The sequence below is a fragment of the Streptacidiphilus sp. PAMC 29251 genome, assembly GCF_054208735.2.
On sequence record NZ_CM135725.2, the window covers coordinates 6785141 to 7015826 of the forward strand.

A 230686-nucleotide genomic window follows, 5' to 3' on the forward strand; every position below is an offset into this window, starting at 1 on the left:
CACCTCGATCCGGGCCGGACCGTCGGTGGCGACGACGTTCACGGCGCCGGCGATGGTGCGCACCTTGAGCCGGGTGACCTCACCGTCGATGGTGAGCTTCTGCGGTGCGCTGACGGTCCACTGCTCGGACATGCTGACTCCCCGATAGGTCTGCTTGCTTCTGGTATTCACGATATATCGTGTCGCCAGGAAGTCAAGCAGTATCGCGAAAGCCGCTCCGTGTCCTCGTCAGCCGTTACGCGTCCTCGTCCTCGTCGTCCAGTCGGGCCAGCCAGGTCGCCAGCCGCTCGATCGGCACCTCGAACTCCGGGTTCAGGTCCACGAACTCCTGCAGCCGGTCGGCCAGCCAGTCGAAGCCGACCTCCTCCTCGCCGCGCCGGGTCTGCAGCTCCTCGATGCCTCGGTCGGTGAAGTACACGTGCTGATCTCTCCTGTGGGGGGTGTGCGGCGGGCCCGGCCCCCTTGCGGGGAGCCGGGCCCGTCCATGTGATCGTGCGTCAGTGATGGCGCGTCAGACCGAGAAGACGTCCTCGACCAGCTGGGCCTGCTCGGCGGCGTGGCGCTTGGCCGAGCCGACGGCGGGAGCCGAGGACGCGACCCGGGCCACCCGGCGGAGCCGGGAGCCGTTGGCGTTGCGGCCGACCACCACGTCCAGGTGGTCCACCAGGTTGAGCGCGATGAACGGCCACGCGCCCTGGTTGGCCGGCTCCTCCTGGGCCCAGACGTACTGGACGTCGTCGCCGTAGCGCTGCAGCTCCTCCTGGAGCTCGGCGATCGGCAGCGGGTAGAGCCGCTCGACCCGGACGATCGCGGTGTCGGTGATACCGCGCTCGGTCCGCCCCGCCTCAAGGTCGTAGTAGAACTTGCCGGCCGTGATGACGACCCGGCGGACCTCGGCCGGGTTGACCGTGGAGTCGCCGATCACCGGACGGAAGCCGCCGGTGGTGAACTCCTCGGTCTTGGACGCCGCGGCCTTGAGACGCAGCATCGACTTCGGGGTGAAGACGATCAGCGGCTTGTGGTGCGGGTTGTGGACCTGCCAGCGCAGCAGGTGGAAGTAGTTCGACGGCAGCGTCGGCTGGGCCACCGTCATGTTCTTGTCGGCGCACAGCTGCAGGAAGCGCTCGATCCTCGCGGACGAGTGGTCCGGTCCCTGGCCCTCGTAGCCGTGCGGCAGCAGCAGGGTGACCCCGGAGGTCTGGCCCCACTTGGCCTCGGCCGAGGTGATGAACTCGTCCACGATGGTCATCGCGCCGTTGACGAAGTCACCGAACTGGGCCTCCCACGCCACCAGGGCGTTGGGGCGGGCCAGCGAGTAGCCGTACTCGAAGCCCATCGCCGCGTACTCGCTGAGCAGCGAGTCGTAGACGGTGTAGCGGGCCTGGTCGTCGGTCAGGTAGAGCAGCGGGGTGTAGTCCTCGCCGGTGACCCGGTCGACCAGCACCGCGTGCCGGGTGCCGAAGGTGCCGCGGCGGGTGTCCTGTCCGGCGAGCCGGACCGGGTGGCCCTCCATCAGCAGCGAGCCGATGGCGAGGGTCTCGCCCATGGCCCAGTCGATGGTGCCGTCCTCGATCATCGCGGCCCGGCGCTGCATCTGCGGCAGCAGCCGCGGGTGCACCGTGAGCCAGTCCGGGAGGGCGACCTGGGACTCGGCGATCCGCTTGACCGTCTCCTGGGAGATGGCGGTCTGCAGCGACACCGGGAACTCGGCCATCGGGCGCTCGCTGGTGGCCGGGGTCGGCGTCGAGTTGGCCTCGCGGACCTCCGCGAACACCTTCTCCAGCTGGTCCTGGTAGTCCTTGAGCGCCTGCTCGGCCTCCTCCACCGTGATGTCGCCGCGACCGATCAGGCCCTCGGTGTAGAGCTTGCGCACCGAGCGCTTCTTGTCGATCAGGTCGTACATCAGCGGCTGGGTGAACGAGGGGTTGTCGGCCTCGTTGTGACCGCGGCGGCGGTAGCAGATGAGGTCGATCACCACGTCCTTGTTGAACGCCGTGCGGAACTCGAAGGCCAGCCGCGCGACGCGGACCACGGCCTCCGGGTCGTCGCCGTTCACATGGAAGATCGGGGCCTCGATCATGCGGGCCACGTCGGTGCAGTACATCGACGAGCGCGAGGCGGCCGGGGCGGCGGTGAAGCCGACCTGGTTGTTGATCACCACGTGCACGGTGCCGCCGGTGCGGTAGCCGCGCAGCTGCGACATGTTCAGCGTCTCCGCGACCACGCCCTGGCCCGCGAAGGCCGCGTCGCCGTGGATCTGCAGCGCCAGGATGTCGAAGGAGTTGCCGGCCTTGTCCTCGATGTCCTGCTTGGCGCGGACGATGCCCTCGACCACCGGGTCGACCGCCTCCAGGTGCGAGGGGTTCGCGGCCAGCGAGACCTTGATGGTCTCCCCGTCGATGCCGGTGAAGGTGCCCTCGGAGCCCAGGTGGTACTTGACGTCGCCGGAGCCGTGCATCGACTTCGGGTCCAGGTTGCCCTGGAACTCCCGGAAGATCTGCGCGTAGGACTTGCCGACGATGTTCGCCAGCACGTTCAGCCGGCCGCGGTGGGCCATGCCGATCACGGCCTCCTGCAGCTTCGCCTCGGCGGCGGAGTCCAGCACCGCGTCGAGCAGCGGGATGACGGACTCGCCGCCCTCCAGCGAGAAGCGCTTCTGGCCGACGTACTTGGTCTGCAGGAAGGTCTCGAACGCCTCGGCGGCGTTGAGGCGGCGCAGGATGCGCAGCTGCTCCTCGCGCTCCGGCTTGTCGTTGCCGCGCTCGACCCGGGCCTGGATCCAGCGGCGCTGCTTGGGGTCCTGGATGTGCATGTACTCGATGCCGATGGTGCGGCAGTACGAGTCGCGCAGCACGCCCAGGATGTCGCGCAGCTTCATCATCGCCTTGCCGGCGAAACCGCCGACCGCGAACTCGCGCTCCAGGTCCCACAGCGTCAGGTCGTGCGCCTGGACGTCGAGGTCGGGGTGCTTGCGCTGCTTGTACTCCAGCGGGTCGGTGTCGGCCATGAGGTGGCCGCGGACCCGGTAGGAGTGGATCAGCTCCATGACGCGCGCGGTCTTGTTGACCTCGTTGTCGTGGCTGTTGTCCACGTCGGTGGCCCAGCGGACCGGCTCGTACGGGATCCGCAGCGACTGGAAGATCTCGTCGTAGAACTCGTTCTGGCCCAGCAGCATCTGGTGCATGGTCCGGAGGAACTCGCCGGACTGCGCGCCCTGGATGACCCGGTGGTCGTAGGTCGAGGTCAGCGTCATGACCTTGGAGATGCCCAGGCGGGACAGGGTCTCCTGGGACGACCCCTGGAACTCGGCCGGGTACTCCATCGCGCCCACGCCGAGGATGGTGCCCTGACCGGGCATCAGCCGGGGGACGGAGTGCACCGTGCCGATGCCGCCGGGGTTGGTCAGCGAGGCGGTGACGCCGGAGAAGTCGTCCACCGTCAGCTTGTTGGTGCGGGCCCGGCGGACGATGTCCTCGTAGGCCTGCCAGAAGCCGAAGAAGTCGAGCGTCTCGGCCTGCTTGATGGCGGCGACGACGAGCTGGCGGTCGCCGTTCGGCTTGGTCAGGTCGATCGCCAGGCCGAGGTTGATGTGCTCGGGCCGGACCAGGAAGGGCTTGCCTTCCTTCTCCTGGAAGCCCTGGTTCATGGCCGGCATCGCCTTGATGGCCTGCACCATGGCGTACCCGATGATGTGGGTGAAGGAGACCTTCCCGCCACGGGCGCGCTTCAGGTGGTTGTTGATGACGATGCGGTTGTCGATCAGCAGCTTCGCCGGGACGGCGCGGACGCTGGTCGCCGTGGGCATCGAGAGCGAGGCGTCCATGTTCGCGACGATCCGGGCGGACGGGCCCTTGAGGGCGACCAGCTCGGGACCGGTGGGGGCGACGGGGGACGTCACGTTCTTGCTGTCCTTAGAAGTGTCGGCCGGATCGGCCGGAACGGGAGGGCGGCGCGAGGGGGTTCCCTCCGGCCGGAGTTCGGGGGAGACCCGGTTGACGGCGGCAGGCGCCGAGGGCGCGGCCGGAGCGGGCGGCGCTACCGGTGCGGCCGGCGCGACGGCGACGGGGGCCGGTGCGGCAGGGGCCGCGACCGGCGCGGGCGTCGGCGGGACCGGTGGCGGCGGTGGCGCCGCCTCGACCGGGGCGGGGGCCGCTGCCGGGGGCGAGGGGGCTGCGGCGGTCTGTGCTGCCGCCGTCACCTCGGCTCCGGCGGGGGCACCCGCGGTCTCTTCAGCCTCGGCGCCGGCTCGGTAGTCGGCGAAGAAGTCCCACCAGGCCCGGTCCACTGAACCGGGATCCTGGAGGTACTGCTGGTAGATCTCGTCAACGAGCCACTCGTTGGGACCGAACCCTGCGGTCGGGTCCGCACCGGGGCCGGTGTGCACCGAACCCTGTTCTGTGGCGGTCGAACTGTTTGAGGTATGGGGGGACTCTGGCGACACGGCGGCAACCGCCCTCTTCCGCTTCCTTAAGAATGGTGGACAGCGGATGCCAAGGCTACGCCCCCGGGGCCTGTCTGCGCAGGTCCCGCCCCCTGGTCGTCGCCCAGATCACAGTGCGGGCGCTGAGTTTGGCGAAAAATGAATGTTAGAACTCGGTCGTGATGGGGGATAACGAGTGGCTGTTCGCTCAGAACGGGCGGATAAATGCGGACAATCGTGCGCCTATCGCCAGGCCCTCCGCTGGATCGCGGTGCACTCCGCCACACTTCGGGCAATTGTCTCAAGTCCGTCCCAGCTGAGCGGCTGGGCGGTCGAGCGGCTCAGCCTCGGCCGGACCGCCGCTCCGGTGATCTCCGCTCCGGTGACCGCCGCTCCGGTCGCGGAGCGGGCCGCGGCCCCGGCAGGGTGATCCGGATCAGGCAGCCCTCCTCGGAGTCGGCCACCGCGATCGTGCCGCCGTGCAGGTCCACCGCCCAGCGGGCGATGGCCAGGCCGAGCCCGGTGCCGCCGTCGCTGCCGGGGCCCTGGGCCGAGGGCCCGCTGCCGCGGCTAAAGCGTTCGAACACCCGGTGCCGGTCCTCGGGGCTGATCCCCGGGCCCTGGTCGGCGACCTCCAGCAGCAGGCCGTCGGAGCCCTCGGCGCGGGCCCGCACCGTCACCGTGCCGTCCTTGGGGCTGTGCCGGCAGGAGTTGTCGACCAGGTTGGCGACCACCTGGTGCAGCCGCTCCGGGTCGGCGACCGCGGTCAGGTCCGGCGGCACGTCCAGCGAGAGCGACACGTCGCGGCGTCGGCTGGCGCCGCCCGAGGTGGAGCCGTCGACGGTGAGCCCGCGCAGCACCCCGGCCAGGAAGGGCTCCACGCCGAACTCGCGGGTGTCCAGTGAGGCCACCCCGTCGGCGATCTTGGAGAGGTCCAGCAGATGGGCGACCAGCCGGCCGAGCCGCTCGGTCTGCTCCAGCGCCGCGGCCATGGTGTCCGGCTCGGGCCGGACGATGCCGTCCACCACGTTCTCCAGCACGGCGCGCAGCGCGGCGATCGGGGTGCGCAGCTCGTGCGAGACATTGGCGATCAGCTCCCGGCGCTGCCGGTCGGCCGCCTCCAGGTCCGCCGCCATGGTGTTGAAGGCGGTGGCCAGCTCGCCCACCTCGTCCCGCGAGGTGGCCCTGACCTCGCGGCTGTAGTCGCCGGCCGCCATCGCCCTGGCCGCCGCGGTCATCTCCCGCAGCGGGGCGGTCATGCCGTGCGCCAGCAGCTGGGTGATCAGCAGCGAGGCGACCACCGAGAAGATCATGACGATCCGGATCTGGGTGTCCGAGTTCAGCGCCAGCACCACCATCAGCGTGGAGATGCCCACCGAAGTGATCACCAGGACCGCGAGCTTGGCCTTGATGGAACGCAGTGGGTCCAGCGGGCGAAGATCCGCCCAGAGCCGCCCGGCGGCCCGCCGGAGCAGGTTCGGTGCGGCGCTCCCGGCGTCAGCGGTCACGGCGACGGAGCCTCCAGGGCGTAGCCGACGCCGTGCACCGTGCGGATCCAGTTGGCGCCGATCTTGCGGCGCAGCGCCTTCACATGGCTGTCCACGGTGCGGGTGCCGGAGGCGTCGGTCCAGTCCCAGACCTCGGCGAGCAGCTGCTCGCGGGTCAGCACCGCGCGCGGCTGCGCGGCCAGGCAGGCCAGCAGGTCGAACTCGGTCGGGGTGAGGTGCACGTCCGCCCCGGCCACCCGGACCCGGCGCTGGACGTGGTCGATCTCCAGCTCGCCGAGCCGCAGCGTCCCGCCGACCGGGGTGCGGGCGGCCAGCTGGGCCCGCTCGACCCGGCGCAGCAGCACATTGACCCGGGCGGCCAGCTCGCGCATGGAGAACGGCTTGGTCATGTAGTCGTCGGCGCCGACCCCCAGGCCGACCAGCAGGTCGGTCTCGTCGTCACGCGCCGTCAGCATCAGCACCGGGACCGGGCGGTGGGCCTGGATCCGGCGGCACACCTCGAGACCGTCGAACCCGGGCAGCATCACATCGAGCACCACCAGGTCCGGCTGCCAGGTCTGGAAGCAGTCCACCGCAGTGGGACCGTCATGGGAGACGGCGACCCGGAAGCCCTCCGCGCCCAGTCTGGCCGCGATGGACTCGGCGATGGTCGGTTCGTCCTCGACCACCAGTACGCGTCGCTGACCTCCGGTCCCGCTGGTCTCCTGCTGCTGTACATCCGTCACGACCACGCCACCGCCCCCAGGGCTCGCGGGTTGCCCGAGCGGCATACGCCGCCGGCCCGCTCTGTTTCGTCCGTACTTGGTTTCGTCCGTACTCGCCGGTCTTCAACGTGCCGGTCTTCAGCCACTGCTCACGCCACTGTCTCAGCCGCCGGCCTCTCGGGGCGGCATGGGCGTAGACCCTACCGGGTGACGGGGTGCGCCACATCAGGCAGGCTCCGTTCCGCTTCCGCTCCCGGCGGGCGGGGTATGGCGGTCGGCCCTTCCGGTGTTCGGGACAGCGGAGGGGCCCAGGCGGCTCGAAGAGCCTGATCGCTCACGGCGAACAGCCTTGGGGAACACCAGGGGGGTCAATGTCCTTTAGTCCAGGTAACTCAACTTTGCTTACTTGGGAGTGATCATGGCAACTGCCTCTTCGTTGACTCTGCCGGTGCTGCCGCTCGACGACGACGCGGTGCTGCCGGGCATGGTCGTCCCGCTCGACCTGTCCGACCCCGACGTCCGCGCGGCCGTCGAGGCCGCGCAGGCAGCGGTACGGGACGGCGGCGCGCAGGCGCCCGGCATCAGCAGCGTCGCCAGTGCCCGCAAGGCACGGGTGCTGCTGGTGCCCCGGATCGACGGCAACTACGGCGCGATCGGCACCCTGGCCACCATCGAGCAGGTCGGACGCCTCGCCGACGGAGATCCGGCGGCGCTGGTGCGCGGCGTGCGGCGCGTTCGGATCGGGGCCGGGACCACCGGGCCCGGTGCGGCGTTGTGGGTGGAGGCCAGCCCGGTCGAGGCGGTCCCCGTACCGGATCCTCTGCCGGGGTCGGTCGCCGAGCTGGTGCGTGACTACAAGGCGCTGACCACGACCTGGCTGCAGAAGCGCGGGGCCTGGCAGGTCGTGGACCGGGTCGCCGCCATCGAGGACGTCTCCGACCTGGCCGACAACATCGGATACGCGCCCTTCCTCACCGGCGCCGAGAAGGTGCAGGCGCTGGAGGAGCTGGACCCGGTCGCCCGGCTGAAGCTCTCGCTGCAGCTGCTGCGGGACCACCTCGCCGAGGCGGACGTCGCGGAGACCATCCGCAAGGACGTCCAGGAGGGGATGGAGAAGCAGCAGAAGGAGTTCCTGCTGCGGCGCCAGCTGGAGGCCGTGCGCAAGGAGCTGTCCGACCTCAACGGCGACCCGGACTCCGAGGAGGAGGACTACCGGGCCCGGGTCGAGGCCGCCGACCTGCCGGAGAAGGTGCGCGAGGCCGCGCTCAAGGAGGTCGACAAGCTGGAGCGCTCCTCCGACGCCTCGCCCGAGGGCAGCTGGATCCGCACCTGGCTGGACACGGTGCTGGAGCTGCCCTGGAACGAGCGCAGCGAGGACGCCTACGACATCACCGGCGCCCGGGCGGTGCTGGACGCCGACCACTTCGGTCTGAGCGACGTCAAGGACCGGATCGTCGAGTACCTGGCGGTCCGGAAGCGCCGGGCCGACCGCGGCCTGGGCCAGGTCGGCAGCGCCGGTGCTGTTGCTGGTGCTGGGACCGCTGTCGGCGGCCGTCGGGCCGGCGGAGCCGTGCTCGCGCTGGTGGGCCCGCCCGGGGTCGGCAAGACCTCGCTGGGCGAGTCCGTGGCCCGGGCCATGGGCCGCTCCTTCGTCCGGGTCTCGCTCGGCGGCGTCCGCGACGAGGCGGAGATCCGGGGCCACCGGCGCACCTATGTCGGCGCGCTGCCCGGCCGCATCGTCCGGGCCATCAAGGAGGCCGGGTCGATGAACCCGGTGGTGCTGCTGGACGAGATCGACAAGGTCGGCTCCGACTACCGCGGCGACCCGGCCGCAGCGCTGCTCGAAGTGCTGGACCCGGCGCAGAACCACACCTTCCGGGACCACTACCTGGAGGTCGAGCTGGACCTCTCCGACGTGGTCTTCCTGGCCACCGCCAACGTGCTGGAGTCCATCCCGGAGGCGCTGCTGGACCGGATGGAGCTGGTCCGGCTCGACGGCTACACCGAGGACGAGAAGGTCGTCATCGCCCGCGACCACCTGCTGCCCCGGCAGCTGGAGCGCGCCGCGCTCGGCAGCGACGAGGTCGTCGTCACCGAGGACGCGCTGCGCAGCCTGGCCGGCGAGTACACCCGCGAGGCAGGCGTCCGCAGCCTGGAGCGGGCGCTGGCACGGATCCTGCGCAAGGTCGCCACCCAGCAGGAACTGGGCACGAGTGGTTCCACCGAGCTGCCCCGTACGATCGCGGCCGAGGACCTGCGCGGCCTGATCGGCCGTCCGCACCACACCCCCGAGGCGGCGCAGGAGCCCGGCGAGCGGCGCACGGCGGTGCCCGGTGTCGCCACCGGACTGGCCGTCACCGGGGCGGGCGGCGACGTCCTCTTCATCGAGGCCTCGCTGGCCGACCCGGAGACCGGCTCCACCGGGCTGACCCTGACCGGTCAGCTGGGCGACGTGATGAAGGAGTCCGCGCAGATCGCGCTGTCCTTCCTGCGCTCGCACGGCGCCGAGCTGGAACTGCCGGTCACCTCGCTGCGGGACCGGGGCATCCACGTCCACGTCCCGGCCGGGGCCGTGCCCAAGGACGGCCCCAGCGCGGGCGTCACCATGACCACCGCGCTGGCCTCGCTGCTCTCCGGGCGGAAGGTCAGGACCGAGGTGGCGATGACCGGTGAGGTCTCGCTGACCGGCCGGGTGCTGCCGATCGGCGGCGTCAAGCAGAAGCTGCTCGCCGCCGACCGGGCCGGGATCACCACGGTCCTGATCCCCTCCCGCAACGAGGCCGACCTGGACGACGTCCCGGCCGAGGTGCTGGCGCGGCTGACGGTCCACCCGGTCTCCGACGTCCGCCAGGTGCTGGAGCTGGCCCTGGAGCCGGCGGTCTCGCTCAGCAAGCCGGTCGACCTGTCCAACCCGGCCGACCGCACCGACCGCGAGTCGCTCGCGGCGTAACACCCGTCACAGCCGGTTGCCGTCAGGAACCGTCGGTCTGGGAGGGGTCGTCCCCGAGTGGGACGGGACCTGCGAGAATGCGACGGTTCTGACGGCGACTTGGTTGGGTGGGGTGCGGGCGGATGGGCGCACGGCGATCGGCGGGGCAGGTCAGCAGCCCCAGCGGCGACACGGGGTTCCGGGGCGCGCCGGCCCGGCGCCGGAACCTGGAACTGGTGCTGATCCTCTTCGCGGTCGCGGTCAGCGCCTTCGGCGACGCGGACGCGGAGCTGTCGCTGCACGGGAAGCTGCCGAGCGGGTTCGTGATCCAGGTCCTCGGCCTCACCGCCCTGGCCCTGGTCGGCCACCTGGCGGTCCGGCAGTGGGCCGCGTACGCGGACCCGCTGATCCTGCCGCTGACGGTGCTGCTCAGCGGCGTGGGCCTGATGATGATCCACCGGCTTGACTACTCGTACAGCCGGGTCTACGGGCACAACGCCGCGGTGATGGCCCCGGGACAGATCCAGTGGCTGGTCATCGGGACCCTGGTGTTCGTCGGCTTCCTGGCCCTGATCAAGCACCACCGGGTGCTCCAGCGCTACACCTACGTGCTGATGGCGACCGCGCTGGTGCTGCTGATGGCCCCCGCGTTCTTCAGCGCGGACGCCACCAACGGCGCCAAGCGGTGGATCCGCTTCGGCAGCATCTCGGTGGAGCCGGACGAGTTCACCAAGATCGCCATCATTGTCTTCTTCGCCAGCTACCTGATGGCCAACCGGGACGCGCTGGCGCTGGTCGGACGCAAGGTCTGGGGCGTCAGCCTGCCGCGGGGCCGCAACCTCGGCCCGATCATCGCGATCTGGGCGGTCAGCATGATGGTGCTGATCTTCGAGGTGGACCTCGGCACCTCGCTGATCGTCTTCGGCATCTTCATCGTGATGCTCTACATGGCCACCGAGCGCACCGGGTGGGTGATCGTCGGCACGCTGATGGCCTCCGGCGGCGCCTTCGTCGTCGGCTCGCTGTCCCCGCACGTCGGGGGGCGGGTCGCCGCCTGGCTCGACCCGATGGACATCTTCCTGCCGGTGGCCCAGCGGCATGCCGGCGTCATCTCCGACCAGCCCGCGCAGGCGCTGTTCGCCCTCGGCAACGGCGGCTTCCTGGGCACCGGCCTCGGCAACGGGCAGCCCTGGCTGATCGGCTCGGCCGGCCGCAGCGACTGGATCATCGCCACCTTCGGCGAGGAGCTCGGCACCGCCGGGCTGATGGTGCTGCTGCTGGTGTACGCGCTGCTGGCCCAGCGCAGCATGCGCGCGGCCGTCCAACTGGCCGACCCCTTCGGCAAGCTGCTCGCGGGCGGCCTGGGCGCGGCGCTGATCCTGCAGGTCTTCGTGGTGGCGGGCGGCGCGATCGGCCTGATCCCGGAGACCGGCAAGGCCCTGCCGTTCCTGGCCCAGGGCGGATCGTCGATGGTGGCGAACTGGGTGATGATCGCCCTCATGATCAAGGTCAGCGACGCAGCCGGCCGAACCGAGCTTGAGCCCGCTCCGGACCCGGCGGAAACGCTGACGATCTCGGCGGAGGAGATCGCCGCGGTGCGGGCAGAGGCAGAACGGGGGTAGGCCCTGCCGGGCCTCTGCCGTTGGGCTGACCTGGCTTTGGGCCGGGCCGGCCGTTGGGCTGGCTCGCCTCGGTGTCGAGTGGCGCTGCGGCCGCCGTTACGGCGAAGGCCGACCCCGCTTACGTAGCGTTGCCCGCCCCCGCCCCGTCCCGACCCCCGCTCAGCGGAAGACGCCGGTGTGGCCCAGGGAGTAGCGGCCCGGCTGCGGGTAGACCGCCAGGCCATGCGGGCCGTCGCCGACGGGGATGCGGGCGATGAGGTGGCCGTCCGTGGTGGAGAGGGCGTAGACCTCCGAGTTGTAGCGGCCGGAGAGCCACAGCACCTTGCCGTCGGCGGAGACGCCGCCCATGTCGGGGCTGCCGCCGCCCGGAATCTGCCACTTGTGGACCAGCTTGCCGGTGGCGAAGTCCAGCACCGAGACCGAGCCTTCGCCCCGGTTGGAGATGTACAGGTCGGCCGAGTCCCGGCTGACGTAGAGGCCGTGCGCACCGGCCCCGGTCTTCAGCAGGGTCGGCACGGAGAAGGTGTCGCCGTTCAGCTCCCAGACCCCGTTGGCCATCATGTCGGCGACGTACCAGGTCTTGCCGTCCGGGGAGATCTTGACGTCCTGCGGCATGGAGCCCTCGAAGGGGATCTTCTGGCGGGCGACCACCTGCATCTTCGCGGTGTCGACCTTGAGCAGGTCGCCGGAGAACTCGCAGGAGACGATGAAGTAGTCGCCGTTCGGCGAGAAGTCGGCGTGGTTGACCCCGGCGCAGCCGGCCGGGACCGACTTGACCACCTTCATGGTGTGGGCGTCGCGGAACACCAGGGCGTGGTCGTTGGAGGCCATCACGATGGCGTACTTGCCGTTGGGGGTGAAGTAGAGGTTGTACGGGTCGTGCACGTCGACCGGTGCGCCCTGCACCCCCGTGGCGGGGTTGATCGGGGTGAGGCTGTTGCCGAGGTCGTTGTTGACCCACAGCGTCCTGAGGTCCCAGGACGGGACCACGTGCTGCGGCTCATGGCCGACCTGCAGCGTCTGGATGACCTTGTAGGTGGTCGGGTCGATGACGCTGACCGTGTCGGAGAGGGTGTTGGGCACGTACACCCGCGCGGGGAAGTTGCGGACCACCGGCGAGAGCGCGTTGGGACGGTCCGCGGCGTAGACGTCGGTGGGGGAGAGCGGCGCGGGCATCCCCTGGAGGTAGGGGCCGGGGCCGACCGCCAGCGCCGGGAAGCCGGGCGCGGCAGGGGCGGCGGCCGCCCCCGCGGCCTGGCCCGCGGCTGCCCCAGCTGCTCCCGCGGCCTGGCCGGTGGCGTCGGCCCGACCGGCCGGCTGGGCCAGGACGGAGACTCGGGCGGCGTTGCTGCTGGGGGCCGGCCGAGCAGGCCGAGGCGAGCAGCAGGCCGCAGGCGGAGAGCGCGGTCAGCGCGGAGACGGGGGCGAGGCGGCGCATGGTCAGCGGGGGCATCAGGTCAGCAGCTCCGTGGTGGTGACCGCGCGGAGACCGCGCCGGTGCAGGCCGTCGAGGATCGCGGGCAGCGCGGCGATCGTGCCGGTGTGCCCGAAGTGCAGGCTGACCACGGAGCCGGGGCGTACCGCGTCCAGCACGGTGCCGGTCACCGCGGTCGCGCCCGGGTCGGTGTAGTCGAGCGAGTCCAGGTCGTAGCTGAGGCAGTGCGCGTAGCCCGCCCGGCGGGCCTGGGCGGCGACGGTGGCGGTGCAGTCCTGGGCCTGGGACGGCCGGAACCAGCTGCCGATGCTGCCGGTGAGCTGCTTCAGCCGGGCGGCGCAGGAGGCGATCTCGGCGTACGCACGGTCGGCGGACATGGTGGAGATCGGCAGGTGGTTCTGGGTGTGATTCCCCAGTTCATGGCCGCCGTCGAGGATCAGCCGGGCCATCGCCGGCTGCTCGTCCAGCCAGCTGCCGACGGCCATCACGGTGATCTTCGCGTCGGCGCGGGCGGCCTCGGCCAGCAGCGCCTTGGCGATCTTCGGATCGCCCTGGCCGTGGAAGGTGAGGGCGACCGCACTGCCAGTACGGGGGCCGGTCCTGATCTCGAACGGGTCGGCGGGGACCCGGACAGCTGAGGCCGTGGACGCCGCCGAGCTTGCGCGGACCGGGACGGCGGCGCTCGGCACAGCGCCAGTGGAGCCAGCGGCAGTAGAGCCAGCGGCAGTAGGGGCAGCGGCGAGGGCGGAGGGCGTGGCTGAGCCGTCCGAGCAGGCGGCGGTCAGCGAGCCGGCGGCTCCGACGGCCGCCATACGCAGCAGGTCGCGACGGTCGAATGGGGTCACCGCTCGAACTCTAGGGTGACCGTCCGGTTACCGCGCGTCGAGCAACGCGGGCGGATCAGGGCGGGACCGTAGAGTGTCGCCCGGTCGGAGGCAGCGGCCCGGGGTGGAAGTCGGCAGGTCGGCGAAAGGCAGCACGGGTGCAGCAGGGACGCAGGGAACTGCCCTACGGGGTGTCAGGTCTGGAAATCACGCTCGGTGACGACGGAGTCGCCGTATTGACGATCGACCGGCCCGAGAAACGCAATGCGCTGACCGGGGCCATGTGGGGGGCGCTGCCGGAGCTGCTGCGGCGGCTGGCGGAGGAGCCGGGCCTGCGGGTGCTGCTGGTCACCGGCGCGGGCGGGACCTTCAGCGCCGGCGCGGACATCGCCGAACTGCGGGAGGTGTACGCGGATCCGGAGTCGGCCAACGCCTACCACGCGGTCAATGTGGTGGCCGAGGAGGCGCTGGCCGCGTTCCCGCACCCCACCCTCGCCGTGCTCCGCGGCGCCTGCGTGGGCGGCGGCTGCCAGCTCGCGGTGGCCTGCGACCTGCGCTTCGCCGATCCGGACGTCCGGATCGGGATCACCCCGGCCAAGCTGGGGATCGTCTATCCGGCGGTACCGACGGTGCGGTTGCTGCGACTGCTGGGACCGGCCCGGGCGAAGTACCTGCTCTACTCCGGCGAGCTGCTGACGGCGGCGACGGCGCTGGTCTACGGGCTGGTGGAAGAGGTCGCCGAGGACGTGGAGGCGCGGGCACTGGCCTTCGCCCGCACCCTGGCCTCGCGTTCGGCGCAGACCCAGGGGGCGGTCAAGGACGTGGTCGCGGCCGAGCTGGAGCACGGGGGCGGGCAGGCCGCCGCCCTGGCGGTGGCGGCCTGGGAGAAGGGGTCGCGAACGGCGCCGGACGTGGCGGAGGGGCTTGCGGCGTTCCTGGAGCGGCGCGCGCCGAGGTTCTGACCTGTGGGAAAGGTGCGCGCCGCTCCAGCCCCGTTGTGAGTGGCCGGTAGGGGTCAGAGGCCGAGCAGGTGGTCCAGGGCGAGCTGGTCCAGCTGCTCGAAGGCCATGCCGCGCTCCGCGGCGGCGTCGGCGTCGAACTGCTCGAAGGCGCTGGGGTCGGCGAGCAGGTCGGCCAGGGTCTCGCCGGCCCCGAGGGTGGGCTGCGCCAGCTCGTCCAGGCGGGAGGCGCGCAGCGCCTGCTGGACGGCCGGGTCGGCGCGGAAGGCCTCGGCCTTGGCCTTGAGGGCGAGGTAGTTGCGCATATTGCCGGCCGCGGAGGCCCAGACCCCGGCGATGTCCTCGGTGCGCGGGGGCTTGAAGTCGAAGTGGCGCGGGCCGGTGTAGGCCGGTGCGCCGGTGCTGTCGGTGGACTCCAGCAGGTCGACCAGCCAGAAGGCCTGGCGCAGGTCGCCGGCGCCGAAGCGCAGGTCCTGGTCGAACTTGATGCCGGACTGGCCGTTGAGGTCGAGGTGGAACAGCTTGCCGTGCCACAGCGCCTGGGCGATGCCGTGCGGGAAGTTCAGCCCGGCCATCTGCTCGTGGCCGGTCTCCGGGTTGAGGCCGACCCGGTCCGCGTGCTCCAGGGAGTTGATGAAGGCCAGGGCGTGGCCGATGGTCGGCAGCAGGATGTCGCCGCGCGGCTCGTTGGGCTTGGGCTCGATCGCGAAGCGGATGTCGTACCCCTGCGACACGACGTAGTCGCCGAGCAGGTCGAAGGCCTCCTTGAGGCGGTCCAGGGCGACCCTGACGTTCTTGGCGGCGCCGGACTCCGCGCCTTCGCGGCCGCCCCAGGCGACATAGGTGGTGGCGCCGAGCTTGACCGCGAGGTCGATGTTGCGGATGGTCTTGCGCAGCGCGAAGCGGCGGACGTCGCGGTCGTTGGCGGTGAAGGCGCCGTCCTTGAAGACCGGGTGGGTGAACAGGTTGGTGGTCGCCATCGGCACGGCCATGCCGGTGGCGTCCAGGGCCTGCCGGAAGCGCTTGATGTGCCCCTCGCGGGCGGCGGCGTCGCTGCCGAAGGGGATCAGGTCGTCGTCGTGGAAGGTGACCCCGTACGCGCCCAGTTCGGCGAGGCGGTGCACCGACTCGACCGGGTCGAGGGCGGGGCGGGTGGCGTCGCCGAAGGGGTCGCGTCCTTGCCATCCGACGGTCCAGAGGCCGAAGGTGAAGCGGTCGGCGGGGGTGGGTGTGAGGTCGGTCATGGGGTCGGCTCCTGAAGGTCGGGGCTATTCGTCATCGCACTGAACAAATTAGTATCAGGAGGCCGTGAGGGGAAGAGCCCCGGGCCGCCGGGATCGCCGCCGGGATCGCCGGCGGGATCGCCGGCGGGGCCTCAGCGGGGTCGTTCGGCAGGGCGTCAGCGGGATCGTTCAAGATCGTTCAAGATCGTTCGAGGAGGAAAAGCGTGCAGGTCGTGATCGGGATCGACAGTTCCACGCAGTCGACCAAGGCACTCGCCGTCGATGTGGAGTCAGGCGCCGTCCTGGGGGAGGGCCGGGCCGGGCACACCGTCAGCGGTGGTGCGGCGCGGGAGAGCGACCCGCGCGAGTGGTGGCGGGCGCTGGGCGAGGCCGTGGCCGCGACCGGGTACGCCGAGCAGGCGGCGGCGGTGTCGGTCGGCGGCCAGCAGCACGGGCTGGTGACCCTGGACGCGGACGGCGAGCCGGTGCGTCCGGCGCTGCTGTGGAACGACGTGCGCTCGGCCCCGCAGGCCGCCGCACTGGTCGCCGAGCTGGGCCGGGAGGCCTGGGCGCGGCGGGCCGGGAGCGTGCCTGGGGCCTCGTTCACCGCCGCCAAATGGGCCTGGCTGCGCGAGAACGAGCCCGAGGCGGCGGCCAGTACCGCGGCCGTCCGGCTGCCGCACGACTATCTGACCGAGCGGCTGACCGGGGTCGCCGCCACCGACCGGGGCGACGCCTCCGGCACCGGCTGGTGGACCCCGGAGGGCTACGACCACGACCTGCTGGCCCGGCTCGGGCTGGACGCCGGGATGCTGCCGGAGCTGGTCGAGCCGGGGAAAGCCGCGGGCTATGTCCGAGCCGATGCCGGCACCGGGCTCCGGGCCGGCACCCCGGTCGCGGCCGGTACCGGCGACAACATGGCGGCGGCGCTCGGCCTCGGGCTGGCGGCCGGACGTCCGGTGCTCAGCCTGGGCACCTCGGGCACGGTCTACGCGGTCACCCGGGGCCGTCCGGGTGACCCCAGCGGGACGGTCTGCGGCTTCGCCGACGCGCTGGACGGCTGGCTGCCGCTGGCCTGCACCCTCAACTGCACCCTCGCGGTGGACCGGGTGGCGGCCCTGCTCGGCCGCGACCGGGAGGCGGTGGAGCCGGGCGGCACGGCCGTGGTGCTGCCCTACTTCGACGGCGAGCGGACCCCCGACCTCCCCTACGCGGCCGGTCTGATGCAGGGGCTGCGGCACGACACCACCCCGGGCCAGCTGCTGCAGGCGGCCTACGACGGCGCGGCCTACTCGCTGCTGGCGGCGCTGGAGCAGGTGCTGGCGGCGGGCGGCGAGCCGGCCGACGGGACCGGGGAGCTGCTGCTGATCGGCGGCGGCGCCCAGGGAGCCGCCTGGCAGCGGACCGTACGGCGGCTGTCCGGGCGTGCGGTGCGGATCCCGGTGGCCCGGGAGCTGGTGGCGCTCGGCGCGGCGGCGCAGGCGGCGGCGCTGCTCACCGGGGAGCGCGCGGACCAGGTCGCGCGCCGCTGGGGCACCGCCGAGGGCCCGCTGCTGGAGCCGGAGGCCAGGGACGACGAGGCGTTGCAACGGATCGCCGATACGCTGCAACGATCCGCGAAGCTGTTCGAACGGTGATGTTGTGAGGAAGAAAGCACGAGGGTCCGATGCCCAGCCCGTCCAGTGAAGAGCGCCGTCCGGCCTCCCAGCAGGGCATGCGCCGACAGAACCTGGCGCTGGTCCTCGGGGCGATCGCCGAGCACGCACCGCTCTCCCGCGCCGACGTCTCCGTCCGCACCGGGCTGACCAGGGCGGCGGTGTCCAGCCTGGTGGTGGAGCTGCACGCGGCCGGGCTGGTGGTCGAGCTCGGCCCCGCGCCCAGCGGCCGGGTCGGCCGTCCGGGCAATGCGCTGGTGCTCAGCAGCACCGGACCGGCCGGCCTCGGACTCGAGGTCGGGGTGGAGCACCTCGCGGTCTGCGTGGCCGACCTCAGTGGGGAGATCCGGGCGCAGGCCCGGGTCCCCGCCGCCAACCGGGGCCGTCCGGCGGAGGAGGTGCTGGCCGAGCTGGGCCGGCTCGCCGAGGGGGTGCTGCGCGAGGCCGCCGGTCTCGGGCTGCGCCCGGTCGGCGCGGTGGTGGCGGTGCCGGGCCTGGTCGACGCCGCCTCGGGGGAGGTGGTGCACGCCGCCAACCTGGGCTGGCGCGGGCTGCGCCTGCCGCCGACCCTGCTCGGGCTGCGGCTCGAGGCCGGGAACGAGGCCAACCTCGGCGCGCTGGCCGAGCTGTGGCGCGGCGGCCCGGACGGGCCGGTCGACTTCGTGCACGTCTCGGCGGAGTCCGGGATCGGCGCGGCCCTGGTGGTCGGCGGACGGCTGTTCCAGGGCGCGCGGGGCTTCGCCGGCGAGCTGGGCCACGTCCCGGTCCACCCGGACGGGCCCGCCTGCCCCTGCGGCGCGCGCGGCTGCCTGGAGCAGTACGCGGGCGAGGGCGCGGTGCTGGCAGGCGCCGGGCTGCCGGAGGCGTCCGGCGACTGGGTGGCACTGCTGGCCAAGCGCGCGGCCGAGGGCGCGGCCCCGGTCCGGGAGGCGCTGGCGCTGGCCGGTGCGGCCCTGGGCACGGCGCTGGCCGGGGCGGTGAACCTGATCGACCCGGAGGCGGTGGTGCTCGGCGGGGCCTACGCCGAGCTGGGGGAGTGGCTGCTGCCGGAGATGCGACGGGAGCTGGCGGAGCGGGTGACGGTACGGCCCTGGGCGTCGGAGGCGCTGACGGTGTCGACGCTGGGGCGGCGCGGGCCGCTGCTGGGGGCGGCGTTGGTGACGGTGCGTCGCGTCTTGGAGAACCCCAGCGGGGAGGGCGCCGGCCCGGAGGGCCCGGTGGTCACTGACGGCGTGTCATGACCGGCTCAGTGCTGCTCCAGTGCTACGAATGGCCTGATTTGTCATTTCGTCGTGCGAACAGAGCGAACAGACAGGCGGGTCGGCATGGCCAGTGGAATGAGCGGAGCTGAGCTCCAGCGCGGTTTCGGGGCCGAGATCAAGGATGCCGTGACCACGCGCGCCGCCGTCCTGGTGATCGGCGTCCTGTTGCTGCAGTTGGGATTCATCGTCTCCTACGTGGGGGCGCTGCATCACCCCTACCCGCACCGGGCGTCCATCGCGGTGGTAGCACCCGCTCAGGTCAGCGGGCAGCTGGTGAGCCAGCTCAATGCCCTGCCGAAGCAGGTCCTGGACGCACGGGCGGTGCCGGACGAGGCGACGGCGCGTCAGCAGATCCTCGATCAGAAGATCTACACAGCGCTGGTGTTCGACCCGAGCAGCAAGCACGACACCCTGCTGGTCGCGAACGCGGCGGGTCCGGCGCTGGCCCAGGCGGTCGAGACGATCATCACCGGCGCGGAGAAGCAGCAGGGCCGGACCTTCAGCACCGAGGACCTGGTGCCGCTGGCCTCCGGGGACGCCGAGGGGCTCTCCTCCTTCTACCTGGCGGTCGGACTCTGCGTCGGCGGTTACCTGGTGGCCTCGATCCTCGGCATCAGCGCCGGCTCGCGCCCGGCCAACCGCAAGCGTGCGGTGATCCGGCTGGCGGTGCTGGCGCTGTACTCGATCGCGGCCGGCATCGGCGGCGCGCTGATCGTCGGACCGATCCTCAACGCCCTGCCGGGCAGCATCCTGGGGCTGTGGGGGATGGGCGCGCTGGTGGTCTTCTCGGTCGGTGCGATCACCATGGCGCTGGAGTGCCTGTTCGACGTGGTCGGCATCGGCCTCGCAGTGCTGCTGTTCGTGGTCCTCGGCAACCCCAGCGCGGGCGGCGTCTTCCCGCCGCCGCTGATGCCGGCCTTCTGGCGGGTCATCGGCCCCTGGCTGCCGAACGGCGCGGGCACCAGCATTGCCCGCTCCATCGCCTACTTCGACGGCACCGCGATCACCAAGCCGCTGCTGGTGCTGGTGGCCTGGACCGTGGTCGGCGTCGTGGTCGCCCTGGTCGTCACCGGCCTCCGCCCCCGAGGCGGCCGCCCGGTCATGCAGGGCGAACCCGGCTGAACAGCCCCGGGGTCAGCGTACCGGCCAGTCGAAGGGATTGATCAGGCTCACGCCGGTGCGCTCGACGTCCTTCAGATTGCGGGTGGCCAGGGTCAGGCCGTGCGCGCGCGCCGTGGCCGCGAGGTAGCCGTCCACCACCGGCAGCGGGTCGGGGACGTTCATCCGGCCCCACTCCTCGGCGACGGGGACCGTGACCGGCAGGATCCGGTCCGCGTAGACGCGGACCAGCCGGCCGAGCCAGTCGTCGAGCCGTGCCGCGCGGGCGGCGTCCCTGCGCCGCAGCAGCTCCACGCCTTTCTGCAGCTCGCCCACCACCAGCGCGCTGGTCCACAACTCCGCCGAGGGGACCGACTCGAACCAGGCGAGCACCGCCGCGGACGGTCGTGGGCGCTGGGGCTCGGACAGCACGTTGGTGTCGAGCAGGAACCCCATCACGCCTCCTCGTCGGAGGGCTCGGCGGGCTCTGCGGGCTCCGCGGGCTCGAAAGGTTCGGAGGGCTCGAAGAGCGAGGACAGATCACGCTCGCGGTCGTCCTGCCGCGCGGCGACGATCTCGTCGACGGCCTCGGCGAAGCCCTCCGACCAGGCCTCGGCGGGGGTGGTCAGGAACCCCTTGAACGACAGCTCCTCGCCCTTGAGCCGCCGGTACTCCCCTATGTCGATGACCACGGCGACCTCGGCGCCGTGCCGGGTGACCACCTGCGGCCCGTCCTCGTGGGCGCGGCGCAGCACCTCGCTGAACCTCTGCTTGGCCTCCTGGACCTGCCACTGCACGGCGTCCTCCACGGGTAGCAGTCCGGACAGTCTGGACAGATTCAGCCTAGCAGGACGCGAAAGCCGCCCCGGGGTGGTGCTGGGGCCGGGGCGGCTTCGGGGGTGGGGCAGGGTGGAGCGGTCAGGCCAGGGCGATCAGGTAGAGGCCGTAGCCGACGGCGGCGGCGCAGGCCGCGAAGCAGAGCGTGGCGGCGGCCAGGGCCGGGACGCTGCCGCCGCGGGCGGAGGCGCCCGCGGTGGTGGCGCCGGCCGTGGCGCTGCGCCCGGCGGCGGTCTCGTGGCGGGAGAGGGCCGCGATACCGAGGCAGAAGGTGGTCACCACGCCGACGGTGATCAGCATGCTGACACCGAAGGTGCTGCCCAGGGCTTCCCAGTTGATCTTCATATGCGTAAGGCTCCAGCTCAGGCGGCGACGGGGGCGGCCGGCGCGGGGGTGGTGGTGTCCAGGGCCGTCACGGTGTTCTCGGCCGGTCCGGCCACCACGTTGTCGGCGGTGACGGCCTGCTTGCGGGAGATCCGGTAGATCCAGGCGCTCAGCCCGATGCCGATCGCGGCCAGCAGGGCGATGCCCCAGTCGCCCCGGTCGGCGAGGAAGGTGCCGGCCCCGCCGAGCAGCGCGGCGGCCGGGAGGGTGAGCCCCCAGGCGTAGGCCATCCGGCGTGCGGTGGACCAGTTGACCTGTCCGGTGCGGCCGGCCTTGCCCGCGCCCATGATGCCGCCGGAGCAGACCTGGGTGGTGGAGAGGCCGTAGCCCATGTGCGAGGAGGTGAGGATCACCGCGGCCGAGGCGGTCTGCGCCGCGAAGCCCTGCGGGGCCTCGATCTCGGTGATGCCCTTGCCCATGGTCCGGATGATCCGCCAGCCGCCCAGGTAGGTGCCGAGGGCGATGGCCAGACCGGAGGTGATGATCACCCAGACCGGCGGATCGGCGTGGGGGGCGACGGCGCCGACGCTGACCAGGGTCAGCGTGATGATGCCCATGGTCTTCTGGGCGTCGTTGGTGCCGTGCGCCAGCGAGACCAGCGAGGCGGAGGCGATCTGCCCGGCCTTGAAGCCCTTGGTGTTGGCCTTCTCGGTGCCCTTGGCGGTGATCCGGTAGGCGATCCTGGTCGCCACCCAGGCCGCGAGCCCGGCCACGACCGGCGAGGCGACCGCGGGGATCAGGATCTTGGTGACCACCACGTCGAGGTTGACGCCGTGCGCCCCCACCGCGACCAGGGTCGCGCCGATCAGGCCGCCGTAGAGGGCGTGCGAGGAGCTGGAGGGGATCCCGCGCAGCCAGGTGACCAGGTTCCAGAGGATCGCGCCGATCAGCGCGGCGAAGACCACCTGGGGTCTGACCCCCGCGCTCTCGTCGATGATCCCGCCGGAGATCGTCTTGGCGACCTCCACCGACAGGAACGCTCCTGCCAGGTTCAGAACCCCGGAGATCGCGACGGCGACCTTGGGCGGAGAGCGCCGGTGGCGATGGAGGTGGCCATCGAGTTGGCGGTGTCGTGGAAGCCGTTGGTGAAGTCAAAGGCGAGGGCCGTGATGATCACGACGCACACCAGGAACGTGATGTGTTCCATTAACCAAACAATCGTCTCAGCGGAATCGTCGTGGCCGACCGTAGGGATGCTGAGTGAACGGAAAGTGAACTGGGAGCCGATCCTGAGTTGACATGAGGCCGCAACGTGGACGAAACGGGCCGGATCGCCCTGCGGTGACTGGGCTCTGGCCGGATCCCGCCGTTCAACGCGCCTTCAGAAGAGAGCTGTGTCACATTCACCCGGTGCTGCTTCGCTGAGATCGGCGTGAGAATCCAGGACGTGCACTGCCCAATGGCAGGCAGGCATGGAAGGATCTCCGAGGGCAGCAGACGGGGAGCGAGGGGAATGTCGGTGCGGGGCATGGCGGGGCACGGGACAGCGGGACAGCGGGACGCGATACGGGCAGCAAGGGCGGTGGCCATGCGTTCGCCGGGCGGGGGCGGGCTGCTGGCGACCGCCACGCGGCCCTGGCTGCGCGGTGTGCTGCGCTGCGGCCTGCTGCTGGCCGCGGCCTCGCTGGCGGTGCTGCCGATGGCCGGCCAGGCGAGTGCCGACACCCCTGCTGACGGTTCGTCCGCCAACACCGTGCAGACCCTCACCGCGACCGAGCAGTCGCTGCAGCCGGTCCTGGACCAGCTCCACGCCACCTACCAGCTGGCCGAGGCGGCGACGCAGAAGTACGACGCCCTCACCGAGCAGCTGAACCAGGCCAAGACCGACGACGACCAGCTGCAGCTGGAGGTCGACAACGCGCAGGCGAGCGTGGACGCGGGGACGGTGGTGGCCGGCCAGCTGGCCTCGGCCCAGTACCGCAACGGCGACCTCTCCCAGCTCGGCCAGCTGATCTTCGCCCAGAACCCGCAGGAGGCCCTGCACGAGGGCGAGCTGCTGAAGGCCGCCAGCACCTCGCAGGCGGTCTTCCTGAAGCAGCTGCAGACGGACCAGCAGAGCCTGATCCAGGCCAAGACCGCCTCGGCGACGGCCAAGGTCAACGCGACGAACCTGGTCGCGGCGCAGGCCGTCGCCAGGGACACCATCAACAAGCAGCTCGACGCCGTGCGCAAGCAGGTCGCCACCCTCACCGGGGTCCAGCAGGACCAGCTCTCCCAGCTGGAGCAGAAGGACGCCAACGCGGCGCAGACGGCGCTGCTGGCCACCGGGATCCTCGGCAAGGGCGGCCTCCGGCCCTCGGCGGCGGGGGCGGCGGCGGTGACCTACGCGTTCGCCCAGCTCGGGGCCGAGTACCACTGGGGCGCGCAGGGCCCCTACGCCAGCGGCTTCGACTGCTCCGGGCTGACCTCGCAGGCCTGGCTGCACGCCGGACACCCGATCCCGCGCACCAGCGAGGAGCAGTGGGCGCAGCTCACCCATGTGCCGCTGAACGCGCTGCGCCCCGGCGATCTGCTCATCTACTTCTCCGGCGCCAGCCATGTGTCCATCTACATCGGCGGCGGCATGGTGATCCAGGCTCCCCACACCGGGGCGGTGGTGGAGGTGACGCCGATGGCGCAGAACCCGATCCTCGGCGCGGTCCGGCCCGACCCGACCAGCCCGTCGCTCGGCTCCTACACGCCGCCGACGATCCCCACCGGCAGCACCGGGCCGCAGCCGATCGGTCCCGGGCCCGCCCCGACGCCGACCCCCAAGCCCACCGGCAAGCCCACGACCAAGCCGACCACCAAGCCCACGACGAAGCCGACGGCGCCCGCGAGCCCCACCGGTTCGCCCAAGCCGACGCCCACCGGCACGCCGGACCCGACGCCCACGCCGACACCCCCGGTGACGCCCACGCCCACCGCCGCGCAGACGCCGACGGCGAGCCTGTCCGCCGCGACGGCGCCCGCCACCCCGACGGCGGGCTGACCGCGCAGGCTGACAGCGCAGCAGCAGGTCAGCCGGTGACCGCTCCGGCGCCCGAGTCCTCCGCGAAGCGGATCACCACGGACTTGGACGTCGGGGTGTTGCTGGTGTCGGCCGTACTGTCCAGCGGCACCAGCACATTGGTCTCCGGGTAGTAGGCGGCCGCGCAGCCGCGGGTGGTCGGGTAGTGCACCACCCGGAAGTGCGGCGCGCGCCGCTCGGTGCCGTCCGTCCACTCGCTGATCAGGTCGACCAGGGCGCCCTCGGCCAGGCCGTGCTCGGCGGCGTCCTCGGGGTTCAGCAGGACCACCCGGCGGCCGTCGGTGATGCCGCGGTAGCGGTCGTCCAGGCCGTAGATGGTGGTGTTGTACTGGTCGTGCGAGCGCAGGGTCTGCAGCAGCAGCCGCCCGGCCGGGACCTCGGGGGCGGTCAGCGGATTGACGGTGAAGTTGGCCTTGCCGGTGGCGGTGGGGAAGGCCCGCTTGTCGCGCGGGCCGTGCGGCAGAGCAAAGCCACCGGGCTTCTTGATCTTGTCGTTGAAGTCCTCGAAGCCGGGGACGACCCGGGCGATCCGCTCCCGCAGGATGCCGTAGTCGGCGCTGAAGTCCTCCCAGGGCACGGTGTTCTTCGGCCCCAGGGTGCGCCGGGCCAGGCCGCAGACGATCGCGGTCTCCGACAGCAGGTCGTCGGCCGGCGGCTTCAGCGCCCCGCGCGAGGCGTGCACCATCCCCATCGAGTCCTCGACGGTGACCTGCTGCAGACCACTGATCTGGCGGTCGCGATCGGTCCTGCCCAGCGTCGGGAGTATCAACGCCCGCGCCCCGGTGACCACATGGGAGCGGTTGAGCTTGGTCGAGACGTGGACGGTGAGCCGGCAGCCGCGCATCGCGTCCTCGGTGACCTCGGTGTCCGGGGTGGCGCCGACGAAGTTGCCGCCCATGGCGAAGAAGACCCTCACCTTGCCGTCGCGCATGCCGCGGATGGTGTCCACCACGTCGAACCCGTGCTCGCGCGGCGGTTCGAAGCGGAACTCCTTGCCCAGGGCGTCCAGGAAGGCCGCGCTGGGCCGTTCGAAGATGCCCATGGTCCGGTCGCCCTGGACGTTGCTGTGGCCGCGCACCGGGCAGACCCCGGCGCCGGGGCGGCCGATGTTGCCGCGCAGCAGCAGGAAGTTGACGACCTCACGGATCGTCGGCACCGAGTGCTTGTGCTGGGTCAGGCCCATCGCCCAGCAGACCACGATCTTCTTGGAGTCCAGCACCAGCGCGGCCAGTTCCCGGATCTGACTCTCCGGCAGGCCGGTCGCGGCGTGCACGGCGTCCCAGTCGGTGGTCTGCGCGTCCTCGGCCCACTCGGCGAACCCGTGGCAGTGCTCCTCGATGAAGGCATGGTCCAGGACGGTGCCCGGCTCCTTCTCCTCGGCCGCCAGCAGCAGCAGGTTGAGCGCGCGGAACAGGGCCAGGTCGCCGCCGAGCCGGATCTGCAGGAACAGGTCGGTGAGCTTGGTGCCGTTGCCGACCAGGCCGCGGGCGTTCTGCGGGTTCTTGAAGCGTTCCAGGCCGGCCTCCGGCAGCGGGTTGACGCTGACGATCTTCGCCCCGGCCCGCTTGGCGCGCTCCAGTGCGGAGAGCATCCGGGGGTGGTTGGTGCCCGGGTTCTGCCCGGCGACGATGATCAGATCGGCCTGGTAGAGGTCCTTGAGGCTGACGCTGCCCTTGCCGATGCCGATGGTCTCGGTCAGCGCCGAACCCGAGGACTCATGGCACATGTTGGAGCAGTCCGGCAGGTTGTTGGTGCCCAACTGGCGGGCGAACAGCTGGAACGCGAAGGCGGCCTCGTTGCTGGTCCGGCCCGAGGTGTAGAAGGCGGCGGCGTCCGGGGTGTCCAGCGCCTTCAGCTCGTCGGCCGCCAGCTGCAGGGCGTCGTCCCAGCCGATCGGGGTGTAGTGGGTCGCGTCCTGGTCCAGCAGCATCGGGGTGGTCAGCCGGCCCTGCTGGCCGAGCCAGTAGCCGGAGCGTCCGGCCAGGTCGGCCACCGGGTGCTCGGCGAAGAACTCCGGGCCGACCTTGCGCAGGGTCGCCTCCTCGGCGACGGCCTTGGCGCCGTTCTCGCAGAACTCCGCGATGTGGGCGTGCTCCGGCTCGGGCCAGGCGCAGCCGGGGCAGTCGAAGCCGTCCGGCTGGTTCACCTTCATCAGGGTGCGGACCGAGCGGCTCGCGCCCATCTGCGCGGTGGCGATCTTCGTGGTGTGCAGCAGGGCCGGCAGGCCGGCCGCCGCGTGCTTGGGCAGGGCGACCTTGGGGGCGTCCTGTACGGGATCCTGGTCGGGAGCCTGCCTGGCCATCTGCGATCAACCTCCGGTGCTGGGTGCCTCCCATCCTGTCACTGGGGGCCGTCCGCCGCGGAGACCAGGTCGAGCACCGGCAGCAGACCGGTCGGCCGCTCGGCCACCGGGAGCGACTGGACCTGGTGGAAGGCGCAGCCCAGGGCGGTAGCGCCGCCGTCCGCGGGCAGGTCGTCGCCGACCATCAGCGTCTCCTCCGGGGTGCTGCCGAGCAGCGCGCAGGCGGCCTGGAAGATCCGCGGGTCGGGCTTCTGGATCTCCAGCTCGTAGGAGAGGACATAGGCGTCCACATAGGGGTCCAGACCGGAGTGGACGAAGATCGGGCGCAGGTCCCAGCCGATGTTGCTGACCACGGCGACCGGGATGCCGCGCCGCCGCAGCTCCTTCAGCACCGGCTCGGCGTCGGGGTACGGGCTGCGCCAGGCGCCCGCGGCCTTGTGCCGCTCGTAGAGCTCGGCGGCCAGGGCGTCCGACCGGTCCGGGCCGAAGGACGGGAGCAGGGCGGCGCGGGTCTGCGCCGTGTACGCCGTGCGGTGGTGCTCCGCGCTGAGGTCGCGTTCGCCCCAGCCGGCGGGGGCGTGCAGCGGCGGCGGGCCGCCGGGGAGCGCGCCGCTGTCGGTCAACCGCCGGACGCAGGCGGCGCGTTGGTCCTCCGACAGGTCCAGGGCGAGATCCAGGGCGAGGGCGTCGAACCACTCGGCGACCGACTCGATGTGGAAGAGCGTGCCGGAGAAGTCGAACATCACAGCTTTGATCATGCGGCGATTATCGTCCCGCGAGCTGGACCGATGTTGACCAGGGGGGACGGCCGCTGGTCCACTGGCCGGGTGAATACTGAGCTGCGCCTGGTGATCAGGGGCCACGGACTTCGGTCGGGTGTGGTCCGCGGCCTGTTGCCGGTAGCCGGCTGCTTGGCGCTTCATCCGTAAGTGCTCCCCTCCGCCGGCTTCGCGGTTGAGGTGTGGGGCCCGGACTCCGCTGGGTACGACTCGGGAGAGCTGCCGTTGCGCGGCACCCCCACTCCCTTCAGCTTCCTCCTTCCTCTTTCCCTTCCGCACCGGAGGTAACTCAGTGAGCAGCAGCCTGGACGACTGGAAGCACTGGCGCGACGACCGGGTGGTCGCGGCTCGGGCACCGCACGGCCCGCTCGCCCTCACCGGGACCTACTGGCTGGCCGACCTGCGCGAGGGCCTGCCGGGGGTGCCCGGACGCTGGGAGCTCCAGGGCAGCTGCGTGGTCCTCACCGCGGCCCGGCACGACGGCCTGGAAGTCGACCACACGGCGCTGGACGGCTCGGTCCGGCTCTGTCCGGACACCGCGCCCCGACCCTCCCTGATCACCCACGGCGGCCGACTGCTGCTGCTGATCCTCCGCGAGGGCGAGTACGCGGTCCGGATCTACGACCCGGCGTCGGCGGCGCGGTCCGCCTTCGCCGGCATCGACGCCCACCCCTACAGCCCGGACTGGGTCAGGACCGCGCGCTTCACCCCGTACCCGGAGGCCCGTACCGTCGCCGTCCCGCACGCGGACGGGCGGAAGCGCGGGGTGGCGCTGGCGGGGGAGCTGGCCTTCACCGGACCTGACTCGTCGGGTGCGCAGGTCGCGCTGACGCTGCAGGTGGGCCAGGCCGAGGACGGTTCGCTGGACGCGGTCTTCGCGGACGCGGCGAGCGGGAAGAAGACCTTCCGGTTCCGCTTCCTGCGGCTGCCGGCCCCCGACGCGGACGGGCTGACCGAGATCGACTTCAACCGGGCCTACCTGCCGCCCTGCGCCTTCGCCGACCACTTCCTCTGCCCCTTCCCGCCGCCCGGCAACACCCTGCCGGTGGCGGTCGAGGCCGGGGAGAAGCGGGTGCTTCAGCACTGAGCACGCACCCCCGGGCCCGGCCCGACTTCCTCAGCAAGCCGACCCTCGACGGCGAGCTGGTCGTGCTGCGCCCGCTGACCGACGCGGACCTCCCGGAGCTGCGGCCGATGCTGGCGGACCACGAGGTGGCCCGGCTGACCGGCTCCCGGGGCGGCGCCCCGGACGAGGCCCGGCTGCGGGCCTGGTACCGGACCAGGATCGGCCAGGACGACCGGCTCGACCTGGCCGTGCTGGAGCGTGCCACCGGGGCCTGCGTCGGTGAGGCGGTGCTGAACGGCTGGAGCGAGGCGGACCAGAGCTGCGGCTTCCGGATCGCCCTCGCCCCGGGGAGCTACGGACGCGGGCTGGGCACCGAGGCCACCCGGCTGATCTGCGGCTACGGCTTCGAGAAGCTAGGGCTGCACCGGATCTCGCTGGAGGTCTACGCCTTCAACCCGAGGGCCAGGCGGGTCTACGAGAAGGCCGGGTTCGTGGCCGAGGGCGTGCAGCGGGACGCACTGCGCTGGGACGGGGAGTGGGTGGACGCGGTGACCATGTCGATCCTGGCCGGGGAGTGGGAGCGGCACCGGGGGCGGCCGGCGGCGGGGTGACCGTTTTCGGGGCCGGCCGTCCGGGGGCCGGCCGTCCGAGGCGTGATCGCCGGCTGGACTGCTGTCCCAGGGGTTGATATACATCGAAGCTCCTGGCGACGGTGGGCGACCGGACCGTCCTGATCGCAAAGGTGTGTGGTGAACAGGTGCGATTCCTGCGCGTAGGACCCTTCGGGGCCGAGGGGCCGGCCCTGCTGGCCGCCGACGAGAAGACCGCGTACGACCTCTCCGGCCTCACCGGGGACATCGACGGCGGCTTCCTGGAACGACTGCTCGACGAGGGCCCCGATCGGATCGAGGCGCTCCGCGAAGCAGGTGCACTGCCCGTGCTGGACCTGGCCGGGCAGCGCCTCGGCGCGCCCGTGGCCCGGCCGCCGAAGGTGGTCTGCATCGGGCTCAACTACCGGGACCACGCCGCCGAGGCGGGGTCGGAGATCCCGGCCGAGCCGGTGATCTTCATGAAGGCGACCAACACCGTGGTCGGCCCGGACGACGAGGTGCTGGTGCCGCGCGGCAGCGCCAAGACCGACTACGAGGTCGAGCTGGCCATCGTGATCGGCCGGACCGCCCGCTACCTGGGCTCGCCCGCCGACGCCGACGCGGTGATCGCCGGGTACGCGATCAGCAACGACGTGTCGGAGCGCGAGTTCCAGCTGGAGCGCGGCGGCACCTGGGACAAGGGCAAGTCCTGCGAGACCTTCAACCCGCTCGGCCCCTGGCTGGTCACCGCGGACGAGGTCGGCGACCCGCAGCGGCTCGGGCTGCGGCTCTCGGTGAACGGCGAACCCCGGCAGGCCGGGAGCACCGCGGACATGATCTTCGACGTCCGGTACGTGGTCTGGTACGTCAGCCAGTTCCTGGTGCTGGAGCCCGGCGACGTGATCAACACCGGCACCCCGGCCGGGGTGGCGATGGGGCGCGCGGACCAGGCCTATCTGCAGCCGGGCGACGTGATGGAGCTGGAGATCGACGGGCTCGGCCGGCAGCGGCAGGTGCTCGGCAAGGCGTAGCCCGGTTCGTCGGGGTCGGTTTGGGGTCGGGGCTGGGTGCGGGTCAGGCCCGCGGCTCGGCGGGGGCTTCCAGCAGCAGGGAGCCCAGCCGGGCCACCAGCGCCGTCCCCACCTCGGCGCCCGCGCCGGTCAGCATCGACCGCAGCACCCGTGCCGACTGCGGGTCGTGCAGGGCGGACACGGCGAACATGGCCACGAACTCGTCCACCAGCCAGTCCCGCAGCTCCGCCGCCGCGCCCACCCCGGTCCCCGCCCCGGTGTCCTTCGCTCTGCTGCCTCCCGCGGCCCCGCGGCGGGAGTCGTCCAGCCAGGTCAGCGCGGCCGTCTCGACCACCGCGATCCAGGACCTGACCAGCAGCAGCAGCCGGGGGCCCGGCTCCGGCACCAGCAGCTGCTCCAGGATGCTGCGGTGGGCCGCGCGGCGGACCTCGTCCACGATCGCGGTGGTCCGCTCGGTCTCGGCGACCGAGCCGCCGCGGAGCAGCGCCCCGTACCCGGCCGCGTGCTCGCCGACGAAGCCGAAGTACTGGTCCAGCACATGGCCCAGGCGCTCGGCCGGGCCGCCGTGGGTGGGTGCGGTGAAGCGCGAGGACAGCTCGTCGGCGGCGGTGCGGAGCGCGGCCTCGTACAACTGCTGCTTCCCGCCCGGGAAGTAGCGGTAGACCAGCGGACGGGAGGCCTCCGCGGCGAGGGCGACGTCGTCCAGCGAGACCTCCTCCGGAGCGTGCCGGCTGAACAGCTCCAGGGCGACGGCGATCAGCTGCTCCCGCCGCTGCTCCACCGGCAACCGCCGGTACGGCGCCCTGGGCGCCCTGGGCGCCCGAGGCGCCCGCTTGCCGGCGGCAGCCTGTCTGACGGTGACGGCGGCCGGGTCGGCAGCGGGCGCGCTCGGCGCGACGGGGTCGACTGCGGCGGGGGCGTCCATGCGCCCACTTTACGGCTGCGGCCCGCACGGACCGCGAGGTCACCCCGCGAGGAGGCCCGAGCGGCGCCAGGCGGCGCGGTCGAGGCGGCTGTGGATGATGCCGGTCTCCTCCAGGAAGCCGGTCAGCCGTTCCGCCGACCAGCGGAGCGTCTCACGGCGGTGCTCGCTGGCGCGGGCCTGCCGCAGCGCCTCGGCCACGTCCAGGCCGACCGCCGCGTACACGGCCGGACTGATCAGGGCCCGGGCGACCACCACCGAGGCCTCGCCGGAGACCGTACGGGTCAGCTGCCGCTCCCAGGCCGGGCAGGTCGCCATCTGCCGCCGCAGCTCCTCGCGGGCGTAGCGGACGTGCCGGGCCTCCTCCACCACATGGATCCTGGTGATGCCGCGGACCAGCGGCTGGATGGTCTCGTCCGGGAAGGTCTGCCGCTGGATCCGGTCCAGGATCTCCTCCACCAGCAGGGTCGCGGTGAAGGCCCCGGGCGTGGTCGCGGTGGTCTTCAGGATCCGGCCGAGGAAGCGGGTGACACCGCCGGGGCGGTAGTACGGGGTGTCCAGCTTGGTCACCATCCGGGCGAACATCCGCGAGTGCCGGCACTCGTCGGCCATCTCGGTGAGCGCGTAGGTGACATGGCTGCTGCGCGGGTCCAGGTCGTAGATGTGCCGGGTGAGCAGCTGCATCAGGATGATCTCGAACCAGATCCCGGCCGAGGCCAGGCTGGCCGCCTCGTGCCGGGAGAGCTCGATCCGCTGCTCCTCGGAGAGCCGCTGCCAGATCGGGGTGCCGTAGAGGGAGACCATCCGCTCCGGCAGGAACCACTTCCCGGGTTCCAGCGGGGCGTCCCAGTCCAGCTCGGTGTCGGGGTCGTACGAGTGCTTGGCGGACGCCTCGAGCAGGCGCTCGGCCACCTGCTCACGGTCCGTCAGCAGAGCGGTCGCGGCTTCGGTGCGCATGGTCGGACTCCTGCCCTGACGGGTGTTCCCTGGTCGGGACTCTGCTCTTATGAGACTGCATGTCAACAACGCAGTCAATCCCTCCCGCCGACGGCGGGAGTGTCACCGCCCCGGGCCCCGCCGGGAAGCACCGAGAATGGAGCCCATGACCACGGCAGACCCGCCCCGGCCCCCGGCCGCACGTCCCCGGCTCCGCCGCTGGTGGGGGGCCCTCGTCCGGTACGTCGGGGCTGCTCCCGGCACCTTCGTCTGGCTGCTGGTGCTCGCACTGAACACCTTCGCCCTGGTCCACATGTCGCCGCGGGTGCGCGAGTACTTCCTGTTCACCCACAGCACCAATCTGGACCAGCTGCGGCACCACCCGATCAAGGTCCTGGTCACCAGCGCCTTCCTGACCGAGAAGCCGAGCTTCCTGCTCTGGTTCCCGGTCTTCAACCTGTTCCACGTCCCGGCCGAGCGCTGGCTCGGCACCAGGCGCTGGCTGATCGTGGTCGTCACCGCCCATGTCGGAGCGACCCTGGTCAGCGAGGGCGCGGTCGATCTGATGATCAGGGCCGGGGCGCTGCCGCACCGCACCGCGTACGCCCTCGACATCGGCGTCAGCTATGCGCTGGCCGGCTCGATCGGTGTGCTCACCTGGTTCCTCGCCCGGCCGCTGCGCTGGTACTACCTGGGCGCGGCGACCTGCTTCTTCCTGCTGCTGCTGGCCAGTGACCGGGATTTCACCAACCTCGGCCACCTCACCGCCTTTCTGATCGGCGTCGGCTGCTACCCCGTCACCAGGGGCGTCCCCGGCGGCGGCTGGACTCCGCGGCGGCTGCGGCGCGGGGGCGGCGATCGCGGGGAAAAGCTGTCACCACTGCGCAGTGGTGCGTCAGGATGACGGCATGGCAGACACAGTGACCTCCTCGACCCCGCCCCCTGCTCCGCGCACCCCGCGACAGCTCGCCGACGCCTATGTCGAGGCGCTGGCCGTCCAGAACCCGGGGTTGGCGGCGAGCCTCGGGGTCAACCCCGGTGACGACCGGCAGCCCGACCTCTCGCCCGCCGGATTCGAGGCCGAGGCCGAGCTGGCCCGGCGCGTCCTCGCCGACCTCGCCGCGCTCCCCGCCGAGAGCCTGCGGGACAGCGCCGAAGCCGCCTGCGCCCGGCTGCTCACCGAGCGGCTCACCGCCCAACTCGCGGTCCACGACGCCGGGGACCACTTCCGCGCGCTCAGCAACATCGCCTCCCCGGTGCACGACGTCCGGCAGATCTTCACGCTGATGGCGACCGCCACGGACGAGGACTGGACCGTGGTGGCCGGGCGGCTGCGGAACGTCGCCGGCGCGCTCCAGGGCTACCGGGCCACCCTGCAGGTCGGCCTGGACCGCGGGCTGTACTCGGGGCCGCGCCAGGTCGCCACCGTGATCGGGCAGCTCGACGGCTGGCTCGGCGCGGACGGCGGCCCGAGCTGGTTCGCCGACTTCGTCGCCAAGGGCCCGGACCGGCTGCGCGCCGAACTCGACGCGGCCGCGGCGGAGGCCACCGCCGCCAGTGCCGCCTTCCAGGACTGGCTCAGGACCGCGTACGCCCCGGCCGCGGCCGGGGGCTCCGACATCGCCGGGCGCGAGCTCTACCTCCGCTCCGCCCGCGACTGCACCGGCGCCGACCTGGACCTGGACGAGGCCTACGGCTGGGCCTGGACCGAGTTCCACCGGCTGTACGCCGCCCAGCAGGCCGAGGCGGTCCTGGTACTGCCCGGCGCGACCCCGCTGGAGGCGGTCGCGCACCTGGAGCAGCACGGTCACACCGTCAAGGGTGTGGAGGAGATCAGGAACTGGCTGCAGCAGCTGATGGACCGGGCCATCGAGGCGCTCGACGGCACCCACTTCGACCTGGAGGGGCCGCTGCGCCAGGTCGAGGCCATGATCGCGCCGGCCGGCAGCGCCGCCGCTCCCTACTACACCCGGCCCAGCCTGGACTTCTCCCGTCCGGGGCGGACCTGGCTGCCGACCCAGGGCCAGGAGGACTTCCCGACCTGGGAACTGGTGAGCACCTGGTACCACGAGGGCGTCCCCGGCCACCATCTGCACCTGGCCCAGCGGATGCGCTCGGCCGAGCACCTGTCCCGCTTCCAGATGACCATCGGCGGCGTCAGCGCCGACACCGAGGGCTGGGCCCTCTACGCCGAGCGCTTCATGGACGAGCTGGGCTTCTTCACCGACCCGGGCCACCGGCTCGGGTTCCTGGAGGGGCAGATGCTGCGCACCATCCGGGTCATCATCGACATCGGCATGCACCTGGAAATGGTCATCCCCGCCGACTCCCCGTTCCGCCCCGGCGAGCGCTGGACCCCGGAGCTGGCCACCGAGTTCTTCGCCGCCTACAGCGGCGCCACGGCCGAGATGCGGGAGAGCGAGATCGTCCGCTATCTGGGCTGGCCCGGTCAGGCCATCGGCTACAAGCTCGGCGAGCGGGCCTGGCTGCGCGGACGCGAGGAGGCCAGGCGCCGGCACGGCGACGCCTTCGACCTCAAGGCCTGGCACATGAAGGCGCTGTCGCAGGGCCCGTTCGGCCTGGACGACCTGACTGAGCAACTCGCCGCGCTCTGATTGCTAACGTGGCACCCACGCAAGAGCCGGCGAGGGGGAGCGCACCATGAGCGATACGGACCGTCAACTCACTTCCGTGCTGCATTCGGTGGTGGTCTACGCGGCCGGTGCGCTCTGCCGCCGCCGGGCGGTGCTGACACTGCCGCCCGGCCCGCCGGTGACGCTGCGGGTCAGGCTGGACGGGCTGCCGCTGACCGTGGACGCCCACAGCCTGCGCGGTTCACTGCGGTCCGGGCCTGGGTCCGGGTCCGGTGGCCTGCGGATCCTGGACGTGCGCCGGGTGGTGGCGGCCGAGCTCTCGGCCGCCGAGGACCTGTCGCCGCTGCGGCGGGAGTGCGACGCCGCCGAGGAGGCGCTGTACGCGGCCGGGGCGGCGCGGGCCGCGCTCGCGGCGCAGGCCGAGCAGATCGCGGCGCTGCGGGCGGTCCCGCCGGTCCCGCGCCGGGGCGACCCGCCGCGGCGCGCCCCCACCGACGCGCTGCTGGCGCTGGCCGAGTTCGTCGACACCCGGCTCGCCGGGCTGCAGCAGCGGCTGCTGGCCGCCGAGGACGCGCTCCGGGCCGCGGAGCAGCAGGCGGAGATCGCCCGGCGGCGGCTGCGGGCCGCCTCGTCCGGACAGCCGACCGAGCAGGTCGCCGGGACCAGCTCGGTGCTGCTGACGATCGATCAGCCGGAGCCGCTGGAGGCCGCCACCGAGGTCGAACTGGAGCTGGAGTACGGCGTCCCCGGCGCCACCTGGACCCCGACCTACCATCTGCGGCTGGACGGGATCCACGGCGACCGGCCGGCCGGCAGTCTGGTGATGCGGGCCTGCGTGGGCCAGCACAGCGGCGAGGACTGGACCGGGGTGCGGATCGGGCTCTCCACGGCGGACCTGCGCCGCCGCACCGATCTGCCGGAGCTGCGCTCGCTGCGGATCGGCCGCCGGCAGAACGAGCCCGTGCCGCAGCTCTGGCGGGAGCCCCCGCCGGGGCTGTCCGAGCTGTTCGGCGGCTATGACGACTTCCTCGGGTCGATGGTCCAGAAGGAGCGGAAGCAGCAGAAGCAGCGGGAACGGGAGAGCAGGTCGGAGCTGGCAGTCGCCGCCGGCCCGGTGCCGCCGCCGGCCCCGATCCCGGCCTTTCCGCCCGCGATGGCGCGGCCGGCCATGCCGCCGCCGCCCGCGCCCGGCGGGGCTCCGGAGCCCTCCTTCGGCGGGGGCGGCTATGGCGCGATGGCCCCGCAGAGCGCCGAGCGGGACCGGACGGCCGGGCCGATGGTGACCAGGTCGGCCCGGTCGGCCGCGGTCGCCTACGACCAGGCCGGGCCCGGGGCGCTGGGAGGTTCCGGGGCGCCGAGCGCGTCCATGGCGAAGAAGGCGGCGCCGCCGCCCCCGCCGCCGCCCGCCGAGGGCCTGCGCGACTACGCCCAGCTGGCGCTGGCCGGAGCCGGTGAGCCGCGGGCGGAACGCGGGCGGCTGCGGCCGTCCGAGCCGGGGTCCGGCGCGTCCGGTGGGTCCGCTGCCTCCGCTGCCTCTGCTGCTATCGCCGCTGAGCAGCGCAGGCAGGCGGAGGCGGTGGCCCGGCTGCCGCTGCCGCCGCACTGCCGTCCGGTCCGGGACTCGGCGGGCTCGTTCGACCACCGCTATGACGCGGGCGCCCCGGTCGACGTGCCGTCCGACGGGGCCTGGCACACCGTCCCGGTGCTGGAGTTCCCGGTCGGGACGGCGCTTGAGCACATCTGCGTCCCGGCCGTCGACACCCGGGTCTACGCCGCGGTGCTGCTGGACAACAGCAGCCGGCACGCCCTGCTCGCGGGGGCGGCCGAAGTGAGCGTGGACGGCGCCCATCTGATGACCGTTCAGCTGCCCACGCTGGCGCCCGGCGAGCACCGCCGGGTCGGCATCGGCGTGGTGGAGAGCATCCAGGTGGCCCGGCGGGTGCAGACCAAGGAGTCCACCGCGGGGCTGCGCGGCGGGACGACCGTGGTCGAGCAGAGCATCGAGATCGACCTCGCCAACCGGCTCGGCCGCCCGGTCACGGTCGAGGTCCGGGAGCGCGTCCCGGTCAGCGACGACAAGGACGTCCGGGTCGAGGAGCAGTCCGCGACCCCGCCGTGGAAGGCCGTCCCGCCCGAGCAGGACGAGCAGCACCGGCGCGGGATGCGGGTGTGGCGGATCACCCTCGCCCCGCACGCCCGCCAGCGGCTGAACGGCGGGTACGAGATCCGCCTGCCGGTGGCCAAGGCCCTCTTCGACGGAAACCGGAGGCTCTGACCATGCCCACTGAAGCCATCCCCTGCCCGGTCACCGCGGTGACCCTGCTGGAGGACCGGGCCGAGCTGGAGCGCGCGGTGCTGCTCGACCTCGCCGCCGGCGCGCACCGGGTCCGGCTGGGCCCGGTCACCCCGCTCGCGGTGGACCGCTCGCTGCGGGCCGAGCTGGACGGGGCCGACGGGGCGACCGTCGTCGACGCCCGGCTGGTGCGGCTCTATGTGCCGCCGCCGGTCGGCGCCCCGGCTGAGGACGCCTCGGCCCTGCGCCACCGGGTCCATGAACTCGGCGAGGGCATCCGGCAGTTGGAGGCGGAGCGGGAGCGGACCGCGAGCCGGGTCGCGATCCTGGACCAGCTGCTGGCCGAGCTGCACCGCGACATCGCCGAGGGTGTGGGCGCCGGGGAGGCCGCCCCCGAGCGCTGGACCGCCGACCTGGACCGCGCCCACCAGGAGCACACCCGCCACACCGAGGCACAGCGGCTGCTCGGCCGGCGGCTGCTGCAGGACCGTGAGCAGCTGCGGCGCGCCGAACAGGCGCTGGAGGCGGCGGAGGAGCAGCCGCTGGTGCTCGCCGCCTTCGTGGACCTGGTGATCGAGGCCGCCGCCCCGGTCGCCGCCGCCCGGCTGACGCTGCATCACCTCACCCCCTGCGCGCTCTGGCGTCCCGCCTACCGGGCCGAACTGTCCGCGGACGGGACCACGCTGGCGCTGCAGCGCGACGCGGTGGCCTGGCAGCGCACCGGCGAGGACTGGACCGGCGTCGCGGTCACCCTCTCCACCGCCAGGACCACCCTGGCCGCGGAGCCGCCCCGGCTGGGGGAGGACGTGCTGCTGCTGGTGGACCGCACCCCGGAGGAGCGGCGCACCATCGAGGTGGATCTGCGCGAGGTCGAGATCCAGACCGTGGGCCCGGCCGACGAGGGCGGCCCCGGTGACGGGGGCGGCCCCGGTTCCAGTGATGACGCAGCCGCCGTCGGGGCCCTGCCCGGGGTGGACGACGGCGGCGAGGCGCGGGTGCTGACCGCGCCCGCGCCGGTGACCCTGCCCTCCGACGGCCGCCCGCACCGGATCCGGCTCGGCGCCTCCACCCTGCCGGCCCGGGCCGAGTACAGCGCCGCGCCGGAACTGTCGTCGCTGGTCAGCCAGGTGGTCCGGTTCCGCAACAGCACCGGGCAGGTGCTGCTGTCCGGGCCGGTGGACCTGGTCAGGGGCAGCGGCTTCGTCGGCCGCGGCGAGCTGCGGTTCACCGCCGTGGACGCCCCGGCCGAGCTCTCCTTCGGCAGCGAGGACACCTTCCGGATCACCCGGGCGGTGGAGGAGTCCCGCGACACCACCGCGCTGACCGGCCGTACCGTGCTCACCCGCACGGTACGGCTCTCGGTCTCCCGCTTCGCGCCGCCGGGGGAGCCGGCGCTGGTGGTGGCCGTCCGCGAGCGGATCCCGGTCTCCGAGCTGTCGGCGGTGGACGTCCGGCTCGACAAGGAGCGCTGCTCACCGCCCCCGGACAGCACCGACGCCGAGGGCGTGGTCCGCTACGAGCTCACCCTCGGCCCGGACGACCGCCGCACGCTCACCCTCGGCTACGAGATCAGCGCGGCCAAGGCCGTGGTCATCTGAGGGCGCCGGGGCGGCGGCGGGCCTCCACCTCGATCTCGATCTTCATCGCCGGGTCGGCCAGGCCGCAGACCATCATCGTCGCGGCCGGCCTGACCTCGCGGAAGACCGCGCTCAGCACCGGCCAGCAGGGCTCGAAGTCCGCCCGCTCGGGCAGCAGGTAGCGCACCCGGACCACGTCGGCGAAGGAGCTCCCGGCCTGCGCCAGCGCCGCCCCGATATTGCGCAGACACTGCGCGGCCTGCTCCACGACATCGTCCGAGATGGTCATGGCGGCGTAGTCGTAGCCGGTGGTGCCGGACACATGGATCCAGTCCCCGTCGACCACGGCCCGCGCGTACCCGATCCGCTCCTCAAAGGTCGACCCGCTCAGAATCGGGTAGCGCTGGCTCTGTTCGGTGGATTCACTCATGACCGCGAAACTACCGCCCAGCTGCGGGTTCACCAGTAGCGGCCGTTCACCATCTGTTCGAGTCTGGCGCGGTGCAGGATCAGTTGGTCCGGGTCGGCGGGGGCCGGGGACTCGCCGAAGTGCAGTTGGCGGTAGCCGATGCGGAGCATCACCACGGCGTGCCGCAGGGCCGCGTAGAGCAGGTGGAACTCCAGGTCGGCGGGGGTGTGGCCGGTGAGTTCGGCGTAGTGGGCGCAGATTCGGTCGGTGGCCAGGAAGTCCGGCATGCCGGGGAGTCCTGAGCTCTCGGTGAGGTCCTGGAAGAAGCGGTGTAGGAAGATCAGCCAGGCGAGGTCCAGCTCGCGCGGGCCGAGCGAGGCCATCTCCCAGTCGAGCACCGCGACCGGGTCGAAGCCCTGGTAGATGATGTTGCCGATCCTGGCGTCGCCCCAGCTCAGCACGGTCGGGCCTGCCTCCCGGGGCCACAGCTGCTCCAGCCGTTGGAAGGCCCGCTCGATCAGCGGCGAGCGCGGGCGTCCGTCCACCACCCAGGCGTAGTAGGCCCGTTGCTGCTCCACATGGCGCCGCAGCGGGTCGGCCCCGGCGGTGGGTCCGAGCGGCTCCAGAAAGGCCGCCGCCTCGGCCGGCACGGCGTGCAGCGCGGCCAGCACCTCCACCGTGCCCCGCTCCAGCCGCTGCTGCTCCGCGACGGACGCGTCGAACAGCCAGTTCCCGCCGTAGGTGTACGGCATCACGTCCGGCGGCACCCGGCCGGCGACCCGTTCCATCACAAAGCCCGCCGCGCCCAGCGGCTCCGGGTCGGTCTCCAGCCGCAGCAGGCCCGGCATCGGCACCTTGGTCCGCTCCGCCACCAGCCGCATCGCCAGGTACTGCCGCTCCATGTCGTAGCGCGGGAACACCGCGTAGGCGTCGGTGTCGGCGGCCAGCCGCAGCACGCACGGCCGTGCCTCGGCCCGGTCCGGACCGTACAGGTCGAAGAGCACGGTCTCGCTGGACATCCCGTTGGTCGGCGGCACCGAGAGTCCGCCGACGGTCGAGCCCGGCAGCCAGCTGTCGACCCAGGCGCCGAGGCGGCGCTCCAGCTCGGCCGGGTCACGGGTGGTGGTGCGCGGCCGGGCCACACTCGGCACGGGCGGCAGCTCGTTGCTCATGGCGCCACCGCCGCGAAGTCGGCGAAGCCGCTGGGGTCGTGGCGGCCGAAGCTGCCGTGCTCGAATATCCCGTGCCCCACCTCGCCGTCCAGGGTGAACCGGGCCGCGTGGTCGGTGACCCCGTACCCGGCGAGGCCCAACTCGGCGGGGTCGGTCAGGTCGTAGACCCGGCGCTCGCTCCACCCGCGGCCCTGCCAGGTCCCGTGCTGCCAGCCCTGGGCGGGCGGATAGCCGGCGCCGACCGCCAGCGGGCTGCCGATGAGGATCTCGGCGTGGATCTCCACCTGCTTGCGGGCCGCGTCGCTGAGGTGGATCACCGCGGAGTGCGGATGCCGGGTGCCCGGGTCGTAGCCGATGTCGACATAGGGCCAGCCCAGCTGCTCGTCCGGACGCCCGCTGCCCTCCGGGTGGACCAGCACGGCGTCGTTGAGGGTGCGGTAGCCGTCGGCGTCCTCCTGCAGCACCACCATCACAAAGCGGTCCTGGAACCGGATCGGGCACCAGACCCAGTGGAAGCCCTCGGTGCGGTGCTCCTCGGCCGCGCGGCCGGGCTGCTCGCCGGGGATCGGTCGGACGCCCCAACTGCGGTCCCTGGTCCCGGTCCACCCGTCCGGGGCGACCCGGTGCTCGACCCCGCCCGCCCGGATCGTCCCGCTCGGCGTGCCGGCCTGGACGTAGCGGCGGCCCTCCAGGGTGAGCCGGTCCCCGGTGCGGGCGACGTGGTGCGGCTCCCACAGGGCCGGGAAGGCGGCCTCCCAGACCAGGTCGAAGCAGAGCCCGTCCGGGTCGGTGGGGTCCTCCTCGCAGACCAGCCGCAGGGTCCGCAGCGGTTCCCGCACCTCGATCCGCAGCGGGCCCACGGCCAGCCGCATCCGGTCCTCGCCCAGCGCGTCCGAGGCCCGCACCGCGTGCATCAGGTCGCCGGTGCGCAGGGTGGCGTAGGCGTCGATCACGCCCTGGTTGGGGTAGACGCCGAGCCCGGCGATCAGCAGGGCCTGCCCGCTGTGGTCGAACACATGGAAGATGCAGCGGTCGTAGGCGTTCCGGTCCCCGGTGGCGACATGCCGCATGGAGAGCGGGACCTGGTGCACGGGGTACTCGTCGAGCGGAACCGGGCGGTGGGTCATACGGGCGTCCTCCCTCGGGATCGAACAAGATCTGACGGTACGTCAGGAACGCTGCCGCGGAACAGACCCGCGGCTGCCCCGGAACAGACCCGCGGCCGTTCTGCTCGCCCCTACCCGACCCGGCGGACCGTCAGATAACGGCAACGGCCTGACCGCCGCCGCGCAGCTGCTGACCGCGCTCGAGTCCCTGTAAAAGGTCTCAGCCCGCGTCGGCGAGCGCGCTGCAGGGCTTGGGGTGGGTGACGCCCGGGTCCAGCGCGTCCTCCACCAGGCCCAGCACGGTGGGGGAGAAGGCCATGCCGACATGGGTGACCACGATCGGCAGCAGCGTGCGGCAGGCGTCCTGGACCACCTCGTTGCGGACGGTCGCGCCGGGCCCCGCGCTGAGGAACTGGGTGGTGTAGGGGGTGACCACGAAGTCGTCCCTGGTGGCGATCACCGTGTAGTCCACCCCCGGCCGGGTGTCGCCGCCGGCGTCCACGGTCCGGTTCACCCAGGAGCCCTTGAGCTGCTGCTGCAGGGCGGGGCCGCCCGACAGCACCGACGCGGCGGCGAAGAAGCCGATGGAGTTCAGGGCGGGGCCGAGCCCGTCCAGGTTGCTGCCGTGGTTGCTGGGCGCGATGCCGACCAGCTTGCGCACCTTGTTCAGGGCGGGGTCGGCCGGGTCGGTCCCGCCGTCGAACCGCAGGTACCAGCGCGGGAGCACGCCTCCCCCCTGCGAGTGCCCGACCAGGTCGACCTGCCGGGCGCCGGTGGCGGAGAGCACCCGGTCGACGAACCGGGCGACCTCCCCGGCGGAGGTCGGGATGTCGCCCAGGGCCTTCAGCGGGCCGTGCCCGGTGTCGCCGTAGTTCAGCGCGAACAGGCAGTAGCCCTGCTGCTTCAGCTTGGGGCCGATGTAGTGCCAGTTGAGCATCATGTTCGCGCCGGTCCCCATGAGCAGCACGACCGGCTGCGGATGGGCGGCGCTCGGACGGCAGCCCCAGTCGTTGGTGCCGGGCGGGGGGTCGTCGGGGTGGGCCAGCCCGGCCGCCACCGCGAGCCCCTCCTCGCCCAGGTCCCGCCGCTGCGGGGCCGCGTGGGCGGCCGGCGCCGCCAGCGCGGTGGCCGCGAGCACAGCGGCTCCGGCCAACATCGCCGCGGCACGGCGCAGGAGCGCGGACCGCCGTGCGGGACGGGGACGACGGTTGTGGTGCGACATACGTGCTGCCTCCGGGAATCCGGGAACGCGCTGGAGTGGGAAGCGGCCGGTCATGCCGCGTCACGGATCCCTACGCTTGATCTGTGGACGAAATGTGGCTGTTCGTCAGCAGATCTTCTCATCCGGAGTGCGTCAGCACCCTGCTCCACGACCGCGATTCGCGATACTCCGCAGGTGCGGCCGGAGCGGCACCGCCCGCGCCCGCGCGGCCGTGTCGAGGTCGTGCCACAGGTCGGCGGCGATCCGGTGCACCGCCTGCAGCCTGATCCGCTCGCCCACGGCGAAGGGTCCGGGCACCCCGTCGAGCGGCGTGCCGCGCCAGAGCACGAAGGCCCGCTCCAGCAGGTCGGCGGCGTCGGCCGGGGAGCCGGGCCGGAGCGCGTGGGCCGCGCCGACCAGCCGCTCGAAGGCGATGCCGTCGACCCGGTCCGGTGCGATCTCCAGCAGATACCCGTCACCGACGGGCTGCAGCAGCGGGCGCGGGCTGCCGAACAACCCGAATGGCCCGAACGGCCCGGACAGCCCGAACAGTCCGCGCAACCGCTCGGCCTCCCGGCGGACCTCCTCGGCCGCCCAGCCCGCCGGGTCCTCGGCGTGCGCGCCCTCGCCGTAGAGGCCGTCGACCAGTTCGGCGCAGCTGACCTCCTGCCCGGCCCGGAGCGCCAGCATGGCGAGCACCGCCTGCTGCCGGGGCGAGCCGGTCAGCAGCGGGCAGTCCCCGGACCAGGCGCGCACCCGTCCCAGAAAGGCGAGGTACGGGGCCTCGGCGGCGGTCGGCCCGGCCGGGCCCTGCGCCGCGTCGGCTTCGGTCGTTGCGGGCGTCGACGCCGGCGTCGGTTCTGGTGTCGGTGCCTGCGGGGCGGCTGTCCGTCTCACGCTTCACGCTCTCCCCATGGGGACCGGTGGCCCCGGCCGTCAGGTGGGAGACCGTAGAAGGGGTTGCTCAACGCCCGTTCAACGGCGCCCGGTCGGCGAGGTTCGGCGAAATGCCCGCTATGGCGGCGCGGCAGCCGGTGCTAGGGTCCGGGGGCGTCGCAGGGGATCGACCCCGCCCGGGTTCCGCGTCGCATGGGGAGACAGACCATGGACAGGTCGCAGGAGGACCAAGTACGCCCTCCGCTTGAGTTCCAGTTGCTAGGCGCGGTGCGGGCACGGTTGGACGGCGTACCGCTAGAACTTGGCTCGCCGCAGCAACTCGCCGTGCTGGCACGGCTGTTGCTCGCCGCAGGCCGTGCCGTCCCGGTGCAGGACCTGGTGGACGGGATCTGGGGCGAGACGTCGCCGCCGCGCGCGGTGGGCACCGTCCGCACCTATGTGTCGCGGCTGCGCGCCCTGCTGGACCCGGACCGTGCGGCGCGCGGACGGGACGCGGTACTGCTCTCGGTCGGCGACGGCTACGCCCTGCGGGCCCCCGAGGGCGCGCTGGATCTGAACGCCTTCGAGCAGCTCCGTACCAGCGCCGCCAAGCAGCAGGCCGCCGGGGATCCGGCCGCCGCCGGGGCGCTGCTGGACCAGGCGCTGGCGATGTGGAGCGGCGAGCCGCTGGCCGGGGTCCCCGGCGAGTACGCGGTCAGGGAGCGGGACCGGATCGCGGCGCTGCGGTTCGACACGATCGAGGAGCGGGCCGGGGCCGACCTGGCCCAGGGGCTGCACGGCCAGGCCGCCGCCCTGCTGGGCCCGCTGGTCGCCGAGCAGCCGCTGCGGGAGCGGCCCAGGGCGCAGCTGATGCTCGCGCTGTACCGCAGCGGCAGGCAGGCCGAGGCGCTGGGCGTCTACGCGGACACCCGCCGGCTGCTGGTGGACGAGCTCGGCGTCGAGCCAGGACCCGAGCTGGCCGCGCTGCACCGCCGGATCCTCGCGGCCGACCCGGGCCTTGACCTTGTGCTGCCGACGTCCGGCCCCAACGCCACCGCGGCGCCGATCCCCCGCCCGTCCCAACTTCCTTCCGACCTGCCCGACTTCATCGGTCGGGAGGAGACCGTGGCGTATCTGCTGCAGGCGCTGACGGCGGCTCGGCAGGGGTCCGCGGTGGGCGTGCACGCGCTGTCCGGGCTGGGCGGCGTGGGCAAGACCACCCTGGCCGTCCATGTCGCGCACCAGGCCCGCGAGGCCTTCCCGGACGGCCAGCTCTACGCCGACCTGAACGGCACCCAACCCGTGCCGGCCGACCCCGCCGACGTGCTCGCCCAGTTCCTCTCCTCGCTCGGGGTGGCGCCGGAGCAACTGCCCGAACAGCTGGAGCAGCGCAGTGCGCTGCTGCGCTCGCTGCTCGCGGACCGGTCGGTGCTGATGGTGCTGGACAACGCCAGGGACGCCGCCCAGGTCCGCCCGCTGCTGCCGGGGACGTCCGGCAACGCGGTCCTGGTCACCAGCCGTACCCGGCCGGCCGAGCTGCCGGGGGTCCGGCTGCTGGACGTCTCCGGGCTGCAGCAGGACGAGGCGGTGTCGCTGCTGGCCGCCGTCGCCGGTCCGGGCCGGATCGCCGACGAGGAGCCGGCCGCCCGGGCCCTGGTCAATGCCTGCGCGCTGCTGCCGCTGGCGGTGCGGATCGTCGCCGCCCGGCTCGCCGCCCGCCCGTCCTGGACCGTGGGCTCGCTGCTGGCCCGGCTGGAGGACCAGCGCCGCCGACTGGACGAGCTACGCGTCGGCGACCTCGCCGTGGAGGCCACCTTCCAGCTCGGGTACCAGCAGTTGACGATGCATCAGGCCAGGGCCTTCCGGCTGCTGGCGCTGCCGGACGGGCCGTCCCTGCCGGTCTTCGGCGCGGCGACGGTGCTCGGCGGCGCCGAGGCCGAGGCGGAGGAGCTGGCGGAGTCCCTGGTGGACGCGGGCCTGCTGGAGGCCGACGGAGCCGGCCGCTACCGCTACCACGACCTGCTCCGCCTCTTCGCCCGCTCCCGCGCCGAGACCGAGGACGGCGCGGAACTGCGCCGCCTGGTGCCGCTGCGGCTGCTGGAACAGCTGCTGGCCCGGGTCTGCGACGCCTGGCGCACCCTGATCGGCGACGAGGCCCTCAACTGGCGGCTGCACCCGGCCGCCACCACCCCCGTGGAAGGCCCCGCCCCCCTCCCCTTCGCCGACGACGACTCCGCCTGGGCCTGGCTCCGGGCCGAACGGCACCTGGTGCCGGCCGTCGCCGAGCAGGTGTTGCGGCACGCCCCGGCCCAGGGCCTGCGGGCGGTGGTGGACCTGCTGATCGGCTGGATCTGGATGTTCGAGAACGAGGCCTCGGCGCAGGGCTTCGGCCCGGTGCTCGCGCTCGCCCTCGACACCGCCCGGAAGGAGGCCGATCCGCGCAGCACCGGCCGGCTGCACTACCTCACCGGCCTGCTCTCCGCCCTCGCCGGACGGATGACCGAGGCCGAGGAGCAGCTCAGGGCCGCCCTCGACCTGCTGGAGACGGACGACAACCTGGAGATCCGCTACACCGCCGCCAGCGAACTGGCGCTGGCGCTCAACTCCTCGGGCCGCCCGGAGCAGGCGCTGCCCTACCTGGAGCTGGCCCGCGGCCTCAGCGCCGAGCTCGGCCACCTGGCCGACGAGTCCCGGCTGCTGGGCAACATCGCCCGCGCCCATCTGACCGCGGGCCGCTGCGCCGAGGCGGTCCGCGCCGCCGAGAAGTCGATCGCCATCGCCCGGGTCTCCGGCAACCGCGGCTGCCTGGCCGACGCCGTCTACCAGTTGGGCATCGCCCAGCAGGGCTCGGGCGTACCGGCCGCCGCGGCGGACCGCTTCCAGGAGGCGGTCGGCCTGTTCCGGACCCAGCAGCGGCCCTGGCTGGAGGGCCCGTCCCTGGCCCGGCTGGCCGACTGCCGCACCGACCTCGGCAGCCCGGCCGCGGCGGTCGTCCTCGCCGAGCAGGCGCTGGAGCTGGGCAGCACCCTCGACCTGCGCTACTGCCAGGGCCTGGCCCAGGCCGCCCTGGGCCGCGCGCTGCTCGCGCTCGGCCAGGAGTACCGCGCCCGGGGCAGCCTGACCGAGGCGCTGCGGATCTTCGAGGAGCTGAACGCGCCGGAGGCCGCGACCGTCCGCGCCCTGCTCGGCACAACCGATGCGAAGACCGGGCCGGGTAGCCGATACTCCTCGTTGATCGGATATTGATCCAGGTCAACCACAATGACTGATGTGCGGGGGAGCCTCCCGCACCGGGCGATCGAAACGAGGAGATGCGTCATGAGCACGCCGGAGGAGTCTGCGGTTCCGTCCGATCAGGACACAACCGCTGCGGAGCCCGCCGCCGAGGACGCGGCCGAGGCCACGACCGATGACACCCAGCCGGATGACGGATCCGACTCGGGCGGCTCTCCGATCCGCCCGGACCACGTCCGCACCCAGCCGTAACGGGAGATACGGCCGGGTGTGACGAACGGGGGGAAATACCGGGGGGACCGGGGGAGTGGGGGAGCGCCGAATCCGGCGTTCCCCCGCCCGCGTTGGCGCAGCGTTCCGCGGTACCCGAAGAATGTCAAGTCCACCGGCACGGACCTGCGGTGATGCGGCACACTGCTGGATGTGAGTGAGTCGACCGAGCCCCTGCCCTTTGCCTATCTCAGTGCACCGAACACCGATCTCTACGTGGCAGTCCTTCGAGCGTTCGGACAGGCGCGCGAACGCTTCACGGTGCACCTGCGCCCCGAGGACGTCGCTGAGGAACTGCGGCTCCAGCCCGGGGAGGCCGAGACCGTCGGGGCGGCGCTGGAGCAGTTGGTGCGCTGGGGGAACCTGCGCGCCGACGTCGACACCGGCCGGGTCACCTCGGTCCAGGACTTCCACCGGGCCAGGTACCTGTACCAGTTGACCCGGCACGGGCAGGCCGCGATCAGAGCGATCACCGTCTACGACGAGGCGCTGGGGCAGCGGGGACAGCTGCAGTCGGTCGCGCTCGCGGACATCGCCGAACAACTGGCCGCACTGCTCGCCCTCGCGGGCGAGGAGGATCCGGATCCGGCGAAGACGCACCTGCTGCTGCTCACGCTGGCCGAGCGGTTCGGGAGTCTGGCCGACAACGCCCAGGCGTTCATGGCCTCGCTGCGGCGTACCGCGGACTTCCAGGACGCCGGCGAGGACGCCTTCATCGCCTACAAGGACCGGCTGGTGGAGTACATCGAGCGGTTCATCGCCGACCTGGCCAACCGGGGCGCGCAGATCGCCGACCTGCTGGGCCGGCTGTCGGCGGTGGGGGTGGACCGGCTGCTCGCCGACGCAGCCTGGCGCGAGGCCGCCGACGCCGTCCCCGACGGCGGCTCCGTCGCGGCTCAGGCCGACCCCGGCACCCCGGTACTGCACCTCGCCCAGGAGATCGCGCTGACCGGCTGGCGCAACCGCTGGCGCGGCCTGACCGACTGGTTCCTCAGCCGCTCGGCGCGTCAGCCCTCGCAGGCCAAGCTGCTGCGCGGCGCCGCTGTCAGCGCCATCACCGGCCTGGTGAACACGGTCGCCGCGCTGAACGAGCGCCGCGGCGGCCGGTCCGACCGATCCGCCGACTTCCGTGCCCTGGCCAGGTTCTTCGCGGAGGCCCCGGACGACGCCGACGCGCACCGGCTGTGGCGGGCGGCCTTCGCCCTCTCCCCGGCCCGGCATCTGAGCGTGGACGCGGACAGTGAGGCCGCCTGGCTGGAGGCCGACCTCCCGCCCGGAACCCCGTGGGCCGACGCGCCCGCGCTCAGGATCAGCCCGAGGCTGCGGGAGACGGGATCGTACGAGCGCCGGGGCAGCCCGAACCGGATCGCCGACCGGACCGAGGCCCGGCAGGCGCTGGTGGAACAGGCGGAGCAGGAGACCGCACAGACGGCGGCGGCACGGTCCCGGCTGGCGACGCGCGGCGAGGTGATGCTGTCGGACCTGGCCGCACCGGCCGGCCCGGAGGGCCTCGACCCGGAAGCCTTCCGGCTGTTCCTGGCCCTGCTCGGCGACGCACTGTCCGCCCGCAGACCGGACCAGAAGCAGTCCGGCGCGGTCAGCGCGGACGGAACCCTGGAGATCCGGCTGGAACTGGTGGACGCGGCCCGGCTGGTCCGGATCCCGACCGTGGACGGTGTCCTCACCGGCCCCGAGCACCGGATCGAGATCATCGACCTGGTGCAGGAGGGCGCCGCATGAGCACGCCCATCGTCGACGAGGCAGGCGAACGCCGCCGCGCCGCCCGGGCCTTGCTGGCCTCACCGCTGCTCACGACCGCCGACCCGGAATTCCGTACGGTGCGTCGGCACGCCGCCGAACTGGCCGCCTGGTTCACCCAGGAGACCGGCTGGCGGCTGCTGGTCGACTCGGAGACGGCGAGGCTGTTCAAGACCCCGGCCCGACTGGACGACGCCACCCGCCCCGCCCGCGCCCCGCGGACCAGGGCACCGTTCACCCGCCGCCGCTACGTCCTGCTCTGCCTGGCGCTGGCGGTACTGGACCGGGCCGACGCCCAGATCACGCTGGGCCGTCTCGCCGAGGGAGTCCTCGACTCGGCCGCGGATCCGGCGCTGGCGCAGGCGGGCGTCGAGTTCCGGCTCGAACGCCGCGAGGAGCGCTCCGACCTGGTGGCCGTGGTCCGGCTGCTGCTCGACTGGGGTGCGCTGGAGCGGGTGGCGGGCGACGAGGAGGCCTATCTGGCCTCCGGGGGCAACGACGTGCTGTACGACGTCGGACGCCGGGTCCTCGGCGGCCTGCTGGCCGGGGGGCGCGGGCCGTCCACGGTGACCGCCACCGGCTTCCGGCAGCGTCTTGCCGAACTGACCGCCGAGCCCGCCCCGGAGACCGACGAACTGCGGCTGCGCTCGCTGCGGCACCGGCTGACCCGGATGCTGCTGGACGACCCCGTCGTCTACTACGAGGACCTGACCGAGGAGGAGCAGTCGTACCTGGTCTCCCAGCGCCATGCCATCGTCCGCCGGATCAACGAACTCACCGGCCTGGTGGGCGAGTTGCGTGCGGAGGGGATAGCCATGGCCGACCCGGACGACCAGCTGACCGACGTCCGGATGCCCGAGCAGGGCACCGACGGCCACGCCACCCTGCTGGTCGCCGCGCATCTCGCCACCGCGGGGCGCCCCCAGAAGACCAGTGAACTCATGCTACTGGTACGGAAGTTGGCGGAGCAGCACCAGTCCTACTGGCGCAAGGCGGTACGTGAGCCGGCCGTTGCCGCCGAGGTGCTGTCCGGGGCACTGGACCGGCTGGAGGCCCTCGACCTGATCCACCGCCGGAATGTCCCGACCGGTCAACGGGACGGCTCGGGGGACGGACCCGCCGAACAGGTCGTCACCCCCAAGCCCGCCCTGTCCCGCTACGCGCTCGCCGCGCCCACGATCCGGAAGGCCCGCACCCGCTGATGACCGGAGAGACCGGAGAACGGCACCCGCAGCTCCCCGAGCCCGCCCGTACCCGCTGGCAGCCGCTGCGAGCAGGGCTGGTCGACCTGTTCTACTACGACGTCGAGGAGTTCCACTTCCACGACGGCCGCCTGCTGCTGCGCGGCAACAACGGGACCGGAAAGTCCAAGGTGCTCGCGCTCACCCTGCCCTTCCTGCTGGACGGGGAACTGGCCGCGAACCGGGTCGAGCCGGACGGCGACCGCAACAAGCGGATGGAGTGGAACCTGCTGCTCGGCGGCAAGCACCCGCATGACGAGCGCACCGGCTACAGCTGGCTGGAGTTCGGCCGCCTGGACGAGTACGGCGCCGCGCAGTACCGCACCATCGGCTGCGGACTGAAAGCCGTCAAGGGCCGCGGCATCGCCAAGCACTGGTACTTCACCACCACCCTGCGGATCGGACCCGACCTCCCGCTGCTGTCCGCGACCCGCGTCCCGTACACCCGGGAGCGGCTGCGCGAGGCGCTGGGAGAGGCGGGCCTGGTCCATGACACGGCGACCGAGTACCGCCGGGCCGTGGACGAGCAGCTGTTCGGGCTCGGCCAGGAGCGCTACGAGGCCCTGGTCGGCCTGCTGATCTCGCTGCGCCAGCCGCAGCTGTCCAAAAGGCCCGACGAGAAGCTGCTGTCCAGGGCACTGACCGACGCGCTGCCGCCGCTCGACCCGGCCCTGGTCGGTGAACTCGCCGAAGCCTTCCGGGGGTTGGACGACGAGCAGCACGCCCTGGACGCACTCGCCGACGCGTCCAGGGCAGCCGACAGCTTCCTCGGCCACTACCGCCGCTACGCGAGAATCGCCGCCAAGCGCCAGGCCGGCCTGCTGCGCGTCGCCCACAGCCGGTACGAGCACCTGGGCCGCGACCTGGCCGAGGCCGAGGCCGAGCACGCCGCCGCCGAGGTGGAGCTGACCGGTGTCGAGGAGCGGCTGCGCGGTCTCACCGACCAGCGGGTCACCCTCACCGCCGCCCACGGCGCGCTGCAGCGAAGCCCGGAAATGGACGCAGCCCGCGAGCTCGACCAGGCCAGGACGAACGCGCAGACCTCGGCCAGGGTCGCCGCCGAGCACGCCGCCGCCCACGACAGGGCGCAGCGCAGCGCCGCCGGCCGGGCCCGCCGGGCCGCCGACGCCGCCGCCGCGGCGGAGCAGGACACGACCCGCCTCGCCGGCGCCGGGCAGGAGGCCGACCAGGCCGCCGCAGCCGCCGGCACCGAGCACCGCGCGGTCACCGAGGCCCTGGCCGCCGACCACCCGCCCTACCCGGAGGCCCGGCGGGTCGGCGACCGGGCGCTGGAGCGCCGCCGCCAGGCCGTCACCGGCCTGGCCGAACTGCTGGACACCGCCGAGCAGGCCGAACGGCAGGCCCAGCAGTCCCACACCGAGGCCGGCCGCCGGGCCGAGGACCTGGAGGGCGGACGCGAGAGCGCCGCCGAGGCCGCCACCGTCGTCACCGACCGGGCCCAGGAACTCCTCACCGCCTACCGCGCCTGGCACCAGGGCACCTCGGAGCTGCGGCTCCCCGACCCGGACCGGACCTGGTCCGCCCTGGAGCAGTGGACCGACTCCCTGGACGGCGCCAACCCGGCAGCCGAGGCCGCGGACCGGGCCCAGCGCGAGCAGGCCGCCGAACTGACCCGTCAGGAGACCGAACTCACCGCCGAGCACCGCGCGTTCGCCGCCGAACGCGCGGCGGCCGAGGAGGAGACCGCCCGGCTGGAGTCCGGTGGCCACGACCGCCCGCCGCAGCCCCACACCCGGGACCAGGACGGCCGCACCGACCGCCCCGGCGCACCGCTGTGGCGGGCCGTCGACTTCGCCGCGCACGTCCCCGCCGCCGACCGGGCCGGCCTCGAAGCGGCCCTGGAGGCCTCAGGACTGCTGGACGCCTGGCTCACCCCCGAGGGCACGCTGCTCGCCGCCGACACCAGGGACGCCCTGCTGGTCCCGCGGCACCCGGCCCCCGCGGCAGATCTGACGCAGCTCCTGGTCCCGGCAGTGGACCGGCAGGATCCGGCCGCCGTCGGACTCACCGACGAGACCGTACGGGCCGTGCTCGCCGCGATCGCCCTGTCCGAGGCCGAGGCCGGGGACCACCCGGCCTGGGTCAGCGTCCAGGGCCGCTACCGGTTGGGGCCCCTCACCGGCGGCTGGGTCAAGGAGACCGCGCAGTACCTGGGTGAGGGCGCCCGCGAGGCCGCGCGCCGGGCCCGGCTGGCCGAGCTGGCCGAGCTGCGCGCCGCCCTCAGCGAGCGCCTTGACCTGCTGGCAGCCCGGCGCACCGTGCTCCACGACCGCGCCGCCGCCCTCGCCGCCGACCGGCGGGCCCAGCCGCTCGACCGCGAGCAGGCACTGCGCGAGGCCTACACCCGCCTCGCCCACGAGCAGCAGCTGCTGGGGCGGTTGGCTGAACGGCTGCACCAGGCCGAGCGGGTGGCGGTCGAACGCCGGGAACAGGCCGAGCTGGCCGCGTCCGAGGTGGCCGAGTACGCCGCCGACACCGGCCTGCCGGCCACCCGCGCCGGGGTCGACCAGGTCCGCGAGGCCCTGGCCGGCTACCGGGCGGCGCTGGCCGCGCTGCTCCCGGCCGCGGCGGCCCGCTACCGCTCCGCCCGGGACGCCGCCGCCGCGCTCGCCGACGCCGAGGACGCCGCCACCACGCTGGCCGAGGCCGCCGGGACCGCCGAGGCGGCCCGGCAGGAGTCCGGAGCCGCCGCCGAACGGCACCGGGTGCTGGCCGAAACCGTCGGCGCGGGAGTCGACGAGCTGTTCCGCCGCATCGCCGAGACCGAGGAGGCGATGCGGCGACGCGACGCCGACGAGCGGCAGACCGGAGCCGAGCGCGACCAGGCCCTGCAGAACCGGGCCAGGGCCGGCGGCCGGCGCGATGAGATCAACAGCAGGATCGAGGAGACCACCGCCGACCGTGACCAGGCCGTCCGGGCCCTGCGGACCTTCGCCGCCACCGGGCTGCTGGCCACCGCGCTGCCCGCACTGGAGACCCCGCCGACCGACCAGGACTGGATCCCCACCCCCGCCGTCGCGCTGGCCCGCGCCGTCAACCAGGAGCTCGACGGAGTGGACGACGCCGACCGGCCCTGGGAGCTGGTCCAGGAGCGGGTCGCCCGGGAGCAGAAGATCCTCACCGACGCCCTCAGCCGCCATGGCCACTCGGTCGGCATGACCCTGCGGGACGGCTTCGTGGTCATCGACGTGCTGTTCCAGGGCCGCACCCACGACGTCCCGGCGCTGACCGCGTCCCTGCGCGAGGAGGTGGCCCAGCGCGGACGGCTGCTCTCGGCCAAGGAACGCGAGCTGCTGGAGAACCACCTGATCGGAGAGGTCGCCGGGGCGCTCCAGGAGCTGATCGCCGGGGCCGAGGAGCAGGCGGGCGCGATGAACGCAGACCTGGCGGCCCGCCCCACCTCTACCGGCATGGCGCTGCGGCTGCTGTGGCAGCCCGCCAAGGACGCACCGCCCGGCCTCGAACAGATCCGCACCAAGCTGCTGCGCCAGTCCGTCGACGCCTGGCGGCCGGTCGACCGCGCCCTGGTCGGCGAGTTCCTGCAGGCCAGGATCGCCCAGGACCGCGAGGAGCACCCTGGCGACTCCTGGACCGACCAGCTCACCCGCGCCCTTGACTACCGCGCCTGGCACCGGTTCACGATCCAGCGCCGCCAGGACGGGCAGTGGCGTCCCGCGACCGGCCCGGCCTCGGGCGGCGAACGCGTCCTCGCGGCCTCGGTGCCGCTGTTCGCCGCGGCCTCCTCGCACTACTCCTCCGGCAGCCCGCACGCCCCGCGGCTGATCGCCCTGGACGAGGCCTTCGCCGGCGTCGACGACGACTCGCGGGCCAAGTGCCTGGGCCTGCTGGCCGCCTTCGATCTGGACGTGGTGATGACCAGCGAACGCGAGTGGGCCTGCTACCCCACCGTCCCCGGTATCGGCATCGCCCAGCTCAGCCGACGCGAGGGCATCGACGCGGTCCTGGTCACCCCCTGGCGCTGGGACGGCCGCCGGCGCTCCCGCAGCCCCCGCCCGACCCCGCACATCCCCGTGCCCCCGACCCGCACCACCGATCCGGCGGACGACCAGCCATCCCTCCTGAACCAGCCATCCCTCCTGGACCAGGCCTAGCTGATGGACCTGCCCAGACTGCGGCGGATGCTCGGCGGCCCCGACACCGCCTGGCTCCTCGACCGGGTCCGCGAACGGATCGCGGACGGCCAGCCGCTGGACACCCCGGTCGTGCTCACCGCCGCAACCGCCGAGCAGCGCCAAGCCGTCCAGCGGCTGCTCGGCCGCCGCCCCGGTGGACGGGACGGGCAGTCCCTGTCCGTCCCGCTCGCCGAACTCGACCGCATGCTGCGCGAGTCCGAGGCGTCCCCGGACGGCCTGGCCGCAGCCGTCGTCGCGCTCACCGGCCCGGTCCAGGACCGACGCGCGCAGCGTGCCGCCGACACCGCCGCCTGGCAGGCGGCGCTCGCCCCGCTCGACGGCTGCCGCGCGGCACTGGCCACCGAGGAATGGCGCACCCTGCTGCAGTCCTCGGGCCTGCTCCGCCGTCTCGCCGGAGCCGACCCCTCCCGGGCCCGGGAGCTCACCGAGCAGTGCGCCAGTGTCCTGCAGGCACTGCCGACGGCAGGCACCACCCTCGCCGTCCTGGCGGCCCGCAGCACCGGCGACGCCCACGCGCTCGACCCGGGCCGCCCGCTGGCCACTCTGGTCCGCTCGGCCGTCCGCAGCTGGGCTGCCCTCCCCGACTCGGAGGCCACCGGTGCGGACGGCCGCCGCACGGTCTGGGCCGCCGTCGGCGTCGCGGTCGACGAACTCTCCTCCCGGGTGCTCACCCTCGGCCTGCCGGGAGGGCTCGGCGACACCACTGGCCGGATCCTCGCCGCCGCGGCGGAGGGCGGCGAGCCCTGCGTCCTCACTCTGCGTCAACTAACCCAAACGGCAACGGCATTCGGAGTGTCCGGCCGCCGCGTGTTCCTGTGCGAGAACCCCGCCGTGGTGGCCGAGGCAGCCAGGACGCTGGGATCCGCTGCCCCGCCCCTGGTCTGCGTCGAGGGCAGCATCTCCGTCGCCGCCCGGGTCCTGCTGCCCCAGCTCACCGCCCAGGGCGGCCTGACCGCCTACCACGGCGACTTCGACTGGGGCGGCATCCGCATCGCCACCGACGCCATGCGGCTGACCGGCGCCCGCCCCTGGCGCTTCACCCGCGCCGACTACCTGGCCGCCCTCGCCCGCGGCCTCGGCACCCCCCTGGCCACCGGCACCCCGGCCCCCACCCCCTGGGACCCCGGCCTCGCCGACGCCCTGAGCACCCACCGGGTCCGAGTGGAGGAGGAACACCTCCTCGACCACCTCCTCGCCGACCTGCAGGAACAGGTGTAACGCAGGCATGGGCCCCGAGAGGTTGGTGATATCAGATTCAGAAAAATTTGATATCCTTTGCTCAGTGGCTGCCCTGTCTGGAGGAACCATGGCTCGCACTGTTATCGACGTGGACGACGAGAAGCTGGCCCTGGCGGCCGAGATCTTCGGGACCACGACGAAGGTGGCGACCGTCAACGCTGCGCTGGAGGACGTCATCAAGCGGCGCAAGCGCGAATCCTTCGCCAACTGGCTGAAGGAGGGCGGTCTCCCTGACCTGACCGGCCCCGTCGACACGCCGGACACTCCCCACCGGGCCGCGTGAACGTGAAGGCTGCGTGCACGTGAAATACCTGCTCGACAAGTCCGCCTTCGCCCGCTGGCCCAAGCCGGCGGTTGCCGCGGTCCTCGATCAACTGTCCTCGGCAGGCCGCCTCGCGGTATGCGGGGCGATCGAGCTGGAGATCCTGCACAGCGCCCGTTCCAAGGCGGACGCTGAACGGATCACGGACGAACTCCGCGGGTTCGACTGGCTGCCGACCCCCGATGAGACCTGGGACCGAGCTATTGAGGTCCAGACCCTGCTCATCGCGGCAGGCAACTGGCGGGCCCTGTCCGTCCCGGACCTCGTCATCGCCGCCGTCGCCGAACGCCACGGCGCCACAGTGCTGCACTACGACGGTGACTACGACATGATCGCTGAGGTCACCGGACAGCCCACCCAGTGGGTCGCAGCGGCAGGAACCGCAGACTGAGACTCGAACCATCATGGTGCGCCTGCCCAAGGAGCAGGGCACCGGCGCATCAGGTGTGGGCGGTACTCCTTGCAGCCGGCATACTCCTGGCGCGCAGCGCGGGCACGGCAGGGCGGGGCTTCCGAGGGGCGCCCCGCCCGGCTTCCCCACTCGCCTCGCCGAACTGACTACGGCGGCGAGGCACCCTCACCGCAGTGGAACGCAGGGCCCCTCCAACCAGGTGGCGGTTTCCTATGCGAAAGCGATTTCGCCGGCGACCAGGACCACTCCGCAAATCAGCAAAATCCAGGCACATGACTTGAGAAGCAGCCGTACGGGAGCCTTGGCCCCGGAAGCCTCGGCCGTGCGTGCCAAATGAAGTGAGCCGAGCGCCCCGAGCAAGGCCACAGCAGCGAAGAAGTACACCCTGCTCGCCGACAGGCTCTGCGTTGCCGCCAGGTATTCGATCATGTCCCACTTCGCTCGCACGCAGTGTCAAGGATTCGCCAAACAAAGAGGCCCAGTTCGGCGAGACGTACTCGCTGACCTGGGCCTTTGTGGCACTTCTGACGAAGTGCCCCCGGTAGGATTCGAACCTACGCACCCGCCTCCGGAGGGCGGTGCTCTATCCCCTGAGCTACGGGGGCCTGCTTTCCAACAGGCAGAACACTACCAGCCTCCACCTGCTGCTCGTGCACGGGTTTCGCCCACCGTGGTGTCGCCGGATCGGGTGGAAACCTGGAAAGCGGGGACAGGGAGTCACGCCGCCGCCTACCCTCAGTGACATGTCGGGCGTGTTCGGGCGGGTCCTCGTGGTCGATGACAGCGAGGTGATCCGTCAACTGATCAGGGTCAATCTGGAACTCGAGGGGTTCGAGGTGGTGACTGCCGCCGACGGCGCCGAGTGTCTGGACGTCGTCCACGCCGTCCAGCCCGATGTCATCACCCTCGACGTCGTCATGCCCCGGCTCGACGGCCTGAAGACCGCGGCCCGGCTCCGGGCCGATCCGCGGACGCGGCATCTGCCGATCGCGATCGTCAGCGCCTGCACCCAGCTGGATCTGGAGCGCGGCGAGTCAGTCGGGGTGGACGCCTACCTCGGCAAGCCGTTCGAGCCGATGGATCTGATCGACCTGGTCCGGCAGTTGGCCCGCGAGGGCCGGGCCGAGCAGCTCGCCGAGGAGCCCAAGTTCAGCTCTGAGCGAACGGCGCAGCCGCCGCCCCCCGGACACGACCGTCTCAGCCCATAAACGCGATGGCGGACGAACCCCCTGTCTCGCCTAGGCTTGCCCCTGTGACACCCGCAGAGCTTTCCCAGGCAGTCCAGTCCGCGGTTCGTGCCGCCGTCGAGGCGGGCGAGCTGATCGTCGCCGTCCCCCAAACGGTGACCGTCGAGCGGCCCAAGAACAGGGACCACGGCGACTACGCCACCAACGTGGCCCTCCAACTGGCGAAGGCGGCCGGACAGCCGCCCCGACAGGTGGCCGAGCTGGTCGCCGGTCGCCTGCGAGCGCTGCCCGGGGTCGCCGAGGTCGACATCGCCGGGCCCGGCTTCATGAACATCACCCTGGACGCCGCCACCCAGGGCGAGCTGGCCCGCAGCATCCTCGCCGCCGGCGCGGTGTACGGGCACAACAACTCCTTCGCCGGCCAGCGGGTGAACCTGGAATTCGTCTCCGCCAACCCCACCGGCCCGATCCACATCGGCGGGGTCCGCTGGGCCGCGCTCGGCGACTCGCTCGGCCGGATCCTCCGCGCCTCCGGCGCCGAGGTCACCACCGAGTACTACATCAACGACGCCGGCGTGCAGATGGGCAAGTTCGGCAACTCCCTGCTCGCCTCCGCCAACAACCGCCCGGTCCCCGAGGACGGCTACGTCGGCGAGTACATCAACGACATCGCCGCCCAGATCACCGCCGAGAACCCCACCATCCTCTCCCTCCCCGAGGACGAGCAGCGCGAGCTCTTCCGCGCCGAGGGCCTCCGGCTGATGGTGACCGAGATCAAGAAGTCGATGGAGGAGTTCGGCGCGCACTTCGACGTCTGGTTCTCGGAGAAGTCGCTGCACGACTCCGGCGCCGTCGAGAAGGCCGTCGACCGGCTCCGCGAGCAGGGCCACGTCTTCGAGCTGGACGGCGCGACCTGGCTGCGCACCACCGACTTCGGCGACGACAAGGACCGGGTGCTGATCAAGGCCGACGGCGAGACCACCTACTTCGCCTCCGACGCCGCCTACTACCTCAGCAAGCGCGACCGCGGCCACGAGGTCAACGTCTACATGCTGGGCGCGGACCACCACGGCTACGTCAACCGGCTCAAGGCCATCGCCGCCTGCGCCGGGGACGACCCGAAGCGCAATATCGAGGTCCTGATCGGCCAGTTCGTCAAGATGCTGAAGGACGGCCAGGAAGTCCGCATGTCCAAGCGGGCCGGCAATATCATCACCATCGACGACGTCATCGAGTGGATCGGCGTGGACGCCGCGCGGTACACCCTCTCGCGCTCGCCCTCCGACTCCACGATCACTCTCGACATCAACGTGCTCACCAGCACGTCCAACGAGAACCACGTCTACTACGTGCAGTACGCGCACTCGCGGATGTGCTCGATCCAGCGCAACGCCGCCGCGCTCGGCTTCGACCAGGGCCCGACCGAGGGCTTCAAGCCGGAGCTGCTGGACACCGAGGCCGAAAAGAAACTCCTCGGCGCCCTCGCTGACTTCCCCCTCGAAGTGGCCAAGGCCAGCCGCTTCCGCGAACCGCACCACATCGCCCGCTACCTGGAAGAGACAGCCGGCCACTACCACCGGTTCAACGACCAGTGCCGGGTGCTGCCCTTCGGTGACGACGAGGTCACCGACCTGAACCGCTCCCGCCTCTGGCTGGTCGGGGCGACCCGTACGGTGATCGCCAACGGCCTTGCCCTGCTGGGCGTTTCAGCCCCCGAACGTATGTGAGGCAGGCGGGGGCCCGCGCCCCCGCCCTACCCCCCGACACCGTGGAGAAGTACGCATGAGTCGCTCCGCCCACCCCGCAGGCCCGCGCCACGGGGACGTCATGCCGGAGGGTCACTTCACCGCCCCTCCCGCCGATCTGAACGTCCTCGATCCCAAGGTCTGGGCCAGCACGGTGCGCCGCACCGACACCGGTTCGGTCACCGTGGGCGGCATCGACGTCCAGCAGCTCGCCGAGGAGTTCGGCACCCCCGCCTACATCCTCGACGAGCAGGACTTCCGCTCCCGCTGCCGCGCCTGGCGCGACGCCTTCGGCCCCGATGCCGACGTCTACTACGCCGGCAAGGCCTTCCTCTCCCGCGCGATCGTGCGCTGGCTGCACGAGGAAGACCTGAACGTCGACGTCTGCAGCGGCGGGGAACTGACCGTCGCCCTCTCCGCCGGAATGCCCGCCGACCGGATCGCCTTCCACGGCAACAACAAGTCCACCGCCGAGCTCGAATACGCGGTGAAGTCCGGCGTCGGCCACGTCGTCGTCGACTCCTACGACGAGCTGGTCCGGCTCTCCTGGGTCGCCGAGCAGCAGGGCATCCGTCAGAAGATCCTGATCCGGGTCACCGTGGGCGTCGAGGCGCACACCCACGAGTTCATCGCCACCGCCCACGAGGACCAGAAGTTCGGCCTCTCCCTCTCCGGCGGCCACGCCGCCGAGGCGGTACGCCGCGCCCTCACCCTCGACGGCCTCGAACTCCGCGGCATCCACTCCCACATCGGCTCGCAGATCTTCGACATGGCCGGCTTCGAGGTCGCCGCCCGCCGCGTGGTCGGCCTGCTGGCCGAGATCAAGGCCGAGCACGACGTCGAACTCCCCGAGATCGACCTCGGCGGCGGCCTCGGCATCGCCTACACCAGCGCGGACGACCCGGCCGAACCCGCCGATATCGCCAAGGCCCTGCAGACCATCGTCCACCGCGAATGCAAGGCAGCCTCCCTCGCCACCCCCCGCCTCTCGGTGGAACCCGGCCGGGCCATCGTCGGCCCCACCGCCTTCACCCTCTACGAGGTCGGCACGGTCAAGCCGCTCGAAGGCCTGCGCACCTACGTCAGCGTGGACGGCGGCATGTCGGACAACATCCGCACCGCCCTCTACGACGCCGAGTACTCCGTCGCCCTGGTCTCCCGCACCTCCACCGCCGAGCCCATGCTCAGCCGGGTCGTCGGCAAGCACTGCGAGTCCGGCGACATCGTGGTCAAGGACGCCTTCCTCCCGGCCGACCTGGCCCCCGGCGACCTGATCGCGGTCCCGGCCACCGGGGCCTACTGCCGCTCGATGGCGAGCAACTACAACCACGCCCTGAGGCCCCCCGTGGTCGCGGTCCTGGACCACGAGGCCCGGGTGATCGTCCGCCGGGAGACAGAGGAAGATCTGCTGCGTCTCGATATCGGATGACGAAATACACGTCTCAAAATCTGGAACGCCCGCAAATATATCCGCGGCGTCCCTGAGACTGGAAACAGCCAGAAACCCAAGCAGAGTGGAGTCGGACGATGCGCACACTGAAGGTAGCGCTCCTCGGTTGTGGAGTAGTAGGCACCGAAGTGGCCCGCATCATGACGACGCACGCCGCTGACCTCGCCGCCAGGATCGGCGCCCCGGTGGAGCTCGCCGGGGTCGCCGTCCGCCGCGCCAACCGCTCCCGCCCGGGCATCCCGGACGAGCTGATCACCACGGACGCGACCGAGCTGGTGAAACGCGACGACATCGACGTCGTGATCGAGGTCATCGGCGGCATCGAGCCCGCCCGCAGCCTCATCCTCACCGCCTTCGACCACGGCGCCTCCGTGGTCAGCGCCAACAAGGCCCTGCTGGCCCAGGACGGCGCCGCCCTGCACGCCGCCGCCGCCCAGGCCCACGCCGACCTCTACTACGAGGCCGCCGTGGCCGGCGCCATCCCCCTGATCCGCCCGCTCCGCGAGTCCCTCGCGGGCGACAAGGTGAACCGGATCCTCGGCATCGTCAACGGCACCACCAACTTCATCCTCGACAAGATGGACTCCACCGGTGCTGGCTACTCCGAGGCCCTCGAAGAGGCCACCGCCCTCGGTTACGCCGAGGCCGACCCGACCGCCGACGTCGAGGGCTTCGACGCCGCCGCCAAAGCGGCCATCCTGGCCGGGATCGCCTTCCACACCCGGGTCACCGCCGCCGACGTCTTCCGCGAGGGCCTGACCGAGGTCACCGCCGCCGACATCGCCAGCGCGAAAGCCATGAACAGCGTCGTCAAGCTCCTCGCCATCTGCGAACGCTCCGCCGACGGCACATCCGTCACCGCCCGGGTCCACCCGGCGATGCTTCCCCGCACGCACCCCCTCGCCAACGTCCGCGGCGCCTACAACGCGGTCTTCGTCGAGTCCGAAGCAGCAGGCCAGCTGATGTTCTACGGCCCCGGCGCCGGCGGCGCCCCCACCGCCAGCGCGGTCCTCGGCGACCTGGTCGCGGTCTGCCGGAACAAGCTGGGAGGCTCCACAGGACCGGGTGAATCGGCGTACGCTCAGCTCACCGTGAGCCCCATGGACGGCGTGGTCACCCGCTACCACGTCAGCCTCGACGTAGCCGACAAGGCAGGCGTCCTCGCCCAGGTCGCCACCGTCTTCGCCGAGCACGGCGTGTCCATCGACACCGTCCGCCAGCAGGGCCGGGAGGGCGAAGCCTCACTCGTCGTAGTGACCCACCGCGCCACTGACGCCGCGCTGTCCGCTACGGTCTCCGCACTGCGCAACCTGGACAATGTCCGCGGCGTGGCCAGCATCATGCGTGTCGAAGGGGAATGACGTCATGACCAGCAACACCCGTACCCACCAGTGGCGCGGCCTCATCAAGGAGTACGGCGACCGCCTCCCGGTCACCGACGCGACCCCGAACATCACCCTGCTCGAGGGCGGGACGCCGCTCGTCCCGGCCCAACTCCTCTCCGAGCGCACCGGCTGCGACGTCTACCTCAAGGTCGAGGGAGCCAACCCCACCGGCTCCTTCAAGGACCGCGGGATGACCATGGCCATCTCCCGGGCCGCCGAAGAGGGCGCCCAGGCCGTGATCTGCGCCTCCACCGGCAACACCTCGGCCTCTGCCGCGGCCTACGCGGTCCGCGCCGGCATGGTCTGCGCCGTCCTCGTCCCGCAGGGCAAGATCGCGCTCGGCAAGATGGGCCAGGCGCTGATCCACGGCGCCAAGATCCTCCAGGTCGACGGCAACTTCGACGACTGCCTGACCCTCGCCCGCGACCTCTCCGACAAGTACCCGGTCGCCCTGGTCAACTCGGTCAACCCGGTCCGCATCGAGGGCCAGAAGACCGCCGCCTTCGAGATCGTGGACGCCCTGGGCGACGCCCCCGACATCCACGTCCTCCCGGTAGGCAACGCAGGCAACATCACGGCGTACTGGAAGGGCTACCAGGAATACGCCAAGGACAAACTAAGCACCCGAAACCCCCGAATGTGGGGCTTCCAAGCCTCCGGCAGCGCCCCCATCGTCGACGGCGCCCCGGTCCTGAAGCCGCAGACCATCGCCACCGCGATCCGCATCGGCAACCCCGCCTCCTGGGACTTCGCCATCGCCGCCCGCGACGAGTCCAACGGCCTGATCGACAAGGTCACCGACCGCCAGATCCTGGCCGCGTACCGCCTCCTCGCGTCCAAGGAAGGCGTCTTCGTCGAACCCGCCTCCGCCGCCAGCGTCGCAGGCCTCCTGCACGCCGTCGACCAGGGCCTGGTCGACCCCGGCCAGCGCATCGTCTGCACCGTCACCGGCAACGGCCTCAAGGACCCCGACTGGGCCGTGGCAGGCGCCCCCCAGCCCGTCACCATCCCCATCGACGCCACCGCCGCCGCAGAACGCCTGGGCCTGCTCTAACAAAAACGACCACCCCGCCCCGTCCCACCCCCTCCCCCACCTACGGGAGGGGGTGGGACGGGGCGGGGTGGTCGCGGCAGGGGCCGTCAAAGCGAGAAACGGGTGCAATCGGCGAAATAAGGGCACCTCGACGAGAAAGCACCCGTTTCGCAGCAGGCCCCAGAGCGACTTCCCCGACCCGGCCCGCCCCCGCCCCCGCGCACAAACCCGCGCCGCAGGCAAAGCCCAACCACCCCCGAACGTAAATTCGATAAGCTAAGCACCCCGCCCTAGGCGAGATCCACCTCCAGGAGCGAAAGCGACATGCCCGCCCCCTCCTTCCGCGCCGCCGCATCCTTCCGCGCCGCCGCGACCCGCGTCCGCGTCCCCGCGACCAGCGCCAACCTCGGTCCGGGCTTCGACGCCTTCGGCCTCGCCCTGGGCCTGTACGACGACGTAGTCGTCCGCATCGCGGACTCCGGTCTCTACGTCGACATCGCCGGCGAAGGCGCCGACACCCTCGCCCGCGACGAGCGCCACCTCGTCGTCCGCGCCATGCGCGCCGCCTTCGACCGCCTCGGCGGTCAACCCCGCGGTCTCGAGGTGGTCTGCGCCAACCGGATCCCGCACGGCCGCGGCCTCGGCTCCTCCTCGGCGGCCATCGTCGCCGGCATCACCGCCGCCCGTGCCGTCACCGTCGGCGGCGCCGAACTGATGGACCAGGCCGCCGTCCTGGCCCTCGCCTCGGAGATCGAGGGCCACCCCGACAACGTCGCCGCCTGCATCCTCGGCGGATTCACCATCGCCTGGACCGACGAGGGCCAAGAAGCCCACGCCGTCACCCTCGCGCCCTCCAGCGACGTGGTCCCGGTCGTCTTCATCCCCTCCGACCCGGTCCTCACCGAGGTGGCCCGCGGCCTCCTCCCCGCCACCGTCCCGCACGCCGACGCCGCCGCAAACGTAGGCCGCGCCGCCCTCCTCGTGGAGGCGATCACCCGCCGCCCGGAGCTCCTCCTCCCCGCCACCGAGGACCGGCTGCACCAGGACTACCGCACCCCCGCCATGCCCGAGAGCGCCACCCTGGTGGCCACCCTCCGCGCGCAGGGCATCGCCGCCGTCATCTCCGGCGCCGGACCCACCGTGCTGGCCCTGACCGACGCCGGCACCGCCGAGAAGCTCCTCGCCGAGGCCGCCCCCACCTGGGCCGCCCACCGCCTGGAGCTCGACCTCGACGGCGCCACCGTGCTCCCCCTCGCCACCTGAAGACCTCCTGTAGACCTCCTGAAGACCTCCCTCTCACCCCCTGAAGAGATGTGTACCGAGGGGTGAGACAGGGGACACGATTGACAGACGCGGAGTGGGGGAATGTTTGTTGGGTCCAGTAGTGTTAATCTCATGTCTGCACCAGGCGCCCTACGGGGCCCGGTGCGCCGCGTCCCGATCCTGGTCCTCTCCGTTCTGCGGAGTGACCGTTCCGGGACAGCAATTCTCCGGGAGCCCGCCACATCGCGTACGCAGCCTGCCTGCGCAAGTGTGACCGCATCCCGAAGCCGTGTCGGTGCCTCAGTCCCGCATGTGACTCACACCCATGACACGCGACGGGGGCCCGGGAAGCGGTGTGCGTCAGCACACAGAACACCTACACCGCACGTACGCATGACCGCCATCCGGCGGACCACCGCCCCGCACCTGCGAAAACGAGCGCAGGTACGGACAGCACAACCGGTCGCCGAGCCAGACAGGCCGACGTCCGCTCCAGGGAAGGACCCTTCGTGAGCGACACCACCGATCTGATGGGCGCGCGCCCGGACGCTGACGCGTCGGACGCAACTACGGCCCCAGCGCCGAAGCGCCGTCGGACCACGGGCACCGGGCTGAACGCCATGGTGCTCGCAGAGCTCCAGCAGCTCGCCACCGGCCTTGGCATCAGCGGCACCGGCCGGATGCGCAAGAGCGACCTGATCGACGCCATCAAGGAGAAGAACGGCGGGGATCCGATCCTCGCCGCCTCCGAGGCGCCGGCCGCGAAGCGCGCCCCCCGCAAGACGGCCGCCACCACCCCGGCCGCACCCGCTCCCACCACGGAGCCCACCACCGCGGCCGCCGCAGCGGCGGCCCCCGCCGCGACGACGGCCCCCGCCGTCGATGCCCCCCCGGCCCGCCGCACAGCCCGCTCCCGCGTGGCCGAGCAGCAGATCGAGATCCCGGTGCAGACCGCCGGTGACGCCACCGCGGAGCGCGCCCCGCGCCGCAGCCGCCGTGCCACCGCCCCGGTGACCTCGACCTCGCTCACCGGCGCCCCCGAAGGCGCCCCGCAGGAGGCCCCGGCCGCTGAGCCGACCGCCTCCGTGGCCACCGAGCTGCGCGAGCGCCAGCCGGACCAGGGCCGCGGCGACGCCACCGACACCGCCCGCGAGGGCCGCCGGGACCGCCGCGAGCGCCGCGAGCGCCAGGACGGCAGCCCCGCCGCCGCTTCCACCAGCACCAACACCAGCACCGGCGCGAACAACACCAGCGCCGGTACGAACGACACCGACTCCGGCGACCGCTCCGAGAACCGCCGCGACCGCGGCAACGCGTCCGGCGCGGGCAACGACCGCAGCGAGCGCCGCAACCGCCGCGACCGCAACAACCAGGGCCAGGACGGCGGCCAGCAGAGCCGCCAGGGCCAGCAGTCCGGCGGCGGCCAGAGCGGCGGCCAGAGTGGTGGCCAGGGCGGCAGCAGCCAGCGCCAGGACCAGCGTCAGCAGGACCAGCGCCAGGACCAGCAGGGCGGCTTCCCGGACGACGACGAGTTCGGCGGGGGCCGTCGCCGCGGACGCTACCGCGACCGCAACCGCCGCAACCGCCGGGACGGCTTCGACGCCCCCCGCCGGAGCAGCCGGTCAACGACGACGATGTGCTGATCCCCGTGGCGGGCATCCTGGACATCCTCGACAACTACGCCTTCGTGCGGACCTCGGGCTACCTGTCCGGCCCGAACGACGTCTACGTCTCCCTCGCCCAGGTCCGCAAGAACGGCCTGCGCAAGGGTGACGCGATCACCGGCGCCGTGCGCCAGCCCAAGGACGGCGAGCGCCGCGAGAAGTTCAACGCGCTGGTCCGCCTGGACTCGGTGAACGGCAGCGAGCCCGACAACGGCCGCAACCGCCCGGTGTTCAACACGCTGACCCCGCTGTACCCGCAGGAGCGGCTCCGGCTGGAGACCGACCCGGGCGTGCTGACGACCAGGATCATCGACCTGGTGGCCCCGATCGGCAAGGGCCAGCGCGGCCTGATCGTCGCCCAGCCGAAGACCGGCAAGACGATGATCATGCAGGCGATCGCCAACGCGATCACCCACAACAACCCCGAGTGCCACCTGATGGTCGTGCTGGTCGACGAGCGGCCCGAAGAGGTCACCGACATGACCCGCTCGGTGAAGGGCGAGGTCATCTCCTCGACCTTCGACCGCCCCGCCGAGGACCACACCACGGTCGCCGAGCTCGCCATCGAGCGCGCCAAGCGCCTGGTGGAGCTGGGCCACGACGTGGTCGTGCTGCTGGACTCGATCACCCGCCTGGGCCGCGCCTACAACCTGGCGGCCCCGACCTCCGGACGCATCCTGTCCGGTGGTGTCGACTCGACCGCGCTCTACCCGCCGAAGAAGTTCTTCGGCGCCGCGCGCAACATCGAGAACGGCGGCTCGCTGACCATCATCGCCACCGCGCTGGTCGACACCGGCTCGCGGATGGACGACGTGATCTTCGAGGAGTTCAAGGGCACCGGCAACATGGAGCTCAAGCTCGACCGCAAGCTCGCCGACAAGCGGATCTTCCCCGCGGTGGACGTGGACGCGTCCAGCACCCGCAAGGAGGAGATCCTGCTCGGCGCCGACGAGCTGGCGATCACCTGGAAGCTCCGCCGGGTCCTGCACGCGCTGGACGGCCAGCAGGCCATCGAGCTGCTGCTGGACAAGATGAAGCAGACCAAGAGCAACGCCGAGTTCCTGATGCAGATCGCCAAGACGACCCCGGGCCAGGACTGACCCCGGGGCCCCAGGCCGCCTGCACGCACACGGCAAGCACACCGCCGCCCCGGACGCACCTTGTCCGGGGCGGCGGTGTCGTCGGCGGCGACCGAGGGCGACGTCTCTGAGGGCGGCTCTCATACGGCTGACGTACGCTCGCGGACATGAAGGACAAGTCGAACGAAAAGCCGCAACACGCAAAGGAAGGCGCTCCCCGGCGCCACCTGCTGCGGATCGTGGCCTGGTCGACCGCGGCCGTACTCGTGGTCTGTGCCGGAGTCGGCGGCTACGTCTTCTGGAGGCTGAACAGCAACATCAGGACGGTGGACATCAGCGGGGCCCTGGGCGGGGACCGTCCGGAGGAGGCCACCACCGGCACCATGAACATCCTGCTGCTGGGCTCCGACTCCCGTTCCGGCAGCAACGGCCAGCTGGCCGGCGGCGCCACCGACGGCACCGCCCGCTCGGACACCGCGATGGTGATCCATGTGAACCAGGCGCACGACCACGCCGACATCGTCAGCATCCCCAGGGACACCCTGGTCAGCAGGCCGTCCTGCACCTCGGTGAAGGGCGGCGGGACGATCGCGCCGGTCGACAATGTCATGTTCAACACCGCGTACGAGGTCGGCGGCCCGACCTGCGCGGTGAAGACGGTCGAGTCGATGACCGGGCTCCGGATGGACCACTACATCGAGCTCGACTTCTCCGGTTTCGCCAAGCTCATCGACTCCCTCGGCGGGGTCACCGTGACCACCACCGTCGACATCGACGACCAGGAGAGCGGCCTGCACCTCAAGGCCGGCACCCACACCCTGGGCGGCACCGAGGCGCTGGCCTTCGTCCGGACCAGGCACGGCGTGGGCGACGGCAGCGACCTGGGCCGGATCGAGCTCCAGCAGCAGATGATGAAGTCGATACTGACGAAGGTGGAGGGCATGGGGCTGCTCACCAACCCGACCAAGCTGTTCGACATCGCCGACACCGCGACCAGCTCGCTCACCACCGACAGCCAGCTGGGCTCGGTGACGGCGCTGGTCTCCTTCGCCCAGAGCATGAAGAAGATCGGCCCCGACGACATCACCGCGGTCACCATGCCCACCGTGACCGCCCCCAGCGACCCCAACCGGCTGGTCGCGCTGTCCCCGGAGGCGGACGAGCTGTGGGTGGCGCTGCAGGTGGACCAGCCGGTCCCGGCCGCGGTCCTCAAGCTCCAGCAGAAGAACCCGGCCACCGTGACCACCGGCTCCGCCACCCCGCAGGCCTCCACCTCGGCCGGCGCACAGCCCTCCACCTCCGCCACCGCATCCGCCGGCACGGAATAGCCGAGCACCGCCACCGGTTTGGGCAGATGCGGCCAGTGCTGGCAGACTGGTACGTCGGTCCCGGTTCACGGAAGAGGCAGCCCGCCATCCGACCCGGAACCCTCCCGAACCTAGGAGCACCCCTTGAAGTCCGAGATCCACCCCAACTACGTGGTCACCCAGGTCACCTGCACCTGTGGCAACGAGTTCACCACCCGCAGCACCGAGCCGTCCGGCGTCATGCGCGCCGAAATCTGCTCGAACTGCCACCCCTTCTACACCGGTAAGCAGAAGATCATGGACACCGGTGGCCGCGTGGCCCGCTTCGAGGCCCGCTTCGGCAAGAAGCACGCCGCCAAGCACCAGTAGCGGTCCCTCGGCGCCGACCGGGCGCACTCTCCACCACGGAGGTGCCGCCCCGGTCGGCGCCGTTCGCGTTGCCCACTCACTTTCCCCAAGTCCCACGCACGTCGGAAGAAGGCACCAGCGCCATGTTCGAGGCAGTCGAGGAGCTCCTGAGCGAGCACGCGGTCCTTGAGGAGCGCCTGGCCGACCCGGCCGTGCACGGCGACCAGGCGGAGGCCCGCCGCCTCTCCAAGCGCTACGCCGAGCTGACCCCGATCACCGCGGCCTACCGCGCCTGGCGGCAGACCGGCGAGGACATCGAGGCGGCCCGCGAGTTCGCCGAGGACGATCCGGACTTCTACGCCGAGATCAAGTCGCTGGAGCGCCAGCGCGAGCAGCTGACCGAGGACCTGCGGCTGCTGCTGGTCCCGCGCGACCCCAATGACGACAAGGACATCCTCCTCGAGGTCAAGGCCGGCGAGGGCGGTGAGGAGTCGGCGCTGTTCGCCGGCGACCTGCTGCGGATGTACCTGCGCTACGCCGAGAAGCTCGGCTGGAAGACCGAGATCATCGACGCCAACGAGTCGGACCTCGGCGGCTACAAGGACGTCCAGGTCTCGGTGAAGGCCCGGGCCGGCACCGAGCCCGGCCAGGGCGTCTGGGCCAGGATGAAGTACGAGGGCGGCGTGCACCGGGTGCAGCGGGTCCCGGCGACCGAGTCGCAGGGCCGGATCCACACCTCCGCCGCCGGCGTGCTGGTCACGCCCGAGGCCGAGGACGTCGAGATCGAGATCAACGCCAACGACCTGCGGATCGACGTCTACCGCTCCTCGGGTCCCGGCGGCCAGTCGGTCAACACCACCGATTCGGCGGTCCGGATCACCCACCTCCCGACCGGCATCGTCTCCTCCTGCCAGAACCAGAAGAGCCAGCTCCAGAACAAGGAGCAGGCCATGCGCATCCTGCGGTCGCGGATCCTCGCCGCCGCCCAGGAGGAGGCGGACCAGGAGGCCAGCGACGCCCGCCGGAGCCAGGTCCGCAGCGTGGACCGCTCGGAGCGGATCCGGACGTACAACTTCCCGGAGAACCGCATCTCGGACCACCGCACCGGCTTCAAGGCGTACAACTTGGACCAGGTGCTCAGCGGCGAGCTCGACCCGATCATCCAGTCGGCCATCGACGCCGACGCCGCCGCCAGGCTCGAAGCCGCCGCGCAGAACAACTGAGAACCAGCAGCCCGCCAGGAACCGACCAGAGGGGAGCCCGCATGAACCTGCTGCTCGCCGAGGTGGCCCAGGCCACCCAGCGATTGGCCGCCGCAGGCGTGCCCTCGCCGCGCTTCGACGCCGAGGAGCTTGCCGCGTACGTCCACGAGGTCAAGCGGGGCGAGCTGCACTCGGTGGCGGACAGCGAGTTCGACGCCCGCTACTGGGAGGTCATCTCCCGCCGCGAGGCCAGGGAACCGCTTCAGCACATCACCGGGCGGGCCTTCTTCCGCTATCTGGAGCTGCAGGTCGGCCCCGGGGTCTTCGTGCCGCGACCGGAGACCGAGTCGGTGGTCGGCTGGGCCATAGACGCGCTGCGCTCGATGGACGTGGCCGAGCCGCTGGTGGTGGACCTCTGCACCGGCTCCGGCGCGATCGCGCTGGCGCTGGCCCAGGAGGTGCCGCGGAGCCGGGTGCACGCCGTGGAGCTGTCCGAGCAGGCGTACACCTGGGCCCGCCGCAATGTCGACGCCAGCCCCGACGCCTCGCGGATCAGCCTGGTCCAGGGCGACGCGACCAAGGCCTTCGACGACCAGCCGGAGCTGCAGGGCCAGTTCGACCTGGTGATCAGCAACCCGCCCTACATCCCGCTCACCGAGTGGGAGTACGTGGCCCCCGAGGCCCGCGACCACGACCCGCAGCTCGCGCTGTTCTCGGGCGAGGACGGGCTGGACACCATCAGGGGCATCGAGAAGGTCGCCGCCAGGCTGCTCAGGCCCGGCGGGGTGGTGGTGATCGAGCACGCCGACACCCAGGGCGGCCTGGTCCCGTGGATCTTCCGCGAGGAGTCCGGCTGGACCGACGCGGCCGACCACCGCGACCTCAACAACCGCCCCCGCTTCGCCACGGCCCGCCGGGCCGCACTGTGAACCCTCAAGCTGTGAACCCTCAAGCTGTGAACCGTCACGTTCGTCACGTTGTGAATCTCACCGCCCACGGAAGGGGCCTGCACCGATGAGCCGCCGCTACGACTGTGCCGATCCGAGCGACCGTGCCGCCGGCCTGCGCGAGGCCGCCTCGGCGATCCGCCGGGGCGAGCTCATCGTGCTGCCCACCGACACCCTCTACGGCATCGGCGCGGACGCCTTCACCCCGGACGCCGTCGCCGCGCTGCTGGCCGCCAAGGGCCGCGGGCGCAATATGCCCACCCCGGTCCTGATCGGCTCGCCGACCACCCTGCACGGCCTGGTCAGCGACTTCTCCGAGTCCGCCTGGGAGCTGGTCGACGCCTTCTGGCCCGGCGGGCTGACCCTGGTCACCAAGCACCAGCCCTCGCTGCGCTGGGACCTGGGCGACACCAGGGGCAGCGTCGCGGTCCGGATGCCGCTGCACCCGGTCGCCATCGAGCTGCTGAACACCACCGGGCCGCTCGCCGTCTCCAGCGCCAACCTGACCGGCGGCACGCCCCCGGCCGACTGCGACGAGGCCCAGGGCCAGCTCGGCGACAGCGTCTCGGTCTATCTCGACGGCGGTCGCGCCGACCACGCCGTGGCCTCGTCCATCGTCGATGTCACCGGCAAGATCCCGGTGCTGCTCCGCGAGGGCGCGGTCACCGCCGCGCAGCTCCGCGAGGTGGTACCCACCCGACCTGGTGGTCGGCAGTTGACCGACGTCCGCGCAGGAGTGGCGGGAGCCGCGGGAGCGGCGGGAGTGCTGGCCCATCCCCACAGCGCCGGGCCCCATCGCGGGGCCGCGGCGGGTTCCGTCATTCCCCTGGGCAGCCTCTCCGGTCAGGGGAGCGGTCGGCACGCCCGCCCGCTGCCCCGTCCGTACTACGGGGGAGCGGAGCCCCGGCACGGCGCTTTCAAGATCCTCTATGTGTGCACCGGGAACGTCTGCCGCTCGCCCATCGCCGAGCGGCTGACCCGGCACGAGCTGACCCACCGGCTCGGCTCCCGGGCCGGCGACATCCTGGTGGAGAGCGCGGGCACCTGGGGCCACGAGGGTGCGCCGATGGAGTCCAACGCCGCCGAGATCCTCGGCGAGTACGGCGCCGACCCGCGCGGCTTCGTCGGCCGCGAGCTGCTGGACGAGCACGTCATCGGCGCCGACCTGGTGCTGACCGCGACCCTGGACCACCGGGCCCAGGTGATCTCCATGGGCCATGCCGCCGGGCTGCGCACCTTCACCCTCAAGGAGTTCACCCGGCTGGTGAAGGCGATAGACGCGGCCACCCTGCCGGAGGCCGCCGAGGTCCCCGGCGAGATCGCCGAGCGGGCCAGGGTGCTGGTCCGCGCCGCCGCCGCGCTGCGCGGCTGGCTGCTCGCCGCGACCCCCGAGGCGGACGAGGTGGACGACCCGTACGGCGCTCCGCTGGGGATGTTCCGCAACTGCGGCGAGGAGATCTTCGACGCGCTCGATCCCATCGTGACCGCGCTGACCGGGGTGGCCCGGGTGCCCGCTTAGCCCAGGCGTAACGATTACTCCCGTCCTAGAGTGAGTGCGCAGGCAGTGGCTTCCCAGGGAACGGACTCCCAGGGAGTGATACGGCGCAGGGAGCGTAGGGATGGCAGAGCTCAGCGTGCAGGATCCGCAGCTCGCCGACGTCCTGGCGGGCGAGCTCCGGCGCAGGGCGGAGCAGGTGCACCTGCTCGCGGGGGAGAACTTCTGCTCGCCCGCCGTCCGCGCGGTCCTGGCCGGCCCGCTGGGCGACAAGTACGCCGAGGGCTATCCGGGGCAGCGGCACCACACCGGCTGCGAGTTCGCCGACGCCGCCGAGGAACTCGCGGTGGAGCGGGCGAAGTCGCTGTTCGGGGCCGCGCACGCCAATGTCCAGCCGTACTCCGGCACCACCGCGGTGCTCGCCGCCTACGCCGCGCTGCTGCGCCCGGGCGACGCGGTGCTGGCGATGTCGCTGCAGCACGGCGGCCATCTGACCCACGGCTCCGGGGCCAACTTCTCCGGCCGCTGGTTCGAGTTCACCAGCTACGGCGTGCGCGAGCGGGACGGCCTGGTGGATCTGGACCAGGTGCGGGACCTGGCCCGGGCGCTGCGCCCCAAGGCGATCATGGCCGGGGCGATCTCCTATCCGCGGGCCCTGGACTGGGCCGCCTTCCGGGCCATCGCCGACGAGGTGGGCGCCTACCTGGTGGCGGACGCCTCGCAGACCATCGGCCTGGTGGCCGGGGGAGCGCTGGAATCCCCGGTGCCCTACGCGGACGTGGTCTGCGGGGTGACCCACAAGCTGCTCGGCGGCCCCAGGGGCGGGCTGCTGCTGTGCACCGCGGAGCTGGCCGGACGGGTCGACCGGGCGGTGTTCCCGTTCACCCAGGGCGGCCCGGCGATGAACCAGATCGCCGCCAAGGCCATGGTCCTGGGCCTGGCCGCGCGGCCCGAGTACGCCGACTACGCCCGCCGCACGGTGGCCAACGCGCAGACGCTGGCCGCCGGACTCGCGGGGGAGGGGCTGCGTCCGCTGACCGGCGGCACCGACACCCACCTGGTCACCGCCGACGCCCGTCCGCTGCGGCTGAGCGGACGCGAGGTGGAGCAGCGCTGCGAGGCGGTGGGCCTGCTGCTGGGAAAGTGCGCGGTGCCCTTCGACGAGGCCCCGCCCGCCGCGACCTCCGGCATCCGCTCCGGCACGGCCTGCGTGACCACGCAGGGAATGGGGCAGACGCAGATGAACGAACTCGCCGTCCTGATCGGCCGGGCCCTGCGGGCCGAGGGGGAGGGCGAGGTGCGGGCGGTGGCGGCGGACGTGCGGGCGATCGCCGGGCGCTTTCCGGTCGACGTGCACGAAGATTGATGGCTATAGGTACGTATAGACAAAACCGCAATAGTGGCTCCAAGCGTCCCTGTGCATAGGGTGGTGCGCTGTCGTGCCGCACCAACACCACCCAGCCCACCCGACTCGGCCGCTATGCTCAGCCGAAGTCACGGGGGTGCCGACCGCAATATTGGAGGGCGCTGCTGATGCGTGAGTTCCTGCTGACGCTGTGCGTCGTCACCGCGGTCACCTATCTGCTCACCGGACCGGTGCGCAAATTCGCGATCATCGCCGGCGCCATGCCGCAGATCCGCGACCGGGACGTGCACAAGGAGCCGACTCCGCGCCTCGGCGGCATCGCCATGTTCGGCGGCCTGTGCGCGGGCCTGCTGGTGGCGGCCCACCTCAACAAGCTGTCCTCCATCTTCACCAACACCGGGGACGTCCCCGCGCTGCTGGCCGGCGCCACCATCATGTGGGTGATCGGGGTGCTGGACGACAAGTGGGGCGTGGACGCCCTGGTGAAGCTGGGCGGCCAGATGGTCGCGGCCGGCGTCATGGTCTTCAAGGGCGTCACCGTGCTGTGGCTGCCGATCCCCGGGGTCGGCACGGTCGTGCTGCACCAGACCTGGGGCACCTTCATCGCGGTGGCCCTGGTGGTGATCAGCGTCAACGCGGTCAACTTCATCGACGGCCTGGACGGGCTCGCGGCCGGCATGGTCTGCATCGCGGCGCTGGCCTTCTTCGCCTACTCCTACCGGCTGTCCTTCGGCTACGGGATCACCGACGCCCTGCCGGCCACGCTGTTCAGCGCGATCCTGGTCGGGATGTGCCTGGGCTTCCTGCCGCACAACCTGCATCCGGCCCGGATCTTCATGGGCGACTCGGGGGCGCTGCTGCTCGGCCTGGTGCTCTCGGTCTCGATGATCTCGCTGACCGGCCGCGTCGACCCCAGCGTCATCACCACCGGTTCGCAGACCGACGCGGTGCACGCGATGGTGCCGATCTACATCCCGCTGCTGCTGCCGCTGACCGTGATCGCGATCCCGCTGGCGGACCTGGTGCTCGCGGTGGTGCGCCGTACCTGGAACGGCCAGTCGCCGTTCGCGGCCGACAAGGGCCACCTGCACCACCGGCTGCTGCAGATCGGGCACTCGCACAGCCGCGCGGTCATGATCATGTACTTCTGGGCGGCCCTGTTCGCCTTCGCCACGGTGGCCTTCTCGGTGAACCGCACCCCGCTGCTGGCGGTGAAGATCGCCATGGCGGCCTGCCTGATCGGGATCATCGTGCTGCTGATGCCCCGCTTCAAGCCGCACGCTCCCCGGATGGCCGAGCGCTTCCTCCCCCCGCGCTACCGCCGCCCGACCGAAGAGGCCGAAGAGGTAAGAGAAGTTCTTACCCAGGGTGACGCCATCGCCCCGGAAAGTGCCGGTGTTCTTGCGGATTCCTTTTCCCACGAGGACGAAGAGCTGCTGCGCAAGATCGGCACCGGTGCGCACGCCGCCGGACGGCATTCGGGCGCATCCGGACGAAACGGTCGTTAATCCCTCCGAGTGAGGCTCATGTGGCAAGAAGCACAGCTCTAGGGTAAAGACCTCACCAAATAGCTTGTGATACCGTTCACGACATCAGGTAGATGAGCCGAAGGACCTTATGGGAGAAGGTCGTTCGGTCGCGACCCGCCTCGCGGGTCTGTGATCACGTGCTCGTTCTCCTTTCACTTCCCTTGATCGCCTTTCCATTCCATCGCGCCGGAGTTGACGACGATGCTGTCCAACGACGCCCAGATCCTCCGTGGATCAGCCATGCTGGCTGCTCCGGTGGGGGTCGTTGCCGCTGTGCTCAGCACGGTGTTCGCCGGCTCCAAGGGCCTGGTCGGTGCGCTGGTCGCGCTGGCCGTGGTCGCGGTGTTCTTCGGTGCGGGCTTCTGGGCGCTGATGCGCCTGACCCAGAACAAGCCGCAGCTGGTGATGATGGCCGGCCTGCTGGTCTACGCGGTGCAGATGCTGCTCATCGGTGTCTTCGTCGTCGTGTTCAAGGACACCACCCTGTTCAGCGGCAGGGCCTTCGCGCTCACGCTGCTGGTCACCGCGCTGGCCTGGGTGGGCGGCCAGGTCCGCTACACCCTGACCAGCAAGATCCTCTACGTCGACCCCGAGCCCTCGGTGCCTGTGCAGGCGGAGTCCCGAGATGCGGCGTAAGGGCGGGGTAAAGCCGGTTCATCCCCATCTGCTATCGTCCGGAATCGCATCCGGTCGAAAGGGACTTCAGTCCCCTCCCGGGGGCGTCCGATCCTCGACCGGTGAGTTTCGACCGGTGAACCGAGTCGATCAGCGGCGCCACCAGCCCACGTCCCCCGTGCCGAACCGTGGCCATACAGGCCGCACCGACACACAAGGTTGCAGTTCTTATGCGTCACGACGAAGGAGTCACGGGTGAGTACCCCATTGATGCTCGCTGAGAGCGGGTGCCACATCTCGCCGTCGGGTTGTGGCTTCCCCGCACCGGGTCTCAACTCGTTCGACTTCAAGCCGATCTTCAGCATCGGCAGTTTCGACTTCACCAAGCCGATGCTGCTGGCGATCATCTGCATGCTGCTGGTCGTCGGTTTCTTCTGGGCCGCCTTCGGCAAGCCCAAGCTGGTGCCCGGCAAGCTGCAGCTGATCGGCGAGATCGGCTACACCTTCATCTCCCGTGGCATCGCCCGCGATGTGATCGGCAAGAAGGGCGACAAGTACGTCCCCTTCCTGACCTCGATCTTCTTCTTCGTGTGGATCATGAACATCATGTCCATCATCCCGCTGGCCCAGTTCCCCGTGGCGTCGCGCTTCGCGTACCCGGTGTCCATCGCGGTGCTGGTGTGGATCACGTACATGTACCTCACGTTCAAGACCCACGGCTTCGTCGGCGGTTGGAAGCACCTCACCCTGCTGGAGGGGCTGCCCGGTTGGCTGGTCCCGCTGATCGTGGTCATCGAGTTCCTGCAGAACGTGATCCTGCGCCCCTTCACCCTCGCGGTGCGGCTCTGGGCCAACATGTTCGCCGGCCACATGCTGATCGTGATGTTCAGCGCCGCCACCTGGTACCTGCTGACCCCGAAGGTCTTCGCGCTCTTCTCGGCCGGATCCTTCGTCATGGCCGCCGCCATGACCGCCTTCGAGGTGCTGATCCAGTTCCTGCAGGCCTACATCTTCACGCTGCTCACCTCGCTCTACATCAGCGGAGCGCTTGAAGAGGGTCACTGACCCTCCCACCCCACCAGACTTCCGCTGGGAAGCCCCCCAACGGATCGCATCACAAGGAAGACAGGGAACAATGTCTGCCATCCACTCTGCGGTTGAGCTCGCTGCCGGCGCCACTGTCGCGGGCCGCCTGGGCGCCATCTCCTACGGTCTGGCCGCGATCGGCCCGGGCGTCGGCATCGGCGTCGTCTTCGGCCACTCCATCGAGGCCATGGCCCGTCAGCCCGAGGCCATGCCGATCATCCGTCAGAACATGTTCCTGGGCTTCGCGCTCTGTGAGGTTCTGGCCCTCCTCGGCCTGGTCGTCCCGTTCATCTTCAGCAGCTGAACCGACCGGACCAGTAGCCACACTTGATGAAAGGTTCAGACATGCTGAAGAACTTGGCTGCGGAGGGGGCTCAGAATCCCCTGATCCCCGCTCTGCCCGAGCTCATCATCGGCCTGCTCTGCTTCTGCATCGTCTTCGGCGTCCTCGGCAAGAAGCTTCTGCCCAACATCCAGAAGACCCTGGACGAGCGGCACGACGCGATCGAGGGTGGCCTGGAACGGGCGGAGGAGGCGCAGGCTGAGGCCGCGCGCACCCTCAAGGAGTACCAGGACCAGCTTGCGGAGGCCCGTCACGAGGCCGCTCGGATCACCGAGCACGCCCGTGAGCAGGGCGCCGTGATCATCGCGGAGATGAAGGAAGAGGGCCAGCGCCAGCGCGAGGCCATCATCACCGCGGGCCACGCCCAGATCGAGGCGGACCGCCGTCAGGTGACGAACGTGCTTCGTCAGGACGTCGGCCGGATCGCCACCGACCTGGCCGGCCGCGTCGTCGGCGAGTCCCTGGAGGACTCCGCCCGGCAGAGCCGGATCATCGACCGCTTCCTGGACGAGCTCGACGCGAAGTCGGCCGAGGCTGCGGGCGCCGCCAAGTGAGCAGCGCCACACGTCAGTCGAACGCCGCAGCACGCGAGCGCCTGGAAGCCCTGACCGACAGCACCTCGGTCGACCTGGTCGCCCTCGGTGCCGACCTGCTCGCGGTGACCGCCGTGCTCGACCGCGAGGTCGGACTGCGACGGACCCTCACCGACCCGGCGACCGCCGGACAGCGCAAGGCCGACCTGGCCACCGCGCTGCTCAGCGGCAAGGTCGGCGCGGAGACGCTCGACCTGGTGGCCGGCATGGTCCGGTCCCGCTGGGCGACTTCCCGCGACCTGGTCGACGGCATCGAGCAGCTGGCCTCGCTCGCCGAGGTCATCGGCGCCGACCGGGCCGGTGCCTTGGACGAGGTCGAGGACGAGCTGTTCCGCTTCGGACGGATCGTCGCCGGCAGCCCCGAGCTGCGGGCCGCGCTCACCGACGGTGCCGCGGACTCCGCCGCCAAGGGTGAGCTGGTCCGCGACCTGCTCGGAGGCAAGGCCAAGCCGCAGACCGTGCAGCTGATCACCGCCCTGGTGACCCAGCCGCGTGGACGTAGCCTGGAAGGCGGCCTGGAGGAGTACTCCCGGCTCGCCGCGGGCCGGCGTGGTCGGGTGGTCGCCCTGGTGACCGCCGCGGTGCCGTTGTCGGACGCGCAGAAGGAACGGCTCGCCGCTTCGCTGGCGCGGCTGGTGGGCCGGCAGGTCCACCTGAACATCGACGTGGACCCCTCGGTCCTCGGCGGTGTCCGGGTCCAGATCGGCGACGAGATCATCGAGGGCACTGTCGAGAGCCGGATGGACGGCGCGCGACAGGGCCTGGCGGGTTGAGCAGGAAAGCGGGCTAGAGCCCAAGCAGCATCCGACCCTCGGTCGGTTTATACGGTCAGTGGACATGCTGGCCGAGAGTCGAATACTTGCGGCCCTCCACGGGCGGGCCGAGGATCGCAACTAGGAGAGCAGGGAACCCAGATGGCGGAGCTCACGATCCGGCCGGAGGAGATCCGGGACGCGCTGGACAACTTCGTCCAGTCGTACCAGCCGGACGCCGCCTCGCGTGAAGAGGTCGGCACTGTCACCTACACGGCTGACGGCATCGCCCGGGTCGAGGGTCTGCCCTCGGTCATGGCGAACGAACTGCTGAAGTTCGAGGACGGAACCCTCGGCCTCGCGCTGAACCTCGACACCCGCGAGATCGGTGTCGTCGTCCTCGGCGAGTACAGCGCAATCGAGGAGGGCCAGACGGTCCGCCGCACCGGCGAGGTCCTGTCGGTCCCCGTGGGCGAGGGCTACCTCGGCCGCGTGGTCGACCCGCTGGGCCAGCCGATCGACGGCCTCGGCGAGATCGCGTCCAGCGGCCGCCGCGCCCTGGAGCTGCAGGCTCCCGGCGTCATGGTCCGCAAGTCGGTGCACGAGCCGCTGCAGACCGGCATCAAGGCCATCGACGCGATGACCCCGATCGGCCGCGGCCAGCGCCAGCTGATCATCGGCGACCGCCAGACCGGCAAGACCGCGGTGGCGATCGACGCGATCATCAACCAGCGCGACAACTGGCGCTCGGGCGACCCGAAGAAGCAGGTCCGCTGCATCTACGTCGCCATCGGCCAGAAGGGCTCCACCATCGCCTCCGTGCGCGGTGCGCTGGAGGAGGCGGGCGCGCTGGAGTACACCACCATCGTGGCTGCCCCGGCGTCCGACCCGGCCGGCTTCAAGTACCTCGCCCCGTACACCGGCTCGGCCATCGGCCAGGAGTGGATGTACGACGGCAAGCACGTCCTCATCGTCTTCGACGACCTGTCGAAGCAGGCCGAGGCGTACCGCGCGGTGTCGCTGCTGCTGCGTCGCCCGCCGGGCCGCGAGGCCTACCCCGGTGACGTGTTCTACCTGCACTCCCGTCTGCTGGAGCGTTGCGCCAAGCTGTCGGACGAGCTGGGCGCGGGCTCGATGACCGGTCTGCCGATCATCGAGACCAAGGCCAACGACGTCTCGGCGTACATCCCCACCAACGTGATCTCGATCACCGACGGCCAGTGCTTCCTTGAGTCCGACCTGTTCAACTCGGGCATCCGCCCGGCCGTGAACGTCGGTATCTCGGTCTCCCGGGTCGGTGGCTCGGCGCAGATCAAGGCCATGAAGTCGGTGGCAGGCCGACTGCGTCTGGACCTCGCCCAGTACCGCGAGCTGGAGGCGTTCGCCGCCTTCGGTTCCGACCTGGACGCGGCCTCCAAGGCCCAGCTGGAGCGTGGCGCCCGGATGGTGGAGCTGCTCAAGCAGGGCCAGTACCAGCCCTTCCCGGTCGAGGAGCAGGTCGTCTCGATCTGGGCCGGCACCACCGGCCAGCTGGACAACGTCCCGGTCGTGGACATCCGCAAGTTCGAGCGCGAGTTCCTCGACTACCTGCGCCGCGAGCACAAGGGCGTCCTGACCACGATCGTCGAGACCAGCAAGCTCGAGGACGGCACGATCACCTCCCTGACCGAGGCAATCACCTCGTTCAAGAAGGAGTTCACCACCTCCCAGGGCGCGCTCCTCGGCGACTCGGCCTGACGAGAGACGGAAAGGACGGTAACGGCCCATGGGAGCACAGCTTCGGGTCTACAAGCGCCGGATCCGCTCTGTCACCGCGACGAAGAAGATCACCAAGGCGATGGAGATGATCTCCGCGTCGCGCATCATGAAGGCGCAGCGCGCGGTGGCGGCCTCCTCCCCGTACGCGGACGAGCTCACCCGTGCGGTGACCGCGGTCGCGACGAGGTCCAACGCCAAGCACCCGGTCACGACCGAGCCGGAGAACCCGGTTCGCGCCGGGGTACTGGTGGTCACCTCCGACCGCGGTCTGGCCGGCGGATACTCCTCCAACGCCATCAAGCAGGCCGTCGCACTGACGGCCCGCCTGAAGGCGGAGGGCAAGGAGGTCGTCACGTTCATGGTCGGTCGCAAGGGCCTGGGTTTCTACGCCTTCCGTGAGATGCCGGTCGCGGCCTCGTGGACCGGCTTCTCGGACAAGCCGACCTACCAGGACGCCAAGACGGTCTCGGCCGACCTGATCGACGCCTTCGTCAAGGACACGGCGGAGGGCGGCGTGGACGAACTGCACGTGGTCTCGACCGAGTTCGTCTCGATGCTCACGCAGAACCCGGTGGACCTGCGCCTGCTCCCGCTCAAGCTGGAGCAGACGCAGGCCGCGGCGAAGGAGCACGGCCCCTTCCCGCTCTACGACTTCGAGCCGTCGGTGGAGGGCGTCCTGGACGCCCTGCTGCCCCGGTACGTCGAGAGCAGGATCTACAACGCGCTGCTGCAGTCGGCCGCTTCGGAGCACGCCGCCCGGCGTCGTGCGATGAAGAGTGCGACCGACAACGCGGGCGACCTCATCAAGTCGCTTTCGCGGCGCGCCAACTCGGCCCGACAGGCCGAGATCACCCAGGAAATCAGCGAGATCGTCGGTGGCGCTACCGCCCTGGCCGACGCGAACGCGGGGAGTGACTAGACATATGACTGCCACTGTTGAGACCGCGACGGCCACCGGCCGTGTCGCGCGGGTCATCGGTCCGGTCGTCGACGTGGAATTCTCCGTCGACGCCATGCCGGCGATGTTCAACGCGCTCAAGGTCGAGATCGACGCGCCGGACGGTACCGGCCGCAAGATCCTGACCCTCGAGGTAGCCCAGCACCTCGGCGACGGCCTGGTCCGCGCCATCTCCATGCAGCCGACCGACGGTCTGCAGCGCGGTACCGGTGTCACCGACACCGGTGCGGCGATCTCGGTCCCGGTCGGCGAGATCACCAAGGGCAAGGTCTTCAACGCCCTCGGTGAGGTCCTGAACGCGGACAAGGCGGAGTTCGAGGCCACGGTCACCACCCGCTGGCCGATCCACCGGGTCGCCCCGCGCTTCGACCAGCTCGAGTCCAAGACCGAGATGTTCGAGACCGGCATCAAGGTCATCGACCTGCTCACCCCGTACGTCCAGGGTGGAAAGATCGGCCTGTTCGGTGGTGCCGGTGTCGGCAAGACCGTCCTCATCCAGGAGATGATCTACCGCGTCGCCGAGAACTTCGGTGGCGTGTCGGTCTTCGCCGGTGTCGGTGAGCGTACCCGCGAGGGCAACGACCTCATCGAGGAGATGAAGGACTCCGGCGTTCTGGAGAAGACCGCCCTGGTCTTCGGCCAGATGGACGAGCCCCCGGGCACCCGTCTCCGGGTCGCGCTCTCGGCCCTCACCATGGCCGAGTACTTCCGTGACGTGGTCGGCCAGGACGTGCTGCTGTTCATCGACAACATCTTCCGGTTCACCCAGGCCGGTTCCGAGGTGTCGACCCTGCTCGGCCGGATGCCCTCCGCGGTGGGTTACCAGCCGAACCTGGCCGACGAGATGGGTCTCCTCCAGGAGCGCATCACCTCGACCCGCGGTCACTCGATCACCTCGATGCAGGCGATCTACGTTCCCGCGGACGACCTGACCGACCCGGCCCCGGCCACCACCTTCGCCCACCTCGACGCTCTGACGGTGCTCTCCCGTCCGATCTCCGAGAAGGGCATCTACCCGGCCGTCGACCCGCTGGACTCCACGTCCCGGATCCTGGACCCGCGCTACATCGCGCAGGACCACTACGACACGGCCATCCGCATCAAGGGGATCCTGCAGAAGTACAAGGACCTCCAGGACATCATCGCGATCCTCGGTATCGACGAGCTGAGCGAGGAAGACAAGGTCACCGTCTACCGCGCCCGGCGCATCGAGCGGTTCCTGTCCCAGAACACCTACGTGGCGAAGCAGTTCACCGGTGTCGACGGGTCCACGGTTCCGCTGGACGAGACCATCCACGCGTTCACCGCCATCGCTGACGGAAAGTACGACTCCACTCCGGAGCAGGCCTTCTTCATGTGCGGCGGCATCGACGACCTGGAGCGCAACGCCGCCGAGCTCGCCAAGAAGTAGTTCGGCGAACGGCTGCTCGAAGGCGAGGGGCGGCCCCGTACGGGACCGCCCCTCGTCCGTACCCCCACCCGATTGCGGGTCCGATCGGGTGGACCGTTATTCTTTCCGCAACCCGGGCTTTACGGCACGGGCATCAAGACCGAGGAGCCCACTGTGGCTGAGCTGCATGTCGAGCTGGTCGCGGCCGACCGAAAGGTCTGGTCGGGCGAGGCCACGATCGTCCTTGCCCGTACCAAGTCCGGTGACATCGGCATCCAGGCCGGGCACACCCCGGTGCTGGGTGTGCTGGAGTCCGACCCGGTGACCATCCGCCAGGCGGACGGCACCACCGTGATCGCGGCGGTGCACGGCGGCTTCCTGTCCTTCGCGGACAACAAGCTGTCGCTGCTGGCCGAGGTCGCCGAACTCGCCGACGAGATCGACGTCGAGCGGGCCGAGCGGGCTCTGAGCGCTGCCAGGGCCGACTCCGAGGCGGGCGCCGAGCGCCGCGCCTCGGTGCGGATCCAGGCGGCGGCAAGCCGCTAGTACCCTCCTAGGAACAAGCCCGGCAGGGCTGCTGTTGACTGACCTGCACGACCGGTCCCGGGGCACGCGAGTCGCCCCGGGACCGCTGTATCCGCAGCAGCCGGATCGCACGGGAGAACGAGAGTTACCCCCGGGGCGGAACGGCCGTTGAAAAGGCACATGGGCCGACGGGCGAGGGAGGTGGCAGGGCATGGTCCTCGCGGTGGTGGTGATCGTCGTGGCGGTGCTGCTGGCCGCCCTCTGCGGGCTCGGCGCCTTCGCGGTGCGCCGGCGGCTGATCCAGCGCCCCGGCGGCACCTTCGACTGCTCGGTGCGGCTGAAGATCCCGCTGCCGACCGGCCCGGTGGGCGCCCCGCCCGTGGTCGACCCGGACGCCCCGCTGCCCTCCGGCTCCGCGCCCGCCCCGGCCTCGGCCGGCGCCGACAACGGCGGCAAGGGCTGGGTCTTCGGCATCGGCCGCTACAACCACGACTCGGTGGAGTGGTTCCGGGTCTTCAGCTACTCCCCGCGGCCGCGCAAGGTGTTCAAGCGCTCCCGGATCGAGGTGCTGCACCGCCGCACCCCGCAGGGGCAGGAGGAGCTCGCCCTGCTCTCCAACGCGATCGTGCTCACCTGTCTGCACGCCGGCGAGCCGGTGGAGCTGGCGATGAGCGAGGACGCCCTGACCGGCTTCCTGGCCTGGCTCGAGGCCGCCCCGCCCGGCCAGCGCGTCAACGTCGCCTGAGGCCTGTCGCCGGAAGGCCCTAAGCTCGGCGGCATGGTCAACCTCACGCGCATCTACACCAGGACCGGCGACGACGGCACCACCGCGCTCGGCGACATGAGCCGGACCCGGAAGACGGATCCCCGGCTCGCCGCCTACGCGGACAGCAACGAGGCCAATGCGGCGATCGGCCTGGCCATCGCCTGCGGCGGGCTGACCTCCGAGCTGAACACGGTGCTGACCCGGATCCAGAACGACCTCTTCGACGTCGGGGCCGACCTGGCCACCCCGGTGGTCGAGGACCCGAAGTACCCCCCGCTGCGGGTGCTGCAGACCTACGTGGACCGTCTTGAGCAGGACTGCGACCGCTTCCTGGAGGACCTGGAGAAGCTGCGCAGCTTCATCCTGCCCGGCGGCACCCCCGGCGCGGCGTACCTGCACCTGGCCTGCACCGTGGTGCGCCGGGCCGAGCGCAGCACCTGGGCCGCGATCGAGGAGCACGGCGACAGCATCAACCCGCTGGCCGCGACCTATCTCAACCGGCTCTCCGACCTGCTGTTCATCCTGGCCAGGACGGCCAACAAGGAGATCGGCGACGTGCTCTGGGTGCCGGGGGAGAACCGCTGAGGCGGCACCACCCGTACGATGCCAAGAATGACGGAACGGTTGCGGGTGGTGGGCGGCGCGAGGCTCGCGGGACGGGTGCGCGTGCCCGGGGCGAAGAACAGCGCGTTGAAGCTGATGGCGGCCTCGCTGCTGGCGGAGGGTCAGACCCGGCTGGGGAACCTGCCGCGGATCCTCGACGTGGAGATCATGGCCGAGCTGCTGCGGCGGATGGGCTGCACGGTGGCGCTGGAGTGGTCCACCCTGCCCGGCCACCACAGCGGCACCGCGGTGATCGACGTGCCGGCCGTGCCGGGCCACGAGGCCGACTACGACCTGGTCCGGATGATGCGCGCGTCCATCGCCGTGCTGGGGCCGCTGCTGGCCCGCTGCGGTCAGGTGCGGGTGGCCCGTCCCGGCGGGGACGCGATCGGGTCGCGCGGCCTGGACATGCACATCGACGGGCTGACCAAGCTGGGCGCGGTGATCACCAATGAGCACGGCTTCCTGATCGCCTCCGCCCCCGGCGGGCTGACCGGGGCCTCGGTCGAGCTTGACTTCCCCAGCGTCGGCGCGACCGAGAACATCCTGATGGCGGCGGTGCTCGCGGAGGGCGCCACGGTGATCGACAACGCCGCGCGCGAGCCGGAGATCGTCGACCTGTGCCTGATGCTGCAGGCGATGGGGGCGAAGATCGGCGGGTCCGGCAGCTCCACCATCGAGGTGCAGGGCGTGCCGAAGCTGTCGCCGGTGGCCTATGAGACCGTCCCGGACCGGATCGTGGCCGGAACCTTCGCGGTGGCGGCGGCGATCACCCAGGGCGACATCACCGTGGAGCACGCCAGGGCCGAGCACCTGCGGATCGCCCTGGACAAGATCTCCGCCTGCGGGGCCGAGGTCAGCGCGGTGCCGGACGGCTTCCGGGTGGTGATGGACCGGCGGCCGAAGGCCGTGGACGTGGTGACCCTGCCGTACCCGGGCTTCGCCACCGACCTGCAGCCGCAGTTCGCCGCGCTGAACGCGGTGGCCGAGGGCGTCTCGATGATCACCGAGAACATCTTCGAGGCCCGCTTCGTCTTTCTGCAGGAGCTGGCCAGGCTCGGCGGCCAGGTGCGCACCGACGGCCACCACGCGGTGCTGCGCGGCGTCCCCCGGCTCTCCGGCGCTCCCGTCCAGGCGACCGACGTACGGGCCGGAGCGGGCCTGGTACTGGCCGGCCTGGTGGCCGAGGGAGTGACCCTGGTGTCCGAGATCCACCACATCGACCGGGGCTACGCCGGACTGGTCGAGCAGCTGAACGCGCTGGGCGCGGACGTCAGCAGGGAGCCCGACCCGGGCATCGGGCTGCTGCCGTAGGTCCGCAGCAGGGCCGTCAGCGGCCCTCAGGGCGCCGCCCCGGTGTCGCGGAGCAGCCTGCGGGCGCTGGGCGCGGAGTCCGGCCAGACCATCAGCCGCGTTCCGGCGGTGGTGTCGACCAGGGTGTGCCGGATGCCGGCCGCGTCCAGCAGGGCGGTCAGCCGGGTGCTCTCGGCGTCGTCGGCGGGCGCGGCGACCGCGACCAGCAGCCCGTACTCGTTCGGTGCCCCGCGCCGGGGCGTACGCGGTACCAGCGAGCGCCCCTTGCGCGGACTCCAGGTCCAGCGCAGCAGGGCCACCAGGATGCCCAGGACCACCACAGGGACCGCCAGTTGGATGACCGGTTCCATTCGTCCCACGATGCCGCCCCTCAGTTCACCTCTCATTATCGAGCGTGAGCTTCGCCACTGGAAGACGGCTTCCCGTCGCCCTGGAGGCATCCGCGACGTTAGATTCTCAAAGCAGGACAGCGTTGTCCCTCCCACACACGCAAGGGGTACCACCGTGGCCAAGCAGATCGCCGTGATCGGAGCCGGCCTGATGGGCTCCGGCATCGCCCAGGTCTCCGCCCAGGCGGGGTACCAGGTGGTGCTGCGCGATGTGACGGACGCGGCGCTGGACCGCGGGCTGGCCGGGATCCGCAGCTCCTACGAGCGCTTCACCGCCAAGGGCAAGCTCAGCGCCGAGGACGCCGAGGCGGCGCTGGCGCGGATCACCACCAGCACCGACCTGGACGCGGTGGCCGACGCCGACCTGGTGGTGGAGGCGGTGTTCGAGCAGCTGGAGGTCAAGCAGGAGCTGTTCCGGGCGCTGGACCGGATCGTGCGTCCCGGCGCGGTGCTGGCCACCAACACCTCGGCCATCCCGATCACCCACATCGCGGCGGTGACGGAGCGTCCGGAGTCCGTGGTGGGGGTGCACTTCTTCTCGCCGGTGCCGATGATGCAGCTCTGCGAGCTGGTGCGGGGCTACAAGACCAGCGACGAGACCCTGGCCGCCGCACGGGAGTTCGCCGAGGGCGTGGGCAAGACCTGCGTGGTGGTGAACCGCGACGTGGCCGGCTTCGTCACCACCCGGCTGATCTCCGCCCTGGTGGTGGAGGCGGTGAAGCTCTACGAGTCCGGGGTGGCTTCGGCGGAGGACATCGACACCGCCTGCCGGCTCGGCTTCGGCCATGCGATGGGCCCGCTCGCCACCGCCGACCTGACCGGGGTGGACATCCTGCTGCACGCCGCCAGGAACATCTACACCGAGACCCAGGACGAGAAGTTCGCGCCGCCGGAGATCATGGCCCGGATGGTGACCGCCGGGGATCTCGGCCGCAAGAGCGGTCAGGGTTTCTACAGTTACGAAAAGTAGTGCGAACCGAGAAGAAAAATACTCACCCGAAGGGGTGAATTCGCTCTCAATGTCGCCGTGGCCAGCAACCCCGACACCTGCTTCCGCGTCAGATGAGAGAAGCATCAGTTCAACAGCTATTCCATGGGGAGCGCGCATGCGGATCAGGGGTGACCACACCGGGCTCACCATCGAGGGGCGCCTCGACGTGCGCACCGCCGCCGACGCCCGCTCCGTGCTGCACCGGGCCGTCGACTACGGCTGCGGTGACCTGGTGCTCGACCTGTCGCTGCTGGACTCCTGGGACGCCACCGGGCTCGGCGTGATCATGGGCACCCACCGCAGGGCCGGGCGCGGCGGGCGGCGGCTGGTGCTGCGCGGCGTCCCGGCCCAGCTGCAGCGGCTGCTGGTGGCGACCAGGCTGCACCGGATCCTGGCGATCGAGGGCTATGTCCCCGAAGTCCCCGAAGCGGCGGTTTCCGCACCTTCGTAAGATGACTTTCCCATAACAGTATGGTCGGCCCCTCTCCCCCCGGGGCACCGCTTGCGGAAGAGTATGCGAAGCTCCGGGGGCGAAAGAGGATAATGAACCCACCCACTCTGGGCGAAGGCGACGGGGACGGCTCGGCCGACCGAATCCCCGACGGCACCGAGTCGCCGACACTCGCCCGAATAGCCCCGTCCGAATCCATCGCGAACCTGCCGGTTCGCCAGCGCGGCGCTGCCTCCGCCGAACTCGTCAGGGTCGCACCGGCCCCGCTGGAACTCCCGCAGGGCGAGACCGCCACCGACGGCAGCACCCGTACCGGAACCGTCGTCACCGGGGGGCTTCAGCTCGCCGTCAACGCCCCTGACGGCAGCACCGCCGCCGACTGCCCGCCCGGACTCCAGCCGCAGGCCACCCCGGCGCCCGCCGACCCGACCGTCCGCCCCCGGGTCGCCAGCGGCCTGCTGGAGCGCGACGCCCTGTGCGAGCGGCTGCGCGGACAGCTGCTGCAGGGCCGCTCGGTCCGGCTGATCGGCCCGCAGGGCTCCGGCCGCTCGGCCATCCTGGACGCCGTCGCCACCGCCTGCGCCGGGCTCGCCCCGGCCGGGGTGGTCCGGCTCACCGGCTACGCCCGGACCTCGGGCGACCTGCTGCAGGACCTGTTCAGCGCCACCCACCACGCCCCCGGCTACCGTCCGGGCCGCGGGCTGCTGCCCGAGCTGCTGCGCGAGCTGTGCGCCGTGGTCGTGGTCGACGACGTCGAGTTCAGCGGCGAGGCGCTGGAGGAGCTGCTCACGGCCGCTCCCGAGAGCGCCTTCCTGATCACCTCCAGCACCGCCTCCGCCACCCCGCTCGGCGCCAACTCGCCGGTCGCCGGACGGCTGGAGGACACCCGGCTGCCGGGACTCTCCCGGCAGTCCTCGCTGGCCCTGCTGGCCCGCCTGGCCGGACGCTCGCTGGACGAGACCGAGCGGGCCTGGGCGGTGGACCTGTGGTTCGAGTCCGAGGGCCTGCCGCTGCGCTTCGTCCAGGCCGCCGCGCTGCTGCGGCACCGGGAGACCGCGATCGAGGCCATGGCGGCCGGAGTGCCCGGCCCCGAGTGGGCCGGACCCGCGGCGCTCGAGGCCGGACCGTCCCGGGGGACCGCCGCCAGGGGGGAGCTGGTGCCGACCCGCCAGCCCGCCCCCGGCGGCTTCGAGGCCTACCTCAGCCAGCACGTCAGGGACGACGAGGCGCCGCTGGTCGACCCGGTGCCGCTGCCCTCGGTCGCCGAGAGCGCCGCGCCCGCGGTCAGGATCGCCCGCGGCCTCAGCGACGGCGGCCGGCGCACCCTGCGGCTCGCCACCGCGCTCGGCGGCGAGATCCCGAGCGCCCCGCACCTGCCCGCGCTGATCGACGTCGGCCACGGCGAGGAGGCGCTGGCCGAGCTGGTCGCGGCCGGCCTGGCCGCCCCCGTGGGCGCCCGGCACCACCGCCTGGTCGGCGGAGTGGCGGCGCTGCTCGCCGCCGAGTGGCCGACCGCCGACGCCACCCGGGACGCGGCCCAGCACTTCGCCTGGTGGACCGGCCACGCCTCGGTGACGGAGGATCAGATCGCGGCCGAGGCCGAGGTCCTGCTCGCCGTCATGCACGCGGACCGCGAGCAGGGACGGCACCACCAGGTGGTCCACCTGGCCCGCGCCTGCGCCCCGGCCTTCGCGCTGGGGCTGCGCTGGGGCGCTTGGGAGCGGTCGCTGCGCTTCGGCCTCGAGTCCGCCCGGGCGACCGCGGCGGTGGCCGAGGAGGCCTGGTTCCACCACGAGCTGGGTGTGCTGGCGCTCTGCGTCGGTGCGTACGACCGCTCGCGGGCCGAGCTGGAGGCCTCGGTGGCGCTGCGCGGCGCCCTCGGCGACGCCCGCGGCACCGCGACCGGACGGCGGGCGCTGAAGCAGCTGGAGCACATGGGCACGCTGCTGCCCGGACGCACCCTGGTCCTCGGCGGGCGGAGCGGTCCCGGACGGGGCGGGCTGCGCCGGGTGCTGCCGTTCAACCGGACCGACGACCCGCGGGCGTCGCGGCGTCAGATCGCGCTGGCGGCCGCCGGAGTGGTGCTGATGGGCGTGCTCGGCGCGGGCGTCGCGCTGGGCTTCGGCGCGTTCGAGAAGGCCGGCGCGGGCACCGGGATGACGGTCTCGCCCGCGGTGGGCGACACCGGCCCGGCCATCCCCGGGCCGACCGCCACCGGCAGCGCCGGGGTGGCGCCGGTCGGCGCCACCTCCTCGAGCGGCGGTCCGACCGGCACGGCGACCCCGTCCCACGGCTCCGACGGGCAGACCGCGCCCGGCGATCCCGGCGATCCGGGGAACGACCCGACCAGCCCCGGCCTCACCCCCTCGGCCACGGCCACGCCGCCGCCGAGCCACGGCACGACGCCGAGCAAGACGCCGAAGCCGACCAAGACCCACACCACCCCGCCACCGCCCCCGCCGACGACCCCGACGACTCCTCCGCCGACGGACTCGCCCACGCCGAGCCCCAGCACGAGCACCACCGACACCAGCTCGGCCAGCGCCCCGCTGCCCTCGTCGCAGCAGCCGGCACCCCCGGCGCCCCCGGTCGTCTGACCGCGGGCACCGGGGACCCGGTCCTGCTCAGAACAGCTTGAGCTTGTCGTCCTCGATCCCGCGCAGCCCGTCGTAGTCGAGCACCACGCAGCTGATGCCGCGGTCCAGGGCCAGCACCCGCGCCTGCGGCTTGATCTGCTGGGCGGCGAAGACCCCCTTCACCGGGGCTAGCAGCGTGTCCCGGTTCAGCAGCTCCAGGTAGCGGGTGAGCTGTTCCACCCCGTCGATGTCGCCGCGACGCTTGATCTCCACGGCGACGGTCGTCCCCGAGCCGTCCCGGCAGAGGATGTCGACCGGTCCGATCGCGGTCGGGTACTCGCGCCGGATCAGCGTCCAGCCTGCGCCGAGCACCTCCATCCGGTCCGCGAGCAGCTCCTGCAGGTGCGCTTCCACGCCATCTTTGATCAGTCCGGGATCGATCCCGAGTTCGTGCGAGGAGTCGAGCATGACCTCCTCCAAGGTGATGATGAGCTTCTCTCCGGCCTTGTTCTCGACCGTCCACTGCCCTTCGCCCTCCTTGAGGGTGCAGGGCGGGGACATCCAGTTGAGAGGCTTGTAGGCGCGGTCATCGGAGTGAATGGCGACGGAACCGTCGGATTTCACCAGGATGAGCCGCGGGGCGGACGGCAGGTGGGCGGTGAGCCGGCCTGCGTAGTCGACTGAGCAGCGGGCAATTACGAGACGCACGGCCGACCACGCTAGCCCACCGGGGCCATTCGGAGCGATTCGGCGGGGAAAGGCGTTACTCGGGATCCGTTTGGGCAGGGCCCGCGTTGGCTTTGTGAAAGGGCCACGGGGCGTACTCGGGACACTGCCGGTATGGCTTGTTCTGTACACGGTGTTCTGGTGCTCCTGTGCACGCTGGCCTACGGTGAGTCACAGGGTGTTGCGGAAGGGAGCCCCGGTGCCAACGACCGGTTCCTCCCGTACTGTTCGGCCGGATCTGGGCCGTATCGAGACGGAATACGTTGTTCCGCCCCAAGTACCCGTATCCCCTGGGACCCTGTTCCGTACGCCTCCTCCCTCCAGGGGGCGGTACAGCACCCTTCGCACAGCAGCACCACCTCAGAGGGCCGACCGGCTCTCGAGGCATGCGAGAGGAGAACCCATGTCGCTCGACGTCTCACCGGCCCTGCTCGAAAAGGCCGAGCGAGGCGAGGTCGACGAGAGGGAATTCGTCGACTGCGTCCGTACCTCCCTGCCCTACGCGTGGGCCCTGATCAGCTCGCTGGTCGCCCAGCAGAAGGTCGACAGCAGCGAGTTCGCCGACAACCAGGTACCGCCTCCTTCGGAGCAGGCCCGCGGCCAGTTGCTCCGCGCGATGGCGAGTGATGCGATCCGGGGATCGTTGGAGCGGCACTTCGGTGTCCGCCTGGCGTTCCAGAACTGCCACCGGGTTGCGGTGTTCCCGCCCGGCCCCGGCTCCGAGGTCAGGTACGCGCTCTTCACCTCGGTCCGCGCCCAACTCCTGAACCAGTCCGAGGTACTCAGGGACTGCTGAGGATCCGCGTCCACCCGCCGGCGGGTTCTCCCGACGTCGGCGGGGCGGCGCGGCTCAAGGCCTCGGACCAGGCCGGCGGGCACGGCTCAGGCCAGCAGCGGCAGCACCTCCGCCCCCAGCCGCTGCACATTGCGCAGCGTCAACTCCCGGTCCCCCGAGCCCTCCACCAGCAGGGCGAAGCGGCGCACCCCGGTCCGCTCGGCCGTCGCCGCCATCCGGTCGGCGCAGAGCTGGGGCGTCCCGACCGCGTGCAGGTCGCAGAGCAGCTCGGTGTACTCGTGCGGATCGCGCATCCTCCGCTCCCTCCCGTCCACCGTGCGGTGCGCGGAGAGGCCGTAGTGGAACCAGCCCGGCATGGACTTCAGCAGCACCCGGCGCGCCTCGGCGGCGCTGTCCTCGATCTGGGCCACGCCCGCGGCCATGTGCTCCGCCTCCACCTGTTCGATCTGCTCCTGGGTCCGCCCCGCCTCCCGGGCCGACTTGCGGTAGAGGGCGACCATGGCCGCCTTGTCGGCGTCGCCCGAGTGCATCCCCAGCAGCATCGGCACCCCGCGCTCGGCGGCCAGCCGGACCGTGTTCGGCGAGGTGCAGGCGACCAGCACCGGCGGCCCCTCGGTACCGGCGCCGGCGGCCGCCCCGGAGGCAGCTGCGCCGGAATACTCGGGGCCCTTGCTGCCGCCGGGCAGCGGCAGCGGCAGCGGGTGCTCGGTGGCCCGGGGGACCACGGCGACCTCGGGAAAGCTGTAGCGGGGGCCGGAGCCGCTGACCCGGGACGAGCGCAGCCAGCGCAGCAGCAGGTCCAGCGCCTCGGGGAAGCCGTTCTCGAAGGCCTCCACCCCGCCGCCGAACACGTCCAGATCCACCCAGGGGCCGCCGCGGCCCACGCCCAGGGTGAAGCGTCCGCCGGAGGTGAGGTGCAGCAGCGCGGCCTGCTCGCCCAGCGCCACCGGGTGCTGGGTCGGCAGCACGCTGACGGCGGTGCCGACCCTGATCCTGTTGGTGCGCCCGAGCAGCAGCGCGGCCAGGGTGGCGGCGGAGGGGCACACGCCGTAGGGCACGAAGTGGTGCTCGGCGAGCCAGACGCTGTCGAGGCCGGCCTGCTCGGCGGCGACCGCGGCGGACACCGCCCGGTCCAGTGCCTCCGCGTGGCCCTGGCCCGGGAACTGGGCGCAGAGCAGGAAGGCGCCGGTCCTGATCGGCCCCGCGCCACCGCCCACCACCAGCGGCGCGGGCCTGGGCACGGTACGGGGCGCGGCCCGCTGCCGGGGCACTCTGAGGCCGCTGCTGACGCTGCTACCGGCGCCGCTCTTTCTCGCCGAGATCCTGGTCCTGGCCGACATGGGAATCAACTCCTCGGTCCCGCGGGGAACTTCGGTCCCGCATCTCCCACTGGAGTAACTCATGTCATGTGCCGCTGGCACGCGAATTTGGGTCCGAGAGCCTGATTACGGGTGGAATTGGGGTCCGCCCCTGGAGGAACAAGGGATCTTGTGCTATTAGGAGTTCGAGCGACTCGGACCGTTACTCTGGAGGGGCACCAGCATCCTCGCCCACCAAGGGAGAAACGTGTCACCGCGCCGCAGTCGCCCCCGGGGGAGTGAGCCATCGGAACCGCGTTCGAGCGGTGGCGGCGGCTGGTTCAACGAGCAGACCGAGAGCTACCGCGGTGAGGACTGGAAGGTCCGCGGGGTGGCCGGCGACAGCGGCAAGTTCTACCGCTGCCCCGGCTGCGACCAGGAGATCCCGCCCGGCACCGGCCACCTGGTGGCCTGGCCGGTGAACGAGATGGGCGCGGTCGGCGGGGTGGACGACCGCAGGCACTGGCACCGGGCCTGCTGGAACGCCCGCGAGCGGCGCGGCCGGACGGTCCAGCGCGGCCGCAACGCCCCGCGCTACTGAGAGCGTGCGGCCTCAGGCGTCCCGCTGCCTGAGCAGCAGATAGCCGCCGGCCAGGCAGACCGCGACCCAGGCCAGGCAGACAAAGAAGCCGGCGATCGGCCCGTAGGGGGAGTCGGAGCTGCTGACCACCTGGGTCATCTGGGTGCCCGCGCTGTCCGGAAAGTAGTGGGCGACCGTCTTGACCTTGGGGACGGCGGCCAGGATCGGCGCGATCAGGAAGAAGAAGGGCATCAGCAGGCCCAGTGACAGCACCGGCTTGCGCAGCATGAAGCCCACGCCCAGCGACAGCAGCGCGATGAAGGTCATGTAGATCGCCAGCCCGAGCACCGCCCGGAGCACATGCGGGTCGCCCAGCGAGACCCCGTGGTCGCCGAGCAGGGCCTGGCCGAGGAAGAAGGTGGTGAAGCTGGTCAGCAGGGCCACCGGCAGCACCAGGGCCACCACCACGGCGGCCTTGGCCAGCAGCAGCGTGCCGCGCTGCGGAACCGCCGCCAGGGTGACCCGGATCATCCCGCTGCTGTACTCGTTGCCGACCACCAGCACCGCGAAGACGATCAGGGCCAGCTGACCCAGCAGGATGCCGCCGAAGGCGGTGGAGACCGGGTCGAAGGTCAGCTTGTCCTGGTCCGAGAGGTTGTTCCACTGGCTGTTGGAGACCAGGCTGATCACCGCGCCCAGCCCGACCGTGACCACGAACGCGGTCAGCAGGGTGATCACGGTGGACCTGACCGTCTTGATCTTCGTCCACTCGGAGAGCAGGACCGCTCCGGTGTTCGCCATCTCAGCTCTCCCTGGTCGGTGCGGGGCCGGTCCGGTACTCCACCGAGTCCGCCGTCATCTGCATGAACGCCTCCTCCAGCGAGGCCCGCTGCGGGCTGAGCTCGTGCAGCGCGATCCCGTGGTCCCTGGCCAGGTCGCCGATCCGGGCCGGGTCGCCGTCCATCACCTCGAAGCCCCGCCGGACAGCGGGGTGGCGCTGAGCCCGGCGCCGGCCAGCACGTCCAGCAGGGCCTCCGGCTGGGGCGTCCTGATCCGGACGAAGCCGTGCGAGTTCTGGCTGATGAAGTCGTTCATGGAGACATTGGCGAGCAGCCGGCCCCGGCCGATCACCACCAGGTGGTGGGCGGTCAGCGCCATCTCGCTCATCAGGTGCGAGGAGACGAACACCGTGCGCCCCTCCGCGGCCAGGGACTTCATCAGATTGCGGACCCAGAGGATGCCCTCCGGGTCCAGGCCGTTGACCGGCTCGTCGAACATCATGATCTGCGGGTCGCCCAGCATCGCCGCGGCGATGCCGAGACGCTGCCCCATGCCCAGCGAGAAGCCGCCGGAGCGGCGGGTGGCCACCTCGCGCAGGCCGACCAGGTCGAGCACCTCGTTCACCCGCGACGCCGGGATCCGGTTGCTCTGGGCCAGCCACAGCAGGTGGTTGTAGGCGGTGCGCCCCGGGTGGACGGCCTTGGCCTCCAGCAGCGCCCCGATGTACTTCAGCGGCTCGGGGAGCTGGTGGTAGCTCTTGCCGTCGATGGTGACCGAGCCGCTGGTGGGACGGTCCAGGTCGAGCATCATCCGCATGGTGGTGGACTTGCCGGCGCCGTTGGGACCGAGGAAGCCGGTGACCACGCCCTGCGGGATCCGGAAGCTGAGCCGGTCCACGGCGAGGGTCTCGCCGTACCGCTTGGTCAGGTCGTGGACCTCGATCATCGCCGCTCCTGGGGGTCTGGCCTGCCTCCGGCTCACTATCCGTCAGACTAGGACAAACCACCCGGTGTCGCCCTGTGGGTACCGCCGAGCGGCGCATACGCTGCAGCCATGACCGATCGAATCTCCGTACGTGAGGCCGGATCCGGCACCCCGCTGGTCCTGCTGCACGCCTTCCCGCTCTCCTCGCGGATGTGGCAGTCGCAACTGGACGAACTGCCGGGCCCGGACGGCACCGAGGCCCGGGTGCTCGCCGTCGACCTGCGCGGCTTCGGCGGAACCGAACTCGGCAGCGACGAGCCCTCGCTCGACCTGCTCGCCGACGACGTGGCGCTCCTGCTGGAGCGGGCCGGGATCGAACGGGCGGTCGTCGGCGGGCTCTCCATGGGCGGCTATGTGGCCATGGCGCTGGCCCGGCGCCACCCGGAACGACTGGCCGGGCTGCTGCTCGCGGACACCAAGGCCACCCCCGACACCGACCAGGCCAGGGCCAACCGGGAGCGGATCGCCGCCGCGGTGCTGGCCAGGGACAGCGTGCGGCTGCTGGTGGACGAGCAGACCCCGACGCCGCTGCTGGGCCCGACCACGGTCGCCGAGCGGCCCCGGCTGGTGGAGCGGCTGCGCTGGATGATCGAGCAGGCCAGCCCGCAGGCCGCGGCCTGGGCCCAGCGGGCGATGGCCGCCAGGCCCGGCTCCCTGGACGTGCTGGCCGGCGTCACCGTCCCGGCGCTGGTGCTGGTCGGCGAGGAGGACGTGATCACCCCGGTCGCCGACGCCGAGGCGATGGCGGCGGTGCTGCCGGACGCCCTGCTCACCGTCGTCCCCGGGGTGGGCCACCTCTCCGCCATGGAGGCGCCGGACACCTTCAACTGGGCGGTCAGGGGCCTGCTGGCGCGGGTGGGCTGAACACACGCCAGGGCCCCGGACCACCCGCGGCGGGTGGTCCGGGGCCCTGGCGGCACCTGGGAGGGGTCAGCGCGACTGCTGCGCCGGCACTCCGCGGGTGAGCGAGTCGTCGTCCGGCACCGTCGCCGCGGCGACGGCCGCACCGGTGAGGGTGGCCAGCATCTCGCGGACGTTGGTCAGCTGGGCGTTGATGCTGTCCCGACGGTTCGTCAGCGCGGCGAGCTCACGCTCGGACTCGCTGCGGATCCGGTCGGCCTTGGCGTTGGCGTCCGCGACGATGTCCTCGGACTGGCGCTGGGCCGTCTCCACCGTCTGACGGGCCCGGCGCTCGGCGTCGGTCCGCAGCTTCTCGGCTTCCAGACGGAGCTGCTCCGCGCGGTGCTCGATCTCCGCGAGGCGCTTCTCGGCCTTGGCCTGACGGGCCGCCAGATCCCGCTCGGACTGCTCCCGGCGCTTGGCCAGGTTGGTCTCGAAGTCGGCGGCTGCCTGCGCGGCCTTGGCGCGGGTCTCCTCGAAGAGGGCGTCGGCCTCCTCGCGCTTGTTCTGTGCGTCCTTGGTCGCCTCGGCGCGGAGCTGGGTCGAGTCGCTCTTCGCCTTGTCGACGATGCGCTGGCCCTCGTCCTCGGCCTTGGCCTTGCGGTCCTTGGCGTAGGTCTCGGCCTCGCTGCGGACCTGCTGCGCCGCGGCCTCAGCCAGCTCGCGGTGCTGCTCGGCGGCGCGACGCGCCTCCTCGCGAAGGTCCTTCGCCTCCTCCTCGGCCAGCCGCAGGATCTTCTCGACCCGCGCGCCGAGCCCCGCGTACGAGGGCTCCGCATCGGTGACCTGGGCCTGCGCGTTCTGGGTTTCGAGGTGGAGTTCCTCGATGCGCTTCTCGAGTGCGGTGATACGGGCGAGGGCGCTGTCCCGGTCTGCGACCAGCTTGCTGATGCGCTCGTCGACCTGAGCACGCTCGTACCCGCGGCGCACGGTGTCGAAGCCGTGCGGAGAGTGTGGATCGCTCATGGGGTGGAGTTCCTGTCGTATGCCCGGTGAGGTGTGGGGTGATTAGGCGAATCCTGGCACGGATTCGGAGTGTCATCGGTTGAAAGCCCGTGAAGAGTGGAGAATGTCCGCTCAATCGGGTGGTGTGGCGTCACCGTGCTTGCCCCCCAAACGGGTTGCCCCCGCTCTGGGCGCTCCCGCGCCGACGCCTGCCGGGGCCGCGCCCCGACCGCCACTGGTCCGGCTTCCGGTACTGCCCCCGTTGGTGCCGTTCGTCTTGCCCGATCCGGACCCTGGTGACGGAGCCTCGAAGGACTCCAGGGCCTGCAGCACATCCTGCACCCGGGCGATCTCGGTGTTGATGTCCTTCCTGCGACTGACGAGTTCGTCGAGTTCACGACGTCCCTCGTCGGTCATCCGCTGGGCCTCCGCCAGGGCCTCGTCGGTGAGCTGCTCCGCTTCCTCGCGGGCACGGGCCAGCTCGTCCTCCGCTGCCTTGGCGGCGTCCTTGCGGGTGCGCTCCGCGGCCTCCGCGGCGGCGGCGCGAAGCTGCTCCGCCTCCGCCTCGGCCGTGGCCAGGTGCTGTGAGGCTGCCGCCTCGCGTGCCTCCGCCTCGGCGGTGGACCCGCTGAGTTTCAGGTCCGCCTCCTTCAGCAGCCCCTCCGCCTTGCGGACGGCTGCCAGACGGACCTTGCTCGCCTCGGCGGAGGCGTCGGACTGCGTCTCCGCGGCCTCCCGCTCCGCCGCGGCGACAAGCTCTCCGGCCTTCTCCTCGGCGGCGGCGACGAGCGCGTCGGCCCGCTCCCGCGCCTCGGCGAGGGCCTGCGCGGCCTCCCGCTGGGACTCCTCGACCTGCTCGGTCGCGGCGGTCACCAGCTTGTCGACCCGCTCACCGGCCGTCTTCATCGCCTCGGCGGACTCCTTGCGGGCCCGCTCGTGCAGCGCGGTGGTCTCGGCGTCGGTACGGTCCCGCAGCTCCTCGGCCCGCTCGCGTATGGCGGTGGCGTCCCGGCGGGCCTCCACCAGCATCACGTCCGCGTCCGCGCGGGCCCGCTCGACCAGCGCGGTGCCCTCCGCCGCGCCCTCGCCGGCCAGCCGCTCGGCCTCCTTGCGGGCGGCCGAGACCATGGCGTCGGCCTGCTCCTCGGCGGCGGCGGTGGTGGCCAGCGCGGCGGTCTCGGCATCGCTGGTGACCGACTCGGCCAGTGCCTCGGCCTCGTCCACCACCCGCGCCGCCTCGGTCAGCGCGGCCGTCCGCACCGCCTCGGCCTCGGCCCGCAGCGCGGCGGCCTCGTCCCCGGCCCTGGCCAGCTCGGACTCGGCCTCGGCGCGGACCCGGGCGGCCTCGACCGAGGCCAGCTCGCGCACCTGGGCCACCTCGTTGGCGACGCTCTCCCGCAGCGCCGAGACCTCCGCCTCGGCGGTGGCGCGCAGCGAGCCCACCTCCGCGGCGGCCTCGTCCCGGGTCCGCCCGGCCTCGGCCGCGGCGGCCTCCCGCAGCTGCGCGGTCTCCCGCTCGGCGGTGGCCCGGAGCTGGGTGGTCTGGTTCTCCGCGGCCTCGTACATCCCGGCCACGGACTGCCTGACCTGCGCGGCCTCGTCCTCGGCGGTGGCCACGGCCAGGGCGGCGGCCCGCTCGGCCTCGGCCCTGACCCGGGCCGCCTCGGCGGTCGCCAGCTCGCGGACCTGCCCGGCCTCCTGCTCGGCCTGCTCGGCGGTCTGCCGCGCCTCCTGGCGCAGCCGCTCGGCCTCGGCCGTCGCGGCGGCCAGCAGCTCCTCGCGCTCGCCCGCACCGCGCTCCGCCTCCGCCTCGGCGCCGGTGAGCAGCCCGGCGGCCTGCTCGCGCAGCCGCCTGGCCTCGTCCCCGGCGGCCGTCCGCACGCCCTCGGCCTCGGCCTCCGCCTCGGCCCGCAGCTGCTCGGCCTCGGCCCTGGCCGCGCCCAGCAGCTCGCCACGCGCCTGCTCGGCCTGCGCGGTCTCCGCCGCGGCCTGCTCGCGCAGCCGCCGCGCCTCGGCCTCGGCCCCGGCGACCACACCGTCGGCCAGCTGCCGCGCGGCGATCCGGGCCTGCTCGCCCTCCTCGCCCAGCCGCCGCAGCTCGGCCTCGGCGGCGGCCAGCGCCTCCGCGGCGTCGCCGCGCATCCGCTGCGCCTCGGCGAACTCCGCCTCGACCTTGCCGGCCGAGTCCGTCCGCAGCGCCGCGACCTCGGCCGCGACCAGCTCCCGCAGCTCCACCGCGAACGCCTCGGCGGCGGCCAGCGCCTCCGCGGCGGCGGCCTCGTCGGCCTCGGCCGTGGTCCTGCGCCGCTCCAGCTCCTCGCCGGCCCGGGCGTAGTCCTGCCGGGCCTGCTCCTGCAGGGCGGCCGCCGCGGCCGCCGCCTCCCCGGTGCGCTCCGCGGCCAGCTGCTCGGCGGCCTGCAGCACCTGGTCGCGCTCCTGCGCGGCCGCCGCCAGCAGTTCCTCGCGCTCCTGCTCGGCGGCCGTCCGCCGGGCCTCGGCCGCCTCAGCGGCCTGCTCCACCCGCTCGGCGGCCGCCCGCTCGGCGGCCTCCACGATCTCCAGGCGCTCCCGCTCGGCCGCCGCGGCGGCCTCGTCCCGGGTCTGCTCCGCCCCCGCGCGCAGCCGCTCGGCCTCGGCCCTGGCCCGTGCCAGCACCGCCTCGGCCCGGCTCTGCACCTCGGTGACCTGCTCGTTCGCCCGCTCACGCAGCTTCGCCAGCTCGACCGCCGCGCCCCCACGCAGCTCGTCCGCGTCGGTCTTGGCGCGGACCAGCAGCTCCTCCGCGGTCTTGGCGGCCTCCTCGATCTGGGTTATGGCCTGCCGCCTGGCCTCGCCGAGCCGGTCGTTGCGCTCCCGCTCGGCCTCGGCGCGCAGCTCCTCGGCCTCGGCCCGCAGCCGGGCGGCCTCGTCCTGGTGCGACTGGATCTCGTCCAGCGCGCTGCCCTGGGCCTGCTCGACCCCGGCCCGGCTCTCCGCCCGCAGCCGTTCCACCTCGGCCCTGGCCTCGGCCCTGATCCGCTCCGCCTCCTCGGCGGCGGCGGCCCTGGTCTCCTCCGCCTCGCGGGTGGCCCGGGCCAGCACGTCCTCCGCGGTCCTGGCGGCCTTCGCCAGGTGCACCGTCGCGCTCGCGGCACCCTCGGTACGCCCGGACTCCTCCGCCTCGCGGCGCAGCGTCTCGGCGGCCTCCTCGGCCTCCGCCCGGAGCCGCTCGACCTCGGCCTGCGCCTCCTCCAGCAGCTGCGCGGCCTCCGCCCTGACCTGCTCGGCCCGGGCCTTGACCTGCTCGGCCTCCCGGGTCGCGGTGGCGACCATCCGGGCGACCTCGGACTTCGCGGTGGCGGTCCGCTGCTCACCGGACGCGGCGACCTCGGCCATCCGCTTCTCGGCCGCCGCCTCGGCGTCGGCCTGCAGCTGCTCGGCGGCGGTCTCGGCCGCCGCCCGCAGCTCCTCCGCCTCGCGCCGGAACCGCTCGGCCGCGGCCTGCTGCTCCTCCGCGGCCCGGCGCAGCGCGTCCATCTCCGCCTGGGCCTGCTGCAGCTGCTCGCCGACCTCGCTGTGCGCGGACAGCTTCACGCGCTCGGCGGACTCGGTGGCGTCGTGCGCCTGCGCGGCGGCGGCGGTCAGCAGCCGCTCGGCCTCGGCCCTGGCCCGCTGCAGCACCTGGTCCGCCTCGGCCCGGGTGGACTCGACGTCCGCCGCGACCTGCGAGGTCGCCTGCTCGGACACGGCCATCGCCTCGGCCCTGGCCGAGGCCAGCAGCCGCTCCGCCTCGACCCTGGACTCCTCCAGGACCCGCCGGGCCTGCTCCTCGGTCCCGGCCCTGGTCTGCTCCGCCCAGGACACGTTCTCGTTGACGTGCCGCTCGGCGCTGCGCCGCAGCTCGGCCAGCTCGTTCTCCAGCTGCCTGCGCCGGTTCTCGGCCTCCGCCTGCCACTCGGCCTGCACCCGGGCCGACCGCTCCGCGGTCTCCTGCATCACCCGCTGGGTGGCGTTCTGGGCCTCGATCCGCATCCGCTCGGCATCGGCCCTGAGCTGCTCCGCCTGCATCTCCGCGGTCCGCAGGATCTGCTCGGCCTGCCCGGAAACGGAATCGAACGCGCGTGGCTGGGCGAGCTGCCGACGTGACTCGTGCAGCTTCGCCCGGAGAACCTCCACCTGGTAGGCGAGGTCCTCGGCGTGTGTGACGGCCTTCTCCCGCTCCGTGCGCAGCCGATCCATCTCGGCTTCGAACTTGGAGAGGTGATCGTCAGCCTCGTAGCCCCGCACTCCGCGGTCCCATCCGTCTCCTGGTCGGGTCGCCACCGCACGGCACTACGCCGTCCGAGTGAGCTCCTTGATGTCATCGTGCCTCAGGGAGACATGGTGTCAGATCCCAGGGGCAATGAATCCCCCTCCCCCCGCACAGAGGCACCGGCGCATTTTCTCACGTCACCGGCCTGATGCGCAGGGGGGTGGGCCCGCTTTCTGTTGTTACCCGTGAGTCGCCGCCGAGGTGACCAGCTCGGTCAGCACCCCGCCGCAGTCCTTGGGGTGCAGGAAGGTGATCCGCGACCCCATCGACCCGACCCGCGGCTCCTCGTACAGCACCCGGACGCCCTTCTCCCGGATCGCCGCCGCGTCCCCGTCCACATCCGCCGTGCCGAAGGCCACGTGATGCACGCCCTCGCCGTTCTTCGCCAGCCACTTGCCCACCGCGGAGTCCTCCCGGGTGGGCTCCAGCAGCTGCAGGTACGAGGCGCCGCCGTCGCCGGTGTCATTGATCTTCAGCATGGCCTCGCGCACCCCCTGCTCCTCGTTGACCTCGGTGTGGAACACCTCGAACCCGTAGGTGGCCCTATAGAACTCCACCGTCCGGTCCAGGTCGAAACAGGCGATACCAATGTGGTCGATCCGCGTCAGCACGATTCTCCTCCAGAGGGGTTGCCTCCAGTGCACCGCAAACCGGCTGCCGGCGAAACCCGCCCCCACCGTGCCCGTGATCACACCGGCGGCGGCGTGACGACGACGTTACGCATCAGTACATTGGGGCAAAACCCTGGACCGCAGTGACCGTGGCAGCGCCGCGCCCAGACCTCATCGCAGCAAAGGGGCTACGAAGAATGAGCAACGTGATCGTCGCAGGCGCGCGCACCCCCATGGGCCGCCTCCTCGGCTCCCTCAAGGGCTTCTCCGGCGCGGACCTCGGCGGCATCGCCATCAAGGAGGCCCTCGTCCGCGCGGGCATCACCGGCGACCAGGTCCAGTACGTGATCATGGGCCAGGTGCTGCAGGCCGGCGCGGGCCAGATTCCCGCCCGCCAGGCGGCCGTCAAGGCCGGCATCCCGATGAGCGTCCCCGCCCTCACCATCAACAAGGTCTGCCTCTCCGGCCTGGACGCGATCGCGCTGGCCGACCAGCTGATCCGCGCGGGCGAGTTCGACATCATCGTGGCCGGCGGCCAGGAGTCGATGACCAACGCCCCGCATCTTCTTCCCAAGTCGCGCGAGGGCCACAAGTACGGCGCGATCGAGCTCCTGGACGCGATGGCCTATGACGGCCTGACCGACGCCTTCGAGGGGATTCCCATGGGGGAGTCCACGGAGGTGCACAACACCCGTCTCGGCATTGGTCGCATTGAGCAGGACGAGATCGCAGCCCGCTCGCACCATCTCGCTGCTGCCGCCGCCAAGAACGGCGTCTTCGACGCCGAGATCGTTCCGGTGGAGATTCCGCAGCGGCGGGGTGAGCCGGTGATCTTCAGTACTGACGAGGGCATCCGGGCGGAGACCACGGTGGAGTCCCTCGCCAAGCTGCGTCCGGCCTTCACTCGGGACGGCACGATCACGGCCGGCTCGGCCTCGCAGATCTCCGACGGGGCGGCGGCGGTCGTGGTCATGAGCAAGGCCAAGGCGGAGGAGCTGGGGCTCACGTGGCTCGCCGAGATCGGCGCACACGGGAATGTCGCGGGCCCGGACAACTCGCTGCAGTCGCAGCCTTCCAACGCGATTCTCGCTGCTTTGGCGAAGGACGGTCTGACCGTGGACGATCTCGACCTGGTCGAGATCAACGAGGCGTTCGCGGCGGTGGCTGTTCAGTCGGTCAAGGACCTGGGGATTTCCCTCGACAAGGTGAATGTCAACGGCGGGGCGATTGCGCTGGGGCACCCGATCGGGATGTCGGGGGCGCGGCTGGTTCTTTCACTCGCCCTTGAGCTGAAGCGGCGGGGGGGTGGCCTCGGCGCTGCTGCCTTGTGCGGCGGCGGGGGTCAGGGAGACGCGTTGCTGGTGCGCGTTCCTTAGCCTGCGGCGCGGGTGGGTGCGCGGCAGCGGGGGCGGGTCGGAACGGGGAAGTCGCTCTGGGGCCTGCTGCGAAACGGGTGCAGTTCGTCGAGGTGCCTTTATTTCGCCGCTCGCACCCGTTTCTCGCTTTGACGGCCCCTGCCGCGACCACCCCGCCCCGTCCCACCCCCTCCCGTGCGGGGGTGGGGAAAAACGGGGCTGAGTTCGCCGTAGTTCTGGCTCCGTATGGGAGATTGCTGGGATGGACGTAGGGACGCTGGTCGAGCAGGCGCGGGACGGGCGGCCGCGGGCGGTCGCCCGGTTGATCTCCCTGGTGGAGGCGGCGTCGCCGCAGCTGCGGGAGGTCATGGCGGTGCTGGCGCCGCTGACTGGGAACGCCTATGTGGTCGGGCTCACCGGCTCGCCGGGAGTCGGTAAGTCGACCACGACCTCTGCGTTGGTCACTGCGTACCGCAAAGCGGAGAAGCGGGTCGGGGTGCTGGCAGTCGACCCCTCCTCGCCGTTCTCCGGCGGAGCGCTGCTCGGTGACCGGGTGCGGATGCAGGACCATGCGACCGACCCTGGGGTCTACATCCGCTCGATGGCCACCAGGGGGCACCTCGGGGGCCTCGCTTGGGCCGCGCCGCAGGCGATTCGGGTGCTGGATGCCGCGGGTTGCGATGTGGTCCTGGTGGAGACGGTGGGGGTGGGTCAGTCCGAGGTGGAGGTCGCGGCTCAGGCCGACACCACGGTGGTGCTGCTCGCCCCCGGGATGGGGGACGGGATCCAGGCCGCGAAGGCGGGGATCCTGGAGATCGGCGACGTCTATGTCGTCAACAAGGCCGACCGCGACGGCGCGGACGCCACCGCGCGGGAACTCAACCACATGCTGGGGCTGGGGGAGTCCCGTCTGCCGGGGGCCTGGCGGCCGCCGACCGTCAAGACCGTGGCTGCCAAGGGCCAGGGGATCGACGAGCTGGTCGAGGCCCTCGAAAAGCACCGGGCCTGGATGGACGAGCACGACCAGCTGATCCGGCGCAGGACGCGCCGCGCGGCCCAGGAGATTCAGACCCTGGCGGTCACCACCCTGCGCCAGCGGATCTCCGCCCAGCGCCTGGACGACCTGGCGGCGAGGGTCGCCTGCGGCGAGCTGGATCCCTACACGGCAGCGGACGAGCTGATCGCCTCTCTCTGAAGAGAGAACACTGTTCTTGACTTTGTCCGGAGGGCGGAGCATTGTCTCTCTCAAGAGAGAACAGTGTTCTCGCTTCCTCCTCTCAAAGGACCCTGTCGTGACAACCATGACCGTCACTCCGTCCCTGCGTTGGGACCACCTCGGCCGCGGGCTGATGGCCCTCAACTCCATAGTCACCTTCGTGGTGTTCATCCACGGGTTCTTCCTGATGGCGGCCGCGAGCGACGACCGGATGATGGTGGAGGGCTGGCGAACCTTCGGATACCTGGTGTTCAGCGCGATGTGGGCGATGCTCGCCTACCGGCCGCGTCTGGTGCCGGCGATCTGGGAGTTGGTGATCTTCCACAAGGTGGCGTGCACGGTGCTCGCCTTCACCATCCTGAACACCACCGAGGGCAAGCAGTCCTCGGTCACCGACACCTCGGTCGCGGCGCTCACGATCTTCGCGTACATCGTCTGCCGCGGGTGGGAGTCCTGGCGGGTCATCACGCGGGAAGTACTGTAGGCCCGACAGGGAAAGAGGGTGGATGCATGGTCACCGCACGGCAAGTGGCACGCGAGCAGATGATGCGTGACATCGTGCGCGTGGGACGCGAGCATCTGGCGAAAGTACTGCCGGCCGACCTGTCCCTCCGCGCCGTGGCCCGGGACATCGGCGTGGTGCCCTCAGCGCTCTACCGCTACGTCAAAGACCGCGAAGCGCTGATCACCCTGCTGATCGTGGACGCGTACGACGAACTCGCCGACGAGGTCGACGGGGCGCTCGCGGCGGCGTCGAAGCTGTCGCACCGCAAGCGGCTTGAAGTGGCCGTACTCGCGGCTCGCGCCTGGGCCGTCCGGGAACCGTCCAGATTCGCCCTGCTCTACGGCACACCGGTGCCCGGTTATACGGCTCCCGCTGACCAGACCGTGGCGCCGGGCACCCGATTTGCCCTCACGCTCGCCGGACTCGTGGAAGACGCTTGGCGAGCGGGCGAGTTGAGAACGGTCGAGGCGCCGCTCCATCCGACCGTCCGCGCCGACATGGCGCGCCTGCGGGAGAGCTTCGGCTTCGAGATGCCCGTAGGCAACGTCTTCCGGGCCTACGGTCTGTGGTCCGCGGTCATCGGCGCCGTACTCTTCGACGCCTTCGGCCACTACGCGGCGGACACCCTGAGCGATCCCGAAGAGTTCCTCCGCGCCCACACCGACAGCCTCGCCGACGCGGTCGGCCTCTAGTTCCGGACGAGCTTGCCGTTCGCGTCCAGGGCATGGCTTCCCCAGTAGGTGTCCCACGTGTCGTCCACGTGCTGCGGGACCTGGCCCGCGGGGTAGCGGACGTAACCGCTGGGGGGCTGCGCCCCATTGTCGACGCACGCGCCGCCGCCGGAAGACCCGATGGGCGCGACCGGGTACTCACTGGAACGGCAGATGTGGTCCCGGGTGTCGATGGAGCAGCCCGCAGAGACGCTGACCGCGGCCCCCGCCACGAGCAGCGCGAGGGTTCGGCGGAGGCCGTCCCGCATGGTGTGATCTCCTCTGATCGGTAGGACCGATTCTGCGGTGAGGGGATCAGACGATCATCCGCGCTGCTACTCAGCTCATCCTGAGTACCCGACGGTAGGTACTCAGGGCTACGGCGAACTCAGCCCCGTTTTTCCCCACCCCCGCACGGGAGGGGGTGGGACGGGGCGGGGTGGTCGCGGCAGGGGCCGTCAAAGCGAGAAACGGGTGCGAGCGGCGAAATAAGGGCACCTCGACGAACTGCACCCGTTTCGCAGCAGGCCCCAGAGCGACTTCCCCGTTCCGGCCCGCCCCCGCCCCCGCGCACCCACCCGCGCCGCAGGCAAACCCCGGCGTAGCCGGCAAGCGCAGCGCCCCGCCCCAGAGCGACTTCCCCGTTCCGGCCCGCCCCCGCTGCCGCGCACCCACCCGCGCCGCAGGCAGTCCTAACGCCCCCGCAAACCCCGAAGATGCTCCGCAATAGGAGCCAGCGCTGCGTACATCGAAGCGATCTGTTCCGGCTCGAGCCGGTCGATGAAATGCTCACGGACGCTCCGGACGTGATGCGGAGCAACCTGCCGCATCGTCTCCCACCCCTGGTCGCTCAGGACGGCGTAAAGCCCCCGCCGGTCCCCCGGGCACCCCTCGCGGGCAACGAGGCCTGCGGCCTCCATGCGGGTGATCTGGTGGGAGAGCCGGCTCTTGGACTGGAGCGTGGCGGTAGCCAGATCCGTCATCCGCATCCTGCGTTCAGGCGCTTCGGAGAGCTCCACCAGGATGGTGTAGTCGTTGATGGCGAGATTGAAGGGCTGCAGCCCCCGCTCCATGGCGTAGCCCAGCAGCCGGCCCACTTCAAGATGCGCACGCCACAGCGCCTGCTCCTCGGGGGTCAGCCAGGGGACGTCCTCGGCGGCGGCGTCCTGGACTGTTGCTGGGCTGGTTTCCATGGAGGCAATCATACCCGTCAATGTTGAAAGTTGGACAATCTCAAAGACCGAACTGCCGACCGAGGTTCCCCAGGTTCCCCAGGTTCGGCTGCGCCACACGCCCGCCGGGAGCCGGCGGCCGCGCACCAGGGATGCCGGGTTCGTCCGCGACCATCCCGGTCGCGAGCTCCGACATCAGCACCTCCGTGGACTGCAAAAGGACTTGCCCCGCGCCCACGAACTCGAACTGGTGCTCCTCGCCCGAGGCCCCGCCGAGGCCGGTGAGCTGGCGGATCCCGCCAAGGACGCCGCGCATGTAGCTGTGGTCGTAGTGGTGGCAGGGGGAGGGGCAGTCGGCCCAGCCGACCAGCGCCTGCGGGTCCACTCGAACGGGTGGCTCCACGAAGTGGACCGGGCCGTTGGAGGCGGCGACGAACTTGCCGCTGCCGATCAGGGTGAGGAACCCGGGGATGATCGACTGCTTCAGCGTCAGCGTGGAGGCGTACGCCAGCAGATTGCCGCTGCGGACCGTCAGGTTCCCCTGTTCGAGGTCGTAGGAGTTCACGTCATAGGCCCGGTCCGCCAGGATCATGTGGCCCTGGCCCTCGGCGACCACCCAGTCCGCGGCGTGGGTGGGGGAGTGGAAGCTGTTGGAGATCAGCGAGTCCAGCGGGCCGTAGCCGATGGGGTGGAAGTTGATGTTCCCGTAGTAGGCGACCATCTTGCCCTTCTGCAGGAACCAGCGGCCGTTGAGGGCCACCGAGAAGGCATAGGGGTTGACGTTGTCGTCGGTGGGGAGGGTGGAGGGGTCCCAGATGACGGGGCCTGGGGTGCTCACAGCTTCTCCTCGCTGGCCTGGACGAAGACCGTGCCGTTGCCGGTCAGTTCGAGCTGGAAGGCCTCGCCGGAGCCCCGGCCGATCGCGTCGCGCCAGCCGATCGCCGTGCTGACCTTGCTCTGCACCTCGCCGCGGTGGGCCACATAGGCCTGGGGGTCGACGTGGACCGGTCGCTGGGGGGTGATCGGGATCTCGAACACGCCGCCGTGGGCCAGTACCGCGGCGGAGCCCTTGCCGGTCAGGGTGGTGGTGAACAGGCCCTGGCCGGTGGCCTGGCCGCGGATGATGCCGCGCAGGCCGCCCTGGGAGCCCATGAACAGGGTGGACTGGTTCAGCGAGCCCTCGAAGGCCAGCAGCCGGTCGGCCTCGACGTAGAGGGTGTCGCCGTTGAGGTGGATCAGGTGGGCGTGGTGGCCGCCGTGGCCGAACATCACCGTGCCGTTGCCCTCGATGGTCATCAGCGGGGTGTCCTCGTTGGCGAGCCGGCGGCCCAGCATGGAGCCGATGCCGCCCTGACCGCCCATCAGGTTGGGGGTGAAGCTGACGTCGCCCTTGTAGGCGAGCATCGCCCCGCGCTGGCTGAAGAGGCGCTGGCCGGGGACCACCGGGGCCTCTACCATCTTGCTGTTGATCTGGGTGAACATCAGAACTCCCCGGCGACGGTGCGGCGCTCGGAGGGCTGGACGTAGACCAGGCCGTTGCCCTCGAACTCGATCTGGAAGCTCTCCCCGCCGGTCTCGCCGACCAGCGCGCGCCAGGTGACGTCGGTGCGGAAGCTCTGCTTGAGGTCGCCGGTGTGCGCCACGTACGCGCCGGGGTCGACCCGGAGCGGGAGGCCCGGGACCACCCGGAGGATCACCGCGGGGCCGTCGGAGGTGATGGCCGCCCAGCCCGCTCCTTCGACCTTGGTGGTGAACAGGCCGTGGCCCTCGGAGGCGCCGCGCAGGCCGGTGAACTCGGTGCCGGTGCGCAGGGTCGCCTCGGTGCAGAGCAGGTTGTTCGCTTCTACATGGAGGCGTTCGCCGTTGAGGCGGACCAGGTTGATCTCGGCGGCGCGTTCGGCGAACCAGCAGGTGCCCTGGCCCTGTACCTCCATCACGGTCATCTTCTCGCCGGTGATCCGGCGGGTGACCAGGCCGCGTAGGCCCTCACCGCCGCCGGACAGCCGCTTGAAGTTCATCTGGCCGTCGTAGGCGACCATGGAGCCGTTTCGGGCCTTGACGACGTCGCCGGTGAGATCCACCGCGAGCACTCGTGAGCCCTGCATTCTGAACTGTGCCACGGCTACAACGTAGTGGGGGTCGAAGTGGCACGGGAAGGGGCCGAGTGATCGTCGGCCGAGGTCTCGACCTCCAGCAGGGAGGCCTCGTGGCGCTCCGCCTCGAACGCCTTACCGCCGCCGCGAAGGCCGAACAGCCGTTTCGCCAGCAGGATGTAGAGGACTGCGATCACATTCAGCAGGAAGGTGGCGATCTTGAAGCCGCTGACCTTCTCGGTCAGTTCATAGACCTCGAGCGGGAGGAACATGGCGGTGGCGACGACGGTCAGGTACTCGGCCCAGCGCTTGGCGGCCCAGAGGCCGAACGCCTCGACGATCTCGATCAGCGCGTAGACCACCAGGGCGACGGCGGTGATCACCAGGGTGGAGTGCTTGTAGCTGAAGGTCTTCTGGATGGTGCCGACGATCGGGGAGTTGTTGAGGTCGTAGTGGAAGTGCTTGGCGATCGGCTGCAGCAGGGTGAGGTCGTCGTTGAAGAACTGCTGCACCGAGGTCTGGCTGTTGCTGAACTTCCAGACCGCGATCGCGATCAGAATGATGAAGACGCCGCGGACCAGGCGTTCGACGGCGAGGAAGCGCAGGATGAACAGGTCCCGCAGGGCCTTGCCGCGGGCGACGAACGGGGCGTCCTCGGCCTTGCCGCTGCCGTGCGGCTCACCGAGGGCGAAGTCGCCGCAGCGGAGGCAGCGCCAGGCGACGCCGAGGGCGGTCTCGGCGTGCAGCCGGTCGCGCAGGTGCGTCTCGGTGGGGGCGTAGGTGATGTGCCCCCGCCGTGAGCAGGTGCGCCTGTTCCAGTCCCACTTCATCGCTGATCGTCCCCGTGTGGATGTGCGGATGTTAGGCCGAAGAATAGCCGGGGAGCCCGTCGGTGATACTAGAGTGTCCCGTTTGTGCTGTCGAAGGGTCCGTTGTGAACAGTGCCGTCCACCGTCTGCGCCTGGTCTCCATGCCGGAGGGGGTGTCCTTCCTGCTGCTGCTGGTGTGCTCGGTGCTGAAGCGGACCACCAGCTTCAACGCGGTGCCGGTGATGGGCATGGTGCACGGCCTCCTCTTCACGCTGTACGCGGTCTTCGCGCTGATCGCCTGGTGGAAGCAGCGCTGGAGCCTCAAGCGGGCGGCCGGCGTGCTGGTGCTCTCGGTGCTGCCCGGCGGCGGCTTCTATGCCGAGCGGGTGCTGGCCAAGGAGGAGGGCGAGGGCTACCCGGCCCCCGCCGTCGCTGTCGGGGGCTGAAGGTACGGTAAGGGCGTGCCCAAGCCGCTGAGCCTGTCCTTCGACCCCATCGCCCGTGCCGACGAGTTGTGGACCCGGCGCTGGGGCGCCGTGCCGTCGATGGCGGCGATCACCTCGGTGATGCGGGCCCAGCAGATCCTGCTGGCCCAGGTGGACGCGGTGCTGAAGCCGTACGGACTGACCTTCGCCCGGTACGAGGCGCTGGTGCTGCTGACCTTCAGCCAGGCCGGTGAGCTGCCGCTGTCCAAGATCGGCGAGCGGCTGATGGTGCATCCGACCAGTGTCACCAACACGGTGGACCGGCTGGAGCGGGCCGGCCAGGTGGCCCGCCGGCCCAACCCGCTGGACGGGCGGGGCGTGCTGGCGTCGATCACCGAGCAGGGCCGGCAGGTGGTGGAGAAGGCGACCAGGGATCTGGTGGCGATGGACTTCGGCCTGGCCGGCTACGACGAGGCCGGCTGCCGGGAGCTGTTCGACGTGCTCAGGCCGCTGCGGGTGTCCGCGGGTGACTTCGCGGACGAGTAGGGGGGTGTGAGTGATCCACTCCTGGGCGGTTACGCTCGTTCCGTGAACAAGTCGAATCGTCTGCTGACGGCCTACCGGGTACTGGCGTACGTGACCGGTGTCGGGCTGATCCTGCTGTGCGCCTCGTGTATCGCCTGGTACGGCTTCGGCGTGGCCGAGGTCGCCGTGGCCGTGGTCGGTACCATCCACGGCTGGGCCTTCATGGCGTACGCGGTGGTCGCCTTCACCCTGGGCAACAAGATGGGCTGGCCGATCGGCCGGATGGCCTGGGTGATCCTGGCCGGCACCATTCCGACCTGCTCCTTCATCGCCGAGCGCAAGGTGATGGAGGACATCCGCGCGCAGACGGCCGGCGAGGAGTCGGAGTCCCTGGTCAGCGCCTGAATTCTGGAGTGCGGGGCGCGTCTCCCTGGAGGCGCGCCTCTTTTGCGCGGTAGAATTAGTAGGACATCAAAGTACTTTGATCGGGACGTGAGGTCGGCCGATGGACGCACGCGAACGCTGGCAGCTTCGGTATGACACGGCGCGCAAGCGCGACGCCGACTTCACGACGCTGAGCGGGGACGAGGTGGACCCGGTCTACGGTCCGGCCGACGGCGAGGCGCCGGAGCGGATCGGCTGGCCGGGGGAGTACCCCTACACCCGGGGGCTGCACGCCACCGGCTACCGGGGGCGGCCCTGGACGATCCGCCAGTTCGCCGGCTTCGGCAACGCCCGGCAGACCAATGAGCGCTACCGGATGATCCTGGACGCCGGCGGCGGCGGTCTCTCGGTGGCCTTCGACATGCCGACGCTGATGGGTCGGGACTCGGACGACGCCAGGGCGCTGGGCGAGGTCGGGCACTGCGGGGTGGCCATCGACTCCGCGGCCGACATGGAGGTGCTGTTCGCGGACCTGCCGCTGGGGGAGGTCACCACCTCGATGACCATCTCGGGCCCGGCGGTGCCGGTGTTCTGCATGTACCTGGTGGCGGCGGAGCGGCAGGGCGTCGATCCGGCCGTGCTCAACGGCACCCTGCAGACCGACATCTTCAAGGAGTACATCGCCCAGAAGGAGTGGCTGTTCGAGCCGGAGCCGCATCTGCGGCTGATCGGCGACCTGATGGAGTACTGCGCCGAGAACATCCCGGCGTACAAGCCGATCTCGGTCTCCGGCTACCACATCCGCGAGGCGGGCTCCACGGCCGCGCAGGAGCTGGCGTTCACCCTGGCGGACGGCTTCGCCTATGTGGAGCTGGGTCTCTCGCGGGGCATGGACGTGAACGTCTTCGCTCCCGGGCTCTCCTTCTTCTTCGACGCGCACCTGGACTTCTTCGAGGAGATCGCCAAGTTCCGCGCGGCCAGGCGGATCTGGGCCCGGTGGCTGCGGGATGTGTACGGGGCGACCAGCGAGAAGGCGCAGTGGCTGCGGTTCCACACCCAGACCGCGGGGGTGTCGCTGACGGCCCAGCAGCCGTACAACAACGTGGTGCGTACGGCGGTGGAGGCGCTGTCGGCGGTGCTCGGGGGCACCAACTCGCTGCACACCAACGCCCTGGACGAGACCCTGGCGCTGCCCTCGGAGCAGGCCGCTGAGATCGCGCTGCGGACCCAGCAGGTGCTGATGGAGGAGACCGGGGTCGCCAATGTCGCGGACCCGCTGGGCGGCTCCTGGTACGTGGAGGCGCTGACCGACCGGATCGAGGCGCAGGCGGAGGCGATCTTCCAGCGGATCACCGACATGGGGGCGCCCGGGCATCCGGTCGGGCCGATGACGGCGGGGATCCTGCGCGGCATCGAGAACGGCTGGTTCACCGGGGAGATCGCCGAGGCCGCGTTCGCCTACCAGCAGGCGGTGGAGAAGGGCGAGAAGCGGGTGGTCGGGGTCAACTGCCACACCGGCAGCGTCACCAAGCCGCTGGAGATCCTGCGGGTCAGCCACGAGGTCGAGACCGAGCAGGTGCGCGAGCTGGCGGCGCGGCGTGCGGGCCGGGACGAGGCCGCGGTGCGGGCCGGGCTTGACGCGATGCTGGCGGCGGCCAGGGACGGCAGCAACATGCTGCCGCCGATGCTGGACGCGGTCCGGGCCGAGGCCACCCTGGGCGAGATCTGCGACGTGCTGCGGGCGGAGTGGGGGACGTACACCGAGCCGGCGGGCTTCTAGGTCAGCGCCGAGAGCATCAGGGTGGCGAAGCGGCTGATCCAGTCGGGGGTGGCGCACTCGCCGCTGACCAGGATGCGGTGCTCGACGGCGCCCGCGATGGTGTCGAAGATGACCTCGACGTTCTCGCGGGCCTCGTCCGGGTCGGTGTCGGCGGGCAGTTCGCCGCGGGCCTGGGCGGCGGCCCGGCCCTGGTGCACCAGCCGCTTCTGCGGATCGATGATCGCCTCGCGGACCCGGCGGCGCAGCGCCGGGTCGCGGCTGGCCTCGGCGAACAGCGCCAGCAGCGCGGCCTGGCTCTCCGGCAGCGCCAGCAGCTCGGCGAACTGCCGTACCACGGCCTCGATATCGGCCCGCAGCGAGCCGAGGTCGGCCATCGCCAGCTCGTCGAACAGCACCGCCACGGCGTCCACGACCAGGTCGTTCTTGGAGGCCCAGCGCCGGTAGAGGGTGGTCTTCGCCACCCCCGCCCGGACCGCGACGTCGCCCATGGTCAGCCCGCCCCAGCCCAGCTCCGCGAGCGCCGCGCGGGTGGCGGCGAGGATCGCCCGGTCGGCGTCGGCGCTGCGCGGGCGGCCCTTGCGGGCGGGGGCTTCGGTCACAGCGGGTGCTTCCTCACGGGTGGGTGGATCAGCTGAGGCTACCCCGCCGCCGAGATGTTTCAGGGACATAACGGCTCCGGCTCAACGGATTCGGTTGCGGTTCGGGGATCCTCGGAGGGAATTCGCAGTTCTGGAAGGCCAGTAAACGAAATCCGCCAAACCATTGCCAGAAGGGTAAATAGCCGGGCACCATGTGGCACGCGTTGATACCACTGGTGCCGAGGTGGCAATCCTTCCTCCGGAAACCCTCTGGTCACATTCCTGTCGTACCCGCAGCCCCCTTTTTCGCACGCACCCCCGCCATGAGGTACTCCCTGCCGCGCTCCCTCGCGTCGCGCCTCCGGCGGCGGCCTCTGGAGAGGCACCACACTTTGAGCACCCTCAACAAGGACACCGCGTCCGTCGAGAGCCGGGGCGGCCTTCGGGCGAACGTCCTCAGCGGCTTCGACACCGTCATCATGGCCCTGGCCGGCAGCGCCCCCGCGTACTCGCTGGCGTCGACCACCGCCATCCTGGTCGGCGCGGCCGGCCTGGTCAGCCCGGCCGCACTGCTCTGGTGCGCGATACCGATGCTCGGCATCGCCTGGGCCTTCAACTACCTGGGCCGGCTGGACGTCAACGCCGGAGCCAGCTACTCCTGGGTCGGCCGTGCGCTGCACCCGGCGCTGGGCTTCCTCAGCGGCTGGTCGCTGGTGGTGTCCGCGACCATCTTCATGGTGGCCGGATCGCTCCCGGCGGGTCAGTACACCCTCTCGCTGTTCAGTGACGAGTGGGCCAACAACACCTGGGCGGCCATCGGCGTCGGCTCGGTCGCCTTCCTGATCATGGCGCTGCTGGTGCTGCTGGGCGCGCGGATCACCGCGCACGCCCAGTGGATCATGACCGGCATCGAGATCGCGATCCTGGTCGTCTTCGGGCTCGCCGCGCTGTTCCACGGCGGCACCGCGGCCACCTTCTCCTGGTCCTGGATCTGGGGCTTCGGCCACTTCGGCGGGGTCTCCGGGTTCGCCGGGGCGGCCCTGGTCGCCGCCTTCTACTTCTGGGGCTGGGACGTCACCGCCAACCTCAGCGAGGAGACCAGCAACAGCAAGAAGAACTCGGGTGTCGGCGGCCTGATCGGCGTTGTCGCGGTGTTCGCGCTGTTCGAGATCGTCACCATCTCGATCAACATGATCATCAGTCAGAAGGAGATCCTGAACGAGGACTCGGCACCGCTGCTGACCACCCTGGGCGACGTGGTGTGGCCCGGCGTCGGCGGCAAGATCCTGGTCATCGCGGTGGTGCTGTCCACCATCGCCACCCTGGAGACCACACTGATCCAGGTCAGCCGCTCGCTGTTCGCCATGGGTCGCGACCGCACCATCCCCGCCGTCTTCGGCAAGTCCCACTCCCGCTGGCAGACCCCGTGGTTCGCGCTGATGGTGGTCGTCATCGTCTCGCTCGGCCTGTTCGTCGCCTCGCAGTCGCTGGGCTCGGTCGGCACGATCATGACCCACGCGGTGGACGCGATCGGTCTGCAGATCGCGGTGTACTACGCGCTGGCCGGGCTGGCCGTGGTGGTCGCCTACCGCAAGCTGGTCTTCAAGTCGGTGTCCAACCTCATCTTCGTCGGCGTGTGGCCGCTGGCCGGTGCGATCTTCATGGCCTTCCTGTTCGTCGAGGCCTGCATCAACCTGCCGCTGATCGAGATCGCGATCGGTCTCGGCGCGCTCGCCATCGGCCTGATCCCCATGGCCTACTACTGGTCCACCGGCAGCGACTACTACCGCACCGGGACGGTCCGGCTGGACGCGACCTCCACCGAGCAGGTCGACGCCCTCTACGGGGAGAGCGCCGTAGCGACCTCCGCGGTGGGCTCCGGCGAGGGCCTCGCGACGGACATCTGAGGGCTGACGTCTCGCCATTGATGGCTCTGTGTCCGCCGGTTCGCCACACCCAGTAGCATCTGCGGGTGTCGACTCCGTTTCCCCCGGAGTCGGCACCCGCCTTCCGCACTTCCCAGGCGAAGCACGTCGCACCAGCAAGCCCGAAGCTCTACCGAACCAGACGAGATGCGGTCCTCTCCCATGGCCAGAGCACGACGACGCACCAACACCACCGCCCGGTTCGATCCGGCCCTCGGTGACCACGCCCTCGCCACCGCCCGCCAGGACCTGGTGGTGGGCCGCTGGCAGGGCGCCCGCGACCTGCTCCGGGACACCGGGCGGGACTGGGACCGGCGCACCCACCGGATGCGGCTGCTGGCCGACACCGCCTCCCGGATACGCACCGTGGAGACCTGGCAGGGCGCCGAGCCCGACAACCCGGACGCCCTGGTGCTCCGTGCCGAGACCGAGGTGATGCGAATATTCGCCGCCGTCGCCGAGTCCAACCGCAGCAACGGCGCGCCACCGCCCTCCATGGACAACCTGGACCGCGCGCAGCTCGACCGGGTGGCCCGGATCTGCCTCCAGGCTGCCGAGAAGAACCCCTCCGACCCGATCCCGTGGGTCTCCCTGATGACCCTGGCCCGCCTCTACGGTCAGGGCCATCCTCATGTCTGGCACTGGTGGCGCGAGCTCCAGGCCCGCGACCCGTACAGCCGCGAGGGCCACCACCAGGTGCTGCGGCACCTCTCCGCCCGCTGGCACGGCTCGCACGGCGAGATGTACAACTTCGCCAGGGACAGTGCCGCCTTCGCCCCGATGGGCTCGCCGCTGGCCTCGCTCACCCAGGCCGCCCGCGCCGAGCACTTCCGGCAGCGGGTGGAGACCGAGGGCCCCTCGGCGGTGGGCCTGACCTACCACTGGAACCACGAGGTGGCGGTCCAGGCGCTGCAGACCACGATGCGGCAGTGGATCGCGCACCGGTCGGGCATCGAGTACGCCCAGGACGTCGCCGACCTCAACCTGCTGGTGCACGGCCTGATCTTCGCCGGGATGACGGACGACGCCCGGGTGGTCTTCAGCCAGTTGGGCGACCGGCCGACCCGGGTGCCCTGGTCCTACTCCGGCGAGCCCGAGTCGCTGTTCGACCACTGGAAGGACCAGTTGCTCGGCTGAGGCCGTCCGCTCCGGCGAGCGCGGTGCGAGCACGGGTGCGAAGGTAGGCTCGTTGATCGGGTCAGGTGAGTGGCGTCCGCGCCGGCCCGCCTCCAGCGGTCGGGCGAGGAACGGAGTGTCTCTGTGGCGCGCAGCGTGTATGTGACCGGTATCGGCCGGGGGGACGGTCGGCAGGCGGTCGAACTGGGCGTCATGGAACTGCTGAGCCGTCAGGTCGACCGGGTCGGCGTCTTCCGCCCGCTGATGCACACCCACACCGACCATGTGGTGGACCTGCTCCGCGGCCGCTACCGGATCGACCTCGCCACCGAGGAGATGTACGGCCTCAGCTACGACGAGGCCGCCGCGCTGCAGGCCGAACGGGGCCAGGACGAGCTGCTGGGCATCCTGGTGGACCGGTTCCGGGCGCTGGAGCGACAGTGCCAGGCGGTGCTGGTGCTCGGCACCGACTTCGCCGGCACCAACATTCCGGACGAGCTGGCGGTGAACGCCCGGCTCGCCAATGAGTTCGGCGCCCTGGTGCTGCCGGTGGTCGGTGGTCACCGGGACAGCGCCGACACCGTGGTCGCCGAGGTGCGCAACGCCCATCGGGCCTATTCCGACCTGGGCTGCAGCATCGTGGCCATGATCGCCAATCGGGTCGCCGGACGGGACAAGCAGGAGGTCTCCCGGCGGCTGGCCACCCGTCTGGACGTGCCTGTCTACGTGCTCCCGGACGAGCCCGCGCTGTCGGCGCCGACGGTGGCCCAGGTGGTGGAGACCACCGGCGCCGAGGTGCTGCTCGGCGACGCCTCCGGGCTGGCCAGGGACGTCCGCCGGTTCGTCTTCGGCGGGGCGATGCTGCCCAACTTCCTCGGCGCCCTCTCCGAGGGCTCGATGGTGATCACCCCGGGGGACCGGGCCGACCTGCTGATCGGCTCGCTCGCCGCCCACGCGGCCGGCTCCCCGCCGATCTCCGGGGTGCTGCTGACCATGGGGCAGACCCCCGGCGCCGACGTGATGAAGCTGGCGGCCCGGCTGGCTCCCGGCACCCCGGTGGTGCTGGTGCACGAGGGCAGCTTCCCCACCGCCACCGGGCTCTCCTCGCTGGAGGGGAAGCTCACCGCGGCCAGCCCGCGCAAGGCCGAGACCGCGCTCGGCCTGTTCGAGCTGCATGTCGACACCGCCGAGCTGACCAGCCGGATCGAGCTCACCCGCTCCGAGCGGGTGACCCCGATGATGTTCGAGCACGCGCTGCTGGAACGGGCCCGCGGCGAGCAGCTCAGGGAGGTGGTGCTGCCCGAGGGCACCGAGGAGCGGGTGCTGCGGGCCGCCGAGGTGCTGCTGCGCCGCAATGTCTGCCACCTCACCCTGCTCGGCCCCGAGGACGCGGTCCGCAAGCGGGTCGCCGACCTCGGGCTCGACCTCGGCCTGGACCGCCCGGAGGACGAGAAGTCCGCCAGGGCGCGGATCATCGACCCGGCGACCTCCCCGCTGCGGGACCGCTTCGCCGAGCTGTACGCGGAGATCAGGAAGCACAAGGGCATGACCGTGGAGGCCGCCCACGACGTGGTCACCGACGTCAGCTACTTCGGCACGCTGATGGTCCAGGAGGGCCTGGCCGACGGCATGGTCAGCGGGGCGGTGCACTCCACCGCCGCGACCATCCGGCCGGCCTTCGAGATCATCAAGACCTCGCCGGGGGCCAAGATCGTCTCCTCGGTCTTCTTCATGTGCCTGGCCGACCGGGTGCTGGTCTACGGCGACTGCGCGGTGAACCCGGACCCCGACGCCGAGCAGCTGGCCGACATCGCGATCCAGTCCGCGGAGACCGCCGCCCGGTTCGGGGTGGAGCCCAGGATCGCCCTGCTCTCCTACTCCACCGGGACCTCCGGCAGCGGCGTGGACGTGGACAAGGTCCGCCGGGCCACCGAGATCGTCCGCGAGCTGCGTCCCGACCTGCTGGTCGAGGGCCCGATCCAGTACGACGCCGCGGTCGAGCCCAAGGTCGCCGCGACCAAGCTGCCGGGCTCCAAGGTGGCGGGCCAGGCGACCGTGCTGATCTTCCCGGACCTGAACACCGGCAACAACACCTACAAGGCTGTGCAGCGGTCGGCCGGGGCGGTCGCCGTCGGCCCGGTGATGCAGGGTCTTCGCAAGCCGGTGAACGACCTGTCGCGCGGGGCGCTGGTCCAGGACATCGTCACCACCGTCGCCATCACCGCCATCCAGGCGCAGCAGGCCGCCCGCCCGGCGGCGGCAGCAGAGGAGCAGCAGCCATGACCGACGCCACCCGGGTCCTCGTCCTCAACTCCGGTTCCTCCTCCGTGAAGTACCAACTGATCGACATGGCGGACCGGAGCCGGCTCGCCTCCGGCCTGGTGGAGCGGATCGGCGAGAGCGACGTCCCGGACCACACCGCCGCGCTGGATCTGGTGGCCGACCGACTGGCCGGGCAGGGCCTGGGACTTGACTCCCCCCGGCTCGCCGCCATCGGCCACCGCGCGGTGCACGGCGGCACCCGCTTCACCGCGCCCACCCTGATCACCGACGAGGTGGTGCAGGCGATGCGGGAGCTGGTCCCGCTGGCGCCGCTGCACAACCCCGCCAACATCACCGGCATCGAGACCACCCGCAAACTGCGGCCCGACCTGCCCCAGGTGGCGGTGTTCGACACCGCCTTCCACGCCACCATGCCGGAGAGCGCGGCCCGCTACGCCATCGACACGGCCACCGCGGACCGCTACTCCATCCGCCGCTACGGCTTCCACGGGACATCCCACCAGTACGTGTCCCGGCGGACCGCCCAACTCCTGGGAAAGTCACCCGAATCGGTGAACCAGATCGTGCTGCACCTGGGCAACGGCGCCAGCGCCTCGGCCGTGGCCGGCGGGGTCTGCGTGGACACCTCGATGGGCCTCACCCCGCTGGAGGGCCTGGTCATGGGCACCCGCTCGGGGGATCTGGACCCGGCCATCCTGCTGCACCTGCACCGGGTCGGCGGCCTGTCCGTGGACGAGATCGACACCCTGCTGAACCGCCGCAGCGGCATGGTCGGCCTGTGCGGCGACAACGACATGCGCGAGGTCGAGCGCCGGATGGCCGAGGGCGACCGGCAGGCCCGGCTGGCCTTCGACATCTATGTGCACCGGCTGCGCAAGTACATCGGCGGCTACTACGCCGTGCTCGGGCGGGTCGACGCGGTGGTCTTCACCGCCGGCGTGGGCGAGAACGACGTCGAGGTGCGCGAGGCGGCGGTGGCGGGACTCGAGTCGCTGGGCCTGGAACTGGACCCGGCGCTGAACGCGGTCCGCTCCAAGGAGCCCCGGCTGGTCTCCAGGGAGGGTTCCCGGGTCGCGGTCGCGGTGGTGCCCACCGACGAGGAGCTGGAGATCGCCCAGCAGACGTTCTCGCTGGTCCGCAACGCCCGGTGAGTGCCGGACAAGCAAGCGATTTGTTCGAAAATGCCCATGAAAGGTGACCCGATAGAATGAGCCATATGCGCCGAGCCAAGATCGTCTGCACCCTGGGTCCCGCGACGGACAACTTCGAACAGTTGAAAGCTCTGATCGAAGCTGGAATGAACGTCGCCCGTCTGAACATGAGTCACGGCGTCCCCGCCGACCACGAGGAGCGCTATCGCAATGTGCGCGCCGCCTCGGAGGCGACCGGACGCGCCGTCGGCGTACTCGCCGACCTGCAGGGCCCGAAGATCCGTCTGGCGACCTTCGCCAACGGCCCGGTCACCGTCGAGAACGGTGACACCTTCACCATCACCACCGAGGACGTCCCCGGTGACCAGCACATCTGCGGTACCACCTACAAGGGCCTGCCCGGGGACGTCAAGCCCGGTGACCCGGTCCTGATCAACGACGGCGTGATCGCCCTGGAGGTCGTCAGCGTCGACGGCCCCCGCGTGGTCACCCGCGTCGTCGAGGGCGGCGTCCTCTCCAACAACAAGGGCATCAACCTGCCCGGAGCCGCCGTCAACGTCCCCGCCCTGTCCGAGAAGGACAAGGAGGACCTGCGCTTCTCGCTGCGCCTCGGGGTCGACATGGTCGCCCTCTCCTTCGTCCGCAACGCGGCCGACATCAAGGACGTCCACGCGATCATGGACGAGGTCGGCATCCGCGTGCCGGTCATCGCCAAGGTCGAGAAGCCGCAGGCGGTGGAGGCCATGGAGGAGAGATCGTGCTGGCCTTCGACGCGGTGATGGTGGCCCGTGGCGACCTCGCCGTGGAGTACCCGCTGGAGCGGGTGCCGCTGGTGCAGAAGCGTCTGATCACGCTGTGCCGCCGGAACGCCAAGCCGGTCATCGTCGCCACCCAGATGATGGAGTCGATGATCACCGCCTCGCGCCCCACCCGGGCCGAGGCCTCCGACTGCGCCAACGCCATCCTGGACGGCGCGGACGCGGTGATGCTGTCCGCCGAGTCCAGCGTCGGCAAGTACCCGATCGAGACCGTGCAGACCATGTCGCGGATCATCGAGGCGGCCGAGGAGGAGATGCTCTCGCAGGGCCTGCAGCCGCTGAACCCGGGCCGCAAGCCGCGCACCCAGGGCGGCGCGGTCGCCCGTGCCGCCTGCGAGCTGGGCGACTTCCTCGGCGCCCAGGCGCTGGTGGCGTTCACCAAGTCCGGTGACACCGCCCGCCGGCTGTCCCGCTACCGCTCGCCGATCCCGGTGCTGGCGTTCACCCCGGACGCCGCCACCCGGAACCAGCTGACCCTGAGCTGGGGCGTGGAGACCTTTGTGACCCCGCAGGTCGACACGACCGACCAGATGGTCGACCAGGTCGACGACGCGGTGGCGCACCTCAGCCGCTATGTCACCGGTGACACCCTGATCGTCACCGCCGGATCGCCCCCCGGTCTGGCGGGCACCACCAACATGCTCCGGGTCCATCACCTGGGCGAGCGCGCCGACGGAAGCCGGCGCTGACACCTTCGCAGGAGCCGCACAACGGCAGAGGGCCTGTCCGGAAGCACCGGACGGGCCCTCTTTGCTGTGCGCCGCTGCGCTGCTCCGGCTGTTTCAGCTGCTCTAGCTGGTCAGCGGGGTGTAGTACAGGTGCATGCCGGGGATCGTCAGGTTCCCGCCAAACTGCCCGGTCTGGATCGCCGTGGCGTCGGTCAGCTCCAGGTTCAGCGGGATCGGCACATCGCCGACCAGGTCGAGGATCCACTCCGGCAGCGAGTCCGGGGTGAGCGTGAGCTTGATGCCCAGCGCGGCCAGCGGGATCCCCTCGGCCTTGGACAGGGTCCCGGACAGGCTGGTCACATACATCGTGACGGTCCCGCCGGATATGGTCGACGTGGTGCTCGGGCCGCCCTGGACGTGGAGCAGCTGACCGTTCTGGTTCGCCGACATGTCCAGGTTGTCGATCTGGACGGTCTGCGCGGTGAACTTCAGCACCCGGACCGGACCGCCGGCCGTGTCGACCGTCTTCACGCCCCAGAACTGGGTCGAGCCCAGCGCCAGCCGCGAGGTCTTCAGCGTCCAGGGGACGTTGGGCATCCCGCTGGTCGGTGCGGATTTGTCCAGCGGCGCGGCCAGCTTGCTGACGTCGCACATCCGGTTCGCCTGGGCCTTGGCGGCGGTGGATGCGGTGGATGCGGGCTTGGGCGTCGTGGGCTTCGACGTGGGCTTGGTCGGGGTGCCGGTCGGGGTCGTGGTCGGCGTGGCCGTCGGGGTCGCGGTCGGCGTGGTGGGGCTGCCGGTCGCGTCCGTCCTGGGCGTCACCGTGCTCTGCTGCGGCTGCTGGGTCTGCGACGGCTGCGGCGCTTGCGGCGTTTGCGGCGCCTTGGGGACCAGCAGGCTGCCCAGTCCGTCCAGCAGCGTCTTCAGCGGCTCGGGCCTGGTCTGGTGGCTCGGCGTCGCGGTGGCGCTCGGGGTCGGCGTCGCGGTGGGCGTGGTGCTGTGCTGCCCGGCGGCCTGGCCGGTCGTGCCCTTCGCCGTCGTGCCCTTCTTCGCGAGCGGGCCCTGGGTCGTCGGAGCCTTGGTCACCGGCGCCTTCGTGGCGGGTGTCTTGGTCGCCGGGGTGGTGGCCGTGGTCGAGCAGTCGGTCCCGTTGGAGCCCTTGGCCGGCTGGGTCGTGCTCGTGCTGCTGATCGGCACCGCCTTGGCGGTGTCCGCCGCGAAGGCGAACCGGGGCGCGAGCGAGCCCATGATCAGCGCGGTCGGCACAGCGGTCATCGCCAGCGCCCGGCCCACCGGAAGCTGCATCCGGCCGCGGACGGTCATCCTCGGCGCGGCGTGACGGGCACTCGTGCGGGGGCGCTCGTCCTCACTCGGCACTGCGGTCTCCCTCAACGGCTGCGGGGTTGTGGACCGGCTCACTGGTGGTCGGGTACTCGCCGGTGGGCTGGTAACCCGGGGCGGCCGGGTGGTGGTCACCGGTGGCCGGGGAGTCCGGGACCATCAGCTCGGACAGCTTGGACTCGGGCCCTTCGAACTCGGAGTAGCGGTCACCAGCGGCGCCCTCCTGCTCCGTGCCCTCGGCGCCCTCCGCGACCGGTGCCGTCTTCGGGTTTTTGAGCGGGGCCCAGGCACACACCAGCGCACCGCCGATCAGCCCGGGGAGCAGTCCCATCCCGAAGCCGCCGAAGTTGGAGACCGGCAACGACACCAGCGACAGCACGATGGCCGCGATGCCCGCGAAGATGCGGATCAGCGGCTGGAACCACACCGAGATGCCGAGGGCGAGCAGCAGCAGCCCGATCACCAGCGCGCCCGCGCCGGCCGTGGTCGCCATGTGGATGCGCAGCGCACCGACGCTCATGTCGTTGTACGGGTAGTACATGATCGGGAAGCTCGCGAGGAGGACGAACAGCCCGCCCCAGAACGGACGGGTACGGCGCCAGGTGCGGAACGCCTCGCGGCCTTTGCTGAAGCCGTTCCGGGACTCGGGCTCGGGCCGCGCCTGGGCGGTCGCGCTGGTCACGTGGCAACTCCCTGCTGGAGTAGTGCAGATGGTCTGGAAGCACAGCGGGGAGGGACCTGGGCCCCTCCCCACGCCGTGCAGTGCGCTACTGCCGATCCGGTGGGGATCAGAAGCAGCCGGTGTTACCCGTGTCGAGGTGCAGGTGCATCCCGTTCAGGGTGAAGGTGGCCGCCGAGGTGGCCCACGCCGTCTGCTTGACACCGGTCAGGTCGGCGCTTTCGGCAGTCTGCGCGAACGCCCCGGGGTTGGTGCCCCCGTTGAACGTGGTCTTGGGCGAGGTCTGGCCGGCGGCTGTGCCGACGTCGCCGGTGGCGACGCCGATGTTCATGCCGTTGAAGGTCGCGGTGTCGGCCTTCAGGTCGGACATGGAGATGAACAGCCCGGTGGCGGAGACCTCCGGGCCGGACGACTTGCCGGTCGTCGCGTCGTAGGAGCCGCCCGCGTCGATCCTGAGGGTGAAGTCCCCCAGGCCCGGAACGGGGAAGTCCACCGACTGGCAGAGCTGGTTGATGGTGGCGCTGTCGAAGCCCGACACCGCGACCGGGTCCTTGCCGGACGGGTTGCTCGGGGTCTTGGTGCCGTCCAGCACGGTGCCGTACTGGCGGAAGTTGTCACCGTGCAGCTTGCCGGCCGACACCTCGAACTGCTGCCCGGAAACACTGAACGACGCGGCGAGCGCGCCCTGGGCGATGCTGATGCCCACGGCAGCAGTCGCGGCAATGGTCGGGACCATGACGACGGCGAACCGCTTCCAGCGGGTCTTACCAAATGTCTGTGACATTAACGAGATCCTCCTTCTCGGACGTACATCTCCGGCCTGCCCCGCTTGGGCCCTGGCCTGGGATGGGGAGAAGAGCTACGTCCTCGGGAAGGGGAGCGCGTCGGCTGCGTGCGTGAGGTCGTGGGTACGAAGTCTCTGATCGGCAGCATCGGCGATCACCCCCGAGCGACAACCACCGGCCGTGCTGGCTGCTCGGCCGTGAGAGGACAGGCTCCACCGCGAAGGTGAAGACCCCCCTGTCCTCCAGGGACCGGACGGCCGGTCCCTGCTCGGTGGGGATTCCGGCTCCGGCTCCCCGACTGGCGGTCGGGGCTTCGGCAACGGACCGAGCGAGCCCGATGTTGGTCCATCCGGAGCCCGTGCACAAGTACTTCATTACTCGCGAGTAAGGAGAGGGCGGATCCCCTCGATCAAGCGAACGAGGGGTGCATCACCATCCGTCACCTTGCGAAGGTTCGGCACTCGGGCAAACTGCGCGAAACATGGAGTTAACAGACGATGGTGGCCACCCAGGGTGACCACCATCGCTTAATGTCAAGATTTGGTAAACAACAGCACTCTCGGCGCCTTTGTCGTCAAATCGTCAGCCCATGACCGCCGGCTCAGAACAGCCGCCGCGCGAGTGCTCCCCGGGCCTTGACGACCCGGGGGTCGTCCGCCCCGATGACCTCGAACAGGGACAGCAGATGCATCCTGACCCGGTCCCGGTCCGCGCCTGCGGTCCGGCCGACCGTGTCGACCAGCCGGGCGAAGGCGTCCTCGACATGCCCGCCGACCAGGTCCAGGTCGGCCGCCGTCAGCTGGGCCTCGACATCGGCGGGCTGCTCGGCCGCCGCCGTCCGCGCCGCCTGCGGGTCCACTCCCTGGACCCGCTGCAGCAGCTCCGCCTGGGCCAGGCCCAGCTTGGCCTCCACGTCCGCGGGGCGGCCGGAGAGCACATTGCGGTACGCCTGGATCGCCCCGCCCAGGTCGCCCCGGTCCAGCGCGTCGTGGGCGGCGGCGAGCGCCGGATCCACCGGCGGCTCGACCGCGGCGGCCTCGGCCGGGACGCCCGCGCCGGAGCGCGCCCCGACCTCGCCGACGATCCCGAACCGCTCCTCGGCGCCCGCGATCAGGGAGTCCAGCAGCTGCCGGACGTCCGCCTCGCCGGCCGGGCCCTCGAACAGCGGGACCAGCTGACCGGCCACCACCGCGAGCACGGTGGGCAGATCCCTGATCTGGAGCTGGCGGGCGAGCTGCTGATTGCTTCTGATGTCGACCATGGCGAGCACAAAGCGCCCGTCGTACTCCTCGGTCAGCTTCACCAGGACCGGGTTGAGCTCCTCGGCCGGGGCGTAGCCCTCGGCCCAGAAGTTCAGCACCACCGGTACCTCGGCCGAGAGCTGGACCACCTGGTCCTCGAACTCGGCCTCGCTGACATCAAAAACCAGAGGGCCCGCGGAGGGGACGGGCGTGCCGTCGCCCCCCGACTCCTGGGCCCGGGCGCGGGCGGCGCGGGTCTGCTCCGCCTTCTGGGCGGCCTCAGCGGCCGCCTTCACCGCGGCGAGGTCGACCGCGCCGCGCATGGACATGTTCCGTGGCTGCATGGGTCTATCCTCCCCCGTCCGCGCGTCCCGGTGTGAATCCTTGCGAATCCCCGGCTGCCCTCCCACGCCCCCGGCCGCTCCCGCTGGTTGCGGGAGCGGACCGAGTCCGGAAGTCCGGTGCACTCGCTCCGTCTGTGTACAGATGCGCGGATCCCCATCCGCGCGGCCGTGTGGTCATCGCTCTTTCGCTACGAGTCGTAGCGTATATCGGCGGAACCCCGGGGCGCAGCTGCCGGGACATGAGCTGCGCCACATCGGGCCGGAACGCGGTGGCAGCCGCTCGGCGGAGAGGTGAGGCCTGGCACGGTGGACGAATACGATGCCGTAAAGCTCTCCTCTGGATCAGGACTCCACCTATGTCCGCAACGATGGAAAAGTTCGATGAGCTGATGCGACTCCTTCCTCCGCCGCAGGAGGAGGTGACGGCTCCGCCGTGGCGGCAGTCGCGCAGCGAGATCGGAGTCGATTTCCCCCAGGACTACCGTGAATTCGTCGACCGCTACGGCGGCGGGTCGATGACTTCGGAGAGCATGTTCCTGGAGTTCTCCGTCCTCGCCCCGTGCTCACTGGGATGGAAGCCGGATGCGCCTGGCGGCTTCGATGCCTTCACGGTGAAGCAGATCGAACAGATCAGACCCCTGTTCGTGTTCGATGGCGCGGATGAGAACTACTGGGGCGGTACCGCCTACCCGGTGCATCCCGACCCTGGTGGGCTGTTGGCCTGGGGGGAGAACCAGGAGGGCGACGTCTTCTTCTGGCTGACGGACAATCCGGACCCGGATCGGTGGCCGGTGGTGATGTGGGCGCGTGGCCCCGCCACCACGTACCGTTTCGAAGGCGGCATGGTCGCGTTCCTGCTGGCCCTGTTCCGGGGCGATCTCCCCGCGTCGGACTGGCTGGGGGGACCGGAGTTGGAGTGGACCATGAAGTCGGACTGGCTGCGGCGCGGCCTGGCAGTGTCAGCAGGGCCCGCTGGCTAACGGCATCTTCGGCGCCCCCTCACAGCCCCCAGTTGCCGCGCAGGGCGGCCAGGGCCTCGTGAAAGCCTGGGAAGGTCTTGCGGACGCAGCCGGGGTCGTCCAGGGTGACGCCGCCGGGCGTGCGCAGGGCGGCGATGCTGAAGGACATGGCGATGCGGTGGTCGCCGTGGCAGGCGATCGGGGCGGAGCGGGGCCGGGCCGGGTGGATCTCGATCCAGTCGCGGCCGGTGCTGACCGGGACGCCCATCGCGCGCAGGTTCTGCTCGCAGGCGGCGAGGCGGTCGCACTCCTTGATCCTGGTGTTGTAGACGTCCTCGATCCGGACCGGTCCTTCGGCGAAGGGCGCGATCGCGGCCAGGGTGGGGACGGTGTCGGAGATGTCGCGCATGTTCACGGTGACCCCGCGCAGCCGCTCCGGGCCGGTGACGGTGACCGAGTCGGGGGTGAGCGAGACCTCCGCGCCCATCTGCCGCAGGACGTCGGCGAAGCGGATGTCGCCCTGGAGCGAGTCCGAGCCCAGGCCCGGGACGGTGACGGTGCGTCCGGTCAGCGCGGCGGCGGCCAGGAAGTAGCTGGCGGTGGAGGCGTCCGGTTCGATCAGGTAGTCGATGGCCCGGTAGGGCTGGGCCGGGACGTGGAAGGTGTCGCCGACCCGGCGGGCGTCGTTGCCGAAGCGCCGCATCATGGCCAGCGTCATCTCCACGTAGGGCACCGACACCAGGTCGGAGACGGTGATGTCGAGGCCGTCGGCGGCCAGTGGCCCGGTCAGCAGCAGGGCGGTGAGGAACTGGGAGGAGAGGCCTGCGTCCAGGGTGAGCGCGCCGCCCTTGAGGCCGTCGGCGCGGACGGTGAGCGGGTGGTGGCCCTCGTCGAGGTCGTGGGTGAGGTCGACGCCGAGCTCGCGCAGCGCCCCGGTGAGCGGGCCCAGCGGGCGGCGCCGCATCTGCGCCGAGGCGTCGAAGCGGAAGGTGCCGTGGCCGGCCGAGACCAGGGCCGGCAGAAAGCGGGCGGTGGTGGCGCCGTCGCGGCAGAAGACGTCCGCCTCGGTCACGGCGGGGCCGGCCGGGCGGCCCTCGACGGTCCAGACGCCGGGCTGCTGGTCGAGGCGGTAGCCGAGGGTGCGCAGGCCCTCGGCGAAGCCCTCGCTGTCGTCGGAGAGCAGAGGGCGGCGCAGCACGGTGGTGCCCTCGGCGGCGGCGGCCAGGAACAGGGCGCGCGCGGTGATGGACTTCGAGCCGGGGATCTCGACGGTCGTCATACGGCCAGCCTAGGGCGGCGGGCAGGACAGCAGGTGGCGCGTCCGCTCAGCGGACGCGCCACCTGCCCGGTGCCGGGTCAGGTCGGCGAGAGCCAGATGGTGGCCAGCGGCGGCAGGGTGAGCTCGGCGCTGGTGTCCCGGCCGTTCCAGGGGGTCGGGTCGGCCTTCACCGGGTCCGGGTTGCCGGCCCCGCTGCCGCCGTAGACCTCGGCGTCGGTGTTGAGCACCTCCAGCCAGACCGAGTCGCGGACGTCCGCGTGCACGGTCGGCAGCCCGACCCGGTAGCCGGCGCGGACCACCGGGGACAGGTTGGTGACGCTGACCAGCGGCCGTCCGGCCTCGTCCAGCCGGACGAAGGAGAAGACGTTGTCCTCGGCCGCCCCGCCGTCGATCCAGGCGAACCCGGACGGGTCGGTGTCCCGCCGCCACAGCGCGGGGGAGTCGGCGTAGAGCCGGTTGAGGTCGCGGACCAGGTCCTGGACCCCGCGGTGGTCGGCCGCGGCCGGCCAGTCCTCGCCGAGCACCCACCACTGCGGCCCGGTGTCGTGGTTCCACTCCGCGCCCTGGGCGAACTCCTGGCCCATGAACAGCAGCTTCTTGCCCGGGTGGGCCCACATGAAGGCCAGGTAGGCCCGCATGTTGGCACGCTGCTGCCACCAGTCGCCGGGCATCTTGGAGACCAGCGAGCCCTTGCCGTGGACCACCTCGTCGTGGGAGATCGGCAGCAGGTAGTTCTCCGAGTACGCGTACACCATCGAGAAGGTCATCTCGTTGTGGTGGTAGCGGCGGTGGATCGGGTCGTGGGCCATGTAGGTCAGCGAGTCGTGCATCCAGCCCATGTTCCACTTCAGCCCGAAGCCCAGGCCGCTGTGCTCGGTGGGCTTGGTGACGCCTGGCCAGGCGGTCGACTCCTCGGCGACCGTGACCACACCGGGGCAGCGCCGGTAGACGGTGGCGTTCATCTCCTGCAGGAACTGCACCGCGTCCCAGTTCTCCCGGCCGCCGCCGGCGTTGGGGGACCAGGCGTCGCCCTCGCGGGAGTAGTCGAGGTAGAGCATGGACGCGACCGCGTCCACCCGCAGGCCGTCCACGTGGTACTCGTGGCACCAGAAGACGGCGTTGGCGACCAGGAAGTTGCGGACCTCGCTGCGGCCGTAGTCGAACTCCAGGGTGCCCCAGTCGGGGTGCTCGGCGCGCAGCGGGTCGGCCGGCTCGTACAGCGGCTGACCGTCGAACTGGCGCAGCGCGAAGTCGTCCTTGGGGAAGTGCGCGGGCACCCAGTCGACGATCACGCCGATCCCGGCCCGGTGCAGCGCGTCGACCAGGAACTTGAAGTCGTCCGGACCGCCGAGCCGGGAGGTCGGCGCGTAGAAGCCGGTGACCTGGTAGCCCCAGGAGCCGCCGAACGGGTGCTCCATGATCGGCATCAGCTCGACATGGGTGAAGCCCAGGTCCCGCACGTACGCGGGCAGCTCGACCGCCAGTTCACGGTAGGTCAGGCCGGGCCGCCAGGAGGCCAGGTGCACCTCGTAGACCGACATCGCGGTGTCGTGGTGGCTGGCCGCGGCGCGTCCGGCCAGCCAGTCCTGGTCCTGCCAGGTGTAGGCCGAGGTGTGCACCACCGACGCGGTGGCCGGCGGGACCTCGGTGGCCTGCGCCATCGGGTCGGCCTTCTGCAGCATCCGGCCGTCGCGGGTGGCGATCTCGTACTTGTAGTGGGTGCCCTCGGCGATGCCGGGGACGAAAAGCTCCCAGACCCCGCTGCCGCCCAGCGAGCGCATCGGGTGCGCGGCGCCGCTCCAGCCGTTGAAGTCGCCGAGGACCCGGACGCCGGAGGCGTTGGGGGCCCAGACCGCGAAGGCGGTGCCGCGGACCTGGCCGACCGTGCGCACGTGCGAGCCGAGGACGTTCCACAGCTCCTCGTGCCGGCCCTCGCCGATCAGGTGCAGATCGGTGTCGCCGAGGGTCGGCAGCATCCGGTAGCCGTCGTCCTGGAGCAGCTCCGAGCCCGCGTAGGTGACCCGGAGCCGGTAGGACGGCAGCTCGGTGTGCGGCAGCAGCGCGGTGAACAGGCCGTCCTGCTGGTGCGTCAGCTCGTACTGGCCGCTGTCCGGGGCCGTGGTCTCCAGCACCACCCGTTCGGCGAAGGGGCGCAGCACCCGGACCGCGGTGCCCTGCGGCACCGGGTGCGCGCCGAGGACGCCGTGCGGGTTGTGGTGCCAGCCGCCGACCAGCCGGGCGACCTCGCTGGGGGCGAGGGTGGCGTCCGCCGCCAGCGGGGATGGCGTCGGCTGTTCCGGCTGCGGAGTGGCCTGCGGGGCCGGCTCGTGGCGGGGCGGGGTCACGGTCGGCCGCTTCTTGCCTCCGGTGTCGCCTGCCGCGGCGGCGGTGGGACGGGGCGGGTCGAGCTGGGTCACGGCCGGTGCCTCCCTGAGTGATCGGTGATGGGAAATGGGGGTGGGTTCTCGTTTGGTTCTTGAGGGGACGTTAGGCGGTCGGGGTTAGTGGCTTGTTACCGTCCTGCTGCCTCGGCGAGGCGGATGATCGCCGACATCGGGATGCCGAGCCACTCGGGCCGGTTGCGGGCCTCGTAGACCACCTCGTACACGGCCTTGTCGGTCTCCATCGCGTGCAGCAGCACCGGGTCGGCGACCGGGTCCTCGGCGCCGGCCGCGGCGTACCCGGCGCAGAACGCGGCGCGGTTGCGCAGCGCCCAGGTCGCGGCGAGCGCGGCCAGCCGGGGGCGGTCCTGGTCGTCCTGGTCCAGCTCGGTGAGCAGGTGGGCGGCGGCGTAGTCGAAGGAGCGCAGCATCGCCGCGACGTCCCGGACCGCCGGCTGCGGGCGGCGGCGCTCCTCCAGGGTCTTGGCCGGCTCGCCCTCGAAGTCCAGCAGCGACCAGCCGCGCGGGGTCCGCATCGACTGGCCCAGGTGCAGGTCGCCGTGGATCCGCTGGGCCCGCAGCAGCCGGCCGTCGCGGGCGGAGGCGGCCAGGGCCTGGAAGATCCGCCGCAGCGGCGCCCGGTACGGGGCCAGCGCCGGGACGGCCAGCACGGCGGCGTCCAGCCGCAGCGCCATGGCGTCGGCGAGCGCCTCGATCTCGGCCCGGTCGAGCACGGTGACCGGCAGGGTGCGGGCCAGCGCCAGGTGCACCTCGGCGGTGGTGCGTCCGAGCAGGAAGGATTCGGCCGAGAAGTTGCCGGTGATGTGGTCGCTGGGCTGCCCGTCCCTGGTGCCCTGCCACTCCGGGTCGGTCCGCAGTTGCTGGACGTGGGCCAGGGCGAACTGCCAGCCGTCCTTGCCGCCGTGCAGGAAGCGCTGCAGCAGGCCGAGGGTGGCCGGCTGGTCCGGGGCGTCCGGGAGGTCGCCCTCGAACCAGGCCAGCGGGGCCGGGATCCGGGTGGAGCCGGCCCTGCTGAGCGCCAGGGAGAGCTCCAGGTCGGGGTTGAGGCCGGGGTTGATCCTGCGGAACAGCTTGAGGATGGCCGCGTCGCCGAAGACGATCGAGGTATTGCTCTGCTCGGCGGTGCCGATCCGCGCGGTCGCGCCCGGCGCGGTCAGGTCGCTCAGCTCGGGGCCGAGCAGGGAGCGGAACCGGAGCGGGCCGAGCCGGGTGTCCTGCGGAGTGTTCTCGCTGGTCATGAAGCTGAGCAGGCGGAGCGTCAGGGCCGGGTCGTAGGCCGCGTCATAGGTCAGCAGACCGTCGTGCGGGCCGCCGCTGATCCGTCCCAGCACCGCGGCGGCGGGCAGGTCGGGGGCGGTGGTCGACCTGGCGCCCAGCAGCAGCTGGTAGAGGTCGTGGCCCTCCTTGGCGTCCTGCGGGCCCTGCTGCGGGGAGTCCTGTTCGACCCGGAGCACCAGATGCAGCAGCAGCGGCTCGCCCGGGTGCGGACCCGGGAGCAGGGTCACCGTCGCCGGGCTGATCGCGGAGATCGGCCGGCCCTTGCCGGCGAACCAGCGCTGCCGTGGCAGCCACGCGAGGAGCAGCGGCAGCACGTCCTGGACGAGCGTGCCGAGGTCGGTGCCCCGGACCGAGGTCGCGGTCGAGGAGGCAATCGTACGAGGCCGGGAGGTGTCGGACATTTCTCCCTTTCCCCGGAGATGCGGCAGACCCGGCAGCAGATCGGCCCGAGGGTGGCTCGGGAGCGCTGCCGGGTACGCCAGTCTTCCGGATTCTGTCGGCGTGGGGGCTACGGCACGCGGCAGCTGACCGGGTGTCACGCCATTTGAGTGGTGGTGTGGGTCGCTCTGCTCCTGAGGGGTGGACGGATCGATCGGTGGCCGGCTACTCCGACCTGCGCAGCCGGAACCAGTAGAAGCCGTGCCCGGCCAGCGTCAGCAGGTAGGGCAGCTGACCGATGGCGGGGAAGCGGACCCCGCCGATCAGCTCCACCGGGAACCGCCCTTCGAACTCGCGCAGGTCCAGCTCCGTCGGCTGGGCGAAGCGCGAGAAGTTGTTCACGCACATCACGATGTCGTCCCCGCCGTCGGGCAGGGTCAGCGTGCGGACGAAGGCGAGCACCGCGGGGTTGCTGGAGGGCAGCTCCGCGTACGAGCCGAGCCCGAACGCCGGGTTGAGCTTGCGGATCTCGATCATGCGGCGGGTCCAGTGGAGCAGTGAGCTGGTGCTGCTCATCTGCGCCTCGACGTTGGTCACCTGGTAGCCGTAGACCGGGTCCATGATTGTCGGCAGGTTGAGCCTGCCCGGGTCTGCCGAGGAGAAACCGGCATTGCGGTCCGGGGTCCACTGCATCGGGGTGCGGACGCCGTCCCGGTCGCCCAGCCAGATGTTGTCGCCCATGCCGATCTCGTCCCCGTAGTACAGGACGGGCGAGCCGGGCAGGGAAAGCAGCAGCGCGGTGAACAGCTCGATCTGGTTGCGGTCGTTGTCGAGCAGCGGCGCCAGCCGGCGGCGGATGCCGACGTTGGCCCGCATCCGCGGGTCCTTGGCGTACTCCGCGTACATGTAGTCGCGTTCCTCGTCGGTGACCATCTCCAGGGTCAGCTCGTCGTGGTTGCGAAGGAAGATGCCCCACTGGCAGCCGGACGGGATCGCCGGGGTCTTGGCCAGGATCTCCGCGACCGGGTAGCGGGACTCGCGCCGGACCGCCATGAAGATCCGCGGCATCACCGGGAAGTGGAACGCCATGTGGCATTCGTCACCGCCCTTCTTGAAGTCGCCGAAGTAGTCGACCACGTCCTCGGGCCACTGGTTGGCCTCGGCGAGGAGCACGGTGTCCGGGTACTCCTCGTCGATCTGGGCCCGGACCTTCTTCAGGAACTCGTGCGTGGCCGGGAGGTTCTCGCAGTTGGTGCCCTCCTGGGTGAAGAGGTAGGGCACGGCGTCCAGCCGGAAGCCGTCGATGCCGAGGTCGAGCCAGAACCGCAGCGCGGCCATGATCTCTTCCTGGACCGCCGGGTTCTCGAAGTTCAGGTCGGGCTGGTGCGAGAAGAAGCGGTGCCAGAAGTACTGCTTGCGGACCGGGTCGAAGGTCCAGTTGGAGGTCTCGGTGTCGACGAAGATGATCCGCGCGTCCGGGTACTGCTTGTCGTCGTCGGCCCAGACGTAGTAGTCCCCGTACGGGCCCTCGGGGTCGTTGCGGGAGGCCTGGAACCAGGGGTGCTGGTCGCTGGTGTGGTTCATCACGAAGTCGATGACCACGCGCATGCCGCGCTGGTGGGCCGAGTCGACGAACTCCACGAAGTCGGCGAGGTCGCCGAACTCGGGCAGCACGGCGGTGTAGTCGGCCACGTCGTAGCCGCCGTCGCGCAGCGGGGAGGCGAAGAACGGCGGCAGCCACAGGCAGTCCACCCCGAGCCACTGCAGGTAGTCCAGCTTGGAGGTGAGGCCGCGCAGGTCGCCGACCCCGTCCCCGTTGCTGTCCTGGAAGGAGCGCACCAGGACCTCGTAGAACACGGCGCGCTTGAACCAGTCGGGGTCGCGGTCCTTCTGCGGGGTGTCGGTGAAGGTGTCGGGTACGGGTTCGTTGACGATCACGAGGCGGCCCTCCGGACCGTGAGGATGTGAGCCGGCTGGTGGGTGGGGTCCAGCCGGACGTAGTTGTTGACGCCCCAGCGGTACTGCTCCCCGCTGAGTTCGTCGTGGACCTCGATCTGGTCGTTCCAGTCGAGTCCGAGGGCGGGCAGGTCGATGGAGAGGGTGGTCTCCTGGGTGTGGTGCGGATCCAGGTTGACGATCACCAGCACGGTGTCCTCGCCGCCGTCGGCCGTGGCGGCCCGTTTCGAGTAGGCGAGGACCTGGTCGTTGTCGGTGGCGTGGAAGCGCAGATTGCGCAGCAGCTGCAGCGAGCGGTGCTCCCGGCGCAGCGTGTTCAGCGTGGTCAGCAGCGGCGCCAGGGTGTCGGTACGGCTCCAGTCACGCGGCCTGAGCTGGTACTTCTCCGAGTCCAGGAACTCCTCGGAGCCGGGCTTCACGGCTGCCCCCTCATACAGCTCGTACCCGGCGTAGATCCCCATGCTGGGGGTCAGCGTCGCGGCCAGGATCGCCCGGATCGCGAAGCCGGCCCGGCCCCCGTGCTGCAGATAGGCGTGCAGGATGTCCGGGGTGCTGGGGAAGAAGTTGGGCCGCATGTACGAGGCGGCCTCGCCGGAGAGCTCGGTCAGGTACTCGATCAGCTCCTGCTTGCCGGTGCGCCAGGTGAAGTAGGTGTACGACTGGTGGAAGCCGACCTTCCCCAGGGTGTGCATCATCGCCGGGCGGGTGAACGCCTCGGCCAGGAACAGCACGTCCGGGTCCTTGCGGGCGATCTCGCCGAGCACCTTCTCCCAGAACACCACCGGTTTGGTGTGCGGGTTGTCGACCCGGAAGATCCGCACCCCGTGCTTCATCCAGTACCGGAGCAGCCGAAGGGTCTCGGTGACCAGGCCGTCGAAGTCCTGGTCGAAGTTGACCGGGTAGATGTCCTGGTACTTCTTCGGCGGGTTCTCGGCGTAGGCGATGGTGCCGTCGGCGCGGGTGGTGAACCACTGCGGGTGCTTCTCCACCCACGGGTGGTCCGGGGAGCACTGCAGCGCGAAGTCCAGGGCGACCTCCATGCCGAGCTCCGCGGCCCGGGCCACGAAGGCGTCGAAGTCCTCGATGCCGCCCAGGTCCGGGTGGATCGCGTCATGGCCGCCCTCCGGCGAGCCGATCGCCCAGGGCGAGCCGACGTCGTGCGGTCCGGCCTCCAGCGAGTTGTTGGGGCCCTTGCGGAAGGCCCGGCCGATCGGATGGATCGGCGGCAGGTAGACCACGTCGAAGCCCATCGCGGCCACGGCCGGGAGCCGTTCGGCCGCGGTCCGCAGGGTGCCGCTGACCGGCGGGCGGTGGCCCTCCCGGTCGACCACCGCGCCCTCGGAGCGGGGGAAGAACTCGTACCAGGAGCCGTAGAGCGCGCGCTCCCGGTCCACCTGCAGCACGGCCGGTCGGGAGGCGGACACCAGTTCCCGCAGCGGGTACCGGGACAGGGCCCGGACCAGCGGTTCGGCCAGCGCGGCGGCCAGCCGCTGCTCGGCCGGCAGCTCCGGCCTGCGCAGCGTGGCGGCGGCCGCCAGCAGGCCCGCGCGCCCCTCCCGCTTGGGTACGCCGGAGGCGGCGCGCTCCAGCAGCAGCGCCCCCTCCTCCAGCACCAGCTCGGTGTCGATGCCGGCCGGGACCTTGATCTCGGCGGCGTGCCGCCAGGTCGCGAACGGGTCGCTCCAGGCCTCGACGGTGAAGGTCCAGCGGCCGGGGGAGGTGGCCACCACCTCGGCGCCGAGCCGGTCGGTGCCCGGGGCCAGCTCCCGCATCGGGGTCCACGGGCCGCTGCGGCCCCTGGGGTCGCGCAGCACGACATTGGCGCCGATCGCGTCATGGCCCTCGCGGAACACCGTCGCGCTGACCTCGAAGGGCTCGCCGACGACTGACTTGGCGGGGCGTCCGCCGCAGTTCACCTGCGGGCTGACGTCCAGGACGGGGATACGGCCGATCATGTGCTGCTGCTCGCCCTCTGCGGTGCTCTTGGCGGTGCTCTTCGCGGTGCTCCTGGTGGTGACCACGGTCTTCGGGTGCGACTTCGCGGGCACCGTGTTCGCGGGCGCCGCGGTGCGGACCGGCACTGCGGTTTTTCGTGGACGGGGGGTACGCGGGGCGGGTGTGGCCGGACCTGCTTCCATCGACGGCTGCTCCTTGCGCGTTTCCCGCATATCCCGCTCCTGACCACGATTCGGCGGTGACTGTTGTTCCGATCCTGCGCCTGCCCCGAACGGGTGACCCCGACAACCTTCCCCGGGACCTGATCGTCAACCTGGTGAGTACCCGTCACCGCTGTCGTGCCCCCGTATGCGCCGGGGCGCGCACCGGCCTGCGCGCGCTCCGACAAGTTCATGGGTGACGCGGTGGACCGCTGCGTACAACGACCACGTGGGGAGGGGGACACGCGCAGCTCTGCGCGTCCTGCGGGGAGAAGTTCGGAGATGTTCCCGGGGGTTCGCCGGACCTGGCTCGATCCTCGCACCGTCGGGGGGTTCCACGCACGGGTATCCGCACGTTTCGGCAGGTGTGAACGACAGTTCGGTGTGTACGACAGTGTGCGCGAGCCTTCCGTGCGACAAACATGCGACGGAGACATTTCAGCCAAATGAACATGCGCCCCCGTGCGCCGTCGTGCGCTGCCCCCGTTCGGGTGAAGGGGCGCCCCTGCGGTCGCTCCGCTGACCCGAGTATTGCTCCTATCCAGGTCGCAAGCCTCCCTGACCTCCTTCGCAGCAGCGCCAGGTCACGCTATCTTCGCTTGGGTGAAGGCAATCCGACGTTTCACGGTCCGCACCGTCCTGCCCGAACCCCTTCAAGCCCTGGGTGAGTTGGCACTCAACCTGCGCTGGTCCTGGCATCCGGAGACCCGCGACCTGTTCCGCGAGGTCGATCCGGAGACCTGGGCGGCCGCCGGCCGCGACCCGGTCCGGCTGCTCGGCCAGGTCGCGCCGCAGCGGCTGACGGCCCTCGCCGCCGACCGCAGGTTCCTGCGCAGACTCGGCGACGCCGCCGACGACCTGCGCGACTACCTCACCGGTCCCCGCTGGTACCAGGACCAGCAGGCACTGCCCGAAGCACCGAACCTGCCCGCCGCCATCGCCTACTTCTCCCCCGAGTTCGGCATCACCGCGACCCTGCCGCAGTACTCGGGCGGCCTCGGCATCCTCGCCGGGGACCACCTCAAGGCCGCCAGCGACCTCGGCGTCCCGATCATCGGGGTCGGCCTGCTCTACCGTCACGGCTACTTCCGGCAGTCCCTCTCCAAGGACGGCTGGCAGCAGGAGCGCTACCCCCTGCTCGACCCCAACGAGCTCGCCGTCAGCCAGCTGCGCGAGCTCGACGGCAGCCCCAGCACCGTGTCGCTGGCCCTCCCCGGGGGCCGCCGACTGCACGCCCGCATCTGGAAGGCCCAGGTCGGGCGGGTTCCGCTGCTGATGCTCGACTCCGACACCGAGGAGAACGCCGCGTCCGAACGCGACGTCACCGACCGCCTCTACGGCGGCGGCAGCGAGCACCGGCTGCTGCAGGAGATGCTGCTCGGCATCGGCGGGGTCCGGGCCGTCCGCACCTTCTGTCGGCTCACCGGCCACCAGGCCCCCGAGGTCTTCCACACCAACGAGGGCCACGCCGGCTTCCTCGGTGTCGAACGCATCCGCGAGCTCGCGGCCGGCGACGGCGTCAGCGAGAAGTCCGAGCGGCTGGACTTCGACACCGCCCTGGAGGCGGTCCGGGCCGGCACCCTGTTCACCACGCACACCCCGGTCCCGGCCGGGATCGACCGCTTCGACCGCGACCTGGTCCGCCGTCACTTCAGCGGCGACACCCAGCTGGACGGCGTCCCGGTCGAGCGGGTGCTCGCGCTCGGCTCGGAGAGCTGGTCGGGCGGCGACCCCAACCTGTTCAACATGGCCGCGATGGGCCTGCGGCTGGCCCAGCGCGCCAACGGGGTCAGCACCCTGCACGGCCAGGTCAGCCGGGGCATGTTCAACGGCCTCTGGCCCGGGTTCGACTCCGAGGAGGTGCCGATCACCTCGGTCACCAACGGGGTGCACGCGCCCACCTGGATCGACCCCCAGGTGGTCCGGCTCGGCGCCAAGGAGATCGGGGCCGGACTCGCCGAAGAGGCGATGATGGTCGGCGGCTCCCGGCGCTGGCACGGCATCGAGGCCATCCCCGACCAGGAGATCTGGGAGCTGCGCCGACGGCTGCGGGAGCAGCTGGTCGACGAGGCCAGGGACCGGGTCAGGGCCTCCTGGCGGCAGCGCGGCGCGACCGACGCCGAGCTGGGCTGGGTCGCCGGGATACTGGATCCGGACGTGCTGACCATCGGCTTCGCCCGGCGGGTGCCCTCGTACAAGCGGCTGACGCTGATGCTGCGCGACCCGGCCCGGCTGCGCGGGCTGCTGCTGCACCCGACCCGGCCGATCCAGATCGTGGTGGCCGGCAAGGCGCACCCGGCGGACGACGGCGGCAAGCGGCTGATCCAGCAGATGGTCCAGTTCGCGGACGACCCGGCGGTGCGCCACCGGATCGTCTTCCTGCCCGACTACGACATGGACATGGCCGGGGCGCTCTACCCCGGCTGCGACGTCTGGCTGAACAACCCGCTCCGCCCGCTGGAGGCCTGCGGCACCTCGGGAATGAAGTCCGCGCTCAACGGCGGGCTGAACCTCTCGGTGCTCGACGGCTGGTGGGACGAGTGGTACGACGGCTCCAACGGCTGGGCGATCCCCACCGCCGAGGGCCTCGGCAGCATGGACCCGGACGGGCCGGAGGCCGACCGCCGCGACGACATCGAGGCGGCCGGGCTCTACGACCTGATCGAGCACCAGGTGGCGCAGCGCTTCTACGACCGGGGCGCGGACGGGCTGCCGCCGCGCTGGATCGAGATGGTCAGGCACACCCTGATCACCCTCGGCCCCAAGGTGCTGGCCGGCCGGATGGTCCGCGAGTACGTGGAGCGGCTCTACACCCCCGCCGCCGAGGCCAGGCGCAGCCTGGCGGGCGACGGCGGCTACGCGGCGGCCCGCGAGCTGGCCGCGTGGAAGGCCAGGGTCAGGGCGGCCTGGCCGGCCGTCCGGGTCGACCACGGCGAGACCGCGGACAACGCGGACAACGCGGAGCTGGGGAGCACCCTGGCGCTGCGGGTCCATGTCGCGCTGGACGGGCTCGACCCGGCCGACGTGGACGTCCAGGTGGTCTCCGGACGGGTCGACGACGCGGACCGGATCACCGACGCCACCGCGGTCTCGCTCAAGCCCGCCGACCGTGCCGACCTGGACGGCCGCTGGCGCTACGAGGGCCCGCTGGAGCTCGGCCGCACCGGCCCCTTCGGCTACACCGTCCGCATCCTCCCCTCGCACCGGCTGCTCGCCTCCGGCGCGGAACTGGGCCTGATCGCGGTCCCGGCCGAGTCGGGCGGGATGGACTCCGGGCTGCTGCGGTAGGCGGCGCCCTCTTCAAGGGGGCACGGCAAGGGGCCACGGCCCGGGTCGCACACGAACCCGGACCGTGGCCCTTTGCCGAATCGGCCGACCCCTGCCCGCCTGGAGCCCCCGGCCGATTCGGTAGGCTGCCACCCCATCAACATGACGTCACGTCATGTACACGGGTACGGGGGAGACGCATGGCTTCGGGGTTCGAGGTCGAACCGGCGCGGCTCAGTTCGCTGGCAGCGGATCTGGGGCGGTCGGTCGACAGCATGGCGTCCGCACGGCAGGCGACGGAGTCGGCAGGTGGCGGGCGGACCGGTGAGGTTTCGCTGGACAAGGCCTGCGGCGAGTTCCGCGACAGGTGGGGCTACGGGTTGAAGCAGCTCGGCACCACCACACACGCGCTGGCCCAAGCGCTGGATGCCACCGCGAAGGCGTACCTCGCGGTGGAGCAGGCCGTGGCGAAGTCCTTCGGCGGCCTGGGCGCGGGGTCCGGTACGGGATCGACGGCGGGTTCCGGCGAACCCGGTGGTGGGCAGATATGAGCGACGACGACGCATTCCCCGGTCTCGGCTTCGACCCGGCCCCCGGTTCCCTGGACACGGTTGCCTCGCTGGCCTCGTCACTGGCGTCCGCCCAGAAGGAGCTGGCGAGGCCTACGCGACGGTACGGCAGGTCGCCTCCGGCGGCCAGGAGTGGCAGGGCGCCGCCGCCGAGGGGTTCGCCCTGCGGCTCGGCCAACTGCCCCGGCACCTGGCACACCGCGCAGCAGTCTTTTGGCGATGCGGCGAAGGAGTTGGAGACCTGGCAGTCCCAGCTGGGCGGCATGAAGAGCCAGGCTGCGGAGCTGGAGGCGCGGGCCGAGAGCGCCCGCGCGGCCGTGCTGCAGGCCAAGGGTGCTCCGGGCCTCCAGCTCGCCGGACAGACCTTCAGTACCGGCCCCGAACTCCAGCAGGCCGAGCAGCGCTACCAGGCCGCCGCCCGGACGCTGAACAGCGCCGAGGCCGACCTCGACGGACTGATCAGCCAGGCGCAGCGGCTGCTGGGACAGCACCGCGACCTCGGCACGGCAGTGGCCAAGGCGGTCGAACGTGCCGCGGAGTCGGCTCCGCCGGGCCCGGGGTTCTTCAGCCGGATCCTCGACGGGATGGACGCCCTGGTCCAGGGGCAGATCCAGCTGGCCGAGGATGTCGAGAGCTGGGTCAAGGCCCACGCCAACGCCATCAACGCGGTCGGGGACATGCTGGCGACGGCCAGTACGGCGCTCGGGATCGTGGGCTGCGTCCTGGACTGCACGCCGCTGGCCCCGGTCGGCGCCGCCCTCGACGTGACCTCGTCCGTCCTGGCCGGAGGCGCTCTCGTGGCGCACCTGGTGGCCAAGGCCGGGGGTGCGCCCGTGTCCCGCACGACGCTGATGGAGGACGGGATCGGCGTGGCCACCCTGGGGTTCGGCAAGTCCGCGGAGGCCGTGGGGAGGCGGCAAAGGTGGGCGAGAAGGCCCCGGCGGTGATCCGGGCGCTGGCGAAGGGGGACAACTTCAGCGGCGCGCTGAACGCCGTCGGTCTCAGCCTGTCGATGAAGGACGCGTCGGCCGACCGTACCGGGATGGGCTACTTCGCCCCCCGGACCAGGGGCCAGCTCGCCGTGCTCGCGGCCGGGAACCTGGTGCCAGGGGTCGGTTCGCTGGTGGGGCCGCTCGCGGTCGGGTTCGAGAACGCCTGGAAGCACGGCAGCGCCGAGGACCGCGCCGCGGCTGCGGCCAAGGGTGGTGGCTGAGATGTACGGCACGGTTCGGTTCGAGGGCTTCGCGACGCGCCTGCTGTTGGACCAGGACACGGTGGTCTTCGCCGGGGAGCCGTACCAGCCGCCGCCCGTCCTGGCGGTCTGGATCGCCTACCTCTACGGCTACTCCTTCACACATGTCGACCCGGTGACCGGGCCGCACCGCACGGTGGTGATGCACTTCGTCCGCGACGACGACCCCGAGGCCCGCCGCCGCAGCGGGTGGATGCGCAACCCGGCGGCCGACCCCGCCTTTCCCTCGCCGGTGAGCTGGGTGATCGGCGGTGACGGTTTCAACCCGCCCGGCTGGCGTCCGGATGTCCGGGTGGTGGTCCCGCCCGAGCAGCAGGCGTCGCTGGCCTCCATGCAGCAGGAGTTGGAGCGCGAAGCCGGCAAGCAGTCGTACGGGAACTACGCGCCGCCGCCGCGATCCGGCCGGCCGGTCCACCCGCCCGGGCCGCCGCCCGATGTCATCGCCCACCCGGACCAGCCGCGACAGCCTTACGACCGGAACGACAACCACCCAGGGGGACCGGAGCAGTGAGCACACCTACCCTGGCCTCGTTCGAGGTCGACTTCCGACTGCCGCCCGACTTCCGGGAGATTATCGCCGGAGCCTCTCCGGAGGAGGCCCGCGACGCGGTCACCGCCCGCTACGGCCCCGAGGTCATGGCGACGATCCCGGCTGTGCTGCTGGACGCCGCCGTGGCGGTGTACGAGGAGGCGTCCGCCCGGCTCGGACGCGAGGGCGTCTTCTACGCCGCGGGCTGCCTGGGGCTGATCGACGGGGACTTGACGCTCTCCTCGCTGACGGTCGCCAGGACCCAGGTGGACTGCCCCAGTCCGGGGACCGCCGTCGACGGCGTCGTCCGGATCATGGGCCGCGGTCAGGGCTCCGACCTGCGCCAGGCCAAGCGCTACGAACTCCCGGCGGGCCCTGCCGCTGTGGTGGTCGAGTCCTCGGTCGGGCTGTTGCTGCCCGCCGCCGACCTCGGCACGGACGAGGACCTGCCGCTCCAGGTGGCCACCCTCCAGGCGTACATCCCGGTCCCGCGCGCCGCCGACCCCACAGCCGGGACGATGGTCGTGGTCACCTTCAGCACGCCCAGCGTGCGGCACTGGGAGGTCTACTGTCCGGTCGTCGTCGACCTGCTGCGCAGCCTCCGCTTCCCTGCCGCCGAGGCCGCGTCGGTGCCGCCTCCGCCAGCCCCGCAGTCCGCGTCCCCCGCCCCGGAGGCCCCCGTGCGCTCCACCATCAGGAACGCCCTGGGCTGACCCGGGGTCACCCGATCACGTCGGTGATCCGGGCGGCGGCGGGGAACGAGGCCAGGGCCTGGCGAAGGCGCTCCGGGTGCCGTGTCGGTACGCCCAGGACCGGGGACTCGGTCCAGGGCCTGCGCCTCTTCTGCCGGGCCCGACTCCGCACCGGAGCACTGCGGGGAGGCGCCAGGCCTTCCGGCTCGGGGCCCGGTCAGACCAGGCTGTCGCGCCAGGCCTCGTGGAGGCGGCTGAAGCGGCCGGTGCCGGCGATCAGGTCGGACGGGGTGCCGTCCTCGACGATGCGGCCCTGCTCCATCACCAGGACCCGGTCCGCGATCTCCACCGTGGACAGCCGGTGGGCGATGATCACGGCGGTGCGCCCGGCCAGGACCGTGCGCATCGCCTCCTGGACCGCCCGCTCGCCGGGCACGTCCAGCGAGGAGGTGGCCTCGTCCAGGATCAGCACCGCCGGGTCGGCGAGCAGGGCCCGGGCGAAGGCGACCAGCTGGCGCTGGCCCGCGGAGATCCGGCCGCCGCGCTTGCGCACGTCGGTGTCGTAGCCCTCCGGCAGGGCGCGGATGAAGGCGTCCGCGCCGATCGCCGCCGCGGCGTCCTCGACCTCCTGCCGGGTCGCCCCGGGGCGGCCGACGGCGATGTTGTCGGCGACCGTCCCGGAGAACAGGAAGGACTCCTGGGTCACCATCACCACGCCCCGGCGCAGCTCGGCGGTGGCCAGCTCGCGCAGGTCCACGCCGTCCAGCAGCACCCGGCCGCCGGTCGGGTCGTAGAACCGGGCCAGCAGCTTGGCCAGGGTGGACTTGCCGGCGCCGGTGGCGCCGACCACGGCCACGCTCTGCCCGGACGGGATGTCCAGCGAGAAGGGCGGCAGCACCTGCTTGCCGGTCCGGTAGGAGAAGCCCACCTCGTCGAAGACGATCTCGCGCCCGGCGTGCGAGCCCTCGGGCCGGTCCGGCAGCGGCACGGCCTCGACCGGCTCGGGGACGGAGGGCTCGTGCGCCAGCAGGCCGGCGATCTTCTCCAGCGCGGCGGCCGCCGACTGGTAGCTGTTGACGAACATCGCCAGCTGGTCGATCGGGTCGAACAGCCGCCGCAGGTACAGCACGAAGGCCGCCAGCACGCCCAGCTGCAGCTCCCGCTCGGAGACCAGGTAGGCGCCCCAGAGCACCACCCCGACGATCCAGAGGTTCGCGGTGGCCCGGGCCGAGGCGATGAAGCGGGCCATGGACAGCATGCTGTCCGCGTTGGACTTGGCGTACTCGGCGTTGGCGATGCCGAAGGCGGCCTCGTTGGCCTCCTCGCGGCGGAACGCCTGGACCGGGCGGATGCCGTTCATGGTCTCGGTGAAGCGGACGATGACCGTGGCCACCGCCGTCCGCGAGCGCCGGTAGATCTCCTTGGAGCGCCGCCGGTAGGAGCGCTGCAGCAGGAACACCGGCACCGCCGAGGCGACCGAGGCCAGGCCCAGCCGCCAGTCCAGGACCAGCAGCAGCCCGCTGATGTAGAGGATCTGCAGGGCCACCGAGAGCAGCTCCTGCAGGCCCTCGCTCAGCAGCTCGCGGACCGCGTCCACGTCGCTGGTGGCCCGGGAGATGATCCGGCCCGAGGTGTAGCGCTCGTGGAAGTCCAGGCTGAGCAGCTGGGCATGACGGAAGATCCGCTGCCGCACGTCCAGCAGGATGTCCTGGTTGATCAGCCCGGAGATCCGGATGAAGGAGCGCTGCAGCAGCGTGGCCAGGGCCGCGCAGCCGAGGTAGCCGGCGGTGACCGCGATCAGCGGTCCGGAGTCGTGGTCGCGCAGCGCCGGGATGCCCCGGTCGATGGCGATCGACACCAGCAGCGGGCCGACCTGCAGCGCGGCCTGCTGCACCACGATCATCAGCATCGCGAACAGGATCCGCCTGCGGTGCGGGCCCATCAGCGAGCCCAGCAGGGCCCGGGGCGCGCCCGGCGGGACCGGGATGTCCTCGCCCTCGGCCGGGGCCGCCCCGGGCAGCAGCGACTGCTCCTCGGGCAGGCCCTGTTCCTGGTCCTTCTTCCGGTCCTTCTCCCGGTCCTTGAGACCGGTGCCGCTCTCACTCATGCGTTGCTCCTCTGCCGGGCCGCGCTCAGCTCTCCGGACATCAGCTCGCGGTAGGCCGCGGAGGACTCCAGCAGCTCGTGGTGCGTGCCCACGGCCGCGATCCGCCCGTCGACCAGCATGGCGACCCGGTCGGCCAGCATCACCGTGCTCGGCCGGTGCGCCACCACCAGCGCGGTGGTGTCGGCCAGGACGCGCCGCAGCGCCTTCTCGACCAGCGCCTCGGTGTGCACGTCCAGCGCCGACAGCGGGTCGTCCAGCACCAGGAACTCGGGCTGCCCGACCACCGCGCGGGCCAGCGCCAGGCGCTGCCGCTGGCCGCCGGACAGGCTCAGCCCCTGCTCGCCGACCTGGGTGTCGGGGCCGTGCGGCAGCGCCCTGACGAACAGGGCCTGCGCGGTGTCGAGCGCCTGCTCCAGCGCCTCGTCGTCCGCCTCGGGGGCGCCCATCAGCACGTTGTCCCGGACCGAGGCGGAGAACAGGGTCGGTTCCTCGAAGGCCACCGAGACCAGTTCCCGCAGCCGGGGCCGGGGCAGCTCGGTGATGTCGGTGCCGTCCAGGGTGATCCGGCCCGAGGTGGAGTCGTAGAGCCGGGGGAGCAGCGCCGTCAGCGTGGTCTTGCCGCTGCCGGTGGTGCCGACCAGCGCCATCGTCTCGCCGGAGCGGATGTGCAGGTCGATGCCCTGGAGCAGGTCCGGGGTGTCGTCCGGGGCGTCGGCGTAGCGGAAGCGGACGCCCTCGAAGCGGATGCCGTCGCCTTCGCTCTCGTTGACCTCGGCGACCGGCTGCTCCTCGGCGACCGGCTGGTCCTCGGCGTCCGCCAGCGGGGCGTCCATCACCTCGAAGAAGCGGTCGGTCGCGGTCGCGGCCTCGTTGCTGTAGGCCAGCAGCCAGCCCAGCGACTCCACCGGCCAGCGCAGCGCCAGCGCGGTGGACAGGAAGGCGACCAGGGTGCCGGCCGTGGTCACGTCGTGGGCGACCTGGACCACGCCCAGCGCCAGCGCGCAGGCGAGGGCCAGCTCGGGCAGGCCGACGATGACCGCCCACAGGTTGGCCAGCAGCCGGGCCTTGTTCAGCTCGGTGCCGCGCAGCTCGCGGGCCTGGTCGCGGAAGCGCTGCGCCATGCTGCGGTGCCGGCCGAACGCCTTGAGGATGCGGATGCCGAGCACCGACTCCTCGACGATGGTGGCGAGGTCGCCGTTCTGGTCCTGGGCCAGCCGGGCGGCGGCGGAGTAGCGGCGCTCGAAGTAGGAGCACAGCATGATCAGCGGCACCGCCGGGATCACCGAGATCACCGCGAGCTGCCAGTCCAGCGCGAACATGATGCCGATGCCGATCACGAACACTGTCGAGTTGACGATCAGGAACACCAGCGGGAAGGCCAGGAACAGCCGGATGGTGAACATGTCCGAGGTCGCCCGGGAGAGCAGCTGCCCGGACGGCCAGCGGTCGTGGAAGGTCACCGGCAGCCGCTGCAGCCGGGCGTAGAGGTCGGCCCGCATGGTCCGCTCCACAGTGGACAGCGGTCTGGCCAGTATCCAGCGGCGGAGCCCGAAGAACAGCGCCTCGGCCAGGCCGAGCGCCAGCAGCAGCAGGGCGGGCCACCAGAGCGCGCCCGCGTCGTGGTGCGACACCGGGCCGTCCACGATCTGCCTGAGCACCAGCGGGATCAGCAGCCCGGCCAGCGACGCGACCATGGCGGCGGTGGTCGAGGCCAGCAGGTACCAGCGGATCGGCCGGGCGTACGGCCAGATCCGGACGAGTGAGCGAACGGTGGAGCGCGGCTTGGGGGGCGCGGGTGTGTCGTCGTGATCGGGCGTGGGCGGCTCAGTCATGGCGGTTACGTCCGGTCTGTCGGCTTCCGGGGTGTCCGGAGCTGTTGATTCCGGTGGGAGCGGCGTTCGTGACGCGGTCTCGAGCGGGGGCAGGGTGGAGTCAGGCATCGTCTGTGAGCGTACGGGTCCCCACTGACAATCCTCATCTGGTTTTTAGCTGCCCTGGTGGCGGGCCCGCCCACCGGGCCCGCACCTGACCTGCCACGCTGCCTGCGTCAGCTCGGGGGCAGCCGCACCAGCATCGTTCCGGAGCCGTCCACAATGTCCAGCCCGGTGATCTCCGCGGGGCTGATCGAGGTCGAGGCGGGGACCAGGGCGGAGGGCGAGTAGCCCGAGCCCCAGGTGCCGGCCGTCTCGCTGCGCCCGTCGGTGCCGTGCACCACCAGATGGCAGGTGATGCCGGAGGGCAGACCGCCGAGCTTCAGCTCGAACTGGGTCCCCCAGGCCTTGGGGATGATCGCCGCGCTGGCCGACACATGGGTGGACGGGTCGGTCGCGCTCCAGGTCGCCGCCGCGACCGGGGGACGGGTCGGCGCCGGATTGTCACGCCCCACCGCCGCGTACACCGCGACCGCGGCCACGCAGGCGGCCAGTGCCACCCCGGCCGCCGTGACCAGGCCCCGCCGCCGCTGCCTCCGGTGCTGCACCGGCCCAGACCCGGGCGCGGGCTGCTGCTCGGGCATGGCCTGAGGCTCGGGCGCCGGCTCGTGGCTCGGCTGCTCGTGGCTCGGCTGCTCGCGGACCGGGCTCAGCGACTCCGCCGCGGCCGCCGCCTCCGGCAGCTCCTCGAACGGGGTGTGCCGCAGCAGCCCCGGCAGCGGGGCGAGCTCCAGCAGCTCGGCCCGGCAGTGCTCGCAGTCCGCGATGTGCAGTTCCATCGCTCTGCGCTCGTCGGGGTCGAGGGCCCCGAGCAGATAGGCGCCGAGCGAGACGCTCTCCTGGCACGGTGTCGTCATCGGGATGTCACCCCTCTCTCCTCCAGTACGTTGCGCAGGGCCCGCAGCCCGTAGTAGCAGCGGGATTTCACGGTGCCCAGCGGCACCCCCAGGTGCTCTGCCGTCTCGGCGACGGTTCGGCGCAGGTAGTAGACCTCGATCAGCACGTCCCGGTGTTCGGGCCGCAGCCCGCGCATGGCCTCCAGCATCTGCCACCGCTCCAGCATCCGGTCGAGTTCCTGGTCGCCCCCGTCCGGGTCCTTGGCCCAGCCGCCGCTGTCGTCCTCGGGCAGCGGCGACTCGGCCGGCCTGGCCTTCACCTTGCGGTAGGCCGAGACCACCAGGTTGTGCGCGACCGTGTGCAGCCACGGACCCGCCCGGTCCAGGTCGAGCGAGTCCTGGTGCTGCCAGGCGCGCAGGAAGGTCTCCTGCACGATGTCCTCCGCCCGCTGGTAGTCGCCGTGGACGAGCCCCAGCACTCGCCCGAGCACGGAGCGCCCGTGCCGGGTGTAGAGGGAGCGCACGAACTCGGAGTCGCGCGCCGACGAATGGTCCACACCCCCAGTACGCGCCACCAGCGCGGATGGTTCAACCGTTGGTGCTGTCCGCTTCACCGCCGTCCCGGTCCCTGGCGTACGCCGCCTTGGCCCGTTCCCGGCCCCGGGCCCGCAGCAGCAGCAAGGATCGTCCCGGGAGGGTGAGCGTGCTGCCGGCCGCGTGCCGTCCGCCGGGTTCGGCCGACTGGTCCTCCAGCGAGGTGTCCACCACCGTCTCGAAGGCCTCGGCCCAGGGCGCGCCCGGCAGTACGAAGCGCAGCGGGCGGTGGTGGGCGTGCAGCACCAGCAGGAAGCTGTCGTCCCTGACCTCCCGTCCCAGCGGGTCGCGCTCGGCCATCTCGTCCCCGGCCAGGTACATGCCCAGGGTCGCGCCGGGGCTGTACCAGTCGGCCTCGGTCATCTCCCGGCCGCGGGCGGTGAACCAGGCCAGGTCGCGGAGGCCGCCGGGGTGGGTCGGGCGGCCGGAGAAGAAGCCGCGCTGGCGCAGCACCGGGTGCTCCCGGCGCAGCCGGATCAGCCGGGAGGTGAGGTCGAGCAGCGACTGCCAGCCGGGCTCCTCGCGCGGGACCGACCAGTCGATCCAGCTGGTGGGGTTGTCCTGGCAGTAGGCGTTGTTGTTGCCGCCCTGGGTGCGCCCCATCTCGTCTCCGGCCACCAGCATCGGCACCCCGGTGGAGAGCAGCAGGGTCGCGGTGAGGTTGCGCAGCTGCCGCCGGCGCAGCGCGTTCACGGTCACCGACCCGGTCTCGCCCTCCACTCCGCAGTTCCAGGAGTGGTTGTCATTGGTGCCGTCCCGGTTGTCCTCGCCATTGGCCTCGTTGTGCTTGCTGTTGTACGAGACCAGGTCGCGCAGGGTGAAGCCGTCGTGCGCGGTGACGAAGTTGACCGAGGCGTACGGGCGCCGGCCGCCCTGCTGGTAGAGGTCGGAGGAGCCGGCCAGCCGGGAGCCCAGCTCCCGGACGTCGGGGCGGGCCCCGCGCCAGTAGTCCCGCACGGTGTCCCGGTACTTGTCGTTCCACTCGGTCCACAGCGGCGGGAAGCCGCCGACCTGGTAGCCGCCGATGCCGATGTCCCAGGGCTCGGCGATCAGCTTGACCCGGCTCAGCACCGGGTCCTGCGAGACCGCGGAGAGGAACGGGGCCAGCATCGAGACCTCGAACGGCGAGCGGGCCAGCGCCGCGGCCAGGTCGAAGCGGAAGCCGTCCACGCCCATCTCGGTGACCCAGTACCGCAGCGAGTCGGTGATCAGCCGCAGCACCTGGGGCTGGTTGCTGTCGAGGGTGTTGCCGCAGCCGGTGAAGTCGGCGTACGAGCGCCGGTTGTGCGGCTGCAGCCGGTAGTAGCCGGCGTTGTCGATCCCGCGCAGCGACAGGGTGGGGCCGCCCTCGTTTCCCTCGGCGGTGTGGTTGTAGACGACGTCCAGGATCACCTCGATCCCGGCCGCGTGCAGCGCCCGCACCATCTGCTTGAACTCGGTGACCTGCTGGCCCCGGGTCCCCGAGGCTGCGTAGCCGGCGTGCGGGGCGAAGTAGGCGATGGAGTTGTAGCCCCAGTAGTTGCCGGCCCCGCGCTGCTGCAGATGCTCCTCGTCGGCGAACTGGTGCACCGGCAGCAGCTCGACCGCGGTCACCCCCAGCGCGGTCAGATGGGCGATCGCGGCCGGGTGGGCCAGCCCCGCGTAGGTGCCGCGCAGTTCCTCGGGGATGTCCGGGTGCTGCTGGGTGAAGCCCTTGACGTGCAGCTCGTAGAGGACGGTGTCGGCCCAGGCGGTCTTCGGCCGCCGGTCGTCGGACCAGTCGTCGTCGTCATGGACCACCACCGCCTTGGGCATGTGCCGGGCCGAGTCGCGGTTGTCCCGGACGGTGTCCGCGACCTCGCGCTCCGGCCAGCCGCGGACGTGCCCGTACATCGAGTCGTGCAGCCGGAACTCGCCGTCCACCGCCCTGGCGTACGGGTCCAGCAGCAGCTTCGCCGGGTTCCAGCGGGCCCCGGTCCAGGGGTCCCAGCGGCCGTGCACCCGGAAGCCGTAGCGCTGTCCTGGCAGCACGCCGGGCAGGTGGCCGTGCCAGATCTGGAAGGTCTGCTCGACCAGCGGGTAGCGGCTCTCCTGCCCCTGCTCGTCGAACAGGCACAGCTCGACCGCCTCCGCGCCGGCCGCCCAGAGCGCGAAGTTGGTGCCGGGCCGGCCGTCCGGGCCGAGGTGGAACCGCGCCCCCAGCGGCTGCCAGCTGCCGGGCCAGACCGGTACCGCCGGTGCGGCGGCCGGCCCCCCTGCGTCTCCGTCTCCTCGGGCAGCTGCACCTCGGCCGGCACCAGCTGCAGCCTCGCCCGTTCGGGTGCGCCCCCTTCGCGGCCGACCCCTTCGGGCGCAGCCCGGTCACCCGCCCCCTGCCAAACCGCCATGACGTGTCCCTCCCGCTGCGGGGAGTCCCGTTCCCCGACTGAAATGTACGTTCCCTTCCTGGTGGCAGATGTCACGTGCCGGGGCCGACGGATCCGCAGGCCGGACGTGTCCCCGCCCGCCAAGCCTCGTTGATCATTGTCGACGAGCGAAGGAGCACTGACGGTGGGTCAGCACAGCGGGGCATGGCACGCGACGACACGGTGGACCGGACGGGCCCTCGGGCTGGCCGCGCTGGTGCTGGTGGCGGGCTGCGGAAGCAGCTCCCACCAGCCGGTATCCAGCGACGCGGCGCCCGCGGTGTCCACCGCCGCGGTCACCGTCACCCCCGGCGACGGCGCCGCGCAGGTCCCGGCCCAGGGCGGCGTCGGCGTCACTGTCCGTTCCGGGCGGCTGACTCAGGTCACCCTCAAGGACGACCGGGGCGACCTCGTCCCGGGGGCGGTCGCCGCCGACGGGGAGTCCTGGAAGCCGACCGGCAAGCTGCTGGCGGAGACCCGCTACACCCTGGACGCGGTCGCCACCGACGCCCGGGGGCTGCAGGCGGCCAAGCACGCGGTGTTCACCACCCTGGTGCCCAGGAACACCTTCATCGCCTTCTACACCCCGGAGAACGGCAGCACCGTCGGCGTCGGCATGGAGGTCTCGCTGCGCTTCAACCGCGCCGTCACCGACCGGGCCGCGGTCGAACGCGCGGTCCGGGTGACCGCGGTCCCGGCCGTCCCGGTGGTCGGGCACTGGTTCGGCGGCAACCGGCTGGACCTCCGTCCCGAGCACTTCTGGAAGGCCGGCACCCGGGTCACCCTGGCGCTGCGGCTCAAGGGCGTCGAGGGCGCCCCGGGCGTGTACGGGACCCAGGACCGGAAGGTCGTCTTCAGCATCGGCCGGTCCCAGGTCAGCACCGCCGACGCGGTCTCCGACCAGCTCACCGTCCGCCGCGACGGCGCGGTGCTGCGCACCCTGCCGATCTCCGCGGGCGGCCCCGGGCACGCCAGTTACAACGGGATCATGGTGATCTCCGAGATGGACCGGGTGACCCGGATGAACTCGCAGAGCGTCGGCCTGGGCGACGAGTACGACATCCCGGCCGTCCCGCACGCCATGCGGCTCACCGACTCCGGCACCTTCGTGCACGGCGTGTACTGGCGTCCCGCCTCGGTCTTCGGCAGCGAGAACACCTCGCACGGCTGCATCGGCCTGCACGACGTCAAGGGCGGCACCAGCGACACCACTCCGGCCGGCTGGCTCTACGACCACTCGATGCCGGGCGACGTGGTCCAGGTGGTGGGCGCGCACGGCGACCCGGTCGCCCCCGACAACGGGATGAGCGGCTGGAACCTGCCCTGGGCGCAGTGGATCGCGGGCAGCGCGCTGCACTGACGCGCGGCACCGACGCGGTGTCCTGGGTGTCCCGAGGGGTGCCGGAATTCTTAGGAACGCCCGATAGGCTCGCCCCGGCCATGTGAGACGGCGCACAAAGTCCACCCCCTGATGCAACTGGGAAGCGTGGCTCGGCGTTCATAGAGGTTGTACATCCGGGATGGGGAGAGTCGGTTGAATTCGGCACGGGCTGTTGAGGCCACCAGAGACACCAAGGACGCCATGAACAAGGACGCGCGGGCCAGGGGCAGGGGGATGCGGCGCGGCGCCGGGCGCGGGCTGCTGGCGCTGGCGGTCGGCTCCGCCCTGCTGCTCACCGCCTGCAGCAGCGGCGGCGGGAGCACCCCGTCCGCCCTCGGCGGGGGCGGCGGCGCGTCGGCGTCGAGCGGCGCGTCCAGCGGCTCCGGTGACGCCGCGAGCGCGTCGCCGAGCAACTCGGCCGCGGTGGTGACGATCCTGCCGAAGAACGACTCCACCGACGTGGACACCACCGGTGCGCTCAAGGTCAGCGTCGCCTCCGGCAAGCTGACCGATGTCAAGGTCACCGCCTCCGACGGCGCGGCCGTGGCCGGCGCCCTCGCCGCCGACGGCAGCAGCTGGGCCCCGTCCGGCGCGCTGCGCAGCGGCACCAAGTACACCGTGGTCACCACCGCGGTCGACAGCAACCAGGCCACCGTCTCGGACAAGTCGACCTTCACCACGCTGACGCCGGGCAACACCAACATCGGCAACTTCAACGTCGACCCCGGTGCCACCTACGGCGTGGGCATGGAGGTGTCGATCACCTTCACCCACAGCGTCAGCAGCGCGTACAAGAAGGCGGTGCTGAAGGCGATCACCGTCAGCGCCTCCCCGGCGGTGGACGTCGAGGGGCACTGGTTCGGCGACAACCGGATCGACTTCCGCCCGCAGTCCTACTGGGCGCCGGGCACCAAGGTCACCCTGCACCTGCACCTGGACGGCGTGCGGACCGCTTCCGGCACCTACGGAAAGCAGTACAAGGACGTCAAGTTCAGCATCGGCCGCAGCCAGACCAGCGTCGCCGACAACACCGCGCACACGCTGAAGATCTACCGCAACGGCGCCCTGTACCGGACCCTGCCGGCCAGCCTCGGCGACCCGGAGCACACCACGTACAACGGCAAGATGGTGATCACCGAGAAGGACCCCGTGGTCGACATGGACTCGACCACGGTCGGCCTGGGCAACGCCTACCGGATCAAGGACGTGCCGCACGCCATGCGGCTCACCACCTCGGGCACCTTCGTGCACGGCAACTACTGGCGGCCGCTCTCCACCTTCGGCAGCCAGAACACCTCGCACGGCTGTGTCGGCCTGCACGACGTCAAGGGCGGCGGCAGCTCGACCACCCCGGCGGCGTGGTTCTACAACAACTCGATCATCGGCGACGTGGTCCAGGTGGTGCACTCGCCCGACAAGATCGTCTCCCCGGACAACGGCCTCAACGGCTGGAACATGTCCTGGTCGGCCTGGACCGCCTGACCGCCCCGGTCCGCTGACGGCCCCGCTGTGCTGACGGCCCGCCACTCGAACCTGGAGTGGCGGGCCGTTAACATGCGTTCACCCCCTCCCTCGGGGGCAGACCCGATCCGTGGAGGTACCGCATGACCGCGTTCGTCACCCTCGAAGTCGAGGACGCCGTCGGTACGATCCGGCTGGCCCGGCCGCCGATGAACGCCCTCGACGCGGAGATGCAGGACCAGCTCAAGCAGGTCGCACAGGAGGCCGCGAGCCGCGCCGACGTCCGCGCCGTGGTGATCTGGGGCGGCGAGAAGGTGTTCGCCGCGGGGGCGGACATCAAGGAGATGCAGCGCATGTCCTACACCGACATGGTCGAGCGCGGCGGCGCCCTGCAGGACTCCTTCACCGCGGTGGCCCGGATCCCCAAGCCGGTGGTCGCGGCGGTGACCGGCTACGCCCTGGGCGGCGGCTGCGAGCTGGCGCTCTGCGCCGACATCCGGATCGCGGCCGACAACGCCAAGTTCGGCCAGCCGGAGATCCTGCTCGGCCTGATCCCCGGCGCGGGCGGCACCCAGCGGCTGTCCCGGCTGGTCGGCCCGTCCCGGGCCAAGGAGCTGATCTTCAGCGGGCGCCAGGTGCGCGCGGACGAGGCGCTGCGGATCGGCCTGGCCGACCAGGTCGTCCCGGCGGAGGAGGTCTACCCGACCGCCCTGGCCTGGGCCGCCCGGCTGGCAGCCGGCCCCGCCTACGCGCTGCGCGCGGCGAAGGAGGCGGTGGACCGCGGCCTGGAGACCGACCTGGACACCGGTCTTGCGATCGAACGACAGCTGTTCGCAGGTATGTTCGCCACGGAGGACCGGGAGATCGGTATGCGCAGCTTTGTCGAGGAGGGGCCCGGCAAGGCCAAGTTCCGCTGACCTGCGGATTGGCGGCTTGGCCGGATCATCACACTGTTAGGCCTCGGGCATATGCCAGAAGCAATGATGATTCTTTACGCATTGTGCTCCCCAAGTGACCGCAGAGTCGCGATGATAAGGACATGGCGGCACGGGGCAAGGCAGAGCGACATCAGCTGGCGACGGGCGGAGGTGCCTCAGGCACCCTCGCGGAGCCCGTCGGTCCGGACGAGTGGCTCGATCTCTGGCCGGAGGAACTCGCCGACCTCGCCGTCACCGCGTCGGAACTCGATCTCGCCCTCGTCGGTCTGCTCACCGACCCGCTGACCGACGAGGTGCGGTTACCCGCCGGGCCCGACTCCTCGGCGAGGGCCCGCCGCCTCACCCGGTCCGTCCTGGAGTCCTGGGGACTGGGCGGCCTGGGTGAGGTGGCGGAGCAACTGGTATCCGAACTGGTGGCCAATGTGGTCCGGCACACCGGCGGACGCTCCTTCGGGCTGCGGGTGTCCCGCCGTCAGGGGGGAGTGCGGTTCGAGGTTCGCGACCCCTCGCGCGCCCTGCCCTGCCTGATCATCGGCGACCCGGACGACGACTCCGGGCGCGGCCTGCAGCTGGTCAACCTGCTCTCCGACCGCTGGGGCGCCGACCTGATGTCCCGCGGCAAGTCGGTGTGGTTCGAACTTCGCGGCCGGGAAATGCCCACGGGCTGACGGGGCTTCGGCCCGCCCATTGGGCTCAGGCCCGCCCAGAGGGCAGGATCACGATATGACGACTCCTCACACCGTTCCGGCGCCCCCGTTCCGCCTGGCCGGCCACGGCCTGGTGCTGCGCGACTGGACGGACGAGGACCTCCCCGCGATGGCCGCCCTCTTCGACGATCCGGACGTCGCCCGCTGGACCCCGCTGACCGACGCCGAAGCCGCCAAGCAGTACCTGCTCCGCGGCCGCGAGGCCCGCGTCGCCGGGCGCCGGCTGCAGCTCGCGGTCACCCTGGACGGCGAGGTGCCGCTCGGCGAGGTGGTGCTGATGCTCCGGGAGGAGGAGGGCGAGATCGAACTCGGCTACCTGGTCGGCGCCCTCTACCGCGGCCAGGGCCTCTCCGTCCGCGCGGTCCGGCTGCTCACCGGCTACGCCTACGAGTCCCTCGCCGCCCACCGGATCATCCTCCGGATCGCCCCGGCCAACGCGCCGAGCATCGCCGTCGCCCGCGCCGCCGGCTTCCGACTCGCGGACGAGCCGCCGGTGGTGATCCACGACCCGGACGGCGTCGAGATCACCCTGGTGGTCTGGGAGCACCCGGGCTCCGACACCCTGGCCCCGGGGGCGCCGGAGTCGGACGGACCGTCACCCCTGCGCCGTTGACTCCTCCGCCGTCTCCGCCACGGCTGTCTCTGCCGCGGCCGTCTCCGCCACCGTCGTCTCTGTCACCGCCAGCGACCGCACCGCGATCCGCTCCAGCTTGTCCGCGAACAGCTGCCGCGCCTCGGGGTTGATCCGGGTCAGCGCCACCATCGCGGTCACGATGACATCGCAGAGCTCCTCCTGGACATCGCCCCAGGTGTGCGAGTAACCCTTGCGCGGGTTCTGCCCGGTGGCCCCGATCACCGCCTCGGCGACCTCCCCGGCCTCCTCAGTGATCTTGAGGATCTGCAGGATCGTCCTGGTCTCCTCCGGCAGGTCGCTGTTCCGGTCGAGCCAGGCAACCAGACGGTCCACGGTGTTCCAGGCGCTGTCGTCCACGCCGGTCAGGCTACCGGCATCCTGTGCCGAGCCGGTCCGGGAACCTTTAACCCGCCCATATCACCGCAGCTCAGAACGACTGTTTACGCTGTTCGAGTGAGGGCAGACGCGGTTCAGGAGAGTGATAACTATGGGTCCCGTCCTTCTTGTTCTGCTTCTCGCCCTGATCCTCGGCGGCGCCGGCTTCGCCATCCACATCCTGTGGTGGATCGCCATCGTCGTCCTGGTTCTCTGGGCACTGGGCTTTGTCTTCCGCGGCGCCGGCTCCGGCGGCAGCCGGGGTCGCTGGTACCGATGGTGACCACCCTCACCTGAGGCACCACCCTGCTTCACCGATGCGCCGCCCACTCCGATGGTGTGCGGCGCATCGCCATGTCCGGACGGGCCGGCCGACCGGCCCCAGGAGTGCTGTCAGGCACGGTCCCTGACGAAGTCGAGGATCAGCTCGCTGATGTGGTCGACCTCGCTGTCGGTGAGTTCCGGGAAGACCGGGAGCGACAGCACCTGCCCCACCAGCGCGGCCGCGTTGGGCGCAGGCTCGGAGCGCAGCGGGTAGTCGGCGAAGCCCGGCTGCTGGTGCAGCAGGTAGGGGTAGCAGACCATCGCGGTGACACCGTTGGCGAGCAGGTGCCGGTGCAGGTCGTCCCGGTCGGCGACCCTGATCGTGTACTTGTGGTAGACGTGCGCCTCGGGCTTGTGCGGCGGCGGCGCCAGGACCGGTGAACCCGCGAAGTTGTCGCGGTAGCGCTGCGCCAGCTCCCTCCGCCGACTGATCCAGCCGTCCAGATAGGGCAGTTTGACGTCCAGCAGCAGGGCTTCGAACGGGTTGATCCTGCTGTTCAGGCCGAGCCAGTCGTGTCGGAAGGAGCCGTCGGACCCGTAGGAGCGCAGATAGCGGATCCGCTCCGCCAGCGCGTCGTCGTCGGTCAGTACCGCGCCCGCGTTGGACTGGCAGCTGAGGTGCTTGGTCCAGTTGAAGCTCACCGCCGCCACCTGGCCGGTCCGGCCCACCAGCCGGCCGCCGTCGCGGCTGCCGAGCGCCTGGGCGCAGTCCTCGACCAGGGCGATGCCATGGCGCTCGGCGAGCTCGGCGAGCGGAACCGTCTCCAATGCCTCGCCGAACAGATGGACCGCCACGATGGCGACGGTGCGGTCGGTGATCGCCTCGGCGACCCGCTGAATGTCCATCAGGAAACTGTCCGGTGCGGTGTCGACCAGCACCGGGGTGAATCCCGCGCGGATGATCGCGGCCGGGGTCGCATAGAAGCCGAAATCACAGGTGATCACCTCGCCGCCGAGGGGCAGCCCGAGGCTGGTGAGGGCGATGGTCACCGCGTCCGTGCCGGAGGCGACGCCGACGGCGTGGGCCAGGCCGCCATAGGCGGCGAGGGAATTCTCGAACGTCGACATGCTGCGTGCGGCGGCGTCGTCGTCGGCCGGGTCGAATCCGCGCAGCGCCCGGTCGATCTCCCCGGCCAGGGCGGCGTGCTGGCGACTGTTGGAATGGAATGGGATCACTGGCACGCCATCCTTATGAATGCGGACGCCATTTCCGGAAGGGGAATTTCCCGACCCGAAAGAACACGTCCAGTAAAGACCAGGGGGAGCGTTCCCCGCAAGCATCGGACGAAGCAGTCGTTGCCCCCAAATGCCTTGCAAAGGGGGCAAGATGGGGATTGTCCCCACTGCTTCCCGAATTGTACAAAAATACCCATTGGCGACATTATTGGCGCCGGGACTCCCTTGACCGCAAGCTCTGGTTAGGGTACTTTCCTAGGCAGGAATTCGATATATCCCGACGCAATCCGTGGTCCATCGCCTGTAGATCCCGTTCTGGTGCATTCCGAATCGAGGAGCAAGCATGGCAAAATCAGATCCCGTCAAGATCTACGATATCGCCCGGCCGGGGAATCGCAAGGAACTCCCCGTCGTGCAGCTGGACGAAGCGCACGCGCCGAACAAGATGCTCGCCCATCCCGACCTTGTCCGGAGTTTTGCCGCGGGTGGCACCTTCCGGCCGATCCATATGCGGATCGGCATCATGAGCGCCTGCAACATGCGGTGCAACTTCTGCAACTTCCATTCGCCCAACGAAGAGAACTTCTACGATCTCTTCTCCTTCAAGGACGCCATCCCGACCGACAAGGCGATTCGTCTGATGCGCGAGTTCGCGCAGACCGGCGGACGGGCGGTCACCTTCTGCGGCAGCGGCGAGTGCACCATCCACCCCGGCTACACCGCGATCTGCGACGCCGCCCACGATGCCGGGCTGCGCATCGGGCTGATCACCAATGGCTCGCGGCTGGGCCATGAGGCGATCGCCGACTGCATCGCGCGCACCCACACCTGGGTCAGGATCGGGCTGAACGCGGGCAGCGAGGAGAACTTCAACCGCATCACCCGGGACCGTGACCACACCTTCGCCTCGTTCGGGGACACCCCCCGACGGCTGCGCGACACGGCGGTGGACCCGGAGTTCCGGGTCGGCTTCAACTTCGTGATCACTGCGGAGAACTACCACGAGATCCGGCCGGCCGCCGAGCTCGCCGCCCGTTCCGGCGCCCACTACGTACGGTTCGAGCCGGAGTTCTACTCCGCCCTGGGCCACCGGACCGTCGAGGACGTGCTGGCCGAGGTCTCGGCCGCGCTGGTGGACGTCGCGGAACTGGGCACCGCGGACTTCGAGGTCTCCGTGCCCAAGCTGGACCGCGGGCCGATGGACCAGGTGGAGGAGGTGGAGGGCGACTTCGAGCAGTGCCACTACAGCCGGTTCGTCACCGCCGTCGACGCGGACGGAAACCTGTACCCGTGCCCGCAGGTCCACCTCAACAGCCGCTATCTGATCGGCAATGTGCTGGAGGACGGCTACGAGCAGGTGCTGGAGGGCGGCAAGCGCGCCGCCTGGGAGGCGTCCAACCCGAGCCGCACCGACCTCTGCAAGTCCTGCTTCTACCGGCCGCAGAACGAGCTGCTGGAATGGCTGCGCCGGGGAAACGTGCAGCTGGACGAAGCGCTGGCCGCCTATGCCGTCGAGATTCCACGGACCCTGCATGCCGACTTCGTCTGACCGCACGCCGGACGCGCCGTCCGGGAGCGGCTTCGCGCTCTTCGCCGACGCCGGGCCCAGGTTGCATCCGCGGCCCGGGCGTCCTGAGGACTTCCCGCTCTGGCGGGGGCGCGTCCGCACCGCCGTACGCAGGCTGGCCGCGGCGGAGCCGGTGGACGGTCCGCCGGTGTCGTCCCGGCTGACGTCGAGCAGTACGGCCGACGGGCTGGTGCGCGAGCACTACGTCCTCGACGCGGGTGACGAATCGTCAGGCAGTGTCCAGTTCGGACGGCGGCCGTTCCGGGTGGTGCTGGTCCGTCCGGAGCAGCAGCGCGAGCCGCTTCCTGCCGTGGTGGTCTGCCCCGGCCGCAACGCCGTGGTCGACCAGGTCACCGGAGCCGAGGCCCCTGATCACCCGGATCGCGATATCGCCGCGCGCTTCGCGGCCGCCGGGTTCATGTCCCTCACCCTCGACTACGGCCTGTCCGGTCAGCTCGATCCGGCGCGGCTGCACGGACGGGACGAGGCCGCCGTCCTGGCGCATCTGCATGCCGCGGCGGGACGCCCGCTGCTCGGCCTGCTGGCTCGCCGGGCGCTGACCGCGCTGACCTGGCTGGAGGACCAGCCGACCGTCGAGCGCGGTCGGGTCGCCCTGTTCGGACACAGCCTGGGCGGGGCTGTCGCCCTGCATGCCGCGCTGGCGGCCGATCGTCCGATTCCGCTGTGCACCGCCAGTCACCTGGGCAGTTACCAAGTGCTCGGCTACGGGCACCCGGCGGGCCTGCTGCCCGGTATCGCCAGGCACGCGGACCTGCCGGACCTGTACGGCGCCCTGGCCCCGGCCCCGCTCCAGCTCCAGTTCGGGCTGCGGGACGTCGAACTCGACCCGGCGGACTCCGCCACCGCCGGGGAGACGGTGGCCGACCTCTACCGGGCGGCCGGGGCGGCGGGCGGGGTCGAGGTGCTCGGTCTGCCGATGGGGCACGGCACTTCGGTCGCCGACGCCCTCGCCTTCTGCGCCCGGACCCTGGCCGGCGGGGCCGAAGGGGCCGGCGGGGTTGAAGGGGCCGAGGAGGCCGTACCCGCACCGGTGCCGCCGATCCGGGTGGTGTTCAGCACCGCGATGCGCGAGCAGGTCGCCGACACCGTCGAGGAGATCCTCGGTTCCGGGACGCTCACGCTGGGGTCCACGGTGGCCGCCTTCGAGGCGGAACTCGGACCCTGGGTCGGCGGGACCGCCGTCGCGGTCGACTCCGGCTCCGCCGCGCTGGAACTGGCGATGCGTCATATCGGAGTAGTGGGACGCGTGGTGCTGACCCCGGTCAACACCTTCTATGCGACCGCCGCCGCCGCGCTGCGGGCGGGCGCGACCGTCGACTTCGTGGATCTGGAGCCCGAGGGCCTGGGCCTGGACCTGGCGTCGCTCCAGGAGCGGCTCGACCTGCACGGCTCGGCGGTGGCCGCGGTGGTGGCGATGCACACCGGGGGCATCGTCGCGCCCTCGCTGCTGGACGTCGTGGAGGTCTGCCGGGCCCGTGGCATACCGGTGATCGAGGACGCGGCGCATGCCTTCGGCAGCGCGCTGCACGGGCGTCGCGCGGGGTCGATCGGGGACTACGGCGCGTTCTCCTTCTATCCGACCAAGGTGCTGACCTCGGCGGAGGGCGGGGCGGTCACCGCGCGCTCGCCGGAGCACTTCGACGCCTTCCGCAGGCTCCGCGACCACGGCCGGACCCGTCCCGGCGCCACCACCCACGACTGCCTGGGCAGCAACTGGCGGTTGAGCGAGGTGCACGCCGCGGTCGGACTGGCCCAGCTCCGGGTCTTCGCCGAGCGCACGGCGGAGCGGGAACGGATCGCGGCCCGCTACGACGAGCAGTTGGCCGACCTTCCCGGGCTGCGGGTGCTGCCGGTCCCGGCCGGGTCGTCCACCACCTGGTACAAGTACCTGGCCGAACTCGCCGAGGACGTGGACCGGGCGGCACTGAAGGCACGGCTGCGGGCGGGCCACGGGGTGGCGCTGGCGGGAGAGGTCTACGACCTGCTGCTGACCGACCAGCCGATCTTCGCGGACCTCCGGGCGGGCCGCCGCTTCCCGCAGGCCGAGCGGTTCGCCGCCCGCCATGTCTGCCTGCCGGTGTACGCCGGACTCACCGGGCCGGAACAGGACCGGATCGTCTCCGCGCTGCGCAAGGAGCTGGGATGACCGGCGCGGGGCTGCTGGGGGCCGGAACCGGGGTCGGAACCGGGGCCGGAACGGTGGCGGTGAGCCTCCCGGCCCGGACCGTGCCGCTGCTGCGGCTCGGCGACTGGTACGCCTCGCTGGACTCCGCGCCGCCGCCCGCACCAGGACTGCCCGCGCTGTCACTGGCCCCGGAGATCCTGGTCCGGGCCGACGCCCGGCGGCTGCGGGCGACCAGCACGGTGCGGCCACCGGAACCGGCGGCGCGGATCGCCCTGCTGCGGCGGGCCCTGCGGCGGTTCGCCGGGGGCACGGTGGAGTGCGGCGGGCTCGGTCCGCAGAGCGCCGGGCAGTTCCGCGAGCTGCTGCGCCGGGCGGACGGGCTGCCGGGGGCGCTGGTCGACCGCTGGTGTGCGCTGCTGGCAACCGAACTGGACGCGCTGGTCGCCGCGCCCGCCGGGGTCGTCGCCGAGGACAGCGCCCCGGACGGCGCCGGCGACGGCCTGCGGATCGGGTTGGTCGCCCTGCCCGGCAACACCTTCACCTGCCTGGTCGCGGTACTGGAGACGGCGCTGTCCGGTAGCGCGGTATGGGTCCGACCGAGCAGCCGCGAGGCGTTCTCCGCGCTGCGGCTGCTGTCCGCGCTGCGGCAGGAGGGCTGGCCCGCTCCGCTGCTCGGGTTCTATCCGTGCACCCAGCAGGTCCTGCCCACCCTGATCAAGGTGACGGACCATCAGATCATTTATGGCGGTGCCGAGGTGTGCGCACGGCTGGGCGGCGTCCCGAGCGCCGAGACCCGTGGTCCGCTGCGGGTCTGCGCGGTGGTCCCAGCCGGTGCTGAACCCGAGGCGGCGGCCGCCTGGTTGGCACCGCTGGTCGCCTCCGACGCGGGCCGGTTCTGCACAGCTGTCCGGGCGGTGCTGTGCCTCGGCGAGGCGGACCCGGTCGCCGAGGCCCTGGCCCGGCTGCTGGACGCGATCCCGTTCTCGCCCGCCGACCCGGACCTGCCGCTCGCCGACTTCCCCGACCCGGCCCGGGCCGCGGCCCTGGCCGAGGCACTGACCAGCAGGATCGGCGCCGGCGACCGCACCGTCACCGTCCGTCCACTGCTCAGCAGCGACGCGAGCGCGACCGGGACCGCACGGCTGGCCCCCACCGTGGTCCGACTCGCTGAGCCGCCGAGCCCGGCCGCCCCGCTGAGCCCGGCCGCCCGGCCGCGCGCCGTAGCCCCGGCCTGGGGCGACCCCGCCCTGCTCGGTTTCGAAGCACCGTTCCCGCTGGCCACGGTGCTGCGGGTGACCCCCGGGCAGGCCGCCGCGTTGACAGCGGGCGCGGACCTGGTGCACCACCTGCCGACCCAGGCCATGGAAGGAGCCCGAGGATGACCAGCGCCCCGCCCGCCACGGCCGTGCTCACCCTGATGCGCCGGGACGTGCCCGAACTCGACGTCGATCTGGACGAGTGGACCCGCCGGATGATGCGGTGGCACTTCTCCGCGGAGACCGGCGCTCCGCTGTGGCTCGACCAGCGCGAGACGCTCGGCTTCGACCCGCTGCGCGACATCGAGGGCTTTGCGGACCTCCGGCGGTTCGGCCCCTTCGACAAGGAACGGCTGCGCCGGGCGCCGGTGCGCGACCTGCTGCCCGCGCGCTACACCGGCCGGCCGTTCCAGGTGTTCGAGACCGGCGGCAGCAGCGGTCCGCCGTGCCGGATCGTCAATGTCACGCACATGGCCGACGACGTGCGGATGTACGCGGCGATGCTCGAGGCCCGCGGCATCGCCGGGCTCGACGTGGTGGCGATGACCCCCGGCGGGCCGCACGACTACGGGCACTTCGTCCAGGCGCTCGCGGACAGCTGGTGCGGTGCGGTGGGCACGGTGGATTTTGATCCGCGCTGGGTCAAGGAGGAGCTGCGGACCGGCGGCGAACCCGACGGCTATGTCGCCCATCTGGTGCGGCAGACCGGCCGGTTGCTGGAACGGTCCGAGGCCGGGCTGCTCTTCGCCACCACCAAGCTCCTGCTGGAGCTGGCCGCGCGGCTCGACCGGCCGCTCGCGGACTACGGGATCCGGGGGGCCTGCACCGGCGGCACCTCCGGCACCCCGGAGGAGGAGCGGTTTCTGCGCGAGGAGTTCCTGGTCGGCGTGCAGTGGATCGACACCTACGGGAACACCCTGGTCGGGCACGCCCTGCAGGCCGACCAGGCCGACCAGGTCGATCCAGGGCTCCCGCGCGCCTACCACCTGGCGCCGCCGTTCGGCCGGATCCGGGTCGCGGAACCCGACGACTGGACGCGGGACGTGCCCTACGGCGAACGCGGCCGCGTGGTCACCACCACCCTGCTCGCCGATCTGTTCATCCCCAACCTGATCGAGCGGGACAGTGCGGTCCGGACGCCACCGCACCCCTGGTTCCCCTGGGACGGGGTGAGCGGAGTGGCGCCGCTCGGCGCCCTCGACGTCGCCGACGCCGTCGAAGGCGTCTACTGACCCCCGACCGCCTGCCCCGTCCTTCGAAGGAAGTGATCGACGTGCCCAGCTCGAACGGTGTCCCGATCGAGTTCAGTAGCCGATTCTTCGAGCCCATGCGCGACAGCACGGAACAGCTCGACGAACCGGGGCAGTTGCGTGAACGCTATGCGGCGGACGGCTACCTCCTGCTGCGCGGGGTGCTCGACCCGGCCGAGGTCCGACGGGTTCGGGCCGCGTACTTCTCGCTGTTCCCCGCGGACTACTTCAAGCCGGGAACCGATCCCGCCGACGGGGTCTACTCCGGCCACAGCGCGGTTCCGCTGCTCTCGCACGGGGTGGCCGGCCACCCCGCCCACGCCTTCGTCCGCGGCGCGACCTATGCCCGGCTGGTGGGCTCGCCCCGACTCGCCGAGATCGCCGGGATCCTGCTCGGCGGGCCGGCCGGGCTGGTGCCGCGCAAGGTGCTGCGGCACTTCGACCTGGCGTCCAAGCAGGCGTCGCGGGCTCATGTCGACCGGGCCTACCACAGCTCCAGCGACCTGGTGACGACCTGGATCCCGCTGGGGGACTGCCCGTTGGAGCGAGGCGGGTTGATCTACCTGTCCGGCTCGCACCGGCTGGGCCCGGCGGACCGGGCCGTCTCGCAACGGGTCACCGACCGCCCGTACGACCTGCGGCCGATCAGCCACGACCTCGCCTGGACCGCCCGCACCATGGGCGGCCGCTGGCTGTGGACCGACTTCAGGGCCGGGGACATAGCGGTCCACTGCCCCGACCTGGTGCACGCCTCGCTGGACACCACCACCGAGACCTCCCGGCTGTCGACCGACCTCCGCTTCCAGCGCCCCGACGAGCCGATCGACCCCCGCTGGACGGTGGACTGGTCCGCCGACGACGGAGCCTGAGCCGCCCCGGCCGCCCCCCTGACCCGCCCCTTCCTCTTCTCTCCCATCCCACCAGGAGTCGTCTTGCCGTTCGTGCCGCCCGCCGACGGTCTGCCCGCCCTTGCGGAACGACTGGCCGCACACGTCTATCTGAGCACCTCACCGGATGTGCCGCTGAGCGCGGTCGACTACTGGGGCCTGAGCTTCACCGCCTACCGCCGGGTGCACGCCCGGGTGGGCGAGCTGGTCGCCGGGGTGCCGGAGGCTGAGAAGATCCTCCAGGAGTTGGAGCGGGAGCCGGGCGACGTGGCGGCGCACCGGGCCCTGACCGCTCAGCTGGTCCGGCTGCTCCAGGAGCAGCCGGACCTCGCGACCGAGGCGGCCGCACTGGTGGCGTCGGCCGACGAGCAGATCTGGATCGACTACTGGCTCGGCTCGGCCCATGCCGTGGACCGGCAGCCGCAGAGCTATGATCGCGCCCGGATCGAGGCGCTGCCCCGGCCTGCCGTGCCCGAGCCGGCGGCCACCGGCTCCGAGCCGCCGCGGATCCATGTGGTGATCCCGTTCCGCGACCCGGACCTCGGCCCGCGCACCCGCAACCTGTTGGCCTGCCTGCGCTCCCTGCGGGACCAGGACCCGGCCGGCGGCGTCCTGGTGACCGTGGTCGAGACCGATCTGGCGCCGCGCGTGGAGACCCTGGTGGGCCCGTACACGGACCGCTATGTGTTCGCCCACAAGGACGGACGGTTCAACAAGTCATGGGCGGTGAACGTCGGGCTGCGGGCCGGCGGTCCGCCCGGTGCGCCGGGCACCCCGGTGCTCACCTGCGTCCTGGACGCGGACATCCTGGTCGAGCGCGACTATCTGGCGTCCAACGCGGACCGGATCGAACTCGGTTCCCATGAAGCACATCTGACGTACCAGCGGATGTTCTCGATGGACGCCGCCTCCACCGACCTGGCCATCCACCGGCGGCTGGTCGACGGTGCGCCCACGGTCGGGATGGAACTGCTGCGCGGGCTGCTGCTGCGGGACACCCCCGGTGGATCCCTGTGGGCCAGGACCGAGGTGCTGCACCGGATCGGCGGCTTCGACGAGCGCTTCGAGGGGTGGGGCGGCGAGGACGACGATGTGATCGCCAGGCTCACCCGGCAGGCCTCGTTCACCGTCTTCGGTGATCCGCTGCTGCACCTGAACCACCCCCGGCCGGCGATGACCCACGACGACGGACGGGCGCTGAACGGACACCTGCTGGACCAGCACCTCGGGGCCGGCGCCTGGACCGGTGCCGAGGGTTACGGCGACGCCGACCGGTTCGCACCCCGGGCGCCCGCCCCGGGCCGGGCCCAGTCCGCCGGAAGCCCGGGATGAGCCCGGAACCGCTGCCCCCCGGCCCGGCCGAACCGCCGCTGTCCGAGCGGCGCCTCGGCCGGGCCAGGCTCGCCGTCCTCGGCGTGTTCTTCTCGGTCGGCCTGGTGCTGTCGGCCTGGTTCACCCAGATCCCGCAGTTCAAGTCCTCGCTGGGGCTGAGCGACGGCCGGCTCGGTGTCGCGCTGCTGTGTCCGGCGATCGGGGCCCTGGTCTCGATGCAGGTCGCCGGGCGGCTGGCGCGCAGGCACGGCAGCGCCTCCCTGGTGAGGTGGTCGCTGCCGGCCCTGGCGGCCGCCATGCCGCTGCTCGGCGCGAGCCGGGGCTTCCTCTCGCTGGCCGCCGCCCTGCTGGTGTTCGGGCTGGTGGACGGGGTGCTCGACGTCTCCATGAACGCGCATGCGGTGGCCGTGGAGACCGCGCTCGGACGTCCGGTGCTGCAGGGCATGCACGCCGCGTTCAGCCTGGGCACGATCGTCGGTGCGGTGTCCGGCGCGGCGGCGATCTGGGGGCAGCTCTCCACCCTGGTCTACCTGTCCGGGGTGGGGGTCGGCGCGGCCCTGGTGTGGGCCCGGGCCGCGCCCTGGCTGCTGCCGCCGTCGGCGGACCGCGAACCGGCCCCGACCGACGGGCCGGCCCCGACCGACCAGCCGGGCGCGGGGTCGGGCGCCGGGTCGGGCGCCGCGCCAGGAGGCCGTGGACGGAAGCTCCGTACCACCGGGTGGAGCCGCTATGTGATCGTTCTCGGCCTGCTCGGCGCGGGCTGCCTGCTGGCCGAAGGCGCGGCGGAGACCTGGGGGTCGGTGTTCCTGCGCGACCAGCGGCACGCGGCTCCGGCCCTGGCCTCGGCCGCCTACCTGGTGTTCACCGTGGCCCAGCTCGGCGGCCGGATGGCCGGGGACCGGCTGCACCTGCGGCTGGGATCGGTACGGCTGGTCCGCTGGGGTGCGCTGGTGGCAGCTGTCGGCCTGGGCGTCGAACTGCTGGCTCCGCAGCTCGCGCTGGTGATCGTCGGGATCGTGGTGTACAGCCTGGGCCTGTCCGTGCTGGTGCCGGTGGTGTTCGGCGCGGTGGGTCACAGCAGCGCCGCCGACCACGGTGCGGCGGGCACCACCGAGGCGGTCGCCCGCTTCACCACGCTCAGCTATCTCGGCTATCTGCTGGGCCCGGCGTCGATCGGCTGGCTCGCCCAACTCACCGGGCTGACCTGGGCGTTGTCAGCGGTGCTGCTGGTGCTCGGGGCGGTCCTGCTGCTGGCGCCGCGGACCAAGGACGCACTGCCGCCCACCCTGCTCACGGACTCCGCCAACGACACTGACGCCGGGTCGGTGCCGGCCGCGGCGTCCTCCCTGGCCCCGACGGAAGGTGCTGCGCCATGAGACGGTACGAACTGGCCGGACGACGAAACCTGGTGCTCGACAAGGACGCCGAGGTACCGGCGCCCGGTCCCGGCGAGGTCCTGGTCCGGGTCGGCGCGGCCACCATCTGCAACCGCAGCGACCTGGTCTACTACCACTACCTCGGCCGACGGGACCACTGCGCGCAGGGCTTCTTCGGCCATGAGATCGCCGGGACCGTCGAGTCCGTGGGCGCGGGCGTCACCGCGACGGCACCGGGGCGCAGGGTCTTTCTGCGTGCGCCGCTCAGCGGCGGGTTCGCGGACTTCGCGCTGGCCAGGGAGATCTCCGTCGGTCGGCTGCCGGACGCGGTCCCCTTCGAACACGGTGCGATCCTGCAACTGCTGCCCCTGGCCGTGCATGCCACGCGCGGTGTGCGGCTCGGCGACAGGGTGGCCGTCATCGGCCAGGGGCCGGTGGGGCTGATGGCGCTTCAGGTGGCCCTTCTCCGCGGAGCGTCCGAGGTCGTGGTCGCCGACCTCGACCCCTGGCGGCTGGAGCGGTCCACCCTGCTCGGCGCACACCGGACGGTGCGAACGGACGACAACGCGCGTACCGACTGGAGCGCGCTCGGCGGCGGCTTCGACGTCGCCGTCGACGCGGTCGGGACCCCGCACACCGCCAACGCCTGCGTCGAACTGGTCCGGCACCACGGGCTGGTGGTGTTCCTCGGCACCCACCATGTGGACACCCGCGTCACCTTCGACCTGGTCGCCTGGGAGAAGAAGGGCCTGCGGCTGCACACCGCGGCCGAGGCCACCGACCCGGACCGGGTCGCGGCGATGACGGTGGCCGAACGGCTGGTGCCGGTGATCGCGCTGGAGCCGCTGCTCAGCGAGGTCTATCCGTTGGAGCGGCTGCCCGAGGCCATCGAGCGGCTGTCCGCCAGCAGCGTGCTCGACCCGGCCGACCGCCCCCGGGCGCAGGCCGGGCCGCCGCCGCGGACCCTGAAGCTGGCCATCGTCCCGTGATGCGAGGAGCAGCCGCCGCCGTGCACACCGTGATCACCTCCCCGCACCTGGACGACGCGGCCCTGTCCGCCAGCGCCGAACTCGGCAAGGGCGGGGCCACCGTGGTGACCGTGTTCGCAGGCCTTCCCCCGGTCGACCGGCCGGCCACCTGGTGGGACCGGCTGACCGGTGCGACCGGGGGGTCGCGGGCCCGGCAGCTGGAACGGCTCGCGGAGGACAGCGAGGCGCTGCGACTGCTCGGCGCGAAGAGCGTCCACCTCGACCAGTTGGAGGAACTGCACCGGGACGGGCCACCGGAGTTGGACGCCATCGCCGCCCAACTGGCCGACCACTACGCCGGCGCCGACGGGATCTGGCTCCCGGCCGGCATCGGCGGGCACCAGGATCATGTGCTCACCCGCGACGCCGGTCTGCGCGCGGCGGCCGCGACCGGGCACCGGGAGGTGGTGCTGTACGCGGACTTCCCCTATGTGATCTCCTACGGCTGGCCCGCGGCGGTGAGCGGGACGGCCGAGCCCCTGCTCGACGCCGACTTCTGGCTGGCCGACCAGATCGAGGCGACCGGTCTCGACCCGGCCGCGCTGACCCCGATGGCGGTGACCCTGGACGCGGCACAGCGTGTCCTCAAGGCCCGGGTCGCCGCCGCGTACCGCACGCAGGCCCCGGCGCTCGGGATCGGTCCGCGCGCGCTGGCGGCCGACCCGTCGAAGTTCGACCATGAGCTGGCCTGGCGGACGGCCGTCCCGACGGCGGCCTGACGCTGTCGTCGGGAGGCGCGGTTGTGGCTACCAGCGGGCGTGCACCTGGGGCCGGATCAGCTCGTCGTACACCTCGCGCACCGTGGCGAGGGCGCTGTCGGACAACGGGGCGAGGTCCGCCGCGGCGGCGTTCGCGACGACCTGTTCCGGGTTGCGTGCCCCGGGGATCACCACGCTCACCCCCGGCTGGTCCAGCAGCCAGCGCAGCGCGAACTGCGCCATGGTGGCCGACCCCGGAACCAGCGGCGCCAACCGGCGCACCGCCTCCAGTCCGCTGTCGAAGTCGACCCCGGAGAAGGTCTCACCGATGTCGAAGGCCTGGCCATGCCGGTTGTAGGTACGGTGATCCGACGCGTCGAAGGTGGTCGTCCGCTCGTACCGGCCCGCCAACAGCCCGCTGGCCAGCGGCAGTCGGACGATGACGCCCACGCCGGCCTGCAGCGCCGCAGGCAGCACCTGCTCCAAGGGCTTGAGCCGGAACGCGTTGACGATGATCTGGATCGCCGCGACCCCGGGCCGGGCGATGGCGCTGAGGGCCTGGTCGCAGGTCTCCACACTGCACCCGTAGGCGGCGACGCGCTTCTCGGCCACCAGCGCGTCCAGGGCGTCGAACACGGCGTCGGAGTGGAACACCTCCTCCGGCGGGGTGTGCAGCTGCACCAGATCCAGCGTGTCCACGCCCAGGTAGGAACGCGAACGGTCGGTCCAGGTACGGAAGTTGTCGAGGGTGAACAGCTCCAGGCGGGGCGGCAGGCGGCGCCCCATCTTGGTGGCCACGGTCACCTCGACATCGGTCCGTTCGGCGAGCACCTTGCCGATCAGCTGCTCACTGCGACCATCGCCGTACATGTCGGCCGTGTCGATGAAGTCGATCCCGGCGTCCAGTGCCGCGTGCAGCGTGGCGAGGGCCTGTGCCTCGCTGATCTGCCCCCAGTCCGAACCGAGTTGCCATGCTCCCAACCCGACCACGCCGACGTCGCGCGCTGCCCGCTGCATGCGTTGATGAATCACGGTGCGGAATATACGCACGGATCCCGCAGGGGCGCCAGACCGGCACAGGGGCGGACTGCTCCGAGGCGTTGCCTTGACACTGCCCGGCGAACCCCTGACCATCATGCGTTAGGAAACTTTCCCAACAAATAATTCGATCCCGCACTCAGCCCCGGAACGCCCCGCCCGGACCAGAGCGAAGGTACGGCCTGCCATGACTCCCACGACACCCCGGCTGATCGCCACCGACCTGGACGGCACGATCATCCGCAGCGACGGGTCCGTCTCCGCCCGTACGGTCGCCGCCTTCGCCCGCGCCGAACGGGCCGGGGCGCAGGTCGTCTTCGTCACCGGCAGGCCACCCGGTCAGATGGCCGACATCGTGGCGGCGTTCGGCGCGAACGGCACCGCGATCTGCTCCAACGGCGCCATCGTCCTGGACCTGGGCACCGGCCGGGTCACGGCGGAGCGTCCGATCGCCGGCGCGGAGCTGACGAAGGCGGCCGAGCTGCTTCGGCTCCATGCGCCCGGCATCGGGCTGGCCGTCGAGTACGCCGACGGACTGGCCGGCGACCCGTCCTACGTACCGGACGACTGGGACGGTGACGTGACGATCCAACGGGTCACCGACGCCACCCTGTTCGGCCGACCGGGGCCCAAACTGCTGGGCCGCCACCCGGAGTTGTCGGCGGACGCGCTGCTCGCGCTGGTCAAGCCGGTGCTGGACGGTCTGGTCACCGTCTACCACTCCAACGGGCCGCGGCTGATCGAAGTCAGCGCCGCCGGGGTGGACAAGGCCTCCACCCTGACCGACCTGGCCCGTCGCCGGGGCATCGACCCGGCCGAGGTCATCGCCTTCGGCGACATGCCGAACGACCTGCCGATGCTGTCCTGGGCGGGAGTCTCCTACGGCATGTCGAACGCCCACCCGGACGTGCTGGCAGCCGTCGACCATGTGATCGGGCACCATGACGAGGACAGTGTCTCCCTCGTCCTCGAAGCCCTCTTCCCGGACCGGGACCACGCTCGCTGACCCCTGCTGCGATGAGTCCGCGCCGTGGGAGCAGTCTGCCCTGACGTCAGCGGCGCGAGGCCCGCGTCAACTCCTGGGCGCGCTTCCCGTGCCGGGCTGGATCAGGACGTTCTCGGAGGCGGCCTCCCAGCCGAACCCGTCCGGGTCGGTGAAGGAGCCGGCGTCGCTGCCGATCGCGAGCCGGTGCGAGCCGGTGCCGTCGACGGGGACGCCGACGTCCTTGGCGGCGGCGCGCCGACCGTACAGCGCCAGCTTGACCGCGCTCGACCCGGCGGCGAACTCGACGTACTTGCGACCGAAGCTCTTCGCCACGGTGAGGCCGTGGTCGACGTAGAACCGCTTGGTCGCGAGCACGTCCGAGGCTCCCAGCAGGAGGACGAATTCGTCGATCTTGAGGGTCGCCGGTCCTGAGTCCTTCTTGGCCGAGGTCGCGACCTTCCAGATCGTCCCGTCCGGGGCCTGGACCACGCCGCCGTAGCCCCAGAAGGACTTGGCGGCGGGCTTCAGCGAGGTGGCGCCGGCGTCGAGGGCGGCGCCGATGAGGCCGTTGACGTCGCCCGGCTGGGACACCGTGAGCGCCAGCGCGAACCCGCGGAAGCCGGTGGTCGGCGCCTCCGAGGCCCGCAGCCGCAGCCGGGAGCCCAGACCGAAGGCGGTGTAGAAGCGGTCGGCGGCCGTGGGGTCGGCCACCTCGAGGGTGATGGATTCGATGGAAGTCATGACAGTCACGCTAGTTGCGGCTGGGGTGCCGGCGCTTCTCGATTCCTGACCGGTCTGGTCACCTGTTTCGCGACGCAGGACGGCATCCCGGCCGCAGTACCCGTCACCCCTGCGGCACCCGCCGTGCGGCGCTGGTAGACGCTGGGCGGCAGGCCGACCAGCTCGGTGACGCGGGTGCTGAAGGTGCCCAGCGAGGAGCAGCCGACCGCGAAGCAGACCTCGGTGACGCTGAGGTCGCCGCGGCGCAGCAGCGCCATCGCGCGCTCGATCCGCCGCGTCATCAGATAGGCGTACGGCGCCTCGCCGTAGGCGAGCCGGAACTGGCGGCTGAGGTGCCCGGCCGACATGTTCGCGCCCCGGGCCAGCGCCTCCACGTTCAGCGGCTGCGCGTACTCCCGGTCGATCCGGTCCCGGACCCGGCGCAGCCGCACGAGGTCCTTCCGGCGCTGCTCCGCGGTGAGCGCGTGCCCCCATGCGGTCCGGCACATCAGCGGAGCTCCTGGATGCGGACCAGGTTCCCGGCCGGGTCGCGGAAGGCGCAGTCGCGGATGCCGTAGGGCTGCTCGGTCGGCTCCTGGACCACCTCGGCGTTCCCGGCCTGCACCTTCTCGAAGACGCCGTCGAGGTCGGGGGTGGCCAGCAGGATCCAGCCGTAGGTGCCCTTGGCCATCATCTCGAGGATGGTGCGGCGCTCGTCCTCGGTGATCCCGGGGTCGGCGGCGGCCGGCGCCAGCAGGATGGAGGTGCTGGGCTGGCCGACCGGGCCGACCGTGATCCAGCGCATCTTGCCCTGTCCGACGTCGGTGCGGACCTCGAAGCCGAGGGCGTCGCGGTAGAAGGCCACCGAGGCGTCGGGGTCGTCGTGCGGGAGGAAGCTGGTGTGAATGGTGATGTCCATGGCCGTCACGTTAGCTGCGGCCCGCTGCTCCCGCTTCTCGATTCCTGATCCGTCGACGGGCTCCTACGTCGGCATCGCCGTGACGCACAGGAATGCAGCCGGGATGGACACGCTGTCCGGGCGACCGCTGGTGTTCTGACTCTCGATCAACTCCGCCAGTTCCGTGGACAGCTCGGCGGCGCGACCGCTCTTTTCCGCGGCCTCGAACGCACCCATCGTCGGGCCGTAGTAGAGCCGGAACAGATCAACGAAGTCCGAGGGGGGCACCGGGAGCTGGAAACAATAGATTTCCCGGGTGAACGACAGGTTTTCCTTCAGAACCCCTGCGCCGACGAAACGGTCGACCACGTTCTCCTCGACACCCCAGGTCATCGGGCTGACGAAGCCCTCCGGCGGCGGCGGCGAATATGTGCTGCTGATCTTCAGAATCTGTGCCACCAGGGTGGGGTCATCAGGAATCCAGTTCCCCATGACGATTCTCCCGCCAGGTCGGGTCACCCGCACCAGCTCCTTGGCCACATCGAAGGGCCTTGGTGCAAACATGGCACCGAAGATGCTGACGACCAGGTCGAAGCCGCCATCCGGAATTCCCTCCAGATTGCTGGCGTCACCCTCCTGGAAGCGGACATTGGGGAGGCCCGCCTCCTTGGCGCGCCGGTTTCCCGCATCGACCAGATTGCGGGCGATGTCGACCCCCACGACATCCGCCCCGAGTCTCGCCGCCGGAATGGCGGTCGTGCCGTCGCCGCAGCCGACATCCAGGACCTTCAGGCCTGCGGCGATGCCGAGCGCGGCAACCAGGACTTCCCCGCTCTCCCGCATGGAGGCGGAGATGCGGGTGAAATCACCTTTCTCCCAGAGCTCTTTGTTCGGATTCATCTGATCCACCTTTCACCGGTTGCTGCAAGCGTTTCGCGGATTCGTCGGAGCAGAGCGCTTCGATTCAATATCGCGAGCTTGAATACTCAGCCTAACGGCGCGCTGGACATATGCATGAGTAGTCAGTACTCAACCCGAATCCACCGGCTGATCATTTCGGGGTTGCTCTCCTGCCCGTGGACGGTCGGCCGCTGGGGGCAACAGGTTGAGGGTGTGCGGTAGCCGCCGTGCGCGGGTCGCGGCCTGTCCGAGGGGTTGTGCGGGGTCGGGAGCGGTTGGTGGCGCTGTCGCCGGTGGCCGTCGGGCCGTCGCGGTGCGGGATCTTGTGGCGGTCAGGCCGCCGGGCGCGGCGGTGGGGAGTGGACGGCCTCGAACAGGGCGGTGAAGGCGTCGCGCCAGGGCCAGTGCTCGGGCAGATGCACCGTCAATTTGGTGCGCGCGGTGCGCGCGAGCCGGGCCGGGACGTGGACCAGGTGGGCGCGCAGGGTCGCTGTGGTGGCCTTGGCGTGGAAGACCGAGGTCAGCGCACCGGCGGCCCGCAGCAGGTTGTGCGACATCGCCCACAGGGTCAGCCACGCGGCGTTGGCCTGGAAGTTCCCGGACGGCAGGTGGGCCAGAGGCCCGGACTTCCCGTCCGCGATCACCTGCTCCACCACGGCGTGCTGCCGGTGGTGCAGTTCCGCCTGCAGCACCGCGAAGGAGCTGTCGGTGAAGACGGGGTGGTAACGCCAGGCGGTGAACAACTCGCCCTGACCCTGGGCCACTTCGGCGTTCAATCGGCGGACCCGGCGCACGATCAGCCGGGCGGTGACGTGCTCGGACTTCCTTCGGCCGGTGAAGGCGGTGTAGGGGATCTCGGCGACCTCGGCGTCGGAGACCATCTCGCCGGTGTCGGGGTCGACGAAGGCGTCCGGGTAGCGGATCGCCGTCCAGGACTCCTGCGGGATGCGGGAGATCGCGCCCGCGATGGAGGGGTTCATGCCGGTGGTCAGGGAGAATCGGGCGCCGGCCCGGCGGCAGGCGGCGACCACGTCGGCGGTGTAGAACTTGCTGTCCGCGCGGACCAGGCGGATCCCGGTGCCGCCGGTCTCCTTCGCTATGGCCAGGGCCTCGCTCACGAAGCTCTCGGCTCCGCGGACGTCGGCGGCCTTGCCGCGGCGCAGGCGGACCGCGCCGATCACGGGCCGGGCGATCGGGGTGGACAGGGTGGCCAGGATCGGGTGCAGGGTGCGCTGGCCCTTGAGGCGGCCGACCTGCGCGCCCTGCTTGGCGTGGCCGTACACGCGGCGGTGGGTGGGGTCGATGTCGATGAACATCAGTGTGTCGGCGCCGGGCAGCAGTGGGGTGCTGCGGGCCAGTCGGGCCAGGAAGTCGCGGTGAACGCGGTGGAGCTGGCGGTTGTGGCCGTGGGTGAAGGAGCGCAGGAAGGTGCCCAGGGTGGAGGGCGCGCGGACCGAGGTGAAGGCGCGGTCCATCGCGCCGTGCCGCAGCCGCGCCGCGTCGTCGATGCTGTCCGCGCCCGCGCACATCGCGCTGATCAGCGACATCACTTTGGCGGCCGGGTTGGCTCCGCCGCTGTTGTCGGCGCCCTCGATGCGGAGCGCGGACGCGGCCAGTTGCCGCAGGCCGGCCCGCTCGGCCAGCCGGACCAGCGACAGCAGCCCGGCATCGGCGATCAGGTTCGGCTCGTCGAAGACGGCGGAAACCGCTGTGGCGGCATGGCAGGATTGCATCTCGCGGATGTTCTCTCGTTCTGGCGACTTGGTTCTGTAGGAAGTCCCATCGTCCCAGGTCAGAGGGCATCCGCGTCGTTATGTCCAGGCCTCGGACAGGTCATTCATCGGTGGATTCGGGCTCAATACTCACCACCCCCGGACGATCGCTGCGGCGGCTGCTACTGAAGTTGAACTGGTGATGTCGGGCATCCGGGGCGCCGGCGGAACCATGGCGGTCTGTGATCGTCAGGGAGCGCGAACGGGCTGGGCCCGCGCTGGTCGGGCCGCCGCAGAGCGCTGTGCGAGGGAGTGTCGGGGGCGGGGGCTAGGGTCTGCGCCATGACGCAGACGTTCGATGTTCGTAGAGGCCTGGAGCATGCACGCGCGGACCGCGAGGCCGCATGGCGGTTCGTCCGCGACTTCACGCACGCCTGGGCAGAGCCGCTCACCGACGGCGACGGCTTCACCGAGGAGGACCTCGCAGCAGCGGAGGAGCGTCTCGGCCTAGGCCTGCCTACAGCCCTCGGCGAGTTGTACCGGCTACTCGGACGGCGCCAGGATCTGACGAGCAACCACGATCGGCTGCTGCGCCCGGATCAGCTCTCCATCGACTCCCGTGGCCAGGCGCTGGTGTTCCGTGAGGAGAACCAGGGTGCCTGCTCCTGGGGTGTACTGCTCAAGGATCTGGACCAGGCTGATCCTGGGGTTCATGTGCTGACGGACCTGGCCGACCGGCAGGCCCAGCAGTGGGAGCCGTGGATGGAACACCTGTCGTGGATGGCCGTCGAAATGGTGCTGGCGGAGTCCCTGCACGCACCGCAGCACCTGAGCGACTTCCTGTACGAGCCCGACCCCGAATACACGCGGATCCTCGAAGAGAACTGCGAACAGCTGCCGTTTCCGGCCTATCCGGCCCGGGGTTTCGAGGGCACCCGCTGGTTCCTCGGCGCAGACGTGCTGCTGCGGGATGAAGAGGGCTGCGTGCCTGTGAGGGCACGGACCGAGGAAGCGTTGGAAGCAGTCAGAGCCCTGCTTCCGGGGGACTGGCTCAACGGATAGTCCATCTGCCCGCGTGCTGTTGGGAAGGCCCGGCTACTGAACGTGAATAGTGTGGCGTCGGGGAACGGTGAGCATCGTGATGCCCCACCCTGGCCCCCTGGGCTTCGCAGCTCACTGCACGACCGTGGCCGGGCAGGAGAATCAGGACTCCAGCGAGGCTATCGCCGGGCCCTCTCGGCTTCGGTCAAGCCGCCACCCTGCGGATGCCTCACCGTTCCAGAACTACCGACTCCACCTGCGCACTGTCCGGCAAACAGCCCGACACCACCCGATCAAGTTCAGTAGCGATCGTGCGGAAAGCGCGGGGCGGGTGACTGGTACGACGGTCAGGAGAGTCTCCGAGCCCTCTTCGTTCCGCCGGACCTCATGCGGTCCGGCGGACAGCTCAGCCAAGGCGATCGCGCTGATGGCCATCTCGACGGGGAGTTCGGCCGCCGCGATGGCGCGGAGCGCACCCGACATCTCCCTGAATGCCTTCCGGGCGGATCAGGACGCCACGGCCGCCGCCCGGGGAACGAAGCGCCTGCGGCGCTTCAGCGGGATCAACTCCCCGATCCGGTGGCCGTCACGGGTCACGGTGAACGACTGGCCGGCCTCGACGGCATCCATGATCTCTCTCGATCTGCTGCGCAGATCCCGCTGCGTGATCTCCGGTTGCGCTGTCATCAGCACTCGATGACGTTGACCGCCAGCCCGCCGCGCGAGGTCTCCTTGTACTTGACCTTCATGTCTGCGCCGGTCTCCTTCATGGTCTTGATGGCCTTGTCCAGTGAGACATGGTGCTTGCCGTCGCCGCGGAGCGACATGCGGGCGGCGGTGATGGCCTTGACCGCGCCCATGCCATTGCGTTCGATGCAGGGGATCTGGACCAGGCCGCCGACCGGGTCGCAGGTGAGGCCGAGGTTGTGCTCGATGCCGATCTCGGCGGCGTTCTCGACCTGTTCCGGGGTGCCGCCCAGCACCTCGGCGAGCCCGCCCGCGGCCATCGAGCAGGCGGAGCCCACCTCCCCCTGGCAGCCGACCTCGGCGCCGGAGATGGAGGCGTTCTCCTTGAAGAGCATGCCGATCGCCCCCGCCGTCAGCATGAAGCGGACGATGCCGTCGTCGTCCGCGCCCGGGATGAAGTTGATGTAGTAGTGCAGCACGGCCGGGATGATGCCGGCCGCCCCGTTGGTGGGGGCGGTGACGACCCTTCCGCCGGCGGCGTTCTCCTCGTTGACGGCCATCGCGTAGAGGGTGACCCACTCCATCGCGTTCGCCGGGCTGATCCCCTCGACCCGCAGCGCCCGCGAGGCCGGGGCGGCGCGGCGGCGGACCTTGAGGCCGCCGGGCAGGATGCCCTCGTGGTTCATGCCGGTGCGGACGCACTCCTGCATCACCCGCCAGATCTCCAGCAGCCCGGCCCTGATCTCGCTCTCCTCGCGCCAGGCCTTCTCGTTCTCCAGCATCAGCGAGGAGACCGAGAGCCCGGTCTCCGACGCCCAGCGCAGCAGGTCGGCGCCGGTGCGGAAGGGGTACTTCAGCACGGTGTCGTCCGGCTTCACCCGGTCCGCGCCGAGGGCGTCCTCGTCCACCACGAAGCCGCCGCCGACCGAGTAGTAGGTCTTCTCCAGCACCGGAAGGCCGGCCGCGTCATAGGCGCAGAGGGTCATCCCGTTCGCGTGGTAGGGCAGTGACCTGCGGCGGTGCAGGATCAGCTGGCTGTCGACGTCGAAGTCGATCTCCTGGGCGCCGAGCAGCCGCAGCCGCTTCTCGGTCCTGATCCTGGCCACGTCGACGTCGGCCTGGACGATGTCCACGGTCCGCGGCGAGTTGCCCTCCAGGCCGAGCAGCACCGCCTTCGGGGTGCCGTGGCCGTGCCCGGTCGCGCCGAGCGAGCCGAACAGCTCGGCCCGGACCGCGGTGGTCTGCGCCAGCAGGCTCTCGGATTTCAGCCGTCGCGCGAACATCCGGGCCGCGCGCATCGGGCCGACGGTGTGCGAGCTGGACGGCCCGATGCCGATGGAGAAGAGATCGAAGACGCTGATGGCCACGGGGACGCCCTTGTCGTGTGGAGGGTGCGGTGAGTGGTGGGGTACATGCGGCGGGGCACCGCGCCCACTGGTCCAGTGTGCGTGGTGCCCCGCGGTCCCGTCGAAAACAGCCGATCTGCCCGTTGTGCGGGCCTGAACCGACCGGGAGACGGCTGGGTCGGACCTACCGGTCCGGGTGGACCTAGAGGTCCGGGTAGAGCGGGTGCTTCGCGGCGAGCGCGGTGACCCGGGCGGCCAGCGCCACCTGGACCGTGTCGTCGAACGAGGGCTTCAGCGCCTCCGCGATGATGTCGGCGACCTCGGTGAAGTCCTCGGCGCCGAAGCCGCGGGTGGCCAGCGCCGGGGTGCCGATCCGCAGCCCCGAGGTGACCATCGGCGGGCGCGGGTCGAAGGGCACCGCGTTGCGGTTGACGGTGATGCCGACCGAGTGCAGCCGGTCCTCGGCCTGCTGGCCGTCCAGCTCGGAGGTGCGCAGGTCGACCAGCACCAGGTGCACGTCGGTGCCGCCGGAGAGGACGGAGACGCCGGCCCCGGTGAGGTCCGAACGGGTGAGCCGCTCGGCCAGGATCTTCGCGCCCTCGAGGGTGCGCTGCTGGCGGTCCTTGAACTCGTCGGTGGCGGCGACCTTGAAGGCCACCGCCTTTCCGGCGATGACATGCTCCAGCGGGCCGCCCTGCTGGCCGGGGAAGACCGCGGAGTTGATCTTCTTGGCCCACTCGGCCTTGGAGAGGATCACGCCGCCGCGGGGACCGCCGAGGGTCTTGTGGGTGGTGGTGGTGACCACGTCGGCGTAGGGCACCGGGTTGGGGTGCAGACCCGCCGCGACCAGGCCGGCGAAGTGCGCCATGTCCACCATCAGCAGGGCGCCGACCGAGTCGGCGATCCGGCGGAAGGCGGCGAAGTCGAGCTGGCGCGGGTAGGCGGACCAGCCGGCGATGATCAGCTGCGGCTGGTGCTCCTTGGCGAGGCGCTCGACCTCCTCCATGTCGACCAGGTTGGTCTCGGCGTCCACGTGGTACGCGGCCACGTTGTAGAGCTTGCCGGAGAAGTTGATCTTCATGCCGTGGGTCAGGTGGCCGCCGTGGGCCAGGTCCAGGCCCAGGATGGTGTCGCCCGGCTTGATCAGCGCGAACATCGCGGCGGCGTTGGCGGACGCGCCCGAGTGCGGCTGGACGTTCGCGGCCTCGGCCCCGAACAGCTCCTTGACCCGGTCGATCGCCAGCTGCTCGATCACGTCGACGTGCTCGCAGCCGCCGTAGTAGCGGCGGCCGGGGTAGCCCTCGGCGTACTTGTTGGTGAGGACCGAGCCCTGCGCCTCCAGCACCGCGACCGGGGCGAAGTTCTCGGAGGCGATCATCTCCAGGGTGGACTGCTGGCGGTGCAGCTCGGCGTCCACGGCCGCGGCGACCTCGGGGTCGAGCGCATGCAGGGACTGGTTCAGAACCGTCATGGTGGTGTGTCTTCCCTCGGGAGGTCAGGCGCCGGTGTGGGCGGAGTACTCGTCGGCGGACAGCAGGCCCTCGGGGGTGCCGTCGAGGCGGATCTTGAACAGCCAGCCCTCGGCGAAGGGGGCGGAGTTCACCAGCGCGGGGTCGTCCACCACGGCCTGGTTGGCCTCGACGATCTCGCCGCTGGCGGGGGAGTAGAGGTCGCTGACCGACTTGGTCGACTCCAGCTCGCCGCAGGTCTCGCCCGCGGTGACGGCCTGGCCGACCTCCGGGAGCTGGACGTAGACGACGTCGCCGAGCGCGTCGGCGGCGTAGGCGGTGATGCCCACGGTCGCCACGCCGTCCTCAACGGCGGTCAGCCACTCGTGTTCCTTGCTGTATGTGAGGTGCTGGGGGTTGCTCATGGGGTGATTCTCCAGGATGAGGGGTGGTCGGGGCTAAACGGACGGGGCTCCAGCGTCAGCGGGCGGGGCGCCGATCTCGGACGGGCGGGGCGCCAGCCTCAGCGGACGCGCTTGTAGAACGGCAGAGCCACGACCTCGACCGGCTCGTGCGTCCCGCGGACGTCCACGGCCACGGTGCTGCCGGGGACGGCGTGCGCGGCGTCCAGATAGGCCATGGCGATCGGCTTGCCCAGGGTCGGCGACGGGGCGCCGGAGGTGATCGAGCCGATCACCGAGCCGTCGGCGGCGGAGACCACGGCCATCTCGGCCCGGGGCACCCGGCGTCCGGGGGAGACCAGGCCGACCAGCACCCGCGGCGGGTTGACCGCGGCCTCGGCGGCGGCCTTCTCCAGCGCCGCGCGGCCGACGAACTCGCCGTCGTTGGTGGTCTTGTCGAAGCGGACCACCCGGCCCAGGCCGGCGTCGAAGGGGGTGAGCGCGGTGGTCAGCTCATGCCCGTACAGCGGCATCCCGGCCTCGAGCCGCAGGGTGTCCCGGCAGGAGAGCCCGCAGGGGACCAGCCCGGCCGGGGCGCCCGCGGCGGACAGCGCGTTCCACAGGTGCTCGGCGTCGGCGGGGGCGACGAACAGCTCGAAGCCGTCCTCGCCGGTGTAGCCGGTCCGGGCCAGCAGCGCCGGGCGGCCCGCCACCGTGGTCGGCAGCGAGGTGTAGTACTTCAGCCCGGGCAGGTCGGCCCCGGTCAGCGGGGCCAGGATCGCGGTGGCCTCCGGGCCCTGGATCGCGAGCAGCGCATAGGCGTCCCGGTCGTCCCGGACCACCGCGTCGAAGCCCTCTGCGCGGGCGGTCAGCTCGTCCAGGACCAGCTGGGCGTTGGAGGCGTTGGCGACGACCAGGAACTCGGTCTCGCCGGTGCGGTAGACGATCAGGTCGTCGAGGATGCCGCCGTCGGCCGCGCAGATCATGGTGTAGCGGGCCTTGTTCACGGCCAGTGCCGAGACGAAGCCGACCAGCGCGTGGTCCAGCAGCTCGCCGGCCCTGGGCCCGGTCACGGTGATCTCGCCCATGTGGGAGAGGTCGAACAGGCCGGCCCTGGTCCGGACGGCGTTGTGCTCCTCGCGCTCGCTGCCGTAGCGCAGCGGCATGTCCCAGCCGGCGAAGTCGGTCATGGTGGCGCCGAGGGCGCGATGGACGGAGTCGATTGCGGTCGATCGCAGGCTCATCAGGGCTGCTCCTAAGCTCTCAAGGACATGCTGCGGCAGAGCTCCCGCTCTGTCGCTGCGACCTGAGAGCTTCACCGCCACCCCTCGGCTGTGGGTCGAGGGGGACGGCTTGCACCGTTGGTGGGTCGGGCCCGCGCTCCGCGGAGCGCGCCGACCGCTTTCCAGATGTGCCTCGCCCGTGCGGTAGGTGTGCCTGAGAGATTCCGGGGAGGGCTTGCTCCTTCGGCGCCGGCTGCGTCCCCTCCCATGGATGCCATGGAGTGAGTGGACGGCCTGGCTCTCCCGCGCGGGCTGTAACGGCCGGTGTTCAGTTGTTGGGCGTCGCCCATCATCGCACGCCCCGGCCCGATACTGTTTCCGGCAGCAGCAGCGACCAAAAGCAGCAGTGACCACGGCGAAACGGCGGTACGGGCAATGCAGCACCCGACGATCCCGGCACAGGTGCAGGGCTGGCCCGAGAACGAGCTGGAGCAGGTCCTGGTCGCCGCGATCGGCGACCCCGGGGCGACCCCCCGGGTGGTGGAGGTGCTGCGCCGCAGCCAGGTCTGGGTGCCGCTGCCCGGCGGGGCCGGCCAGGAGCCCGGGACGCTGGCGCTGCCGACCACCGAGCTGGCGGGCCAGCCCTTCGTGCCGGTGTTCAGCTCCGAGGACCAGTTCCGCCGGATCGCCGGGAACATGCCGTTCACCATCGCCCCGGTGCGCGAGCTGGCGCAGGGGATGCCGCTGGGCATCGGCATCGTGGTCAACCCCGAGGGCGCGGTCGGGATCCCGATCCCGGCGGCCGGCGTCGCCGAGCTCTGCGGCCGGCCCAGGGAGAGCGGGCTTCGGGGCAGCACCGGTGACGAGGGCCTCCGCACCGTCGAGGGCGCCCGGGTCGGCCTGCGGATCCCCGAGCCGCACCAGGATCCGCTGGAGTTCCTCGCTGCCGCGATCGGCGAACTCGCCCGCACCCCGGTGGTGCTGACGGCCCGTCGGGTGCTGGCGCAGGTCGAGGGGGACCCCGAGAAGCTCTTCGTCGGGGTCGAGCTGGACCGCTGGCAGCCGGAGGACCAGGACGCCGTGGTCCAGGCGCTCGGCCGGGCGCTGGGCGCGGTGCCGCTGCCCTGGGGCCTGGACGTGGTGCTGCTGGACTCCGCGCAGGACCCGGTCGGGGACTGGATGCTGCTGTCCGTGGCGCCGTTCTTCGAACGCGGCCCGTCCGGGTACTAGGCTCACTGTTCGAGCAGCAGCCAGGGGTGGACAGAGGCCACGGGCAGTGGACAAGGCCAGGGGATACGGCCAGGGGTAGGGGAGAGGGTGTCAGTGGTCGGGTCAGCCGGTGCCGTGGGCGGCGGGGCCGTCATCGAACAGGTCCTGCGCGAGGTCGTGCCGGGGCGCTTCGACACCTATGAGTCCCTGCTCCGCGCGGTCGGCGAGGGCCAGGTGTGGATGCTGCTCTGGCACGGCGAGCCCGGCCGCCCCGACGCCCAGTACGGCAACATGGAGGTGGGCGGCGTCGGCTACGCGCCCTGCGTCACCTCCCCCGAGCAGCTCGCCGCCAGCGGCTGGAGCCGTGCCTACCAGGTCAGCCAGGGGCGGGAGATCGCCGCCGCGCTCTATCGCGAGCGCTGGGGCCTGTGGCTTAACCCGCATCAGCCGGGGGGCGGCGTCGGACTGCCCTGGGCCGACCTGCGCCGGATCGCCGGCGGCCTGGACCGGCTGCCGGCCGGCCCGCTGCGGATCAGCGAGCCGCAGATCGCCGCCGACCAGTTCTACGCCCTGTTGAACCAGGCCGCGCACGGCACGCCCGCCGTCCGCTCGCTGCGCCGGGCCTGGGTCGAACCCGCCTGGGGTGCCCCTTATCTGGTGATCGGTCTGGATCTGTACGATTCCAGCCCGCCGGCCGTCGAGTCGGTCCGGCAGATGATGCAGCACGCCCTGTCCGGGGTTCCCGAGGGCGTGGCGGTGTCCACGGTCGCGATGTCCGACCCCTTCGACCCGGTGGCGCTCTGGCTCCAGGTCCGCACCGCTCCCTTCTTCGACCGCCCGGTTCCCGGCGGCGGCGGATACGGCTACCCCCGGATCTGACCAACCCTCAGTCGGTAGCGCTCCGTGACATATCGAAAGGGTCTCGAAGCGCCTGGTTTCGGGCGCCCGGAACAGGGTGACACCCGCTCCAGTGGTGTCAGAGGAGCGCCTGACCTGCGGGAACGTAATCTGCACGCGTAGATCCAGGCCGAGGGGCCCGTGTAACAGGCGTGTGAAGAGAGGTATTCGCAGGTCCTGGGCATGTATCGATGCAGATCACGGTTAGGCAACCTTTGAGTAGGGGGTCTGGCGGAGGTCGTCATCGGTGTTGAAGAGTGGCGCCGCGGGTGGTGGGTCGAGGCTGCCTCACAACCTGCACGCACAGGGCGACTTCGGACCGTTACCGGGAATGGGGTCGCACGAGTGTGGAACGGGGTGAGATGTCCGGTTCGTCCGGCCAGCTTGAGTTCTATCTGCTAATGCGACTAAAACTAGTCACTCGAACGCTTTGTCAGTGAATGCCTGGCTTATCGTCACCGCAATCTCGTTCCAAAGCACTTGGCACCAACTGTGAACTGCGACCTCGTCGGTCGGTCCGCGTCCCGATCGGGGCTCACGACCAGGCGGGTCGACCGGGCACCGTGTGCCGGTCACCACCGGCTTGGGGGTCTATCCACTCATGACTGCGCCACTTCACGACTCCGGCACCGCGACCCTGGAGGTCGATGCCGACTCCGCGATCGTCCCGGAGAAGATCCTCGGCCGCTCACCCGGCCGGATCGCCTGGGAACGACTCAAGCGCGACAAGGTCGCCCTGGGTGGCGGGGTCATGGTCCTGCTGCTGCTCCTGGTGGGCATCCTGGCGCCGCTGCTGACCGCCCTCGAGGGACAGAACCCGGACGATTTCCACCCCAAGGAGCTGGACTTCGGGGACATCGGAATCGGCCTGCCGCGCGGTTCGGTCGGCGGCATCGGGGCCTCGCACTGGCTGGGCGTCGAGCCCAGCACCGGTCGTGACATCTTCGCCCGTGTCGTCTACGGCGCTCAGATCTCGCTGATCGTGGCCTTCGGCGCCGCACTGCTCGCGGTGGTCATCGGTGTGCTGCTGGGCATGGCGGCCGGCTTCATCGGCGGCTGGGTGGACACTGCCATCAGCCGCAGTATGGACGTGCTGCTGTCCTTCCCGCAGCTGCTTTTCTCCATCGCGCTGGTCTCGGTGGTCCCCGAGAAGGTCTTCGGCATGGGTGGCAGCACCCCACGGATCTTCGTGCTGATCTTTGTCATCGGCTTCTTCGGCTGGCCCTACATCGGACGCATCGTCCGGGGCCAGACCCTGTCCCTCCGAGAACGCGAGTTCGTCGAGGCGGCCCGCAGCCTGGGCGCCGGACAGATCCACATCCTGCTCAAGGAACTGCTGCCGAACCTGGTCGCGCCGATCCTCGTCTACACGACGCTGATGATCCCGACGAACATCCTCAACGAGGCGGCGCTGAGCTTCCTCGGAGTGGGTGTGAAGCCGCCGACGCCGTCGTGGGGGCAGATGCTCTCGGACTCGATCTCGTACTACACGGTCGATCTCCCCGACCTGCTGATCCCCGGCCTGGCGATCTTCATTACCGTCCTCGCCTTCAACCTCTTCGGCGACGGGCTGCGTGACGCCCTGGATCCCAAGGGCAACTAAGACGTCCGATCCCGGGTCCCGATCCGGGAACGGCATATTTCACATCTGACCAGGGAATCCCGTCCTGGTCACTCTCGGAGGTTGACACCCAGTGAACAAGCGGACTATGGCACTCGTGGCCACCGGCGTGGTCGGACTCATGACCGTGACCTCGGCGTGTGGTGGCAGCAAGGGCGGCAGCAGCAGCCCGTCGAAGACCGGTGGCTCCACCTTCAACGCTGCGGCCACCAGCATCGTGAACCCGTCCACCAAAAAGGGCGGCACGCTCCACCTGCTGAGCACCCAGGACTTTGACTCGCTCGACCCGGCGATCGCCTACTACGCCTTCGCCTGGAACATGCAGCAGCTCTACACCCGCACCCTGGTCGCCTACCCGATGAAGCCCGGTGCGGCCGGCCTGCAGCTGGCCCCCGACCTGGCCACGGCGATGCCGACCATCTCGGCGGACGGCAAGACCTACACGTTCAAGCTGAAGACCGGCATCAAGTTCGACGACGGCAACCCCATCACGTCGAAGGACATCAAGTACGGCATCGAGCGCACCTTCGCGCAGGACGTGCTGCCGGGCGGCCCGACGTACCTGATCTCGGACCTGGACCAGGGCCAGAAGTACCCCGGCCCGTACAAGGACACCGACCCGAACAAGATGGGTCTGAAGACGGTCGAGACGCCCGACGACAGCACCATCGTGTTCCACCTGGCCCAGGCCAACTCGGACTTCCTGTACCACCTGGCGATGGGTTCCGCCTCGCCGGTCGAGCCGAGCAAGGACACGGGCGCCAAGTACGCCCAGGCCCCCGAGTCGAGCGGCCCGTACAAGATCGCCTCCTACGCGGCGCAGAAGTCGGTCAAGTTCGTCCGCAACCCCAACTGGGACCCGTCCACGGACAGCATCCGCGCGGCGCTGCCGGACGCGATCGACTTCACCATCGACACCAACGCCGACGACATCGACAGCCAGCTGCTGGCCGGCACCGCCGACATCGACGCCGCGCAGCGCGGTGTGCAGACCGCGGCCCAGGCGAAGATCCTGACCACCCCGTCGCTCAAGGCGGACACGGTCAACGCGCCCGAGTCGACGATCCGCTACATCTCGATCCAGACCAAGGTCGCCCCGTTCGACAACGTCCACTGCCGCAAGGCCGTGGAGTACGCGACCAGCGGCACCAACCAGCAGACCGCCCGCGGCGGCAAGTGGGCCGGCGCGCTGGCGACCAACATGCTGCCCCCCACCACCCTGGGCTACGACAAGTACGACCCGTACAACCTGGCCTCCGGTCAGGCGCAGGACGACAAGGCCAAGTCGGAGCTGGCGCTCTGCGGCAAGCCGAACGGCTTCAGCACCGTCATCGCGGCCCGCAGCACCAGTCCGAAGGACGTCAAGCAGGCCGTCGCGCTGCAGAACGACCTGAAGCAGGTCGGCATCAAGGCTGACATCTTCCAGTACGACGGCTCCAAGTCCAGCTCCACCGTGGGCGCCCCGGCGATCATGCACCAGAAGGGGATCGGCCTCAACGTCTTCGGCTGGGGATCCGACTACCCGACCGCCTCCGGCTTCCTGGGCGTCCTGGTCGACGGCTCGCAGATCCTGCCGGCCGGTAACAACAACTACTCCGAGATCAACGACCCGGAGATCCAGAGCTGGATCGCGGACGCGGCCAAGACCACCGACCCGAAGGTCGCGGCGGCCGACTACACGAAGATCAACCACAAGGTCATGGACCTGGCGCTGTACTTCCCCGGTGTGGTCGAGCAGTCGCTCAACTACTTCAACCCGCGCCTGACCAACGTGATGTTCTCCAGCGAGCTGGGCATGATCAACTTTGCCGCCCTCGGCACCTCCGACGGCAAGTGACACCACTTCACCTGTAAGTACAGCTAGACCGAAGGGCAGGTGAAGGCAGGACGCAGTCGGCCGCCGACCCCACAAGGGAAGGCGGCCGGCGCCGGCCGGGCCGATCGCAGTGCTTCTCTACCTCTTCCGGCGACTCACGCAGGTGGTCGTCATGCTAGTGGTGGTCTCGATGATCACCTTTGGCGTCTTCTTCATGGTGCCGAAGATCACCGGCTCCGACCCCGTCATGCTCTACGTCGGCAAGAACGCCAACCCTGTGGCGATCGCGGGGCTCCGGGTCAAGCTCGGGTTCGACAAGCCGCTCTACGAGCAGTACGGCCTCTACGTCAAGGGAATCGTCGCCGGCCGGCACTACGACAACGGGCCCGACAAGACCTACTGCCCGGCGCCCTGCCTCGGCCTGTCCACCCAGGACAACCAGCCGGTGTGGCCCCGGCTGATCAGCGCGTTTCCGGTGACGGCCTCGCTCGCCGCCGGCGCCGCCGTCATCTGGTTGATCTTCGGTGTGGGCACCGGGATCCTGTCGGCCCTGCGCAAACGCAGCCTGCTGGACCGGGTCACCATGGTCACCGCGCTGGCCGGGGTGTCCCTGCCGGTGTACTTCACCGGCCTGGTGTCCTCGGCGATCGTGGTCTACAAGCTGGACTGGCTGCCCAACAGCAGCGGGATCGCCTTCTCCGACGACCCGGTCACCTGGTTCCAGGGAATGCTGCTTCCCTGGATCACCCTCGCCTTCCTCTTCGCCGCGACCTACGCCCGACTCACCCGCGCCACCATGCTCGACGTCATGGGTGAGGACTACATCCGCACCGCCCGGGCCAAGGGCCTGGCCGAGCGGGTGGTCGTCGGCAAGCACGCCATGCGCTCCACGCTCACCCCCATCCTCACCATCTTCGGTATGGACCTCGGCGGCCTGCTCGGCGGCGCGATCCTCACCGAGAACGTCTTCAACCTGCGCGGTCTGGGGTTCTGGGCGCTTGAGGGCATCCAGAAGAACGACCTCCCCATGATCATGGGGGTCACCCTCTTCGCCGCGTTCTTCATCGTCGTGGCCAACCTGATCGTCGACCTGCTGTACGCCGTCGTGGACCCCCGTGTGAGGCTCGCATGAACATCCGCAAGAACACTGCCGCGGAAAGCCGCACCGGTCTCGTCGAACTCGCCGGGGAGAGCCCGCTGCTCGCTCCGCCCACCGCGTTCCTCGACGTCCGCGACCTCCGGGTGCACTTCCCCACCGACGACGGCGTGGTCAAGTCCGTCGACGGGCTGAGCTTCACCCTGGAGCGGGGCAAGACCCTGGGCATCGTCGGCGAGTCGGGTTCCGGCAAGTCGGTGACCTCGCTGTCGATCATGGGTCTGCACCGGGCCGCGGGCAAGTCCCGCGGCGCCCGGATGACCGGGGAGATCTGGCTCGACGGCAAGGAGCTGATCGGCGCCAACCCCGAGGACGTGCGCAAGCTGCGCGGCCAGCAGATGGCGATGATCTTCCAGGACCCGCTGACCGCGATGCACCCCTTCTACACGATCGGTCAGCAGATCATCGAGGCGTACCGGGTGCACCACCCGGACGCCTCCAAGAAGGCCGCCCGCGAGCACGCCATCAACATGCTCGACCGGGTCGGCATCCCCCAGCCCAACAAGCGCGTGGACGACCACCCGCACCAGTTCTCCGGCGGTATGCGGCAGCGCGCGATGATCGCGATGGCGCTCTCCAACGACCCGTCGCTGCTGATCGCGGACGAGCCGACCACCGCTCTGGACGTCACCGTCCAGGCCCAGATCCTGGACCTGATCCGGGACCTGCAGCAGGAGTTCGGCTCCGCGGTCATCATCATCACCCACGACCTGGGCGTGGTGGCCGAGTTGGCCGACGACATCCTGGTGATGTACGGCGGCCGCTGCGTGGAGAAGGGTCCGGCGGACCAGATCTTCAGCTCGCCGGAGCACCCCTACACCTGGGGCCTGCTCGGCTCGATGCCCCGCATCGACCGGGAGATCCAGGACCGGCTGATCCCGGTCCAGGGCAACCCGCCCAGCCTGATCAACCTGCCGACGGGCTGCGCCTTCCACCCGCGCTGCCCCTACGCGGAGCGCACCGGCGGACGGTCCGAGACCGAGGTCCCGGAGCTGGTGCAGACCGGCCCGAACCACTCGGCCGCCTGTCATCTCTCGCTGGAGACCCGGCACCAGATCTTCACCGAGGAGATCGCCCCCCGGATCTAGCCGCAACGGCTCGAACCGGACCGAACTCCGGTCCCCTCCGCCACAAGCGGCGGGGACCGCGGGGCCCCACCCCGACAGAGCACCGCACTGCGACAGCACCCGTCGCACGTCGAGGAGACGAGAACGAACCATGGCTGATGACAGCTCCACCGCCGCGAGCGCGACTGTCCCCGTGCCTTCCCCTGTACCGGTCGCCGAGGGCGAACCGCTGCTGAAGGTCGACGGGCTGGTCAAGCACTTCCCCATCAAGAAGGGGCTGCTCCAGCGCCAGGTGGGGGCCGTCCAGGCCGTGGACGGCCTGACCTTCGACGTCCGCCAGGGCGAGACCCTCGGCGTCGTCGGCGAGTCCGGCTGCGGCAAGTCCACGATGGGCCGGCTGGTCACCCGGCTGCTGGAGCCCACCGGCGGGAGGATCGAGTTCGAAGGGGTGAACATCACCCACCTCGGCACCTCGCAGATGCGTCCGCTGCGCCGGGACATCCAGATGATCTTCCAGGACCCGTACTCCTCGCTGAACCCCCGGCACACCGTCGGCACCATCGTCGGCGCCCCGTACCGGCTGCAGAAGATCAAGACCGAGCACGGCATCAAGCGCGCGGTGCAGGACATGCTGGAGCTCTGCGGCCTCAACCCGGAGCACTACAACCGCTACCCGCACGAGTTCTCCGGCGGCCAGCGGCAGCGCATCGGCATCGCCCGCGCGCTGGCGCTGCGTCCCAAGATGATCGTCGCGGACGAGCCGGTCTCGGCCCTGGACGTGTCGATCCAGGCGCAGGTGGTCAACCTGCTGGACGACCTGCAGAAGGAGCTCGGGCTCACCTACATCGTCATCGCGCACGACCTCTCGGTGGTCCGCCATGTCTCCGACCGGGTCGCGGTGATGTACCTCGGCAAGATCGTGGAGCTGGCCGACCGCGAGTCGCTCTACGCGGGGCCGATGCACCCCTACACCAACGCGCTGATGTCGGCCGTCCCGGTGCCGGACACCAAGCGCAAGGGCGCGGGGCAGCGCGAGCGGATCCGGCTCACCGGCGACGTCCCCTCCCCGATCAACCCGCCCTCGGGCTGCCGCTTCCGGACCCGCTGCTGGAAGGCCCAGGACATCTGCGCGTCCGAGGAGCCGCCGCTGGTGGCGCTGAAGACCGGCCACCAGGTGGCCTGCCACTTCCCGGAGAACTCCCCGGTCTAGAACCTTCGGCGCCCGCCCGGCGGGCCCGCGACGGGGTCGGAGGGGCGGCGGTCGGTCCGCCGTCCCTCCGCCGTCCCTCCGACCAGGTAGAACTAGGGCTGTGACCTCGCAGATCTTCGCCCCCGACGTGCAGCAGGTCCTCGACCTGATCGGGATCTTCGTCTTCGCCCTCTCCGGCGGCCTGCTCGCCGTCCGCAAGAACCTCGACATCTTCGGCATCGCGGTGCTGGCCGAGGTCACCGCGCTCGGCGGCGGGGTGTTCCGCGACCTGATCATCGGCGCGGTGCCGCCGGCCGCGTTCCAGAACATGGGGTACTTCTTCACCCCGCTGGTCGCCGCGATGGTGGTCTTCTTCCTGCACCCCGAGGTGCAGCGGATCAACGGCACCATCCAACTGCTGGACGCGGCCGGGCTCGGCCTGTTCTGCGTCACCGGCACCGCCAAGGCCCATGACTACGGGCTGGGCGCGGTCGCCGACATCGCCCTCGGCATGATCACCGCCGTCGGCGGCGGCGTCGCCCGCGACCTGCTGGCCCATGAGCTGCCCTCGCTGCTGCGCTGGGACCGCGCCCTCTACGCCGTCCCCGCCCTGGTCGGCGCGGGCCTGGTCGCGGTGCTGATCTGGACCAAGGAACTGGACGGCGTCACCGGCACGCTGGCCGCCCTGGTCGCCTTCTCGCTGCGGATGCTGGCGCTGCGCTACGACTGGCGCGCGCCCAGGGCCTGGCACCGGGGCAGCTCCAGCAGCGGCGCGGACGGCGGCGGAGGCTGACCGCCCCCACAGCCCCCGGCTCTCGCCTGGGCCGGCTCACCCCTTGACCCGGCCGCCGTACTCCTGGGAGACCGCCTCGGCGGTGCGCAGCAGCTCGGGGATCAGCCGGCGCAGCGTGCCCATCGGGGCGACCACGGTCGGGGTGGAGATCGAACAGGCCGCGATCACCCGGCCGTCGATGCCCCTGATCGGCACCGCCACGCAGTTCACCGTCTCCTCGTACTCGCTGCGGTCCACCGCCCAGCCCTGCTCCCGCACCGTCGCCAGCTCGGCCAGCAGCGCCTCCGCAGTACGCAGCGAACGGGCCGTGTAGGCCGGGTACTCCAGCGCCGCGGCGACCTCGCGCCGACGCGCCTCCGGCAGGTCGGCCAGCAGCACCTTGCCCACGGCGGAGGCGGTCAGCGGGGCGCGCTTGCCGATCCGCGAGTACATCCGGACCGGGTAGCGGCTCTCCAGCTTGTCGACATAGGTGACCTCGCCGTCCTCGTACACGGCCAGATGGACGGTGTGCCCGCAGCGCTCGTTGAGCGCGGCCAGGTGCGGGGCGGCGACCACCCGGACGTCGATGCTCTCCAGGGCGAGCTGGGCCAGCGAGAACAGCTTGCCGCCGAGGCGGTAGCGGTAGTCCGGCTGGCGGTGCACGAAGCCGTGCTCCTCCAGGGTGCGCAGCAGCCGCATCGCGGTGGACTTGTGCACCCCGATCCGGTTGGCGGCCTGCTCCAGCGAGGCCGGGCCCTCGGCCAGTGAGGCGAGGATCACCAGCGCCCGGTCCACCGTCTGTGTCATCTCGCCCCGCCCTGCCCGCCGCCTGATGGCGCGCCACCTCCGGTACCCCGGTTGTGCGCGCGTGCCGGAATCCTAAGCACCCGTTGCACGGAGCGCAACGCGCGAGGCCGCGACGGGTGCGGGCGGGCCGGTCGGGCGGGTGGTGCGGGCCAGGGCGGCCGTGCCCGCGGGCGGTGGCGGCGGGACTCCGTCCCTCCCTCTACACTTGATCCCGCCATGCCCTATCTCGACCATGCCGCGACCACCCCGATGCTCCCCGAAGCGGTCAGCGCCATGACCGCGCACCTCGGCAGCACCGGCAACGCCTCCTCCCTGCACGCCGCCGGCCGCCGCGCCCGCCGCGTGGTCGAGGAGTCCCGGGAGACCCTCGCCCTGGCCCTCGGGGCCCGTCCCAGCGAAGTGGTCCTGACCGGGGGCGGCACCGAGTCCGACAACCTCGCGGTCAAGGGCCTCTACTGGGCCCGCCGCGACGCCGATCCGGCCCGGACCAGGATCCTCTGCAGCCCGGTCGAGCACCACGCGGTGCTGGACGCGGTGGAGTGGCTGGAGCGGCACGAGGGCGCCCAGGTGGACTGGCTGCCGGTGGACGACCACGGCCGGGTGCACCCCGAGGCGCTGCGCGAGGCGATCAGCGCCAACCGGGCCGATGTGGCCCTGGTCACCGTGATGTGGGCCAACAACGAGGTCGGCACCATCCAGCCGGTCAAGGAACTCGCGGCGGTGGCACGGGAGTTCGACATCCCGATGCACGCCGACGCGGTGCAGGCCTTCGGCCAGCTGCCGCTCTCCTTCGCCGACTCGGGCCTGGACGCGCTCACCGTCACCGGCCACAAGATCGGCGGCCCGTACGGCATCGGCGCGCTGCTGCTCGGCCGCTCGGTCACCCCGGTCCCGCTGCTGCACGGCGGCGGCCAGGAGCGCGACGTCCGCTCCGGCACCCTGGACGTCCCGGCCGCGGCGGGATTCGCGGCGGCCGCGGCCATCGCCGCCGAGCGGCAGCCGGAGCACGCCCGCGCGCTCGCCGAACTGCGGGACGAGCTGGTGCTCGCGGTGCGGAAGGCCGTGCCCGACGCCGTGCTCAACGGCGACCCCTCGGCCGACGGCCGGCTCCCGGCCAGCGCCCACTTCTCCTTCCCCGGCTGCGAGGGCGACGCCCTGCTGATGCTGCTGGACGCCCGCGGCATCGAGTGCTCCACCGGCTCGGCCTGCTCGGCCGGGGTGCCGCAGCCCAGCCATGTGCTGCTGGCGATGGGCGTCGAACCCGCCCTGGCCCGCGCCTCGCTGCGGTTCTCGCTCGGCCACACCTCGACCGCGGCGGACGTGGCGGCGCTGGCGGCGGCGATCGGCCCGGTCGTGGAGCGGGCCCGGATGGCCGGGGCGGCGTCGCGGCGCTGAGACCGTGCCCGGTCTTAAGCGGTTGTCCATGCGGTGGGCTCGGAACGTACCCTGGGGGCATCATGACTGACTTTCCCGGTGCCCCCGACGTCTCCGACCCCGCGACCGCGCCCCTCGGCGGCGGACGGCTGCGCGTCCTCGCCGCGATGTCCGGCGGGGTGGACTCCGCCGTCGCCGCCGCCCGCGCCGCCGAGGCCGGGCACGAGGTGACCGGCGTGCATCTGGCGCTGTCCAGCAACCCGCAGTCCTTCCGCACCGGCGCCCGCGGCTGCTGCACCCTGGAGGACTCCCGGGACGCCCGCCGGGCCGCCGATGTGATCGGCATCCCCTTCTATGTGTGGGATCTGGCCGAGCGCTTCCGCGAGGACGTGATCGACGACTTCGTCGCCGAGTACGCCGCCGGACGCACCCCCAACCCCTGCCTGCGCTGCAATGAGAAGATCAAGTTCGCGGCGCTGCTGGACAAGGCGATCGCGCTGGGCTTCGACGCGGTCTGCACCGGCCACTACGCGCTGATCCGCACCGGCCCGGACGGCGTCCGCGAGCTGCACCGCGCGGTCGACCCGGCCAAGGACCAGTCCTACGTCCTCGGCGTGCTGGACACCGAGCAGCTGGCGCACGCCATGTTCCCGCTCGGGGACACCCCGAAGGAGCAGGTCCGCGCGGAGGCCGAGCGGCGCGGCCTGGCCGTCGCCAAGAAGCCGGACAGCCACGACATCTGCTTCATCGCCGACGGCGACACCCAGGGCTTCCTGGAGCAGCGGCTGGGCGCCAAGGCCGGCGAGATCGTCGACCTGGACGGCACCCGGCTCGGCGAGCACAGCGGCGCGTACGGCTTCACCATCGGCCAGCGCAAGGGCCTGCGGATCGGCCACCCGGCGGCGGACGGCAAGCCCCGCTACGTGCTGGACATCTCGCCGGTCGACAACCGGGTCACGGTCGGCCCGGTGGAGGCCCTGGACGTGGCCGCGCTGACCGGCATCAAGCCGCGCTGGTGCGGCTCCACGCCGTTCGCCGAGGGCGCCTGCACGGTGCAGCTGCGGGCCCACGGCGAGCCGGTCGCGGCCACGGCGTCGCTGGTCGACGGCGAGCTCCGGGTGGTCCTGGCCGAGCCCGCGCGGGGGATCGCCCCCGGGCAGGCCGTGGTGCTGTACGACGGCACCCGGGTGGTGGGGTCGGCGACCATCGCCAGCACCGACCGGGCCGTCCTCGCGCACTGAACACCTTGGCCTTTGTATGTCTTTGCCTTTGTACGGATCCACTGGGGGTACCCAATGAACATCACTGTCTTCTGCTCGGCCTTCGACCTGGACGAGCGCTACACCGGGCCCGCCCGCGACTTCGCCCGGCTGCTCGGCGAGCGCGGCCACACCCTGGTCTGGGGCGGCTCCCACGCGGGCCTGATGGGCCTGATCGCGGACGAGACCAAGGCGGCCGGCGGCAAGCTGGTCGGCGTCTCGGTCGAGCTGCTCAAGCACAAGACCTACCAGGGCGCCGACGAGATGGTGATGACCCGCGACCTGGCCGAGCGCAAGGCGGTGCTGCTGGCCCGCGCCGACGCGATCGTGGTCCTGGTCGGCGGCCTGGGCACGCTGGACGAGGTGACCGAGGTGGTCGAGCTGAAGAAGCACGGCCTGCACATCAAGCCGATCGTGCTGCTCGACACCGAGGGCTTCTACGAGGGGCTGCGCACCCAGTTCCAGCGGATGGAGGCGGAGGGGTTCCTGCCCCAGCCGCTGGACGGGCTGGTCCGCTTCGCCAAGGACGCTGAAGAGGTGCTGGCCCTGCTGGAGGCCTGAGCGGCCGGCTTTCTGAGCCCGTCAGCCGTTCTCCTCCGGGTAGGGCGGGCTCGGCTGGGCCCTCGGCAGGTGCGGGAGCGGGGAGGTCGCGCCCAGCGGGAAGCCGGGATCGGCGGGCGCGCTCGGCGCCGGGATCCTGGTCGGCGGCCCCGCCTCCGCCGACTCCGCGTCCGCCCCGGCGCCGACGGTGACCGCCACCCCGCGCCGCAGCAGCAGCCCGAGCCCCTCCCTGGTCGCGACCACCACCACTCGGTCCTCGTCCTGCAGCAGCAGCTCCGGATCCGGGTTCCAGCTGAGCGGTCCGCCGCGGCCCTGCAGGCCGACCACCCGCCAGCCGCCGGGGCGGAAGGCGTCGCCGACGGTGAGCCCGGCCAGCGCCGGACGGCCGCGCACACCGAGGGTGGCGACCAGCAGCATCTGCCGTTCGACCGGGATCGCCGCCAGCACCTGACGCCCCATCATCGCGGCGGCGAAGGCCGGCGCGGCCAGATAGGAGACGCTGCGGCTGCGGGTCGGGACCTGAGGGTAGGAGGCGCTCAGGGCGCGGTAGACGGTGCTGGCGAAGGCGTCGTCGAACAGCCGCAGCACCACCCGCAGATCGGGCCGCTGCTCCCTGGCGTACAGCACGGCCTCCAGATTGACGCTGTCGTTGCTGGTCAGCGCCATCAGGGTCTTGCAGCGGCTGATCCTGGCGTCGCGGTAGACCTCGGGCTGGGAGATGTCGCCGATCACCACCGGGATCTGCAGCTTCCGGGCCCGGGCCACCCCGGCGGCGTTGGGGTTGCGCTCCACCGCCACCACCGGCACCCGCATCTCGGCCAGCCGTTCCAGCACCCGGCTGCCGACCTTGCCCAGACCGATGATCACGATGTGGTCGCCGATGCTGCGCCGGGGCCGGTCCAGGACGCTGACGTTGTGCAGCGCGCCCAGGCTCTCCAGGACCAGCGCCAGCACCAGCGGCATGATCAGCATCCCGGTGAACACCGACAGCAGCTGCAGCACCTGCCGGGCCACCGGCGCCCCCTCGGCCGGGTTGCCGGCCGCCGCGACGTCCATCAGCACCTGGTAGAAGGACAGTCCCAGCGACTTCCCGGTGGCCAGCCAGGTCGCCAGCGTGATCACCGCCACGAAGCAGGCCAGCCCGAGCGCCGCCTTCCGCACCCGGCGGGAGAACAGCGCGCCCAGCGGCAGCCGGGGGAAGCGCGACCCGGGCAGCGCGGGCGGGTTGGGATCGTGCCGCAGGTGCAGCACGGCTCGGGTGCTGCCGGCCGTCGCCGCGGCGGCCTGCCCGGGGGAGGGGAGCAGGGTGTGCACCGGGTTGTCGCCGGAGCCGACCAGGTCGCCGACCCGCGGCGCCAGCAGCGCCAGCGGGACGGTGCCGGGGCCTGGCTCCTCGCCGAAGGGCAGCGCGGCCACCGAGAAGGTGCCGCCGTCGATCGGGATCAGCTGGTTGCGGTCGGTGACGGCGGCCGAGACCAGGGCCGGGGTCGCGGTCTCCGAGGCGGAGAGCACGGCGGTGGAGCCGCCCGCGTGGTCGGCGTGGGCCTCCCGGTCCAGCAGGTGTTCGAGCCGCTGGCCGAGCGCGTTGCCGAACACCCGGATCACCAGCCGCAGGCTGGGGTTGAGCCCCCGGGCGAGCAGCGCCGCCTGGGTGACCGCGGGGTCGTCGTCCATGGTCAGGGCGAGCGCGGTGGCCTCGTGGATCCCGGCGGCGATCAGCGTGGCCTCGTCCGGGCTGCGGCCGGTGATCACTGTGACCGAGCCGTCCTCGGTGGCCAGCGCGGCGAGTTGGGGGCCGTGGCCCTGGTCCGGTTCGGGGATGACCAGGGTCACCCGCTCGCGGTAGAGATGGATCAGCTCCAGTGCCAGCCGGTGCGTCAGTGCGTCGCCGCCGCAGACGATCATGTGTCCGGGCGGATGCGGCGCCGCCCGCTCGGCCGTGCCGTTCACTGGTTGGGTCACAATCTCCGGCTTCCCCTGATGATCCGTTACCTACTCATGGTGATGGATCATCACCTGCGCCGGACGTGATACCAATGAAGCCATGGCAACGCATCTGATCACTGGCGCGGGTTCCGGCATCGGCGCGGCGGTCGCCGCACGGCTCGCGGAGCGCGGCGACGACCTGTGGCTGCTGGCCCGGGACGCCAACCGCGCGGCAGTGCTGCGGCAGCGGTTCCCGGACGCGCAGACCCTGATCGGCGACCTGGCCGTGCCGGACCGGCTGTCCTGGGCGCTGGGCCAGCAGACCCAGCCGGTGCGGCTGGACTCGCTGCTGCACATCGCCGGGGTGGTCGATCTGGGCGCCATCGGCGATCTGGGCACCAAGGTCTGGAACCGGACCCTCGCGGTGAACCTGGTCGCCCCGGCCGAGCTGACCCGGCTGTTCCTGCCCACCCTGCGGGTCAGCCGCGGCCAGGTCGTCTTCGTCAACTCGAGCGCGGGGCTCACCGCCCACCCGGAGTGGGGGGTGTACGCGGCGTCCAAGTTCGGGCTGAAGGCGGTCGCTGACTCGCTGCGCGGCGAGGAGCGGGAGCACGGCGTCCGGGTCACCACGGTCTACCCCGGTCGCACCGCCACCCCGATGCAGGAGCGGGTCCACGCCCAGGAGGGCAAGGAGTACGACGCCGCCGCCTGGATCGACCCGCAGTCGGTGGCCACCGCGATCATCGCCGCCCTCGACCTGCCCCGCGACGCGGCCATCACCGACCTGACCGTCCGCCCGGGCCGGTAGCCGCCGGGCGGCCTGCCTGCGGCTAGACCAGGCCCCGGGTCGTCCCCCGGCGCAGCCCCCAGGCGGCGACCAGCCCGGTCGCCAGCGCGAAGCCGAGCAGCACCGCGCCGCACTCCAGCACCCGGCCACCGTCCCCGGCGAGAGCCGCGCGCAGCGCCCCCGCGCCCCAGTAGCCGGGGGAGGCCGGCGCGATGCCCCGCACCCACCGCGGCAGCGCGGCCAGCGGGACGAAGGCGCCGCCGAGGCTGCTCAGCAGCATCCCGCCGATGTCGTAGGCAGCGGACAACTGGCCGTAGCTGCGGGCCAGCACGCCCAGCGCCGAGCCCAGGCCGAGCAGGGTCAGGGTCCAGCAGAGCAGGGCGAGCACGAGCAGCGGCAGATGGTCCAGCGGCAGGCCGAAGGCGAGCGCGCCGAAGCCGAGGATCACCGCCTGCTGGGCCAGCAGCGCGCCGAGCACCGGGACCGCCTTGCCGGCCAGGATCTCCAGCGGGTGCGCGGTGGTGGCGCGCAGCCGTCCCCAGGTGTGCCAGAGCCGTTCGCTGAGGATGGATCCGCCGACGATGCTCAGCGCCAGCAGCGAGAAGGTGATCAGCGTGCCGGTCACCGCCTGCGCGGTGCCCGCCGCGGCGCCCTCGGCGCCGGTGTAGAGCGGGCGCAGCAGGCTCAGGAACACCAGCGGCAGGATCATCCGGCTGGCCAGCGGCCCCGGTTCGCCGAGCAGCAGCGCGGAGTTGTGCCGGACCAGGGCGCCGAAACGGCGCAGCGAGGCGTGCAGCGGGGTGTCGGCCAGCGCGGTGATCCGCAGGGCGGCGTCAGGCAGCACGGACGGCCTCCGCATCGGCGACCGTGTCCGCAGTGGCGACCGCGTCCGCATCGGTGACCGCGTCCGCATCGGCGACCGCGTCCGCGGAGAGCGAGCGGTAGAGGTCGTCCAGGTCCGGCCGCCGGATGTCGACCGTGCGCGGGGTGCAGCCGGCCCCGAGCAGCGCGGACAGGTCGGAGGGCGCGTCCGCGGTGCTGATCCTGGTCTCGCCGTCGCAGACGGTGGCCCGGGCCAGGAACCGCTCGGGCAGCGGGGCGCCGCCGTGCAGCCGCAGCCGCAGTTCGCCCGGCAGCTGCCGGGTGAGCTCGGCCTGGCTGCCCCTGGCGATGATCCGGCCGGCCCGGGCGACCGCCAGGGTCGCGCCGAGGTCGGCGAGTTCGGGCAGGTAGTGGGTGGTGTAGAGGACCGCGGCGCCGGCCGCCGCCCGGGCCCGGACCGCGGTCAGCAGGGCCGCCCGGGTCTCCGGGTCGGCTCCGGCGGTGGGCTCGTCCAGGAGCAGCAGCGGCGGGTCGCCGATCAGCGCGGTCGCGGCCTGGACCCGGCGCTGCTGGCCGCCGGAGAGCAGCCCGGCCGGGCGGTCCAGCACCTCGGTGAGCAGCAGCTCCTCGCCGAGAGCGGTGATCCGGTCGGTGAGCACTGCTCTGCTGAGACCGGCCAGCGCGCCGAACAGCCCGAGCTGCTCGCGGGCGGTCGCGGTGGGGTAGAGCGCGATCTCCTGCGGGGCGGCGCCGATCAGCCGCCGGGCCCGGCGCGGGGCGCGCAGCGCGTCCAGGCCGCCCACGGTGATCCGGCCCGAGTCGGGGCGGGTGAGGCCGGTGACGGCCTCCACGAAGGTGGACTTGCCGGCCCCGTTGTGGCCGATCAGCCCGGCGATCTCACCCGGGGCGACGTCCAGGCTGAAGCCGTCCAGGGCGGCGGCGCCGCCGTAGCGCTTGACCAGTGCGTGAGCGGAGAGCAAGGGGGCCTCCCGGGCGGGTCCAAGTAAATGATCTACGCTGTATAGATCTACACTGTAGAGCTATGACTGGGCGAAGGCAAGAGATCCTCGACGCGGCCGTGCTGATCGCCGACGAGCGCGGGCTCGCCGGGGTCTCCATGCGGGCCGTCGCCGACCGGGTCGGGGTCACCCCGATGGCGCTGTACCCGCACGTCGGCAGCAAGGCCGCGCTGCTGGACGGAATGGTGGGCCGACTGCTCGGCGACCTGGTCCCGGCGATGTCCGCCGAGCAGGAGTGGCCGGCCCTGCTGACCGCGTACGCCCATCAGGCGCGCGACATGGTGCAGCGGCACCCCTGGGCGGTGAACCTGATGTTCGGCCGCCCGGCGGTCACCCCGAGGCGGTCCGCTTCGTCGACGCGATCTACACCGCGCTGCTCGCGGCCGGGATCCCACCGGCCCTGGTGCCCCGGATCGAGCGGCTGGTCAGCACCTTCATGCTCGGCTTCGCCGCCTCCGAGGTCGGCGGCCGGTTCGGCGCCGGCGCCCTCGACCCCCGCGGCCGGCGCGGCCAACTGCCGGACGGCGCGCTGCCGGGCCATGCCGCGCTGGCGCCGTGGCTGGACCGTCCGGTCGACTGGTCCGCCGAGTTCGAGGCCGACCTCGCCGATCTGCGGCGCATGATCGCCGCGATCGCCGGGGCCGGGGACGGCGCGGAGCCGTCCGACTCCCGTACGCTGCCCGGGTGAGCGCTGAGAGCACGTTTCCGCAGTTGACCGGCCCCGGGGCGACAGGCATCGGCTCGATGCCGGGGACGGACGCGCGGGAGGCCGCGAAGACCGTCACCGGCTCGCTGGAAGCCCTGCCCCACCTGCCCGAACTCCCGGCTCGCGGCCCGGGCGCCGACATGGTCGGCCGCAGCCTCGGCCTGCTGGTCGAGCTGTTCGCCCGGGTCGAGCCCTCCGGCTGGCGCTTCGGCGACCATCCGGGCCGGGACACCCGCCGGGCCCGTTCCTGGCTCGGCGAGGACCTGGACGCGCTGGAGGAGCACACCCAGGGCTGGACCGGGCCGCTGAAGGTCCAGGCGGTCGGCCCGTGGACCCTCGCCGCGAGCGTGGAGCTGCACCGCGGCGAGAAGGCCCTGGCCGATCCCGGCGCGGTCCGCGACATCGCCGCCTCGCTGGCCGAAGGCCTCCGGCTGCACCTCGACGACCTGCGCCGACGGGTCCCCGGCGCGCAGCTGCTGCTGCAACTGGACGAGCCCTCGCTGCCGGCCGTGCTGTCCGCCCAGGTGCCCACCGCCAGCGGCTGGCAGCGGCTGCGCGCGGTGGACCGCCAGGTCGCCGAGGAGACGCTGCGCGCGCTGATCGACGGCCTGGGCGTGCCGGTGGTGGTGCACTGCTGCGCGGCGGACGTCCCGCTGGCGCTGCTCCGCCGCGCGGGCGTGTCCGCCGTCTCGCTGGACTTCGCTCTGCTGACGGAACGTGACGACGACGCCATCGGCGAGGCGGTGGAGGACGGGACCGTGTTTTTCGCCGGTGTGGTGCCCGCGGTCGGACCTGGACTGTCAGACCCGGCCGGTAGTGTCAGCGGTGTCAGGACGTTGTGGCGCAGGCTGGGTCTTGACCCCGGTCTGCTGGCCCGACGCGTCGTGGTGACCCCCAGCTGCGGTCTGGCCGGGGCCTCCCCGGCGTACGCACGGCTCGCGCTGTCACACAGCGTGACCGCTGCGCGAAGCCTGGCCGACAACCCGGAGTAGATGGAGGAGAGTGGCGTGGCGGACGCGGACCGGGCAAGGCACGAGCAGTTGGCGCAGGAGCTCGACGACCACCGCACCCGGTACTACGGCCAGGACGCCGCCAGTATCAGCGACGCCGAGTTCGACCTGCTGATGCGGGAGCTGGAGGCGATCGAGGAGCGCCGCCCCGAGCTGCGCACCCAGGACTCCCCGACCCAGAAGGTCGGCGGGGCGCTCTCCGAGGACTTCGCCAAGGTCACCCACCTGGAACGGCTGCTCAGCCTGGACAACGCCTTCACCGACGAGGAGCTGGACGCCTGGGGCGAGCGGGTCGAGCGCGATCTCGCCGGTCAGCCGCACCACTTCCTCTGCGAGCTCAAGATCGACGGGCTGGCCATCAACCTGACCTATGAGCACGGGCGGCTGGTGCGCGCCGCCACCCGCGGCACCGGCCGGGTCGGCGAGGACATCACCGCCAACGCCCGCACCATCGCCGAGATCCCGGAGCGGCTCACCGGGGACGACCCGCCGGCCCTGGTCGAGATCCGCGGCGAGGTCTACATGTCGACCGGGGACTTCGAACAGTTCAACGCCGCGCTGGTGGCGGAGAACGAGCGGCGCACGGAGGAGAACGTCCGGCTGCTGGCCGAGGGCAAGCGCCCGCACGCGCTGGAGAAGCTCTACTCCAACCCCCGCAACACCGCCGCCGGGTCGCTGCGGATGAAGGATCCGCAGGCCACCGCCGCCCGTCCGCTGCGGATGCTGGTGCACGGCATCGGCGCCCGGGAGGGCTTCGACATCGACTGCCAGTCCCACGCCTATGAGCTGCTGCACGCCTGGGGGCTGCCCACCGCCAAGCACAACAAGGTGGTCGGGACCCTCGCCGAGGTGAAGCAGTTCATCGCCGACTTCGACGACAACCGGCACTCGGTGGAGCACGAGATCGACGGCGTGGTGGTCAAGGTCGACGAGATCGCGCTGCAGGGCCGGCTCGGCGCCACCTCCAAGTCGCCGCGCTGGGCCATCGCCTGGAAGTACCCGCCGGAGGAGGCGGTCGGCAAGCTGGAGCGGATCATGGTCGGCATCGGCCGCACCGGCCGGGCCACCCCGTTCGCGGTGCTGGCCGAGCCGGTGCTGATCGCCGGGTCGATGGTGCAGTACGCCACCCTGCACAACCAGGAGGTGGTCAAGAGCAAGGGGGTGCTGCTCGGCGACACCGTGGTGCTGCGCAAGGCCGGCGAGATCATCCCGGAGATCCTCGGCCCGGTGGAGGACCTCCGCGACGGCAGCGAGCGCGCGTTCGTGATGCCGACCCACTGCCACGAGTGCGGCAGCGAGCTGCGGCCGATGGCCGAGGGGGACATCGACCTGCGCTGCCCCAACGCCCGCCACTGCCCGGCCCAGATCCGGGAGCGGATCGCCTACCTCTGCGGCCGGGAGTCCTTGGACGTCGACCACTTCGGCTATGTGGCGGCGGTGGCGCTGACCCAGCCGCTGGAGCCGTCCACGCCGCCGCTGACCAACGAGGGCGACATCTTCGACCTGTCGATGGAGCAGCTGCTCCCGATCAGGGCCCTGGTCCGCGACCCCAAGACCGGTCTGCCGAAGATCGACGAGCAGTCCGGCGAGCAGAAGGTTGTGTCCTTTTTCGCCAATCTCAAGGGCGAGCCCAAGAAGACCGCCGCGCTGATGCTGGAGAACCTGCAGGCCGCGAAGCAGAGCCAGCTGTGGCGCTTCGTCAACGGCCTGTCGATCCGTCGGGTCGGCCCGGTCGCCGCCCAGGCCCTGGCCAGGGAGTTCCGCGACCTGGACCGGATCGCCGCCGCCACCGAGGAGGAGCTCGCCGCCACCGAGGGCGTCGGCCCCGGCATCGCCGCGGCGATCACCGCCTGGTTCGCCGAGGACTGGCACCGGGAGATCATCGAGAAGTGGCGCGCCGCGGGCGTCCGCTTCGTCGAGGAGGGCGGCGAGGACGAGGGCCCGCGCCCGCTGGAGGGGCTGACCGTCGTGGTCACCGGCACCCTGGCCTCGCACACCAGGGACGGCGCCAAGGACGCGCTGCAGTCGCGCGGGGCGAAGGTCACCGGCTCGGTCTCCAAGAAGACCGACTTCGTCGTCGTCGGCGACAACCCCGGCACCAAGTACGACAAGGCCGTGCAGCTGAAGCTCGCGGTGCTGGACGACGACGGCTTCGCGGTGCTGCTGGCCGAGGGCCCGGACGCGGCCCGCGCGGCGGCGCTGCCGGTCGCGGAGGCAGTCCCGGTCGCGGAGGCCGAAGCACCACTGGCCGCGGAACCACTCCCTGTAGTCGACGAGACACCCTGAATTACTGTCAAAAGTGATCTAACGCCTCGTCAAGTTACTTAACGCAAAGGCAAATGCGGGCAACAGACGCAAAAAGTCGGGCGGACCCGCCGGTAACGACACCGCTGGGTCACAGCCTGTCCGATTCCCTGCCCCTCCAGAAGCCCCGGCTCTACCCTTGGACACAACCCGCTCCCTCAGCGGGCGAACGGGGAACAAGAGGACCACTTCATGGAGCGCACGTCGAGGCTCGGCCATGCCGTGGGCGGGGTCAGGGCCGGGCTGTCGGTCAGGGCCGTCGCCCTGGTCGGCATGGTGGCCGTGGGAGCCGCGCCGCTGCTCCCGCTCGCCCTGCTCACCACGGACCACGACCCCCGGCTGCTGCCGCTCTTCGCGGCCCCGCTGGCCGTCCTCTACGCCGCCTGGCACATCTCCCGGGAGCGGGTCCGGGACCAGGCCACCGACCCGCTCACCGGTCTGGCCAACCGGCACTCGCTGCTGCACGCCGCCCGCGAGGCCATCGCCCACGCCGACGCCCACCCGGGCCGCCGGGTCGCGCTGATCGTCTTCGACCTGGACCGCTTCCGCTCCCTCAACGACACCCTCGGCCACGCCGCCGGGGACCGGCTGCTGGTCCAGGTCGGCAGCCGGCTGCGCCGCGCCGTCGAGGCCATGCCGCAGGACGAGGGGGACGGCGCGGGCGCGCCCGCCCGGCTGGTGGCCCGGCTCTCCGGCGACGAGTTCGCCGTACTGCTGCCCGAGGCCGGGGACAACCCGGTCCGCAGCGCCCGCGCCCTGGTCGCCGAACTCGCCGCGCCGCTGTTCCTGGACGGCCTGCAGCTGGTGCTGGAGTCCAGCGCGGGGGTGGCGGTCACCCCCGTCGACGCCGCCGCCGCGGAGACCCTGCTCAGCCGCGCCGACGTGGCCATGGCCCACGCCCAGCGGACCCGCAGCGGCGTCGAGGGCTACCGCCCCGAGCAGGACGCCGACACGCCGCAGCGGCTGGGCCTGCTCGGCGATCTGCGCCGGGCCCTGGACACCGGCCAGGTGAAGATCCACTACCAGCCCAAGGTCGCCTTCGACGGCCATGTGGTCGGCCTGGAGGCCCTGGTCCGCTGGGACCGGGAGGGGCACGGCCCGGTCAACCCCGAGGAGTTCGTCGGCCTGGCCGAGTCCAGCGGGCTGATGCCCCGGCTCACCGACTACGTGCTGGAGGCCGCCGTCACCCAGCTCGCCGCCTGGCGGGCCGAGGGGATGACGGTCCAGGTCGCGGTCAATGTCTCGCCCCGGGACGTGCTGCGGCCCGGCTTCGCCCGCTCCATCGCCGACCGGCTGGCGCACCACGAGGTCCCGCCGGGCGCGCTGCAGCTGGAGATCACCGAACGGCTGCTGCTGGAGGACGGCCAGCTCGCCGCCGACACCCTGGAGGAGCTGCGCAGCCACGGCGTCGGGATGTCCCTGGACGACTTCGGCACCGGCTACAGCTCGCTGGTCCGGCTGCGCCGGCTCCCGGTCGGCGAGCTGAAGATCGACCGCTCCTTCGTCAGCCGCATGGTCGCCGACGACCACGACGCCGCGGTGGTCCGCTGCTCGGTCCAGCTGGCCCACTCGCTGGGCCTGACCGTGGTCGCCGAGGGCGTCGAGGACGACGAGACCTGGGAGCGGCTGCACGCCATGGGCTGCGACGCGGTCCAGGGCTGGCTGGTCAGCGCCGCGCTCCCGGGCGACCAGGCCACCGCCTGGCTGCGGATCCGCAACGCCGCCGCCCCGCTGATCCCCCCGCAGCCCTACGGCTCGGTCGCGCCCGCCTGACCGCGAGGCCGGCTGACCGCGCGCCCGCCCGGGAACGCAGCCGCCCGGGAACGCGCCCGCCCGATAAGCGGAAGCAGCGCACCCCGAACCCTCCGTAGGATGGGCCCCGCCCCGCTGTCAATAGACTGGGGGCTGGTAACCCGGATACCCACCACCCGAAGGGGATCGCTGCATGCCTGGCATTACGCGCGAGGAGGTCGCCCACCTCGCCCGGCTGTCGCGGCTGGAGCTCAAGGCCGAAGAGCTTGACCACTTCGCCGAGCAGCTCAACGACATCGTCGACGCGGTCGCCCGCGTCAGCGAGATCGCCGCCGACGACGTACCGCCGACCTCGCACCCGCTGCCGCTGACCAACGTCATGCGCCCGGATGTGGTCCGCCCGTCGCTCACGCCCGCCGAGGCCCTCGCCGGCGCGCCGGCCGCGGAGGAGCAGCGCTTCCGCGTGCCCCAGATCCTCGGGGAGGACTAAGAGCATGACCGACCTGACCCGCAGTACCGCCGCCGACACCGCCACCGCCATCGCCAAGGGCGAGGTCTCCGCGGTCGAGGTGGCCCAGGCGCACCTGGACCGGATCGGCGCCGTCGACGAGAAGGTGCACGCCTTCCTGCACGTCGACACCGAGGGCGCGCTCGCCGCCGCCCGCGCGGTGGACGCCAAGCGCGCCAAGGGCGAGGAGCTGGGCCCGCTGGCCGGCGTCCCGCTCGCGCTCAAGGACGTCTTCACCACCAAGGGCGTGCCCACCACCGCCGGATCCAAGATCCTCGAAGGCTGGGTCCCGCCCTACGACGCCACCGTGACCGGCCGGCTCAAGGCGGCCGGCGTGGTCATCCTGGGCAAGACCAACATGGACGAGTTCGCCATGGGGTCCTCCACCGAGAACTCGGCCTACGGCCCGACCGGCAACCCCTGGGACCTCTCCCGGATCCCCGGCGGCTCCGGCGGCGGTTCCGCCGCGGCGCTGGCCGCGTACGAGGCGCCGCTGGCGATCGGCACCGACACCGGCGGCTCGATCCGCCAGCCCGGCGCGGTCACCGGCACCGTCGGGGTGAAGCCGACCTACGGCACGGTCTCCCGCTACGGCCTGATCGCGTTCTCCTCCTCGCTGGACCAGGGCGGGCCCTGCGCCCGTACCGTGCTGGACGCGGCGCTGCTGCACGAGGCCATCGCCGGGCACGACCCGCTGGACTCCACCTCCATCGACACCCCGGTGCTCCCGCTGGTCGAGGCCGCCCGCAACGGCGCCCACGGCGACCTCAAGGGGCTGCGGGTCGGCGTGGTCAAGGAGTTCGGCGGCGAGGGCTACCAGGCCGGGGTGATGCAGCGGTTCCACGAGTCGGTGGAGGTCCTGCGCGGCCTGGGCGCGACCGTGGTCGAGCTCTCCTGCCCCTCCTTCACCTACGCGCTGCCCGCGTACTACCTGATCGCGCCGTCCGAGGCCAGCTCCAACCTGGCCCGCTTCGACGCCATGCGGTACGGGCTGCGGGTCGGCGACGACGGCACCCGCTCGGCCGAGGACGTCACCGCGCTGACCCGCGCGGCCGGCTTCGGCCCCGAGGTGAAGCGCCGGATCATCCTGGGCACCTACGCCCTGTCCTCCGGCTACTACGACGCCTACTACGGCTCGGCGCAGAAGGTGCGGACCCTGATCACCCGGGAGTTCGACCGCGCCTTCGCCGAGGTCGACGTCCTGGTCTCGCCGACCACCCCCACCACCGCCTTCCCGATCGGCGAGCGCGCCGACGACCCGATGGCGATGTACCTGGCGGACCTCTGCACCATTCCGTCGAACCTGGCCGGCAACGCGGCCATGTCGGTGCCCTGCGGCCTCGCCCCGGAGGACAATCTCCCGGTCGGCCTGCAGATCATCGCCCCCGCCCTGGCTGACGACCGGCTGTACCGGGTAGGTGCGGCGGTCGAGGCGGCACTCAACGACAAGTGGGGACACCCCCTGCTGGAGGAGGCACCGGCGCTATGACGTCCACCATCGAGAAGAAGCTCGGCAGTTCCAGCGGTACGAGCAGGACCAAGCAGCTCAAGGGGTTCAAGCACTCGAAGCCCGGCCTTCTGTTCGGCATCGGCGGCAGCGCCTTCGGCGCCCTCGGGGTCTTCAAGGACCTCCGCAAGGCCCGCGAGGAGGGCGACAACCTCAAGCTGGTCAACGCCGCGGTCGCCGCGGTGGCCCTGGTCACCAGCACCGCCCTGCTGATCCGCGAACTCCGCAAGCTCGGCGACGACGACGTCCTGCTCGGCTGAGCAGGCCTTCCGCTCACGTTCGCCCCACCGGAAAGGAGGGACCCAGTGATCACCCGGATCGAGATCGACGGCTTCAAGTCGTTCGCCGACTTCGAACTCGACGTGCCGCCGTTCCTCCTCCTGGTGGGGGCGAACGCCAGCGGCAAGTCCAACTTCGTCGACGCGCTGCGGTTGGTCGCGCAGACCGTACGCGGTGATGACGGTCGCGCTCTGCTGGAATTCGCTCGTGGAGCCGCAGACCAGCTCTTCCGTCGACGTGGAGGCGGAGGAAACGTCCTTGACCTGAAGATCCAGGTAAAGGAACAGATCACGGGATTGAGCCACGCGCAGTCCAGTACTCAGCTGGTCCCGATGGAGGCACAGTGTTCGAACGTGCTCACTGGTCGTCTCACGGATCTGGGACAGCACGCTGAGTTGCACTGTGACCTGTTGGACAGCGCCGCTGTGCTTGAAAGCGGTTCATTTGCTTGGCAGTCGCGAAATTGGCTCTTCCTCGATGCGGATCCCACCAAAGCAGTGCAGCGGTCCTCGGGGCTCGACTTTGCTCCGCTTTCCGCAGATGCTGCAAACCTGGCGGCGGTGCTTGGGAGACTTCAGGAATCGGGGGATCTCTCGGCGCTCCTTATTGACGCAGTCGCCCTCGTTCCAGCACTCGACGGCATCGTGGCGGTGCGTGACCATCGCCGTGATTGGGACTACGACCTGGTCTTCAGAGGGACAGGCCCATTGCCGCCGGTCCTTGCTTCTCATGGCACTCTTCGGGTCATCGCGCTTCTTGCCGCACTTCACGACCCGAATTCTCCGCGCACCATTGTCCTTGACGAGATCGAGACGGGCCTGCACCCGTCCCGACTGAAAGCCTTGATCGCCATCGTCCACCGACGGGTGGAAGCGTCCCGCCGTCAGGACGGCAGTTACGGTCTCCAAGTCATCGCCACCACCCACTCGCCGGTGGCCCTCGCCCAGGCGCTCTCCGAGAAGGACGGCGCCGACGTGATGTTCGTCGACACCGCCTTCAAGCGGGAGACGGTCGACGGAGAGCCGGTGATGTCGCCGGTGACCCGCATCCGTTCCGTCCGGCCGGGCGGCGAGCGCGGCAGCTATGTCACCTCGGTGGAGGTCCAGCAGTTCCTGGACACTGTGAGACAGGACGACTGGTGAGCGAGCGCTACCTCACCTGCGCGCTGATGACCGAGGGGCGCAGCGACGAACTCTTCCTCGCCGAGGTGCTGTTGCGTCAAATGCTGGAGATCTCCGTCTCGGGCGGCCCGGGCTTCTCGGTCGGGCCGCTGCTCCCGGCCGGGCTCCGCACCGTTGCCGAGGGCGCAGCCGTACGGGCGGAGGCGGGACGGCTCCTGGTCGACTACGACGTGGTCTTCGCCCACCGTGACCACCGGGAAGCGGGCAAACGCGACCCGCTGCGTGCTCTGCCGGCCCCGCGCAGTCGGCTGGTCGGGCTGGTGCCCCGCTGCGAGACGGAGGCCTGGACCCTCTGTGACCCGGAGGCGTTCCGCAGCGTCAAGGGGGCCGACCCGGCGCTGCTCCCCAAGCAGCCCAAAGACGTGGAGCGGATTGCCGACCCCAAGCGGGTTCTCGGCGACGTACTCCGTGGGGCGGACGCCATGACCGTCCTCGGACGTCTCGGCCGGGACGTCCGCCTCGACCGACTTCAACTGATCCCCGCCTACCGAGCCTGGCTCGACGAGCTGACCCGAGCCCTGAAGGAGTTGCACTTCCTGTGACCGTCATTGACCTGGTGCCCTACGACGAGGCACTGGCCTCCTACGACCCGGTGATGGGCCTGGAGGTCCATGTCGAGCTGGGTACCGCCACCAAGATGTTCTGCGGCTGCTCCACCGAGCTGGGCGCCGAGCCCAACTCGCAGGTGTGTCCGACCTGCCTGGGGCTCCCCGGGTCGCTGCCGGTGGTGAACGCGATCGGCGTGGAGTCCGCGATCAAGATCGGGCTCGCGCTGAACTGCGAGATCGCCGAGTGGTGCCGCTTCGCGCGGAAGAACTACTTCTACCCGGACATGCCGAAGAACTTCCAGACCTCGCAGTACGACGAGCCGATCGCCTTCAACGGCTACCTGGACGTCACGCTGGAGGACGGCGAGGTCTTCCGGGTGCAGATCGAGCGCGCCCACATGGAGGAGGACACCGGCAAGTCCTCCCACATCGGCGGCGCGACCGGCCGGATCCACGGCGCCTCACACTCGCTGCTGGACTACAACCGGGCCGGCATCCCGCTGATCGAGATCGTCACCAAGCCGATCGAGGGCGCGGGCAGCCGCGCCCCCGAGGTCGCCAAGGCGTACGTCGCCGAGCTGCGCGAGGTGATCAAGGCGCTGGAGGTGTCCGAGGCCCGGATGGACAAGGGCCAGATGCGCTGCGACGTCAACCTGTCGCTGCGGCCGCACGGGCGTGAGCAGTTCGGCACCCGGTCGGAGACCAAGAACGTCAACTCGCTGCGCAGCGTCGAGCGGGCCGCCCGGTTCGAGATCCGGCGGCACGCCGCCGTGCTCAACAGCGGCGGCACCATCGTCCAGGAGACCCGCCACTTCCACGAGGAGGACGGCAGCACCACCGCCGGGCGGATCAAGGACAACGCCGAGGACTACCGCTACTTCCCCGAGCCCGACCTGGTGCCGGTGGCTCCGGCCCGGGACTGGGTCGAGGAGCTGCGGGCCGGGCTGCCGGAGATGCCGCGGGTGCGGCGGGACCGGCTGCAGGCCGAGTGGGGCATCTCCGACCAGGAGATGCAGTCGGCGCTGAACGCCGGTGCGATCGAGCCGATCCTGGACACCATCGCCGCAGGCGCTCCTGCCGGCCAGGCCCGCAAGTGGTGGATGGGCGAGATCGCCCGCCGCGCCAACGAGTCGGGCAGCGACCTCGGCTCCCAGCCGATCACCCCGGCCCAGGTCGCCCGGGTCTGCGCGCTGGTCGCCGCGGGCTCGCTCAACGACAAGCTGGCCCGCCAGGTCATCGAGGGCGTGCTGGACGGCGAGGGCGACCCGGACGAGGTGGTCGCCAAGCGCGGCCTGGCCGTCGTCTCCGACGACTCGGCGCTGGGCACGGCCGTGGACGAGGCCATCGCGGCCAACCCCGGCATCGCCGACAAGATCCGCGACGGCAAGCTCGCCGCGGCGGGCGCGCTGGTCGGCGCGGTCATGAAGGCCACCCGCGGCCAGGCGGACGCGGCCAGGGTCAAGGAACTGATCCTGGAACGGCTCAGCTGACCCATCGTCAGAGTTGTTGTGCGGGAAGCCCGTTCCGGCCTCGGCCGGGGCGGGCTTCCTGCTTGGGGGCGGGTTTCCTGCTGGGCGGACCCTGTGACGCCGCTGTTACGGCGCGGGCGAAACCGGCGCTGATCGCTCGCTCGTGTCCATGGGTGTAGCCCAGCACGCCTGACCACCTCGGGGACACCATGAACGCGCGTCGCAGCATCCCACTCGCCCTGCTCGCCACCGCGACGGCCCTGCTGGCCACCGCCTGCGCCTCCGGTGCGACCACAGCCACCCCCGGCGCAACCGCCTCGACCGGAGCAGCAGCCACCCCGACCGGCGCCGCCGCCCAGCCCGCCGGCTCCAGGAGCTCCGCGCCCGCGCCGACCACCGAGCCCACCAGCACCAAGCCCACCAGCACCGAGCCCACCAGTACCAAGCCGACGACCAGGGCCACGGGCACCGGCGGCAACGCCAACAGCGACGCGTACGCCTGGAAGCATCCCTGCGACCCGGGCCAGGTCAGCATCCAGGTCCAGTACCAGCACAGCATCGGCGACACCCGACGGGTCATCGTCGCCACCAACCACGGCAGCGCCGCCTGCGGTCTGAGCTACTACCCGACCGTCGCGGTCGCCGACAGTACCAGCGTCGGCCCGACCAGCCACCCGACCCGCTTCGTCACCCCCAAGGTGCCCGGCGGCCTCGGCGGCGCGCCGTACGCCTCGATCCACGCGGGGCAGAGCCTCTACGCGGTGATCGACCTCGACCCCGGCCACACCAAGGTCGGCGCCGTCCGGACGTACGACGAGCTGGACGTCAAGGCCGCCGACTTCCTGCCGGAGGCCGCCACCACCAACCACCCGGTCAAGGCCCAGCCGGCTGGCCGCGGCAACCCGTACGTCAAGGCCCCGATCCTCAGCCTCTACCAGCGGAGCGTCGGCGACGCGGTGTCCCAGGTGGGCGATCTGTCCGACTTCAGGTAGGCACCGCCTTAGGCACTCAGGGTCCTCAGGCCGTCCCGCCCCCCGGGGTAGGACGGCCTGAGCGCTGTCTAAGGCCCGGTCGGCCCGGAAGATCGGGCAGGCACCCGATGCCCGGTACCCCCTTGCGGAGGAGTCTTGATCTCAGCAGGAAAGAGACAGCAACAACCAACCGGGGAGCCCACCGTGTCGAACGACTACTTCCAGTACCAGGCCGCCAAGTACCAGCACGCCGAGCTGGTCCGCGCGGCCGAGCAGCACCGCCTCGTCAACCAGGCGGCCGAGTCCGGGCGCAGCGCACGGAAGGGGGGTGCGGGCCACCCGCACCACCGGGGGGTACGCCTGTTCGGCCGCTCGCCCCGCCCCACCGCCTGCTGATTATTTGAGTCGGCCTGTCGGAGGCGTGTGCGATGCTCACTCCTGTGGAGCGCATATCGGTAAGTCCCGTGTTCGTCGGACGCTCCGCCGAGATGGCGGAGCTGACGGCGGCGTTGCTGCGCGCGGGTGAGGGGCAGCCGCAGGCGCTGCTGATCGCCGGGGACGCCGGAGTCGGCAAGACCCGGCTGCTGGAGGAGTTCGTCTGCGCCGCCACCAGGGCCGGTGCCGTGGTCGCCGTCGGCGGCTGCATCGAGATCGGCGCGGACGGCCTCCCCTACGCACCGCTGGTCACCGCGCTGCGGGCGCTGCACCGTGCGCTCGGCAGCGAGGTGGAGCAGGCGGCGGCGGGGAACGAGGGACGGCTGTCGCAGCTGCTGCCCGAGCTGGGGCAGGCTTCGCCGGAGGCCCATGACGAGTTCGGCCGGGCCCGACTGTTCGAACACACCGCCCAGTTGTTCGAACGATTGGCCGCCGACCGGACCATCGTGCTCGCCCTGGAGGATCTGCACTGGTCCGACCGCTCCACCCGGGAGCTGCTGGTCTATCTGCTGCGCTCGCTGCGCAACTCGCGCTTTGTCATCGTCGGCACCTACCGCAGCGACGACCTGCACCGCCGGCACCCGCTCCGGCCGTTCCTGGCCGAGCTGGAGCGGCTGCGCATCGTCCAGCGGCTGGAACTGCCGCGGCTCGGCCGCAACGAGGTCGGCGACCAGCTGGCCGGGATCCTCGACGCCGCTCCCGACGTCCGGCTGCTCGACCGGATCTTCCAGCGCTCCGAGGGCATCCCCTTCTTCGTCGAGGAACTGGCCGCCAGCTACCAGGAGGGCTGCTCCAGCGGCCTCACCGACTCACTGCGCGACCTGCTGATGGTCCGGGTCGAGGCGCTGCCCGAGCCGGTCCAGCCGGTGCTGCGGGCGCTCGCCCAGGGCGGTTCCGCGGTGGAGTACAGCCTGCTCAGGGCGGTGCTCGGACAGAGCGAGGACGAGCTGTTCGCCGCCCTGCGCACCGCCGTCGACGCCAATATCCTGCGCCCCACCCCGGCCGGTGACGGCTACTGCTTCCGGCACGCCCTGGTCCGCGAGGCCGTCGCCGACGACCTGCTGCCCGGCGAGGGCAGCCGGATCAAGCACCGCTACGCCACCGTGCTCACCGAGCAGCCCGAGCTGGTCCCCGCCGAGGAGCGGGTCACCCGGCTCGCCAACTACTGGTACAGCGCCGGAGAGCCGGCCCGGGCGCTGCCGGTCGCCCTGGAGGCGAGCCGCGAGGCCCGCCGCCGCAACGCCTTCGCCGAGCAGTTGCAGATGCTGGAACGCGCGCTGGAGCTGTGGGACCGGGTGCCCAAGGACGTCCTGGCCGAGCTGCGCCCGGCCGACTACGCCGAGTCCTACCCGGCCTGCAGCTGCGACGAGGACCCGGACGGCGAGTGCTGCGAGCGGCTGCGGCTGGTCGACGTGTTCGCCGAGGCCGCCGTCGCCGCCCGGCTCTGCGGCGAGCGGGAGCGCTGCCTGAGCCTGTGCAAGCAGGCGCTGCGGCTGATCGACGAGGCGGTCGACCCGTCCCGGGCCGCCTGGTTCTGGGCGATGCGCTCCCGGGTCAGCAGCAAGATGGCCCTGGACGGCGGCCGGCCCGAGCTGGCCCACGCCCGCAGCCTGGTGGAGCACCGGCCGCCGAGCCCGGTGCAGGCCGAGGTGTTCGCCCGGCTCGCGGCCTGCGACATGGTCGACTGGCCCGAGCCGGAGGACATCGCCCTGGCCGAGCGCGCGATACTGATCGCCCAGCAGGTCGGCGCGGAGACGGTCGGACTGCACGCCCGCTGCACCCTGGGCACCCTGCTGGTGATCCTCGGCCGCCACGACGAGGGCCTGGCCGAGCTGGACCAGGTCCGCCGCCGCGCCCTGGAGCTGCAGGAACCCGATCTGATGTCGCGCGCCTACGTCAACCTCTCGGACGTCTACGAGGGCCTCGGCCGCTCCGCCGAGGCCGCCGAGGCGGCCAGGACCGGCTGCGAGATGGTCCGCAGCAGCGGTCTGCTCGGCGCCGCCGGGCCGACCCTGCGCGGCAACCTGGTCGAGTCGCTGCTGTCCCTCGGGCAGCAGCAGGAGGCGGCCGAACTGCTCGACGGCGCCCCCCGCGACCTCGGCTCCAGCGGCGACCGCAGCTTTCTGCACCGGCTCAGGGGCGACCTCGCCCTGCTCAGGGACGACCTGCCGGCCGCTGCCGAGCACCTGGCCCAGGCGGTGGAGACGATCAACCTGTCCAAGACGCAGAACTGGCTGCCGCTGTCGGCCCTGCTGATCCGGCTGGCAGCGGCCACCGGCCGCTTCGGCGACGCCAGGACCGAGCTGGTACGGATCCTGGACCAGGGCTTCCCCAAGGCCAATGAACGCTACGTCTGGCCGATCCTGCTGCACGGCGTCGCCGCCGAGGCGGATTCCCGCGGGCTGCCCGCGATGGACGCCGACCGCGACCGGGCGCTGGCCCTGGTCCGCGCGGCCCTGGACGGCATGGGCGACACCCGGGCCTGGTCCCAGGGCTGGTCGCTGCTGGTCCGGGCCGAACTCGCCCGCGCCGAGGGGAAATCGGAACCGGACGGCTATCTGCGCGCGGCCGAGGCCCTGGAACCGGCCGGACTGCCCCACCCGCTGGGCCTGGCGCTGTTCCGCGCCGCCGAGGGCCGGGTGGTCCAGGGCGACCGGGCCGCCGCCGCCGAGCTGCTGCACCGCGCCGAGGCCCAGGCCCTGGCGCACGGGGACCGGCGGCTCCAGCAGGAGGCCGCCCGACTGGCCGACCGGGCCCGGCTGCGCAGCGCTCCGGGGGCGGCGGCTCCGGCGCACGACCCCGAGCCGGTGCTCTTCAACCTGACCCCGCGCGAACAGGCGGTGCTGAACCTGGTCGCGCTGGGCCGGACGAACCGTCAGATCGCCGACGAGCTCTACATCTCACCCAAGACGGCCAGCGTCCATGTCTCCAACATCCTCGCCAAGCTTGAGGTCACCGGCCGCGGCGAGGCCGCCGCCCTGGCCCACCGGCTGCACCTGGTCGGGTAGCGCCCTGATCGGCCGGCGCCGTCCCGAGCCGAGTGGCGCCGCCCCGGTCGGATAGCGTCGGGGCCATGACGCCGCGCTATCTGCTGCCCTACCCGTCCGAGCAGATCGGCGGCCTCCCCGCCGATCTGGACCTGCTGGTGTGGGACGGCGCGGCCGCGCCCCCGCCGCAGCGGGAGCTGGACCGCGTCGAGTTCTTCTGCCTCCCCTATATGCGGCACCCGGCCGCGCTCGCCCTGCTGCCGCGGCTCCCCGCGCTGCGCACCGTGCAGACCCTCACCGCCGGGACGGACGACGTGCTGCCGCTGCTCCCGCCGGGGGTGACCGTCTGCAACGCCCGCGGGCTGCACGACGCCAGCACCGCCGAACTGGCGATGGCGCTGATCCTCGCCTCGCTGCGCGGGATCCCCGACTTCGTCCGGAACCAGGCCGGGGGAGTGTGGGACCAGTCCTTCCACCCGGCCCTGGCCGACCGCACCGTGCTGGTCGTGGGCTACGGCGCGATCGGCGCGGCGCTGGAGGCCCGGCTCGCCCCGTTCGAGTGCCAGGTGCTGCGGGTCGCCCGCACGGCGCGGGAAAGCGCCCGCGGGCCGGTCAGCGGCATCGACGAGCTGCCGGGACTGCTGCCCGGCGCCGATGTGGTGGTGCTGCTCACCCCGCTCACCCCGGAGACCCGGCAGCTGGTCGACGCGGACTTCCTGGCCCGGATGAAGCCGGACGCGCTGCTGGTGAATGTCTCCCGGGGGCCGGTCGTGGACACCGTGGCGCTGCTGGCCGAGCTGGCGTCGGGCCGGCTCAGCGCCGCCTGGACGTCACCGATCCGGAACCGCTGCCCGCCGACCACCCGCTGTGGCGGGCCCCGCGGACCCTGATCACCCCGCATGTCGGCGGCCCCAGTTCGGCCTTCCTGCCGCGGGCGCTGCGGCTGCTCCGCTCGCAACTGCTGCTCGCGCACGCCGGGAAGCCGCTCGCCAACACCGTCGGCTGAACCTTCGGGCCGTGAGGTTGACCCTCCGGGCGGCGAGGCTGAGCCTCCGGGCGAGGAGGTGAGGCGGGGCGTGTGGCACCGCCTTCACGCCCCGGGCGTACGCCCGGCCATTCGGCCGATTCGCCGCGCTCAGGGCCGCCTTTCCGACCCATTCCCCTCCAACTCCCAGCCCCTGCTCCATTACTCTGAGTTGAGTGTGGATGTCGCAGAGTGACGAGAGTGGTGTAGGGTCCCGACCGGGAGAGCCGGTACGGAGCGATCCGCACCGCCGTTCCGCCCGCATCCGGGACCGGAGGGGAGTTGCCGGTGACGAGTACCGAGACCGTGCTGCCCGGCCCGCCCTGGGCCGAGGAGCATTCCGTGCAGAGGTCCAGCCCGACCGGTTCCACGTTCGACGAATTCCGCATGAGCTTCACCCAGCGCCTCGGCGAGGCCGGACACCTCGGCGCACCGCCCTACGCCGTCGAGGCCGTCGAGGCCTCCGACTTCGCCGAGGAAGGCACCGAGGACGAGGTCCCGCTCACCAGGGCCCCGCGGCTGCCGCGGCTGCTCATCCTGCTGGTCTGCCTGGGCTACCTGGTGGGCGCCGCCACCGGCTGGGGTTCGCAGAACCTGGCCGACTTCATGGGTGACTTCGGCCTCGCCGCGGCGGCCCTGACCGCCTCCCTCTCCTGCCTGGTGCACGGCTGCACGGCGGGCGGGCGGCACCGTCCGGCCTGGCTCTGCTTCGGTGTCTCCTCGATGATGGTGGCCCTGGGCAACGGCACCTGGGGCTGGTACGAGGTGGTGCTGCGGATCCCGATCCCCACCCCCTCGTTCGCCGACTACGCCTTCCTGATGTTCGCGCCGCCGGCCATCCTCGGCCTGCTGCTGCTCGCCAACCGCCCCCGCAACGCCGCCGGGTGGCTCTGCCTGGCCCTGGACGGCTGGCTGATCGCGGGCTCGCTGCTGACCCTCAGCTGGAGTCTGGCGCTGGCCAGGACCGCCCGCGGCGACCAGGGCAGTCCGCTCCGGCTGTCCATGGCGCTGGCCTACCCGGTGCTGGACATCCTGTTGGTCAGCATGGTGCTGGGGCTGCGCTTCCGCAGCCGGGACGGCAACCGCGCCGCCGTGCACACCGCCATAGTGGCGCTGGCGCTCACCGTGCTCTGCGACGCCCTGTTCACCAGCCAGGCCCTCAAGGACGCCTACCACTCGGGCCAGTTGCTCGACGCCGGCTGGTTCACCGGCAGCATGCTGCTGGCCTGGGCGCCCTGGGCCCGTCCCAGCGGTCTCGGCAGCGGCCACGGGGGCGGGCACGGCGGCGGGCACGGGATGGCCGCGGTGGCCCGGTCGCCCCGGGTCGCCTCGACCTTCAGCGCGCTCACCCCCTACGTGGCCGCCGCCGTCTGCACCGTCGGGCTGCTCTACAACGCCCTGGGTCAGGGCCAGTTGGACCGCTTCGTGCTGATCATCGCCTGCACCGTGGTGTTCGCGCTGATCCTGCGCCAGGGCATCATGCTGCTGGACAACCTGGCGCTGGCCCAGCGGCTGTCGCGCCAGGAGAACCACTTCCGCTCGCTGGTGCAGGGCTCCAGCGACGTGATCATGATCGCCGACCCGGACGGCGTGCTCCGCTATGTCAGCCCCGCCGCGCACGGCGTCTACGGCCGCCCGGCCGAGGAGCTGATCGGCACCCGGCTGCCGGAGCTGGTCCATCCGGAGGATCTGGGGCACGTCCTGTGGGAGGTCCAGCGCTACCTCGCGCAGAGCCCTCCGACGAGCCCACCGCCAGGATCGAGTGCCGGATCCGCTCCGGCGCGGGGGAGTGGCTGGACGTCGAGTCCACCGTCAACCGCTACCGGGACGGCCTGATCTTCAACTGCCGGGACGTCTCCGAGCGGGTCAGGCTGCAGGCCCAGCTGGAGCACAACGCCTTCCACGACACCCTCACCGACCTGCCCAACCGCGCCCTCTTCCTGGACCGCGGCCGGGCCGCGCTGGCCGCCCCCCGGGTGACGGGCGGCCCCGGGGTGACGGGCGCCCCCGAGGAACCCACCGGCGTCGCCGTGCTCTTCCTGGACCTGGACGGCTTCAAGGCCGTCAACGACACGGCCGGCCACCAGGTCGGCGACGAGCTGCTGATCCAGGCCGCGCGCCGGCTCCAGGACACCGTCCGCACCGGCGACACCGTCGCCCGGCTCGGCGGCGACGAGTTCGCCGTGCTGCTCGGCGGCCTGGACCAGGAGCAGGCCCAGGCCGTCGCCGAACGGCTCCGGGCCGCGCTCACCGCGCCGTACTGGATCGGCGGCGAGGAGCTGGCCGTCGCCGCCAGCATCGGCATCGCCTTCGCCGAACCCGGCATCACCCCGGCCAAGCTGCTGCGCAACGCCGACCTGGCGATGTACCAGGCCAAGAAGAACGGCAAGGGCCGGGTCGCCGTCTACGACCCGCAGCTGCGGAGCGAGCTGCGCCGCCGCACCGAGCTGGAGCAGCGGCTCCGGATCGCGGTCAGGGAGGGCCAGTTCGCGCTGCTGCACGAGCCGGTGGTGGAGCTGGAGAGCGGCGCCGTCGCCGCCCTCTCCGCGCAGGCCCGCTGGCGCTCGGCGCAGGGCCTGCTGCTCACCCCGGCCGAGTTCCTCCGGGCCTCCGAGGGGGGTGACCGGGCCGCCCGCTTCTCCCGCTGGATGGTCGAACAGGCGGTGCAGCTCGCGGTCGAGCGTCGGCAGCGGCTGGGCCCCGCGGTGGAGGCGATGCCGGTCGCGGTGCGGCTCTCGGCCCGCCGGCTGGCCGCGCCGGGGCTGTGCGAGTCGATCGAGGCGCTGCTCCGGCGGACCGGTCTGCCCCCCTCCGGCTTACTCCTGGAGATCGCCGGCAGCGACCCCGCCGACGGCCGCGCCCACCAGGTGGACGAGCACCGGCTGGAGGATCTGGACCGTCGGCTCACCGCTCTCCGCGGGCTCGGCATCAGCCTGGCCCTGGACGGCCTCGGCGGCCCGTCCGCGCCGCTCAGCGGGCTGCGCCGGCTCCCGGTGGAGCTGATCAAGATGGAGCGCGGGCTGGTCGAGGGCCTGGTCGAGTCCGCCTTTCTGCGCACCCTCGCCACCAGCCTGCTGCGGCTCGGCCGTGAGCTGGGTCTGACCACCGTCGCCGAGGGGGTGGACCACGCGGCCCAGGCGGCGCTGCTCCGCGAGCTGGGCTGCGGCCGCGGCCAGGGCGCGTTCTTCTCCGGACCGCTGGAGGAGCAGCGGCTGGACGCGGTGCTGCGCGGCCCCGGCTTCTCGCTGCCGCGTCCGGTCGCGACCGAGCCGGCCCGGCTGGTCCACCTCGCGGGTGAAGCCCGCGGCGACCTGCGCCATCATCGCGCGCCGCACTCCCGCCCCGGCTCTGACCAGCCAGTACGTCCGCATCCTCCGGTCCAGGGAGGCCATCTCGGCATGGGTCCGCATGATGAGACGTCATTCCCCCCGGCTTGACACTCCGCCGGGTGGCGGAGGAAGGTCGATGCCATGCGCACCCGAATTCTCGTACTTGGCGGGCGCGTCGGCTGATCCGGAGTCCCCGCGGACCCGGAATCTCCCAGGCCGACGCGCCACCCCTCGCATGCCCATGGGCACGAGGGGTTTTTTGTTGCCCATTGCCTCCTCCCAGGCACAGCCCCTCAAAACGCCGTCAGCACGAACCCCTCCGAGAAGGAACAGCAGATGACTGAGCAGGCACCCGCCGCCCCGCAGCGGGGCGAGACCCCGATCGCCGAGCCCATGACCGGGGCCCAGTCGCTCATCCGCTCGCTCGAAGCGGTCGGCGCCGACACGATCTTCGGGATCCCCGGCGGGGCGATCCTCCCCGCCTACGACCCGCTGATGGACTCGACCAAGGTCCGCCACATCCTGGTCCGCCACGAGCAGGGCGCGGGCCACGCCGCCACCGGCTACGCGCAGGCCACCGGCAAGGTCGGGGTCTGCATGGCCACCTCGGGCCCCGGCGCGACCAACCTGGTGACCCCGATCGCCGACGCCTACATGGACTCGGTGCCGATCGTCGCCATCACCGGCCAGGTCGCCAGCGCCGCGATCGGCACGGACGCCTTCCAGGAGGCGGACATCTGCGGCATCACCATGCCGATCACCAAGCACAACTACCTGGTCACCGACCCGTCCGAGATCCCCCGGGTGATCGCCGAGGCCTTCCACATCGCCGCCACCGGCCGTCCGGGACCGGTCCTGGTCGACATCGCCAAGGACGCGCTGCAGGCGCAGACGGTGTTCCGCTGGCCGGCCGAGCACCAGCTGCCCGGCTACCGCCCGGTCACCAAGCCGCACGCCAAGCAGATCCGCGAGGCGGCCCGGCTGCTGCTCTCCTCCAAGCGCCCGGTGCTCTACGTCGGCGGCGGGGTGATCAAGGCCGGCGCCACCGCCGAGCTGCGGATCCTGGCCGAGCTGACCGGCGCCCCGGTGGTCACCACGCTGATGGCGCTGGGCTCCTTCCCGGACACCCACGACCAGCACCTGGGCATGCCCGGGATGCACGGCTCGGTCGGCGCGGTGACCGCGCTGCAGAAGGCCGACCTGCTGTTCGCGCTGGGCACCCGCTTCGACGACCGGGTCACCGGTCGGCTGGACAGCTTCGCCCCGCTCGCCAAGATCGTCCACGCGGACATCGACCCGGCCGAGATCGGCAAGAACCGCACCGCGGACGTCCCGATCGTCGGCGACGCCCGGGAGATCCTGGCCGATCTGATCCAGGCCGTGCAGACCGAGTTCGCTGCGGGCGTCACCCCTGACTACGCGGACTGGTGGGAGCAGCTCAACACCTGGCGGAAGACCTACCCGCTGGGCTACGACCAGGCCCCGGACGGGATGCTGAGCCCGCAGCAGGTGATCGAGCGGATCGGCCAGCTGGTCGGCCCGGACGCGATCTACGCGGCGGGCGTGGGCCAGCACCAGATGTGGGCCTCGCAGTTCCTGACCTTCGAGAAGCCGGCCACCTGGCTGAACTCCGGCGGCGCCGGGACGATGGGCTACGCCGTCCCGGCCGCGATGGGCGCCAAGGCCGGCATGCCGGACACCGAGGTCTGGGCGATCGACGGCGACGGCTGCTTCCAGATGACCAACCAGGAGCTGGTCACCTGCGCGCTGAACAACATCCCGATCAAGGTCGCCGTCATCAACAACGGCTCGCTGGGCATGGTCCGCCAGTGGCAGACCCTGTTCTACGACCAGCGCTACAGCAACACGGTGCTGCACAGCGGCCCGGAACACGACGGCATCGCCCAGCCCGCGCAGGGCACCAGGATCCCGGACTTCGTGAAGCTCTCCGAGGCGATGGGCTGCTACGGCCTGCGCTGCGAGCGCCCGGAGGACCTGGACGCGGTGATCCAGCAGGCGATGGCCCTCAACGACGCCCCGGTCGTGATCGACTTCATCGTGCACCAGGACGCCATGGTCTGGCCGATGGTGGCCGCCGGCACCAGCAACGACGAGATCCTGGCGGCGCGCGACGTCCGTCCGGACTTCGGCGACCAGCTCGACTGACGCCCCCAGCCGCACCGGATCCGGAATCAAGGGATAGGAACCATGTCCAAGCACACCCTCTCCGTCCTGGTCGAGAACAGGCCCGGCGTGCTCGCCCGCATCGCCGCGCTGTTCTCCCGCCGGGGATTCAACATCGACTCGCTCGCGGTCGGACCGACCGAGCACCCCGACATCTCCCGGATGACCATCGTCGTCAACGTGGAGGACCTGCCGCTGGAGCAGGTCACCAAGCAGCTCAACAAGCTGGTCAACGTCATAAAGATCGTCGAGCTGGACCCGGCCTCGGCGGTGCGCCGTGAGCTGGTCCTGGTCAAGGTGCGCGCGGACAGCGAGACCCGCTCCCAGATCACCGAGATCGTCCAGCTGTTCCGTGCCAAGACCGTGGACGTCGCCCCGGACGCGGTGACCATCGAGGCCACCGGCGGTTCCGACAAGCTGGAGGCGATGCTGCGGATGCTGGAGCCCTACGGCATCAAGGAGCTGGTGCAGTCCGGGATGGTGGCGGTGGGCCGCGGCGCCCGCTCCATCACGGACCGCTCGCTCCGGGCGCTCGACCGCAGCGCCTGAGACAGTAGTCTCACCATTTGAGAACAAAACCCGGACGCCGCCGACCGGCGTACGGTGGTCCCCAATCAAAGCCCCATGCAAGGAGAAGCCAGCGATGGCCGAGCTGTTCTACGACGACGACGCTGATCTGTCCATCATCCAGGGTCGCAAGGTCGCCATCCTGGGCTACGGCAGCCAGGGCCACGCCCACGCGCTCTCGCTGCGCGACTCCGGCGTCGACGTCCGCGTCGGCCTGCTGCCCGAGTCCAAGTCCCGTGCCAAGGCCGAGGAGCAGGGCCTGCGCGTGGTCACGCCTTCCGAGGCGGCCGCCGAGGCCGACGTCATCATGGTCCTGGTGCCGGACCCGATCCAGGGCGACCTCTACAAGGAGGTCATCGAGCCCAACCTGAAGGCCGGCGACGCGCTGTTCTTCGGCCACGGCCTGAACATCCGCTTCGGCTTCATCAAGCCCCCGGCGGACGTCGACGTCGCCATGGTCGCCCCCAAGGGCCCGGGCCACCTGGTCCGCCGCCAGTACGAAGAGGGCCGCGGCGTTCCCTGCCTCGTCGCCGTGGAGCAGGACGCCACCGGCAAGGGCCTGGAGCTGGCGCTGTCCTACGCGAAGGGCATCGGTGGCACCCGGGCGGGCGTCATCAAGACCACCTTCACCGAGGAGACCGAGACCGACCTGTTCGGTGAGCAGGCCGTCCTCTGCGGTGGCGCGTCCGCGCTGGTCAAGGCGGGCTTCGAGACGCTGACCGAGGCCGGCTACCAGCCCGAGATCGCCTACTTCGAGTGCCTGCACGAGCTGAAGCTCATCGTCGACCTGATGTACGAGGGCGGCCTGGAGAAGATGCGCTGGTCGGTCTCCGAGACCGCCGAGTGGGGCGACTACGTCACCGGCCCCCGCATCATCACCGCCGACACCAAGGTCGCGATGAAGCAGGTCCTCACCGAGATCCAGGACGGCACCTTCGCCAACGCCTGGATCGCCGAGTACAAGAACGGCCTGCCGAAGTACAACGAGTACAAGAAGGCCGACAGCGAGCACCTGCTGGAGACCACCGGCAAGAAGCTCCGCAAGCTGATGAGCTGGGTGGACGAGGAGGCGTAAGCCCCCGCAGTCCCCGAGCGGCGGGGGTGCCCGAACCAGGGCGCCCCCGCATCTGAGTGCTCGCACGGAATGGTGGCTGGCGTCGCGGGCCGATGGCTCTCGCCTGGCCGGGTTGTCGTCAGTCGCCAGGGCTCCGCCATGGCTCCCTCCTCCGCCCCGCCCAGACTCGGCCCTCGACCCGCTCCTCCATCCAGCCACCATTCCGTGCGAGCACTTGTACGGTTCGTAAGGTCCCGTGCGGGTGATTCCACCGCAGGGGTGCGAGGGCGGTAGCCGACCCTCGCTAGACTCCCGAGTGCGCGTCAGGCCCACAGCGTCGTGCGTCTCCAACGCGGCATGCCACCGTTCCCACCATGCCGTCAGTTCGAGGGTGCCACCCACACCCGTGCGGCAGGGGAGATCCGGACAGTAAGGACAACTGTCGTGAGCGCTGCAACCACCAAGAAGCCTGTCGTACTCATCGCGGAAGAACTCTCCCCCGCGACCGTGGACGCACTCGGCCCCGACTTCGAGATCCGCCACTGCGACGGCGCCAACCGGGCCGAACTGCTGCCCGCCATCGCCGACGTGGACGCGATCCTGATCCGCTCCGCCACCAAGGTCGACGCCGAGGCCATCGCCGCCGCCCGGCGGCTCAAGGTCGTCGCCCGGGCCGGCGTCGGTCTGGACAACGTGGACGTACCCGCCGCCACCAAGGCCGGCGTGATGGTCGTCAACGCCCCGACCTCCAACATCGTCACCGCCGCCGAGCTGGCCTGCGGCCTGCTCATCTCCACGGCCCGGCACATCCCGGCCGCCAACGCCGCCCTCAAGGACGGCAAGTGGGCCCGCGCCAAGTACACCGGCGTCGAGCTGGCGGAGAAGACCCTCGGCGTGGTCGGCCTCGGCCGCATCGGCGTGCTGGTCGCGCAGCGCATGTCCGCCTTCGGTATGAAGATCGTCGCCTACGACCCCTACATCCAGGCCGCCCGCGCGGCCCAGATGGGCGTCAACCTGATGCCGCTGGACGAGCTGCTCGCGGCCTCCGACTTCATCACCGTGCACCTCCCGAAGACCCCGGAGACAGTCGGCCTGATCGGCGACGAGGCGCTGCACAAGGTCAAGCCGACCGTGCGCATCATCAACGCCGCCCGCGGCGGGATCGTCGACGAGGAGGCCCTGGCCTCCGCGCTCAAGGAGGGCCGGGTGGCCGGCGCCGGCCTCGACGTCTACGCCAAGGAGCCGTGCACCGACTCCCCGCTGTTCGCCTTCGACAACGTGGTCTGCACCCCGCACCTGGGCGCGTCCACCGACGAGGCGCAGGAGAAGGCCGGCATCTCGGTCGCCAAGTCGGTCCGGCTCGCGCTGGCCGGCGAGCTGGTCCCGGACGCCGTCAACGTCCAGGGCGGCGTCATCGCCGAGGACGTGCGCCCCGGGCTGCCGCTGGCCGAGAAGCTCGGCCGGATCTTCACCGCGCTGGCCGGCGAGGTCGCCGCCCGCCTGGACGTCGAGGTCCGCGGCGAGATCACCCAGCACGACGTCAAGGTGCTGGAGCTCTCCGCGCTCAAGGGCGTCTTCGAGGACGTCGTCGCCGAGACCGTCTCCTACGTGAACGCCCCGCTGTTCGCCCAGGAGCGCGGCCTCGAGGTACGGCTCACCACGACCAGCGAGAGCCCCGAGTACCGCAATGTCATCACCGTCCGCGGCACCCTGACCGACGGCCGCGAGGTCGCCGTCTCCGGGACGCTGGCCGGGCCCAAGCGGATCCAGAAGATCGTCGGCGTCGACACCTTCGACGTGGACGTGGTGCTCACCGAGCACATGGCCTTCTTCCGCTACGACGACCGCCCCGGCGTGGTCGGCACTCTCGGCCGCCTGCTCGGCGAGGCCGGGATCAACATCGCCGGCATGCAGGTCTCCCGCGACGACGAGGCCGGCGACTCGCTGGTCTCGCTCACCGTGGACAGCGAGATCCCGCAGCCGGTGCTGAACGAGATCGCCACCGAGATCGGCGCCAAGTTCGCCCGCTCGGTGAACCTCAGCGACTCCTGAGCAACCCGCTCCACCCCAGCGCCCCGCAGGCCGTTCCTCAGGCCCGCGGGGCGCTGTGCGTTCGGCGGCCGGATGATCCCGTCTCAGATAGTAGGAAATCCAAGTAGTTCTGCAGACAGTCGCGGTCCCTTGTCGTACCGTGAAGTAGTCGGACGATCCGCTGTATCCACAGCCAGTTCCGAACGGCCCTTGTCGCGGGCGACCCCTGCGCGGCCCCTGCCCCACCATTCCCCCGTGTCAAGAACCACCCCCTCGCGTCAAGAACCGTCCCTCGCGTCAGAGGAGTCCCCTCATGGACCAGCAGCGCCCGCAGACCCCCGCCCGTCCCCAGAACAACGACCGCGCCAATGCCATGGCCGCGCTGCAGCGGGCCCTGGACCGCCGTGACAACGGCGGCGCGACCGGCCACCGGTAGCGGTCCTCAGGCCGCAGGCCACCGGCAGCAGCGTCCAGATACCGGACGGTCGATGCCCACCTGCTGGAACCAGGAGTAAGGTCCCGGGCATGTCTCGCACTCTCCGCCTCGCAGTGATCCCCGGTGACGGCATCGGCCAGGAAGTCGTCGCCGAAGGGCTCAAGGTCCTCGCCGCCGTCCTCCCCGCCGACTCCAAGGTGGAGACCACCGAGTACGACCTCGGCGCGCGCCGCTACCACGCCACCGGCGAAACCCTCCCGGACAGCGTGCTGGAGGAGCTCAAGCACAACGACGCCATCCTGCTCGGCGCGATCGGCGACCCCTCGGTGCCCTCCGGGGTGCTGGAGCGCGGGCTGCTGCTCAAGCTGCGCTTCGCCTTCGACCACCACGTCAACCTGCGCCCCGGCAAGCTCTTCCCGGGTGTCGCCTCCCCGCTGGCCGGCGACCCGCAGATCGACTTCGTGGTCGTCCGCGAGGGCACCGAGGGCCCGTACGTCGGCAACGGCGGCACCCTGCGCACCGGTACCCCGCAGGAGATCGCCACCGAGGTCAGCCTGAACACGGCGTTCGGCATCGAGCGGGTCGTCCGCGACGCCTTCGCCCGGGCCCAGGCCCGTCCGCGCAAGAAGCTGACGCTGGTCCACAAGAACAATGTGCTGGTCCACGCCGGCCACCTGTGGACCCGGATCTTCCACGCGGTCGCCACCGAGTTCCCCGAGGTCAGCACCGACTACCTGCACGTGGACGCGGCGACGATCTTCTTTGTCACCCAGCCCGAGCGCTTCGACGTGATCGTCACCGACAACCTCTTCGGCGACATCCTCACCGACCTGGCCGCCGCGGTGACCGGTGGCATCGGCCTCGCCGCCAGCGGCAACATCAACCCCGGCGGCGAGTTCCCGTCCATGTTCGAGCCGGTCCACGGCTCGGCCCCGGACATCGCCGGACAGGGCAAGGCGGACCCGACCGCCACCGTCCTCTCGGTCGCGATGCTGCTGCAGCACCTCGGCCTGACCGAGGAGGCGGCCCGGATCGAGACCGCCGTCGCCGCGGACCTCGCCGAGCGCATCGGGAAGCCGTCCCGTTCCACCTCCGAGGTCGGCGACGCCCTCGCCGCGCGAGTAGCCGGCTGACCAGCCGGCACTGCGCCAGGACCCCACAGCGGTCCGGAAGTAAGCATGCCGAGACCCGGCTGGTCAGCAACGCCCTGTGACCCCCGGTACCACCGGTACGCACCCTTCCGGGCCGCTTCGTCGTCTCCCGCCGGAGCGACTGTTCGATCGGCCCGGGAAAGTGCGACCATCGACCCTGGGCCCCCTCCGCGATGAATGAGAGCGGCCCGCCTGACGACACGGTGAAGGACGTAACGCCATGACCTCCCCCATCGAGACCATTGAGATCGAGCTCAAGCCCTCGGCCCACCCGCTCGCCGCCGAGGAACGCGAGGCCCGCCTCGCCAACCCCGGCTTCGGCCGCTTCTTCACCGACAACATGGTGACCATCCGCTGGACCGAGGGCCGCGGCTGGCACGACGCGCAGCTGGCCCCGTACGCGCCGCTGGAGATCGACCCGGCGAGCGCGGTCCTGCACTACGGCCAGACGATCTTCGAGGGGCTGAAGGCGTACCGGACCGCGGACGGCAGCATCCAGACCTTCCGCCCGTTCGCCAACGCCGCCCGCTTCCAGGCCTCCGCGCGCCGGCTGGCCATGCCGGAGCTGCCGCAGGAGGCCTTTGTCGCCGCGGTCGAGGCGCTGGTCGCCCAGGACGCGGCCTGGGTGCCGAGCCAGGACGAGGCCAGCCTCTACCTGCGCCCGTTCATGATCGCCGCCGAGGTCGGCCTCGGCGTCCGTCCGGCCAACGAGTACCTGTTCATGGTGATCGCCTCCCCGGCCGGCGCCTACTTCAGCGGCGGGGTCAAGCCGGTCTCGGTCTGGCTCTCCGAGGAGTACGTCAGGGCGGCGCCCGGCGGCACCGGCGCGGCCAAGTGCGGCGGCAACTACGCCGCCTCCCTGGTCGCCCAGGCCCAGGCCGCGGAGCAGGGCTGCGACCAGGTGGTCTGGCTGGACGCGGTGGAGCGGCGCTGGATCGAGGAGATGGGCGGGATGAACCTCTACTTCGTCTTCGGCGAGGGCGCGGACGCCCGGATCGTCACCCCCGAGCTGTCCGGCTCGCTGCTGCCCGGCATCACCCGGGACTCGCTGCTGAGCATCGCCGACGACCTCGGCTACGCCACCGAGGAGCGGAAGATCTCCACCGACGAGTGGCGCGACGGCAACGCCGACGGCACCCTCACCGAGGTCTTCGCCTGCGGCACCGCCGCGGTGATCACCCCGGTCGGCTCGGTCAAGTCCGCCCGCGGCCACTGGACCATCGGCGACGGCAACCCCGGCCCGGTCACCCTGAAGCTCAGGGAGACCCTGCTGGCGCTGCAGACCGGCCGCCGCGAGGACACCCACGGCTGGATGCACCCGATCGCCTGAGCAGCCCGCGTCGGGGACGGCCGGTCCCGCATCCTGAGACCGGCCGTCCCGCGCGGCGTGGCTGTGGCACACTGCTGGTGTGTCCTCGCTCTCGCTCATTATTGGCAGCAGGCGCGCCGGTCCGCAGTGACCGCTCCGCACGATCGACCCGTGCCGGAACGGACACCGTGTCACAAGACCCGCGCGCAGACCTCTCGCATCCGCGAGGGGTCTTTTTGTTTGCCGACGCGATCCCACAAGGAACCGTTCGGCGGCCAGAGTGCACGCGGCGAAGGCGACAGCGACCGTGATCCTGGGTACACCCCAGGCCCCCCGTGGCGCCCCCGGCAGGCATCCCAGCCCGCCGGGGGCGGACCCGGACCCAGCCCCCGGACAGGAGAACCAGGCAATGAGCCTCAGCGACGACTTCCACGTCTTCGACACCACCCTGCGAGACGGTGCGCAGCGCGAGGGCATCAACCTCACCGTCGCCGACAAGCTCACCATCGCCCGCCACCTGGACGACTTCGGGGTCGGCTTCATCGAGGGCGGCTGGCCCGGCGCCAACCCCCGGGACACCGAGTTCTTCGCCCGCGCGGCCGGCGAGCTGGAGTTGAAGCACGCCCAGCTGGTCGCCTTCGGCGCCACCCGCCGCGCGGGCGGCGACGCGGCCACCGACGCCCAACTGGCCGCCCTGGTGGCCTCCGGGGCCCCGGTGGTGACCCTGGTCGCCAAGTCCCACGACCGCCATGTCGAGCTGGCCCTGCGCACCACCCTGGACGAGAACCTGGCCATGGTCGCCGACAGCGTGCGCTTCCTGCGGGAGCAGGGGCGCCGGGTGTTCATCGACTGCGAGCACTTCTTCGACGGCTACCGGGCCAACCGCGACTACGCCCTGGCCGTGGTCCGCACCGCGCACGAGGCGGGCGCCGACGTGGTGGTGCTCTGCGACACCAACGGCGGGATGCTCCCGGCCGGGGTGCACGCCATCGTCGCGGACGTGCTGGCGCAGACCGGGGCCCGGCTCGGCATGCACGCCCAGGACGACACCGGCTGCGCGGTGGCCAACACCCTGGCCGCGGTGGACGCCGGGGCCACCCAGGTGCAGTGCACCGCCAACGGCTACGGCGAGCGGGTCGGCAACGCCAACCTCTTCCCGGTCGCCGCGGCGCTGGAGCTGAAGTACGACCGCCGGGTGCTGCCCGCGGGGAAGCTCGCCGAGATGACCCGGATCTCGCACGCCATCGCCGAGGTGGTCAACCTCACCCCGTCCACCCACCAGCCGTACGTCGGGGTCTCCGCCTTCGCCCACAAGGCCGGGCTGCACGCCTCCGCGATCAAGGTCGACCCCGACCTCTACCAGCACACCGACCCGGCCCTGGTCGGCAACCGGATGCGGATGCTGGTCTCCGACATGGCCGGCCGCGCCTCGGTCGAGCTCAAGGCCAAGGAGCTCGGCTACGACCTCTCCGGCGACCGCGACGCGGTGGGCCGGATCGTGGCCACCGTCAAGGAGCGGGAGAACCTCGGCTACACCTACGAGGCCGCCGACGCCTCGTTCGAGCTGCTGCTGCGGGACGAGGTGAACGGCAACCGGGTCCGCTTCTTCGCCCTGGAGTCCTGGCGCACCATCGGCGAGCAGCAGGCGGACGGCAGCCAGGCCAACGAGGCCACCGTGAAGCTCCATGTCCAGGGCGAGCGGATCATCTCCACCGGGGAGGGCAACGGCCCGGTCAACGCCCTGGACATGGCCCTGCGGGCGGCGCTGGAGCGCTTCTACCCGCAGTTGGCGGCGCTGGAGCTGGTGGACTACAAGGTCCGGATCCTGGAGGGCGAGCACGGCACCACCTCGCAGACCCGGGTGCTGGTCACCACCAGCGACGGCAAGGACGAGTGGTCCACGGTCGGGGTCGCCCAGAACGTCATCTCGGCCTCCTGGCAGGCCCTGGAGGACGCCTTCACCTTCGGCCTGCTCCGGGCGGGCCTGGAGCCCTAGCGGGCCCTGGCAGAGACGCTGAGGGGCCGTCACGCAGCGCGTGACGGCCCTCAGCGTTCTCGGCTAGCGCAGTCGTGCCAGCAGCGCGTGTTCGACGAGGGTGATCAGTGCGGATTTGGCGCTGTCGCGTCGGCGGGCGTCGGTGGTGATGACGGGGGTGTCGGGGCCGAGTTGGAGTGCTTCGCGGACTTCTTCGGGGTTGTGGGTCTGGTTTCCGTCGAAGGCGTTGAGGGCGACGACGAAGGGGAGTCCGCTGTTTTCGAAGTAGTCGATGGCGGGGAAGCAGTCGGCGAGGCGTCGGGTGTCGACCAGGACGACGGCGCCGATGGCGCCGCGGACGAGGTCGTCCCACATGAACCAGAAGCGGTCCTGGCCGGGGGTGCCGAAGAGGTAGAGGATCAGGTCCTCGTCCAGGGTGATCCGGCCGAAGTCCATCGCCACCGTGGTGGTGGTCTTGTCGGCGACATGGCTGAGGTCGTCGATGCCGGCCGAGGCGCTGGTCATGACCGCCTCGGTGCGCAGCGGGTTGATCTCGGAGACCGCTCCGACCAGGGTGGTCTTGCCCACCCCGAAGCCGCCCGCCACGACGATCTTCGCTGAGGTGGTTGTGCGGCGGGCTCCGTTGGCAGCCGGTGGGGCGGGCCTAGAGCTTGCGAAGTCCACTGAGCACCCTTTCGAGCAGTGTCACGTCTGGCGTGCCACCGGATTCGCCTCCGGCGGCGGGTTGGTGGATCGCCACCAGGCCGGATTCGGCCAGGTCGGCGACGAGAATGCGGGCCACGCCGAGCGGCATGGAGAGCAGCGCCGAGATCTCGGCCACGGACTTGATGTCCTGGCAGAGATTGCAGATCCGCTGGTGCTCG

188 protein-coding genes, 1 tRNA gene, 9 pseudogenes and 1 riboswitch (2 of these 199 cut by a window edge) are annotated in these 230686 nt (G+C 71.5%); of the genes and pseudogenes, 127 read left to right on the plus strand and 71 right to left on the minus strand.

Features of this window, described 5'->3' with window-relative positions:
• The 5 genes from ACXKR8_RS32455 to ACXKR8_RS32475 form a co-directional block, all read right to left on the minus strand.
• Positions 1 to 132: the beginning of a DUF4097 family beta strand repeat-containing protein gene (locus ACXKR8_RS32455; RefSeq protein WP_458268130.1), read on the minus strand. The gene continues 747 nt to the left of window position 1, outside the view; 132 of the gene's 879 nt are visible here — the first part of the coding sequence; the start codon lies at positions 130 to 132; its stop codon lies off the left edge, out of view.
• A 103-nt stretch (positions 133 to 235) separates the two neighbouring features.
• A complete protein-coding gene (locus ACXKR8_RS32460) occupies positions 236 to 418 on the minus strand; it encodes a DUF6104 family protein (protein ID WP_458268131.1) in 183 nt (60 codons plus the stop codon).
• A gap of 93 nt (positions 419 to 511) precedes the next feature.
• Positions 512 to 4441 (minus strand): multifunctional oxoglutarate decarboxylase/oxoglutarate dehydrogenase thiamine pyrophosphate-binding subunit/dihydrolipoyllysine-residue succinyltransferase subunit, encoded by a 3930-nt coding sequence (locus tag ACXKR8_RS32465; protein ID WP_458268132.1) that lies wholly within the window; start codon positions 4439 to 4441, stop codon positions 512 to 514.
• Between the two features lie 320 nt (positions 4442 to 4761).
• Positions 4762 to 5928: a sensor histidine kinase gene (locus ACXKR8_RS32470; protein ID WP_458268133.1), complete on the minus strand. Its 1167-nt coding sequence runs from the start codon at positions 5926 to 5928 to the stop codon at positions 4762 to 4764.
• On the minus strand, positions 5925 to 6698 hold the full coding sequence (locus tag ACXKR8_RS32475; RefSeq protein ID WP_458268134.1) for a response regulator transcription factor: 774 nt from the start codon (positions 6696 to 6698) through the stop codon (positions 5925 to 5927). Before ACXKR8_RS32475 ends, ACXKR8_RS32470 begins: the two co-directional genes overlap by 4 nt.
• 352 nt (positions 6699 to 7050) lie before the next feature.
• Between ACXKR8_RS32475 and lon the strand changes: the two genes are divergently transcribed.
• On the plus strand, positions 7051 to 9582 hold the full coding sequence (lon, locus tag ACXKR8_RS32480) for an endopeptidase La (protein WP_458268135.1): 2532 nt from the start codon (positions 7051 to 7053) through the stop codon (positions 9580 to 9582).
• A 122-nt stretch (positions 9583 to 9704) separates the two neighbouring features.
• Positions 9705 to 11183: an FtsW/RodA/SpoVE family cell cycle protein gene (locus ACXKR8_RS32485; protein ID WP_458268136.1), complete on the plus strand. Its 1479-nt coding sequence runs from the start codon at positions 9705 to 9707 to the stop codon at positions 11181 to 11183.
• A 159-nt stretch (positions 11184 to 11342) separates the two neighbouring features.
• Here the strand turns inward: ACXKR8_RS32485 and ACXKR8_RS32490 are convergent, their stop codons facing one another.
• On the minus strand, positions 11343 to 12509 hold the full coding sequence (locus ACXKR8_RS32490; protein WP_462100709.1) for a YVTN family beta-propeller repeat protein: 1167 nt from the start codon (positions 12507 to 12509) through the stop codon (positions 11343 to 11345).
• 126 nt (positions 12510 to 12635) lie between these two features.
• Complete coding sequence (locus ACXKR8_RS32495; RefSeq protein ID WP_458268138.1) at positions 12636 to 13463, minus strand: polysaccharide deacetylase family protein; 828 nt, start codon at positions 13461 to 13463, stop codon at positions 12636 to 12638.
• Positions 13464 to 13642: 179 nt separating this feature from the next.
• Between ACXKR8_RS32495 and ACXKR8_RS32500 the strand changes: the two genes are divergently transcribed.
• Positions 13643 to 14404: an enoyl-CoA hydratase/isomerase family protein gene (locus ACXKR8_RS32500; RefSeq protein WP_458275135.1), complete on the plus strand. Its 762-nt coding sequence runs from the start codon at positions 13643 to 13645 to the stop codon at positions 14402 to 14404.
• A gap of 53 nt (positions 14405 to 14457) precedes the next feature.
• Here ACXKR8_RS32500 and xylA read toward each other — a convergent pair whose 3' ends face one another.
• Positions 14458 to 15645, minus strand: a complete 1188-nt coding sequence (gene xylA / locus ACXKR8_RS32505; RefSeq protein WP_458268139.1) for a xylose isomerase — start codon at positions 15643 to 15645, stop codon at positions 14458 to 14460.
• 203 nt (positions 15646 to 15848) lie between these two features.
• On the opposite strand from xylA, the gene xylB reads away from it, so the two are divergent.
• The 3 genes from xylB to ACXKR8_RS32520 all read left to right on the plus strand — a co-directional run bounded on the left by xylB (position 15849) and on the right by ACXKR8_RS32520 (position 19663).
• On the plus strand, positions 15849 to 17261 hold the full coding sequence (gene xylB, locus ACXKR8_RS32510; RefSeq protein ID WP_458268140.1) for a xylulokinase: 1413 nt from the start codon (positions 15849 to 15851) through the stop codon (positions 17259 to 17261).
• 29 nt (positions 17262 to 17290) lie between these two features.
• On the plus strand, positions 17291 to 18520 hold the full coding sequence (locus ACXKR8_RS32515; protein WP_458268141.1) for an ROK family transcriptional regulator: 1230 nt from the start codon (positions 17291 to 17293) through the stop codon (positions 18518 to 18520).
• Positions 18521 to 18616: 96 nt separating this feature from the next.
• Positions 18617 to 19663, plus strand: coding sequence for an ABC transporter permease (locus ACXKR8_RS32520; RefSeq protein WP_458268142.1), 1047 nt, complete (start codon positions 18617 to 18619; stop codon positions 19661 to 19663).
• A 12-nt stretch (positions 19664 to 19675) separates the two neighbouring features.
• Here ACXKR8_RS32520 and ACXKR8_RS32525 read toward each other — a convergent pair whose 3' ends face one another.
• The 4 genes and pseudogenes from ACXKR8_RS32525 to ACXKR8_RS32540 form a co-directional block, all read right to left on the minus strand.
• Complete coding sequence (locus tag ACXKR8_RS32525) at positions 19676 to 20095, minus strand: type II toxin-antitoxin system VapC family toxin (protein WP_458268143.1); 420 nt, start codon at positions 20093 to 20095, stop codon at positions 19676 to 19678.
• Entirely contained in the window at positions 20095 to 20448 is a 354-nt protein-coding gene (locus ACXKR8_RS32530) for a type II toxin-antitoxin system Phd/YefM family antitoxin (protein WP_458268144.1), read from the minus strand. The genes ACXKR8_RS32525 and ACXKR8_RS32530 overlap by 1 nt, the downstream gene beginning before the upstream one ends.
• A gap of 109 nt (positions 20449 to 20557) precedes the next feature.
• Positions 20558 to 20821, minus strand: a complete 264-nt coding sequence (locus ACXKR8_RS32535; protein WP_458268145.1) for a hypothetical protein — start codon at positions 20819 to 20821, stop codon at positions 20558 to 20560.
• Between the two features lie 17 nt (positions 20822 to 20838).
• Positions 20839 to 22007, minus strand: a pseudogene (locus ACXKR8_RS32540) (anion permease).
• A 381-nt stretch (positions 22008 to 22388) separates the two neighbouring features.
• Between ACXKR8_RS32540 and ACXKR8_RS32545 the strand changes: the two are divergent.
• On the plus strand, positions 22389 to 23831 hold the full coding sequence (locus ACXKR8_RS32545; RefSeq protein ID WP_458268147.1) for a C40 family peptidase: 1443 nt from the start codon (positions 22389 to 22391) through the stop codon (positions 23829 to 23831).
• Positions 23832 to 23859: 28 nt separating this feature from the next.
• Here ACXKR8_RS32545 and ACXKR8_RS32550 read toward each other — a convergent pair whose 3' ends face one another.
• On the minus strand, positions 23860 to 26172 hold the full coding sequence (locus tag ACXKR8_RS32550) for an FdhF/YdeP family oxidoreductase (protein WP_458268148.1): 2313 nt from the start codon (positions 26170 to 26172) through the stop codon (positions 23860 to 23862).
• A 38-nt stretch (positions 26173 to 26210) separates the two neighbouring features.
• Complete coding sequence (locus ACXKR8_RS32555; RefSeq protein ID WP_458268149.1) at positions 26211 to 26930, minus strand: HAD family hydrolase; 720 nt, start codon at positions 26928 to 26930, stop codon at positions 26211 to 26213.
• Positions 26931 to 27243: 313 nt separating this feature from the next.
• Between ACXKR8_RS32555 and ACXKR8_RS32560 the strand changes: the two genes are divergently transcribed.
• The 3 genes from ACXKR8_RS32560 (at position 27244) to ACXKR8_RS32570 (ending at position 29638) form a co-directional block, all read left to right on the plus strand.
• Positions 27244 to 28038 carry a DUF1684 domain-containing protein gene (locus ACXKR8_RS32560; RefSeq protein ID WP_458268150.1) on the plus strand — a complete coding sequence of 265 codons (795 nt, stop codon included), beginning with the start codon at positions 27244 to 27246 and terminating at the stop codon, positions 28036 to 28038.
• Between the two features lie 107 nt (positions 28039 to 28145).
• The gene (locus ACXKR8_RS32565; protein WP_458275136.1) at positions 28146 to 28628 is read left to right on the plus strand and encodes a GNAT family N-acetyltransferase; all 483 of its coding nucleotides are present in this window, start codon (positions 28146 to 28148) and stop codon (positions 28626 to 28628) included.
• 146 nt (positions 28629 to 28774) lie between these two features.
• Positions 28775 to 29638 (plus strand): fumarylacetoacetate hydrolase family protein, encoded by an 864-nt coding sequence (locus ACXKR8_RS32570; protein ID WP_458268151.1) that lies wholly within the window; start codon positions 28775 to 28777, stop codon positions 29636 to 29638.
• Between the two features lie 43 nt (positions 29639 to 29681).
• Here the strand turns inward: ACXKR8_RS32570 and ACXKR8_RS32575 are convergent, their stop codons facing one another.
• Both ACXKR8_RS32575 and ACXKR8_RS32580 read right to left on the minus strand, forming a co-directional pair.
• A complete protein-coding gene (locus ACXKR8_RS32575; protein ID WP_458275137.1) occupies positions 29682 to 30419 on the minus strand; it encodes a TetR/AcrR family transcriptional regulator in 738 nt (245 codons plus the stop codon).
• A 183-nt stretch (positions 30420 to 30602) separates the two neighbouring features.
• Complete coding sequence (locus ACXKR8_RS32580; protein WP_458268152.1) at positions 30603 to 31517, minus strand: AurF N-oxygenase family protein; 915 nt, start codon at positions 31515 to 31517, stop codon at positions 30603 to 30605.
• A 145-nt stretch (positions 31518 to 31662) separates the two neighbouring features.
• On the opposite strand from ACXKR8_RS32580, the gene ACXKR8_RS32585 reads away from it, so the two are divergent.
• Genes ACXKR8_RS32585 through ACXKR8_RS32600 form a run of 4 tightly spaced genes read left to right on the plus strand, consistent with a single transcriptional unit; the run spans position 31663 to position 37981 of the window.
• Positions 31663 to 32400, plus strand: a complete 738-nt coding sequence (locus ACXKR8_RS32585) for a rhomboid-like protein (protein ID WP_458268153.1) — start codon at positions 31663 to 31665, stop codon at positions 32398 to 32400.
• A 4-nt stretch (positions 32401 to 32404) separates the two neighbouring features.
• The gene (locus ACXKR8_RS32590; protein WP_458268154.1) at positions 32405 to 34111 is read left to right on the plus strand and encodes a DUF885 domain-containing protein; all 1707 of its coding nucleotides are present in this window, start codon (positions 32405 to 32407) and stop codon (positions 34109 to 34111) included.
• Between the two features lie 46 nt (positions 34112 to 34157).
• Positions 34158 to 36365: a DUF4139 domain-containing protein gene (locus ACXKR8_RS32595; protein ID WP_458268155.1), complete on the plus strand. Its 2208-nt coding sequence runs from the start codon at positions 34158 to 34160 to the stop codon at positions 36363 to 36365.
• Between the two features lie 2 nt (positions 36366 to 36367).
• Positions 36368 to 37981 carry a mucoidy inhibitor MuiA family protein gene (locus ACXKR8_RS32600; protein WP_458268156.1) on the plus strand — a complete coding sequence of 538 codons (1614 nt, stop codon included), beginning with the start codon at positions 36368 to 36370 and terminating at the stop codon, positions 37979 to 37981.
• Here ACXKR8_RS32600 and ACXKR8_RS32605 read toward each other — a convergent pair.
• The 5 genes from ACXKR8_RS32605 to ACXKR8_RS32625 all read right to left on the minus strand — a co-directional run bounded on the left by ACXKR8_RS32605 (position 37974) and on the right by ACXKR8_RS32625 (position 42745).
• Positions 37974 to 38390, minus strand: a complete 417-nt coding sequence (locus tag ACXKR8_RS32605; RefSeq protein ID WP_458268157.1) for a RidA family protein — start codon at positions 38388 to 38390, stop codon at positions 37974 to 37976. The genes ACXKR8_RS32600 and ACXKR8_RS32605 overlap by 8 nt on opposite strands.
• 29 nt (positions 38391 to 38419) lie before the next feature.
• On the minus strand, positions 38420 to 39541 hold the full coding sequence (locus tag ACXKR8_RS32610) for a phosphotransferase family protein (protein WP_458268158.1): 1122 nt from the start codon (positions 39539 to 39541) through the stop codon (positions 38420 to 38422).
• Positions 39538 to 40668, minus strand: a complete 1131-nt coding sequence (locus ACXKR8_RS32615; protein WP_458268159.1) for a hypothetical protein — start codon at positions 40666 to 40668, stop codon at positions 39538 to 39540. Before ACXKR8_RS32615 ends, ACXKR8_RS32610 begins: the two co-directional genes overlap by 4 nt.
• A 199-nt stretch (positions 40669 to 40867) precedes the next feature.
• On the minus strand, positions 40868 to 41869 hold the full coding sequence (locus ACXKR8_RS32620; protein ID WP_458268160.1) for an esterase/lipase family protein: 1002 nt from the start codon (positions 41867 to 41869) through the stop codon (positions 40868 to 40870).
• 132 nt (positions 41870 to 42001) lie between these two features.
• Positions 42002 to 42745, minus strand: coding sequence for an AfsR/SARP family transcriptional regulator (locus ACXKR8_RS32625; RefSeq protein ID WP_458268161.1), 744 nt, complete (start codon positions 42743 to 42745; stop codon positions 42002 to 42004).
• Between the two features lie 207 nt (positions 42746 to 42952).
• Between ACXKR8_RS32625 and ACXKR8_RS32630 the strand changes: the two genes are divergently transcribed.
• From ACXKR8_RS32630 to ACXKR8_RS32665, 8 genes are all read left to right on the plus strand, one after another.
• Positions 42953 to 45970, plus strand: coding sequence for an AfsR/SARP family transcriptional regulator (locus tag ACXKR8_RS32630; RefSeq protein ID WP_458268162.1), 3018 nt, complete (start codon positions 42953 to 42955; stop codon positions 45968 to 45970).
• 72 nt (positions 45971 to 46042) lie between these two features.
• A complete protein-coding gene (locus tag ACXKR8_RS32635; RefSeq protein WP_458268163.1) occupies positions 46043 to 46210 on the plus strand; it encodes a hypothetical protein in 168 nt (55 codons plus the stop codon).
• Positions 46211 to 46381: 171 nt separating this feature from the next.
• A complete protein-coding gene (locus ACXKR8_RS32640; RefSeq protein WP_458268164.1) occupies positions 46382 to 47968 on the plus strand; it encodes a TIGR02677 family protein in 1587 nt (528 codons plus the stop codon).
• Positions 47965 to 49188 (plus strand): TIGR02678 family protein, encoded by a 1224-nt coding sequence (locus tag ACXKR8_RS32645; protein WP_458268165.1) that lies wholly within the window; start codon positions 47965 to 47967, stop codon positions 49186 to 49188. Before ACXKR8_RS32640 ends, ACXKR8_RS32645 begins: the two co-directional genes overlap by 4 nt.
• Positions 49188 to 53360, plus strand: a complete 4173-nt coding sequence (locus ACXKR8_RS32650; RefSeq protein ID WP_458268166.1) for a TIGR02680 family protein — start codon at positions 49188 to 49190, stop codon at positions 53358 to 53360. Before ACXKR8_RS32645 ends, ACXKR8_RS32650 begins: the two co-directional genes overlap by 1 nt.
• 3 nt (positions 53361 to 53363) lie before the next feature.
• A complete protein-coding gene (locus ACXKR8_RS32655; protein ID WP_458268167.1) occupies positions 53364 to 54620 on the plus strand; it encodes a TIGR02679 family protein in 1257 nt (418 codons plus the stop codon).
• An 88-nt stretch (positions 54621 to 54708) separates the two neighbouring features.
• The gene (locus ACXKR8_RS32660; RefSeq protein ID WP_458268168.1) at positions 54709 to 54924 is read left to right on the plus strand and encodes a type II toxin-antitoxin system VapB family antitoxin; all 216 of its coding nucleotides are present in this window, start codon (positions 54709 to 54711) and stop codon (positions 54922 to 54924) included.
• A 13-nt stretch (positions 54925 to 54937) separates the two neighbouring features.
• Positions 54938 to 55354: a PIN domain nuclease gene (locus ACXKR8_RS32665; protein WP_458268169.1), complete on the plus strand. Its 417-nt coding sequence runs from the start codon at positions 54938 to 54940 to the stop codon at positions 55352 to 55354.
• A gap of 231 nt (positions 55355 to 55585) precedes the next feature.
• Here ACXKR8_RS32665 and ACXKR8_RS32670 read toward each other — a convergent pair whose 3' ends face one another.
• Positions 55586 to 55804 (minus strand): hypothetical protein, encoded by a 219-nt coding sequence (locus ACXKR8_RS32670; RefSeq protein ID WP_458268170.1) that lies wholly within the window; start codon positions 55802 to 55804, stop codon positions 55586 to 55588.
• Between the two features lie 104 nt (positions 55805 to 55908).
• Positions 55909 to 55980: transfer RNA gene (locus ACXKR8_RS32675), tRNA-Arg, on the minus strand.
• 138 nt (positions 55981 to 56118) lie between these two features.
• Between ACXKR8_RS32675 and ACXKR8_RS32680 the strand changes: the two genes are divergently transcribed.
• The 27 genes and pseudogenes from ACXKR8_RS32680 to murA all read left to right on the plus strand — a co-directional run bounded on the left by ACXKR8_RS32680 (position 56119) and on the right by murA (position 85078).
• Positions 56119 to 56583, plus strand: coding sequence for a response regulator (locus ACXKR8_RS32680; protein WP_458268171.1), 465 nt, complete (start codon positions 56119 to 56121; stop codon positions 56581 to 56583).
• A 44-nt stretch (positions 56584 to 56627) separates the two neighbouring features.
• On the plus strand, positions 56628 to 58289 hold the full coding sequence (gene argS, locus ACXKR8_RS32685) for an arginine--tRNA ligase (RefSeq protein WP_458268172.1): 1662 nt from the start codon (positions 56628 to 56630) through the stop codon (positions 58287 to 58289).
• Positions 58290 to 58344: 55 nt separating this feature from the next.
• The gene (gene lysA, locus ACXKR8_RS32690; protein WP_458268173.1) at positions 58345 to 59736 is read left to right on the plus strand and encodes a diaminopimelate decarboxylase; all 1392 of its coding nucleotides are present in this window, start codon (positions 58345 to 58347) and stop codon (positions 59734 to 59736) included.
• Positions 59737 to 59834: 98 nt separating this feature from the next.
• Positions 59835 to 61118 carry a homoserine dehydrogenase gene (locus ACXKR8_RS32695; RefSeq protein WP_458268174.1) on the plus strand — a complete coding sequence of 428 codons (1284 nt, stop codon included), beginning with the start codon at positions 59835 to 59837 and terminating at the stop codon, positions 61116 to 61118.
• Between the two features lie 4 nt (positions 61119 to 61122).
• Positions 61123 to 62196: a threonine synthase gene (gene thrC, locus ACXKR8_RS32700; RefSeq protein WP_458268175.1), complete on the plus strand. Its 1074-nt coding sequence runs from the start codon at positions 61123 to 61125 to the stop codon at positions 62194 to 62196.
• 303 nt (positions 62197 to 62499) lie between these two features.
• The gene (gene thrB, locus ACXKR8_RS32705; protein ID WP_458268176.1) at positions 62500 to 63438 is read left to right on the plus strand and encodes a homoserine kinase; all 939 of its coding nucleotides are present in this window, start codon (positions 62500 to 62502) and stop codon (positions 63436 to 63438) included.
• 620 nt (positions 63439 to 64058) lie between these two features.
• A pseudogene (gene rho, locus ACXKR8_RS32710) lies at positions 64059 to 66202 on the plus strand (transcription termination factor Rho).
• Between the two features lie 146 nt (positions 66203 to 66348).
• A complete protein-coding gene (locus ACXKR8_RS32715) occupies positions 66349 to 67509 on the plus strand; it encodes an LCP family protein (protein ID WP_458268177.1) in 1161 nt (386 codons plus the stop codon).
• 123 nt (positions 67510 to 67632) lie between these two features.
• On the plus strand, positions 67633 to 67857 hold the full coding sequence (rpmE, locus tag ACXKR8_RS32720) for a 50S ribosomal protein L31 (RefSeq protein ID WP_458268178.1): 225 nt from the start codon (positions 67633 to 67635) through the stop codon (positions 67855 to 67857).
• 122 nt (positions 67858 to 67979) lie between these two features.
• Positions 67980 to 69059, plus strand: a complete 1080-nt coding sequence (gene prfA / locus ACXKR8_RS32725) for a peptide chain release factor 1 (RefSeq protein ID WP_458268179.1) — start codon at positions 67980 to 67982, stop codon at positions 69057 to 69059.
• Between the two features lie 41 nt (positions 69060 to 69100).
• A complete protein-coding gene (gene prmC, locus ACXKR8_RS32730; protein WP_458268180.1) occupies positions 69101 to 69967 on the plus strand; it encodes a peptide chain release factor N(5)-glutamine methyltransferase in 867 nt (288 codons plus the stop codon).
• An 85-nt stretch (positions 69968 to 70052) separates the two neighbouring features.
• Positions 70053 to 70679, plus strand: a pseudogene (locus ACXKR8_RS32735) (L-threonylcarbamoyladenylate synthase); the annotation flags it as partial.
• Positions 70680 to 70856: 177 nt separating this feature from the next.
• A complete protein-coding gene (locus ACXKR8_RS32740; RefSeq protein ID WP_458275139.1) occupies positions 70857 to 71504 on the plus strand; it encodes an arsenate reductase/protein-tyrosine-phosphatase family protein in 648 nt (215 codons plus the stop codon).
• Positions 71505 to 71604: 100 nt separating this feature from the next.
• The gene (locus ACXKR8_RS32745) at positions 71605 to 72846 is read left to right on the plus strand and encodes a serine hydroxymethyltransferase (RefSeq protein WP_458268182.1); all 1242 of its coding nucleotides are present in this window, start codon (positions 71605 to 71607) and stop codon (positions 72844 to 72846) included.
• A 167-nt stretch (positions 72847 to 73013) separates the two neighbouring features.
• Positions 73014 to 74354: an MraY family glycosyltransferase gene (locus ACXKR8_RS32750; protein WP_458268183.1), complete on the plus strand. Its 1341-nt coding sequence runs from the start codon at positions 73014 to 73016 to the stop codon at positions 74352 to 74354.
• A 222-nt stretch (positions 74355 to 74576) separates the two neighbouring features.
• Positions 74577 to 75011 (plus strand): hypothetical protein, encoded by a 435-nt coding sequence (locus tag ACXKR8_RS32755; RefSeq protein WP_458268184.1) that lies wholly within the window; start codon positions 74577 to 74579, stop codon positions 75009 to 75011.
• Between the two features lie 234 nt (positions 75012 to 75245).
• Positions 75246 to 76055, plus strand: a complete 810-nt coding sequence (atpB, locus tag ACXKR8_RS32760; RefSeq protein ID WP_458268185.1) for a F0F1 ATP synthase subunit A — start codon at positions 75246 to 75248, stop codon at positions 76053 to 76055.
• Positions 76056 to 76125: 70 nt separating this feature from the next.
• A complete protein-coding gene (atpE, locus tag ACXKR8_RS32765; RefSeq protein WP_458268186.1) occupies positions 76126 to 76380 on the plus strand; it encodes an ATP synthase F0 subunit C in 255 nt (84 codons plus the stop codon).
• A 41-nt stretch (positions 76381 to 76421) separates the two neighbouring features.
• A complete protein-coding gene (locus tag ACXKR8_RS32770; RefSeq protein WP_458268187.1) occupies positions 76422 to 76973 on the plus strand; it encodes a F0F1 ATP synthase subunit B in 552 nt (183 codons plus the stop codon).
• The gene (locus ACXKR8_RS32775; RefSeq protein WP_458268188.1) at positions 76970 to 77785 is read left to right on the plus strand and encodes a F0F1 ATP synthase subunit delta; all 816 of its coding nucleotides are present in this window, start codon (positions 76970 to 76972) and stop codon (positions 77783 to 77785) included. The genes ACXKR8_RS32770 and ACXKR8_RS32775 overlap by 4 nt, the downstream gene beginning before the upstream one ends.
• Positions 77786 to 77926: 141 nt before the next feature.
• Positions 77927 to 79501: a F0F1 ATP synthase subunit alpha gene (atpA, locus tag ACXKR8_RS32780; protein ID WP_458268189.1), complete on the plus strand. Its 1575-nt coding sequence runs from the start codon at positions 77927 to 77929 to the stop codon at positions 79499 to 79501.
• A 28-nt stretch (positions 79502 to 79529) separates the two neighbouring features.
• A complete protein-coding gene (locus tag ACXKR8_RS32785) occupies positions 79530 to 80441 on the plus strand; it encodes a F0F1 ATP synthase subunit gamma (protein WP_458268190.1) in 912 nt (303 codons plus the stop codon).
• Positions 80442 to 80445: 4 nt separating this feature from the next.
• Positions 80446 to 81891 (plus strand): F0F1 ATP synthase subunit beta, encoded by a 1446-nt coding sequence (gene atpD, locus ACXKR8_RS32790; protein ID WP_458268191.1) that lies wholly within the window; start codon positions 80446 to 80448, stop codon positions 81889 to 81891.
• A gap of 153 nt (positions 81892 to 82044) precedes the next feature.
• Positions 82045 to 82416, plus strand: coding sequence for a F0F1 ATP synthase subunit epsilon (locus tag ACXKR8_RS32795; protein WP_458268192.1), 372 nt, complete (start codon positions 82045 to 82047; stop codon positions 82414 to 82416).
• A 190-nt stretch (positions 82417 to 82606) separates the two neighbouring features.
• Complete coding sequence (locus ACXKR8_RS32800) at positions 82607 to 83140, plus strand: DUF2550 domain-containing protein (RefSeq protein ID WP_462099940.1); 534 nt, start codon at positions 82607 to 82609, stop codon at positions 83138 to 83140.
• Between the two features lie 33 nt (positions 83141 to 83173).
• On the plus strand, positions 83174 to 83746 hold the full coding sequence (locus tag ACXKR8_RS32805) for a cob(I)yrinic acid a,c-diamide adenosyltransferase (protein WP_458268194.1): 573 nt from the start codon (positions 83174 to 83176) through the stop codon (positions 83744 to 83746).
• Positions 83747 to 83773: 27 nt separating this feature from the next.
• Positions 83774 to 85078, plus strand: a complete 1305-nt coding sequence (gene murA / locus ACXKR8_RS32810; protein WP_458268195.1) for a UDP-N-acetylglucosamine 1-carboxyvinyltransferase — start codon at positions 83774 to 83776, stop codon at positions 85076 to 85078.
• Positions 85079 to 85104: 26 nt separating this feature from the next.
• Here the strand turns inward: murA and ACXKR8_RS32815 are convergent, their stop codons facing one another.
• Complete coding sequence (locus tag ACXKR8_RS32815) at positions 85105 to 85428, minus strand: hypothetical protein (RefSeq protein WP_458268196.1); 324 nt, start codon at positions 85426 to 85428, stop codon at positions 85105 to 85107.
• A gap of 154 nt (positions 85429 to 85582) precedes the next feature.
• Between ACXKR8_RS32815 and ACXKR8_RS32820 the strand changes: the two genes are divergently transcribed.
• The 3 genes from ACXKR8_RS32820 to ACXKR8_RS32830 all read left to right on the plus strand — a co-directional run bounded on the left by ACXKR8_RS32820 (position 85583) and on the right by ACXKR8_RS32830 (position 89506).
• On the plus strand, positions 85583 to 86437 hold the full coding sequence (locus ACXKR8_RS32820; RefSeq protein ID WP_458268197.1) for a 3-hydroxyacyl-CoA dehydrogenase family protein: 855 nt from the start codon (positions 85583 to 85585) through the stop codon (positions 86435 to 86437).
• Positions 86438 to 86573: 136 nt separating this feature from the next.
• Positions 86574 to 86909 (plus strand): STAS domain-containing protein, encoded by a 336-nt coding sequence (locus ACXKR8_RS32825; RefSeq protein ID WP_458268198.1) that lies wholly within the window; start codon positions 86574 to 86576, stop codon positions 86907 to 86909.
• Between the two features lie 92 nt (positions 86910 to 87001).
• On the plus strand, positions 87002 to 89506 hold the full coding sequence (locus ACXKR8_RS32830; protein ID WP_458268199.1) for an ATP-binding protein: 2505 nt from the start codon (positions 87002 to 87004) through the stop codon (positions 89504 to 89506).
• A gap of 27 nt (positions 89507 to 89533) precedes the next feature.
• Here the strand turns inward: ACXKR8_RS32830 and nucS are convergent, their stop codons facing one another.
• Positions 89534 to 90193 carry an endonuclease NucS gene (gene nucS, locus ACXKR8_RS32835; RefSeq protein ID WP_458268200.1) on the minus strand — a complete coding sequence of 220 codons (660 nt, stop codon included), beginning with the start codon at positions 90191 to 90193 and terminating at the stop codon, positions 89534 to 89536.
• A gap of 421 nt (positions 90194 to 90614) precedes the next feature.
• On the opposite strand from nucS, the gene ACXKR8_RS32840 reads away from it, so the two are divergent.
• Complete coding sequence (locus ACXKR8_RS32840) at positions 90615 to 91007, plus strand: SCO5389 family protein (RefSeq protein WP_458268201.1); 393 nt, start codon at positions 90615 to 90617, stop codon at positions 91005 to 91007.
• 86 nt (positions 91008 to 91093) lie between these two features.
• Here ACXKR8_RS32840 and ACXKR8_RS32845 read toward each other — a convergent pair whose 3' ends face one another.
• Positions 91094 to 92203, minus strand: coding sequence for an LLM class flavin-dependent oxidoreductase (locus ACXKR8_RS32845; RefSeq protein ID WP_458275140.1), 1110 nt, complete (start codon positions 92201 to 92203; stop codon positions 91094 to 91096).
• 370 nt (positions 92204 to 92573) lie between these two features.
• Between ACXKR8_RS32845 and ACXKR8_RS32850 the strand changes: the two genes are divergently transcribed.
• Positions 92574 to 92906: an ATP/GTP-binding protein gene (locus tag ACXKR8_RS32850; RefSeq protein WP_458268202.1), complete on the plus strand. Its 333-nt coding sequence runs from the start codon at positions 92574 to 92576 to the stop codon at positions 92904 to 92906.
• 12 nt (positions 92907 to 92918) lie between these two features.
• Here the strand turns inward: ACXKR8_RS32850 and ACXKR8_RS32855 are convergent, their stop codons facing one another.
• Together ACXKR8_RS32855 and ACXKR8_RS32860 are read right to left on the minus strand one after the other, a co-directional pair.
• Positions 92919 to 93686: an ABC transporter permease gene (locus tag ACXKR8_RS32855; protein ID WP_458268203.1), complete on the minus strand. Its 768-nt coding sequence runs from the start codon at positions 93684 to 93686 to the stop codon at positions 92919 to 92921.
• A 1-nt stretch (position 93687) separates the two neighbouring features.
• Positions 93688 to 94610: pseudogene (locus ACXKR8_RS32860) on the minus strand (ATP-binding cassette domain-containing protein).
• 108 nt (positions 94611 to 94718) lie between these two features.
• Between ACXKR8_RS32860 and ACXKR8_RS32865 the strand changes: the two are divergent.
• Positions 94719 to 95513, plus strand: coding sequence for an alpha/beta fold hydrolase (locus ACXKR8_RS32865; RefSeq protein ID WP_458268205.1), 795 nt, complete (start codon positions 94719 to 94721; stop codon positions 95511 to 95513).
• A gap of 66 nt (positions 95514 to 95579) precedes the next feature.
• Here ACXKR8_RS32865 and ACXKR8_RS32870 read toward each other — a convergent pair whose 3' ends face one another.
• The 3 genes from ACXKR8_RS32870 to mce all read right to left on the minus strand — a co-directional run bounded on the left by ACXKR8_RS32870 (position 95580) and on the right by mce (position 101396).
• Positions 95580 to 96515 carry a coiled-coil domain-containing protein gene (locus tag ACXKR8_RS32870; RefSeq protein WP_458268206.1) on the minus strand — a complete coding sequence of 312 codons (936 nt, stop codon included), beginning with the start codon at positions 96513 to 96515 and terminating at the stop codon, positions 95580 to 95582.
• 111 nt (positions 96516 to 96626) lie between these two features.
• Complete coding sequence (locus ACXKR8_RS32875; RefSeq protein WP_458268207.1) at positions 96627 to 100760, minus strand: hypothetical protein; 4134 nt, start codon at positions 100758 to 100760, stop codon at positions 96627 to 96629.
• A gap of 204 nt (positions 100761 to 100964) precedes the next feature.
• Entirely contained in the window at positions 100965 to 101396 is a 432-nt protein-coding gene (mce, locus tag ACXKR8_RS32880) for a methylmalonyl-CoA epimerase (protein ID WP_458268208.1), read from the minus strand.
• A 197-nt stretch (positions 101397 to 101593) separates the two neighbouring features.
• On the opposite strand from mce, the gene ACXKR8_RS32885 reads away from it, so the two are divergent.
• The 4 genes from ACXKR8_RS32885 to ACXKR8_RS32900 all read left to right on the plus strand — a co-directional run bounded on the left by ACXKR8_RS32885 (position 101594) and on the right by ACXKR8_RS32900 (position 105164).
• Positions 101594 to 102772: an acetyl-CoA C-acetyltransferase gene (locus ACXKR8_RS32885; RefSeq protein ID WP_458268209.1), complete on the plus strand. Its 1179-nt coding sequence runs from the start codon at positions 101594 to 101596 to the stop codon at positions 102770 to 102772.
• A gap of 241 nt (positions 102773 to 103013) precedes the next feature.
• A complete protein-coding gene (meaB, locus tag ACXKR8_RS32890; protein ID WP_458268210.1) occupies positions 103014 to 103946 on the plus strand; it encodes a methylmalonyl Co-A mutase-associated GTPase MeaB in 933 nt (310 codons plus the stop codon).
• A 97-nt stretch (positions 103947 to 104043) separates the two neighbouring features.
• On the plus strand, positions 104044 to 104451 hold the full coding sequence (locus ACXKR8_RS32895; RefSeq protein WP_458268211.1) for a hypothetical protein: 408 nt from the start codon (positions 104044 to 104046) through the stop codon (positions 104449 to 104451).
• A 26-nt stretch (positions 104452 to 104477) separates the two neighbouring features.
• Entirely contained in the window at positions 104478 to 105164 is a 687-nt protein-coding gene (locus tag ACXKR8_RS32900) for a TetR/AcrR family transcriptional regulator (protein WP_458268212.1), read from the plus strand.
• Here the strand turns inward: ACXKR8_RS32900 and ACXKR8_RS32905 are convergent.
• The 6 genes from ACXKR8_RS32905 to ACXKR8_RS32930 form a co-directional block, all read right to left on the minus strand.
• Positions 105161 to 105451, minus strand: coding sequence for an SCO0607 family lipoprotein (locus tag ACXKR8_RS32905; protein ID WP_458268213.1), 291 nt, complete (start codon positions 105449 to 105451; stop codon positions 105161 to 105163). The two genes, ACXKR8_RS32900 and ACXKR8_RS32905, sit on opposite strands and share 4 nt — an antisense overlap.
• 423 nt (positions 105452 to 105874) lie before the next feature.
• Complete coding sequence (locus ACXKR8_RS32910) at positions 105875 to 106375, minus strand: MarR family winged helix-turn-helix transcriptional regulator (RefSeq protein WP_458268214.1); 501 nt, start codon at positions 106373 to 106375, stop codon at positions 105875 to 105877.
• A 40-nt stretch (positions 106376 to 106415) separates the two neighbouring features.
• Complete coding sequence (locus ACXKR8_RS32915) at positions 106416 to 107192, minus strand: AIM24 family protein (protein WP_458268215.1); 777 nt, start codon at positions 107190 to 107192, stop codon at positions 106416 to 106418.
• Positions 107189 to 107839 (minus strand): AIM24 family protein, encoded by a 651-nt coding sequence (locus ACXKR8_RS32920; protein WP_458275141.1) that lies wholly within the window; start codon positions 107837 to 107839, stop codon positions 107189 to 107191. Before ACXKR8_RS32920 ends, ACXKR8_RS32915 begins: the two co-directional genes overlap by 4 nt.
• A complete protein-coding gene (locus ACXKR8_RS32925; protein ID WP_458268216.1) occupies positions 107836 to 108474 on the minus strand; it encodes an AIM24 family protein in 639 nt (212 codons plus the stop codon). Before ACXKR8_RS32925 ends, ACXKR8_RS32920 begins: the two co-directional genes overlap by 4 nt.
• Before the next feature lie 2 nt (positions 108475 to 108476).
• Complete coding sequence (locus ACXKR8_RS32930; protein ID WP_458268217.1) at positions 108477 to 109277, minus strand: DUF2127 domain-containing protein; 801 nt, start codon at positions 109275 to 109277, stop codon at positions 108477 to 108479.
• 104 nt (positions 109278 to 109381) lie between these two features.
• On the opposite strand from ACXKR8_RS32930, the gene ACXKR8_RS32935 reads away from it, so the two are divergent.
• The 4 genes from ACXKR8_RS32935 (at position 109382) to ACXKR8_RS32950 (ending at position 112370) form a co-directional block, all read left to right on the plus strand.
• On the plus strand, positions 109382 to 109702 hold the full coding sequence (locus tag ACXKR8_RS32935; protein ID WP_458268218.1) for a DUF3817 domain-containing protein: 321 nt from the start codon (positions 109382 to 109384) through the stop codon (positions 109700 to 109702).
• Positions 109703 to 109717: 15 nt separating this feature from the next.
• On the plus strand, positions 109718 to 110227 hold the full coding sequence (locus tag ACXKR8_RS32940; protein ID WP_458268219.1) for a MarR family winged helix-turn-helix transcriptional regulator: 510 nt from the start codon (positions 109718 to 109720) through the stop codon (positions 110225 to 110227).
• A 42-nt stretch (positions 110228 to 110269) separates the two neighbouring features.
• Positions 110270 to 110611 carry a DUF3817 domain-containing protein gene (locus ACXKR8_RS32945; protein ID WP_458268220.1) on the plus strand — a complete coding sequence of 114 codons (342 nt, stop codon included), beginning with the start codon at positions 110270 to 110272 and terminating at the stop codon, positions 110609 to 110611.
• 100 nt (positions 110612 to 110711) lie between these two features.
• Complete coding sequence (locus tag ACXKR8_RS32950; protein WP_458268221.1) at positions 110712 to 112370, plus strand: acyl-CoA mutase large subunit family protein; 1659 nt, start codon at positions 110712 to 110714, stop codon at positions 112368 to 112370.
• Here the strand turns inward: ACXKR8_RS32950 and ACXKR8_RS32955 are convergent.
• Entirely contained in the window at positions 112367 to 112969 is a 603-nt protein-coding gene (locus ACXKR8_RS32955) for a TetR/AcrR family transcriptional regulator (protein ID WP_458268222.1), read from the minus strand. The genes ACXKR8_RS32950 and ACXKR8_RS32955 overlap by 4 nt on opposite strands.
• Before the next feature lie 458 nt (positions 112970 to 113427).
• On the opposite strand from ACXKR8_RS32955, the gene ACXKR8_RS32960 reads away from it, so the two are divergent.
• The 5 genes and pseudogenes from ACXKR8_RS32960 (at position 113428) to pyk (ending at position 120930) form a co-directional block, all read left to right on the plus strand.
• Positions 113428 to 114855, plus strand: coding sequence for an APC family permease (locus ACXKR8_RS32960; protein WP_458275142.1), 1428 nt, complete (start codon positions 113428 to 113430; stop codon positions 114853 to 114855).
• A 180-nt stretch (positions 114856 to 115035) separates the two neighbouring features.
• Positions 115036 to 116010, plus strand: a complete 975-nt coding sequence (locus ACXKR8_RS32965) for a hypothetical protein (protein WP_458268223.1) — start codon at positions 115036 to 115038, stop codon at positions 116008 to 116010.
• A 123-nt stretch (positions 116011 to 116133) separates the two neighbouring features.
• The gene (gene pta, locus ACXKR8_RS32970) at positions 116134 to 118272 is read left to right on the plus strand and encodes a phosphate acetyltransferase (RefSeq protein ID WP_458268224.1); all 2139 of its coding nucleotides are present in this window, start codon (positions 116134 to 116136) and stop codon (positions 118270 to 118272) included.
• A complete protein-coding gene (locus ACXKR8_RS32975; RefSeq protein ID WP_458268225.1) occupies positions 118269 to 119423 on the plus strand; it encodes an acetate kinase in 1155 nt (384 codons plus the stop codon). Before pta ends, ACXKR8_RS32975 begins: the two co-directional genes overlap by 4 nt.
• Before the next feature lie 65 nt (positions 119424 to 119488).
• Positions 119489 to 120930: pseudogene (pyk, locus tag ACXKR8_RS32980) on the plus strand (pyruvate kinase).
• A gap of 102 nt (positions 120931 to 121032) precedes the next feature.
• Here the strand turns inward: pyk and ACXKR8_RS32985 are convergent.
• The 4 genes from ACXKR8_RS32985 to ACXKR8_RS33000 form a co-directional block, all read right to left on the minus strand.
• Entirely contained in the window at positions 121033 to 122286 is a 1254-nt protein-coding gene (locus ACXKR8_RS32985) for a hypothetical protein (RefSeq protein WP_458268227.1), read from the minus strand.
• Positions 122276 to 122932: a DUF6114 domain-containing protein gene (locus ACXKR8_RS32990; protein WP_458268228.1), complete on the minus strand. Its 657-nt coding sequence runs from the start codon at positions 122930 to 122932 to the stop codon at positions 122276 to 122278. Before ACXKR8_RS32990 ends, ACXKR8_RS32985 begins: the two co-directional genes overlap by 11 nt.
• Before the next feature lie 106 nt (positions 122933 to 123038).
• Complete coding sequence (locus ACXKR8_RS32995) at positions 123039 to 123713, minus strand: DUF6230 family protein (protein ID WP_458268229.1); 675 nt, start codon at positions 123711 to 123713, stop codon at positions 123039 to 123041.
• 602 nt (positions 123714 to 124315) lie between these two features.
• Positions 124316 to 125299 carry a tetratricopeptide repeat protein gene (locus tag ACXKR8_RS33000; protein ID WP_458268230.1) on the minus strand — a complete coding sequence of 328 codons (984 nt, stop codon included), beginning with the start codon at positions 125297 to 125299 and terminating at the stop codon, positions 124316 to 124318.
• Between the two features lie 356 nt (positions 125300 to 125655).
• Between ACXKR8_RS33000 and ACXKR8_RS33005 the strand changes: the two genes are divergently transcribed.
• Positions 125656 to 126279 carry an SMI1/KNR4 family protein gene (locus ACXKR8_RS33005; protein ID WP_458268231.1) on the plus strand — a complete coding sequence of 208 codons (624 nt, stop codon included), beginning with the start codon at positions 125656 to 125658 and terminating at the stop codon, positions 126277 to 126279.
• Between the two features lie 19 nt (positions 126280 to 126298).
• Here the strand turns inward: ACXKR8_RS33005 and aroA are convergent, their stop codons facing one another.
• The 5 genes from aroA to ACXKR8_RS33030 form a co-directional block, all read right to left on the minus strand.
• Positions 126299 to 127537, minus strand: a complete 1239-nt coding sequence (aroA, locus tag ACXKR8_RS33010) for a 3-phosphoshikimate 1-carboxyvinyltransferase (RefSeq protein WP_458268232.1) — start codon at positions 127535 to 127537, stop codon at positions 126299 to 126301.
• 77 nt (positions 127538 to 127614) lie between these two features.
• Entirely contained in the window at positions 127615 to 129954 is a 2340-nt protein-coding gene (glgB, locus tag ACXKR8_RS33015) for a 1,4-alpha-glucan branching protein GlgB (RefSeq protein ID WP_458268233.1), read from the minus strand.
• A 95-nt stretch (positions 129955 to 130049) separates the two neighbouring features.
• Positions 130050 to 131618 carry a maltokinase N-terminal cap-like domain-containing protein gene (locus ACXKR8_RS33020; protein WP_458268234.1) on the minus strand — a complete coding sequence of 523 codons (1569 nt, stop codon included), beginning with the start codon at positions 131616 to 131618 and terminating at the stop codon, positions 130050 to 130052.
• A 202-nt stretch (positions 131619 to 131820) separates the two neighbouring features.
• Complete coding sequence (gene treS / locus ACXKR8_RS33025) at positions 131821 to 133533, minus strand: maltose alpha-D-glucosyltransferase (protein ID WP_458268235.1); 1713 nt, start codon at positions 133531 to 133533, stop codon at positions 131821 to 131823.
• Positions 133530 to 135506, minus strand: coding sequence for an alpha-1,4-glucan--maltose-1-phosphate maltosyltransferase (locus tag ACXKR8_RS33030; RefSeq protein WP_458275143.1), 1977 nt, complete (start codon positions 135504 to 135506; stop codon positions 133530 to 133532). Before ACXKR8_RS33030 ends, treS begins: the two co-directional genes overlap by 4 nt.
• A gap of 804 nt (positions 135507 to 136310) precedes the next feature.
• Here ACXKR8_RS33030 and glgP point away from each other — a divergent pair.
• The 6 genes from glgP (at position 136311) to ACXKR8_RS33060 (ending at position 142037) form a co-directional block, all read left to right on the plus strand.
• Complete coding sequence (glgP, locus tag ACXKR8_RS33035) at positions 136311 to 138995, plus strand: alpha-glucan family phosphorylase (protein ID WP_458268236.1); 2685 nt, start codon at positions 136311 to 136313, stop codon at positions 138993 to 138995.
• Between the two features lie 179 nt (positions 138996 to 139174).
• Complete coding sequence (locus tag ACXKR8_RS33040) at positions 139175 to 139525, plus strand: hypothetical protein (protein WP_458268237.1); 351 nt, start codon at positions 139175 to 139177, stop codon at positions 139523 to 139525.
• Entirely contained in the window at positions 139522 to 140490 is a 969-nt protein-coding gene (locus ACXKR8_RS33045) for a hypothetical protein (RefSeq protein ID WP_462099941.1), read from the plus strand. Before ACXKR8_RS33040 ends, ACXKR8_RS33045 begins: the two co-directional genes overlap by 4 nt.
• The gene (locus ACXKR8_RS33050; RefSeq protein WP_462099942.1) at positions 140466 to 140756 is read left to right on the plus strand and encodes a hypothetical protein; all 291 of its coding nucleotides are present in this window, start codon (positions 140466 to 140468) and stop codon (positions 140754 to 140756) included. Before ACXKR8_RS33045 ends, ACXKR8_RS33050 begins: the two co-directional genes overlap by 25 nt.
• A gap of 1 nt (position 140757) precedes the next feature.
• The gene (locus ACXKR8_RS33055) at positions 140758 to 141306 is read left to right on the plus strand and encodes a hypothetical protein (RefSeq protein ID WP_458268240.1); all 549 of its coding nucleotides are present in this window, start codon (positions 140758 to 140760) and stop codon (positions 141304 to 141306) included.
• Entirely contained in the window at positions 141303 to 142037 is a 735-nt protein-coding gene (locus ACXKR8_RS33060; RefSeq protein WP_458268241.1) for a hypothetical protein, read from the plus strand. Before ACXKR8_RS33055 ends, ACXKR8_RS33060 begins: the two co-directional genes overlap by 4 nt.
• Positions 142038 to 142233: 196 nt before the next feature.
• Here ACXKR8_RS33060 and ACXKR8_RS33065 read toward each other — a convergent pair whose 3' ends face one another.
• The 5 genes from ACXKR8_RS33065 to glgX form a co-directional block, all read right to left on the minus strand.
• Complete coding sequence (locus ACXKR8_RS33065; RefSeq protein WP_458268242.1) at positions 142234 to 144123, minus strand: ABC transporter ATP-binding protein; 1890 nt, start codon at positions 144121 to 144123, stop codon at positions 142234 to 142236.
• Entirely contained in the window at positions 144120 to 145955 is a 1836-nt protein-coding gene (locus tag ACXKR8_RS33070; RefSeq protein ID WP_458268243.1) for an ABC transporter ATP-binding protein, read from the minus strand. Before ACXKR8_RS33070 ends, ACXKR8_RS33065 begins: the two co-directional genes overlap by 4 nt.
• 215 nt (positions 145956 to 146170) lie before the next feature.
• Complete coding sequence (locus ACXKR8_RS33075) at positions 146171 to 146911, minus strand: anti-sigma factor family protein (RefSeq protein WP_458268244.1); 741 nt, start codon at positions 146909 to 146911, stop codon at positions 146171 to 146173.
• Positions 146908 to 147447, minus strand: a complete 540-nt coding sequence (locus tag ACXKR8_RS33080) for a sigma-70 family RNA polymerase sigma factor (protein ID WP_458268245.1) — start codon at positions 147445 to 147447, stop codon at positions 146908 to 146910. The genes ACXKR8_RS33075 and ACXKR8_RS33080 overlap by 4 nt, the downstream gene beginning before the upstream one ends.
• 31 nt (positions 147448 to 147478) lie before the next feature.
• On the minus strand, positions 147479 to 149665 hold the full coding sequence (glgX, locus tag ACXKR8_RS33085) for a glycogen debranching protein GlgX (protein ID WP_462100710.1): 2187 nt from the start codon (positions 149663 to 149665) through the stop codon (positions 147479 to 147481).
• 348 nt (positions 149666 to 150013) lie between these two features.
• Between glgX and ACXKR8_RS33090 the strand changes: the two genes are divergently transcribed.
• The 5 genes from ACXKR8_RS33090 to ACXKR8_RS33110 all read left to right on the plus strand — a co-directional run bounded on the left by ACXKR8_RS33090 (position 150014) and on the right by ACXKR8_RS33110 (position 154968).
• Positions 150014 to 151228 (plus strand): L,D-transpeptidase, encoded by a 1215-nt coding sequence (locus ACXKR8_RS33090; RefSeq protein ID WP_458268247.1) that lies wholly within the window; start codon positions 150014 to 150016, stop codon positions 151226 to 151228.
• Between the two features lie 222 nt (positions 151229 to 151450).
• Positions 151451 to 152731: a L,D-transpeptidase gene (locus tag ACXKR8_RS33095; RefSeq protein WP_458268248.1), complete on the plus strand. Its 1281-nt coding sequence runs from the start codon at positions 151451 to 151453 to the stop codon at positions 152729 to 152731.
• A 122-nt stretch (positions 152732 to 152853) separates the two neighbouring features.
• On the plus strand, positions 152854 to 153627 hold the full coding sequence (locus tag ACXKR8_RS33100; RefSeq protein ID WP_458268249.1) for an enoyl-CoA hydratase/isomerase family protein: 774 nt from the start codon (positions 152854 to 152856) through the stop codon (positions 153625 to 153627).
• 122 nt (positions 153628 to 153749) lie between these two features.
• Positions 153750 to 154316, plus strand: coding sequence for an ATP-binding protein (locus ACXKR8_RS33105; RefSeq protein ID WP_458268250.1), 567 nt, complete (start codon positions 153750 to 153752; stop codon positions 154314 to 154316).
• A 55-nt stretch (positions 154317 to 154371) separates the two neighbouring features.
• Complete coding sequence (locus tag ACXKR8_RS33110; protein WP_458268251.1) at positions 154372 to 154968, plus strand: GNAT family N-acetyltransferase; 597 nt, start codon at positions 154372 to 154374, stop codon at positions 154966 to 154968.
• Here the strand turns inward: ACXKR8_RS33110 and ACXKR8_RS33115 are convergent.
• Positions 154951 to 155346, minus strand: coding sequence for a MazG-like family protein (locus tag ACXKR8_RS33115; RefSeq protein WP_458268252.1), 396 nt, complete (start codon positions 155344 to 155346; stop codon positions 154951 to 154953). The genes ACXKR8_RS33110 and ACXKR8_RS33115 overlap by 18 nt on opposite strands.
• A gap of 130 nt (positions 155347 to 155476) precedes the next feature.
• On the opposite strand from ACXKR8_RS33115, the gene ACXKR8_RS33120 reads away from it, so the two are divergent.
• Positions 155477 to 155647, plus strand: coding sequence for a hydrophobic protein (locus ACXKR8_RS33120; protein ID WP_458268253.1), 171 nt, complete (start codon positions 155477 to 155479; stop codon positions 155645 to 155647).
• A 110-nt stretch (positions 155648 to 155757) separates the two neighbouring features.
• Here the strand turns inward: ACXKR8_RS33120 and ACXKR8_RS33125 are convergent, their stop codons facing one another.
• Entirely contained in the window at positions 155758 to 156864 is a 1107-nt protein-coding gene (locus ACXKR8_RS33125; protein ID WP_458268254.1) for a DegT/DnrJ/EryC1/StrS family aminotransferase, read from the minus strand.
• Between the two features lie 343 nt (positions 156865 to 157207).
• Between ACXKR8_RS33125 and ACXKR8_RS33130 the strand changes: the two genes are divergently transcribed.
• The 9 genes from ACXKR8_RS33130 to ACXKR8_RS33170 all read left to right on the plus strand — a co-directional run bounded on the left by ACXKR8_RS33130 (position 157208) and on the right by ACXKR8_RS33170 (position 168425).
• Positions 157208 to 158413, plus strand: a complete 1206-nt coding sequence (locus ACXKR8_RS33130) for a radical SAM protein (protein ID WP_458268255.1) — start codon at positions 157208 to 157210, stop codon at positions 158411 to 158413.
• Positions 158397 to 160598 (plus strand): DegT/DnrJ/EryC1/StrS family aminotransferase, encoded by a 2202-nt coding sequence (locus ACXKR8_RS33135; protein ID WP_458268256.1) that lies wholly within the window; start codon positions 158397 to 158399, stop codon positions 160596 to 160598. Before ACXKR8_RS33130 ends, ACXKR8_RS33135 begins: the two co-directional genes overlap by 17 nt.
• The gene (locus ACXKR8_RS33140; RefSeq protein ID WP_458268257.1) at positions 160595 to 161959 is read left to right on the plus strand and encodes a hypothetical protein; all 1365 of its coding nucleotides are present in this window, start codon (positions 160595 to 160597) and stop codon (positions 161957 to 161959) included. Before ACXKR8_RS33135 ends, ACXKR8_RS33140 begins: the two co-directional genes overlap by 4 nt.
• The gene (locus ACXKR8_RS33145) at positions 161956 to 163065 is read left to right on the plus strand and encodes a hypothetical protein (protein ID WP_462099943.1); all 1110 of its coding nucleotides are present in this window, start codon (positions 161956 to 161958) and stop codon (positions 163063 to 163065) included. The genes ACXKR8_RS33140 and ACXKR8_RS33145 overlap by 4 nt, the downstream gene beginning before the upstream one ends.
• A 95-nt stretch (positions 163066 to 163160) precedes the next feature.
• Entirely contained in the window at positions 163161 to 163952 is a 792-nt protein-coding gene (locus tag ACXKR8_RS33150; protein WP_458268259.1) for a phytanoyl-CoA dioxygenase family protein, read from the plus strand.
• A 72-nt stretch (positions 163953 to 164024) separates the two neighbouring features.
• Complete coding sequence (locus ACXKR8_RS33155; RefSeq protein WP_458275144.1) at positions 164025 to 165302, plus strand: galactosyltransferase-related protein; 1278 nt, start codon at positions 164025 to 164027, stop codon at positions 165300 to 165302.
• On the plus strand, positions 165299 to 166678 hold the full coding sequence (locus tag ACXKR8_RS33160) for an MFS transporter (protein ID WP_458268260.1): 1380 nt from the start codon (positions 165299 to 165301) through the stop codon (positions 166676 to 166678). The genes ACXKR8_RS33155 and ACXKR8_RS33160 overlap by 4 nt, the downstream gene beginning before the upstream one ends.
• Positions 166675 to 167667: a zinc-dependent alcohol dehydrogenase gene (locus tag ACXKR8_RS33165; protein WP_458268261.1), complete on the plus strand. Its 993-nt coding sequence runs from the start codon at positions 166675 to 166677 to the stop codon at positions 167665 to 167667. Before ACXKR8_RS33160 ends, ACXKR8_RS33165 begins: the two co-directional genes overlap by 4 nt.
• Positions 167667 to 168425 carry a PIG-L family deacetylase gene (locus ACXKR8_RS33170; RefSeq protein ID WP_458268262.1) on the plus strand — a complete coding sequence of 253 codons (759 nt, stop codon included), beginning with the start codon at positions 167667 to 167669 and terminating at the stop codon, positions 168423 to 168425. Before ACXKR8_RS33165 ends, ACXKR8_RS33170 begins: the two co-directional genes overlap by 1 nt.
• 27 nt (positions 168426 to 168452) lie before the next feature.
• Here the strand turns inward: ACXKR8_RS33170 and ACXKR8_RS33175 are convergent, their stop codons facing one another.
• A complete protein-coding gene (locus ACXKR8_RS33175) occupies positions 168453 to 169421 on the minus strand; it encodes an aldo/keto reductase (protein ID WP_458275145.1) in 969 nt (322 codons plus the stop codon).
• Between the two features lie 208 nt (positions 169422 to 169629).
• On the opposite strand from ACXKR8_RS33175, the gene ACXKR8_RS33180 reads away from it, so the two are divergent.
• On the plus strand, positions 169630 to 170448 hold the full coding sequence (locus tag ACXKR8_RS33180) for an HAD family hydrolase (protein WP_458268263.1): 819 nt from the start codon (positions 169630 to 169632) through the stop codon (positions 170446 to 170448).
• 66 nt (positions 170449 to 170514) lie between these two features.
• Here ACXKR8_RS33180 and ACXKR8_RS33185 read toward each other — a convergent pair whose 3' ends face one another.
• The 5 genes from ACXKR8_RS33185 to ACXKR8_RS33205 all read right to left on the minus strand — a co-directional run bounded on the left by ACXKR8_RS33185 (position 170515) and on the right by ACXKR8_RS33205 (position 174678).
• Positions 170515 to 171168, minus strand: coding sequence for a glyoxalase (locus ACXKR8_RS33185; protein WP_458268264.1), 654 nt, complete (start codon positions 171166 to 171168; stop codon positions 170515 to 170517).
• 5 nt (positions 171169 to 171173) lie between these two features.
• Positions 171174 to 171656, minus strand: a complete 483-nt coding sequence (locus ACXKR8_RS33190; RefSeq protein ID WP_458268265.1) for a helix-turn-helix transcriptional regulator — start codon at positions 171654 to 171656, stop codon at positions 171174 to 171176.
• Complete coding sequence (locus ACXKR8_RS33195) at positions 171656 to 172066, minus strand: VOC family protein (protein WP_458268266.1); 411 nt, start codon at positions 172064 to 172066, stop codon at positions 171656 to 171658. The genes ACXKR8_RS33190 and ACXKR8_RS33195 overlap by 1 nt, the downstream gene beginning before the upstream one ends.
• Positions 172067 to 172129: 63 nt before the next feature.
• On the minus strand, positions 172130 to 172945 hold the full coding sequence (locus ACXKR8_RS33200; RefSeq protein ID WP_458268267.1) for a class I SAM-dependent methyltransferase: 816 nt from the start codon (positions 172943 to 172945) through the stop codon (positions 172130 to 172132).
• Between the two features lie 332 nt (positions 172946 to 173277).
• Positions 173278 to 174678 carry an IS1380 family transposase gene (locus ACXKR8_RS33205; RefSeq protein WP_458266600.1) on the minus strand — a complete coding sequence of 467 codons (1401 nt, stop codon included), beginning with the start codon at positions 174676 to 174678 and terminating at the stop codon, positions 173278 to 173280.
• 321 nt (positions 174679 to 174999) lie between these two features.
• Between ACXKR8_RS33205 and ACXKR8_RS33210 the strand changes: the two genes are divergently transcribed.
• Entirely contained in the window at positions 175000 to 175719 is a 720-nt protein-coding gene (locus ACXKR8_RS33210) for an SMI1/KNR4 family protein (protein ID WP_458268268.1), read from the plus strand.
• A 507-nt stretch (positions 175720 to 176226) separates the two neighbouring features.
• Here the strand turns inward: ACXKR8_RS33210 and ACXKR8_RS33215 are convergent.
• The 5 genes and pseudogenes from ACXKR8_RS33215 to gcvT form a co-directional block, all read right to left on the minus strand.
• Positions 176227 to 176385: pseudogene (locus tag ACXKR8_RS33215) on the minus strand (type II toxin-antitoxin system Phd/YefM family antitoxin); the annotation flags it as partial.
• Positions 176385 to 177752, minus strand: coding sequence for an L-serine ammonia-lyase (locus ACXKR8_RS33220; protein ID WP_458268269.1), 1368 nt, complete (start codon positions 177750 to 177752; stop codon positions 176385 to 176387). The gene ACXKR8_RS33220 and the pseudogene ACXKR8_RS33215, both read right to left, overlap by 1 nt.
• Before the next feature lie 181 nt (positions 177753 to 177933).
• Entirely contained in the window at positions 177934 to 179202 is a 1269-nt protein-coding gene (gene glyA / locus ACXKR8_RS33225; protein ID WP_458268270.1) for a serine hydroxymethyltransferase, read from the minus strand.
• A gap of 24 nt (positions 179203 to 179226) precedes the next feature.
• The gene (gene gcvH / locus ACXKR8_RS33230) at positions 179227 to 179604 is read right to left on the minus strand and encodes a glycine cleavage system protein GcvH (protein WP_458268271.1); all 378 of its coding nucleotides are present in this window, start codon (positions 179602 to 179604) and stop codon (positions 179227 to 179229) included.
• Positions 179605 to 179702: 98 nt separating this feature from the next.
• Positions 179703 to 180824 carry a glycine cleavage system aminomethyltransferase GcvT gene (gene gcvT / locus ACXKR8_RS33235; RefSeq protein ID WP_458268272.1) on the minus strand — a complete coding sequence of 374 codons (1122 nt, stop codon included), beginning with the start codon at positions 180822 to 180824 and terminating at the stop codon, positions 179703 to 179705.
• Positions 180825 to 180995: 171 nt separating this feature from the next.
• Positions 180996 to 181119: riboswitch (glycine riboswitch) on the minus strand.
• Between the two features lie 119 nt (positions 181120 to 181238).
• Here gcvT and ACXKR8_RS33240 point away from each other — a divergent pair.
• From ACXKR8_RS33240 to ACXKR8_RS33275, 8 genes are all read left to right on the plus strand, one after another.
• Entirely contained in the window at positions 181239 to 182033 is a 795-nt protein-coding gene (locus tag ACXKR8_RS33240) for an enhanced serine sensitivity protein SseB (protein ID WP_458268273.1), read from the plus strand.
• 93 nt (positions 182034 to 182126) lie between these two features.
• Positions 182127 to 182891: an enhanced serine sensitivity protein SseB C-terminal domain-containing protein gene (locus tag ACXKR8_RS33245; RefSeq protein ID WP_458268274.1), complete on the plus strand. Its 765-nt coding sequence runs from the start codon at positions 182127 to 182129 to the stop codon at positions 182889 to 182891.
• Positions 182892 to 183510: 619 nt separating this feature from the next.
• Positions 183511 to 184512: an ABC transporter permease gene (locus ACXKR8_RS33250; RefSeq protein ID WP_458268275.1), complete on the plus strand. Its 1002-nt coding sequence runs from the start codon at positions 183511 to 183513 to the stop codon at positions 184510 to 184512.
• 106 nt (positions 184513 to 184618) lie between these two features.
• The gene (locus ACXKR8_RS33255; RefSeq protein ID WP_458268276.1) at positions 184619 to 186367 is read left to right on the plus strand and encodes an ABC transporter substrate-binding protein; all 1749 of its coding nucleotides are present in this window, start codon (positions 184619 to 184621) and stop codon (positions 186365 to 186367) included.
• 109 nt (positions 186368 to 186476) lie between these two features.
• Positions 186477 to 187478 carry an ABC transporter permease gene (locus tag ACXKR8_RS33260; RefSeq protein ID WP_458268277.1) on the plus strand — a complete coding sequence of 334 codons (1002 nt, stop codon included), beginning with the start codon at positions 186477 to 186479 and terminating at the stop codon, positions 187476 to 187478.
• A complete protein-coding gene (locus tag ACXKR8_RS33265; RefSeq protein WP_458268278.1) occupies positions 187475 to 188590 on the plus strand; it encodes an ABC transporter ATP-binding protein in 1116 nt (371 codons plus the stop codon). The genes ACXKR8_RS33260 and ACXKR8_RS33265 overlap by 4 nt, the downstream gene beginning before the upstream one ends.
• A gap of 130 nt (positions 188591 to 188720) precedes the next feature.
• A complete protein-coding gene (locus ACXKR8_RS33270; RefSeq protein WP_458268279.1) occupies positions 188721 to 189779 on the plus strand; it encodes an ABC transporter ATP-binding protein in 1059 nt (352 codons plus the stop codon).
• A 100-nt stretch (positions 189780 to 189879) separates the two neighbouring features.
• Positions 189880 to 190551 carry a trimeric intracellular cation channel family protein gene (locus ACXKR8_RS33275; protein WP_458268280.1) on the plus strand — a complete coding sequence of 224 codons (672 nt, stop codon included), beginning with the start codon at positions 189880 to 189882 and terminating at the stop codon, positions 190549 to 190551.
• 36 nt (positions 190552 to 190587) lie between these two features.
• Here the strand turns inward: ACXKR8_RS33275 and ACXKR8_RS33280 are convergent, their stop codons facing one another.
• Positions 190588 to 191337 carry an IclR family transcriptional regulator gene (locus ACXKR8_RS33280; RefSeq protein ID WP_458268281.1) on the minus strand — a complete coding sequence of 250 codons (750 nt, stop codon included), beginning with the start codon at positions 191335 to 191337 and terminating at the stop codon, positions 190588 to 190590.
• Positions 191338 to 191553: 216 nt separating this feature from the next.
• Between ACXKR8_RS33280 and ACXKR8_RS33285 the strand changes: the two genes are divergently transcribed.
• The 3 genes from ACXKR8_RS33285 to ACXKR8_RS33295 all read left to right on the plus strand — a co-directional run bounded on the left by ACXKR8_RS33285 (position 191554) and on the right by ACXKR8_RS33295 (position 194531).
• Positions 191554 to 192732, plus strand: a complete 1179-nt coding sequence (locus ACXKR8_RS33285; RefSeq protein ID WP_458268282.1) for a cysteine desulfurase family protein — start codon at positions 191554 to 191556, stop codon at positions 192730 to 192732.
• 62 nt (positions 192733 to 192794) lie between these two features.
• Complete coding sequence (gene mnmA, locus ACXKR8_RS33290) at positions 192795 to 193952, plus strand: tRNA 2-thiouridine(34) synthase MnmA (RefSeq protein ID WP_458268283.1); 1158 nt, start codon at positions 192795 to 192797, stop codon at positions 193950 to 193952.
• 54 nt (positions 193953 to 194006) lie between these two features.
• The gene (locus ACXKR8_RS33295) at positions 194007 to 194531 is read left to right on the plus strand and encodes an LOG family protein (RefSeq protein WP_458268284.1); all 525 of its coding nucleotides are present in this window, start codon (positions 194007 to 194009) and stop codon (positions 194529 to 194531) included.
• 21 nt (positions 194532 to 194552) lie between these two features.
• Here ACXKR8_RS33295 and ACXKR8_RS33300 read toward each other — a convergent pair whose 3' ends face one another.
• A complete protein-coding gene (locus ACXKR8_RS33300) occupies positions 194553 to 196493 on the minus strand; it encodes an NAD-binding protein (RefSeq protein WP_458268285.1) in 1941 nt (646 codons plus the stop codon).
• Between the two features lie 82 nt (positions 196494 to 196575).
• On the opposite strand from ACXKR8_RS33300, the gene ACXKR8_RS33305 reads away from it, so the two are divergent.
• Positions 196576 to 197265 (plus strand): SDR family oxidoreductase, encoded by a 690-nt coding sequence (locus tag ACXKR8_RS33305; RefSeq protein WP_458268286.1) that lies wholly within the window; start codon positions 196576 to 196578, stop codon positions 197263 to 197265.
• A gap of 22 nt (positions 197266 to 197287) precedes the next feature.
• Here the strand turns inward: ACXKR8_RS33305 and ACXKR8_RS33310 are convergent, their stop codons facing one another.
• Together ACXKR8_RS33310 and ACXKR8_RS33315 are read right to left on the minus strand one after the other, a co-directional pair.
• A complete protein-coding gene (locus tag ACXKR8_RS33310; protein WP_458268287.1) occupies positions 197288 to 198088 on the minus strand; it encodes an ABC transporter permease in 801 nt (266 codons plus the stop codon).
• Positions 198078 to 199046, minus strand: coding sequence for an ABC transporter ATP-binding protein (locus ACXKR8_RS33315; RefSeq protein ID WP_458268288.1), 969 nt, complete (start codon positions 199044 to 199046; stop codon positions 198078 to 198080). The genes ACXKR8_RS33310 and ACXKR8_RS33315 overlap by 11 nt, the downstream gene beginning before the upstream one ends.
• A gap of 274 nt (positions 199047 to 199320) precedes the next feature.
• On the opposite strand from ACXKR8_RS33315, the gene ACXKR8_RS33320 reads away from it, so the two are divergent.
• The 23 genes and pseudogenes from ACXKR8_RS33320 to cimA all read left to right on the plus strand — a co-directional run bounded on the left by ACXKR8_RS33320 (position 199321) and on the right by cimA (position 229823).
• Complete coding sequence (locus ACXKR8_RS33320; protein WP_462100760.1) at positions 199321 to 199773, plus strand: hypothetical protein; 453 nt, start codon at positions 199321 to 199323, stop codon at positions 199771 to 199773.
• Positions 199770 to 200783 carry a methionine synthase gene (locus ACXKR8_RS33325; protein ID WP_458268290.1) on the plus strand — a complete coding sequence of 338 codons (1014 nt, stop codon included), beginning with the start codon at positions 199770 to 199772 and terminating at the stop codon, positions 200781 to 200783. Before ACXKR8_RS33320 ends, ACXKR8_RS33325 begins: the two co-directional genes overlap by 4 nt.
• Positions 200784 to 203087 carry an NAD-dependent DNA ligase LigA gene (gene ligA, locus ACXKR8_RS33330; RefSeq protein WP_458268291.1) on the plus strand — a complete coding sequence of 768 codons (2304 nt, stop codon included), beginning with the start codon at positions 200784 to 200786 and terminating at the stop codon, positions 203085 to 203087.
• Between the two features lie 210 nt (positions 203088 to 203297).
• Positions 203298 to 204878: a putative bifunctional diguanylate cyclase/phosphodiesterase gene (locus tag ACXKR8_RS33335; RefSeq protein ID WP_458268292.1), complete on the plus strand. Its 1581-nt coding sequence runs from the start codon at positions 203298 to 203300 to the stop codon at positions 204876 to 204878.
• A 172-nt stretch (positions 204879 to 205050) separates the two neighbouring features.
• On the plus strand, positions 205051 to 205347 hold the full coding sequence (gene gatC, locus ACXKR8_RS33340) for an Asp-tRNA(Asn)/Glu-tRNA(Gln) amidotransferase subunit GatC (RefSeq protein ID WP_380541151.1): 297 nt from the start codon (positions 205051 to 205053) through the stop codon (positions 205345 to 205347).
• 4 nt (positions 205348 to 205351) lie between these two features.
• On the plus strand, positions 205352 to 206854 hold the full coding sequence (gene gatA, locus ACXKR8_RS33345; RefSeq protein ID WP_458268293.1) for an Asp-tRNA(Asn)/Glu-tRNA(Gln) amidotransferase subunit GatA: 1503 nt from the start codon (positions 205352 to 205354) through the stop codon (positions 206852 to 206854).
• Entirely contained in the window at positions 206851 to 207132 is a 282-nt protein-coding gene (locus tag ACXKR8_RS33350) for a hypothetical protein (protein ID WP_458268294.1), read from the plus strand. The genes gatA and ACXKR8_RS33350 overlap by 4 nt, the downstream gene beginning before the upstream one ends.
• A gap of 45 nt (positions 207133 to 207177) precedes the next feature.
• A complete protein-coding gene (locus ACXKR8_RS33355) occupies positions 207178 to 208293 on the plus strand; it encodes an AAA family ATPase (protein WP_458268295.1) in 1116 nt (371 codons plus the stop codon).
• Positions 208290 to 208874, plus strand: coding sequence for a hypothetical protein (locus ACXKR8_RS33360; RefSeq protein WP_458268296.1), 585 nt, complete (start codon positions 208290 to 208292; stop codon positions 208872 to 208874). Before ACXKR8_RS33355 ends, ACXKR8_RS33360 begins: the two co-directional genes overlap by 4 nt.
• Positions 208871 to 210370 carry an Asp-tRNA(Asn)/Glu-tRNA(Gln) amidotransferase subunit GatB gene (gene gatB / locus ACXKR8_RS33365; RefSeq protein ID WP_458268297.1) on the plus strand — a complete coding sequence of 500 codons (1500 nt, stop codon included), beginning with the start codon at positions 208871 to 208873 and terminating at the stop codon, positions 210368 to 210370. Before ACXKR8_RS33360 ends, gatB begins: the two co-directional genes overlap by 4 nt.
• A gap of 188 nt (positions 210371 to 210558) precedes the next feature.
• Positions 210559 to 211341 (plus strand): DUF4232 domain-containing protein, encoded by a 783-nt coding sequence (locus ACXKR8_RS33370; protein ID WP_458268298.1) that lies wholly within the window; start codon positions 210559 to 210561, stop codon positions 211339 to 211341.
• A gap of 183 nt (positions 211342 to 211524) precedes the next feature.
• Complete coding sequence (locus ACXKR8_RS33375; protein WP_458268299.1) at positions 211525 to 211716, plus strand: hypothetical protein; 192 nt, start codon at positions 211525 to 211527, stop codon at positions 211714 to 211716.
• Between the two features lie 68 nt (positions 211717 to 211784).
• Complete coding sequence (locus ACXKR8_RS33380) at positions 211785 to 214763, plus strand: helix-turn-helix transcriptional regulator (protein WP_458268300.1); 2979 nt, start codon at positions 211785 to 211787, stop codon at positions 214761 to 214763.
• Between the two features lie 65 nt (positions 214764 to 214828).
• Positions 214829 to 215748 (plus strand): annotated as a pseudogene (locus ACXKR8_RS33385) (2-hydroxyacid dehydrogenase).
• A gap of 405 nt (positions 215749 to 216153) precedes the next feature.
• Positions 216154 to 219203, plus strand: a pseudogene (locus tag ACXKR8_RS33390) (putative bifunctional diguanylate cyclase/phosphodiesterase).
• 222 nt (positions 219204 to 219425) lie between these two features.
• Positions 219426 to 221261, plus strand: a pseudogene (locus ACXKR8_RS33395) (acetolactate synthase large subunit); the annotation flags it as partial.
• A 42-nt stretch (positions 221262 to 221303) separates the two neighbouring features.
• Positions 221304 to 221828 (plus strand): acetolactate synthase small subunit, encoded by a 525-nt coding sequence (ilvN, locus tag ACXKR8_RS33400; RefSeq protein WP_458268302.1) that lies wholly within the window; start codon positions 221304 to 221306, stop codon positions 221826 to 221828.
• 94 nt (positions 221829 to 221922) lie between these two features.
• Positions 221923 to 222921, plus strand: a complete 999-nt coding sequence (gene ilvC, locus ACXKR8_RS33405; RefSeq protein WP_458268303.1) for a ketol-acid reductoisomerase — start codon at positions 221923 to 221925, stop codon at positions 222919 to 222921.
• Between the two features lie 423 nt (positions 222922 to 223344).
• A complete protein-coding gene (serA, locus tag ACXKR8_RS33410; RefSeq protein WP_458268304.1) occupies positions 223345 to 224952 on the plus strand; it encodes a phosphoglycerate dehydrogenase in 1608 nt (535 codons plus the stop codon).
• 292 nt (positions 224953 to 225244) lie between these two features.
• Positions 225245 to 225367 (plus strand): hypothetical protein, encoded by a 123-nt coding sequence (locus ACXKR8_RS33415; RefSeq protein WP_458268305.1) that lies wholly within the window; start codon positions 225245 to 225247, stop codon positions 225365 to 225367.
• An 89-nt stretch (positions 225368 to 225456) separates the two neighbouring features.
• Positions 225457 to 226500, plus strand: a complete 1044-nt coding sequence (locus ACXKR8_RS33420) for a 3-isopropylmalate dehydrogenase (protein ID WP_458268306.1) — start codon at positions 225457 to 225459, stop codon at positions 226498 to 226500.
• A gap of 250 nt (positions 226501 to 226750) precedes the next feature.
• Complete coding sequence (locus tag ACXKR8_RS33425; protein ID WP_458275147.1) at positions 226751 to 227848, plus strand: branched-chain amino acid aminotransferase; 1098 nt, start codon at positions 226751 to 226753, stop codon at positions 227846 to 227848.
• A gap of 388 nt (positions 227849 to 228236) precedes the next feature.
• A complete protein-coding gene (cimA, locus tag ACXKR8_RS33430) occupies positions 228237 to 229823 on the plus strand; it encodes a citramalate synthase (protein WP_458268307.1) in 1587 nt (528 codons plus the stop codon).
• A 63-nt stretch (positions 229824 to 229886) separates the two neighbouring features.
• Here cimA and ACXKR8_RS33435 read toward each other — a convergent pair whose 3' ends face one another.
• Both ACXKR8_RS33435 and ACXKR8_RS33440 read right to left on the minus strand, forming a co-directional pair.
• A complete protein-coding gene (locus ACXKR8_RS33435; protein WP_458268308.1) occupies positions 229887 to 230486 on the minus strand; it encodes a GTP-binding protein in 600 nt (199 codons plus the stop codon).
• A protein-coding gene (locus ACXKR8_RS33440) for a DUF742 domain-containing protein (RefSeq protein WP_458268309.1) crosses the window boundary here: on the minus strand, positions 230467 to 230686 show its 3' portion. The gene runs 437 nt beyond the window's last position; only the last 220 of its 657 coding nucleotides appear in the window; its start codon lies off the right edge, out of view; the stop codon is at positions 230467 to 230469. Before ACXKR8_RS33440 ends, ACXKR8_RS33435 begins: the two co-directional genes overlap by 20 nt.

Bases quoted from the DNA above. Each gene is read 5' to 3' on its own strand.
- gatC (WP_380541151.1), top strand. From the start codon at position 205,051: ATGCCTGGCATTACGCGCGAGGAGGTCGCCCACCTCGCCCGGCTGTCG.
- ACXKR8_RS32485 (WP_458268136.1), top strand. From the start codon at position 9,705: ATGGGCGCACGGCGATCGGCGGGGCAGGTCAGCAGCCCCAGCGGCGAC.
- ACXKR8_RS33095 (WP_458268248.1), top strand. From the start codon at position 151,451: ATGAACAAGGACGCGCGGGCCAGGGGCAGGGGGATGCGGCGCGGCGCC.
- ilvC (WP_458268303.1), top strand. From the start codon at position 221,923: ATGGCCGAGCTGTTCTACGACGACGACGCTGATCTGTCCATCATCCAG.
- ACXKR8_RS32655 (WP_458268167.1), top strand. From the start codon at position 53,364: ATGGACCTGCCCAGACTGCGGCGGATGCTCGGCGGCCCCGACACCGCC.
- lon (WP_458268135.1), top strand. From the start codon at position 7,051: ATGGCAACTGCCTCTTCGTTGACTCTGCCGGTGCTGCCGCTCGACGAC.
- ACXKR8_RS32610 (WP_458268158.1), bottom strand. From the start codon at position 39,541: ATGAGCAACGAGCTGCCGCCCGTGCCGAGTGTGGCCCGGCCGCGCACC.
- thrC (WP_458268175.1), top strand. From the start codon at position 61,123: ATGACCAGCAACACCCGTACCCACCAGTGGCGCGGCCTCATCAAGGAG.
- ACXKR8_RS33005 (WP_458268231.1), top strand. From the start codon at position 125,656: ATGTCCGCAACGATGGAAAAGTTCGATGAGCTGATGCGACTCCTTCCT.
- ACXKR8_RS33070 (WP_458268243.1), bottom strand. From the start codon at position 145,955: ATGACTGAGCCGCCCACGCCCGATCACGACGACACACCCGCGCCCCCC.
- ACXKR8_RS32550 (WP_458268148.1), bottom strand. From the start codon at position 26,172: ATGGCCAGGCAGGCTCCCGACCAGGATCCCGTACAGGACGCCCCCAAG.
- ACXKR8_RS33130 (WP_458268255.1), top strand. From the start codon at position 157,208: ATGGCAAAATCAGATCCCGTCAAGATCTACGATATCGCCCGGCCGGGG.
- ACXKR8_RS33285 (WP_458268282.1), top strand. From the start codon at position 191,554: ATGCCCTATCTCGACCATGCCGCGACCACCCCGATGCTCCCCGAAGCG.
- ACXKR8_RS32900 (WP_458268212.1), top strand. From the start codon at position 104,478: ATGGTCACCGCACGGCAAGTGGCACGCGAGCAGATGATGCGTGACATC.
- ACXKR8_RS32885 (WP_458268209.1), top strand. From the start codon at position 101,594: ATGAGCAACGTGATCGTCGCAGGCGCGCGCACCCCCATGGGCCGCCTC.
- ACXKR8_RS32630 (WP_458268162.1), top strand. From the start codon at position 42,953: ATGGACAGGTCGCAGGAGGACCAAGTACGCCCTCCGCTTGAGTTCCAG.
- ACXKR8_RS32620 (WP_458268160.1), bottom strand. From the start codon at position 41,869: ATGTCGCACCACAACCGTCGTCCCCGTCCCGCACGGCGGTCCGCGCTC.
- ACXKR8_RS33000 (WP_458268230.1), bottom strand. From the start codon at position 125,299: ATGCAGCCACGGAACATGTCCATGCGCGGCGCGGTCGACCTCGCCGCG.
- ACXKR8_RS32555 (WP_458268149.1), bottom strand. From the start codon at position 26,930: ATGATCAAAGCTGTGATGTTCGACTTCTCCGGCACGCTCTTCCACATC.
- ACXKR8_RS32535 (WP_458268145.1), bottom strand. From the start codon at position 20,821: ATGAAGATCAACTGGGAAGCCCTGGGCAGCACCTTCGGTGTCAGCATG.
- ACXKR8_RS33370 (WP_458268298.1), top strand. From the start codon at position 210,559: ATGAACGCGCGTCGCAGCATCCCACTCGCCCTGCTCGCCACCGCGACG.
- ACXKR8_RS33210 (WP_458268268.1), top strand. From the start codon at position 175,000: ATGACGCAGACGTTCGATGTTCGTAGAGGCCTGGAGCATGCACGCGCG.
- ACXKR8_RS32840 (WP_458268201.1), top strand. From the start codon at position 90,615: ATGTCGCTCGACGTCTCACCGGCCCTGCTCGAAAAGGCCGAGCGAGGC.
- ACXKR8_RS33190 (WP_458268265.1), bottom strand. From the start codon at position 171,656: ATGTGCCGGACCGCATGGGGGCACGCGCTCACCGCGGAGCAGCGCCGG.
- prmC (WP_458268180.1), top strand. From the start codon at position 69,101: ATGAACCTGCTGCTCGCCGAGGTGGCCCAGGCCACCCAGCGATTGGCC.
- ligA (WP_458268291.1), top strand. From the start codon at position 200,784: ATGGAGGAGAGTGGCGTGGCGGACGCGGACCGGGCAAGGCACGAGCAG.
- ACXKR8_RS33055 (WP_458268240.1), top strand. From the start codon at position 140,758: ATGTACGGCACGGTTCGGTTCGAGGGCTTCGCGACGCGCCTGCTGTTG.
- ACXKR8_RS33135 (WP_458268256.1), top strand. From the start codon at position 158,397: ATGCCGACTTCGTCTGACCGCACGCCGGACGCGCCGTCCGGGAGCGGC.
- meaB (WP_458268210.1), top strand. From the start codon at position 103,014: ATGGACGTAGGGACGCTGGTCGAGCAGGCGCGGGACGGGCGGCCGCGG.
- ACXKR8_RS33045 (WP_462099941.1), top strand. From the start codon at position 139,522: ATGAGCGACGACGACGCATTCCCCGGTCTCGGCTTCGACCCGGCCCCC.
- ACXKR8_RS32680 (WP_458268171.1), top strand. From the start codon at position 56,119: ATGTCGGGCGTGTTCGGGCGGGTCCTCGTGGTCGATGACAGCGAGGTG.
- ACXKR8_RS32930 (WP_458268217.1), bottom strand. From the start codon at position 109,277: ATGAAGTGGGACTGGAACAGGCGCACCTGCTCACGGCGGGGGCACATC.
- gcvH (WP_458268271.1), bottom strand. From the start codon at position 179,604: ATGAGCAACCCCCAGCACCTCACATACAGCAAGGAACACGAGTGGCTG.
- ACXKR8_RS33105 (WP_458268250.1), top strand. From the start codon at position 153,750: ATGGCGGCACGGGGCAAGGCAGAGCGACATCAGCTGGCGACGGGCGGA.
- ACXKR8_RS33120 (WP_458268253.1), top strand. From the start codon at position 155,477: ATGGGTCCCGTCCTTCTTGTTCTGCTTCTCGCCCTGATCCTCGGCGGC.
- ACXKR8_RS32855 (WP_458268203.1), bottom strand. From the start codon at position 93,686: ATGGCGAACACCGGAGCGGTCCTGCTCTCCGAGTGGACGAAGATCAAG.
- ACXKR8_RS32815 (WP_458268196.1), bottom strand. From the start codon at position 85,428: ATGGAACCGGTCATCCAACTGGCGGTCCCTGTGGTGGTCCTGGGCATC.
- glyA (WP_458268270.1), bottom strand. From the start codon at position 179,202: ATGACGGTTCTGAACCAGTCCCTGCATGCGCTCGACCCCGAGGTCGCC.
- ACXKR8_RS32515 (WP_458268141.1), top strand. From the start codon at position 17,291: ATGCCCAGCCCGTCCAGTGAAGAGCGCCGTCCGGCCTCCCAGCAGGGC.
- ACXKR8_RS32770 (WP_458268187.1), top strand. From the start codon at position 76,422: ATGCTGAAGAACTTGGCTGCGGAGGGGGCTCAGAATCCCCTGATCCCC.
- ACXKR8_RS33255 (WP_458268276.1), top strand. From the start codon at position 184,619: ATGGCACTCGTGGCCACCGGCGTGGTCGGACTCATGACCGTGACCTCG.
- ACXKR8_RS32905 (WP_458268213.1), bottom strand. From the start codon at position 105,451: ATGCGGGACGGCCTCCGCCGAACCCTCGCGCTGCTCGTGGCGGGGGCC.
- gatA (WP_458268293.1), top strand. From the start codon at position 205,352: ATGACCGACCTGACCCGCAGTACCGCCGCCGACACCGCCACCGCCATC.
- ACXKR8_RS32995 (WP_458268229.1), bottom strand. From the start codon at position 123,713: ATGTCACAGACATTTGGTAAGACCCGCTGGAAGCGGTTCGCCGTCGTC.
- ACXKR8_RS33030 (WP_458275143.1), bottom strand. From the start codon at position 135,506: ATGATCGGCCGTATCCCCGTCCTGGACGTCAGCCCGCAGGTGAACTGC.
- ACXKR8_RS32605 (WP_458268157.1), bottom strand. From the start codon at position 38,390: ATGAGTGAATCCACCGAACAGAGCCAGCGCTACCCGATTCTGAGCGGG.
- ACXKR8_RS33240 (WP_458268273.1), top strand. From the start codon at position 181,239: ATGCAGCACCCGACGATCCCGGCACAGGTGCAGGGCTGGCCCGAGAAC.
- gcvT (WP_458268272.1), bottom strand. From the start codon at position 180,824: ATGAGCCTGCGATCGACCGCAATCGACTCCGTCCATCGCGCCCTCGGC.
- ACXKR8_RS33200 (WP_458268267.1), bottom strand. From the start codon at position 172,945: ATGAATCCGAACAAAGAGCTCTGGGAGAAAGGTGATTTCACCCGCATC.
- ACXKR8_RS33180 (WP_458268263.1), top strand. From the start codon at position 169,630: ATGACTCCCACGACACCCCGGCTGATCGCCACCGACCTGGACGGCACG.
- ACXKR8_RS33040 (WP_458268237.1), top strand. From the start codon at position 139,175: ATGGCTTCGGGGTTCGAGGTCGAACCGGCGCGGCTCAGTTCGCTGGCA.
- ACXKR8_RS33075 (WP_458268244.1), bottom strand. From the start codon at position 146,911: ATGACGACACCGTGCCAGGAGAGCGTCTCGCTCGGCGCCTATCTGCTC.
- ACXKR8_RS33205 (WP_458266600.1), bottom strand. From the start codon at position 174,678: ATGCAATCCTGCCATGCCGCCACAGCGGTTTCCGCCGTCTTCGACGAG.
- ACXKR8_RS32670 (WP_458268170.1), bottom strand. From the start codon at position 55,804: ATGATCGAATACCTGGCGGCAACGCAGAGCCTGTCGGCGAGCAGGGTG.
- cimA (WP_458268307.1), top strand. From the start codon at position 228,237: ATGAGCCTCAGCGACGACTTCCACGTCTTCGACACCACCCTGCGAGAC.
- ACXKR8_RS32595 (WP_458268155.1), top strand. From the start codon at position 34,158: ATGAGCGATACGGACCGTCAACTCACTTCCGTGCTGCATTCGGTGGTG.
- ACXKR8_RS32695 (WP_458268174.1), top strand. From the start codon at position 59,835: ATGCGCACACTGAAGGTAGCGCTCCTCGGTTGTGGAGTAGTAGGCACC.
- ACXKR8_RS33350 (WP_458268294.1), top strand. From the start codon at position 206,851: ATGACGTCCACCATCGAGAAGAAGCTCGGCAGTTCCAGCGGTACGAGC.
- ACXKR8_RS32580 (WP_458268152.1), bottom strand. From the start codon at position 31,517: ATGCGCACCGAAGCCGCGACCGCTCTGCTGACGGACCGTGAGCAGGTG.
- ACXKR8_RS32960 (WP_458275142.1), top strand. From the start codon at position 113,428: ATGGCCCTGGCCGGCAGCGCCCCCGCGTACTCGCTGGCGTCGACCACC.
- ACXKR8_RS32830 (WP_458268199.1), top strand. From the start codon at position 87,002: ATGAACCCACCCACTCTGGGCGAAGGCGACGGGGACGGCTCGGCCGAC.
- ACXKR8_RS33160 (WP_458268260.1), top strand. From the start codon at position 165,299: ATGAGCCCGGAACCGCTGCCCCCCGGCCCGGCCGAACCGCCGCTGTCC.
- ACXKR8_RS33185 (WP_458268264.1), bottom strand. From the start codon at position 171,168: ATGACTTCCATCGAATCCATCACCCTCGAGGTGGCCGACCCCACGGCC.
- ACXKR8_RS33170 (WP_458268262.1), top strand. From the start codon at position 167,667: ATGCGAGGAGCAGCCGCCGCCGTGCACACCGTGATCACCTCCCCGCAC.
- mnmA (WP_458268283.1), top strand. From the start codon at position 192,795: ATGACTGACTTTCCCGGTGCCCCCGACGTCTCCGACCCCGCGACCGCG.
- ACXKR8_RS32650 (WP_458268166.1), top strand. From the start codon at position 49,188: ATGACCGGAGAGACCGGAGAACGGCACCCGCAGCTCCCCGAGCCCGCC.
- ACXKR8_RS32585 (WP_458268153.1), top strand. From the start codon at position 31,663: ATGACCACGGCAGACCCGCCCCGGCCCCCGGCCGCACGTCCCCGGCTC.
- ACXKR8_RS33305 (WP_458268286.1), top strand. From the start codon at position 196,576: ATGGCAACGCATCTGATCACTGGCGCGGGTTCCGGCATCGGCGCGGCG.
- ACXKR8_RS32975 (WP_458268225.1), top strand. From the start codon at position 118,269: ATGACCGACGCCACCCGGGTCCTCGTCCTCAACTCCGGTTCCTCCTCC.
- ACXKR8_RS32745 (WP_458268182.1), top strand. From the start codon at position 71,605: ATGGCAGAGCTCAGCGTGCAGGATCCGCAGCTCGCCGACGTCCTGGCG.
- ACXKR8_RS33270 (WP_458268279.1), top strand. From the start codon at position 188,721: ATGGCTGATGACAGCTCCACCGCCGCGAGCGCGACTGTCCCCGTGCCT.
- ACXKR8_RS32800 (WP_462099940.1), top strand. From the start codon at position 82,607: ATGGTCCTCGCGGTGGTGGTGATCGTCGTGGCGGTGCTGCTGGCCGCC.
- ACXKR8_RS32865 (WP_458268205.1), top strand. From the start codon at position 94,719: ATGACCGATCGAATCTCCGTACGTGAGGCCGGATCCGGCACCCCGCTG.
- ACXKR8_RS32950 (WP_458268221.1), top strand. From the start codon at position 110,712: ATGGACGCACGCGAACGCTGGCAGCTTCGGTATGACACGGCGCGCAAG.
- ACXKR8_RS33165 (WP_458268261.1), top strand. From the start codon at position 166,675: ATGAGACGGTACGAACTGGCCGGACGACGAAACCTGGTGCTCGACAAG.
- ACXKR8_RS33295 (WP_458268284.1), top strand. From the start codon at position 194,007: ATGAACATCACTGTCTTCTGCTCGGCCTTCGACCTGGACGAGCGCTAC.
- ACXKR8_RS33335 (WP_458268292.1), top strand. From the start codon at position 203,298: ATGGAGCGCACGTCGAGGCTCGGCCATGCCGTGGGCGGGGTCAGGGCC.
- ACXKR8_RS33415 (WP_458268305.1), top strand. From the start codon at position 225,245: ATGGACCAGCAGCGCCCGCAGACCCCCGCCCGTCCCCAGAACAACGAC.
- ACXKR8_RS32715 (WP_458268177.1), top strand. From the start codon at position 66,349: ATGAAGGACAAGTCGAACGAAAAGCCGCAACACGCAAAGGAAGGCGCT.
- ACXKR8_RS32910 (WP_458268214.1), bottom strand. From the start codon at position 106,375: ATGGAAACCAGCCCAGCAACAGTCCAGGACGCCGCCGCCGAGGACGTC.
- ACXKR8_RS33150 (WP_458268259.1), top strand. From the start codon at position 163,161: ATGCGCGACAGCACGGAACAGCTCGACGAACCGGGGCAGTTGCGTGAA.
- ACXKR8_RS32600 (WP_458268156.1), top strand. From the start codon at position 36,368: ATGCCCACTGAAGCCATCCCCTGCCCGGTCACCGCGGTGACCCTGCTG.
- ACXKR8_RS32645 (WP_458268165.1), top strand. From the start codon at position 47,965: ATGAGCACGCCCATCGTCGACGAGGCAGGCGAACGCCGCCGCGCCGCC.
- ACXKR8_RS32525 (WP_458268143.1), bottom strand. From the start codon at position 20,095: ATGGGGTTCCTGCTCGACACCAACGTGCTGTCCGAGCCCCAGCGCCCA.
- prfA (WP_458268179.1), top strand. From the start codon at position 67,980: ATGTTCGAGGCAGTCGAGGAGCTCCTGAGCGAGCACGCGGTCCTTGAG.
- atpA (WP_458268189.1), top strand. From the start codon at position 77,927: ATGGCGGAGCTCACGATCCGGCCGGAGGAGATCCGGGACGCGCTGGAC.
- ACXKR8_RS32755 (WP_458268184.1), top strand. From the start codon at position 74,577: ATGCTGTCCAACGACGCCCAGATCCTCCGTGGATCAGCCATGCTGGCT.
- ACXKR8_RS33195 (WP_458268266.1), bottom strand. From the start codon at position 172,066: ATGGACATCACCATTCACACCAGCTTCCTCCCGCACGACGACCCCGAC.
- ACXKR8_RS32565 (WP_458275136.1), top strand. From the start codon at position 28,146: ATGCTGGCGGACCACGAGGTGGCCCGGCTGACCGGCTCCCGGGGCGGC.
- ACXKR8_RS33280 (WP_458268281.1), bottom strand. From the start codon at position 191,337: ATGACACAGACGGTGGACCGGGCGCTGGTGATCCTCGCCTCACTGGCC.
- ACXKR8_RS32750 (WP_458268183.1), top strand. From the start codon at position 73,014: ATGCGTGAGTTCCTGCTGACGCTGTGCGTCGTCACCGCGGTCACCTAT.
- ACXKR8_RS32660 (WP_458268168.1), top strand. From the start codon at position 54,709: ATGGCTCGCACTGTTATCGACGTGGACGACGAGAAGCTGGCCCTGGCG.
- ACXKR8_RS33250 (WP_458268275.1), top strand. From the start codon at position 183,511: ATGACTGCGCCACTTCACGACTCCGGCACCGCGACCCTGGAGGTCGAT.
- ACXKR8_RS33265 (WP_458268278.1), top strand. From the start codon at position 187,475: ATGAACATCCGCAAGAACACTGCCGCGGAAAGCCGCACCGGTCTCGTC.
- ACXKR8_RS32545 (WP_458268147.1), top strand. From the start codon at position 22,389: ATGCGTTCGCCGGGCGGGGGCGGGCTGCTGGCGACCGCCACGCGGCCC.
- ACXKR8_RS32520 (WP_458268142.1), top strand. From the start codon at position 18,617: ATGAGCGGAGCTGAGCTCCAGCGCGGTTTCGGGGCCGAGATCAAGGAT.
- ACXKR8_RS32870 (WP_458268206.1), bottom strand. From the start codon at position 96,515: ATGAGCGATCCACACTCTCCGCACGGCTTCGACACCGTGCGCCGCGGG.
- ACXKR8_RS32590 (WP_458268154.1), top strand. From the start codon at position 32,405: ATGGCAGACACAGTGACCTCCTCGACCCCGCCCCCTGCTCCGCGCACC.
- ACXKR8_RS32805 (WP_458268194.1), top strand. From the start codon at position 83,174: ATGGTCAACCTCACGCGCATCTACACCAGGACCGGCGACGACGGCACC.
- ACXKR8_RS33065 (WP_458268242.1), bottom strand. From the start codon at position 144,123: ATGAGTGAGAGCGGCACCGGTCTCAAGGACCGGGAGAAGGACCGGAAG.
- lysA (WP_458268173.1), top strand. From the start codon at position 58,345: ATGAGTCGCTCCGCCCACCCCGCAGGCCCGCGCCACGGGGACGTCATG.
- ACXKR8_RS33100 (WP_458268249.1), top strand. From the start codon at position 152,854: ATGACCGCGTTCGTCACCCTCGAAGTCGAGGACGCCGTCGGTACGATC.
- ACXKR8_RS33110 (WP_458268251.1), top strand. From the start codon at position 154,372: ATGACGACTCCTCACACCGTTCCGGCGCCCCCGTTCCGCCTGGCCGGC.
- ACXKR8_RS32965 (WP_458268223.1), top strand. From the start codon at position 115,036: ATGGCCAGAGCACGACGACGCACCAACACCACCGCCCGGTTCGATCCG.
- ACXKR8_RS33020 (WP_458268234.1), bottom strand. From the start codon at position 131,618: ATGTCCGACACCTCCCGGCCTCGTACGATTGCCTCCTCGACCGCGACC.
- thrB (WP_458268176.1), top strand. From the start codon at position 62,500: ATGCCCGCCCCCTCCTTCCGCGCCGCCGCATCCTTCCGCGCCGCCGCG.
- ilvN (WP_458268302.1), top strand. From the start codon at position 221,304: ATGTCCAAGCACACCCTCTCCGTCCTGGTCGAGAACAGGCCCGGCGTG.
- ACXKR8_RS32635 (WP_458268163.1), top strand. From the start codon at position 46,043: ATGAGCACGCCGGAGGAGTCTGCGGTTCCGTCCGATCAGGACACAACC.
- atpD (WP_458268191.1), top strand. From the start codon at position 80,446: ATGACTGCCACTGTTGAGACCGCGACGGCCACCGGCCGTGTCGCGCGG.
- xylA (WP_458268139.1), bottom strand. From the start codon at position 15,645: ATGACCGACCTCACACCCACCCCCGCCGACCGCTTCACCTTCGGCCTC.
- ACXKR8_RS32475 (WP_458268134.1), bottom strand. From the start codon at position 6,698: ATGCCGCTCGGGCAACCCGCGAGCCCTGGGGGCGGTGGCGTGGTCGTG.
- murA (WP_458268195.1), top strand. From the start codon at position 83,774: ATGACGGAACGGTTGCGGGTGGTGGGCGGCGCGAGGCTCGCGGGACGG.
- atpE (WP_458268186.1), top strand. From the start codon at position 76,126: ATGTCTGCCATCCACTCTGCGGTTGAGCTCGCTGCCGGCGCCACTGTC.
- ACXKR8_RS32785 (WP_458268190.1), top strand. From the start codon at position 79,530: ATGGGAGCACAGCTTCGGGTCTACAAGCGCCGGATCCGCTCTGTCACC.
- ACXKR8_RS33140 (WP_458268257.1), top strand. From the start codon at position 160,595: ATGACCGGCGCGGGGCTGCTGGGGGCCGGAACCGGGGTCGGAACCGGG.
- ACXKR8_RS33175 (WP_458275145.1), bottom strand. From the start codon at position 169,421: ATGCAGCGGGCAGCGCGCGACGTCGGCGTGGTCGGGTTGGGAGCATGG.
- ACXKR8_RS33420 (WP_458268306.1), top strand. From the start codon at position 225,457: ATGTCTCGCACTCTCCGCCTCGCAGTGATCCCCGGTGACGGCATCGGC.
- aroA (WP_458268232.1), bottom strand. From the start codon at position 127,537: ATGACGACCGTCGAGATCCCCGGCTCGAAGTCCATCACCGCGCGCGCC.
- ACXKR8_RS32825 (WP_458268198.1), top strand. From the start codon at position 86,574: ATGCGGATCAGGGGTGACCACACCGGGCTCACCATCGAGGGGCGCCTC.
- ACXKR8_RS32615 (WP_458268159.1), bottom strand. From the start codon at position 40,668: ATGACCCACCGCCCGGTTCCGCTCGACGAGTACCCCGTGCACCAGGTC.
- ACXKR8_RS33145 (WP_462099943.1), top strand. From the start codon at position 161,956: ATGACCAGCGCCCCGCCCGCCACGGCCGTGCTCACCCTGATGCGCCGG.